This window comes from Aeromonas sp. FDAARGOS 1407, assembly GCF_019048725.1.
GTDB lineage: Bacteria > Pseudomonadota > Gammaproteobacteria > Enterobacterales > Aeromonadaceae > Aeromonas > Aeromonas enteropelogenes.
In genome coordinates this window covers 4354583-4582955 of record NZ_CP077399.1, presented here as the reverse complement: position 1 = coordinate 4582955, position 228373 = coordinate 4354583, and the positions used below count along the sequence as shown (strand labels likewise).

Annotated in this window: 205 protein-coding genes, 12 tRNA genes and 2 pseudogenes (2 of these 219 cut by a window edge); 86 read left to right on the top strand and 133 right to left on the bottom strand. The window is 59.8% G+C overall.

Annotation, left to right across the window (positions count from 1 at the left end; all coding sequences use genetic code 11):
• From I6L37_RS21475 to proX, 5 genes are all read left to right on the top strand, one after another.
• Positions 1 to 133, top strand: partial view of a threonine/serine exporter family protein gene (locus I6L37_RS21475; RefSeq protein WP_026456638.1) — the 3' portion only. The gene continues 335 nt to the left of window position 1, outside the view; 133 of the gene's 468 nt are visible here — the last part of the coding sequence; the start codon falls outside the window, past its left edge; the stop codon is at positions 131 to 133.
• 24 nt (positions 134 to 157) lie between these two features.
• Entirely contained in the window at positions 158 to 655 is a 498-nt protein-coding gene (folA, locus tag I6L37_RS21470) for a type 3 dihydrofolate reductase (RefSeq protein ID WP_216992918.1), read from the top strand.
• A gap of 681 nt (positions 656 to 1336) precedes the next feature.
• A complete protein-coding gene (gene proV / locus I6L37_RS21465) occupies positions 1337 to 2533 on the top strand; it encodes a glycine betaine/L-proline ABC transporter ATP-binding protein ProV (RefSeq protein ID WP_216992917.1) in 1197 nt (398 codons plus the stop codon).
• Positions 2530 to 3684: a glycine betaine/L-proline ABC transporter permease ProW gene (gene proW, locus I6L37_RS21460; RefSeq protein ID WP_234923291.1), complete on the top strand. Its 1155-nt coding sequence runs from the start codon at positions 2530 to 2532 to the stop codon at positions 3682 to 3684. The genes proV and proW overlap by 4 nt, the downstream gene beginning before the upstream one ends.
• The gene (gene proX, locus I6L37_RS21455) at positions 3681 to 4652 is read left to right on the top strand and encodes a glycine betaine/L-proline ABC transporter substrate-binding protein ProX (RefSeq protein ID WP_201976806.1); all 972 of its coding nucleotides are present in this window, start codon (positions 3681 to 3683) and stop codon (positions 4650 to 4652) included. The genes proW and proX overlap by 4 nt, the downstream gene beginning before the upstream one ends.
• A gap of 129 nt (positions 4653 to 4781) precedes the next feature.
• On the opposite strand, the gene I6L37_RS21450 is transcribed toward proX, so the two are convergent.
• From I6L37_RS21450 to I6L37_RS21440, 3 genes are read right to left on the bottom strand one after another with little or no spacing between them, the layout of a single operon-like run.
• A complete protein-coding gene (locus tag I6L37_RS21450; RefSeq protein WP_216994225.1) occupies positions 4782 to 5543 on the bottom strand; it encodes a phosphoadenylyl-sulfate reductase in 762 nt (253 codons plus the stop codon).
• Between the two features lie 11 nt (positions 5544 to 5554).
• Positions 5555 to 7267, bottom strand: coding sequence for an assimilatory sulfite reductase (NADPH) hemoprotein subunit (gene cysI / locus I6L37_RS21445; RefSeq protein ID WP_216992916.1), 1713 nt, complete (start codon positions 7265 to 7267; stop codon positions 5555 to 5557).
• The gene (locus tag I6L37_RS21440) at positions 7267 to 9057 is read right to left on the bottom strand and encodes an assimilatory sulfite reductase (NADPH) flavoprotein subunit (protein ID WP_216994224.1); all 1791 of its coding nucleotides are present in this window, start codon (positions 9055 to 9057) and stop codon (positions 7267 to 7269) included. The genes cysI and I6L37_RS21440 overlap by 1 nt, the downstream gene beginning before the upstream one ends.
• Positions 9058 to 9255: 198 nt before the next feature.
• On the opposite strand from I6L37_RS21440, the gene I6L37_RS21435 reads away from it, so the two are divergent.
• Positions 9256 to 10062: a PhzF family phenazine biosynthesis protein gene (locus tag I6L37_RS21435; protein WP_216992915.1), complete on the top strand. Its 807-nt coding sequence runs from the start codon at positions 9256 to 9258 to the stop codon at positions 10060 to 10062.
• Between the two features lie 132 nt (positions 10063 to 10194).
• Here the strand turns inward: I6L37_RS21435 and lysS are convergent, their stop codons facing one another.
• Positions 10195 to 11730, bottom strand: coding sequence for a lysine--tRNA ligase (gene lysS, locus I6L37_RS21430; RefSeq protein ID WP_042025745.1), 1536 nt, complete (start codon positions 11728 to 11730; stop codon positions 10195 to 10197).
• A 16-nt stretch (positions 11731 to 11746) separates the two neighbouring features.
• Positions 11747 to 12845 (bottom strand): peptide chain release factor 2 gene (gene prfB / locus I6L37_RS21425; protein ID WP_124239217.1). Its coding sequence is split into 2 segments (ribosomal slippage): positions 11747 to 12769 and positions 12771 to 12845, totalling 1098 coding nucleotides; the frame shifts between segments, so codons are not numbered across the junction.
• A gap of 251 nt (positions 12846 to 13096) precedes the next feature.
• Between prfB and I6L37_RS21420 the strand changes: the two genes are divergently transcribed.
• Complete coding sequence (locus I6L37_RS21420) at positions 13097 to 14968, top strand: methyl-accepting chemotaxis protein (protein ID WP_201940623.1); 1872 nt, start codon at positions 13097 to 13099, stop codon at positions 14966 to 14968.
• A 242-nt stretch (positions 14969 to 15210) separates the two neighbouring features.
• Here the strand turns inward: I6L37_RS21420 and gltS are convergent, their stop codons facing one another.
• Positions 15211 to 16410, bottom strand: coding sequence for a sodium/glutamate symporter (gene gltS / locus I6L37_RS21415; RefSeq protein WP_026457592.1), 1200 nt, complete (start codon positions 16408 to 16410; stop codon positions 15211 to 15213).
• 508 nt (positions 16411 to 16918) lie between these two features.
• Between gltS and ansA the strand changes: the two genes are divergently transcribed.
• Positions 16919 to 17926 (top strand): asparaginase, encoded by a 1008-nt coding sequence (gene ansA, locus I6L37_RS21410; protein ID WP_216992914.1) that lies wholly within the window; start codon positions 16919 to 16921, stop codon positions 17924 to 17926.
• A gap of 237 nt (positions 17927 to 18163) precedes the next feature.
• Here the strand turns inward: ansA and I6L37_RS21405 are convergent, their stop codons facing one another.
• Positions 18164 to 18457 carry a YeaC family protein gene (locus I6L37_RS21405; protein WP_026457591.1) on the bottom strand — a complete coding sequence of 98 codons (294 nt, stop codon included), beginning with the start codon at positions 18455 to 18457 and terminating at the stop codon, positions 18164 to 18166.
• A 59-nt stretch (positions 18458 to 18516) separates the two neighbouring features.
• A complete protein-coding gene (locus I6L37_RS21400; RefSeq protein ID WP_042025739.1) occupies positions 18517 to 19950 on the bottom strand; it encodes a glyceraldehyde-3-phosphate dehydrogenase in 1434 nt (477 codons plus the stop codon).
• A 212-nt stretch (positions 19951 to 20162) separates the two neighbouring features.
• Here I6L37_RS21400 and I6L37_RS21395 point away from each other — a divergent pair, with 212 nt between their 5' ends.
• Positions 20163 to 20948, top strand: a complete 786-nt coding sequence (locus I6L37_RS21395) for a DUF2989 domain-containing protein (RefSeq protein WP_223380050.1) — start codon at positions 20163 to 20165, stop codon at positions 20946 to 20948.
• A 4-nt stretch (positions 20949 to 20952) separates the two neighbouring features.
• Positions 20953 to 21516, top strand: a complete 564-nt coding sequence (locus tag I6L37_RS21390; RefSeq protein WP_216992912.1) for an NUDIX domain-containing protein — start codon at positions 20953 to 20955, stop codon at positions 21514 to 21516.
• 62 nt (positions 21517 to 21578) lie between these two features.
• On the opposite strand, the gene lipA is transcribed toward I6L37_RS21390, so the two are convergent.
• The 14 genes from lipA to leuS all read right to left on the bottom strand — a co-directional run bounded on the left by lipA (position 21579) and on the right by leuS (position 35915).
• Complete coding sequence (lipA, locus tag I6L37_RS21385; protein ID WP_042025734.1) at positions 21579 to 22544, bottom strand: lipoyl synthase; 966 nt, start codon at positions 22542 to 22544, stop codon at positions 21579 to 21581.
• Positions 22541 to 23218 (bottom strand): lipoyl(octanoyl) transferase LipB, encoded by a 678-nt coding sequence (gene lipB / locus I6L37_RS21380; RefSeq protein WP_026457355.1) that lies wholly within the window; start codon positions 23216 to 23218, stop codon positions 22541 to 22543. Before lipB ends, lipA begins: the two co-directional genes overlap by 4 nt.
• A gap of 62 nt (positions 23219 to 23280) precedes the next feature.
• Positions 23281 to 23544, bottom strand: coding sequence for a DUF493 family protein YbeD (gene ybeD, locus I6L37_RS21375; protein WP_026457356.1), 264 nt, complete (start codon positions 23542 to 23544; stop codon positions 23281 to 23283).
• 270 nt (positions 23545 to 23814) lie between these two features.
• Positions 23815 to 25005 (bottom strand): D-alanyl-D-alanine carboxypeptidase family protein, encoded by a 1191-nt coding sequence (locus I6L37_RS21370; protein ID WP_216992911.1) that lies wholly within the window; start codon positions 25003 to 25005, stop codon positions 23815 to 23817.
• Between the two features lie 182 nt (positions 25006 to 25187).
• Positions 25188 to 26093: a septal ring lytic transglycosylase RlpA family protein gene (locus I6L37_RS21365; RefSeq protein WP_216992910.1), complete on the bottom strand. Its 906-nt coding sequence runs from the start codon at positions 26091 to 26093 to the stop codon at positions 25188 to 25190.
• Complete coding sequence (gene mltB / locus I6L37_RS21360; RefSeq protein WP_201940459.1) at positions 26035 to 27033, bottom strand: lytic murein transglycosylase B; 999 nt, start codon at positions 27031 to 27033, stop codon at positions 26035 to 26037. The genes I6L37_RS21365 and mltB overlap by 59 nt, the downstream gene beginning before the upstream one ends.
• Entirely contained in the window at positions 27033 to 28136 is a 1104-nt protein-coding gene (gene rodA, locus I6L37_RS21355; protein WP_042025730.1) for a rod shape-determining protein RodA, read from the bottom strand. Before rodA ends, mltB begins: the two co-directional genes overlap by 1 nt.
• Entirely contained in the window at positions 28129 to 30051 is a 1923-nt protein-coding gene (gene mrdA / locus I6L37_RS21350) for a penicillin-binding protein 2 (RefSeq protein WP_216992909.1), read from the bottom strand. Before mrdA ends, rodA begins: the two co-directional genes overlap by 8 nt.
• 103 nt (positions 30052 to 30154) lie before the next feature.
• Positions 30155 to 30622, bottom strand: coding sequence for a 23S rRNA (pseudouridine(1915)-N(3))-methyltransferase RlmH (gene rlmH / locus I6L37_RS21345; RefSeq protein WP_026456715.1), 468 nt, complete (start codon positions 30620 to 30622; stop codon positions 30155 to 30157).
• 5 nt (positions 30623 to 30627) lie between these two features.
• Positions 30628 to 30963, bottom strand: a complete 336-nt coding sequence (rsfS, locus tag I6L37_RS21340; protein WP_026456714.1) for a ribosome silencing factor — start codon at positions 30961 to 30963, stop codon at positions 30628 to 30630.
• A 106-nt stretch (positions 30964 to 31069) separates the two neighbouring features.
• The gene (nadD, locus tag I6L37_RS21335) at positions 31070 to 31741 is read right to left on the bottom strand and encodes a nicotinate-nucleotide adenylyltransferase (protein WP_216992908.1); all 672 of its coding nucleotides are present in this window, start codon (positions 31739 to 31741) and stop codon (positions 31070 to 31072) included.
• Entirely contained in the window at positions 31735 to 32772 is a 1038-nt protein-coding gene (gene holA, locus I6L37_RS21330) for a DNA polymerase III subunit delta (protein WP_216992907.1), read from the bottom strand. The genes nadD and holA overlap by 7 nt, the downstream gene beginning before the upstream one ends.
• On the bottom strand, positions 32772 to 33254 hold the full coding sequence (gene lptE / locus I6L37_RS21325; protein WP_042025723.1) for an LPS assembly lipoprotein LptE: 483 nt from the start codon (positions 33252 to 33254) through the stop codon (positions 32772 to 32774). Before lptE ends, holA begins: the two co-directional genes overlap by 1 nt.
• An 84-nt stretch (positions 33255 to 33338) precedes the next feature.
• Positions 33339 to 35915 carry a leucine--tRNA ligase gene (gene leuS, locus I6L37_RS21320; RefSeq protein ID WP_201940445.1) on the bottom strand — a complete coding sequence of 859 codons (2577 nt, stop codon included), beginning with the start codon at positions 35913 to 35915 and terminating at the stop codon, positions 33339 to 33341.
• 145 nt (positions 35916 to 36060) lie between these two features.
• On the opposite strand from leuS, the gene I6L37_RS21315 reads away from it, so the two are divergent.
• Positions 36061 to 36549 carry a zinc ribbon-containing protein gene (locus tag I6L37_RS21315; RefSeq protein WP_026458125.1) on the top strand — a complete coding sequence of 163 codons (489 nt, stop codon included), beginning with the start codon at positions 36061 to 36063 and terminating at the stop codon, positions 36547 to 36549.
• 69 nt (positions 36550 to 36618) lie between these two features.
• Here I6L37_RS21315 and I6L37_RS21310 read toward each other — a convergent pair whose 3' ends face one another.
• From I6L37_RS21310 to fldB, 3 genes are all read right to left on the bottom strand, one after another.
• Complete coding sequence (locus tag I6L37_RS21310; RefSeq protein WP_216992906.1) at positions 36619 to 37959, bottom strand: TldD/PmbA family protein; 1341 nt, start codon at positions 37957 to 37959, stop codon at positions 36619 to 36621.
• Between the two features lie 176 nt (positions 37960 to 38135).
• Positions 38136 to 39536 carry a TldD/PmbA family protein gene (locus tag I6L37_RS21305; RefSeq protein ID WP_216992905.1) on the bottom strand — a complete coding sequence of 467 codons (1401 nt, stop codon included), beginning with the start codon at positions 39534 to 39536 and terminating at the stop codon, positions 38136 to 38138.
• Between the two features lie 188 nt (positions 39537 to 39724).
• Positions 39725 to 40243, bottom strand: a complete 519-nt coding sequence (fldB, locus tag I6L37_RS21300; protein ID WP_042025718.1) for a flavodoxin FldB — start codon at positions 40241 to 40243, stop codon at positions 39725 to 39727.
• A 179-nt stretch (positions 40244 to 40422) separates the two neighbouring features.
• Between fldB and xerD the strand changes: the two genes are divergently transcribed.
• The gene (gene xerD / locus I6L37_RS21295) at positions 40423 to 41322 is read left to right on the top strand and encodes a site-specific tyrosine recombinase XerD (RefSeq protein ID WP_216992904.1); all 900 of its coding nucleotides are present in this window, start codon (positions 40423 to 40425) and stop codon (positions 41320 to 41322) included.
• Here xerD and I6L37_RS21290 read toward each other — a convergent pair.
• Positions 41319 to 42857 carry a sensor domain-containing diguanylate cyclase gene (locus I6L37_RS21290; RefSeq protein WP_216992903.1) on the bottom strand — a complete coding sequence of 513 codons (1539 nt, stop codon included), beginning with the start codon at positions 42855 to 42857 and terminating at the stop codon, positions 41319 to 41321. The two genes, xerD and I6L37_RS21290, sit on opposite strands and share 4 nt — an antisense overlap.
• 167 nt (positions 42858 to 43024) lie before the next feature.
• Complete coding sequence (gene mscL, locus I6L37_RS21285) at positions 43025 to 43438, bottom strand: large-conductance mechanosensitive channel protein MscL (RefSeq protein WP_026458293.1); 414 nt, start codon at positions 43436 to 43438, stop codon at positions 43025 to 43027.
• Between the two features lie 275 nt (positions 43439 to 43713).
• Here mscL and I6L37_RS21280 point away from each other — a divergent pair, with 275 nt between their 5' ends.
• The 4 genes from I6L37_RS21280 to I6L37_RS21265 all read left to right on the top strand — a co-directional run bounded on the left by I6L37_RS21280 (position 43714) and on the right by I6L37_RS21265 (position 47969).
• Positions 43714 to 44406: a disulfide isomerase DsbC N-terminal domain-containing protein gene (locus I6L37_RS21280; protein WP_254203523.1), complete on the top strand. Its 693-nt coding sequence runs from the start codon at positions 43714 to 43716 to the stop codon at positions 44404 to 44406.
• The gene (recJ, locus tag I6L37_RS21275; protein ID WP_216992901.1) at positions 44372 to 46102 is read left to right on the top strand and encodes a single-stranded-DNA-specific exonuclease RecJ; all 1731 of its coding nucleotides are present in this window, start codon (positions 44372 to 44374) and stop codon (positions 46100 to 46102) included. Before I6L37_RS21280 ends, recJ begins: the two co-directional genes overlap by 35 nt.
• Positions 46103 to 46252: 150 nt before the next feature.
• Complete coding sequence (locus tag I6L37_RS21270) at positions 46253 to 47434, top strand: MerR family transcriptional regulator (RefSeq protein ID WP_216992900.1); 1182 nt, start codon at positions 46253 to 46255, stop codon at positions 47432 to 47434.
• A 31-nt stretch (positions 47435 to 47465) separates the two neighbouring features.
• A complete protein-coding gene (locus I6L37_RS21265) occupies positions 47466 to 47969 on the top strand; it encodes a GNAT family N-acetyltransferase (protein WP_216992899.1) in 504 nt (167 codons plus the stop codon).
• A gap of 93 nt (positions 47970 to 48062) precedes the next feature.
• Here I6L37_RS21265 and lnt read toward each other — a convergent pair whose 3' ends face one another.
• The 5 genes from lnt to miaB form a co-directional block, all read right to left on the bottom strand.
• Positions 48063 to 49607 carry an apolipoprotein N-acyltransferase gene (lnt, locus tag I6L37_RS21260; RefSeq protein ID WP_216992898.1) on the bottom strand — a complete coding sequence of 515 codons (1545 nt, stop codon included), beginning with the start codon at positions 49605 to 49607 and terminating at the stop codon, positions 48063 to 48065.
• Between the two features lie 132 nt (positions 49608 to 49739).
• Positions 49740 to 50624 carry a CNNM family magnesium/cobalt transport protein CorC gene (corC, locus tag I6L37_RS21255; protein WP_026455931.1) on the bottom strand — a complete coding sequence of 295 codons (885 nt, stop codon included), beginning with the start codon at positions 50622 to 50624 and terminating at the stop codon, positions 49740 to 49742.
• Between the two features lie 99 nt (positions 50625 to 50723).
• Positions 50724 to 51188, bottom strand: a complete 465-nt coding sequence (ybeY, locus tag I6L37_RS21250) for an rRNA maturation RNase YbeY (protein ID WP_201940427.1) — start codon at positions 51186 to 51188, stop codon at positions 50724 to 50726.
• Positions 51185 to 52228 (bottom strand): PhoH family protein, encoded by a 1044-nt coding sequence (locus I6L37_RS21245; protein ID WP_042025710.1) that lies wholly within the window; start codon positions 52226 to 52228, stop codon positions 51185 to 51187. The genes ybeY and I6L37_RS21245 overlap by 4 nt, the downstream gene beginning before the upstream one ends.
• 55 nt (positions 52229 to 52283) lie before the next feature.
• The gene (miaB, locus tag I6L37_RS21240; RefSeq protein WP_042025709.1) at positions 52284 to 53717 is read right to left on the bottom strand and encodes a tRNA (N6-isopentenyl adenosine(37)-C2)-methylthiotransferase MiaB; all 1434 of its coding nucleotides are present in this window, start codon (positions 53715 to 53717) and stop codon (positions 52284 to 52286) included.
• A 263-nt stretch (positions 53718 to 53980) separates the two neighbouring features.
• Between miaB and I6L37_RS21235 the strand changes: the two genes are divergently transcribed.
• On the top strand, positions 53981 to 55144 hold the full coding sequence (locus I6L37_RS21235) for an FAD-dependent oxidoreductase (RefSeq protein WP_216992897.1): 1164 nt from the start codon (positions 53981 to 53983) through the stop codon (positions 55142 to 55144).
• Between the two features lie 115 nt (positions 55145 to 55259).
• Here I6L37_RS21235 and I6L37_RS21230 read toward each other — a convergent pair whose 3' ends face one another.
• Both I6L37_RS21230 and I6L37_RS21225 read right to left on the bottom strand, forming a co-directional pair.
• Positions 55260 to 55487 carry a DUF333 domain-containing protein gene (locus I6L37_RS21230; RefSeq protein WP_026455936.1) on the bottom strand — a complete coding sequence of 76 codons (228 nt, stop codon included), beginning with the start codon at positions 55485 to 55487 and terminating at the stop codon, positions 55260 to 55262.
• A gap of 84 nt (positions 55488 to 55571) precedes the next feature.
• Positions 55572 to 56477, bottom strand: coding sequence for a LysR family transcriptional regulator (locus I6L37_RS21225; RefSeq protein WP_216992896.1), 906 nt, complete (start codon positions 56475 to 56477; stop codon positions 55572 to 55574).
• Between the two features lie 112 nt (positions 56478 to 56589).
• On the opposite strand from I6L37_RS21225, the gene I6L37_RS21220 reads away from it, so the two are divergent.
• Positions 56590 to 56835 (top strand): hypothetical protein, encoded by a 246-nt coding sequence (locus I6L37_RS21220; protein WP_026455938.1) that lies wholly within the window; start codon positions 56590 to 56592, stop codon positions 56833 to 56835.
• Positions 56832 to 57482: an HAD-IA family hydrolase gene (locus I6L37_RS21215; RefSeq protein WP_216992895.1), complete on the top strand. Its 651-nt coding sequence runs from the start codon at positions 56832 to 56834 to the stop codon at positions 57480 to 57482. Before I6L37_RS21220 ends, I6L37_RS21215 begins: the two co-directional genes overlap by 4 nt.
• A 242-nt stretch (positions 57483 to 57724) precedes the next feature.
• Here the strand turns inward: I6L37_RS21215 and I6L37_RS21210 are convergent, their stop codons facing one another.
• Positions 57725 to 59173: a sensor domain-containing diguanylate cyclase gene (locus tag I6L37_RS21210; RefSeq protein WP_216992894.1), complete on the bottom strand. Its 1449-nt coding sequence runs from the start codon at positions 59171 to 59173 to the stop codon at positions 57725 to 57727.
• Between the two features lie 248 nt (positions 59174 to 59421).
• Here I6L37_RS21210 and I6L37_RS21205 point away from each other — a divergent pair, with 248 nt between their 5' ends.
• Together I6L37_RS21205 and I6L37_RS21200 are read left to right on the top strand one after the other, a co-directional pair.
• Positions 59422 to 60957, top strand: coding sequence for a diguanylate cyclase (locus tag I6L37_RS21205; protein WP_254203592.1), 1536 nt, complete (start codon positions 59422 to 59424; stop codon positions 60955 to 60957).
• A gap of 199 nt (positions 60958 to 61156) precedes the next feature.
• Positions 61157 to 61642 (top strand): YMGG-like glycine zipper-containing protein, encoded by a 486-nt coding sequence (locus I6L37_RS21200; RefSeq protein WP_026455940.1) that lies wholly within the window; start codon positions 61157 to 61159, stop codon positions 61640 to 61642.
• 58 nt (positions 61643 to 61700) lie between these two features.
• On the opposite strand, the gene I6L37_RS21195 is transcribed toward I6L37_RS21200, so the two are convergent.
• The 5 genes from I6L37_RS21195 to I6L37_RS21175 all read right to left on the bottom strand — a co-directional run bounded on the left by I6L37_RS21195 (position 61701) and on the right by I6L37_RS21175 (position 66591).
• Positions 61701 to 62657 carry a D-2-hydroxyacid dehydrogenase gene (locus I6L37_RS21195; protein WP_216992892.1) on the bottom strand — a complete coding sequence of 319 codons (957 nt, stop codon included), beginning with the start codon at positions 62655 to 62657 and terminating at the stop codon, positions 61701 to 61703.
• A gap of 142 nt (positions 62658 to 62799) precedes the next feature.
• Positions 62800 to 63552 (bottom strand): DUF3530 family protein, encoded by a 753-nt coding sequence (locus I6L37_RS21190; RefSeq protein ID WP_216992891.1) that lies wholly within the window; start codon positions 63550 to 63552, stop codon positions 62800 to 62802.
• A gap of 121 nt (positions 63553 to 63673) precedes the next feature.
• On the bottom strand, positions 63674 to 64240 hold the full coding sequence (gene efp / locus I6L37_RS21185; protein WP_026457209.1) for an elongation factor P: 567 nt from the start codon (positions 64238 to 64240) through the stop codon (positions 63674 to 63676).
• A gap of 45 nt (positions 64241 to 64285) precedes the next feature.
• The gene (gene earP, locus I6L37_RS21180; protein ID WP_216992890.1) at positions 64286 to 65461 is read right to left on the bottom strand and encodes an elongation factor P maturation arginine rhamnosyltransferase EarP; all 1176 of its coding nucleotides are present in this window, start codon (positions 65459 to 65461) and stop codon (positions 64286 to 64288) included.
• Between the two features lie 86 nt (positions 65462 to 65547).
• Positions 65548 to 66591, bottom strand: coding sequence for a GMP reductase (locus tag I6L37_RS21175; RefSeq protein ID WP_216992889.1), 1044 nt, complete (start codon positions 66589 to 66591; stop codon positions 65548 to 65550).
• Between the two features lie 379 nt (positions 66592 to 66970).
• Here I6L37_RS21175 and I6L37_RS21170 point away from each other — a divergent pair, with 379 nt between their 5' ends.
• Positions 66971 to 67471, top strand: coding sequence for an ATP-dependent zinc protease (locus tag I6L37_RS21170; protein WP_216992888.1), 501 nt, complete (start codon positions 66971 to 66973; stop codon positions 67469 to 67471).
• An 88-nt stretch (positions 67472 to 67559) separates the two neighbouring features.
• On the opposite strand, the gene I6L37_RS21165 is transcribed toward I6L37_RS21170, so the two are convergent.
• The 7 genes from I6L37_RS21165 to I6L37_RS21135 form a co-directional block, all read right to left on the bottom strand.
• Positions 67560 to 68999: an ATP-binding protein gene (locus I6L37_RS21165; RefSeq protein WP_216992887.1), complete on the bottom strand. Its 1440-nt coding sequence runs from the start codon at positions 68997 to 68999 to the stop codon at positions 67560 to 67562.
• Positions 68996 to 69682: a response regulator gene (locus tag I6L37_RS21160; RefSeq protein ID WP_042025697.1), complete on the bottom strand. Its 687-nt coding sequence runs from the start codon at positions 69680 to 69682 to the stop codon at positions 68996 to 68998. The genes I6L37_RS21165 and I6L37_RS21160 overlap by 4 nt, the downstream gene beginning before the upstream one ends.
• Positions 69683 to 69803: 121 nt before the next feature.
• Entirely contained in the window at positions 69804 to 70430 is a 627-nt protein-coding gene (locus tag I6L37_RS21155; protein ID WP_216992886.1) for a tetratricopeptide repeat protein, read from the bottom strand.
• 1 nt (position 70431) lies between these two features.
• Positions 70432 to 71265: an SDR family oxidoreductase gene (locus I6L37_RS21150; RefSeq protein ID WP_216992885.1), complete on the bottom strand. Its 834-nt coding sequence runs from the start codon at positions 71263 to 71265 to the stop codon at positions 70432 to 70434.
• Positions 71266 to 71293: 28 nt separating this feature from the next.
• Positions 71294 to 71947, bottom strand: a complete 654-nt coding sequence (locus tag I6L37_RS21145; RefSeq protein ID WP_216992884.1) for a TenA family transcriptional regulator — start codon at positions 71945 to 71947, stop codon at positions 71294 to 71296.
• Complete coding sequence (locus I6L37_RS21140) at positions 71944 to 73461, bottom strand: AMP-dependent synthetase/ligase (RefSeq protein ID WP_216992883.1); 1518 nt, start codon at positions 73459 to 73461, stop codon at positions 71944 to 71946. The genes I6L37_RS21145 and I6L37_RS21140 overlap by 4 nt, the downstream gene beginning before the upstream one ends.
• A complete protein-coding gene (locus I6L37_RS21135) occupies positions 73458 to 74129 on the bottom strand; it encodes a thermostable hemolysin (RefSeq protein ID WP_042072302.1) in 672 nt (223 codons plus the stop codon). Before I6L37_RS21135 ends, I6L37_RS21140 begins: the two co-directional genes overlap by 4 nt.
• Before the next feature lie 214 nt (positions 74130 to 74343).
• On the opposite strand from I6L37_RS21135, the gene I6L37_RS21130 reads away from it, so the two are divergent.
• The 3 genes from I6L37_RS21130 (at position 74344) to I6L37_RS21120 (ending at position 77123) form a co-directional block, all read left to right on the top strand.
• Positions 74344 to 74985 (top strand): class I SAM-dependent methyltransferase, encoded by a 642-nt coding sequence (locus I6L37_RS21130; RefSeq protein WP_216992882.1) that lies wholly within the window; start codon positions 74344 to 74346, stop codon positions 74983 to 74985.
• 66 nt (positions 74986 to 75051) lie between these two features.
• Positions 75052 to 76275 carry a winged helix-turn-helix domain-containing protein gene (locus I6L37_RS21125; protein ID WP_216992881.1) on the top strand — a complete coding sequence of 408 codons (1224 nt, stop codon included), beginning with the start codon at positions 75052 to 75054 and terminating at the stop codon, positions 76273 to 76275.
• Positions 76276 to 76361: 86 nt separating this feature from the next.
• Positions 76362 to 77123, top strand: coding sequence for an ABC transporter substrate-binding protein (locus tag I6L37_RS21120; RefSeq protein WP_216994223.1), 762 nt, complete (start codon positions 76362 to 76364; stop codon positions 77121 to 77123).
• A 67-nt stretch (positions 77124 to 77190) separates the two neighbouring features.
• Here the strand turns inward: I6L37_RS21120 and I6L37_RS21115 are convergent, their stop codons facing one another.
• The 3 genes from I6L37_RS21115 to I6L37_RS21105 are packed head-to-tail and all read right to left on the bottom strand — an operon-like array spanning position 77191 to position 79545.
• The gene (locus I6L37_RS21115) at positions 77191 to 78315 is read right to left on the bottom strand and encodes a M20 family metallopeptidase (protein WP_216992880.1); all 1125 of its coding nucleotides are present in this window, start codon (positions 78313 to 78315) and stop codon (positions 77191 to 77193) included.
• Positions 78316 to 78349: 34 nt separating this feature from the next.
• Positions 78350 to 78817: a YjiG family protein gene (locus I6L37_RS21110; protein ID WP_026457021.1), complete on the bottom strand. Its 468-nt coding sequence runs from the start codon at positions 78815 to 78817 to the stop codon at positions 78350 to 78352.
• Complete coding sequence (locus tag I6L37_RS21105) at positions 78814 to 79545, bottom strand: nucleoside recognition domain-containing protein (RefSeq protein WP_026457020.1); 732 nt, start codon at positions 79543 to 79545, stop codon at positions 78814 to 78816. Before I6L37_RS21105 ends, I6L37_RS21110 begins: the two co-directional genes overlap by 4 nt.
• 40 nt (positions 79546 to 79585) lie before the next feature.
• On the opposite strand from I6L37_RS21105, the gene I6L37_RS21100 reads away from it, so the two are divergent.
• Entirely contained in the window at positions 79586 to 79813 is a 228-nt protein-coding gene (locus I6L37_RS21100) for a hypothetical protein (protein WP_156476441.1), read from the top strand.
• Here the strand turns inward: I6L37_RS21100 and frdD are convergent, their stop codons facing one another.
• From frdD to mscM, 7 genes are all read right to left on the bottom strand, one after another.
• Positions 79814 to 80170, bottom strand: a complete 357-nt coding sequence (frdD, locus tag I6L37_RS21095) for a fumarate reductase subunit FrdD (RefSeq protein ID WP_026457019.1) — start codon at positions 80168 to 80170, stop codon at positions 79814 to 79816.
• A 10-nt stretch (positions 80171 to 80180) separates the two neighbouring features.
• Entirely contained in the window at positions 80181 to 80579 is a 399-nt protein-coding gene (locus tag I6L37_RS21090) for a fumarate reductase (RefSeq protein WP_026457018.1), read from the bottom strand.
• 16 nt (positions 80580 to 80595) lie between these two features.
• Positions 80596 to 81330 (bottom strand): succinate dehydrogenase/fumarate reductase iron-sulfur subunit, encoded by a 735-nt coding sequence (locus I6L37_RS21085; protein ID WP_026457017.1) that lies wholly within the window; start codon positions 81328 to 81330, stop codon positions 80596 to 80598.
• Complete coding sequence (frdA, locus tag I6L37_RS21080; protein WP_026457016.1) at positions 81323 to 83107, bottom strand: fumarate reductase (quinol) flavoprotein subunit; 1785 nt, start codon at positions 83105 to 83107, stop codon at positions 81323 to 81325. Before frdA ends, I6L37_RS21085 begins: the two co-directional genes overlap by 8 nt.
• A 511-nt stretch (positions 83108 to 83618) precedes the next feature.
• Entirely contained in the window at positions 83619 to 85496 is a 1878-nt protein-coding gene (locus I6L37_RS21075) for a methyl-accepting chemotaxis protein (RefSeq protein WP_042025687.1), read from the bottom strand.
• 132 nt (positions 85497 to 85628) lie between these two features.
• Complete coding sequence (locus tag I6L37_RS21070; RefSeq protein ID WP_216992879.1) at positions 85629 to 86336, bottom strand: glycerophosphodiester phosphodiesterase; 708 nt, start codon at positions 86334 to 86336, stop codon at positions 85629 to 85631.
• A 28-nt stretch (positions 86337 to 86364) separates the two neighbouring features.
• The gene (gene mscM / locus I6L37_RS21065; RefSeq protein WP_216992878.1) at positions 86365 to 89637 is read right to left on the bottom strand and encodes a miniconductance mechanosensitive channel MscM; all 3273 of its coding nucleotides are present in this window, start codon (positions 89635 to 89637) and stop codon (positions 86365 to 86367) included.
• A gap of 155 nt (positions 89638 to 89792) precedes the next feature.
• On the opposite strand from mscM, the gene I6L37_RS21060 reads away from it, so the two are divergent.
• On the top strand, positions 89793 to 91130 hold the full coding sequence (locus I6L37_RS21060) for an MATE family efflux transporter (protein ID WP_216992877.1): 1338 nt from the start codon (positions 89793 to 89795) through the stop codon (positions 91128 to 91130).
• A gap of 63 nt (positions 91131 to 91193) precedes the next feature.
• Here the strand turns inward: I6L37_RS21060 and I6L37_RS21055 are convergent, their stop codons facing one another.
• Positions 91194 to 92018, bottom strand: coding sequence for a M23 family metallopeptidase (locus I6L37_RS21055; RefSeq protein ID WP_216992876.1), 825 nt, complete (start codon positions 92016 to 92018; stop codon positions 91194 to 91196).
• Positions 92019 to 92247: 229 nt separating this feature from the next.
• On the opposite strand from I6L37_RS21055, the gene I6L37_RS21050 reads away from it, so the two are divergent.
• Positions 92248 to 93024 (top strand): BPSS1780 family membrane protein, encoded by a 777-nt coding sequence (locus I6L37_RS21050; protein WP_216992875.1) that lies wholly within the window; start codon positions 92248 to 92250, stop codon positions 93022 to 93024.
• A gap of 46 nt (positions 93025 to 93070) precedes the next feature.
• Here I6L37_RS21050 and I6L37_RS21045 read toward each other — a convergent pair whose 3' ends face one another.
• On the bottom strand, positions 93071 to 93970 hold the full coding sequence (locus tag I6L37_RS21045) for a LysR family transcriptional regulator (RefSeq protein ID WP_216992874.1): 900 nt from the start codon (positions 93968 to 93970) through the stop codon (positions 93071 to 93073).
• Between the two features lie 123 nt (positions 93971 to 94093).
• On the opposite strand from I6L37_RS21045, the gene I6L37_RS21040 reads away from it, so the two are divergent.
• The 4 genes from I6L37_RS21040 to oxyR all read left to right on the top strand — a co-directional run bounded on the left by I6L37_RS21040 (position 94094) and on the right by oxyR (position 98541).
• Positions 94094 to 94954, top strand: coding sequence for a Vmh family MBL fold metallo-hydrolase (locus I6L37_RS21040; protein ID WP_216994222.1), 861 nt, complete (start codon positions 94094 to 94096; stop codon positions 94952 to 94954).
• Between the two features lie 84 nt (positions 94955 to 95038).
• Complete coding sequence (locus I6L37_RS21035; RefSeq protein ID WP_216992873.1) at positions 95039 to 95677, top strand: DsbA family protein; 639 nt, start codon at positions 95039 to 95041, stop codon at positions 95675 to 95677.
• Positions 95678 to 95845: 168 nt separating this feature from the next.
• Entirely contained in the window at positions 95846 to 97486 is a 1641-nt protein-coding gene (locus I6L37_RS21030) for a methyl-accepting chemotaxis protein (RefSeq protein WP_216992872.1), read from the top strand.
• A gap of 155 nt (positions 97487 to 97641) precedes the next feature.
• Positions 97642 to 98541, top strand: coding sequence for a DNA-binding transcriptional regulator OxyR (gene oxyR / locus I6L37_RS21025; protein ID WP_042025678.1), 900 nt, complete (start codon positions 97642 to 97644; stop codon positions 98539 to 98541).
• Positions 98542 to 98588: 47 nt separating this feature from the next.
• On the opposite strand, the gene I6L37_RS21020 is transcribed toward oxyR, so the two are convergent.
• The gene (locus I6L37_RS21020) at positions 98589 to 101051 is read right to left on the bottom strand and encodes a penicillin-binding protein 1A (RefSeq protein ID WP_216992871.1); all 2463 of its coding nucleotides are present in this window, start codon (positions 101049 to 101051) and stop codon (positions 98589 to 98591) included.
• Between the two features lie 303 nt (positions 101052 to 101354).
• On the opposite strand from I6L37_RS21020, the gene tapM reads away from it, so the two are divergent.
• The 19 genes from tapM (at position 101355) to I6L37_RS20925 (ending at position 119608) form a co-directional block, all read left to right on the top strand.
• A complete protein-coding gene (gene tapM, locus I6L37_RS21015; RefSeq protein ID WP_302056872.1) occupies positions 101355 to 102419 on the top strand; it encodes a PilM family type IVa pilus assembly protein TapM in 1065 nt (354 codons plus the stop codon).
• The gene (tapN, locus tag I6L37_RS21010) at positions 102407 to 102982 is read left to right on the top strand and encodes a PilN family type IV pilus biogenesis protein TapN (RefSeq protein ID WP_026455955.1); all 576 of its coding nucleotides are present in this window, start codon (positions 102407 to 102409) and stop codon (positions 102980 to 102982) included. Before tapM ends, tapN begins: the two co-directional genes overlap by 13 nt.
• Positions 102979 to 103575, top strand: a complete 597-nt coding sequence (gene tapO / locus I6L37_RS21005; protein WP_026455954.1) for a PilO family type IV pilus biogenesis protein TapO — start codon at positions 102979 to 102981, stop codon at positions 103573 to 103575. The genes tapN and tapO overlap by 4 nt, the downstream gene beginning before the upstream one ends.
• On the top strand, positions 103575 to 104108 hold the full coding sequence (locus I6L37_RS21000) for a pilus assembly protein PilP (RefSeq protein ID WP_042072277.1): 534 nt from the start codon (positions 103575 to 103577) through the stop codon (positions 104106 to 104108). Before tapO ends, I6L37_RS21000 begins: the two co-directional genes overlap by 1 nt.
• A 16-nt stretch (positions 104109 to 104124) precedes the next feature.
• On the top strand, positions 104125 to 106320 hold the full coding sequence (locus I6L37_RS20995; RefSeq protein ID WP_216992869.1) for a type IV pilus secretin PilQ: 2196 nt from the start codon (positions 104125 to 104127) through the stop codon (positions 106318 to 106320).
• A gap of 191 nt (positions 106321 to 106511) precedes the next feature.
• Positions 106512 to 107030 carry a shikimate kinase AroK gene (gene aroK / locus I6L37_RS20990; RefSeq protein ID WP_042025672.1) on the top strand — a complete coding sequence of 173 codons (519 nt, stop codon included), beginning with the start codon at positions 106512 to 106514 and terminating at the stop codon, positions 107028 to 107030.
• A 14-nt stretch (positions 107031 to 107044) separates the two neighbouring features.
• Positions 107045 to 108124: a 3-dehydroquinate synthase gene (aroB, locus tag I6L37_RS20985; protein ID WP_124239831.1), complete on the top strand. Its 1080-nt coding sequence runs from the start codon at positions 107045 to 107047 to the stop codon at positions 108122 to 108124.
• Positions 108117 to 109676: an SPOR domain-containing protein gene (locus I6L37_RS20980; RefSeq protein WP_216992868.1), complete on the top strand. Its 1560-nt coding sequence runs from the start codon at positions 108117 to 108119 to the stop codon at positions 109674 to 109676. The genes aroB and I6L37_RS20980 overlap by 8 nt, the downstream gene beginning before the upstream one ends.
• A 70-nt stretch (positions 109677 to 109746) precedes the next feature.
• Positions 109747 to 110619 (top strand): Dam family site-specific DNA-(adenine-N6)-methyltransferase, encoded by an 873-nt coding sequence (locus tag I6L37_RS20975; RefSeq protein WP_124239829.1) that lies wholly within the window; start codon positions 109747 to 109749, stop codon positions 110617 to 110619.
• Between the two features lie 183 nt (positions 110620 to 110802).
• Positions 110803 to 111477 (top strand): ribulose-phosphate 3-epimerase, encoded by a 675-nt coding sequence (rpe, locus tag I6L37_RS20970; protein ID WP_216992867.1) that lies wholly within the window; start codon positions 110803 to 110805, stop codon positions 111475 to 111477.
• Positions 111464 to 112132 (top strand): phosphoglycolate phosphatase, encoded by a 669-nt coding sequence (locus tag I6L37_RS20965; RefSeq protein ID WP_216992866.1) that lies wholly within the window; start codon positions 111464 to 111466, stop codon positions 112130 to 112132. Before rpe ends, I6L37_RS20965 begins: the two co-directional genes overlap by 14 nt.
• A gap of 42 nt (positions 112133 to 112174) precedes the next feature.
• A complete protein-coding gene (gene trpS / locus I6L37_RS20960) occupies positions 112175 to 113179 on the top strand; it encodes a tryptophan--tRNA ligase (RefSeq protein ID WP_216992865.1) in 1005 nt (334 codons plus the stop codon).
• Between the two features lie 120 nt (positions 113180 to 113299).
• Positions 113300 to 113515: a hypothetical protein gene (locus I6L37_RS20955; RefSeq protein ID WP_026455946.1), complete on the top strand. Its 216-nt coding sequence runs from the start codon at positions 113300 to 113302 to the stop codon at positions 113513 to 113515.
• Between the two features lie 21 nt (positions 113516 to 113536).
• Positions 113537 to 114118 (top strand): aminodeoxychorismate synthase component II, encoded by a 582-nt coding sequence (locus I6L37_RS20950; protein WP_216992864.1) that lies wholly within the window; start codon positions 113537 to 113539, stop codon positions 114116 to 114118.
• A gap of 276 nt (positions 114119 to 114394) precedes the next feature.
• Positions 114395 to 115612 (top strand): aspartate aminotransferase family protein, encoded by a 1218-nt coding sequence (locus tag I6L37_RS20945; protein ID WP_216992863.1) that lies wholly within the window; start codon positions 114395 to 114397, stop codon positions 115610 to 115612.
• A gap of 75 nt (positions 115613 to 115687) precedes the next feature.
• Positions 115688 to 116707 carry an arginine N-succinyltransferase gene (gene astA / locus I6L37_RS20940; protein ID WP_216992862.1) on the top strand — a complete coding sequence of 340 codons (1020 nt, stop codon included), beginning with the start codon at positions 115688 to 115690 and terminating at the stop codon, positions 116705 to 116707.
• A gap of 70 nt (positions 116708 to 116777) precedes the next feature.
• The gene (gene astD, locus I6L37_RS20935) at positions 116778 to 118247 is read left to right on the top strand and encodes a succinylglutamate-semialdehyde dehydrogenase (protein WP_216992861.1); all 1470 of its coding nucleotides are present in this window, start codon (positions 116778 to 116780) and stop codon (positions 118245 to 118247) included.
• Between the two features lie 64 nt (positions 118248 to 118311).
• Entirely contained in the window at positions 118312 to 119109 is a 798-nt protein-coding gene (locus I6L37_RS20930; protein WP_216992860.1) for a DUF1338 domain-containing protein, read from the top strand.
• Positions 119110 to 119347: 238 nt separating this feature from the next.
• Positions 119348 to 119608 (top strand): hypothetical protein, encoded by a 261-nt coding sequence (locus tag I6L37_RS20925; RefSeq protein WP_216992859.1) that lies wholly within the window; start codon positions 119348 to 119350, stop codon positions 119606 to 119608.
• Between the two features lie 62 nt (positions 119609 to 119670).
• Here I6L37_RS20925 and I6L37_RS20920 read toward each other — a convergent pair whose 3' ends face one another.
• Positions 119671 to 120267: an HAD family phosphatase gene (locus I6L37_RS20920; RefSeq protein WP_216992858.1), complete on the bottom strand. Its 597-nt coding sequence runs from the start codon at positions 120265 to 120267 to the stop codon at positions 119671 to 119673.
• A 168-nt stretch (positions 120268 to 120435) separates the two neighbouring features.
• On the opposite strand from I6L37_RS20920, the gene I6L37_RS20915 reads away from it, so the two are divergent.
• The gene (locus I6L37_RS20915) at positions 120436 to 121800 is read left to right on the top strand and encodes an MDR family MFS transporter (RefSeq protein WP_216992857.1); all 1365 of its coding nucleotides are present in this window, start codon (positions 120436 to 120438) and stop codon (positions 121798 to 121800) included.
• Between the two features lie 62 nt (positions 121801 to 121862).
• On the opposite strand, the gene I6L37_RS20910 is transcribed toward I6L37_RS20915, so the two are convergent.
• From I6L37_RS20910 to I6L37_RS20900, 3 genes are all read right to left on the bottom strand, one after another.
• Entirely contained in the window at positions 121863 to 123002 is a 1140-nt protein-coding gene (locus I6L37_RS20910; RefSeq protein ID WP_216992856.1) for an MFS transporter, read from the bottom strand.
• Between the two features lie 12 nt (positions 123003 to 123014).
• The gene (locus I6L37_RS20905; protein WP_216992855.1) at positions 123015 to 124562 is read right to left on the bottom strand and encodes an ABC-F family ATP-binding cassette domain-containing protein; all 1548 of its coding nucleotides are present in this window, start codon (positions 124560 to 124562) and stop codon (positions 123015 to 123017) included.
• 428 nt (positions 124563 to 124990) lie between these two features.
• Complete coding sequence (locus tag I6L37_RS20900) at positions 124991 to 125311, bottom strand: DUF1622 domain-containing protein (protein WP_026456474.1); 321 nt, start codon at positions 125309 to 125311, stop codon at positions 124991 to 124993.
• 233 nt (positions 125312 to 125544) lie between these two features.
• Here I6L37_RS20900 and I6L37_RS20895 point away from each other — a divergent pair, with 233 nt between their 5' ends.
• Positions 125545 to 127218, top strand: a complete 1674-nt coding sequence (locus I6L37_RS20895) for an Hsp70 family protein (protein ID WP_216992854.1) — start codon at positions 125545 to 125547, stop codon at positions 127216 to 127218.
• On the opposite strand, the gene I6L37_RS20890 is transcribed toward I6L37_RS20895, so the two are convergent.
• The 7 genes from I6L37_RS20890 to pnuC all read right to left on the bottom strand — a co-directional run bounded on the left by I6L37_RS20890 (position 127215) and on the right by pnuC (position 134401).
• Entirely contained in the window at positions 127215 to 129986 is a 2772-nt protein-coding gene (locus I6L37_RS20890; RefSeq protein ID WP_216992853.1) for a J domain-containing protein, read from the bottom strand. The genes I6L37_RS20895 and I6L37_RS20890 overlap by 4 nt on opposite strands.
• Positions 129987 to 129989: 3 nt before the next feature.
• The gene (locus I6L37_RS20885) at positions 129990 to 130739 is read right to left on the bottom strand and encodes a DUF1266 domain-containing protein (RefSeq protein ID WP_201976869.1); all 750 of its coding nucleotides are present in this window, start codon (positions 130737 to 130739) and stop codon (positions 129990 to 129992) included.
• A 144-nt stretch (positions 130740 to 130883) separates the two neighbouring features.
• Positions 130884 to 131735, bottom strand: a complete 852-nt coding sequence (locus tag I6L37_RS20880; protein ID WP_216992852.1) for an alpha/beta hydrolase — start codon at positions 131733 to 131735, stop codon at positions 130884 to 130886.
• Positions 131736 to 131821: 86 nt separating this feature from the next.
• A complete protein-coding gene (yqfB, locus tag I6L37_RS20875) occupies positions 131822 to 132148 on the bottom strand; it encodes a N(4)-acetylcytidine aminohydrolase (RefSeq protein WP_201976871.1) in 327 nt (108 codons plus the stop codon).
• A 31-nt stretch (positions 132149 to 132179) separates the two neighbouring features.
• A complete protein-coding gene (locus I6L37_RS20870; protein WP_042025642.1) occupies positions 132180 to 132851 on the bottom strand; it encodes a Crp/Fnr family transcriptional regulator in 672 nt (223 codons plus the stop codon).
• Positions 132852 to 132955: 104 nt separating this feature from the next.
• Complete coding sequence (locus I6L37_RS20865; protein ID WP_201976872.1) at positions 132956 to 133681, bottom strand: nucleoside phosphorylase; 726 nt, start codon at positions 133679 to 133681, stop codon at positions 132956 to 132958.
• A 3-nt stretch (positions 133682 to 133684) separates the two neighbouring features.
• On the bottom strand, positions 133685 to 134401 hold the full coding sequence (gene pnuC, locus I6L37_RS20860; RefSeq protein WP_201976873.1) for a nicotinamide riboside transporter PnuC: 717 nt from the start codon (positions 134399 to 134401) through the stop codon (positions 133685 to 133687).
• A gap of 260 nt (positions 134402 to 134661) precedes the next feature.
• Here pnuC and I6L37_RS20855 point away from each other — a divergent pair, with 260 nt between their 5' ends.
• Positions 134662 to 136494 (top strand): SLC13 family permease, encoded by a 1833-nt coding sequence (locus tag I6L37_RS20855; RefSeq protein ID WP_216992851.1) that lies wholly within the window; start codon positions 134662 to 134664, stop codon positions 136492 to 136494.
• Between the two features lie 164 nt (positions 136495 to 136658).
• On the opposite strand, the gene I6L37_RS20850 is transcribed toward I6L37_RS20855, so the two are convergent.
• From I6L37_RS20850 to I6L37_RS20815, 8 genes are all read right to left on the bottom strand, one after another.
• Positions 136659 to 136742: transfer RNA gene (locus I6L37_RS20850), tRNA-Leu, on the bottom strand.
• A gap of 7 nt (positions 136743 to 136749) precedes the next feature.
• Positions 136750 to 136826 (bottom strand) — tRNA-Met (locus I6L37_RS20845).
• A gap of 39 nt (positions 136827 to 136865) precedes the next feature.
• Positions 136866 to 136940, bottom strand: a tRNA-Gln gene (locus I6L37_RS20840).
• Between the two features lie 44 nt (positions 136941 to 136984).
• Positions 136985 to 137061: transfer RNA gene (locus I6L37_RS20835), tRNA-Met, on the bottom strand.
• Between the two features lie 39 nt (positions 137062 to 137100).
• A tRNA-Gln gene (locus I6L37_RS20830) sits at positions 137101 to 137175 on the bottom strand.
• A gap of 41 nt (positions 137176 to 137216) precedes the next feature.
• Positions 137217 to 137291, bottom strand: a tRNA-Gln gene (locus I6L37_RS20825).
• 146 nt (positions 137292 to 137437) lie between these two features.
• Positions 137438 to 137512: transfer RNA gene (locus tag I6L37_RS20820), tRNA-Gln, on the bottom strand.
• Between the two features lie 8 nt (positions 137513 to 137520).
• Positions 137521 to 137597, bottom strand: a tRNA-Met gene (locus I6L37_RS20815).
• A 923-nt stretch (positions 137598 to 138520) separates the two neighbouring features.
• Here I6L37_RS20815 and I6L37_RS20810 point away from each other — a divergent pair.
• Complete coding sequence (locus I6L37_RS20810; RefSeq protein ID WP_216992850.1) at positions 138521 to 139789, top strand: site-specific integrase; 1269 nt, start codon at positions 138521 to 138523, stop codon at positions 139787 to 139789.
• Between the two features lie 146 nt (positions 139790 to 139935).
• Here I6L37_RS20810 and I6L37_RS20805 read toward each other — a convergent pair whose 3' ends face one another.
• The gene (locus I6L37_RS20805; RefSeq protein ID WP_216992849.1) at positions 139936 to 140907 is read right to left on the bottom strand and encodes a hypothetical protein; all 972 of its coding nucleotides are present in this window, start codon (positions 140905 to 140907) and stop codon (positions 139936 to 139938) included.
• Between the two features lie 285 nt (positions 140908 to 141192).
• Here I6L37_RS20805 and I6L37_RS20800 point away from each other — a divergent pair, with 285 nt between their 5' ends.
• The 3 genes from I6L37_RS20800 to I6L37_RS20790 all read left to right on the top strand — a co-directional run bounded on the left by I6L37_RS20800 (position 141193) and on the right by I6L37_RS20790 (position 143114).
• Positions 141193 to 141381, top strand: a complete 189-nt coding sequence (locus tag I6L37_RS20800; protein WP_216992848.1) for an AlpA family transcriptional regulator — start codon at positions 141193 to 141195, stop codon at positions 141379 to 141381.
• Positions 141382 to 141772: 391 nt separating this feature from the next.
• On the top strand, positions 141773 to 142462 hold the full coding sequence (locus tag I6L37_RS20795) for an inovirus Gp2 family protein (RefSeq protein ID WP_216992847.1): 690 nt from the start codon (positions 141773 to 141775) through the stop codon (positions 142460 to 142462).
• Between the two features lies 1 nt (position 142463).
• Positions 142464 to 143114 (top strand): hypothetical protein, encoded by a 651-nt coding sequence (locus tag I6L37_RS20790; RefSeq protein WP_216992846.1) that lies wholly within the window; start codon positions 142464 to 142466, stop codon positions 143112 to 143114.
• A gap of 70 nt (positions 143115 to 143184) precedes the next feature.
• Here I6L37_RS20790 and I6L37_RS20785 read toward each other — a convergent pair whose 3' ends face one another.
• Positions 143185 to 144102, bottom strand: coding sequence for a WYL domain-containing protein (locus I6L37_RS20785; RefSeq protein ID WP_216992845.1), 918 nt, complete (start codon positions 144100 to 144102; stop codon positions 143185 to 143187).
• A gap of 380 nt (positions 144103 to 144482) precedes the next feature.
• Between I6L37_RS20785 and I6L37_RS20780 the strand changes: the two genes are divergently transcribed.
• Together I6L37_RS20780 and I6L37_RS20775 are read left to right on the top strand one after the other, a co-directional pair.
• Positions 144483 to 145727, top strand: coding sequence for a hypothetical protein (locus I6L37_RS20780; protein ID WP_203130877.1), 1245 nt, complete (start codon positions 144483 to 144485; stop codon positions 145725 to 145727).
• 11 nt (positions 145728 to 145738) lie between these two features.
• Positions 145739 to 145912: pseudogene (locus tag I6L37_RS20775) on the top strand (IS3 family transposase); the annotation flags it as partial.
• Between the two features lie 11 nt (positions 145913 to 145923).
• On the opposite strand, the gene umuC reads toward I6L37_RS20775, so the two are convergent.
• The 4 genes from umuC to umuD form a co-directional block, all read right to left on the bottom strand.
• Positions 145924 to 147183 (bottom strand): translesion error-prone DNA polymerase V subunit UmuC, encoded by a 1260-nt coding sequence (umuC, locus tag I6L37_RS20770; protein WP_216992844.1) that lies wholly within the window; start codon positions 147181 to 147183, stop codon positions 145924 to 145926.
• A gap of 108 nt (positions 147184 to 147291) precedes the next feature.
• Positions 147292 to 148047 carry an IS21-like element ISAs29 family helper ATPase IstB gene (gene istB, locus I6L37_RS20765; RefSeq protein ID WP_077097809.1) on the bottom strand — a complete coding sequence of 252 codons (756 nt, stop codon included), beginning with the start codon at positions 148045 to 148047 and terminating at the stop codon, positions 147292 to 147294.
• 14 nt (positions 148048 to 148061) lie between these two features.
• On the bottom strand, positions 148062 to 149603 hold the full coding sequence (istA, locus tag I6L37_RS20760; protein ID WP_121463554.1) for an IS21-like element ISAs29 family transposase: 1542 nt from the start codon (positions 149601 to 149603) through the stop codon (positions 148062 to 148064).
• A 199-nt stretch (positions 149604 to 149802) separates the two neighbouring features.
• The gene (umuD, locus tag I6L37_RS20755; RefSeq protein WP_216992843.1) at positions 149803 to 150225 is read right to left on the bottom strand and encodes a translesion error-prone DNA polymerase V autoproteolytic subunit; all 423 of its coding nucleotides are present in this window, start codon (positions 150223 to 150225) and stop codon (positions 149803 to 149805) included.
• A gap of 115 nt (positions 150226 to 150340) precedes the next feature.
• On the opposite strand from umuD, the gene I6L37_RS20750 reads away from it, so the two are divergent.
• The 10 genes from I6L37_RS20750 to I6L37_RS20705 all read left to right on the top strand — a co-directional run bounded on the left by I6L37_RS20750 (position 150341) and on the right by I6L37_RS20705 (position 164771).
• Positions 150341 to 150529: a DUF3283 family protein gene (locus I6L37_RS20750; protein WP_182951572.1), complete on the top strand. Its 189-nt coding sequence runs from the start codon at positions 150341 to 150343 to the stop codon at positions 150527 to 150529.
• 179 nt (positions 150530 to 150708) lie between these two features.
• Positions 150709 to 151476, top strand: a complete 768-nt coding sequence (locus tag I6L37_RS22135) for a hypothetical protein (protein WP_232092746.1) — start codon at positions 150709 to 150711, stop codon at positions 151474 to 151476.
• Positions 151477 to 151642: 166 nt separating this feature from the next.
• A complete protein-coding gene (locus I6L37_RS20740; RefSeq protein WP_182951577.1) occupies positions 151643 to 152407 on the top strand; it encodes a hypothetical protein in 765 nt (254 codons plus the stop codon).
• Positions 152408 to 152420: 13 nt separating this feature from the next.
• Entirely contained in the window at positions 152421 to 152969 is a 549-nt protein-coding gene (locus I6L37_RS20735; RefSeq protein WP_182951578.1) for a BREX protein BrxB domain-containing protein, read from the top strand.
• Between the two features lie 17 nt (positions 152970 to 152986).
• Entirely contained in the window at positions 152987 to 156460 is a 3474-nt protein-coding gene (gene brxC / locus I6L37_RS20730) for a BREX system P-loop protein BrxC (protein ID WP_216992842.1), read from the top strand.
• Between the two features lie 126 nt (positions 156461 to 156586).
• The gene (locus I6L37_RS20725; protein ID WP_216992841.1) at positions 156587 to 160006 is read left to right on the top strand and encodes an N-6 DNA methylase; all 3420 of its coding nucleotides are present in this window, start codon (positions 156587 to 156589) and stop codon (positions 160004 to 160006) included.
• Between the two features lie 10 nt (positions 160007 to 160016).
• Positions 160017 to 161297 (top strand): AAA family ATPase, encoded by a 1281-nt coding sequence (locus tag I6L37_RS20720; RefSeq protein WP_182951581.1) that lies wholly within the window; start codon positions 160017 to 160019, stop codon positions 161295 to 161297.
• A complete protein-coding gene (locus I6L37_RS20715) occupies positions 161294 to 161902 on the top strand; it encodes a hypothetical protein (protein WP_182951582.1) in 609 nt (202 codons plus the stop codon). Before I6L37_RS20720 ends, I6L37_RS20715 begins: the two co-directional genes overlap by 4 nt.
• A 32-nt stretch (positions 161903 to 161934) precedes the next feature.
• Positions 161935 to 163977 (top strand): BREX-1 system phosphatase PglZ type B, encoded by a 2043-nt coding sequence (pglZ, locus tag I6L37_RS20710; protein ID WP_182951583.1) that lies wholly within the window; start codon positions 161935 to 161937, stop codon positions 163975 to 163977.
• 20 nt (positions 163978 to 163997) lie between these two features.
• Positions 163998 to 164771 carry a hypothetical protein gene (locus I6L37_RS20705; RefSeq protein ID WP_216992840.1) on the top strand — a complete coding sequence of 258 codons (774 nt, stop codon included), beginning with the start codon at positions 163998 to 164000 and terminating at the stop codon, positions 164769 to 164771.
• A gap of 22 nt (positions 164772 to 164793) precedes the next feature.
• Here the strand turns inward: I6L37_RS20705 and I6L37_RS20700 are convergent, their stop codons facing one another.
• From I6L37_RS20700 to I6L37_RS20660, 9 genes are all read right to left on the bottom strand, one after another.
• On the bottom strand, positions 164794 to 166650 hold the full coding sequence (locus tag I6L37_RS20700) for a DEAD/DEAH box helicase family protein (protein WP_182951585.1): 1857 nt from the start codon (positions 166648 to 166650) through the stop codon (positions 164794 to 164796).
• 8 nt (positions 166651 to 166658) lie between these two features.
• A complete protein-coding gene (locus I6L37_RS20695; RefSeq protein ID WP_232092747.1) occupies positions 166659 to 168788 on the bottom strand; it encodes a DEAD/DEAH box helicase family protein in 2130 nt (709 codons plus the stop codon).
• Positions 168789 to 168819: 31 nt separating this feature from the next.
• Positions 168820 to 169317, bottom strand: a complete 498-nt coding sequence (gene radC / locus I6L37_RS20690) for a DNA repair protein RadC (protein WP_114523250.1) — start codon at positions 169315 to 169317, stop codon at positions 168820 to 168822.
• 71 nt (positions 169318 to 169388) lie between these two features.
• Complete coding sequence (locus tag I6L37_RS20685) at positions 169389 to 169685, bottom strand: hypothetical protein (protein ID WP_123173869.1); 297 nt, start codon at positions 169683 to 169685, stop codon at positions 169389 to 169391.
• Positions 169678 to 170088 (bottom strand): hypothetical protein, encoded by a 411-nt coding sequence (locus tag I6L37_RS20680; RefSeq protein ID WP_123173868.1) that lies wholly within the window; start codon positions 170086 to 170088, stop codon positions 169678 to 169680. The genes I6L37_RS20685 and I6L37_RS20680 overlap by 8 nt, the downstream gene beginning before the upstream one ends.
• A gap of 9 nt (positions 170089 to 170097) precedes the next feature.
• A complete protein-coding gene (locus I6L37_RS20675; protein WP_182951586.1) occupies positions 170098 to 170523 on the bottom strand; it encodes a DUF2787 domain-containing protein in 426 nt (141 codons plus the stop codon).
• A 26-nt stretch (positions 170524 to 170549) separates the two neighbouring features.
• Positions 170550 to 171026: a lecithin retinol acyltransferase family protein gene (locus tag I6L37_RS20670; protein ID WP_182951587.1), complete on the bottom strand. Its 477-nt coding sequence runs from the start codon at positions 171024 to 171026 to the stop codon at positions 170550 to 170552.
• Between the two features lie 63 nt (positions 171027 to 171089).
• Positions 171090 to 171878 carry a hypothetical protein gene (locus tag I6L37_RS20665; RefSeq protein ID WP_182951588.1) on the bottom strand — a complete coding sequence of 263 codons (789 nt, stop codon included), beginning with the start codon at positions 171876 to 171878 and terminating at the stop codon, positions 171090 to 171092.
• Between the two features lie 10 nt (positions 171879 to 171888).
• Complete coding sequence (locus I6L37_RS20660; protein ID WP_182951589.1) at positions 171889 to 172209, bottom strand: hypothetical protein; 321 nt, start codon at positions 172207 to 172209, stop codon at positions 171889 to 171891.
• Positions 172210 to 172429: 220 nt separating this feature from the next.
• Between I6L37_RS20660 and I6L37_RS20655 the strand changes: the two genes are divergently transcribed.
• Positions 172430 to 172780: a helix-turn-helix domain-containing protein gene (locus I6L37_RS20655; RefSeq protein ID WP_043133797.1), complete on the top strand. Its 351-nt coding sequence runs from the start codon at positions 172430 to 172432 to the stop codon at positions 172778 to 172780.
• Here the strand turns inward: I6L37_RS20655 and I6L37_RS20650 are convergent, their stop codons facing one another.
• From I6L37_RS20650 to lolB, 10 genes are all read right to left on the bottom strand, one after another.
• A complete protein-coding gene (locus tag I6L37_RS20650; RefSeq protein ID WP_182951590.1) occupies positions 172781 to 173773 on the bottom strand; it encodes a hypothetical protein in 993 nt (330 codons plus the stop codon).
• Positions 173770 to 174759, bottom strand: coding sequence for a YqaJ viral recombinase family protein (locus I6L37_RS20645; RefSeq protein WP_182951591.1), 990 nt, complete (start codon positions 174757 to 174759; stop codon positions 173770 to 173772). The genes I6L37_RS20650 and I6L37_RS20645 overlap by 4 nt, the downstream gene beginning before the upstream one ends.
• Positions 174760 to 174853: 94 nt before the next feature.
• The gene (locus I6L37_RS20640) at positions 174854 to 175804 is read right to left on the bottom strand and encodes a DUF932 domain-containing protein (RefSeq protein ID WP_182951592.1); all 951 of its coding nucleotides are present in this window, start codon (positions 175802 to 175804) and stop codon (positions 174854 to 174856) included.
• Positions 175805 to 176150: 346 nt separating this feature from the next.
• Positions 176151 to 177242: a redox-regulated ATPase YchF gene (gene ychF / locus I6L37_RS20635; protein ID WP_026457962.1), complete on the bottom strand. Its 1092-nt coding sequence runs from the start codon at positions 177240 to 177242 to the stop codon at positions 176151 to 176153.
• A 61-nt stretch (positions 177243 to 177303) separates the two neighbouring features.
• A complete protein-coding gene (gene pth, locus I6L37_RS20630; RefSeq protein WP_026457963.1) occupies positions 177304 to 177894 on the bottom strand; it encodes an aminoacyl-tRNA hydrolase in 591 nt (196 codons plus the stop codon).
• A gap of 201 nt (positions 177895 to 178095) precedes the next feature.
• Entirely contained in the window at positions 178096 to 180084 is a 1989-nt protein-coding gene (locus I6L37_RS20625) for a bifunctional UDP-sugar hydrolase/5'-nucleotidase (RefSeq protein WP_216992839.1), read from the bottom strand.
• A 101-nt stretch (positions 180085 to 180185) separates the two neighbouring features.
• Positions 180186 to 181133, bottom strand: a complete 948-nt coding sequence (locus I6L37_RS20620; RefSeq protein WP_026457470.1) for a ribose-phosphate pyrophosphokinase — start codon at positions 181131 to 181133, stop codon at positions 180186 to 180188.
• Between the two features lie 171 nt (positions 181134 to 181304).
• Positions 181305 to 181379: transfer RNA gene (locus I6L37_RS20615), tRNA-Gln, on the bottom strand.
• 1 nt (position 181380) lies between these two features.
• Positions 181381 to 182229 (bottom strand): 4-(cytidine 5'-diphospho)-2-C-methyl-D-erythritol kinase, encoded by an 849-nt coding sequence (gene ispE / locus I6L37_RS20610; protein ID WP_042025636.1) that lies wholly within the window; start codon positions 182227 to 182229, stop codon positions 181381 to 181383.
• Complete coding sequence (lolB, locus tag I6L37_RS20605) at positions 182229 to 182807, bottom strand: lipoprotein insertase outer membrane protein LolB (RefSeq protein WP_216992838.1); 579 nt, start codon at positions 182805 to 182807, stop codon at positions 182229 to 182231. Before lolB ends, ispE begins: the two co-directional genes overlap by 1 nt.
• A 126-nt stretch (positions 182808 to 182933) precedes the next feature.
• Between lolB and hemA the strand changes: the two genes are divergently transcribed.
• The 6 genes from hemA to kdsA all read left to right on the top strand — a co-directional run bounded on the left by hemA (position 182934) and on the right by kdsA (position 188430).
• On the top strand, positions 182934 to 184193 hold the full coding sequence (gene hemA, locus I6L37_RS20600; RefSeq protein ID WP_042025634.1) for a glutamyl-tRNA reductase: 1260 nt from the start codon (positions 182934 to 182936) through the stop codon (positions 184191 to 184193).
• A 51-nt stretch (positions 184194 to 184244) separates the two neighbouring features.
• The gene (gene prfA, locus I6L37_RS20595) at positions 184245 to 185333 is read left to right on the top strand and encodes a peptide chain release factor 1 (protein ID WP_042072240.1); all 1089 of its coding nucleotides are present in this window, start codon (positions 184245 to 184247) and stop codon (positions 185331 to 185333) included.
• A 61-nt stretch (positions 185334 to 185394) separates the two neighbouring features.
• On the top strand, positions 185395 to 186246 hold the full coding sequence (prmC, locus tag I6L37_RS20590) for a peptide chain release factor N(5)-glutamine methyltransferase (RefSeq protein ID WP_216992837.1): 852 nt from the start codon (positions 185395 to 185397) through the stop codon (positions 186244 to 186246).
• A 59-nt stretch (positions 186247 to 186305) separates the two neighbouring features.
• A complete protein-coding gene (locus I6L37_RS20585; protein ID WP_042072238.1) occupies positions 186306 to 186689 on the top strand; it encodes a SirB2 family protein in 384 nt (127 codons plus the stop codon).
• A gap of 12 nt (positions 186690 to 186701) precedes the next feature.
• Complete coding sequence (locus I6L37_RS20580; protein WP_216992836.1) at positions 186702 to 187502, top strand: SirB1 family protein; 801 nt, start codon at positions 186702 to 186704, stop codon at positions 187500 to 187502.
• A 73-nt stretch (positions 187503 to 187575) separates the two neighbouring features.
• Positions 187576 to 188430, top strand: a complete 855-nt coding sequence (gene kdsA / locus I6L37_RS20575) for a 3-deoxy-8-phosphooctulonate synthase (RefSeq protein ID WP_216992835.1) — start codon at positions 187576 to 187578, stop codon at positions 188428 to 188430.
• Positions 188431 to 188569: 139 nt separating this feature from the next.
• Here the strand turns inward: kdsA and grcA are convergent, their stop codons facing one another.
• On the bottom strand, positions 188570 to 188950 hold the full coding sequence (gene grcA, locus I6L37_RS20570; protein WP_042025630.1) for an autonomous glycyl radical cofactor GrcA: 381 nt from the start codon (positions 188948 to 188950) through the stop codon (positions 188570 to 188572).
• Positions 188951 to 189517: 567 nt separating this feature from the next.
• On the opposite strand from grcA, the gene ung reads away from it, so the two are divergent.
• Together ung and I6L37_RS20560 are read left to right on the top strand one after the other, a co-directional pair.
• Positions 189518 to 190186, top strand: a complete 669-nt coding sequence (ung, locus tag I6L37_RS20565) for a uracil-DNA glycosylase (RefSeq protein WP_216992834.1) — start codon at positions 189518 to 189520, stop codon at positions 190184 to 190186.
• Between the two features lie 79 nt (positions 190187 to 190265).
• Positions 190266 to 190817 (top strand): hemerythrin domain-containing protein, encoded by a 552-nt coding sequence (locus tag I6L37_RS20560; protein WP_042072235.1) that lies wholly within the window; start codon positions 190266 to 190268, stop codon positions 190815 to 190817.
• Between the two features lie 92 nt (positions 190818 to 190909).
• On the opposite strand, the gene I6L37_RS20555 is transcribed toward I6L37_RS20560, so the two are convergent.
• The 3 genes from I6L37_RS20555 to I6L37_RS20545 all read right to left on the bottom strand — a co-directional run bounded on the left by I6L37_RS20555 (position 190910) and on the right by I6L37_RS20545 (position 193745).
• Positions 190910 to 191743: a helix-turn-helix transcriptional regulator gene (locus I6L37_RS20555; RefSeq protein ID WP_042072234.1), complete on the bottom strand. Its 834-nt coding sequence runs from the start codon at positions 191741 to 191743 to the stop codon at positions 190910 to 190912.
• Between the two features lie 11 nt (positions 191744 to 191754).
• Positions 191755 to 192291, bottom strand: a complete 537-nt coding sequence (locus tag I6L37_RS20550; protein WP_216992833.1) for a YbhB/YbcL family Raf kinase inhibitor-like protein — start codon at positions 192289 to 192291, stop codon at positions 191755 to 191757.
• 197 nt (positions 192292 to 192488) lie between these two features.
• Positions 192489 to 193745, bottom strand: coding sequence for an adenylosuccinate synthetase (locus tag I6L37_RS20545; protein ID WP_216992832.1), 1257 nt, complete (start codon positions 193743 to 193745; stop codon positions 192489 to 192491).
• A 171-nt stretch (positions 193746 to 193916) separates the two neighbouring features.
• Between I6L37_RS20545 and I6L37_RS20540 the strand changes: the two genes are divergently transcribed.
• Positions 193917 to 194849 carry a LysR family transcriptional regulator gene (locus I6L37_RS20540; protein ID WP_061475593.1) on the top strand — a complete coding sequence of 311 codons (933 nt, stop codon included), beginning with the start codon at positions 193917 to 193919 and terminating at the stop codon, positions 194847 to 194849.
• Between the two features lie 65 nt (positions 194850 to 194914).
• Here the strand turns inward: I6L37_RS20540 and I6L37_RS20535 are convergent, their stop codons facing one another.
• Together I6L37_RS20535 and I6L37_RS20530 are read right to left on the bottom strand one after the other, a co-directional pair.
• Entirely contained in the window at positions 194915 to 196201 is a 1287-nt protein-coding gene (locus tag I6L37_RS20535) for a TAXI family TRAP transporter solute-binding subunit (RefSeq protein WP_254203521.1), read from the bottom strand.
• Positions 196202 to 196266: 65 nt separating this feature from the next.
• The gene (locus tag I6L37_RS20530) at positions 196267 to 197412 is read right to left on the bottom strand and encodes a MalY/PatB family protein (protein WP_216992830.1); all 1146 of its coding nucleotides are present in this window, start codon (positions 197410 to 197412) and stop codon (positions 196267 to 196269) included.
• A 183-nt stretch (positions 197413 to 197595) separates the two neighbouring features.
• Here I6L37_RS20530 and I6L37_RS20525 point away from each other — a divergent pair, with 183 nt between their 5' ends.
• Complete coding sequence (locus I6L37_RS20525; RefSeq protein ID WP_216992829.1) at positions 197596 to 198768, top strand: MFS transporter; 1173 nt, start codon at positions 197596 to 197598, stop codon at positions 198766 to 198768.
• A gap of 4 nt (positions 198769 to 198772) precedes the next feature.
• Here I6L37_RS20525 and I6L37_RS20520 read toward each other — a convergent pair whose 3' ends face one another.
• Positions 198773 to 199663 carry a LysR family transcriptional regulator gene (locus tag I6L37_RS20520; protein ID WP_026457839.1) on the bottom strand — a complete coding sequence of 297 codons (891 nt, stop codon included), beginning with the start codon at positions 199661 to 199663 and terminating at the stop codon, positions 198773 to 198775.
• Positions 199664 to 199770: 107 nt separating this feature from the next.
• Positions 199771 to 200526 (bottom strand): YciK family oxidoreductase, encoded by a 756-nt coding sequence (locus I6L37_RS20515; RefSeq protein ID WP_124240363.1) that lies wholly within the window; start codon positions 200524 to 200526, stop codon positions 199771 to 199773.
• 230 nt (positions 200527 to 200756) lie between these two features.
• On the opposite strand from I6L37_RS20515, the gene sohB reads away from it, so the two are divergent.
• A complete protein-coding gene (sohB, locus tag I6L37_RS20510) occupies positions 200757 to 201755 on the top strand; it encodes a protease SohB (protein WP_254203520.1) in 999 nt (332 codons plus the stop codon).
• A 193-nt stretch (positions 201756 to 201948) separates the two neighbouring features.
• Positions 201949 to 203172 (top strand): MFS transporter, encoded by a 1224-nt coding sequence (locus I6L37_RS20505; RefSeq protein ID WP_216992828.1) that lies wholly within the window; start codon positions 201949 to 201951, stop codon positions 203170 to 203172.
• Positions 203173 to 203176: 4 nt separating this feature from the next.
• Here I6L37_RS20505 and I6L37_RS20500 read toward each other — a convergent pair whose 3' ends face one another.
• A complete protein-coding gene (locus I6L37_RS20500; protein ID WP_216992827.1) occupies positions 203177 to 204259 on the bottom strand; it encodes a diguanylate cyclase in 1083 nt (360 codons plus the stop codon).
• Positions 204260 to 204441: 182 nt separating this feature from the next.
• A complete protein-coding gene (locus I6L37_RS20495; RefSeq protein WP_042072221.1) occupies positions 204442 to 204795 on the bottom strand; it encodes a DsrE/DsrF/TusD sulfur relay family protein in 354 nt (117 codons plus the stop codon).
• Positions 204796 to 204957: 162 nt separating this feature from the next.
• Between I6L37_RS20495 and I6L37_RS20490 the strand changes: the two genes are divergently transcribed.
• Complete coding sequence (locus I6L37_RS20490; RefSeq protein ID WP_042024771.1) at positions 204958 to 205353, top strand: DUF1090 domain-containing protein; 396 nt, start codon at positions 204958 to 204960, stop codon at positions 205351 to 205353.
• Between the two features lie 56 nt (positions 205354 to 205409).
• On the opposite strand, the pseudogene I6L37_RS22130 reads toward I6L37_RS20490, so the two are convergent.
• From I6L37_RS22130 to astB, 8 genes and pseudogenes are all read right to left on the bottom strand, one after another.
• Positions 205410 to 205493: pseudogene (locus I6L37_RS22130) on the bottom strand (ferredoxin); the annotation flags it as partial.
• Positions 205494 to 205517: 24 nt separating this feature from the next.
• Positions 205518 to 205766: a YfhL family 4Fe-4S dicluster ferredoxin gene (locus tag I6L37_RS20485; protein ID WP_005303946.1), complete on the bottom strand. Its 249-nt coding sequence runs from the start codon at positions 205764 to 205766 to the stop codon at positions 205518 to 205520.
• Between the two features lies 1 nt (position 205767).
• Complete coding sequence (yegQ, locus tag I6L37_RS20480; protein WP_042024772.1) at positions 205768 to 207132, bottom strand: tRNA 5-hydroxyuridine modification protein YegQ; 1365 nt, start codon at positions 207130 to 207132, stop codon at positions 205768 to 205770.
• A 257-nt stretch (positions 207133 to 207389) separates the two neighbouring features.
• A complete protein-coding gene (locus tag I6L37_RS20475; protein WP_042024773.1) occupies positions 207390 to 207671 on the bottom strand; it encodes a hypothetical protein in 282 nt (93 codons plus the stop codon).
• A 140-nt stretch (positions 207672 to 207811) separates the two neighbouring features.
• Positions 207812 to 207896, bottom strand: a tRNA-Tyr gene (locus I6L37_RS20470).
• A gap of 31 nt (positions 207897 to 207927) precedes the next feature.
• A tRNA-Tyr gene (locus I6L37_RS20465) sits at positions 207928 to 208012 on the bottom strand.
• Positions 208013 to 208043: 31 nt separating this feature from the next.
• Positions 208044 to 208128: transfer RNA gene (locus I6L37_RS20460), tRNA-Tyr, on the bottom strand.
• A gap of 242 nt (positions 208129 to 208370) precedes the next feature.
• Entirely contained in the window at positions 208371 to 209708 is a 1338-nt protein-coding gene (gene astB, locus I6L37_RS20455; protein WP_216992826.1) for an N-succinylarginine dihydrolase, read from the bottom strand.
• A gap of 343 nt (positions 209709 to 210051) precedes the next feature.
• Between astB and topA the strand changes: the two genes are divergently transcribed.
• Both topA and I6L37_RS20445 read left to right on the top strand, forming a co-directional pair.
• Positions 210052 to 212673, top strand: a complete 2622-nt coding sequence (gene topA / locus I6L37_RS20450) for a type I DNA topoisomerase (RefSeq protein WP_061475589.1) — start codon at positions 210052 to 210054, stop codon at positions 212671 to 212673.
• Positions 212674 to 212770: 97 nt separating this feature from the next.
• Positions 212771 to 212935, top strand: coding sequence for a hypothetical protein (locus I6L37_RS20445; protein WP_197064410.1), 165 nt, complete (start codon positions 212771 to 212773; stop codon positions 212933 to 212935).
• A gap of 18 nt (positions 212936 to 212953) precedes the next feature.
• Here the strand turns inward: I6L37_RS20445 and I6L37_RS20440 are convergent, their stop codons facing one another.
• The 11 genes from I6L37_RS20440 to I6L37_RS20390 all read right to left on the bottom strand — a co-directional run.
• Entirely contained in the window at positions 212954 to 213307 is a 354-nt protein-coding gene (locus tag I6L37_RS20440) for an MGMT family protein (RefSeq protein ID WP_216992825.1), read from the bottom strand.
• A gap of 65 nt (positions 213308 to 213372) precedes the next feature.
• Positions 213373 to 214926, bottom strand: coding sequence for a PAS domain-containing methyl-accepting chemotaxis protein (locus tag I6L37_RS20435; protein WP_216992824.1), 1554 nt, complete (start codon positions 214924 to 214926; stop codon positions 213373 to 213375).
• A 210-nt stretch (positions 214927 to 215136) separates the two neighbouring features.
• Positions 215137 to 217002, bottom strand: coding sequence for a beta-N-acetylhexosaminidase (locus tag I6L37_RS20430; protein WP_216992823.1), 1866 nt, complete (start codon positions 217000 to 217002; stop codon positions 215137 to 215139).
• Positions 216987 to 217859 (bottom strand): BadF/BadG/BcrA/BcrD ATPase family protein, encoded by an 873-nt coding sequence (locus I6L37_RS20425; protein WP_216992822.1) that lies wholly within the window; start codon positions 217857 to 217859, stop codon positions 216987 to 216989. Before I6L37_RS20425 ends, I6L37_RS20430 begins: the two co-directional genes overlap by 16 nt.
• 216 nt (positions 217860 to 218075) lie before the next feature.
• Positions 218076 to 219791: a glycoside hydrolase family 9 protein gene (locus I6L37_RS20420; protein ID WP_216992821.1), complete on the bottom strand. Its 1716-nt coding sequence runs from the start codon at positions 219789 to 219791 to the stop codon at positions 218076 to 218078.
• 106 nt (positions 219792 to 219897) lie between these two features.
• Positions 219898 to 220890 carry an ABC transporter ATP-binding protein gene (locus I6L37_RS20415; protein WP_042024780.1) on the bottom strand — a complete coding sequence of 331 codons (993 nt, stop codon included), beginning with the start codon at positions 220888 to 220890 and terminating at the stop codon, positions 219898 to 219900.
• An 11-nt stretch (positions 220891 to 220901) separates the two neighbouring features.
• Positions 220902 to 221921 carry an ABC transporter ATP-binding protein gene (locus I6L37_RS20410; RefSeq protein WP_042024781.1) on the bottom strand — a complete coding sequence of 340 codons (1020 nt, stop codon included), beginning with the start codon at positions 221919 to 221921 and terminating at the stop codon, positions 220902 to 220904.
• Entirely contained in the window at positions 221918 to 222838 is a 921-nt protein-coding gene (locus I6L37_RS20405) for an ABC transporter permease (RefSeq protein WP_042024782.1), read from the bottom strand. The genes I6L37_RS20410 and I6L37_RS20405 overlap by 4 nt, the downstream gene beginning before the upstream one ends.
• 1 nt (position 222839) lies before the next feature.
• Positions 222840 to 223823, bottom strand: a complete 984-nt coding sequence (locus I6L37_RS20400; RefSeq protein WP_026456977.1) for an ABC transporter permease — start codon at positions 223821 to 223823, stop codon at positions 222840 to 222842.
• Positions 223824 to 223941: 118 nt separating this feature from the next.
• Positions 223942 to 225627: an ABC transporter substrate-binding protein gene (locus tag I6L37_RS20395; RefSeq protein ID WP_042072207.1), complete on the bottom strand. Its 1686-nt coding sequence runs from the start codon at positions 225625 to 225627 to the stop codon at positions 223942 to 223944.
• A gap of 415 nt (positions 225628 to 226042) precedes the next feature.
• A protein-coding gene (locus I6L37_RS20390) for an ATP-binding protein (protein WP_216992820.1) crosses the window boundary here: on the bottom strand, positions 226043 to 228373 show its 3' portion. It continues 1101 nt past the right edge of the window; 2331 of the gene's 3432 nt are visible here — the last part of the coding sequence; the start codon falls outside the window, past its right edge; it ends in the stop codon at positions 226043 to 226045.

Genomic DNA, 228373 nt, shown 5'->3' with positions numbered 1-228373 from the left:
CTCGGGGGTGAGCATGGAGCTCATCCAGAGCGCGGTGGAGAACGGGTTAAAGTCTATCTTTATCGTAGGGGCCTTAAGTTTTGGGTTGGCGATCCCCTCTCTGGTCGTATATCGTAACCGGCCCATAATTTAGATGGTTTTGTGAGAGGCTGACACCATGAAGATTTCCATGATCGCCGCCATGGCCCAGGATCGGGTGATCGGCAAGGACAACCAGATGCCCTGGCATCTGCCAGCCGATCTGGCCCACTTCAAGCGGGTCACGCTCGGCAAGCCGGTACTGATGGGGCGCAAGACCTTTGAGTCCATTGGTCGCCCCTTGCCCGGGCGTCGCAATTTGATCATTAGCCGCAACGCCGCCTATGCAGCCCCTGAAGGAACCGAGGTGTTTCAATCCATCGAGGCCGTGTTGGCAACGCTGGCAGAGGTGGGGGAAGTGAACGAGCTGATGGTGATCGGCGGTGGTCACCTCTATGACCAGCTGCTGGCCAAGGCCAATTGCCTCTATCTGACCCGCATCGAGCTGGCGGTGGAGGGGGACACCCGCTTTCCTGCGTTTGATGACGGCCAGTGGCAGCTTGTTGAAAGCGAAGCTCATCCCGCCGACGAGAAGAACCCGCATCCCTATCGTTTCGAGACCTGGCAGCGCTGCTGAACCTTATTGCATCATCGTTGAAGCCAAAAAGTCCCTGGTGCCGCACAAGGGGCTTTTTCTTGCAATGAAGCTTCTGTCTGGCAGACAAGATCTCTGCCATTGCTGCACCAAACCGCGCTACTTCATTCGCTCCTTTTTCGGCTTGATATCGTTAGGGTTGTAATGATTTTCACCGCCCTGATGACTGCTCGGGAGCATGTCCCGGCGCCACCACCGAACAGTCTGATCTTTCTCCCGCTCTTCATGACTGGTCAAAACGCAACAATGATGAGTCATCTGACCACATAATTCATGCCAGCATGACCCATGCTTTTTTGACGCTCAAGCTTTCCTGTTTTTCATCCCGGCGATGGCGTCGCCAACTTTGTTAATACGGGCGATTCTGAATCTGCTGACGACTCCCATTTTCTTGCCAGCGTTCCCTCTGTCACTGACTGTTCAATAAAAATATCAATTATTTAAATGGCGAAGCATTTTTCATCCTGTCATCTGAATAATGTTCAACTTAATGTATTTTTGTTGTTCAAATAAACCCTTTCCAATCAATGCATTGGCTGATCACGTTCTTTTCTGGTGGCATATAAACCTTTTTTTCTAGATGTAAATTGCTTAGTGTTGAAAGCAATTGGCTCACGTTCGGCAGGCAAATTGCCAAGATGTCGACCATGAAAAAAGGACAGTATGACAGTCAAAATCGAGGTCAAATCACTCTATAAAATCTTCGGAGAACAGCCGGAAAAGGCGTTCAAATTGCTGGCGAAAGGGCACGACCGCGCCAGCATTCTAAAAAAGACCGGACAGACCCTGGGTGTGCAGGGGGTCGATCTGGCCATCCACGAGGGGGAGATCTTCGTGGTGATGGGCTTGTCCGGCTCGGGTAAATCTACTCTGGTGCGGCTCTTCAACCGGCTGATCGAGCCGACCCGTGGTCAGGTACTGATCGATGGTGAAGACATTGCCGCCATCTCGGACAGAGAACTGCGTCAGGTGCGGCGCAAGAAGATCAGCATGGTGTTTCAGTCTTTTGCTCTTATGCCTCATCTGACCGTGCTGGAAAATACCGCCTTTGGCCTGGAGCTGGCTGGTGTGCCGCTTATCGAGCGCCAGCAAAGTGCCCGTCAGGCTCTTGATCAGGTGGGGCTGGGGCCCTGGATGAATGCCTTCCCCGACGCCCTCTCCGGTGGCATGAAGCAGCGGGTTGGCTTGGCCCGCGCACTGGCCAATGACCCCGACATTCTGTTGATGGATGAGGCCTTCTCCGCGCTGGATCCGCTGATCCGCACCGAGATGCAGGATGAGTTGCTCAAGCTGCAGGCCAGCCATCAACGCACCATCGTCTTCATCTCTCACGACCTGGATGAGGCGATGCGCATCGGTGATCGCATCGCCATCATGCAGGATGGGCAGGTGATCCAGGTCGGGACGCCCGACGAGATCCTGAGTCAGCCTGCCAACGACTATGTGCGTGCCTTCTTTCGCGGCGTGGATCTGGCCAACGTGTTCAGTGCCCGCGATATCGTCAGCCGCAAGCAGATGCCACTTATCAAGAAGCACACCACGGACGGGCCGGCCAACGCCCTGCGCCAACTCAAGCAGCAGGATCGTGAGTTTGGTTATGTGGTTGATCGTGCTCGTCGTTTCGTGGGCGTTGTCTCTCTCGCATCGCTGGCGCGCACTGTGGATAGCAAGGGCAGCCTGGAACAGGCCTTGCTGGATGAGGTGGTGCCGCTATTGGCCGATACCCCGCTGCATGAGCTGATCAGCCAGGTAGCGGCGGCTCCCTGCCAGGTGCCGGTTATTGAGGAGGATGGTACTTATCTGGGCCTCATTTCAAAGGCGAATCTACTCAATACCCTGGACAGGAGTACCCCGGCATGAAGCAATTATTCTCCCTCTGCCTGGCACTCCTGTTGCTGGCAAGCTACCCCGCATGGGCTGAAGAGGCGACGGCCAATCATCAAGATGATGCGGTCAGCAGTGAGACTAAGGACGCGGCCGAGGATCCCTGGGGCAGTTCAACCGAGACGGCGGTGGCCAGCAATGACTGGCAGGCCGAGCTTGCTGCGAAAGCGGAAGAGCCGGCTTTCGACCCCCTGGATCCTTTCCAGCATGCCTGGGTGCCACTCGATAGCTGGGTCGAACAGGGCATTGGCGTGCTGGTGAGCAACTTCAGACCCCTGTTCCAGATCATACGTGCACCCGTCGAAGTGACACTCAATGCGCTGACCAGTGCGCTGCAGAGCATTCCTTCTTCCATCATGGTGGTGCTATTGACCCTGGTTGCCTGGCAACTGGTCAGTGGGCGGATGGCGTTGGGGACGTTGGTCTCGCTGATCGGCATAGGTCTTATCGGTGCCTGGGCTGATGCCATGGTGACCCTGTCGCTGGTGCTGACTTCACTCTTCTTCTGCATCCTGATTGGCTTGCCGGCCGGTATTCTGCTGGCCCGTAGCGAGAAAGCGACCACCTGGACCCGGCCGTTGCTGGATGCCATGCAGACGACCCCGGCCTTTGTCTATCTCATCCCCATCGTCATGTTGTTTGGCATAGGGAATGTGCCCGGGGTGGTGGTGACCATCATCTTTGCATTGCCGCCCATGATCAGACTGACCATCCTCGGCATTCGTCAGGTACCTGAGGATCTCATCGAGGCCGGAAATTCATTTGGTGCCAGCCCCTCCCAGCTGCTGTTCAAGGTGCAGCTGCCGCTCGCCATGCCCACCATCATGGCCGGGGTCAATCAGTCGCTGATGCTTTCCCTCTCCATGGTGGTAATCGCCTCCATGATAGCCGTGGGTGGGCTTGGCCAGATGGTATTGCGCGGTATCGGACGTCTCGACATGGGGATGGCCTCGGTAGGGGGGCTTGGCATTGTGTTGCTGGCCATAGTGCTGGATCGCATGACCCAGGCGATGGGCCAGTCCAAATCAGGGTATGTCGGCCGCTGGTATCGGCGTGGTCCCATTGCCCTGTTGCTTGCCCCGTTCGAACATCGCCACAAGACTCACACCAAAGGAGGACAAGTATGAAAGCCATTACCCAAGGAATGACGCTGGGGTGCCTGCTGCTGAGCACGGCCGCCATGGCCGGTGTAACGGTTCAACCCATCCAGAGTACGTTGCCGGAGGAAGCCTTTCAGACTCTGCTGGTGAGCAAGCTGCTGAGTGAGCTGGGTTATGATGTCAAACCAGCCAAAGAGGCGGACTACAACGTAGGATATGCCTCGGTCGCCAGTGGCGATGCCACTTTTCTCGCTTTCAACTGGGATCCGCTCCATAAGGACAAGTATGAAAAGACCGGGGGCGATACCAAGTTCTACCGCAAGGGTATCTATGTGACCGGGGCGGCCCAGGGTTATCTCATCGACAAGGTCACTGCCGACAAATACGGCATCACCAACATAGCCCAGTTGAAGGATCCCAAGCTGGCTGCCCTGTTTGACAGCGATGGCGATGGCAAGGCTGATCTGGCCGGCTGCAATCCGGGTTGGGGCTGCGAGATGGTGATCAATCATCAGCTCAAGACGTACGGTCTGGCACAGACAGTGACGCATCAACAGGGCAATTATGCGGCCATCATTGCCGACACCATTACCCGCTTCAAGGAACAAAAACCCGTGCTCTACTACACCTGGACCCCGTACTGGGTGAGTGGTGAGCTGGTGCCCGGCAAGGATGTGGTATGGCTGGAAGTGCCTTATACCGCCTTGCCAGAGGGACGTGAGGGGGATACCCAATTGGCGAATGGCAAAAACTATGGTTTTGAGATGAATACCATGCACATAGTGGCCAACAAGGGGTTTGCCGAGGCCAACCCCTCTGCCGCCAAGCTGTTTGCCGAGATGAAGCTGCCCATCAATGACATCAACGTACAAAATGGGCTGATGAAGCAGGGTCAAAACAAGCCGGCGGATATCGAGCGTCACGCAGATGCTTGGCTCAAGGGGCACAAGGATTTGGTCAACGACTGGCTGACTCGGGCTCGCGCCGCGAAGTAAGCGGGGGCAGGAAATAAGAAGATGCAACCATACCGCTCAGGCATCCAAGTTCTTTGAGTGTCGCTTATAAAAGCGCCCGGCAGTTGCCGGGCGCTTTTTGTTGTCGGAAGGGTGCGTTGCTGGACGGGATCAGATGCCTGAACCGTCGCTCTCGCCGCTCTCCTCGTGCAGGCCGCATTCACGCTTGAGGCCGAAGAAGCGGGTCTGCTCCTCGCTCATGCCAGGCTCCCACTTGGTGGTGGTGTGCACGTCGCCGACCGAGAGGTAACCTTGCTCCCACAGGGGGTGGTAGGGGAGGTCGAACTCCTTGAAGTAGTAGAAGACGTCCTTGTTGCTCCAGTCGATCACCGGCAGGAACTTGAAGCGGCCGCGCTGGATCGCCAGCACCGGCAGCTTGCCGCGACTGCCTGACTGCTCACGGCGCAGGCCCGAGAACCAGGTTTGGGCGCCGAGCTCGTTCAGGGCGCGGTCCATGGGCTCGACCTTGTTGAGCTGGTTGTAGCGGGTGATCCCCTCCACTCCCTGCTCCCACAGGAGGCCGAAGCGGGCCTCCTGCCAGGCCGGTGTCAGCTCGGCTCGATAGACCTTCAAGTTCAGCGCGAGGCGCTCGGTCAGCTCGTCGATGAACTGGTATGTCTCGGGGAAGAGATACCCCGTGTCGGTCAGCACCACGGGCACGTCGGCCCGCTCGCGGCTCACCAGGTGCAGCATCAGCGCGGCCTGGATGCCGAAGCTGGATGAGAGCACGTGCTCTCCCGGCAGGTTGGTCAGGGCCCAGCGTACCCGCTCGGGGGCGCTCATGGTATCCAGCTCCCGGTTGAGGGGAGCCAGGGCCTCAATCTGCTCGTCCCGGGTCAGGGTGAGCAGGTGATCGAGTGCGAGTGTCATGATGCTCTCCTACCTCAGGCGGCGTAGAAATCGACGGCCGAATTGACCACGGGAGCGATGATGCCGGCGCGAATGACGAAGTCGCCGAAGCACTCGCCCGGGTTGCGATCCTTGGCCCAACGGCCGATCAGGGCGTCCAGTTCGGTCAGGATCTGCGGCTCTGTGATGTTCTCCAGGTGCAGGCGCGGGATGCGGGTTCCCTCCAGGTTGCCACCTAGGTGCAGGTTGTAGCGACCCGGCGCCTTGCCCACCAGTCCCACCTCCGCCAGCATGGCGCGGCCGCAGCCGTTGGGGCAGCCGGTGACCCGGAAGATGATGGCGTCATCGGCGAGATCGTGCTTGGCCAGCAGCCCCTCGATGTCGGTGACGAAAGCCGGCAGCATGCGCTCGGCCTCGGCCATCGCCAGCGGGCAGGTGGGCAGGGCCACGCAGGCCATGGACTGCTTGCGCTGCTCGCTCACGCCGTCATCCAGCAGGCCGTACTGGCGCGCCAGGGCTTCGATGCGGGCCTTCTCGCTGGCGGGTACCCCTGCGATGATGAGGTTCTGGTTGGCGGTCAGGCGAAAATCCCCCTGATGCACCTTGGCGATCTCCAGCATGCCGCTCTTGAGGGGCTTGCCCGGGAAGTCCAGCAGGCGGCCGTTCTCGATGAACAGGGTCAGGTGATGCTTGCCGTCGATCCCCTCCACCCAGCCGAAGCGATCGCCACGGCTGGTGAACTCATAGGGACGTACCGGCCCGAACTGGATACCGGCACGGCTCTCCACCTCGGCCTTGAAGGCCTCGACGCCGACGCGCTCGAGGGTGTACTTGGTCTTGGCGTTTTTGCGGTTGACCCGGTTGCCCCAGTCGCGCTGGGTGCTGACCACGGCGGCCGCCACCTCCAGCACGTGGGAGAGCGGCACGAAGCCGAAATCGCTCGCCTTGCGCGGGTAGGTGCTGGTGTCGCCGTGGGTCATGGCCAGACCCCCGCCCACCAGCACGTTGAAGCCCACCAGCTTGCCACCTTCGGCGATGGCCACGAAGTTGAGATCGTTGGCGTGGATGTCCACGTCGTTGTGGGGCGGGATCACCACGGTCGTCTTGAATTTGCGCGGCAGGTAGTTGGAACCCAGGATCGGCTCCTCGTCATCCCCCAGCTTCTCGCCGTCCAGCCAGATCTCCACGTAGGCGCGGGTCTTGGGCAGCAGGTGCTCGGAGATCTTCTTGGCCCACTCGTAGGCCTCCTGGTGCAGTTCGGATTCCACCGGGTTGCTGGTGCAGAGCACGTTGCGGTTCACGTCGCCCGCGGTGGCGATGGAATCGATGCCGGTGCTGTTGAGGGTCTGGTGCATCAGCTTGATGTCGCGCTTCAGTACCCCGTGGAACTGGAAGGTCTGGCGGGTAGTCAGGCGGATGCTGCCGTACAGGCTGTGTTCCTCGGCAAACTTGTCGATCACCAGCCACTGGGCCGGGGTGATGATGCCGCCGGGCAGGCGGGCGCGCAGCATGACGTTGTGCAGCGGCTCCAGCTTCTGGGCAGCGCGCTCCGGGCGGATGTCGCGGTCATCCTGCTGGTACATGCCGTGAAAGCGGATCAGCTGGAAGTTGTCGCCGTTGAAGCCGCCAGTGAGCGGGTCCTTGAGATCCTGTTCTATGGTGCCGCGCAGAAAGTTGCTCTCGCGTTTCAGACGTTCGTTGTCGGCCAGCGGTCCTTCCACCGGTCCTGGAATAACTTGTTTGCTCATCAATAGACATCCCTTTGATAACGTTTGGCACGACGCAATTCGCTCAGATACTCTTCTGCTTCCTCACGGCTCTTGTGGCCATGTTCGGCAATCACATCCAGCAGTGCTTCCTGCACATCCTTCGCCATGTGGTTGGCGTCGCCGCACACATAGAAGTGAGCGCCTGCTTCCAGCCATTGGTAGAGCTCGAGCCCCGCCTCGCGCAGGCGGTCCTGCACATAAATCTTGTTGGCCTGATCCCGGCTGAAGGCCAGGGAGATCTTCGACAGCAGGCCCGACTTCACATAACGCTGCCACTCCACCTGATAGAGGAAGTCCTGGGTAAAGTGCGGATTGCCGAAGAAGAGCCAGTTCTTGCCCTCCGCCCCTTGCGCTTCCCGCTCCTGCAAGAAGGCCCGGAAGGGGGCGATGCCGGTGCCCGGGCCCACCATGATGACGGGGGTATCGGGGTTAGCAGGCAGGCGAAAGTTGTCGTTGTGCTCCACGAATACCCGCACCTCGGCATCTTCCGGCAGGCGGTCTGCCAGATAGGAGGAGGCGGCGCCGCTGCGCACTGTGCCATCTTCCTGCGGGTAGCGCACCACGCCGACGGTCAGGTGCACCTCTTCCTCCACCTCGCTCTGGCTGGAGGCGATGGAGTAGAGGCGTGGAGTGAGCGGGCGCAGCAGGCCGATCAGCTGCTCGGCAGCGAGCGCGGTGGGGAAGCGTTTCAGTACATCCACCACCTGGGCGCTGGCCACCAGCGCGTTGACCTGGGCCTTGTCACCGGCCAGATCTTTGAGCGCTACGTTGTCCGAGATCTCTGCCAAGCCGGTGATAAAGCCGCCGTGCAAGCGGGTCAGCTCGAAATGTCTAGTCAGCGCCGAGCGCAGGTCGCCGTGGGCGGTGGGTTCGTCACCGGAAAGATTGGCCAAGGCCAATACTTCACCGACCAGGTCAGCATCGTTGTCAAACCAGATGCCGAGTGCATCCCCCGGCTGGTAGCTGATGCCGGACTCTTCCAGGTTGATCTCGATGTGGCGGATGTCTTTGGTGGAATCACGGCCGGTGATCTTCTGATTGACCGAGAGTTTCGCCGGGAAGGGATTCTCCTTGTGGTACTGGTTGTGTCCGACGGCCGCTTGCACGGCACCAGACACACTGGCAGTAACGCTGCCAGCCGAGAGGGTGGCGGCAACGGCTGCGACTGCTTGCTCCCCCCACGCCTTGGCGGCGTCCTGGTAGTCCACGTCCAGGCTCGCCAGTTCATGAATGCGCTCGGCCCCGGCTTTCGACAGGAAGTCGTCGAAGTCCTTGCCGGTCTGGCAGAAAAATTCATAGGAGCTGTCACCCAGCCCCAGCACGGCGAACTTGAGCCCTTCCAGCTTGCCGACCTTGCCCTTCTTGAGCTGCTCGAACAGATCGACCGCGCTCTCGGGGGGTTCACCCTCCCCGTAAGTGCTCACTACCACCAGCAGGTGGGTCTCTTTCTTGAGCTGCTTGGGTTTGTAGTCCGCCATGGAGGTGAAAGTCACCGGTAGGCCACGGGCTTCTGCCTGCGCCTTGATGGCACTGGCCACGCCCTTGGCATTGCCGGTCTGGGAGCCGTAGAGAATGGTCAGGTTGCCGCCGGGGGCAACGGCTGCAGTGCTTGTCGCGACAGGCTGTTGACCGGACTGGGAGAGACCGTAGAGATAACCGCTGACCCAGGCGAGTTGCTGGGTATTGAGGGTTGAAAGTGCCTGGCTCAGCTGACGTTGCTGCTCATCAGAGAGGGGGGCGAGGTGGGTCAAGGGATCCTTCAATTGCATCACACACATCTTCCATGGGCTGATTTTTGGTCAGAGTAAGGGGTGTGATGGATAACAACAAAGAATAAAAATATCTTCTTTATTCCATTGTTGCATTAAAAGGAGAGGGAGCAGAGGTGTTAGCCATTCGGGGCGTAACGATTGTCATGGTATAAACAGCTATGAATGAGCCCCGAATTGATCACACAGGAAGCGTGAATGTCGACCCTCAGATTGTTTCATGTCAATGCCTTCAGCAGGCAGCCCTTTGGCGGCAACCCGGCGGTGGTAGTGCTGGGGCCGGCCTTGCAGGGGGCCGGATTGCAGGCCATGGCGGCCGAGTTCAACCTCTCGGAGACTGCCTTTCTGACTCCCCTTGGTTATGCCCATTACCGACTGCGCTGGTTTACTCCCAAGGTCGAGGTGGATCTCTGTGGCCACGGCACTCTGGCGGCTGCCCACGTGTTGTGGCAGACGGGGGCGGTAGCCGAGGATGAGGTCATTCGCTTCGAGACCCGCAGCGGCGAGCTGCTGGCCCGGCGCGAAGGGGAGTGGATCTGGCTCGATTTTCCGTGCATCCCACTCACCCCTCTGGCGCTGGACCCTGCCTATGCTGTCGCCCTTGGTTGCAAGCCACTGCAGACGCTGGCGGCGGGGGCCAAGTTCTTGTTTGAGCTAGCCAGTGAAGAGGAGGTGCGAGTGATTTCGCCCGATTTCCACGCCCTGCGCGCCCTGCCCGGCCGCGGCCTGATGGTGACGGCGCCCTCGCGCGATCCGGACCATGACTTTGTCTCCCGCTACTTCGCCCCCTGGGTCGGGGTGGACGAGGATCCGGTGACCGGCTCCAACCACTGCGCCCTGGTGCCCTTCTGGGCCGAACGGCTAGGCAAACAGCAACTGCGGGCCCGCCAGATCTCGGCCCGGGGCGGTGAGCTGCGGCTTGAATTGCAGGGAGATCGGGTGCTGATGGCGGGTCAGGCCGTCACCTTGTGGCAGGGGGAGTGGCTGCTACCGCCGGCCTTATAAGCGGCAAGCTAGCGGCGTATTGAGCGTTCGCCACCGGCTGTGCCCGCCATAAAAAAAACGCCCCGCAGTTGCGGGGGCGTTTTGATTGTCATGGACGGCAGCTGTGCTGCTGCGGCCCTGTTTCTTCGGCTCTTACTTTTGTGGACGCAGAGCCGGGAACAGGATGACGTCGCGGATGGTGTGGCTGTTGGTGAACAGCATCACCAGACGGTCGATACCGATGCCCTGACCAGCAGTCGGCGGCAGACCGTGTTCCAGCGCGGTCACGAAGTCGGCGTCGTAGAACATGGCTTCGTCATCGCCTGCGGCTTTCTGGTCAACCTGAGCCTGGAAGCGCTCGGCCTGATCTTCCGCATCGTTCAGCTCGGAGAAGCCGTTGGCCAGCTCGCGGCCGCCGATGAAGAATTCGAAGCGGTCGGTGACGTCCGGGTTCTGGTCGTTGCGACGGGCCAGCGGAGAGACGGCGGCCGGGTACTCGGTGATGAAGGTCGGTTGCAGCAGCATGTGCTCCACGGTCTCTTCGAAGATCGCGGTGATCACATGACCCAGCTCCCAGCTCTTCATCAGCTCGATGTGCAGGCGCTTGGCGACGGCGGTGGCCTTCTCCAGGGTCGCCAGATCGTCGCGGGTCACATCCGGGTTGTACTTCAGGATGGAGTCAACCATGGAGAGACGCTGGAACGGCTGACCGAAATCGATGGTCAGGCCCTCTTCGCCCTCTTTGGCGTAACGGATCTTGGTGTCGCCCAGAATGTCCTGCGCCAGGGTGCGCAGCATCTCTTCGGTGAGGTCCATCAGATCGATGTAGTCGGCGTAGGCCATATAGAACTCGAGCATGGTGAACTCGGGGTTATGGCGAACGGAGATACCTTCGTTACGGAAGTTGCGGTTGATCTCGTAGACACGCTCGAAGCCACCGACCACCAGACGCTTCAGATAGAGTTCCGGAGCGATACGCAGGTACATGTCGATGTCCAGCGCGTTGTGGTGGGTGATGAACGGACGGGCAGAGGCGCCACCCGGGATGACCTGCATCATGGGGGTTTCCACTTCCATGAAGCGCTTGTCGTTCAGGAACTTGCGGATACCGGCCACGACCTTGGTACGGGTCACGAAGGTCTTGCGGGACTCTTCGTTGGCGATCAGATCCAGGTAACGCTGACGGCAGCGGGCTTCCTGGTCGGTCAGACCCTTGTGCTTCTCGGGCAGCGGGCGCAGTGCCTTGGTCAGCAGGCGGATGTCGGAGACGTGCACGGACAGCTCGCCGGTCTGGGTCTTGAACAGGGTGCCTTCGACACCGACGATGTCACCCAGATCCCATTTCTTGAACTGCTCGTTGTAGAAGCCTTCCGGCAGGTCATCACGAGTCACATAGACCTGGATCTTGCCAGCCATGTCCTGCAGGGTCGCGAAGGATGCCTTGCCCATGATCCGGCGGGTCATGATACGACCGGCAATCTTCACCCGTTTACCCAGGGCAGTCAGCTCCTCGGCGCTTTTGTCGCCAAACTCTGCCTGCAGATCGCCGGAGAGGCTGTCACGACGAAAGTCGTTGGGGAAGGGATTGCCCTGGGCGCGCAGGGCGGCCAGCTTGGAACGACGCTCTGTCATCTCATTGTTGAGTTCGAGAGTTTGGTCGACTTCCGGAGTAGTGGTTTGTTCAGACATGGTGATTCCTGCTTGTTTACAGACCTGATTTCAGGCTGGCTTCGATAAACTTGTCCAAGTCACCGTCGAGCACCGATTGGGTATTACGGGTTTCGACGCCGGTGCGCAGATCCTTGATACGGGAGTCATCCAGCACGTAAGAGCGGATCTGGCTGCCCCAACCGATATCGGACTTGGTCTCTTCCAGGGCTTGTTTCTCAGCGTTTTGCTTCTGAATTTCCAGCTCGTAGAGCTTGGCTTTCAGCTGCTTCATACACTGATCTTTGTTTTTGTGCTGGGAACGGTCGTTCTGGCACTGTACCACGACACCGGTCGGGACGTGGGTGATACGCACCGCGGATTCAGTCCGGTTAACGTGCTGACCGCCGGCACCGGAGGCGCGGTAGACGTCGATACGCAGATCGGCCGGGTTGATATCGATTTCGATATCGTCGTCGATCTCGGGATAGACGAACACGGAGCAGAACGAGGTGTGGCGACGGCCACCGGAATCGAACGGGGATTTGCGAACCAGACGGTGCACGCCGGTTTCGGTGCGCAGCCAGCCGAAGGCGTATTCGCCGGTGAACTTGATGGTGGCGGACTTGATGCCGGCCACGTCACCCTCGGAGCATTCGATGAGCTCCGGCTTGTAGCCGTGGGCATCGCCCCAGCGCAGGTACATGCGCAGCACCATGTTGGCCCAATCCTGTGCTTCGGTACCACCGGAGCCGGATTGAATGTCGATATAGCAGTCGGAACCGTCGTGCTGGCCGGAGAACATGCGGCGGAACTCCAGCTCCACTAGCTTGGCTTCCAGCTGCTCGGCTTCGGCGATGGCTTCGTTGAAGGTCTCTTCGTCTTCCCCTTCCACGGCCAGGCTTACCAGCATCTCGACATCTTCCACGCCCTGGGTCAGGGTATCGATGGTGCCAACCACGTTTTCCAGCGCGACACGCTCCTTGCCGAGCGCCTGTGCGCGCTCCGGCTCATTCCAGACGTCGGGCTGTTCCAGCTCGGCGTTTACCTCTTCCAGACGCTCTTTCTTGGCGTCATAGTCAAAGGTACCCCCTAAGAAGCTCGGTCCGCTCAGACAGCTCCTTAAGTTTGTTCAATACAGGATTAACTTCGAACATCGTGAAAACTCTCAGGATCGATGTGATTTGAAAACGGGTCATTCTAGCCAATTGTGGAAGGAATAAACAGGGCTGCCTGTCCTTGTGCGTGCCCTGTAGGCAATTTCTGGTGCAGTTTTCCCCACTCCAGTAGAAAATACCGCCCGCAACCCGGAATAAGGGTTCAGTTCTGGCTAATAACGTCGCTATAACATACGGGTGCCATGCACTTTTTGGGAAATCCTGTTCCTGATCTCATAAGAAGAACCATGATGAAAAATCTATCACTCAAGCAAAAGATACTGTTATCGGTGGTGATCGCCCTCTCGCTGGTGATCACCTTGCTCTCCTGGCAAGGCTACAGCAGCCAGAAGTCGCTGCTGTTGCAAGGCAGTCAGGAGCAGGTACAGCGTCTGGGTAACCAGCAGGCTGAACGGATCAGCGACTGGCTGGCTGCCCGTCGCGATGTAGTGCAGGCCCTTGGCAACAAGGCTGGCGCCGAGCCCCTTAATGCCCTGCAGCAGGCACAGGTCTCCGGCCGCTTCCAGCTCACCTATTTTGGCGAGAGCAGCGGCAAGATGAATGACTCTGACCCATCCATCAACCGTGACGGCTATGATCCCCGCTCCCGTGGCTGGTATCAGGAAGCCATGGCCAAGGGGGGCATGATAGTCACCAAACCCTATCTGGACGTGGCCTACAACATCCTGGTGGTGACCCTGGCCCAACCGGCCCAGGGCGGTGTGGTTGGCGGCGATCTCTCCATCGCCGCCCTGGTGGAAGACGTCACCAAGATGACTCTGCCGGCCGACGGTTTTGCCGTCATGATGCACAAGGATGGCACCGTCATCGCCTACAAGGATGCCGCCAAGGCGATGAAGCCGGCCACCGAGATCGACAACGATCTGACCAACGCCCTGATTGAACAGAGCAAGGCCAGCCACGAGCTGGTGCCGGCCTACTTCGACGGCGAAGGGCGCGACAAGCTGCTGTGGGCGGTGGACATTCCGGATACCGACTGGGAGCTGGTACTGGTACTGGACAAGGCGACCCTGGAGGCGCCGCTCTCCTCCCTGCTGATGACCCAGCTCGGCCTGGCCCTGTTGGTGCTGGTGGGCAGCATCCTCGCCATCTCCTGGCTGGTCAGCCTGCTGCTCGGCCCGCTCACCAAGGTTTCCCAAGCACTGGCCCGCATCGCTGACGGCAACGGCGATCTGACCCAGCGCATCAAGATCGATACCAATGACGAGGTGGGCCAGCTGGCCAACAGCTTCAACCGCTTCGTCGGCAGCCAGCACCAGCTGATCGGCAATATCCGCAAGCTGGCCAGCGAGCTGGACGCCGATGCCGAGCGCAGTCTGGTGACCAATCAGGCGGCGGTCGAAGAACTGCAACGCCAGCAGCAGGAGGTGACCATGGTCGCCACCGCGGTGACCGAGATGGCGAGCGCCACCCAGGAGATCGCCAACAACGCCGAGAGCACCGCCGCTGCGGCCCAGCAGTCGGCCCAGAGCAGTGAGCAGGGCAAGATGCTGGTCAACAAGACTCGTCAATCCATCAACGGTCTGGCCGATGAAGTGGGTCAGGCGACCGAGGTGATCGGCGAGCTGAGTCGTCACGCCCAGGCCATCTCTGGCATCCTCTCCACCATTCAGGGGATTGCCGAGCAGACCAACCTGCTGGCGCTCAATGCCGCCATCGAAGCGGCCCGTGCCGGTGAACAGGGTCGCGGTTTCGCCGTGGTGGCGGACGAGGTGCGGGTGCTGTCGCGCCGTACCCAGGACTCCACCCAGGAGATCCAGTCCACCATAGAGACGCTGCAGCAGACCACCTCCCGTGCCGTGAGCCTGATGCAGACCAGCCAGGGGCTGGCCGACAACAGCGTGCAGGATGCCGATGCCGCCGCTGCCGCGCTCGAAGAGATCACCCAGGCCGTCTCTCTCATCTCCGACATGGCGGGCCAGATTGCCACTGCCGCCGAGGAGCAGACCCAGGTGACCGGCGAGATCACCCAGAACACCACCGCCATCAAGGATGTGAGCGACGAGATCACCGCCGCCGCCATGCGGGATCTGGATCAGGCCGCCGGACTCAAGGGACGGGCAACCGACCTGAACCAGCAGGTCGCGACCTTTATCCTGTAATCAGGCAGACCCGTTGCAACCGGGCCCCGCGATCGATGATCGCGGGGCTTTTTATTGGTCGTTATCGTGGTCGCAGCGTTTGGGAAAGGGGAGGTAGAGGGAGAAAACCTGCGTTTAACTCCCATGTGCCAGGTGACAGCATATCTGGCCTTTGGTCAGCACTTTGCCATGCAGACTGATGCCCAAAACAGAGAGCCCACCTTGCGGTGGGCTCTTGTCATCATGGTTCTGTCTGGTCGGGATTACAGGAAGGGCAGCGCCATAAACAGTTTGATCACCATGGCGTTGATGATGTCGATGAAGAATGCGCCCACCATGGGCACCACCAGAAACGCCAGGTGAGAAGGGCCAAAGCGCAGGGTGATGGCCTGCATGTTGGCAATGGCCGTCGGGGTCGCCCCCAGGCCAAAGCCGCAGTGACCCGCTGCCAGCACGGCCGCATCGTAGTTTTTACCCATGACCCGGAAGGTGACGAAGACGGCGTAGAGCGCCATCGCCACTGTCTGGGCGGCCAGCAGGATGAAGATGGGCAGCGCCAGGCTGGCCAGATCCCACAGCTTCAGGCTCATCAGCGCCATCGCCAGGAACAGCGACAGGCTGATGTTGCCGAGCAGGGAGACTTCGCGGTCACTCACCTCATGCCAGTTGAGCAGGGTTAGGGCGTTGCGCAGCAGCACGCCGACGAACAGCACGCAGACGAAGATCGGCAGCTCGAGGACACTGCCCTTGAGGTAGAGGGAGAGCAGCTCGCCCCCTTTCAAGCTGATGGCGATGAGCGCCAGGGTTTCAATCACGCTGAACGGGGTGAGCGGGCGCTCCATGTCGGGCATCTCGAAGCCCTGGGGCGCGTCATCCTGGTTGTGCTCCTCGCCCGGCACCTGCACCTTCTTCACCAGATAGCGGGCCACCGGACCGCCGATGAGGCCCCCCAGCACCAGACCGAAGGTGGCGCAGGCGATGGCGAGTTCGGCGGCAGACTGCACGCCGTACTTGTCGGAGAAGGTGGCGCTCCAGGCCGCTCCGGTGCCGTGGCCGCCGGAGAGGGTGATGGAGCCGGCCAGCAGTCCCATATGAGGATCCAGGCCGAGCAGCGTGGCCAGGCCCACCCCCAGGCTGTTTTGCACCAGCAGCAGGCCGGTGACCACCATCAGGAAGGTGACCACCGCCTTGCCGCCGCGCTTGAGACTGCCCAGATCGGCGGAGAGGCCGATGGAGGCGAAGAAGGCCAGCATCAGCGGGGTTTGCAGGCTGGTGTCGAATTGCAACTCCATCTGCAGGGTGGAGCGCAGCAACAGCAGTACCAGCGCGACCACCAGGCCGCCGGCAACCGGTTTGGGGATGTTGAAGGTGCGCAGCAGCCCGACGCGGGTAACCAGCAGACGACCAAGCAGCAACACCAGGGTGGCGGCGACAAGAGTGGCGTAGGAATCAAGTTGTAGCATTCAGTACTCCCATGTTGATTGGCTGTGTCTTTCGGTGGTGAAGACTCACAGATTCAGCCGGGATAAAAACAGTGCGGCGAACGTGCCAGCAAAGAAGGGGAAAGGTTCCCCGCTCCATGAAGGTGGAGCCAGTGCGGGCCTGACATGCTCAGGCATCCAGATGAGATTTTGGTAAAATCCGGCGGACTGTAGCAAAAAACACCTATTAATTCCATATTTCATGCCTTATTGACCATTATTTGTTCTTTTTTCGAGATTTAATACCTATGGGGTAGGGCGTGTTGAGGTTCGAAATGATTGGCTCCTGCTGCCTGTCCAACCCAGCCCGGGCGTGGGAAAAACAGTGTGTTTGACTGAGGGATAACAATGGATATGGCACACCTTGCCGCCCCATCGTGCCCGGGCAGGCATCACAAGATGAGACGGATGGGGTGTGAAGAAGAGGGGTTATCCCTATATAATCCGCCGGTTTCCGGCCCACTGATCCGGCCAACCAAGAGGAGAGGGTGTGAAGAAGTCCATCTACATCGCCTACACAGGCGGCACCATTGGGATGCAGCGTTCCGACCACGGCTATGTGCCGATGGCGGGCTTTATGGAAGATTGTCTGGCGCGGATGCCCGAGTTTCATCGGCCCGAGATGCCCGGTTACCATATTCACGAATATGATCCCCTCATCGACTCCTCCGACATGACCCCGGCGGACTGGCAGCGCATCGCCGAGGACATTCGCGACAACTACGAGAAATACGACGGTTTCGTCATCCTGCACGGTACCGACACCATGTCGTTCACCGCCTCGGCGCTCTCCTTCATGCTCGAAGATCTGCACAAGCCGGTCATCATCACCGGCTCCCAGATCCCGCTCGCCGAGCTGCGCTCCGACGGCCAGCAGAACCTGCTCAACGCCCTCTATATCGCGGCCAACTACCCGATCCACGAGGTGACGCTCTTTTTCAACAACCAGCTCTATCGCGGCAATCGCAGCAAGAAGGTGCATGCGGACGGCTTCCACGCCTTCGACTCGCCGAACTATCCGCCGCTGCTCAACGCCGGCATCGCCATCTCCCTGGAGGCAGGCGAGCTGGGGGTGCCGTCCGATCAGCCCCTGGTGCTGCACGACATCACCCCCCAGCCCATCGGCGTGGTGACCCTCTATCCCGGGATCTCCAGCGAGGTGATCGCCAATATCCTGCAGCAGCCGGTGAAGGCGCTGATCCTGCTCTCCTTCGGGGTCGGCAATGCGCCGCAGAATCCGACCATGCTGGCGCTACTCTCCGAGGCCTCGGCCCGCGGCGTCATCATCGTCAACCTGAGCCAGTGTCTGCACGGCAAAGTCAACATGGGCGGCTATGCCACCGGCAACGCCCTGTCGCGCGCCGGGGTCATCTCGGGCTTCGACATGACCGCCGAGGCGGCGCTCACCAAGCTGCACTTCCTGCTGAGCCAGGGCTTGCCCTCCCACCGCATTCGCGAGCTGATGCAGCAATCCCTGCGCGGGGAGCTGACCCCCTGAGAAACTGTCCACGATCTTACTGCGAAACCGTGATCAAGGCTCATGTGCTGCTCGGAATCCTCATGTATGCATATACACTCCGGTTCCTGCGCTGCTCTTCACCTTGCTGACGTCTTCTCGCTACAGGTCGTGAACAGCTTCTGACCTCCCCACCATGGGAGAGAGTGAAAAAAGAGGGGAGCCATAATGGCTCCCCTCTTTCGCTTCGTCGCCGCGATGGGTGACGTGTGGCCCGCCTCAGTGGCTGAGGTCGACCCGGACTATCTCTTCCTCGTCGCGGTATTGGCGCTTGAGCTCGCTCTTGCTCTTCATCACGATCTCGCCGTCACGGCCAATGTTCATGTGCTCGGGATTTTCAAGGTGCATCGCCTGCCAGGCCATCACGGCCTGCAGGGAGGTGGCCTTCTGCTCGTCGGTGAGGGGCTTGCCATCTGGCCACTTGCCAAGCTCGACCGCGGTCTTGAGCCGCTCGTACACCTCTTTGGGCATCTGCCTGATTGCTTGTTGAAACTCACCTTGTTGATACGACATCCGGCCTCTCCTTGAAATTGAGCCATAAACCCGGGCTTGGGCGGGCAGATCCTGGCGGGTTATGCAGGTAGATCCTGACGGACTACGCCAGCCATCTGCTCCATCACCCGCACTACCTGACAACTGTATCCGAACTCGTTGTCATACCACACGTAGAGCACGCAGTGATCCCCTTCGGCGATGGTGGCCTGGGAGTCCACGATCCCGGCGAAGCGGGAACCCACCATGTCGGAGGAGACCAGCTCGGTGCTGGCACTGAAGTCAATCTGGCGATGCAGGGCCGAGCTCAGCGACATCTGTTGCAGATAGGCGTTGAGGCTCTCCCGATCGGTGGCCTGCTCCAGCGACAGGTTGATGATGGCGAGCGACACGTTGGGAGTCGGCACCCGGATGGCGTTGCCGGTGAGCTTGCCCTTGAGTTCGGGCAGCGCCTTGGCCACCGCCTTGGCGGCACCCGTGCTGGTCATCACCATGTTGAGGGCTGCACTGCGACCGCGGCGCTCGCCCTTGTGATAGTTGTCGATCAGGTTCTGATCGTTGGTGTAGGAGTGCACCGTTTCGACGTGGCCGTGGCGGATGCCGTATCTCTCCTGCATCACCTTGAGCACAGGGGTGATGGCGTTGGTGGTGCAGGAGGCGGCGGAGATGATGCGATCTTCCGGGGTGATCACCTCATGGTTGACCCCGAATACCACGTTCTTCATCTCGCCCTTGCCGGGAGCGGTCAGCAGCACCTTGCCGGCGCCGCGCGCCTTGAGGTGTTCACTGAGGCCGGCCTCGTCGCGCCAGACGCCGGTGTTGTCGATGATCAGGGCGTTCTGGATGCCATAGGCGGTGTAATCGATATCGGCCGGGCTATTGGCGTAGATCACCTGGATGTAGGTGCCGTTGGCGATGATGGCGCTGCGCTCCACGTCCACTTCGATGGAACCGTTGAAGGGGCCATGGACGGAGTCGCGGCGCAGCAGGCTGGCGCGTTTTTCCAGATCTCCGTCACGACCGCCGCGTACCACGATGGCGCGCAGGCGCAGGGAGTTGGCGGCGCCGGTACGTTCGATCAGCAGGCGGGCCAGCAGGCGGCCGATGCGACCAAAACCGTAGAGCACTACATCCGTCGGCTGGGGAACCTCACCACGGCCCAGGGCCGGTGCCAGTTTGGCTTTCAGATAATCCTCGATGCCCGCCTCATCCTGATGTTCCTGCCAGTAACCGACGGCCAGTTTACCCAGATCGATCTCGGCAACGGTCGGTTTCAGGGCCACGATGGCCTGCAGCAGGGGAAAGCTCTGTTGGATGGGGAGGGGGGCGCCCTGGTGGCGGCGTACGACCCTGTGGGCCTTGAGGATATCGATGGTGGAGGCGTTTTGCAGCGGACGTCCGTAGACGGTGATCTCGACCCCTTGCTGGCGATAGAGACGACCAATCAGGGGTTGCATGGCTTCGGCGAGCTCCTGGCTCTCCTGCCACGCTTGCAAGTAGTGCTCGTGGGTCATTAACCAGATCCTTTATTTCACGTTGTTGGTGCAAATAGAAAATCGTCGAATGCAGATCACTGTAGGGGTGTATATTTCGTTATATTATTCTGCAGTCGCGGCCTTGAGTGGCGCGCGCATTGTAATGGATATGTAACCGGTTTGCTAGCCGGAGGTGGCCGCATCAGGCTCCTATTGTAATTAACCAGATGTGAGTCATGACAGATCTGCCTATGCGCCCAACACTCATCCTGCTCCCGATCATGTTTGCCGCCGCAGGCTGCAATGACGATCGGCTGCACAACATTTGCAACAACCATCCCGAGTTGTGTCAGGACCTGGTGGACGATGGCTGGTGCCGCTACGAGCGCACCGACATCATCCGCAGCCGTTTCTACCTCAAGGAGGAGGAGACGGATCGCCGCAAATACGAGCTGATTCGCAATCTTGAGCGCTACCTCAAGTGCGCGGAGCGCTCCACCAACATCGAATACAAGAATGCCAAGGAGCTCAAGAGTCCGCGGGTGGAAGGCATGCTGGCCGCCGGCGAACAGCTGGCCCAGCTGGATGTGGCGACCCGCAACTCCCAGGATCCTTACCTGCTGCTTTGGCACTGGACCAACAACACCAACGAGCTGGCTCGCCAGCAGTTCATGGCGCTCGAGGGCAAGCCGGTGCTCGAGGAGCCCGAGTTGCAGCTGGCGCTGGGGGGCATCTATGCCAAGAGCGATCCGGCCAAGGCGATCGACACCCTGCAGCACGGTCTCTCTCTCTACCGGCAGGGGGACACGGTCAACAGCCGCCTGCTGACCTCCCTCAGCACCCTCTACATGGGTCAGAAGCAGTATGGGCAGGCCTACCTCTGGGGCAAGGTGAGCGAATCGTTCAAAGGCTCTCCCGAGGTCTCCACCGCACGCTTTGGCATCTATCACACCCTGAGCAAGACCGATCTCGAAGCCTATGACAAGCGGGCCGCCGAGCTGGTCGAGCAGATCCGGCAAGGCAACTACCGGCCTTGAGACAATGATGACGTTACAGACACAGACTTCCTGTTGGCCCGACCCCTTTGCCATCGACTTTGTCCACGGCCAGGTGCCGACCGATGGCAGCACCCTGGAGCGCCTGACGGTGCGCGCCGTGGTGGCGCGAGATGACGAGCTGCTGCTGGTGCACTCCCGGGTCAATGGCGACTTCATGTTCCCGGGCGGCGGCGTCGAGGCAGGTGAGAGCCATGCCCTGGCGCTGGCCCGCGAACTGCGAGAGGAGTGCGGCGCCGAGCTGCTGGAGGTAGGGCCCCTGCTCGGCGAGACTCGCGAGTACCGGCCGGCCCGGGAGCAGGGGGTCGATGCCTACTGTATCCGTTCCCTCTATTACCTCTGCCGGATCGGGGAGACGCTGGTGGCCCCGCAGCCCCAGCCCTACGAGATCCGGCTCGGTTTCGTACCCGGCTGGATCGCCATCGAGGAGGCGCTGCAGACCAACAAGACCCAGCTGGCGGGTCCCTGTCCGCAGTGGACTGTGCGCGAGACCCGGGTGCTGGCCCAGCTGCAGCGCTGGTGGCAGCGCGGCGTGTTCGATGAGTGGTAATGCCGAGAAGCGGATACAAAAAGAGCGCCTTGTGGCGCTCTTTTTGATGGCAAGGGATGAGGTTACTTGACCTCTTCGCCCTTGGCCTGCAGATCGGCGTGATAGGAGGAACGCACGAAGGGACCGCAGGCGGCGTGGCTGAAGCCGAGTTCCATCGCCACATCCTTGAGCTCATCGAACTCTGCGGGCGGCACGTAGCGCTTCACCGGCAGGTGGTGGCGGCTCGGCTGCAGATACTGGCCCAGGGTCAGCATGTTGACGCCGTGCTCGCGCAGATCCTTGAGCACCTCGACTATCTCTTCGTTGGTTTCGCCAAGACCCATCATCAGACCGGACTTGGTCGGTACGTGCGGGTGCATCTCCTTGATGCGGCGCAGCAGCTCCAGCGACCACTTGTAGTCGGCGCCCGGACGGGCCACCCGGTACATACGCGGGGCGGTTTCCAGGTTGTGGTTGAAGACGTCCGGCGGGGTCTCGCGGAACACCTCGAGGGCCTGTTCCATACGGCCGCGGAAGTCCGGGGTCAGGATCTCGATGCGGGTCTGCGGGCTGTGCTCGCGGATCTGCTTGATGCAGTCGGCGAAGTGCTGGGCACCGCCGTCGCGCAGATCGTCGCGGTCCACCGAGGTGATCACCACGTACTTGAGGTTCATCTCCTTGATGGTGAGCGCCAGCTTCTTCGGTTCTTCCGGATCCAGCGGGAGCGGACGGCCGTGGGCCACGTCGCAGAAGGGGCAGCGACGAGTACAGATGGCGCCCATGATCATGAAGGTCGCCGTGCCGTGGTTGAAGCACTCCGCCAGGTTGGGGCAGGAGGCCTCTTCACAGACCGAGTGCAGCTTGTTCTTGCGCAGGGTGCTCTTGATGTGCTCGATCTTCTGGCTGGAGGGGGGCAGTTTGATCCGCATCCAGTCCGGCTTGCGAAGGAGTTCTTCGTTGGGATCCGGCATGAATTTCACCGGGATCAGGGCCATCTTGTCGCCATCGCGCAGCTTGACGCCCGGCTCCATACGAACGGGTTTGCTCATGATTCACTCTCGGTGTTTGTTATTGTCTGATAGCCAATCAGGCTGGCCAGTTCGGCCACCAGAATGGATTGCGCCTCGGCCACGCTTTGCGGGCCGCCCAGGGCGCTGGTCTGGGTCATGGCCATGCCCGCGTAGCCGCACGGATTGATGTGCAGGAAGGGGGTCATGTCCATGTTGATGTTGAGGGCCAGCCCGTGAAACGAGCACCCCTTGCGGATGCGCAGGCCGAGGGAAGCCAGTTTGGCCTCCATGCCGAGCTCGTTTTTCACGTAGACACCGGGGGCGTCCGCTTTGGCATAGGCCGTGATGTCGCTTTTCGCCAGGGTATTGATGATGGCGGTCTCCAGCGCGGTGACCAGTTCGCGCACCGTCAGCTTGCAACGGCGCACATCCACCAGCACATAGAGCACCAGCTGGCCGGGACCGTGATAGGTTATCTGGCCGCCGCGATCGCTCTGTACCACCGGGATATTGCCCGGGTTCAGCAGATGTTCGGCCTTGCCGGCTTGCCCCTGGGTGTAGACGGGATCATGCTCCACCACCCAGAACTCGTCCGGGGTCTCGCCGGTGCGGCTGTCGGTGAAGGCTTTCATGGCGTCCCATACCGGTTGGTAGGGACGACGGCCCAGATGTCTGACGATAAGCGTGGGCTGGGCGGGGATCCGGGATGACATGGCTTCCTCACGGCAGGCTGCTGCCAAAAACAGTCGCCCCGCAGAACGGGGCGAGAGAGACGTTACAGTACGTATTTCACCAGCTCGATCTTGCCGAGGGCGGTATACATCGCCTCGATGTGCTCCTTGCTCTGGGCGGTGACAGTCACTCGAACCGAGTGATAGTTACCCTTGGAGCTGGGCTGGACGGTCGGGCTGTAAGTACCGGGGGCGTGCTGCTGCAGCACTTCCACCACCATGTCCGGCAGCGCCGGATCGGCGACGCCGAGTACCTTGAACGGGAATTTGCAGGGAAACTCCAGCAGTTCATCAAACTTGGTATTCATTTACTCACCTTTTGCATCGTCACGGGGACGACTTCATCTTGGATGGCTAGTTGCCGGTGGCCCCTAGGGGCCGCCATTGCTGTCTATATGGGCACGATCCTGGCCAGGATCAAGGCCCGGAGCGGTCAGACAAAAATGGGAGTGCTGCTTTTTACCACAAATCGGGGTGTGGCGGAACCTGCAGTTTGCAGGGTTATTCACTGCCCTGACGGCCAGAGACAGCAGCGGCGCCTGTTGGCGCCGCTGTTGGGTGAGGATTGTGCGTCTCTGTTACTTGAACCAGCTGGAAACCAGCAGTACCAGATAGTCCCACAGACGGCTCATCAGACCGCCTTCCTGCACCTCTTCCAAGGCAACCAGCGGAACCTGCTTGATCTCCTTGTCGCCCTGCTTCAGGAACACGGTACCGACTCGCTGACCCTTGGCCAGTGGAGCTCTGAGCTCGCTGTCGAGCTGGAAGTCAGCTTTGAGGTTGTTGCCCTGACCGCGGGTCACCAGCACGGAGACATCCTGGTCGACACCCAGTTTTACTTCAGGCTTGTCACCCATCCAGATCTTCTGGGTGACCAGCTCGGTGCCAGCCTTGTACGGGGTCAGGCTCTGGAAGAAACGGAAACCGTAGGTGAGCAGCTTCTTGCTCTCGGCGGCGCGGGTAGCTTCGCTGTTGGCTCCCAGCACGACTGCGATCAGGCGCATGCCTTCGTTGTTGGTGGCGGAGGAGACCAGGTTGTAGCCCACCTGGCTGACGTGACCTGTCTTGATGCCATCCACCTGCAGGGACTGGTCCCACAGCAGACGGTTGCGGTTGTGCTGGGTGATGCCGTTGAACACGAAGGATTTTTGGGAGTAGATCTTGTACTCCTCCGGCAGATCGCGGATCAGCGCCTGCCCCAGACGGGCCATGTCATGGGCGGTACTGTAGTGGCCTTCCGCATCCAGACCGTGGGGGTTCACGAAGTGGCTGTCATTCATGCCGAGCTTGGTTGCCCAGCTGTTCATCAGGCTGGCGAAGGAGTCGGTGCTGCCCGCCAGGAATTCGGCCATGGCGACGCAGGCGTCGTTGCCGGACTGGATGATGATGCCCTTGTTGAGATCATCAACGGAGACCTGCTTGCCCACCTCGATGAACATCTTGGAGGAGTCGGCGTAGTTCTTGGACCAGGCGTTTTGGCTGATGGTCACCATGTCGGTGCGCTTGATGTTCCCCTTGGCCAGCTCCTGGCCAATGATGTAGGAGGTCATCATCTTGGTCAGACTGGCGGGCGGCAGACGCTCTTCGGCGTTCTGCTCGGCCAGCACCTGACCGGAGTAGTAATCGATCAGAATATGGGCCTTGGCGGAGATTTCCGGCGCGGCGGGAACGACCACAGGGTTGGCGTTCGGCGTAGGGACAGGCGTGTTGGCCTGAGCGGTGGCGCTTATCAGAGAGGCCAGAATAACGGAACGGGCAAATTTGGACATCTTGAAATTCCTGCGAGCCAGATGGGGAATGAATGCGGGCCTAACTATACCAGATGCACCCGCCGGTCATAGTCCGACGTGGCGATCAACTCTGGTTTTTTATCCATCGGCCCCGTTCACCACGCCACAAAGCGACGTGATGAGCGGGTTTGCCGGCAGATAGACCCACAATCTGGAGGGGATCAGGGCACGATGAACGCCTGTTCCAGCCCACCCTGGCGAACTTTTTCCAGTGTGCTCAGTTGTTGGTCGGCCGGGATCGGGCCTATCAGCACCCGGAAGATGGCGCCATGGGTGTCGATCCGGTAGGGCACGCCGTAGCGCTGGGTCATTACCTTGCCCATCGCCTCGGCTCGCTCCCGGGAGCCGCTGGCCAGCACCTGGATCATCTTGCCCTGACCACTGGCCGCCTGGGGCTGACCCTGTTTGGCCGCAACCGGCTTGCTGGTGCTGCTGGCCGGTGTGGCGGCAGGAGTGGCCGGCTTGGGCGAGGGGGCAACCTGGGTATCTGCCGGTGTCATCGGGGCCATCGGCTCCATGATCACCCGCTGATCCGGCGTGTCGCTGATGAGTTCAAGCCGCACCCGGGCCTCGCCGGTGTGGACCATGTCCAGCTGCTCGGCGGCGGCATGGGAGAGGTCGATGAGGCGGCTGCTGTCAAACGGACCGCGGTCATTGACCCGCACTATGGTCTCGAGGCCGTTGTCCAGATTGGTGACCCGCACATAGCTCGGGATCGGCAGGTTGCGGTGGGCGGCGCTGAACAGCTTGCTGTCCAGCACGTCGCCGTTGGCGGTCTTGTTGCCGTCCAGATCCTTGGCCAGCCAGCTGGCGGTGCCCTCCTCGGTGTAGTGCTTGATGTCGCGCCATACCTCGTATTTCTGCTTGCCAATCCAGTAGTTCCGGTTGCCGCTGGTACTCAGGGGCTCGGGGCGCGGAATGGCGCCGGTGGCTTGCGGTATCTCGATAACGGGCGGTTTGCTGACCGGTGCTTGCGGTTCGACCGAGGCGCTCTGTTCCGGCTGGCTGCTACAGGCGGCCAGCAACAAGCTCAGGCTGAGCGGGAGGAGTTTGTGACGAAGTTGCATACGCTTCCTGAATGGCTTGGCTAAGTTGATACACCGCCATCGCATAAAGGGGGCTGCGATTGTAGCGGGTGATCACATAAAAGTTATGCCGTGCGACCCAGTATTCCGGTCCATCGGCTTGTTCGAACGCCAGCAACTTGACCGGCGTCTGCGGGGCCGGCGGGGTGGCAAGCTCGATGCCTGCCGCCGCCAGTTCCGCCCACTGTTGTGTCAGCTCGGGCTCGGATCTCAGCAGGGGCTCGATCGCCAGCAAACCGGTCTGGGCCGGTTCGACCACCGACTCGCCCCAGCGCCACTGATGTTCGGCAAAGTAGTTGGCCACGCTGCCGATGGCATCGGCCGGATTGGCAAACAGATCCCGTTTACCGTCACCGTCGAAATCGACGCCGTAGTGACGATAGCTGGAGGGCATGAACTGCCCCATCCCCATGGCCCCGGCGTAGGAGCCCTTGAGGCGCGCCAGCGGCCAACCCTCTTCCCGGGCCAGCAGCACCAGCTGGGCAAACTCCTTGGCGAAGAAGTCGGCCCGCGCCGGATAGTGAAAACCCAGGGTATAGAGACTGTCCAGCACCGGATGACGCCCCATCTGACGGCCATAGAAGGTCTCGACCCCTATGATGGCCACGATGAGCGCCGCAGGCACCTTGTAGGTCTGCTCGGCCCGGCTCAGGGTGGCTGCATGGCGTTGCCAGAAGCGCAGTCCGTCGGCAATCCGCTCCTGAGTCACGAACAGCGGCCGGTAGCGATACCAAGGCTTGGCCTCCCAGGGACGGTTGATGGTGTCGAGCACCTCCTGGCGCAGCCTGGCCTCCTTGGCGGCGGCCTGCAGCGCCGCCAGCGGTACCTGTTGCTGCTCGGCGAGCTGCGCCAGACGCTCCTGCGGCACACCGGCCTGGGCCGCAATGGCCCAGAGGGAGAGCAGTGCCCAACCCCACCTCATCAGGCGAGTAGCCTTCTATGAGTCTGAATTGACATCAGTATGCCAAAACCGGCCATCAGGGTCACCATGGAGGTGCCACCATAGCTCACCAGCGGCAGAGGTACCCCCACCACCGGCAGTATGCCGCTCACCATGCCCATGTTGACGAATACATAGACGAAGAAGGTGAGGGTCAGGGCGCCGCCAAGCAGACGCTCGAAGCTGCTCTGGGCCTGCATCGAGATAAACAGGCAGCGGCTGATGACATAGAGGTAGAGCACCAGCAGCAGGGCGACTCCCACCAGGCCGAACTCCTCGCTGAATACCGCGAAGATAAAATCGGTGTGGCGTTCGGGCAGAAATTCGAGCTGGGACTGGGTGCCCTGCAGCCACCCCTTGCCGAAGACGCCGCCGGAGCCGATGGCGATCTTGGACTGGATGATGTGATAGCCACGCCCGAGGGGATCTTTTTCCGGGTCGAGCAGCATCAGTACCCGCTGGCGCTGGTATTCGTGCATCAGGAAGAACCAGAGCACCGGCATGAAGGCCAGCGCCATCACCACTGCCAGCCCGATCAGCCACCAGCTCAGTCCCGCCAGGAAGATGACGAAGAAACCGGAGGCGGCCACCAGGATGGAGGTACCGAGATCGGGCTGGGCGGCGATCAGCAGGGTCGGCAACAGCACCATGACCAAGGCGATCGCCACGTGGCTGAGCTTGGGGGGCAGCGAGTGGCGGCTGAGCCAGGCGGCCACCATGATGGGCATGGAGAGCTTCATCACCTCGGAGGGCTGGAACTTCATAAAGCCGAGATCCAGCCAGCGCTGGGCTCCCTTGCCGATATGGCCGAACACGTCCACCGCGATGAGCAACAGCACCACCACCACAAACAGCGGCACCGACCAGCGGGCATAGAGGGAAGGGGGCAGCTGGGCCATGGCGATCATCAGGGCGAAGGCGATCCCGCCGCGCACCAACTGGCGCACGATGGAGTCCATGTCCTGACCGGAGGCGGAGTAGAGCACCACCATGGAGAGGGCCATCACGGCCAGCAGGCCGAGAAACAGCGGCAGGTCGATATGCAGCTTGTACCAGATGCTCTGCTGGCGGGCAGAATTACTCATGAGGGGCGACCTCTTCAGATTGGGACTGCTTGACAGGCGCCGGCGGCAGCTGGGGGTCGGGCGGCAGCAGATAGGCATCCAGCATCTGGCGTGCGATAGGCGCACCGGCTCGACCACCGCCGCCACCAATCGAGTTCTCCAGCACCAGGGCGACTACCGCCTTGGGCGCTTCAAACGGCGCATAGGCGACGAACAGCGCGTTGTCGCGGTGCTCGGCCTTGACGGTTTTGATGTTATAGACCTGGTTCTCCTTGAGACCGACCACCTGGGCGGTACCCGACTTGCCACCAGAGGAGTAGGGGGCTTTGGCAAACGAGAGGCGACCACTGCCTTCGCGGCCATGGTTGACGCGCCACATGCCGTCCTGGGCCACTTTCCAGTAGCTGTCGTTTTTCACCTGCAGTGCCATCTTCTGGTTGACCGGGGCGTCTTCGTTGCCTGTGGCTGAAGTCAGGCGCTTCAACAGGTGAGGCGTCACGTCGTGACCGTTCTGGGTCAGGATGCTGATCGCCTTGGCCAGCTGGATTGGCGTGGCGCTCCAGTAGCCCTGACCGATGCCGACGGAGATGGTATCGCCCTGATACCAGGGCTGGCGCCAGCGAGCCATCTTCCAGTCGCGGGACGGCATGACACCCTTGGTCTCTTCATAGAGATCGACGCCACTGTAGCGGCCGAAGCCGAACTTGGTCATGTAGTCGTGGATCTTGTCGATGCCGACCCGGTAGGCGAGATCGTAGAAGTAGGTATCCGCCGACACCTCGATGGCGCGGTAGACGTCGAGCCAGCCATGGCCCCAGCGGCGCCAGTCGCGAAACTTCTTGGTGGTGCCTGGAATGGAGAAGCTGGGGCCGCCGAAGTAGCGATAGTTGGGGGTAATGGCCCCCTCGTTGAGCCCCATCACCGCCATCATGGGCTTGACGGTGGAGGCGGGGGCATAGATGCCCTGGGTGGTACGGTTTACCAGGGGACGGGCCGGATCGTTGAGCAGCGCCGAGTAGTTGGCGCTGGAGATGCCGGTCACGAACAGGTTGGGGTCATAGCTCGGGCTCGACTCCATGGCGATGATGGCACCGGTTGAAGGATCCATCATGACGATGGCTCCCCGCTGGCCTCCCAGCAGCTGCTGGGCCTTGAGTTGCATCCGGATGTCGATGTTGAGGTAGATGTCCTTGCCCGGGATAGGCGGCTGGAACTTGAGGGTGCGCACCACCCGGCCGCGGTTATTGACCTCGACTTCCTGATAGCCGGCCACCCCGTGCAGATCGTCCTCGTAGTACTTCTCCACCCCCTGCTTGCCGATGTCCTTGGTGGCGGCATAGTTGGCGAGCTTCTCTTCCTTTTCGAGGCGTTCCACGTCGCGGGTGTTGATCTTGGCCACATAGCCGAGGGCATGGGTGAGGGTATCGCCAAACGGGTAGTAGCGCTTGAGGTAGGCCTCGATGCTGGCGCCCGGGTAGTTGTGCTGGTTGACCGAGAAGAGGGCGACCTGATACTCGGTCAGCTTCTCGTACAGGGCCACCGGCTTGAAGCGGCGCTGACGTTTCACCTCGGCCAGGAACTTCTCCTTGGTTCCCTCCGGCAGCTTCAGCAGGGCGATGAGGTCGTCGGCGGTCTTCTCCAGATCCTTGGTCTCTTCCGGCACGATTTCCAGGCTGTAGACGGGGCGGTTCTCCGCCAGCAACACGCCGTTGGCGTCATAAATGAGGCCGCGGGGAGGCGCCACCGGCACGACCCGGATCCGGTTGTCATTGGAGCGGGTCTGATAGGTGTCGTAGGACTCTACCTGCAGGTAATAGAGATTGCCCAGCAGCACCAGCATCAGCACTATGATGCCGATGTAGGCTACCAGGGTGCGCCGGAAGAACAGATTGCCCTCGGCACTGTGATCGCGCATCTCGATGCGTTGTTTCAGCATGCCTCTACCTCAACTCCATGGGGGGCAATAACAGCAAGAACGGCATGGTTCACTCTCTGTAGTACGCAAATGCAGCAGGGACTATCGGCCACGACATCATGGATCACTCCCTGTGATACGGGTGATTGGTGGTAATGCTCCAGGCCCGGTAGAGGCTCTCGGCTACAAGAACTCGCACCAACGGGTGGGGCAGAGTCAGCGGTGACAGGGACCAGCTCTGCTCAGCCGCGGCCTTGCATTCGGGCGACAATCCCTCGGGCCCGCCCACCAGCAGGGCCACGTCGCGACCGTCCAGTTTCCACGCCTCGAGCTGGCTGGCCAGTTGCTCCGTGGTCCAGGGTTTGCCCGGGATATCCAGGGTGACGATGCGCGAGCGACCGGCGGCCGCCAGCATGGCCTCCCCCTCTTTTTGCAGGATGCGGGGAATGTCGGCATTCTTGCCGCGCTTGCCGGCGCCAATTTCCACCAGCTCGAACGGCATGTCTTTCGGGAAACGGCGACGGTACTCTTCGAAGCCATGTTCTACCCAGGCGGGCATCTTGGTGCCCACCGCAATCAACTGGATCTTCATGGTCGTTACGCCTGGATCGGGGCGCCGCCCCACAGTTTTTCCAGTTGGTAGAAGTCGCGATATTCGTCCTGCATCACGTGCACGATCACCGACCCCATGTCTACCAGAACCCATTCGCCGCTCAGCTGGCCTTCCACGCTCAGCAGATCGAGTCCGGCATGGCGGGCTTCGCTGGCCAGATGACTGGCGATGGCGCAAACGTGACGGTTGGAGTTGCCAGAGCAGATGATCATGGTATCAGTGATGCTGGATTTGCCGCGCACATCGATGGTGATGATATCGCGGCCTTTCATGTCATCGATCTTGTCGATGATAAAGGCGTGCAGTTCTTGGCCTTGCAATGAGTCTCTCCTGTATTCCGGCGCGCTCGTACGGCGTGAGGGCGGCGGATTATATCATGGTCAATCCCGTTTCCCCATTGGGCTGAGACGGGATTACGACAGGGTCTTACTGGCCGGTGGCGCGGTAGAGCCCCTGTTGATCAATATAGTGTGCAACCGACTCGGGCAGGAGGTAGCGGACATCCTGTCCCGCCTCCAGCAGCGCCCGCAGCCGGGTAGCCGACAGCTCGACGGGCTGGTTGTCTGCCAGCCAGATATGGCCGGCCAGACGCTGATGCAGTGCCTGTACCCGGGTGGTCTGGTGGCGAGCCAGCAAGTTGGCGATCTCTGCGGGATAGTCGGGTTGCCAGCCGGGGCGTGAACTCACCACCAGATGGGCATAATCGAGCAGCTCCTGCCAGCGATGCCAGCTTGCCAGGCTCAGCAGCGAATCCATCCCCATCAGAAAGCAGAGCGGCGTGTCGGGTAGCTCGCTCCTCAGCTCGACCAGTGTATCAATGGTCCAGGAGGGCTTGTCCCGCCAAAGTTCCCGTTCATCCACCACGAAACCGCGATTCTCCGCCGCCGCCAGCTTGACCATGGCCAGACGCTGCTCGCTCGAGCAGAGGGGGTGTGCCCTGTGGGGCGGAATATGGTTCGGGATCAGGCGGATCTCTTCGAGCCGCAAGGCATCGCGCGCCTCGATGGCGGGTCTCAGGTGGCCGATGTGAATGGGATCGAAGGTCCCTCCCAGCAGGCCGACAGGAGCCTTCAGCGGGCCGATTGAAGCCTTCAGCACGGACTCTCCTCCATCGCCAGCGGCAACGGGGTGCCATCGCGAAAGCCGAGAGCCAGGGTCTGCAGCATCAGCCAAGCTTGCTCGGTGTCGAAGCGGCGCTGGGCGTCATCGAGCCGGGCCATCAGTTGCCACAGCTGCAGCAGTTTGGCGAAGGGGAGCCGGGTCAGCGTCTGCTGGATCAGCTGCTGGCGGCTCTGCCAGATGCGCAGTTGGCTGAAATGCTCCCCCAGCGGTTGGCCACTGCGCATGGCCAGCGACAGCTCGGAGAGCTGCTCCAGTTCGCGGCACAGGGTCCAGGCCAGCATGCCGGGTTCGGTGCCCTCGGCACGCAGGGCCGCCAGGATCCGCTGGGCCCGGTTCACCTTGCCCTCCAGCAGGGTATCGACCAGCTGGAACGGGGTAAAGTGGGCGTGGCGGATGATGGTCTCCTGCAGATAGGCGACGCTGATGGGCTGGGGCGGCGAGAGCAGGGTCAGCTTCTCTATCTCCTGGCTCGCGGCCAGCAGGTTGCCCTCATAGCTGTGGCACATGAAGTTGATGGCGTCCGGCAGCGCCTTGAGACCGAAACGCTGGAAACGGGCATTCATCCAGCGCGGGAAAAACTTGGGCTCGGGATGGTTGACCGGCACATAGGTGCCGATCTGGTAGAGCTTGTCGAACCAGGCCGCCTTCATCTGGGTCTGGTTGAGACGACCACCGCTCAACACCAGCAACAGGTCGGGGTGGAGCTGTTTGCCGATCTCGCTGATGCGGGCGGCGAGATCCTTGTCGACCTTGGCGGGCAACTCCAGCTCGATGATTTGGCGGGCGGAGAAGAGGCTCATGGCCTGGCAGGCGTCGTAGACCTGATTCCAGTCCAGTCCCTGCTCGACCACGAAGGTATGGCGTTCATCGAATCCCTGCTTGCGGGCGATCTGGCGGATGGCGTCGAGCGCCTCCAGCCGCAGCAGTGGCTCGTCGCCAAAAACGAGATAGCAGGGTCGAAGCCCTGCTTTGAGGTGTTCACCAAACTGCTCGGGGTAGATCCGCATCAGAAGCTGACCTGGCTCAACTGACGGATCACCTGGCTGGCCGCCTGCTCCTGCATCTCGCGGTTGAGCTGCTCCTGCTCGCGGGAGGAGGCCAGCGCCGCATCCGGCTTGTTCAGGAAGCTGCGGTTGAAGTTGATGGGGAAGACTTGAGTCGGCTTGCCCGGTACTGCGACGGTGAAGCGGGTGCTAAAGCCCAGCACATACTCGGTATCGGCCCCCAGGGCGTTGACCGAGGCAACCTGGCTGGAGCTGCCGATGCCGCCCAGAGTCAGCACCGGGATGCCCTCCTTGTCGGCCAGGGTGACGCCCGCAGCCTTGAGGCGGGTAGTGACCAGCCGGTAGAAATCGCTCTTGTTGTCGCCCACGACCTTCATGGTCATCAACTCCGCCGGGATGCCGGTGCCGCGCATATGAAAACCGCAACCCTGCAGCAGCAGGGCTGCCAGCATGATGGCCATCCAGCGAGTGAAGATGGAGCCCATATGAAATCCTCTTTGCGTTAAGTGAAGAGCGGCGGGCGCAAGGCCCGCCGTTATCATCCGTTTACCGTCACCGCTTGGCAACGATCAGTTGGCAACGATGTTGAGCAGCTTGCCCGGCACATAGATCACCTTGCGCACGGTCAGGCCGTCGGTGAACTTCTGTACCGAGGCGTCGGCCATGGCCAGCTTCTCGACGTCGGCCTGGCTGATTTCGGCCGGCACGGTCAGTTTGCCGCGCATCTTGCCGTTGATCTGCACCACCACCAGCTTCTCGGTCTCGACCATGGCGGCCTCGTCGGCGACCGGCCAGGTGGCGTGGTCGATGTCATCGCCCTTGCCCAGCATCTTCCACAGCTCGAAGCCGATGTGCGGAGTTATGGGGTAGAGCATGACCACGACCGCTTCCATCGCTTCCTGCATCAGGGCGCGATCCTGAGGCTCGGAGCCCAGTTTGGCCAGGTTGTTCATCAGCTCCATGATGGCGGCGATGGCGGTGTTGAAGGTCTGGCGACGACCCACGTCATCGCTCACCTTGGCGATGGTCTTGTGCAGCTCGCGACGAATCGCCTTCTGCTCACTGGAGAGGGCCGCCACATCCAGCGCCGGCACGGCGCCACCGGCAACGTGTTCGAAGGTGATGCGCCACAGGCGACGCAGGAAGCGCTGGGCACCTTCCACGCCGGAGTCGGACCACTCCAGGGTCATCTCGGCCGGGGAGGCGAACATCATGAACAGGCGGACGGTATCGGCGCCGTAACGCTCCACCATCAGCTGCGGGTCGATGCCGTTGTTCTTGGACTTGGACATTTTGGTCATGCCGGAGTGGATGACTTCGCGGCCCTCAAGGTCCACCGCCTTGATGATACGGCCTTTCTCGTCACGCTCCACCTTGACGTCGGTCGGGCTGACCCAGACGTTGCCACCCTTTTCGTCCTTGTAGTAGAAGGCGTCGGCCAGCACCATGCCCTGGCAGAGCAGGCGCTTGAACGGCTCGTCGCTGTTCACCAGGCCCGCGTCACGGAGCAGCTTGTGGAAGAAGCGGGCGTAGAGCAGGTGCATACAGGCGTGCTCGATGCCGCCGATATACTGATCCACCGGCAGCCAGTGGTTGGCAGCCGCGGGATCCAGCATGCCCTTGTCGTAGTCCGGGGAGCAGTAGCGGGCGTAGTACCAGGAGGACTCCATGAAGGTGTCGAAGGTATCTGTCTCGCGGAACGCTTCCTGACCGTTGTAAGTGGTCTTGGCCCACTCGGCATCGGCCTTGATCGGGCTCTGGATGCCGTCCATCACCACGTCTTCCGGCAGCAGTACCGGCAGCTGGTCTTCCGGCGTCGGCACTACTGTGCCGTCAGCCAGGGTCAGCATGGGGATGGGGGCGCCCCAGTAGCGCTGACGGGAGACACCCCAGTCGCGCAGGCGGTAGTTGACGGTGCGTTTGCCCTTGCCAATTGCCTCCAGCTTGGTGGCGATGGCATCGAAGGCCGCCTGGAACTCGAGACCGTCGAACTCGCCGGAGTTGAACAGCACCCCTTTCTCTGTGTAGGCCGCCTCGCTCACGTCTACTTCGCCATCGGCCGGCTTGATCACCGCCTTGATGTCGAGGCCGTATTTGGTGGCGAATTCGAAGTCACGCTGGTCGTGACCCGGTACCGCCATCACGGCGCCGGTGCCGTAGTTCATCAGCACGAAGTTGGCGACCCAGACCGGGACCTTGCGACCATCCAGCGGATGAATGGCGTACAGGCCGGTGGCCATGCCCTTCTTCTCCATGGTGGCGAGCTCGGCTTCGGCCACCTTGGTGTTTTTGCACTCTTCGATAAAGGCGGCCAGCTCCGGATTGTGTTCGGCAGCCTGCAGGGCCAGCGGGTGGCCGGCGGCGATGCCCACGTAAGTCACGCCCATGAAGGTGTCCGGACGGGTGGTGTAGACCTCAAGGTGCTCATCCTGCCCATCGATGGCGAAGCTGATGTTGACCCCTTCGGAGCGGCCAATCCAGTTGCGCTGCATGGTCTTGACCATCTCGGGCCAGCCTTCGAGGTTGTCGATGTCGTTCAGCAGCTCTTCGGCGTAGTCGGTGATCTTGATGAACCACTGGGGGATCTCTTTCTGTTCCACCGGGGTGTCACAGCGCCAGCAGCAGTTGTCCACCACCTGCTCGTTGGCCAGCACCGTCATGTCGTTCGGGCACCAGTTGACGGAAGAGGTCTTCTTGTAGACCAGACCCTTCTCGTAGAGCTTGGTGAAGAACCACTGCTCCCAGCGGTAGTAATCCGGCTTGCAGGTGGCCAGCTCGCGATCCCAGTCATAACCCAGACCCAGCATCTTCAGCTGGTTCTTCATGTATTCGATGTTTTCGTAGGTCCAGGGGGCCGGCGCCGTGTTGTTCTTGATGGCGGCGTTCTCGGCCGGCAGGCCGAATGCGTCCCAACCTATGGGTTGCAGCACGTTCTTGCCATTAAGGCGTTGATAACGTGAGATAACATCACCTATGGTGTAGTTGCGCACGTGACCCATGTGTAGACGACCAGACGGATAGGGGAACATGGACAGGCAGTAGAACTTCTCCTTGTCTACTTTCTCCACGGCCTTGAAGGTTTTCTTGGCATCCCAGTGCTTTTGCACTGCTGGTTCGATTGATTGGGGAACGTATTGCTCTTGCATTGGTGACATCCGGATCTGTGAAATGGATAGATAAATCAGCTGGGAAATCGCAATAGAATACCCATATCCAGCGGCGGCAACAACCGCCAGCGTCCCTCGGGCCTCAAGCCGGGTCTGATCGGGGTTTAGTAGAGGAGGAACGGCCATGGACAAACATAAAAAAGGATACGAAACCTTCATCGCCGAGCTGAAAAAGCAGTGGCAGGAGACCGGAGAGTTCCAGGGAGAGCGTCTCAACCGGATGATTGCCAGGGTGCAGGCCTATCTGGAGGCGGCCAGCGATCTGACCCAGGACGAGCTGGCACTGATCGCCGAGTACGTGAAGCGGGATCTGGGCAACTATGATGAGGGGCGCAGTGACGAGGCGGTGGAGGAGTCAGCCTTTATGCTGGCGCTCAAGGACACTGCCTGGTCCTGGCTGGCGGACGTGACCGATCGGGCACAGGTGGAGTGGCGCGAATTGGCGGACGAGCTGGAGCATAAGGGCGTCTACGAGGCGGGGGAGTGGGTCGGGCTGGGGGTCATGGAGTGCAACCAGTGTGGCTGGCGCCATAAGGTTCTTCGTCCCGAGCAGCTGGATACCTGTCCCGAATGCGGCGGCACCGAATATCACCGCGAACCCCTCTCGCCCTGATTGCCAATCTCTTGAGCATCCAACGAAGAGAGGCGCCATCAGGCGCCTCTTTGTGATTATTCGGTGGTGTTACTTGCCCGCCACGGCGAGGCCGCCAAAGCGGATCAGCGGGGCATAGAAGCCCTTGCCATCGTTGTGATGCAGGGTATCGCCGACTGCTTCAAGCTCTCCCAGCAGGCGATAGAAGTTGCCCGCCACCGTGACGCCGCGCACCGGCTGGATACGCACCCCGTCTCGGCAGAGGAACCCTGACGCGCCAAAGGAGAAGTCGCCGCTGACCGCATCGGCGCCCGAGTGCAGGCCGTCCAGCTTGACCAGCTCCAGATAGTCGCCGCTCTGCACCTCTGCCTCGCTATGAGGGCCGGTACCGAACACCAGGTGACGAGGGGTCACATCCAGCGCACTGCGGGCGCCGCGAGCCGCTGAGCCGTTGCTCGCCACGTCGAAGTGGCGGGCGGTAGCGCTGTTGTGCAGCAGGGTCTTGAGTTCCCCCTCGCCAATCAGCAGCAGATCCGAGGTGGGGGCACCCTCGCCGTCGAAGGCCTTGATGTTCATGCCACCCGGCATATGGACCCGACTCTCCAGAGTGAGCCAGCGGGAGGCAACAGGTTGCCCAACCTTGTCTCGCCAGGGGTTGATCCCCTGCTGGGCCCACTTGCCCGAGAGCGCCGCCTGGAAGCAACCAAACAGGCTGGCGAAACAGTTGGTGTTGAAGATAACACTGTAGCGGCCGCTCGCGACCGCCTCACCTGGCAGCAAGCCCGCGGCCACGGCATGGATCTGCCGGGCAAGGGTCTGGCTGTCCAGCTCGTCGAAGCGACGGCCATATTGCCCCTGGGAGTGCATGGATTGTCGGCCATCCCGCTCGACCAGGGCCGAGGTGTAGCAGCCGACGGAAAATTCGCCGTGTTCGCAGAAGGTGCCCAGACTGTTGGCGAGCCAGAGACGGCTCTCCCCTTCGAAGAAGCTGTTGTAGGGGGCGCCGGTCACATCCGGCAGGGCCAGCATGTCCGATTCGAGGCGCAGGGCCAGGGCGATCTTCTCCTCCACTGGCGTGGTGTCGGGCTGATTGATCTCGGCGCAGTCGGTGGTGAGCCGGCTGTTGGCGACCGAGATGGCCTGATCCGCATCCACCTTGGCAAAGCGGCTGGCGTCACAGGCATCCTGCAGCATGGCATCGAGCGCGGCCTCATCGAGGGACTCGGAGTAGGCGATGCCGACCCGGCCCTCTTTGATCAGGCGAATACCGATCTGCTGGCTGCTGGTGACCTTGTATTCCCCAATCTCCCCCTTGTCGGCCTTGAGGGAGAAGGCCCTGTCCTGATTGGCGATGATATCCGCTTGTGCATTGATATCGGCGACCTTGTCCAGCAGGCGGGCAAGCAGTTGGTTCATGTCGATGGTGCTCATCAGGCGTTCCTCCCGATCAGCATAAGGTCCACTTTCAGGCGCTTAATGGTGTCATTCATCAGGCGTTCCCCCCTACCAGCATAAGGTCTACTTTCAGGCGCTTAATGGTGTCATTCATCAGGCGTTCCCCCCTACCAGCATAAGGTCCACTTTCAGGCGCTTAATGGTGTCATTCATCAGGCATTACCCCCCACCAGAATATTGTCCACTTTCAGGGCGGGCTGGCCGACCGAGGTGGGCACAGAGCCGGAGACGGAGCCGCACATACCGGCGGCCAGCGCCAGATTGCGGCCCACCATGGAGATCTCTTTAAGCACCTGAGGGCCGGTGCCGATCAGGGTTGCCGACTTGAGCGGCCTGGTCACCTTGCCGTGTTCGATGAGGTAGGCCTCCTGCACGTTGAAGTTGAACTCGCCGGTACCCGGTTGCACCGAGCCGCCACCCATTTTTTTGGCATAGATGCCGTGTTCCACCGTGGCCAGCATCTCGTCCAGGCTGTAGTTGCCCGGCTCGATATAGGTGTTGCGCATGCGCGAGGTGGGGGCGAACTTGTAGGATTCGCGCCGCCCCGAGCCGGTGCGGGCGTAACCTGTCTTGAGGGCGCCCATCCTGTCCACCAGAAAGCCGGTCAGCACCCCATCCTTGATGAGCTGGGTGTGCTGGGTCGCCATCCCTTCGTCATCGACGTTGATGGAGCCCCAGGCGTTGCCTTGCAAGCCTTCGTCCACCGCACTGACCGCGGGATTGGCGATCAGCTGGCCCATCTTGTCGTGGAACACCGAGGCCTTCTTGGCCACCGAGGTGGTCTCCAGCAGATGGCCGCACGCCTCGTGGAAGATGACGCCGCCAAAGCCGCTCTCCATGATGACCGGCAGGGTACCGCTCGGGCAGGGGGCGGCGCCCAGCTTCACCAGGGCCTGGCGGGTGGCGGTGAGGGCCAGCTCGCGCGGATCGATGCGCTCGGCGTGTTCCCAGCCCATCAGGGCGCCGGGGGCCTCGTAGCCCATGCTCTGCTCGCTCCCTTCCCGGGCGATGGCCTGGGCCATGATGCGGTTGTAGTGGCGACGATCACTGACCTGCAACCCTTCGCTGTTGAAGATCTCCACTTCCTGCTCCCAGCCCAGCACGTTGCCGGAGAACTGGCTCACCTTGTCGCTCTCGGCGCGGGCCGCGGCATCCATGGTGTGCAGATAGGCGATCTTCTGCTCCAGCAGCTTGTCCGCCGACAGGGGCAGGGCCACCGGATGGCGGTCGGTGAGACGGGTGAAATCGAAGGCGGTGGCGGTCACCACGGGGTCACGCCTGTCCTTGGCCGCCAGCAGGGTGACGATACGCAGCAGCTCGTCACGGCTGGTCTGGTTGGTGTAGCCGTAGAGCACCTTGTGGCCGTAGCACAGGCGCACGCCGATGCCGAAATCAAGGCCACCGCTGATGTTCTCTATCTGGCTGGAGAGCAGGCTGAGCTGGCTGCGGCGCTTGCGCTCCACAAACAGCTCGGCAAAGTCGGCACCCAGCGCCAGGGCGTGATCGAGCACATCGCGGGCGATGGCAGGGGCCAACAGGGAGAATGAGGTCATAGAATTTCCTTTTCTGATCTGTCCGTTTGCTTCCGGCGCCCTGCTTTGCTTGTTATGGGGCGTCAGACTCATTGTTACAGACCAGCACAAAAAAGTCGCTATAGCGTCATACGATGATACCGATTGAGAAAATCGGCGCGAGATATGCGCCCAAGCGGTCAGTACTCGGGCTGACCGCCGGGCATCAATCAGAGGAGTTCGTGGATTTCGGCCAGGATCTGGTCGACCCACTGCTCGATGCGGGAATCGGTCTGGTCGTACTGGTTTGCATCGTCGAGGGCCAGGCCGACGAAGTGGCGACCATCGTCGATCAGCGCCTTGGAGGCATCGAACTCGTACCCCTCGTTGGGCCAGTAACCCACCAGTTTGACCCCCTTGGGCACCAGCTGATCGTGCAGCATGCCGAGGGCATCCTGATACCACTCGCCGTAACCGAGCTGATCGCCAAGGCCAAACAGGGCCACGATGCGCCCCTCCAGCTCCAGATCGGCGATATCTTCCCAGCGCGACTCCCAGTCCTCCTGCAGCTCGCCAAAGTCCCAGGTGGAGATGCCGAGGATCAGGATGTCGTAATCCTGCATGCGCACCAGGGGCACATCCTTGATGTTGTGGATGTCGACCAGCTCGGGGCCGATGAGGGCGCGGATCTTCTCGGCGGCCATCTCGGTGTAGCAGGTGGTGGAACCGTAAAACAGACCAATCTTCATCGCTCTTCTCTTGACTGCTGTGGGCTGCGCCATGTTGGCAACCTAAGGGGAGGGCGCCAGTCTAGCAGATTGCCGGGGCCCCTTCACTGCCCTCAGATATTGGTGGGCGGGCTCGGGCTTGCACGGGAGGCGAGCCCGCGCGCTACAATGGGCCATCTTTTCTCTGACTGCGGCGCATCATGAGCAAGCCTGACTCCCATCCCCTGATCGAACCTTTTCTCGACGCCCTTTGGCTCGAACGAGGGCTGTCTGACAACACGGTCAGCTCCTATCGCACCGACTTGGAAAAATTCGCCCTCTGGCTCGACGGGCAGGGCTGCTCCCTGCTGCTGGCGGGCATGGATGACATTCAGCACTACCTCGCCTGGCGGGTCGACAACCAGTTTGCGGCGAGCAGCACGGCTCGCTTTCTGTCGGCCCTGCGCCGTTTTTACCAGTATCTGAACCGGGAAAAATTGCGCAGCGACGATCCCACCGTGCTGCTGGAAGGGCCCAAGCTGCCCAAGAAGCTGCCGGCCGATCTGAGTGAAGCCGAGGTGGAGGCCCTGCTGCAGGCCCCGCTGGTGGACGATCCGCTGGAACTCAGAGACAAGGCGATGCTGGAGCTGCTTTACGCCACCGGGCTGCGGGTCTCCGAGCTGGTGGGGCTCACAGCCGAGCATGTCAGCCTGCGCCAGGGGCTGGTGCGGGTGGTGGGCAAGGGCAACAAGGAGCGGCTGGTGCCCATGGGGGAAGAGGCTGTCTACTGGCTGGAGCGCTATTACCGGGAAGGGCGCGGTCTGCTGCTTGGCGGCACCAGCTCGGACGTGGTGTTTCCCTCCAAACGGGCCCAGATGATGACCCGACAGACCTTCTGGCACCGTATCAAACTCTACGCCCTGCGCGCCGGCATCAACGGGGAGCTCTCCCCCCACACTCTGCGCCACGCCTTCGCCACCCATCTGCTCAATCATGGCGCCGACCTGCGGGTAGTGCAGATGCTGCTGGGCCATGCCGATCTCTCCACTACCCAGATCTACACCCATGTGGCCAATGAGCGGCTCAAGGCGCTTCACGGCGAGCATCACCCGCGCGCCTAGGCCAGATAGAGGCGGTTTTTCCCCTCCTGCTTGGCGCGATAGAGGGCGGCATCCGCTTGCGCCAGCACCTGGGCCGGCGGAGCATCCAGCGCCTCGGCAAGGCCGCCGCTGAAACGCACTTCGAGGGGGGGCTCGCGCCACTCCTGATCCACCATGGCCTGGCGCCACGCCTCCATCAGCTGGTGGGCCTGGGCCAGCTCTCCCTGCTCGAAGATGGCCACCATCTCTTCGCCGCCAAAGCGGCACAGGGTCGCCTGCTCTTCCAGCAGTTGGCGGCCGATGGCGGCGGTGCGTCTCAACACGGCATCCCCGATGGGGTGGCCATATTCATCGTTGATCTGCTTGAAATTGTCGATGTCGATGATGGCAAGCACATAGGGAACGTGCTCCTGGTGCAGCCTGGCGAGCAGGCCGTCCATGTAGCGGCGGTTGTAGAGCCCGGTGAGGGCATCGCGCTGGGCCTTCTCGCTCTCGGCCTGCATCTGGTCGGAAATCATGGTGATCTCGTCCTCAAGCTCCTCAATACCCGGAATGCTGGGGATGGCGATGGGCTGTCCGGGCGGGGTAACCCGCAGCAGGCGCACCACCTGCACCAGCATGCTGATGGTATTTTCCAGGCGCTGGTGGAAGATGATGGCTACCAGTATGAACATGGCCAGGGAGAGGATCAGCCCCACCATCATGGTGGGCAGCAGCTCCTTGATGACGAAGGAGTTGCTGAACGGGAACACGGTAATGACCTGCCAGCTGGGGTTGTTGGTCAGGGTGTAGTAGGCGATCAACTCGTCATCCCCGGTCGTGAGGGTGCCATTTTGGCCCTTGACTCGGGGCAGCCAGGGCTCATCGGGCGGGGTGACATTCAGGAGCGGGTTGCTGTGTGCGATGATGAGCTGATGTTGGCGATCGTAGAGCAGATAAGCCATCTGTTTCCCGCCCTGCAACATGCGGCCGATCCGGTCCGAGACCTTCGCCAGATCGACATCAATGCCGACCACGGCCACTACCTTCCCGCTCGGGTTCAATACCGCCCGCGACAGGGTGATCACCGGAATGTGCTGGACGCTGTCGAGATAGGGAGCACTCCAGGTGTTGATCCCCGGGGTATGAATGGCAGCCTGATACCACTGCTGCTTGGCCATGGTTTGAGTAGATGGAGTCGCCAGATGGTTGAAGTTGACCAGGGAGTTATCGCGCTGCACATAGTAGAGTCCCTTCAATAAGCTGCCCGAGCGGCTGAGTTGTTGCCACACCGAGTTGTGCCGCGCCTTCATCTCCGGCGGGAGCATACCGTCATAGGCGGCGAGATCGGCCGCCAGAATGTTGAGCTGCTCCTCGACCGAACTCAGCGCGTTGTCCCACTGCTGGGCCGTGCTGCTGCTGAAAAACTCCATGCGATCGCGCACGACATTCTGTTGTTTGATGGCAAACAGGTAGAAGCTGCTGGCTGTCATCAGCAACAGGGGCAGGGAGAGCAACAGCAAATAGCGCAGAATGAAACCATGTTTCGGTCTGGTCTTCACTGTCGGGGATGTCATGGCGATGACTCCTGTAGATTTTGCATGTATTCGATCACGATGTGGCGCGAGAGCCGCGAGCGTTTAGCCCCAGGCTGAATTGTGCCGTAGTCTACGGTGTTGTGGCCTAGTGTCAGCAAAAAAACCGCCGAAAGGCGGTTTTTTGTACACACGACAGGGGCGGGTGCTTATTTCTCCTGCCGGGCCTTGAGCAGATCGCGGATTTCGGCGAGCAGTTCCTGATCCTTGGTCGGGCCGGCCGGTGCCGCCGCGGCTTCCTCTTCCTGTTTGCGCTTGAGGGTATTGATCGCCTTCAGCCCCATGAAGATGGCGAAGGAGATGATCAGAAAGTCGATGATGGTCTGGAGAAACTTGCCATAGGCGATGACCACGGCCGGGGCCGATCCTTCCGCCGCCTTGAGCGTGATGGCCAGATCGCTGAAATCCACCCCTCCCAGGATCAGACCTATGGGTGGCATGATGACGTCGCCGACGAACGAGGAGACGATCTTGCCAAAGGCGGCCCCTATGATGATACCGACCGCCATGTCGATCACATTGCCTCTGGATGCAAAGGCTTTGAACTCCTGGATAAGACTCATTATTTCCTCCGAAACCGGACAAGATAGAGTGTGGATCGCGTGGGCGATCCGCATCAGGAAAACGGAGGCCACGCCGCGTTGTTCCTGTCGTCTTCTCTAGCTTGCTGAGGTTGCATCTCCTTGGCAATCGGGGAACGCAGATTTTTTGGTGCCAAGGGAGTATTAATAATCAAGCAAATAACGGATTGAATAACAGGTGCCATCCATATTAGTGTGTTGGACTCAATCATTTATGCTGCAAGAGTAAAATAGTGAAGCATTTAATATCGATGGCAATGCTTCTATGCACATTTGCTGCCTATGCCGGGGTGAACCCGCAAACCCTGAAGGAGACGGTCTCCAGCCGGTTGGGGGTTCCCGTCTATCTGGTGGATCGCACCCCGATCCCCGGGCTCTACATGGTGGGCACCTCCCAGGGCGTGCTCTATAGCGATGCCAACGGAGACTATCTGGTGCAGGGGGTCATGCTGGACATGACCCGCGACATGAAAAACCTGACCCTCTCCGGCCTGCGTCATCAAAGGCGCATGGCGCTGGCGCAGATAGGTGAGCCCCCCATGCTGCTTCGGGCAACGAAAGAGACGCACCGGATCACCCTCTTTACCGATGACGCCTGTACTGATTGTCGCCGGGCGCTGGATCAACTGCCCCGCCTGCAGGAGTTGGGTGTCACGGTGCAACTGCTGCCGATCGTGTCGCCCGCCGGCGAGCAGGATCGGATCTCGCCGGAGCAGTGCGAGGCTGGCGCCTGGCGTCACCCCCAATTCAGTGAACATTTGCCAGTGGCGCGCTGTAGTGAGATCCTCTCCCACTATATCGGCCTGAGCCAGTGGCTCGGGATCAAGGCGCTGCCGAGCTGGGTCCTGCCAAACGGAGACCTGGTGCGCGGTTACCAGAGCCCTGAACAACTGCTCAAGATACTGGATCACATCAATGCCCCTGCAAATCCGTCGTCGTCCGCGAGTTGATGATTCCCATCTGCCCGCCACCCTTCATCCCCTGCTGCGGCAAATCTTCGCCAGTCGTGGCGTAGCAGATCCCGCCCTGCTGGAGCGCAGCGCCAATCAGCTGCTGCCCCCCCGGCGCCTGTTTGGTATGGCGCAGGCGGTGCCGCTGCTGGCGGATGCCCTGGCCGCACAGAAGAGGATCCTTATCGTCGGTGACTTCGACTGCGACGGCGCCACCAGCTCGGCCCTGTGCGTACTGGCCCTGCGCGCCATGGGTGGTCGCCACATCGATTTTCTGGTGCCCAACCGCTTCGAGTTCGGGTATGGGCTCACCCCGGAGATCGTCGAGCTGGCGGTGGCCCGCGGCGCCGAGTTCCTCATCACGGTGGACAACGGCATCTCCAGCATCGCCGGGGTGGCGGCGGCCAAGGCGGCCGGCATGCAGGTACTGGTTACCGATCACCATTTGCCGGGCCAGGAGCTGCCTGACGCCGATGCGATAGTGAACCCCAACCAGCATGGCTGCGACTTCCCCTCCAAGTCCCTGGCCGGGGTGGGGGTGGCCTTCTACCTGATGGCGGCCCTCAACACCCACCTCAAGCAGGCGGGCTGGTACGAGCGCCTCGGCATCCTGGCCCCCAATGTGGCGGACTATCTGGATCTGGTAGCCCTCGGCACTGTGGCCGACGTGGTGGCGCTCGATGGCAACAACCGTATCCTGGTCCATCAGGGGTTGCAGCGGATCCGGGCCGGCCGCTGCCGCCCCGGCATTCAGGCGCTGGTGGACGTGTCGGGTCGGGATGGCCGCCGCCTCACCGCCGCCGATCTGGGCTTCGCGCTGGGGCCACGCCTCAACGCGGTAGGCCGCCTTGATGACATGTCCCTCGGGGTCGCCTGCCTGTTGTGTGACGACCTCAACCTGGCGCGCCAGCTGGCGTCCGAGATGGACAGCCTCAACCAGGAGCGCAAGGAGATAGAGCAGGGGATGCAGCAGGAGGCCCTCGCCACCCTGGAGCAGATCCGTTTTCGCGATGGCGAAGTACCGTCGGGGATTGTATTGCATCGGGACGAGTGGCATCAGGGGGTGGTGGGGCTGGTGGCCTCCAAAGTGAAGGAGAAGTACTACCGCCCGGTCATCGCGTTTGCCGAGAGCAGCGAGACCGAGCTCAAGGGGTCAGGGCGCTCGATCCCCGGGGTGCACCTGCGCGATGCGCTCGAATTGCTCGATACCCGCCACCCGGGGCTGATGGGCAAGTTTGGCGGCCACGCCATGGCGGCGGGGCTGACCCTGCCCAAGGCCAATATCGAGGCGTTCGGTCGTGCTTTCGAAGCGATCATCAGCGAGCTGGTGACACCTGAGCTGCTGACCGGGGTGCTGCTCACCGATGGTGAGCTCTTGCCGGACGAGCTCAACCTCGAGCTGGCCGAGCTTATTCGCGCCTCCGGCCCCTGGGGTCAGGCCTTCCCCGAGCCGCTGTTTGACGGCGAGTTCGTGCTGGTGCAGCAGAGGTTGGTGGGGGAGAAGCACCTCAAGATGATGCTGACGACCGACTCTGGCCATGCGGTGGATGCCATCGCCTTCGGGGTCGATTTGCAGCGCTGGCCCGATGCCTCGGTCAAGCGGGTGCGGCTGGTCTACCGGCTCGATGTCAACGAGTGGCGCGGTAATCGCAGCGTGCAACTGTTGGTGGAGCATCTGGAGGCCGCCGGCCTCTGATCCCGTGAGTCTCTCTTGCTGCCGATAACGGTCACTCTGGGGTGGCCGTTTTTTTATGGAGTGAACCCGGATTTTGCCGTTGACCCGTCTATTGCTTCACAGTTTAAGCTTCCCTTCATCGGGTCACGGACCCCACTGCGAGTCGCTGTCATGAAAATATCCGAACTGGCCAGGCGCTGCGGCCTGGCCCGCTCCACCCTGCTCTATTACGAGAAGCTGGGGGTGATTGCGGGAACGAGGGCCACCAACGGTTATCGCCACTACGACGAATCCGATCTGCAGCGTCTGCAAATGGTGCAGGCGCTGCAGGCGGGGGGGCTCAGCCTCAAGCAGTGCCTCGCTTGCCTGGCGGGGGAGATAGATCAGGAGGTATTGCAAGCCCGGGTCAGAGAGCTGGACGGCGAGCTGGCGCGGATGCAGAGAGCGCGGGATCTGCTGGCAGGCCTCGCTGGCTTGCGTACTGGCTCCGGCGACGAGTTCAAGGCCTGGCAGTTACAACTGCAGCGTGAAGCGCCAGAGGCCTACTTCGACTGGGTGATGAAGCAGGGATTCAGTGAAAAGGAGCGCTACCACTTGCAGTGGCTCAGCAAAGACATGAACGAGCATGATCGTTACATCCGGGATTTTAAACAGTTGCTGGATGGCATGAGCTATTGGGGACCGGGAGAGCGCGCCTTCACCCAGCAGCAATTCGCCGCGCTGCCCATGGCGCCTCGCCGGATCCTCGACATGGGCTGTGGGCGCGGCGCCGCGACCCTGGCGCTGGCACAGGTGACGGATGCCGCCATCGTGGCCATCGACCTGGACGAGGAGGCGCTGGCCGCTGTGGCCAGATCGGCCAGCGCGGCTGGCTTTGAGCAGGTCACCACCCTGTGCGCCAACATGACGGCGTTGCCGGTGGATCTGGCCCCCGCCGACCTTATCTGGGCCGAAGGGAGCGCCTACACCATAGGGGTGGCCAATGCGCTCAAAGCCTGGCGGGCGCACCTTGCCGGCCCTGATGCCTGCATCGTGCTAAGCGACCTGGTGTGGCTGACCGACACGCCGCCAGAGGAGGCGCTGGTGTTCTGGCAACGGGATTATCCCGCCATGCAGGCCTTGGCTGGCCTGCTCAAGACGGTGCAGGAGGCGGGTTATCGCTGCCTGTGGCACACCCAGCTGCCGCAAAGGGCCTGGCACAACTATCTGGATCCCATCGAGCGCAATCTGGCGCGCCATCGTGCCGAGCTGGGAGATAGCCCAGCCTGGCAGGATCTGAGCCGGGAAGTGGCCATCCACCGCCAGTACCTGGGCAGCTATGGCTATGTGATCTGTTGCCTGCAGGTGGCCTGATCATCCCATCAAGCGAGAGAGAAAGAACAACATGAACATAATTATTCGACCCGAAACGGATGCTGACTATGATGCCATCGAAGCGGTGACCGTGGCCGCATTCCTCAAGGCTCCCCATACCGATCACAACGAGCAGCTGATCGTGCGCGACCTGCGCCAGGCCGGGGCACTCAGTCTGTCGCTGGTGGCCGAGCAGTCAGGTCAGGTGGTCGGCCACCTCTGCTTCTCACCGGTGACCATCACGGATGGCAGCAAGAACTGGTTTGGCCTTGGTCCCATCTCGGTACTGCCCGAGCTGCACGGCAAGGGGATAGGGTCACACCTGATGGCGGAAGGGCTGGCCGCTCTAGAGGAACAAGGTGCGGACGGTTGTGTAGTGCTGGGGGATCCTGGCTTCTACGGCCGCTTTGGCTTTGAGCAGACCCCGGCGTTGCTGCTACCCGGTGTGCCACCCGAGTACTTTATGGCCAGATCGTTTGGTGCAGCCAGTGCCCGTGGTGAGGTGAGCTACCACCCGGCTTTCAATCAGGGATAACAAGACAGAATTGCGGTCAGAGGCCGCCGTGTCTGGATAAAAAATGAGGCGCCTTATGGCGCCTCTTGTCTATGGTACTTCCTTAACGCGGGATCAGCGCTCGCCGGCCCAGGGGTGAGCCTTGGGGCGCAGCGCCAGTGCCAGCACCAGCAGCAGGGCGGTCAGGCCGTACAGGGGCCAGTTGCCAAAGCGCTGGTAGGGGGTCTCGCCATGGGCGGGGCGCACTTCGCTGCGCAGCACCGCCGCCTCGAACTGCGGGATCTGGCCGATGATGCTGCCATCGATTTCGGTGACGACCGTAATGCCGGTGTTGGTGGCGCGCAGCAGCGGGCGCGCCAATTCGAGGGCGCGCATCCGGGCGATCTGCATGTGCTGCCAGGGACCGATACTGGTGCCAAACCAGGCATCGTTGGAGACGGTCAGCAGGAAGTCGGTCTCTGGCGTGACATTGCGGCGCACCTCTTCCGGAAAGATGATCTCGTAGCAGATGGCCGCGGCAAACTTGAGCCCCTTGGCGATCAGGTTGGGCTGGATCGCATCGCCCCGGCTGAAGGAGGACATGGGCAGATTGAAGAAGGGGGCGATGGGGCGCAGCAGATCTTCAAACGGCACGAATTCGCCGATGGGCAGCAGGTGATACTTGTTGTAGCGATTCGGGTGGTTGTAGAAGTAGGACTCCTTGCCGTCCGCATCCTGTACCCCCATGCCGAGCACGGTATTGTAGAAGCGCTGCTGCTCCTGGTCGTAATGAATGATCCCTGCCAGCAGGCCGGTCTCGTTCACCTTCATCGCCTTGTCCAGATTCTCCAGATAGGGGCCCATCTGCTGCTCGAGGGCCGGGATCGCCGACTCCGGCCAGACGATGATGTCGGCATCCTGATTCTCGCGACTGAGATCCTGATAGGTGCGCACCGTAGGGGCCAGCGCCTCCGGATCCCACTTGAGGGACTGGGCGATATTACCCTGCACCAGCGCTACCTTGACCGGCTCGCCCCGGGTGACCCAGTCAATCTGCATCAGGCTGTGACCACCTGCCACCAGGGCGGCGGGCAGCAACAGCCAGAAGGGAGAGCGGGACTTCCACACCATCCAGAGGGCGGAGCTGGCGAGCAGCAGCGCGAGCGTGATGCCCTGCACCCCCAGAATGGGGGCGAAGCCCTTGAGGGGGCCGTCGATCTGGGTGTAGCCGAACCAGAGCCAGGGGAAGCCCGTCATCACCCAGCCGCGCAGCCAGTCTGCTACCAGCCAGAGTGCCGGGAAGGCGAGCAGCCAGCGGCTCCAGTGACGGCCGCCAAAGAAGCGGGCGAAGACCCAGCAGGCCAGCGCCGGATAGAGCGCCAGATAGGCGGAGAGCAGGGCCAGCAGCACGAAGGCGACCGGCAGTATGATGCCGCCAAATTCCGTCATGCTGACGTGGATCCACCACAGCCCCGGCAGAAACAGCCCCATGGCGTAGCCAAAGCCGCGCCAGGCCGCCTGGCTGGGGGTTGCCTTGTCCAGCAGGGCATAAAGGCCGAGCAGGGAGGGGATCACCAGCGGCCAGTAGTTGAAGGGGGAGAAGGCGAAGACGGCGCAGGCTCCGGCTGCCAGGGCACTGATACTTAACAGGATTTTGGATGTCACGGGTGATGTTTTCACGGGTGATGGATGCTCGTCTTGGGCTGCTGGGTTGAATGGGCGGTATCTTACCCCGTAAGGCGGGTGACCGCGAGCCTGCAGATAGCACAACGCCCCGTGGTCGGGGCGTTGTTGGTATCATCCAAGGCGGCGTTATTGTGGCTCTGATTGGGCCACCGCGTGGTTCTCCGGGATCTTCACCTGCAGTTGCTGCAAACGGCGCCGGTCGGCGTGCATCACCTTGAACAGGTAGCCATCCAGCTCGATCTCCTCGCCCTTCTTGGGCAGGTGGCTGAAGGCGTGCATCACCAGACCGCCCACCGTATCCACCTCTTCATCGCTGAACTTGGTGCCGAAGAAGTCGTTGAAATCCTCGATCTCGGTGAGGGCGCTGATGGAGAAGACCCGCTTGCTGAGACGACGGATCTCTTCGGGCTCGTCCTCGATATCGTCAAACTCGTCGTCGATCTCGCCGACGATGAGCTCCAGTATGTCTTCAATGGTCACCAGACCGGAGACGCCACCAAACTCGTCGACCACGATGGCCATGTGGTAGCGCTCTTCGCGAAACTCCTTGAGCAGGCGGTCGACCCGCTTGCTCTCGGGCACGATCACGGTGGGGCGCAGAATGTTCTCGAGCTGCAGCGGTTCTTTGGCCAGATCGCCGCCGAAACCGAATGGCAGCAGATCCTTGGCGAGCAGTATGCCCTCGACGTGATCCTTGTCTTCGTTGATCACCGGGAAGCGGGAGTGGCCGGATTCGATGATCACCGGCAGGATCTCGTCCACCGGCTGGGATTTCTCGATGGTCACCATCTGGGAGCGGGGGATCATGATGTCGCGTACGCGTAGATCGGCGATCTCCAGCACCCCTTCGATCATGTCCTTGGTGTCTTGATCGATGAGGTCGCGCTCTTCGGCATCGGCTATCACGTCTACCAAATCATTGCGGTCTTTTGGCTCGCCCTGGAAGAGTTGGCTGAGTTTGTCGAGCCAGGTTTTCTTCGGCGAGCCGGTACTAGGGTGATCGTCGGTCATTTTTTCTCTTGGTTACTCATTAAAGATACAGATGTTTTGTCTTTGCTATATGAGGATGGCCAACATCCGTTTCAAGCTGCCGGCCCGCCCCTTTCGCCATTACACTTCGTCGTTCAGATAAGGGTCGGCGTAGCCGAGTTCCTGCATGATGTCGCGCTCGAGCTGCTCCATCTCTTCGGCTTCCTCATCCTCGATATGGTCATAACCTAGCAGATGCAGACTGCCGTGCACAACCATGTGCGCCCAGTGGGCCTCCAGCGGTTTGCCCTGTTCGCTGGCCTCGCGCTCCACCACCTGGCGGCAGATGACGAGATCGCCGAGCAGCGGCAGCTCGAGGCCAGGGGGCGCTTCGAACGGGAAGGAGAGCACATTGGTGGGCTTGTCCTTGCCGCGATAGGTGAGGTTGAGCTCGTTGCTCTCCGCCTCGTCGACGATGCGTACCGTCACCTCGGCCTCGGTCTGAAAGCCGAGGATAGTGCCATCGAGCCAGCCCTGCAGCTGGGCTTCGCTCGGCAGCCCCTCGGTGCTGGCACTGGCCAGTTGCAGATCCAGGGTCACGCTCATTGTTCGTTCTCCTTGCGGGTGTTTGCCGCGCTCTTCTCGGCTGCCTGAGCGGCATCGAATGCCTCGTAGGCTTGCACGATGCGGGCCACTACCGGGTGGCGCACCACGTCGGTGGACTGGAAGAAGTTGAAGGAGAGGCCGTCGACATTCTGCAGCACTTCCAGGGCATGGCGTAGGCCGGACTTGGCGTTGCGCGGCAGGTCGATCTGGGTGATGTCGCCGGTGACCACCGCCTTGGAGTTGAAGCCGATGCGGGTCAGGAACATCTTCATCTGTTCCGTGGTGGTGTTCTGGGCTTCATCCAGAATGATGAAGGCATCATTGAGGGTGCGACCGCGCATATAGGCGAGCGGCGCTACCTCTATGATGTTGCGCTCCATCAGCTTCTCCACTCGCTCGAAACCCAGCATCTCGAACAGGGCGTCGTAGAGCGGGCGCAGGTAGGGGTCCACCTTCTGGGAGAGATCGCCGGGCAGGAAGCCGAGCTTCTCACCCGCTTCCACCGCCGGACGGGTCAGCAGAATGCGACGGATCTCCTGACGCTCCAGGGCATCCACCGCCGCCGCGACCGCCAGATAGGTCTTGCCGGTACCGGCCGGACCAATGCCGAAGCAGATGTCGTGGCGCACGATATTGGCGATGTACTGGGCCTGGTTGGGGCTGCGTGGCTTGATGAGGCCGCGCTTGGTCTTGACCGTCACTTCCTTGCCATAGGGGATGCTCGGCGTCGGCTCGTCATCCTGCTCCAGCACCCGCGACTCCAAAATGGCCAGATGAACCATGTCGGGGGTGATGTCGGTCACCTTGCCCCCCTTGAGGGGCTGGGTCTCGACGTAGAGATGCTTGATGATGACGGCAGCTGCATCCACCTGGGCCTGCTTGCCCAGCAGCTGGAAGTGGTTGTCGCGATAGCTGATCTCGATGCCGAGGCGGCGCTCCAGCTGCTTGAGGTTGTCATCGAACGGGCCGCAGAGGCTGGCGAGGCGCTGGTTATCGGCGGGCTCCAGATGCAGATTCAGGGTCGAGATGTGTCGGCTCACGGTATCCTCGTCTCAAGGCGCTCCCCCTGCGCCCGGGCACAGGGGGAGGAGGGGATTAATGGGGAGTGAAGGCGGCCACGCCCAGCTCGTCCGGCACGTTGTCGGGACGACGGGCCAGGATCTCGCTCGGGGCGGTGGCGATACGCAGATTCATCTCGCTCTCGCCGCGGATAAAGGTGCCGCGCAAGGAGTTGGGCAGCACCTCGGTGATCTCCACGTCGGCAAAGCCGCCGATCAGGGTGTGCGGGCCTTCGAAGTTGACCACCCGGTTGTTCTCGGTGCGACCGCACAGCTCCATGGGATTGAGCTTGGAGGGCCCCTCCACCAGGATGCGCTGGGTGGTGCCCAGCATGGCGCGGCCAATCTGCATCGCCTGGTTGTTGATGGCGTGCTGCAGGCGGGACAGACGGGCTTTTTTCACCTCCATGTCGACATCGTCGGGCATGTCGGCGGCCGGGGTGCCGGGACGCGGGCTGTAGATGAAGCTGAAGCTCATGTCGAAACCGACATCCTCGATCAGCTTCATGGTGGCCTCGAAATCCTCATCCGTCTCGTTCGGGAAGCCGACGATGAAGTCGGAACTGATGGTGATGTCGGGACGGGCGGCGCGCAGGCGGCGGATCTTGGACTTGTACTCCAGCACTGTATGCGGGCGCTTCATCATGGTCAGGATGCGATCAGAGCCGCTCTGCACCGGCAGGTGCAGGAAGCTGACCACTTCCGGCGTATCCTTGTAGACCTCGATGATGTCGTCGGTGAACTCGATGGGGTGGCTGGTGGTGTAGCGCACGCGGTCGATGCCGTCGATGGCCGCCACCAGGCGCAGCAGCTCGGCGAAGGTGCAGATGCCGCCATCGAAGGTTGCGCCGCGATAGGCGTTGACGTTCTGGCCGAGCAGGTTCACTTCGCGCACACCCTGCTGGGCGAGCTGGGCGATTTCGTAGAGCACGTCATCCATCGGCCGGCTCACCTCTTCACCACGGGTGTAGGGCACCACGCAGAAGGAGCAGTACTTGGAGCAGCCTTCCATGATGGAGACAAAGGCGGTGGCCCCTTCGGCGCGCGGCTCGGGCAGGCGGTCGAACTTCTCGATTTCGGGGAAGCTGACATCCACCTGGGCGCCACGGCCCTCCTGAACCTGTTTGATCATCACCGGCAGGCGGTGCAGGGTTTGCGGACCAAACACGATATCCACGTAGGGCGCGCGGCTGCGAATGGCGTCGCCCTCCTGAGAGGCAACGCAGCCACCCACACCGATCACCAGATCGGGCTTGCTTGCCTTGAGCTTCTTCCAGCGCCCCAGCTGGTGGAACACTTTTTCCTGCGCCTTTTCGCGAATGGAACAGGTGTTCAGCAGCAAGACGTCTGCCTCTTCGGGCTCTTCGGTCAGCGTGTAGCCATTGCTGGCATCCAACAGGTCAGCCATCTTGGACGAGTCATACTCGTTCATCTGGCAACCCCAGGTTTTAATGTGAAGTTTCTTGCTCATTGCTTCTCTTGACTGGTTTTGAAATCGGCATGGTCAAAGGACCGCGCATTTTACTCCGCAATCGGGGTGCTGACCAGTTAATATCCAGTCGCCATGGCGGCCAGCGAGCCTCTTGTTCAATCGAGGGTGTATTTATTTCCCCTTGATTTGACACGGCAATTCTCCGTTTGCCTCACTGTTTCCGGCGCGTCCTTGCGTTATGATGCCCCCATCAGGTTCAGGCCCGCGTCATCGTCGGGCCACCCCTCTTCAGGAACAACGTTATGGAACACTGTGATATTGCCATCGTCGGTGCCGGCATGGTGGGCGCCGCCACCGCCTGCCTGCTGGCGGCCCAGGGCCTCTCGGTGCGGGTCATCGAGACCCGGCTGCCGGAATCCTACGACCCGGCGCAGCCGCTGGATCTGCGGGTCTCCGCCATCAGCCAGGCCTCGGTGGCGCTGCTGGAGCAGGCCTGCGCCTGGCAATACCTGCAGCAGATGCGGCTGTGCCCCTATCGCCGGCTGGAGACCTGGGAGCTGGACGGCTTCGCCACCCGCTTCAACGCGGCCGACCTCGGCCTGCCCCAGCTGGGCTACATCATCGAAAACCGGCTGGTGCAGTTGGCGCTGCTCAGGCGCATGGAGGATTTTCCCAATATCCAGACCCATACTCCGGCGGCGGTGCTGAGCCTGCGCCAGAGTACCGACGATGTGATGCTGCAGCTGGACGATGAAACGACCCTCTCGGCACGCTGGGTGCTGGCCTGTGACGGCGCGGAATCCCATACCCGCAAGCTGGCCGGCATCGGCGTATCGCGATTCGAGTATCGTCAGCACTGCATGCTGATCAATATCGATACCGAATTTGCGCAAGAGGACATCACCTGGCAGCAGTTTACCCCGAGCGGCCCGCGCGCCTTTTTGCCGCTGCCCGGCCGGCATGGCTCCCTGGTATGGTATGACAGCCCGGTCCGCATCCGGGCGCTGGCCGCCATGAGCAACGAGGCGCTGGCCACCGAGGTGCGTCGCCACTTCCCCGCTCGTCTCGGTGGTTTCACCGTGACCGGCAAGGGGAGCTTCCCGCTGGTGCGTCGCCACGCCAACGACTATCACGCCGGGCGGGTGGTGTTGCTCGGCGATGCTGCCCATACCATCAACCCGCTGGCGGGGCAGGGGGTCAACCTCGGCTTCAAGGATGTGGCCTGCTGGGCGGATCTGCTGCACAGCGCCGGTGCCGAGTGGCACAAGCCCGAGTTGGCGACCCGTTATGAAAGGCGCCGACGTCCGGACAATCTATTGATGCAGTCAGGGATGGATCTCTTCTACGGGGCATTCAGCAACGACATAGGGCCACTCAAGCTGGCCCGCAATCTGGCCCTCAATGTGGCGGACAAGGCGGGGCCGCTCAAGGAGATGGCGCTGCGCTACGCCCTGGGCCTGGTCTGAGACAGATTGGCAATAGATAGGTTGGGGCTGTTATCGCCCACATGGCCACAACGACAAGGGGGTCGGTTCTGGTGAACCGACCCCCTTGTGTATCATGCCTGTTGTTGCTGCAAGATTACGGATGAGCCGCGCGATAGAGGGTCCACTCTTCGACCACCTGACCATCCGGCAGATGGCAGTATCCCACGGCGCCATCGGCTTCCTGCTTGATGATGACCTTGCCTCCCTGCTCGCCGCAGTAGACCGAGGCCGGATTGGCCATGCCGACCGGGGCAGGCGCTTTCTCGGTGGCGCAGCCGGCCAGCAGCAGAACGGGTAGTAGCGCAATAACCGTTTTTATCATGTTGATCTCCCTTCATATGTTGACTGGGTACTTGCTGCCCCATCTTATGCCTCCCTCATTGGCAAGGCAAAAGATGAGTCCGGCTTATCGTTTGGTCGCGGGGCAGACAGTCGGGTGAGCCTCCAGAACCAGTTGCAGGAAGCGATCCCGGATGGGATCGGCAAATTCCGGGTTCCACACCAGACTGATTTCCCACTCTGAATAGGGACCCGAGAGGGGGTAGAGGGTCACATCCGGGCCTGCGATGAAGCTGACGCTGCGCGGTAGTATGGCGTTGCCGATGCCGGCGGAGACCAGGGCGACCAGGGTCTGGACATCTTCCGTCTCCTGGATCATGCCGGTCAGCCGGTTGGCGCCGAGGAAACCGGCGATCTGCTGGCTAAGGCCGGGGCAGCGGTGGCCGACCATCTGCAACAACGGTTGGCTGGTCAGAGCCCGTTCGACGTCGAAAGTGGCCGGATCCGATCCCGTGACCTGGGTTGGAACGGCCAGCACCAACCGATCGGTCAACAACCTGTGCTCCTGCAGTTGCGGCGCCTGGGGCCGACGCATGAAGCCCAGCTGCAGTTGGCCACAGAGCAGCTGTTCGTGCTGGATGGCGGAAGGCATGTCTTGCAGATGGACCATCACCTCGGGAACCAGCTGCCTGAAGCGGGCCACCAGCGAGGGGGCCAGCGCGAAGCTCGACAGTCCGAAACCTATCTTGAGCCGCCCGGCGATGCCGCTCGCCAGCGCCAGGGCATGGCGCTCGAATCCCTTGCCGTGTTCGACCAGGGCGTTGGCCTGGGTAAGCAATTGGGCGCCAAGGGAGGTCAGCTCGGCGCCGTGCCTGCCCCGGTGAAACAGGGTGCAGCCAAGGGCCTGTTCCAGCCCCTGGATCTGCTTGGTGAGGGCCGGCTGGGTGATGAAGAGCCGGTTGGCGGCCTCCCGGTAGTTGGCGGTCTTTGCCAGCATCACGAAAGCCTGCAGTTGCCTCAAGTCGAATTTCATTCCAGTTGGTTATCCAATGTGGCGATTTATTGATTATAAATTATCACACCTCCTTGCTGTAATGGATATGCGGCGGGCCTGTTGCCCGTCCGGCACCACAAGGAGTCACGCCATGTCTAGCGAACGCTATCTGTTCTTAATCAAGGGATCCCTGGTGATGGCACAGCCACTGGCTGCCCCCGAGACGGGAGAGCTCTTGACGAGTCTGCTGCAACAGGGTTTTGCGGTTGGTCCCCTGCAAGTCTGGGCAAGCAACGCCGAGCAGGCCCTCGCCTGCTATGAGCGAGCCGCCCAGCAGCGGGCCTTCGGCGATATCCTGGCGGGGGCCGAACCCGCCGTGGCAGGCGTTTTGTCATGAGCAGGCTAACCCTGCGGGCCGCTGCCCTGCTGCTGGACATGGATGGCACCCTGGTGCACTCCACCGGTGAGGTAGAGACGGTGTGGCGGCTCTGGTGCCGCCGCCACCGGCTGGCTCCCGAACCCGTATTGACCATCTGTCACGGGGTGCGCTCGCGGGAGGTGATCCGCACCCTGACCCCGCAGCTGGACCTGGCGCAGGAGGTGGCCCTGCTCGACGAGTTGGAGATCCATCACACCGGCCAGGCTGAGGCCCTTTCCGGCGCCCGTACCCTGCTGGCAAGCCTGTCGACTGAACGCTGGGCGCTGGTGACCTCGGCCAGCCAGCGGGTGGCCCGTCATCGGCTGCTGAGCGCCGGCCTGGCGTTGCCCACCCTGCTGGTGGGGGCTGACGATGTGGTAAACGGCAAACCGGATCCCGAACCCTATCTGCTTGCGGCAGAGCGGCTGGGAGTGGCGGCCGCTGATTGCCTGGTGTTTGAGGATGCACCGGCTGGCATCACCAGTGCCCTGCGGGCCGGTTGCACCGTGGTACAGGTGGGAGGCAGACAGCGGCTGGATCCCGGCGTCAGTGCGCTGATCCAGGATTGGCGTCAGGTGAGCATGGTGGAGGCAGATGACGGCCTGCAGCTGACGTTGTTGACCTGAGCGGTCATAAAACCCCCGGCGAACGGGGCGGGCAGAAGGGTAGCCTGTTGAGGGATGGCTGTCCGCTGTGTGGGAGACTTTGTCACCCTGTTGTTTGGATGGAGTTCCTGATGTCGGCCAGTGATGGATGTCTTTTGCCGCGCTCGCAACGAGCCTCCTTGGTTGAAGTTTGCGGAGAGTTCATGAGCTTCGCTCTTCCCAACACGCGATATTACCTGCGGGTGTGCCGGGTTTTGCCCGGCTCAGCGGCCATACTCCTGACTGCAGGTCTTGTCCTGATACCACTCAACCCGGTTGCGGCCGTTGTGCTTGGCGCGATAGAGCGCCGCATCGGCGTGGGAGAGCAGCTGTTCCAGGTTGAGATGGCCGGGCTCCCGATAGGCGAGCCCTATGCTGACCGTGATCGTGACGGGGCGCAGGGCCTCGTCAATGACTTGCAACTGCGCCACCTCGCTTCGCAGCCGATCGACCAGCTTCCAGGCCTGGGACGGCGGGACATCGGGCAGCAGCAGTGCAAACTCCTCGCCGCCGAGCCGTCCGAGCAGAGTGCTGCCGGGCATCCCCTGGCTGATGGCCATGGTGAATGCCTTGAGCGCACGGTCCCCCGCCTCATGGCCGTGGTTGTCATTGAGTTGCTTGAAGTTGTCCAGATCCAGCATGCAGACGGCGACCGGTTTATGTTGCTGATCCAGCTGCGCCAGCATTTGTTGGGCGCTCGGCCAGAAGCCCGCACGATTGAGGGCGCCGGTCAGGTGATCGTGGTGGGCCATGTACTCCATCTGGCGCAGCAGGGTGTTGCGGGTCGCCATGATGCTGGCTGCCGTGAGAGGGGTGAGGCCGATCAGCATGATCCCGATCCGCACCGAGAACATCCAGTACTGGGTCTGGGCGTCGTGGTTGATGACGAGATAACCGCTGGAGATGGCAAGCAGGGTCAGGGTTGTAAAGCCGAGCGACAGCAGGGTGGTGGTAAAGAGCGAATAGCTGACGGCGCACCACAGCAGGGCAGGAACCGGGAAGGCGAGGGAGCCCGGACCCGAGACGATCTCCGCCAGCAACAGGGAGCAGATAAACATCAGCAAGGGCAGCACTCTTGCCCAGGAGACGTGCGGCAGCCACAGTGCCTTGAACCAGGTTCGTATCGCGCCGGCATGGGGCAGGGTCAGGAGCACCGGCAGCAAGGCCATGTAGTTGACCAGTTCGCTTGCAAACCAGAAACCCAGTCCGTGCAGCGAGCGGCCATTGAACAGGATGGGGTTGATCAGGGCGCCGACCAGCCCGGCGGCAAACGAGGCGGCCATGCTGATCAGCAGCAGGTAAACGATGGCATTGGGGTGCCTGAGGCGCACATTATCCCTGCCCAGTCGCCGGTAGAGCAGATAGCCGACCCCGACGCCCACCAGGTTGCCCAGGGTCAGCAGGCCGGTTTTCAGCAGCGAGTCATCGGTGAAGAGAGCCGCCAGCAGATAACCGGCTATTCCGCCCAGCCAGCCGGCGGGTGAGGCCAGAATGGGGTAGCGGATCATGATGCCGAGGAACACGGCGTTGGCGGGCCAGAAGGCGGCCAGCATGTCGGGAGGACGGGTGAAGATCCCGGCAAGTGAAAAGAGGCATATCAGGGTGGCCATACACAAGAAGGCGCAGGGAGGGACGCGGAGTAGGTCTATGTACGAGGGTTTTATCTCTTCCATGAGAGACTCCTGATGGCGACTTGGGCCGTGGCGGTGTATGGGGATGGCTGCGAAAGAACCCATAAAAGCATAGAATAATCATTGCGTTAGACAACTGTTGATTTCACTGTTATTTAGAGTGGAATGCTGATGCCGGTCAATGATTGATTGTATTTATTGCTTTTAGAATGAGGGTCTCTCCATGGTCATCCAGAGGTACATGTGTGAGTCTCGCTCCTCCCTGCAAACGGTATTACCTGCTGGTGCCCATGACCCTGCTGCTGGGTGGCCTGGTGCTCATCACGACACTGATATTGGGCGTGCAGGGGTTGCTGCGCGATATCGACAGGACGATCGCCAGCTATGGCCGCATCGCCGCCTCCCTCGAAGCCACCCTGATCCATGAGATGATACAGGTCAGTGAGCGCCAGATTACGGTGCTCGACGATTCGCTGGACAGGGAGGCGATCGCCCGTGGCGAGTCGGCCCTGAACCCTTACTGGACCATAGCGCACCGGATCCAGCCCGATGATCACTTCATCTATTTCTATAATCTGCGCCATGATCGCATCGATACCTATCCCGCCTGGGAGCGTCCGCCGCAATTCAAGGCCACCGAGCGACCCTGGTATGCCGCAGTCACCCAGGCCGGGGAAGAGCCATTATGGCTGGGCCCCTATCCGGAATATGACACCAGGGTTCAGACCCTCACTCTGGTCAAACGGGTCATGGACAAGGAGGATCGCCTGCTGGGACTGCTGATGGTCGACATGCAGTTCGCATCCCTGCAGCGGGCGCTGCAAAACTCCCTGGGCGATGAGCAGGCGGTGGCCATCTATCTGACTCCTGCCGGCGGTGATGATGTCATCGTTGCCAGCAACCTCGGCTTGCTTGCCCGACGCGGGGAGAAGCCAGAGGGCATCTGGAGCTGGCCGGGCTTCGGCGTGCTTGGCAACGGGGTGCATCTCACTCATCCCTTGCAGGACATAGGATGGGATCTGCATATCTATCTCTCCGCCCCCCTCTTTCGCGCCATCCTCGGGGAAGATCTGCGGATGCTGGTGTTGCCCCAGCTGCTGCTTGCCGTCATCTGGCTGCTGAGCCTGCTCGTGCTGGTCAGGATCTTCCGGCTGGAGCAGCGTCTGGTGGCCGGCTCCCTCAGCGAGATCTCCCGGGATGTCAAAAGTGGCCGGCGTTTCCCCGGTCACAAGACCTGGTTTGTCGATGACAGCCTCTCCAAGGTGGATCTGGTCAGGGCCAATCTGCTGCGCGGACAAGATGCCCTGCACCACGACCCTCTCACCGGGATCATGAACCGTCGGGCGTTCGATGCCAGGCAACAAGCCTTGCTAAAAGAGGGGCAGCCTCATTGGCTGCTCCTGCTCGATGTGGATTTTTTCAAGAACATCAACGACTCCCATGGTCATGCCTGCGGCGATCAGGTGCTGCGCCGGATAGCGGCTCTGTTGGCCGAGCAGTTGGGCGAGGGGAATGTCTATCGCTTTGGCGGTGACGAGTTTGCCGCCTTGCTGACCATGGAGCGGGCCGATCTGGAGGGGAGATTGCGGCAGCTGTTCATCCGGGTGCGCAACCAGCAGTGGCGCGAGAAGCGGATCGCCGTCACCCTGAGCGCAGGGGGAGCCCACTATCCGGAGGAGCGCCACAACCTGTTCGAGCGGGCCGATGAGTACCTCTACCAGAGCAAGCGGCTGGGGCGTGATCGCTGGTCCCTGCCAGCACAGCTTCAAAATGAGCAGAGTAACGCGGGTAGTGCTGACAAATTCTGTCCGAGCGATGATGGCTAAATACTCCCTGCCTGTCGGGGAACCTTGTCACCAACTTCTCGCCAGCTTTCTGATAAAGTTATTTTTTGATTTAAATTCAATGGATTATGAATTCATTATCCAGAGCAAGAGAGGCATCTGTCGCTCTCCTGCGACACTGGTACATCCTGTCGTAAATCGTATAGTTCGGGAAAATTAATCAGCGTTGACAGGAGTATCCATGAGGATGAACAAGCGTGGCCTGAGTGCCCTGACTCTGTTGGGTGGCTTGTTGTTGGGAAGTTCGGTGGCACACGCCTCCGAGACACTCAACACCATCCTGGGGGGCGGTGCCGGCGGCGTGGCGGGCACCATGATCGGCAAGGAGCTCGGTGGCGACACCGGGGCACTGGTGGGGGCCGCCATTGGCGGTGCGGCCGGTGGTGCAGCAACAGCCAACAGAGGCAACAAGAATGAAGCCGCCCTCGGCGGCGCCGTTGGAGCGCTCGGTGGCGCCGCCATCGGCAAGAGTGTCGGCGGTGATACCGGTCGGCTGATCGGGGCCGGGGTGGGCGGTGCCAGTGGTTCGGCCATCGGTGCCAAGACGGGGGATGGCCACAAGAGCCGGGATCGTTATTACGACGACGATGATCATCATCACCGCCACTACTACAAGAAACACAAGAAGCACAAGAAACACAGATGGCACGATGACGACGATGATTGATGCCCTCCGGTGCGTGTGAATGAAGACGGGGCCTGCAGGCCCCGTTTCTGTTTCTGGCTCACACCAACCGGTGTTGGCGCCGCCCGGCGGCGAAGGCGTTGATGTTGTCGATCAGCTGATCCGCGAGGCGCTGCATCGACTCCTCGCTGGCCCAGGCCACATGGGGGGTCAGGATGAAGTTGGGATATTGCAGGGCCTGCATCAGGGGGTGATCGGGGGGCGGCGGCTCGACACTCGCCACATCGAATCCGGCGCCGCCGAGGCGGCCGTTGGCCAGCGCCCGCAGCAGGGCGGCTTCATCCACCAGGCCGCCACGTCCCACGTTGATCAGCAGAGCGCCCGGTTTCATCAGCCCCAGTTCCCGCTCGCCGATGAGGTTGCGGGTATAGGGGGTGAGCGGGCAGTGCAGGCTCACCACATCCGAGCTTTGCAGCAGGTCATCCAGCGGCAGCCGGTCGTCATCCGCGTTGCCTCCGATCTGGCTTTGGGCGTAACGCACCTCCATGCCTATCCCTTTTGCCCGCTCACCCAGCGCCTGGCCGAGCGTGCCCTTGCCGATGATGCCAAGTCGCTTGCCGTGCAGATCCGCAATGGGGTGATCGAAGAAGCAGAACTGGCCGCTCTGCTGCCAGCGCCCCTCCAATAGCGACTGGCGCCAGGCAAACAGGTTGCGCGACAGGGCCAGCATCAGTGCCATGGCGTGTTCCGGCACCGAGGGGCCCGAGTAGTTGCGGATGTTGCACACGCCGACACCGGCGGCGCGGCAGGCCTCCAGATCCACGTTGTCGCTGCCGGTGGCCGCCAGCGCGATGAGCTTGAGTTGGGGCAGCCTGGCCAGTTCCCCAGCCCCGATGCGCACCTTGTTGATGATGGCGATGCTGGCGTCCTGGAGCCGCTCGACCACCTGCTCTGGCGTGGTACTCGGATAGCTCTGCCAGTGATGGGGGAAGTCGGGATGGTGCAGGGTGATGCCTGCATCCAGGGTATCGCTGTCGAGAAACACAATCTGTTGCATGGTCCTTCCTGCCATGAACGGGGCCGAACGGTCATGATGCCAAAGAGGATGCAGCCAGAGCCAGTGTCGCGGGGCGCGAAGGGGGGCTTTCTGCGGCAGATGTGACCGTGCCCGCGCTTTGGCGTGCAGGGACAGGGCTGGGTCAGAGCCAGCCCAGGTGGTTGAGCCAGCCCTGAATGCGGGTTGGCGTCTCCGCCAGTTCCATCAGGGCGTAGGGGCGATAGTTGAGCTTGTGGCTGCGACGGGTCTCGCTAAGGCGCTCTGCCGCCGCGAGCTGCGGCCATCTGCCGCCCTCTTCCTGATAGAGATCCAGGGTGGGGATGGTGGCCTGGGCCACCTGCTTGGCCAGGGTCTGGTTGCTCTGTTGATCGGGGAAGAAGCCGTCGAGCAGTACCAGCGCATCGGGGGCGGGCAACTGCTCGCTGGCGATGAGGTTGGTGGTCCAGGCAGCCCCTGTGCCCTGGGCCAATATCAGCTTGAAGCCGCCATCTTGCAGCTTGGCCTCGGCCAGCTTGCTGATCCGCTCGGCAAACTGCTTGCGAAAGGCGTCGCTGTCTTTCGCTTTCTTCTCGGCGGCCGGGTCGAGCTCGGCCTGCTCGGGAGAGGGGAGCAGCAGCAAAGTATCGAAGCCCAGCAGGCGAAGATCCCGGGTGAGTTGCCATAGCTGGCCGCTGCGTTGCCAGTCCGGCAGCAAGATGGCGAGCCCCAGATAGTTTTCGCTGTCGTGCTTGGCAAACAGCACCGTCTGCTTGTCGATGCGGGTGACGTCGGGCAGCCCTTGCCAGTCGCTCTCCTGCCAGTGATCGACGGGAGCGGGCGGCGCGACCTCGATGGCTTGCGCGCCATGGCTGGCCAGCATCGTCAGTAACAGCAGTGATAAGGATAATCTGGCCATAGTGTGCTCCCCCGGTTATCTGGGTTAGCGGCCAGGACGCCATTTTCTGAAGGTGCGAGCAAGGGGCAATAAAAAAGCGAGCCAGTGGCTCGCTTTTTTGCATCCAGTTCAAGGGGTCAACTTAGTTGACGCGACGCTTGAATTCACCGGTGCGGGTATCGATTTCGATCTTGTCACCGATCTCTACGAAGGCTGCAACAGACAGCTCGTAGGTAGTGCCTTTCAGACGGGCAGGCTTGGTCACTTTACCGGAGGTGTCGCCACGGGCAGCCGGCTCGGTGTATTCCACTTCGCGAACGATGGTGGTCGGCAGTTCTACGGAGATGGCTTTCTCGTTGTAGAAAGTCACTTCGCAGATGTCTTCCATGCCGTCTACCAGGTAGTTCAGCACGTCACCCAGGTTGTCTTTCTCTACGTCGTACTGGTTGTACTCGGTGTCCATAAAGACATACAGGGGGTCGGAGAAGTAGGAGTAGGTGCACTCTTTACGTTCCAGCTGAACCACGTCCAGCTTGTCGTCGGCCTTGAAGACGGTCTCGGTGGCGCTGCCGTTCAGCAGACCCTTCAGCTTCATTTTGACCACGGCGGAGTTACGGCCGGATTTGTTGAATTCAGCCTTCTGGACCACCATCGGCTCGCTGCCGATCATGACTACGTTACCAGCGCGGATTTCCTGTGCGGTTTTCATGTAAAAAATTCCTGTTCGTGAAACGGACGGATAAAAACTGCCAGATTATATACGGCTTTCCAGAAATTTCACCAATCGTGTGACGAGATCCCCATCGTGCTGCAACTTCTGTGACCAGCTTCGCCCATGTTGCTGCCAAATGGCGCTATAGCGTGGCCAGTTAGCCCAGAATGCGCGGCAATCCTCGCCTCGATTGAGGGCGAGATTGAAGTCGCGCAGCCACTGGCCACACTCGGCGGGCAAGTCCGCCAGATAGTGGTCGAGGAAGTGCGCCAGCTTGATCAGATGGGCCTCTTCCTCCTGCTGGTAGATGTGCCACAGGAAGGGGCGGGCGGCCCACTGGGCGCGCACGAAGGAGTCTTCCCCGCGCACCAGATTGAGATCGCAGCTCCACAGCAGCCGATCGTAGCCGGCCTGATCCGTCATCGGCAGCAGCTTGATGGCGAGGTTGCCCGTATGGAGCAGATCGCCCGCCCTGGCCGTAGGGATGGCATCTGCCAAACCTGCGCCACGCAGCACGTCGTTGAGGGAGCGCCCCAGCGGCAGCAGCAAGGTGACCGGCGTGGTGCCCTGGCACCAGCTTTCGACCAGGCTCACCAGCGCCTCGCTCTCGTAGGTAAAGAGGCTGACTCTCAGCTCTCCCTCTTGCTTGGGGGGCAGACCCAGGCTCGCCCAGTAGGCGGCAAGGCCAGCTTCATCCTGTTGCCAGCGATCCCGCTCGGCCAGCAGCGCCCGCTCGCAGAGCAGGCCGCCGGTTCTGGCGCTAAAACCCGGGAAGAAGAAGTATTTGTCGAGGCTCCGGTTGCTCACTCGCTGGGGGGAGGCGAGGCCGTGGCAATCCTCGACCCAACTCTCGGCCGAGAGGTACTCCAGATTGATCCAGCAGGGGGGCGGGCTCTGCTCGGCCATGCGTTCGACAAAGGGGGCGGGCAGCTCGCAGGCAAAGGCCTCGATGACGACCCTGGCCGGAGTCGTGTCGGCGGGCAGTGTTTTATGCCAGTGCTGGATATGGATACCTTCGACCCATTGGCCGTCCAGCTCGGGGTTGAGTCCCGGGCAGATGCGGGCGAAGCTGGCCAGATCGTCCACCCAGAGCCGCACCGTACCATGCCCCTCCTGCTCCAGCTGGCGGGCGAGTCGCCAGGTGACGCCGATGTCACCGAAGTTGTCCACTACGCAGCAGAAGATATCCCAGTCGAACCGGGGCAGGGGGCTTGTCATGTCGGGGATCCAGATGCAAAAAAACCGGTGCGCAGGGTAGCACACCGGTGGACTGGCTTCTAACCGTCAGCAGGTAGTCTGGCAGATCACTCCTTGCCGTAGACGTTGTTCTCCTGCTCGCGTACCCGGATGAAGGTGGTGCGCTTGGTCAATTCTTTCAGCTGGCTGGCACCGACGTAAGTACAGGTGGAGCGCACGCCCCCCAGGATGTCGCGCACGGCGTTCTCCACAGGGCCGCGATAGGGCAGCAGCACCGTCTTGCCCTCGGAGGCACGGTACTCGGCGACGCCGCCGGCGTGCTTGTCCATGGCACTCGACGAGCTCATGCCGTAGAACTTCATGAAGGGCTCGCCATCCACGTCGATGATTTCGCCGCCGCACTCCTCATGGGCCGCCAGCATGCCCCCCAGCATCACGAAGTCGGCGCCGCCGCCGAAGGCTTTGGCCACATCCCCCGGGCAGGTACAGCCGCCGTCGCCGACGATTTGGCCGCCAAGGCCGTGGGCCGCATCGGCACATTCGATGATGGCGGAGAGCTGGGGATAGCCGACGCCGGTCTTGACCCGGGTGGTGCAGACCGAGCCCGGGCCAATGCCCACCTTGACGATGTCGGCGCCGGAGAGGATCAGCTCCTCCACCATCTCGCCGGTCACCACGTTGCCTGCCAGGATGACGTGGTTCGGGCAGGCTTCACGGATCTTGCGCAGGAATTCGACGAAGTGCTGGGAGTAGCCGTTGGCCACGTCCACGCAGATGAAGCGCAGCGCCTCTGACATGGCGAGGATCTGGCGGGTCTTGACGAAGTCTTCGTCCGAAGTGCCGGTCGATACCATCACATGACCCAGCAGGGCGGGGTCAGTCTCATCGACGAAGGTTTGCCACTGCGCGAGGCTGTAGTGTTTGTGCACCGCCGTCATCATCTCGAAACCGGCCAGGGCGCGGGCCATGGCGAAGCTGCCGACGGTATCCATGTTGGCGGCGATGACGGGCACCCCCTGCCATTGGGTCCGGGTGTGCTTGAAGGTGAACTGACGGGTCAGGCTGACTTGGGAACGGCTCTTGAGAGTAGAGCGCTTGGGGCGAAACAGGACATCCTTGAAACCGAGCTTCAAGTCTTCTTCGATACGCATTGCAAATTCCTTATTGAGCCTTGAGTGATGCGTCACTGTTGCAGTGGCAAATTTTCGGCAGGCACAAAAAAACCGGGGGTTTTCAGGGCCTCCGGTTTACAACAGTGTAGGCAAAAATCCCCCCGGAACAAGACTGATATTTCACCAACTGTTGTGGTAGCCTTTGGCGTCACAACCTGAGGTTGGCCGATGGTTTCATCCAAGGCTAACCCGGCGTTTCTCTTCCCCCGCCATTTCCCGTCGCCAGACATTGGTTGTCGCCTCGTCATTCTCCTCTATCCTTCTGGGCTGTCGTCCAGCACAAAGCGATGTCCCCTCGCAAGACAGTGTGATAAGTCTGGGCCTCACCTTGTGAAGATGAGACGGCTGAGGTTGTGGTATGAGCAAGTGGATAGCAGGCACGGCACTGATATTGGCCCTTTGCGGCAGCGCACTGGCGGCGCCGCTGGAAGGGTATGGCTGGGTGGAGAAGGGGCTGATCCTCCCCACCGGCGTGGCGGTCAAGATGAAGCTGGATACGGGGGCGCGCACCTCTTCAATGGATGCTCAGGGTCTGGAGCAATTCACGCGCGATGGCAAACCCTGGGTACGCTTCTGGCTGCGGGTGACCGATGCCGACAGCGGCAAACAGGTATCCCGGCAGTTTGAACGGCCGGTGGAACGTCACGTGACGGTGCGCGGCGCCGGGGGCAAGGAGAAACAGAAGCGGCCAGTCGTGACCATGTCCGTCTGTGTGGGGAGCCGGATCTATGAGGGCTGGTTTACCCTGCGGGATCGCAGCAAGATGATCTATCCGGTGCTGCTGGGGCGCCGTATGCTGGAAGAGATGGGACCGGTGGATGCAGGTCGCACCTTCACCCGCCAGCCGGATTGTCGCTAAATCTGCGCTGCCAATGTGCAGCCAAACAGATGTACAGCCAAACAGAGGGGCCGCAGCAAGCGGCCCCTCTTGTTATCTACCGAGTAATCTATTTGGCGCTGGTCGACAGTGGCAGCCAGAGACTCACTTCCAGACCCCTGTCCGGCAGGTTGTGTACATCGAGATCGGCACCATGCAGCTGGGCGATGCGCGAGACGATGGCCATACCAAGGCCGACCCCGTCCCCCTGCTGGGGATTGACCCGATAGAAGCGCTCGCACAGTCGTGACAGGGCGTGGTCCGGGATGCCGGGCCCGTTGTCGCTCACATCCACTCTTACCCGGCTGCCCTCCCGCCGCACCTGCACCCGGATCTCGCCACCTGGCTGGGTGTAGCGCAGGGCATTGTCGATGAGGTTGCCAAACAGCAGCTCGAGCAGGGTGGCCTGCCCCATTACCCGCAGTGGCGTATCGCTCTCGAGCGACAATTGCTGATCCTTTTGCAGGGCGATGGGGGCCAGGGTTGCCAGGGTACCTTGCAGCAGGTGGCCGATCTCCAGTTCGACCAGCACGACCTCCTGCTGGTTGTCGATGCGCGCCTGGGTCAGCAGTTGGCGGATCAGGCGATCGCTGCGATCCAGGGCCTGCAGCATCTTGTGCAGCGACTGGCGACGGCTCTCCTCATCGTCCGCTGCCAGGGCGTTTTCGCTGTGGATCCTGAGCACCGCCAGCGGGGTGCGCAGCTCGTGGGCCGCTTCGTTGGTGAACTGTTTCTCCCGCTCCAGGGTTTCGGCCAGCGCCTGCATCAGGCGGTTTATCTCGTTGACCAGCGGCGTCAGCTCCTGGGCGTCCGCCTTGAGGTTGAGGGGGGTCAGGTTGGCGGGGTGGCGCTCGCTGATGGCCTGGGCCAGCTGACGCAGGGGGGCCAGGCCATGGGTGATCAGCCACCACAGCAACCCCAGCAGGAAGGGCAGGGTGATGAGCAGCGGCAGCATGGCGAGGGTCGCCATCTTGCTGGCCAGCTCGCTGCGTTCGTCATCCCGCTCCGCCACCACCAGCCAGGTTCGCTCCTCCTCGTTGTAGAGAGTGAAGGTGCGCCAATGGTGGTGATCCTTTTCCACCGTATCGAAGCCGCGAGTCAGGGTGACCAGCGGTTGGCGCGGGGCGCTCGGGGAGCTCAGCAGCAGATTTCCCTGCTCGTTCAGCAGCTGAAAGTAGAGGTTGCGTTCGAACTCGTGACCATAGGGGGTGATCTCCCTGTCCTCGCCGGTGATATTGAGGCTCTTGTCTTTCTGCCAGCCATCGGGATTTTGCTGTTCCCACTCCTGATAGATGGTGCCATCCAGGGGGAGCGGCCCTTCCTGTGCCATGTAGCGGGCCAGCAGCTTGTTGGTGATGCGGGCCGACTGGGCAAGACGAGCGTCGAACAGCTCCTCCATCTCGTGGCTTGCCTCCATGTAGCCGATGAAGGTGCTGATGGTGAGGCTCGCGCTCACCAGGGTCAGGATGCCGGTTAGCAGAAAGCGGCGAATGGAGCTCGAGCGTCTCATCGTGCCTGGTTCCGTCCTGCCTGATCGAGCTGGGGAATGATGTAGCCGACCCCGCGGATGTTGCGGATAAGGTCGCTGTAGAACTTCTTGCGCAGGTGGTGGATGTGAACCTCCACCGCGTTGCTCTCGGCCCCCTCATCCCAGCCATAGAGGCTCTGCTGCAACTGCTCCTTGCTCAGCACCCGGCCGCTTTGGCTCAGTAGCTCCAGTAGCAGCTTGTACTCGTGGGGAGTGAGCTTGACCGCTTCCCCCTGATAGGTGACCTGCTGGGATTCGGGATAGATGAGGATGTCGCCATACTCCACCATCGCCTGGGCCTGCCCCTTGCTGCGGCGCACCAGGGCGCGCAGGCGGGCGTTGAGCTCCTGCAGGGCGAAGGGCTTGACCATGTAGTCGTCAGAGCCCGCATCCAGCCCGATCACCCGATCGTCGAGGGCATCGCGGGCGGTGAGGATCAGCACCGGCAACTGGTGTCCCTCCCGGCGCAGCTTGCGCAGCAGGCTGAGGCCGTCGATGTCCGGCAGGTTGAGGTCGAGGATGAGGGCGGCAAATTCGTCGCTCTTGAGGGCCGCCAGGGCGGGCAACCCCTGTTGCAACCAGTCCACCGTGTATCCGCTGTGGCGCAGGGCATCCTGCATGCCATCGCCCAGCATCACGTCATCTTCTACCAGCAGGATGCGCATCTCTCTCTCCATCACGTCAGGGAACAAGCCGGTTACACAGCTTTACGACATAAACGACTCTGCCCACCAGTATGCAAGCTGGTGGGCAGAGTTTAAATAGCTGTCTGATCAGGCTGGCTTTTTACAGCTTGGCGAGGCGTTCGCGAATTTCGCTGCGGCGCCCCTCGTCGGCCAGCTCGCGCCCCGGGCGGGCTGGGGCGGTCAGCGCCTTGTCCAGATAGGTTTTTGCTTCTGCCTTGCGCCCCTGATCGAGCAGGAAGTCGCCATAGAAGAAGTTGGGGTCGATGCCGGTGGGGTTGATGGCGAGCGCCTGCTTGAGCAGCTGCTCCGCTTTCTCGTCATCGCCAAAGCCGACCGGCCAGCCGGGCACCTGATAGTAGAGGGAGCCCAGGCTGGTGTAAGCCGAGCCGTCGAGGGCCTTGGGATCCTGCTTGAGGGCCAGCTCCAGCTTGGCCTTGGCCTCCTTCACCAGCCCGAGCGCCCCCAGGCCGCCCTTGGCGCCGGCCCAGGTGCTCTTGACGATGGCCGACCAGATCAGCAGATCGGTGCGAAAGGGCTCCTTGGCACTGGCCTGTTCGGCCTGGCCGCTCAGGGTCTCCAGGCAGCGCTCCTTGGCCTTGTCGACCTGCTGGTACTGGCAGACGGCCCATTGCTGCTGGATGGGGATCAGGGCATCGTCTGCCGCCTGGGCGCCGGCGGCCCCCAGCAGGATGGCGAGGACGCCGTATTTGCAAGCAATCCGGGTCATATCAGGACTCCTTCTTGGTCGGGATGGAATGGGGCAGCGCCTCGTGCGGCAGATGCCGGGCATAGCGTTCGATGATGGGCAACTGCTTGGCCAGCGCCTTGTCGACGATGCCGGGCAGCAGGGCGTTGAGGCGCACGAACAGCTGCTCCGGCCAGCCGAGCCAGCGGCGACGAGTCTCGTTGCACAGGGCGATAACCGCCTCTTCGGCCACCTCCTGGGGGCTGTCGGTGTGGGTGCCGAGCTCGGCATTCAGATCAAAGGCGGCCTCCGAGTTGAGACGGGTGCGGGTGGCGCGGGGGGCAAAGTGCAGCACCTTGATGCCGCTTCCCTCCAGCTCCCGTCCCAGCGCCTCGCTAAAACCACGCAGGGCGAACTTGCTGGCGCAGTAGACGCTGTAGCCGGGGTAGCCGATGCTGCCAAAACTCGACCCCACGTTCATGATGATGCCAGGCTTGCGTATCTGCGGGAGCAGGGTCCGGGTCAGCTGGATAGGGGCCTCGATGTTGAGCCGCAGCTGCCGCTCCACCTGTTCGCTGCTCTGATCCTCGAGCCAGGCAAACTGGTTGCAGCCTGCGTTGTTGATCAAGACGTCGATCCCCTCTTCCAGCAGGGGATGCTGCAGCAACCTGGCCCGCTCCTGGGACGATCCCAGATCGGCGATCAGCACCTGGTGGCGCTCCGGATGGGGCAGGGACTTTCGCAGCCGCTCCAGTGCCGGACCTCGTCGTCCGTTTAACAGCAGATGGGCCCCCTGGGCCGCCAGCTCCTGCGCCAGCTCTTCCCCTATGCCGCCACTGGCTCCGGTGAGCAGCACGCGTTTCCCTTCAAGTTGCATGGTATGTGCTTCCTTCACTGTGGGCGGTTCACGCCCGGGCGGTCAGGTTGTAGAGCATCTCGCCATAGAGGCGGTAGACCACGCGGGCGGCATGGATGATGGCGGTCTGGTCGGCAGGGTTCTCCACCCGGTTCATCAGGGATTCGAAGAACTTGAGATGCTCCTGATCCAGGGCACCATGGGAGCTCAGGTAGCTCATCGCCTGGGGAGGCAGTCCGAGCCCGCTCTTGATCTGATCCGCCACTGTCAGGGCGATGGCGACGCTGGTTCCCTCCAGCACCTGCACCATGCCGAAGAAACCCATGGGATTGCCCCGCTGGATCTGGTCGTAGAGGAAGGCCACCATCAGCTCGATGGGCAGACCGGGCTGGCCGTGGCGCACCGCCTCGGCATCCCCGCCGCAGGCGCTGATGTCGCTTAAGATCCACTCCTGATGGCCGTACTCCTCCTCTATGTACTCCTTGATGGCCGCGCGCACCCACTCGTACTCCTGACCCAGCTTGCCACCGGTTGCCATCAGCAGGGGAACCGTGTGGCGCACGTGGTAATAGGCTTCGGTCAGGAAGGCGAGATAGGTCTCGCGCTGGATGTCGCCACGGCGGCAAGCCTCGATGATGGGCGCATTGAACAGGTGCTCGCGCTCCTGGGAAGTGGCTTGTTGCAGGGTCTGGTAGAAGCTCATGCTGATTCTCCTGTGAGGCCTTCGCTGAGGCACTGGCTGATCTGCCGGGAAAAGTGTTGATAAATCTCGTTGCGACGGGGCCGACCGTTGGGGGTCAGCAGCCCGGGGGACTGATCCAGCGCCACCGGCAACCAGTGGTGCAGGCGGGCGTAGTCGGGCAGCCGGCTGTTCAGTTGTGCGATCTGGCGGGGCAGATCCCCTTCGCTGCCGGGCAGGGGCTGGATCAGCGCCACGTTGGCCGGCTGGCCGTCGCCAAAGACTACGATGCGGGCGATGGCGGGACAGAGCTGGGCCTCGGCCTCTACCCACTCGGGGGAGAAGTTGCGACCAAAGGCGGTGATCTGGACATTCTTCTTGCGCCCGGTGATGTGCAGGTAGCCATCCTCATCCAGGTAGCCGAGATCGCCGGTGGCGATGGTGGCGGCCTCATCGTGGGCGGCATCCCCATGGCCGAGATAGCCCAGCATGGCGTTGCCGCTCACCAGGATCTCGCCATCTCCGGCGATGGTGACCCGGCAGTGAGGCAGGGGGCGACCGACGCTGCCGGGCCTGTCCGACTGCGGGTTGTTGAGCGCCACCACGGAGCAGCATTCGGAGAGGCCATACCCTTCATAGACGGGCAGACCGGCGGCGCGGGCGCGAGCGATCAGCTCGGGGGCCACCTTGCCACCCCCGACGGCGATAAAACGCAGCCCCTGCAACTGGCGAAGCAGCGCCGGGTTGTTGCCGGCCAGCACCAGCAGCAGGCGCAGCAGCTCGGGCACCAGCACCAGGCTGTGGCTGGGCCAGCGCAGCAGCGCCTGGGCCAGCATGGCCGGGTTGAGGGCACTGGAGCCGGAGAAGCCGATCTCCCCGAGTGACGGGATGCGGCTGCAGGCACCGGTCAGCAGGGGCACGTAGAGGCCGGTCAGGTTCTCGAGCAGGGTTGCCAGTGGCAACAGGGTGAGGTGCTGCTCCACCCGGGCCGGGGCGACCCGCTCTGCCAGTGACTGGCAGACCGTCATCATCCGGGCCAGGGAGAGGCAGACCCCCTTGGGTTGCCCCGTGGTGCCCGAGGTGTAGGTGATCTTGGCGGTGCCTGCGGGCAGGGCCGGCGGGTTGAGCGGGACATGCCGCCACAGGGGGACGGTCAGCTCGCCGGGCGTACCGTCGGCGAGGGAGGTCACCGTCAGCACCAGGGGGGCGGTCGGGTGCCAGTCAGGATGGGACGGGCCCACCAGAGCATCGGCGCCGCTGCTCTCGAGCAACCACGCCTGCTGGGCCAGGCTGAAGAAGTGGGGGACGGGGATCACCACGATTCCCGCCCGGGTGCAGGCCAGATCGATCAGCGCCCAGGGCAGGCCGTTGTCCAGTTGCAGGGCCAGGCGCCGGATCTGCGCCTGTTGCAGCTCGTCGGCCAGGCGCAGGATCTGCTGCCACAGCTGGCGGTAATCCAGTTGCTGCCGGCTATCCATCAGGGCCGGCTGTGTCGGGTTCTGCTTCGCCGTGCTGGCGATGGCATCAAACAGCGTCATTGGGCGCACCTTTTATCACGAGCCATACGGCAGGTCTCTCGGGAGTCGTCGAACAGGGCGGGCATGGGGGCCAGCAGGTTGAGCAGCAGGCTGCTTTGGGCGAGCACCTCGCGCCCCTGATTGAGGTCACCCACCATCACCCTGGGCTGGCAGCGGTAGTATTCCCCCCAGGCGGCGGCATCTTCTCCCACCTGATGCGCCTGGGCGGGAGCCAGCTCCACCGGATTGAGGCGCAGGCGATGAAAGCTGTTGCGCAGCTTGGCGGTACCGGTGAACACCACGTAGTCGAGGGCGTTGTCGCACAGCAGGCGACAGAGCGCGGCAAACATCAGGCGGGCATTGCCCGGCTCGCTGCAGGCCAGATTGCCCACCTCTATGATGCGCTGGCGCTCCGGGCGTACCCCGAGGCGGGTCTCGATGGCCGCCTCTACGGGGTGCTCCAGATATTGCTCCAGATAGAGCGCCCCCGCGCTGGCCAGGTTGAGACCACAGGCGCCGACCAGCACGCCGTCGGCACGGTAGAGCCCAAGCAGGCAGGGCAGGAAATGGGGAATGCGGGCGTTGAATTCCTGGGTGTAGGCCGCCTGGATATAGGCCTGCAGCGCCATGACCTGCTGCGGGGAGTCGGCCAGCATCAAGCGGTAGGGTGCCTGGATCTCTGTGGTCATGGAATGCTCCTTCTCTTGCGATGAGTTGAGCCTAAAAGGGCAAACTTAAGAAAGCCTTAAGGGGCGCAAAAAGTTGCCATGACCGGATGGAAGTCATGACGGTGGGCAAAGGGCTGCTGGTCTCGATGTGCGGTGGCCTGGCGGCGATAAAACAGTTGCCAGCGGCGGGCCGGGCAGGCAATCTGCCCGGCTGTCACTTGCCAGAGGTATCGTCATGTCATCCACCCCCTGCTGCCCCCTGTGCGCCAGCCATCAGGCCTACCCCCTGCCGGTGGCGGGCAAGCGTTATTACCGCTGCGAGCGGTGCGAGCTGGTCTGGCTGGATGCGGCGGATCATCTGGATGCCGAGGGGGAGAAGGCGGTCTATGACGGCCATGACAACCGGGTGGATGATCCCCGTTATCGCACCTTTTTGATGCGGGCCTTTGGCGAGGTGCTGGCCCGGGTGCCAGCGCCTGCCAGCGGCCTCGATTTTGGTTGTGGCCCGGGGCCGGCCCTGATCGCCATGGGGCGGGAAGCGGGCTATGTGATGGCGGGGTATGACAAGTTCTACGCCGACGAACCGGCGCTGCTGGCACAGCGGTATGACTTCATCACCAGCACAGAGGTGATCGAACACATCGCCGAGCCACGGGTTGCACTGGATCTGCTGTGGCGCTGTCTCAAGCCCGGCGGCATTCTGGTGTTGCAGACCCAGCGGGTGCTCGGTGACGAGCGCTTCAAAACCTGGCGCTATCGCCACGATCCGACCCACATCGTCTTCTTCGCCGAGGCGTCGTTTCGCACCCTGGCGGCCAGCTGGCAGGCAGAGGTCGAGTTTCCCCACGCCGATGTGGCCCTGTTCACCAAACCCTGACCCTGCCATTTTCATTTGGCGATGAGTTGGGCATGCTGATGATCTGATACCAAGGAGCGGTGATCCATGTCCATTCCCCATTTGTCGTTGCAGGATGCCCGTCATCTGCAACTGGCAGCCCAGGGCCTGCTCGCCCCGCGCCGCAGCAAGGCGCGTCCGGCGGATCTGCTGGCCACCATCCGCCGCATGGCGCTGTTGCAGATAGATACCATCTCGGTGGTGGCGCGCAGCCCCTATCTGGTGCTGTTCAGCCGGCTCGGACAGTACGAACCCGGCTGGCTCGAGCAACTGCTGGCCGACGGCGACATTTTCGAATACTGGGCCCATGAGGCCTGCTTCATTCCCCGCGAGGATTACCGGCTGCTGCGCCATCGCATGCTGGATCCTGCTGCCATGGGCTGGAAGTTTTCGGCCCACTGGCTCGCTACTCATCAGCAGGACATTGACCGGCTACTCGAGCAGATCCGCCAGCAGGGGCCGGTGCGGGCGGCCGACTTTGCCCGCCAGGGAGAGAAGGGCAACGGCTGGTGGGACTGGAAGCCGGAGAAGCGTCATCTCGAGGTGCTCTTCACTGCGGGGCGCCTGATGGTGCGCGAGCGACGCAACTTCCAGCGGGTCTATGATTTGGCAGAGCGAGTCATGCCCGGCTGGTGCGACGAGCGGGATCTGCCGAGCCCGGAGACGGCGCAGCGAGAGATGGTGCGTGCCAGCTGCCGGGCGCTGGGGCTGGTCAAGGCCGGCTGGGTGGCCGACTACTACCGGCTGCGACGCGGCAAATACGATGCCCTGCTCCATCAACTGGCCGACGAAGGAGAGCTGTTTCCGGTGCGGGTGGAGGGATGGCAGCACGGCGCCTTCGTCCACGCCTCGCTAGCTGACGAGCTGGTCAAGGTGCAGGGGGGCACCCTCAGGGCGACCCATACCACGGCCTTGTCGCCCTTTGATCCTCTGGTGTGGGATCGCAAGCGGGCCCGTGAGCTGTTCGAGTTCGACTACCGCATCGAGTGCTATACCCCGGCGCACAAGCGCCAGTACGGCTACTTCGTGCTGCCGCTGCTGCATCAAGGCAAACTGGTGGGCCGGATGGATGCCAAGGCCCATCGCCAGCAGGGGATCTTCGAGATAAAGAACCTCTATCTGGAGGCGGGGGTCAGGGTGACCCGCACCCTGGCAGGGGAGCTGGGGAAGGCGCTGCAAAAGCTGGCGCAGTGGCACCAGACGCCGATCCTGGCCTATGGCGATATTCCGCCCCTCCTGTTGGCGCTATGGCGCCCGGAGCACGGGCTGTGAGGGTAGCACAGAGGGCAAGACGCTCTGCGCTCAGGAGATTGGCACATGGGGGAAGAGGGATGAAGGAATTCTGGCTGTTGTCGGGCATGATCCTTGCCATGCTGATGCCGGTCGTCTCGGCACAGGAGAGTGAGGCACCGGTGCGGATCTGCCTCGGCAATGGCAGTGAATGGCCTCCCTACACGTATTGGGTGCGCCACAACGGCGTGCCGGAACCCGAACGGCTGACCGGGGCGGCGGCGACCCTGGTGCTCGATGCCCTGCGCCAGAATGGCCTGTCTCACCAGATCCGCTACCTGCCATGGGCCAGGGTCAAGCAGGAACTGGTCGACTATGGCCAAAACGGCCTGTGCGAGCTGACCAGGGATGCCAGCTACAAGCCGGAGCTGGCGGCCCATGTTTACTACAGTGTTCCCCTCTATCACACCCGCCTCGGTCTCTTCTACCTCAAGCGCCGCTTCCCCGAGGCGCCGGATCTAGAGATGGCCAGCCGCGGCCGGATGTGCGGATTGCTCGGCTACAACTATGCCCCCTATGGCATCAACAAGAAGCTGCGGCGGGTCAAGCGGCTGCAGCAGGCGCTCGACCTGCTGGCGCGGGGGCGCTGCGATTTTCTGCCAAACTCGGTCGAGCCGCTGCTAAGCGGCCTCAGCCTTGGCATCTACCAGAGTGAACCCGGTTTGACCCATCTGCGCCTACCCAATCGCAAGGGGTTCTACCTGATGGTGAGCAAGGGATCGCTGCGGGCCCGGGAGCTCATTACTCAGCTGGATCAGACGCTGGTGGCCTTTGAGGAGGAGGGGCATACCGGCAAGGTGATGGCGAAGTTTCTGCCGCCACTGGAGTGACAACGCCGCTGGATATAAAAAAGGCCAGCCGGTGCAAACCGGCTGGCCTTGGTCATGGATGGGGATATCACGCGGCCAGGCGGGTCAGTACCTTCACCAGCAGCTCGATGCGCGGGGCAATGCTCGCCAGATCCAGATACTCCTCGTCACTGTGGAAACCGGCTCCGATAGGGCCTAGACCATCCAGGGTCGGAATGCCGAGGGCGGCGGTCAGGTTGGCATCCGAGCCGCCACCGACCTCTTGCCAGCGGATGGGCAGACCCAGCTCCTGACCACACTCTTCCACAATGGCCATCAGGGCCTTGGTGCCTTCTGACGGCACCATGGCCGGCTTGTGGGCCTCGCGAGTCAGCTTGATGATGACCCCTTCCAGATGAGGGCGCTCGGCCAGGGTCAGCAGCCGGTCGTTGACCTGGCTGTACTCCTGATTGTCCCAGAAACGCACGTCTACCACGGCGCTGGCGTGGGCCGGCACTATGTTGGCGCCATTGCCCCCCTCGACGATGCCGATGTTGAGGGTGGTGCCGCTCTCGAAGTTGGTGAGGGCATTGATGGCCAGGATCCAGTGACCCAGCTCGGTGATGGCGCTGCGCCCCTTCTGCGGCTCGTTGCCCGCGTGGGCCGCCTTGCCGGTGAAATCAAGGCGATAGCGAGCCATCCCCTTGCGCGCCTTGACCAGGGAGCCGTCGGCACGGGCCGCTTCGGCCACCAGCACCTGACGGGCTTGTTTGGCTACCGAGGCCAGCCAGTCGCTGGAGTGCAGGGAGCCAATCTCTTCGTCCGGGTTCATGCAGACGCAGATGCTCAGGCTGTCGCGCACCTCGCGGGGCAGGGCGCGCAGGGCATAGACGATGTTGAGCAGGCCGGATTTCATGTCGGAGACGCCGGGACCGCAGGCCCGCTCGCCATCGACGCTCATCGGGCGGGCGGCGGCGGTGCCGAGGGGGAAGACGGTGTCCATATGGCCAATCAACATCACATCAATCTGCTCGGCATCAGGCTGGTTGCGAATTTCCAGTCCCACCCCGGCTACCCCGCAGTCGACCCGCTTGATGTGCCAGCCACCCATGGCCTCGTATTTGGCGGCCATCAGATCAGCCACTGCGGTTATGCCAGGTTGGTGCAATGAGCCGCAATCCAGGTTGATGAGAGGGGCCAATTCGGCCAAGTATTCATCCAGAGAAAAAGTCATCGGTTGCTCCACTTGTGTGGTTGTACGAAAAGGGTCAGAGAAGGATGTTCATCACCAGCATGGCGCCGAAGGCGTTGAGCACTGAGATGGCGACCATGATGGGGATGTAGCGCCCTTCGGTGCCGATGCAGCCGAGGATGCGGCCCATGTACTGCACCTGGGAGCCCATCAAGTAGATGGCGGGGGCCAGGATGGCGATGTGGGTACCGTTGAGGATCCCCTGATCGAACAGGGTAATGACCACGCCGACCGCGCCGCCCATCGACATCCAGGCGCCGATCAGCACGGCAGCTGCCTCACCGGGCAGACCGAACACCGCCATGATGGGGGAGAAGATGGCACCCATGGCGTCCAGGGCGCCGGTGATCTGCAGCGCCTTGATGATGACGAAGGCCATCAGCACGTTGGGCACGGTGGAGGTGGTGGCGATGACCCATCCCTTCTTGGCCCCTTCGACGAAGATATCGGTGACGATGGGTTTCTTGACGTTGGCCTGGCTCATTTGGCTTGCTCCTGGGGGCTGGGGGTCGTGGCGTGCTGGGGGTTGTCGCTGTTTTTGCCTTCGGTCAGGTTGAGGTAGACCCGAAACAGGTTGGCACCGACAAATTTGAAGGCAAACATCACCACCACGGCGAGACCGATGGAGGAGCTGACCGCCGGGCTGCCATCGGCCAGGGTCAGGGTGAACAGCACGGCGCCGGAGGAGAAGAAGTTGACTATGGTGGCACCGGCGGAGAACTGGAACATGGTGAAGACGTCGGTCTCGCGCTTGGTGATGAGCCCTTCATCCTTGAGCTGGCGGGTCATGGCGGCGCCGGCATCGGTACTCTGCAGGGAGGCGATCAGCGCCAGGCCCGTGTTGCCCGGGATCCCCATCAGCGGGCGCAGCAGCGGGGTTAGCAGCTTGCGGGCGGCATCCAGGGCGCCGTAGTGTTCCAGCACATTGATCATGCCGAGGGCGAACATCACGGTGGGGATCAGGGTCAGGGCAAACAGGAAGCCGTCGCGGGCGCCGTTGCCCCCCTTGCCGCGCATGTCGGTCATGGCAGTCTTGAGGCCGTCGCCGTTCTCGCTGACGCTCTGTACCATGGTGCCGAACGAACCGTTCAGTGTGGTGAAGTCGAACACTCCGTACCACTGGTTGGACTGCAACAGCCCCGAAAAGAAGACGATGGCGAACGCCAGTGCCAGGTAACTGCCTATCGTTACCGAGCGTGATTTGTCAGTCATGATTTAGCTCCATCTGAATAAATATTTAATCGCTCGCAGTATGAATGATGCAATTATCAGTAAATTGATGGCGGTCAAACTGGCGCACTGTCTTTGGTGTTTGTTGTGGTTTTATGTGATGGCGATCGTTGCTTTGATGGATAAAAATCCGGTTTTTACAGGGATTTTTGAATGGCGGCGTTATGTGGGTGGTATGACAGGGGCGCCGGATGGCGGAAAAGAAAAAACCGGGCGCGAGGCCCGGTTTGGTCATGCAAGTCGGTGGTGATTACTGGAATACCAGTACCATCAGCAGACCGATGGTGATGGCGGACACCAGGAAGGCGAAGCCATAGAACACATAGTGGTGCAGCTTGGTGGTGTGGATCCCCAGGTCATGCAGACCGTGGTAGATACGGTGCATGCCGTGCCAGATGGGCAGGGCGATGATCACCAGCAGGATGCAGGCACCCCACCAAGAGCTGGCGAAGGCGTGCACGCGATCGTAGCTCATGGTCTCCACGTCCATGATGCCCATGGGCACCAGCAGACCGGTAATGAGGACAATGACCGGCAGCAGCATGGCGACGACCATGCCGCCTGCACCAAACAGACCCCAGTAAATTGGTTCGTCAGAACGTCTCATTGTTTTCTCCTCAAGCCACGATGATCAGGACAAGCAGGGATACCACCGCCAGCGCCACATACTGGGCCAGCACGATCGGTTTCTCCGGCACCAGGTCTTCACCCCGGAAGATGCGCATGGCTTTCGGCGCCAGGGCAAACCAGGTCTTGGCGTGGAACAGGCAGGCCGCCAGGGCAATCACATGGAACAGGATGGCGATCGGGCTTTGCAGGGATTCCAGCCAGCCGTTGAACGCTTCCTGACCCTGTACCAGACGCATCAGACCCCACATCAGCACGACGGCATAGATGGAGACGAAGATACTGGTACCCTCGCGGATCATGTAACCGGTGTAGAAGGCATTCTTCAGCCACCAGTCTTTCTTCATTTCGCGGACGTAAGGCTTACGTTTGCTTTGGGTGTTGTTCATGGTCTCATTCCTGATCTCAATCTGGCTTGAACATGGCGATCATGTAGTCCTTGGCGCTCTCGACCTTGCCAAGCTGGATGGCTGCGGCCGGGTCCACGCCTTTCGGGCACACTTCGGAGCAGTAGCCCACGAAGGTACAACCCCAAACACCTTCGTCTTGGCTCAGGATCTTCATCCGTTCCTTGGACGCGCTGTCGCGGTTGTCGGCGTTGTAGCGATAGGCCAGAGCCAGTGCCGCCGGACCGGTGAACTTCTTGTTGATGCCATATTGCGGGCAGGCTGCGTAGCACAGACCGCAGTTGATGCACATGGAGAACTGGTGATACTTCGCCATGTCAGCCGGAGTCTGGGTGTACTCGCCATCGCACAGGCTGCGCGGCTCGCTCGGGATGATGTAGGGCTTGATGCTCTCCAGCTTCTCGATGAAGTCGGACATGTCGACCACCAGATCGCGCTCGATCGGGAAGTTGTTGAGCGGCTCGATAGTCATCTTGCCCGGCAGGTAGTCGCGCAGGAAGGTCTTGCAACCCAGCTTGGGCACGCCGTTGACCATCATGCCGCAGGAGCCGCAGATCGCCATCCGGCAGGACCAGCGGAAGCTCAGGGTCGAGTCCAGGTGATCCTTGATGTACTGCAGGGCATCCAGCAGGGACATCTCTTTGAGGTAAGGCACCTGGAAGGTCTGCATCCAGGGCTCGTTATCCTGCTCGGGACGGTAGCGCAGGATTTCAATTTCGATCATCTCAGCCATTCTTCTTAGCCTCGTCTTGTTTCTCACCCTCGGAACCGTACACGCGTTTCGCCGGTTGGGATTTAGTGATCTTCACATCGGAGTAATCGATGGTCGGGGCCCCTTCATCGTTGTAGAAGGAGAGAGTGTGCTTGAGGAAGTTCACGTCATCACGCTCCTCATAACCGTCCAGACGCTGGTGGGAACCACGGGACTCTTTACGGTTGATGGCGGAGTGAGCCATGGCTTCGGCCACGTCCAGCATGTAGCCCAGTTCGATGGCGTACAGCAGGTCGGTGTTGAAGACAGAGGACTTGTCGTTGATCTTGATCTTCTTGTAACGGGCTTTCAGCTCGTTGATCTTGTCGATGGTGCCCTGCATCAGCTCTTCGGTACGGTAGATACCGACACCGGCTTCCATGGACATGCCCAGTTCGTTGCGAATATCGGCCGGGTTTTCGGTGCCGTCGATATCGAGCAGGGAGAGGTGCTGCTTGATGAGCGCCTCGGCCTTGGCGACCAGCGCCTGGGTGTTGCCGTGCTGCTGGGTGGCGGCAAATTCGGCAGCCTGTTCACCGGCCACTTTACCGAATACCACGATCTCGGACAGGGAGTTGGAACCCAGACGGTTGGCACCGTGCAGACCGACGGAGGCACACTCACCGGCGGCGTAGAGGCCGGCCAGACGGGTGGCGCACTTGCCGTCAGTTTCGATACCACCCATGGTGTAGTGGGCAGTCGGACGCACCGGAATCGGCTCTTTCACCGGATCCACACCCACGTAGGCCTTGGCCAGTTCGCAGATGAAGGGCAGACGCTCTTTCAGGTACTTCTCGCCGAGGTGGCGCAGGTCGAGGTGAACCACGTCGCCCATCGGGCCCTGGATCACGCGGCCTTTTTGCTGCTCTTGCCAGAATGCCTGGGAGAGACGGTCACGGGGACCCAGCTCCATGTGCTTGTTCTTCGGCTGGCCAACCGGGGTTTCCGGGCCCAAGCCGTAGTCTTGCAGGTAGCGGTAGCCATCCTTGTTCAGCAGGATGCCGCCTTCACCACGACAACCTTCGGTCATCAGGATGCCGGTGCCAGGCAGGCCGGTCGGGTGATACTGGACGAACTCCATGTCGCGCAGCGGTACGCCGTGGCGGTAGGCCAGGGCCATGCCGTCACCGGTGACGATGCCGCCGTTGGTGTTGTAGCGATAGACACGACCGGCACCGCCGGTAGCCAGTACCACGGACTTGGCCTGGATGAAACGGGTGATGCCGTTCTGGATATCGAAGGTCAGTACGCCCTGGACGCGGCCATCTTCCACGATCAGATCAAGGCAGAAATGCTCGTCGAAACGCTTGATGCTCGGGTACTTGATGGAGGTCTGGAACAGGGTGTGCAGAATGTGGAAACCGGATTTGTCAGCGGCAAACCAGGTGCGCGGGATCTTCATCCCGCCGAAACGACGGACGTTGGCCTTGCCATCCGGCTTGCGGCTCCAGGGGCAGCCCCAGTGTTCCAGCTGGATCATTTCGTTGGTGGCGTTTTCGACGAAGTATTCCACCACGTCCTGTTCACACAGCCAGTCACCGCCAGAGACGGTATCGTTGAAGTGGTTTTCCAGGGAGTCATCATCACGGACGACGCCGGCGGCACCACCTTCGGCAGCAACGGTATGGCTGCGCATCGGATAAACCTTGGAGATCAGCGCGATCTCCAGTTCCGGGTGGGCTTCAGCAATGGCGATTGCGGCACGCAGGCCACCACCACCGGCGCCGATGATGGCAACATCGGTCTTGATAATATCCACATCTGCCTCCTTAGGGATAGATTTGCTGGGCACGATTTTGCTCTATGAAAAAAATTCAAGTTTGATACAAGTCAAACAGCTTGGTTTTATTCCATTTTTACTAGTGATTTTTCTATCAAACACCCTGTTCCCTGGATGAAAATGTTGCAATTATCGCCGGTTTTCAGTGTTACTGAGCAATCGAACACACAGCCGCGAAAACTTTAACTACCGGATTGTACGTAGTTTTCTTTCAACAAAATGAGAATTACCTCTCTTTTTGGGTATCCGCAAAAAAGTTTTTAAGTTTTTTATTAAAAATGTTTATTGAGAATTATTACCAGTCATGATTTCGGATTAGTAAATCTAATTTATGTTGTGAGTGTGTGGCGAGGTGACCAGGTGTGGTGCCGTCCTGGGAATCGGGAAGGGAAGGGGGAGAGGTAAATCTGGTCGGTATTGGATTAATCACTGAAAAATAAGGGCTATTATGAAATGAAAGGGGGCCGGTGTGGCCCCCTTTTTCGCGCGTTCAGATGCGGAACATACCCACCTGATTGTTCAGTTCACCCGAAATATTTTTCAGTTGTTCCGAGAGATGACGCGAGCTGTCGGCGTCCACCGCCAGTTCGTCAGAGACATCTTTCACCGCCTGAATGTTGCGACTGACCTCGTCGGTCACGGCCCGCTGCTCTTCGGCAGCGCTGGAGATCTGGGTCGCCATGTCGGAGATCTGGTTGATCGAGAGGGTGATCTGCTCGAGCGCCTGGGTGGCGTTGTTGGCATCATCCACGCTGTTTTGCGCCAGCAGCTGGCCCTCGTGCATGGTGCTGACCGCGCCCTGGGTGTTACGTTGCAGGGTTTCGATCATGTTGCGGATCTCGACGGTGGAGCTGTGGGTACGTTGTGACAGCACCCGCACCTCGTCGGCTACCACAGCGAAACCACGACCCTGCTCACCGGCACGGGCAGCCTCGATGGCGGCGTTCAGAGCCAGCAGGTTGGTCTGCTCGGCGATGCCCTGAATAGTGGAGAGGATGGTGTTGATCTCCTGGGCGTTCTTCTCCAGTTCCTGAATGATGTTGGAGGCTTGTTCGACCTGAGTTGCCAGATCCGTGATGGAGCGCTGGTTACGGGCGATGACCTGCTTGCCGTGCTCGCAGCTGCTGGAGGAGGAGCGCGCCGCCTCGGCGGTCTGTTCGGCATTGCTGGCCACTTCCACTGCGGTGGCGGACATTTCGTGCACGGCGGTGGCGATCTGGGAGATCTCGTTTTGCTGGCGCGCCAGCCCCTGACTCGATTTCTCGGCCATGTTGTGGGAGGACTTGGCCTGCTGGTTGAGCTGTGTGGATGAGTTGGAGATATCCTGCACCATTGTGTGGATCCGATCGATGAAGGTGTTGACGTGTTTGGCTACAGTTCCCACCTCGTCGTCCCGCTCGATCTTGATGCGGCGGGTCAGATCGCCATTGCCACGGGAGAGATCGGCAATGGCCTCACCCAGGGTTTTCAGCGGTGCCAGGGAGCCGTGGATGGCCACGTAGGAGAAGCCGGCCACTATGATGATGGTGATCAAGCCTTGCAACAGGGCCGAGGTGACCATGCGTCTGACTGACTGATAGGCCACCGCATCATCCACCACTATGCCGTAGTACCAGTTGGTGTTGGGGATAAGGTTCAGGTCGAACACGCTCAGCTTGCCGCTGATATCCATCTCGGAGATGGTGCCGTCATTGGCAATCCGGTTGACGCCGGCAGCCGTCAGCTCGGGGGAGAGCTCGGTGGCCGGTTTCAGGGTCAGCGAGGTGTCAGGGTGGGCGATGATGGTGCCATTGCTGTCGATCAGCACGGCGTAGGTGCCCTCGGTGTTGACCGCCAGAATGTCGGAGACCAGACCGCTGATGGAGACGTCACCGGCGATCACTCCCTGGGTGTTGCCGCGCTGGAATGGCTCGGCGATGGTGATGATGAGCTGGCCCGTGGTGATGTCGGCATAGGGAGAGGTGATGGTCATCTTGCCCGCAGTCGTGGCGTCCTGATACCAGGGGCGCTTGCGGGGATCGTAACCGGCTGGCAGGTCGGTCGGTTTGCTCTGGATCATCCGGCCATCTGTGGTGCCCACATAAACCAGATCGAAGCCGCCTGCGTTCATGGATTGGGCGAGATGGCTGATGGGCTCGTCTTCCTTGGCAAAGGCTTCCTTGGTGGAGCTGACCATGTTCACCCTGGCGTCGAGCCAGCGGGAGATCCCCTTGACGTTGGCAGCAGAACTTTCGTCGATGAAGTTCCAGATCAGTCGTTGAGTCTCGCTGCGCAGTTGCGAGGTGTTGTACCAGACCTGCAGACCGGTGATCACCAGAATGATGACCCCGATGGCGAGGACGAGTTTGTTTTTGATCGACAAGTTCATAATTACATCCTTGTGAGCGTCAGTCTGAAGTAGGTGTATTGCGTTGTTATTGTTGTGAGCCAACTCTTATCGGCCGAGTTTGAACTTTTTGTATCCCGATCAGCTTTCTAAAGTTAGTGCTGATCGGGCGTCTTAGCCATCTACAGGGTCAGGGTGGCCGGATGGGATGAAGCGATCCGGACGATTGGTGAAAATACCGTCGACGCCCCACTGCGCCAGCCGCTGCTGATCGGCGAGATGATCCACGGTATAGACCAGCACCTTGAGCCCCCGTTGGTGGGCATCCTCAATCAGCATCTTGTCGACAAAATCCACATCGCAGTTGATGGACCAGGCCCCCAGACGTTCGGCAAACAGTGCCAGGTTGAGGGGCAGGTTGGCAGTGAGGGCGCCGAGGCGGATCTCGGGCCGCAGGCCGGTAAACCTGGCCAGCTCGGGGTGATGAAAGGAGGAGACGACCCACTGGGCGGTGGTAAAACCAAGCTCGGCCTCTGCCTTTCTGGTCAATGCCGCGACGGGCTTGGCGGTATTGGCCCCCTTGAGCTCGATATGCAGCTCGCAGCGGCCTCTGATCAGGCTCATCACCTGCCACAGGGTCGGGATGGGCTCGCCGTCGCCTGCATCCAGACTCTGCAGATAGGTGCAGGATTGCTCGCTCAGTACTCCCTCTCCATTGGTACAGCGTTCCAGCCGCCGGTCATGGAAGACCCACAATTCGCCGTCGGCGGCCTGCACGTCGATCTCGATGGCCTCTGCTCCCTGTGCCAGCGCCAGGGCGATCGCCTTGAGGGTGTTCTCGGGCGCCAGGCCGCTGGCCCCCCGATGGGCAATGATCTGCATGCTTGCTCCTTTTGCGTGCCGGGCCGGGTCAGCCCCGGGTCAGGTGAATGTCTATCTGCTGGTGGGGCAGGGTGAGCCCCTGCTGCTGCAGTTTATCCAGCACCAGCGAATGGACCTCGTGGGTGATGGGCATCCGGTGATCCATGTTGTTGACGTAGAGACGGATCTCGTAGATCAGCGCCGAATCGGTGAACTCGACCAGGAACACCTCCGGGGTCGGGCTCTCCAGCACCAGGGTCGATGCCTGTATCGACTCTTCCAGAATGCGCTGCACCAGCTTGGGATCCCGGGTCAGGCCGATGCGGATGCGCAGCTTGACCCGGGTGATGGCATCCGACAGCGACCAGTTGATGAACTGCTCGGTGATGAATGCCTTGTTGGGGACGATGATCTCCTTCCTGTCCCAATCCACTATGGTGGTGGCCCGTGTCTTGATCTTGGTGACGGTACCGGTCAGATCCCGGATGGTGACGGTGTCGCCGAGGCGGATCGGTTTTTCGAACAGTATGATGAGGCCGGAGACGAAGTTGGCGAAGATCTCCTGCAAACCGAAACCCAGGCCCACCGAGAGGGCCGCCACCAGCCACTGGGTCTTGGACCAGTCGATGCCGAGCATGGAGAAGCCGGTGAGGGCACCGATCAGGATCACCAGGTACTTGCTGACGGTGGTGAGCGCAAAGCCGGTCCCCGGCGAAAGGCTCAGGTGCTGGAGCAGGGTCAGCTCCATCAGGCCGGGCAAGTTGCGTGCCGTCACCACCGTCAGAATGAAGATGAAGGCCGTCATCATCAGATCCTGCAGGGTGATGGCGGAGAGCTGCTCGATGCCGCCTATCTTGTTGCTCACCTGCCATACCTCGATGTTGCTCAGGAAGCTGAAGGCGGAGTTGAGATCCGACCATTGCACCAGCAGCAACATGGTGAAGCCCAGCATCAACAGGGTGCGGACCAGCCCGAGGGACTGGGCGCTGATGGTGTCGAGATCCAGCTCCGCCTCTTCCACCACATCGGGGATCTCCGAACTGAGATCGCTGTTGGGATCGTCCCGCTGGGCGAGGATCTCGGCCCGCTTGCTCTTGGCCCGTTCGAAGGCGAGGCGGCGGCGCTGGATCAGCATCCAGCGTCTGGCCAGGTAGTAGACGAGCAGGGCGCCGAGCCCCATCAGCAGACTCAGCTCCAGCTGCCTGAGCAGGGTGCGGGAGGTGTAGAAGTAGCCGAACAGGGAGCCGATCACCGCCAGCAGGGGGGCCAGCATCAGGCTGTTCCAGATAAAATGGTGCAGCAGATGGGGCTTGCTCATGTCGCTCTGGCCCCAGGTCAGCGGCAGCCGCTCCCGGTTGAGGCGGGCGAAGAACAGCAGCAGCCAGAGGGCGCCGATGATGAAGGCCAACCTGCCGAGGGAGTCGTAGAAGGCGTGCTCCTGGTAGCTGTTCGCCATCCCCTGCACGAAGAAGCTCGGGATCAGCACCAGCAGCAGGGTACGAAATTGCCCCCAGACTCGCTGTACCCGCTCTTTGGACCAGCGGAAGTGGTGGATCAGGATCCCTTTCTCCAGAGTGAGGTGGCGCGCCATCATCAGGGCCAGCAGCAGGAACCAGATCTCGCCAAGCCCCCGGCCCACCGCCACCGCGAAGGGATATTGCCAGACCCCCTCAAGCAGGCCGCGCACCATCAACACCATGGCCGGGAACGGCAGCGAGGCGATCAGGGTACGCAGCAGCAGGCGACTGGTGAGGCTGAACTTGTCCTGGGTGACCTTGCCGATGCGCGGTGCCACGTGTTCGCAGAAGCGGACCAGATGGCCGGCCAGCTTGAACCAGCTCCAGGCCAGCACCAGCAGGCCGAGGCCGGCCATCGTGAGGGTCAGGGGATTGTTCTCGGCGATGGCGCGGGGCAGTTGCAACCAGTTGTTCGGGTTGAAGGCCAGCGCCAGGGCGGCGGGGATGCCGAGGATGACCTGGGGGGTGAAGGGGCGTACGTCCGGTAGCCAGAACAGGTGGCTGGCGCTGAGCTCGCGGATCTCGTCGATCTTGCTGTTCTGGCGGCTGTAGAGCAGCTTGAGCCGGGTCTGTTCCTGGATCAGGGTATCGGAGGCATCGTTGAGACGGGTCAGCAGCTGGCGACGGGCCTTGAGCAGGTTGTCGAGCACCGCCAGTTGCGAGCGATCCAGAGTCACCTCTTCGCCAGCCAGCAGTTGTTCGCGCAATTGACGAGGATCGGCGAGGTCATCCTGCTCGGTCTCGTACTGATATTTGGCCCTGCGGGCGTTGACGATGGCCGACTCCAGCTTGTCCAGCGGGAAGTAGGCGGGTAGATCCGCCAGCTTGCTGCGCAGGTTCTCGCCGTAGGCGTTGCTGATCTGCAGCCACTCCAGCTGTTCGCGCACCGAGTTGACCAGCTCGTTGAGGGTAAACAGGTTCTTGTCGATGGTGCGCTGCTCGTCCTGAACCCGCTCTATCTCGTCTTCGAGACCGCTGAGTTGCAGGGAGAGGGCCTGGTTCTGCTTTTGTTGCTCCAGCAGCAGCGGCATGTCGGAGGTGAGCTGTTTGCGCAGCCGCTCGCTCTCCGCCAGCGCCTGCTCCGTTTTCTCACGGCGCAGCTGGTTTTGCTGGTTCAGCAGGCTGGTCTGCCACTCATCCTCGTCGGCGATGGCCAGGTTGAGCTCCTGCAGCTTCAGCTTGCCAAGATCGTTGCGTTGTTGAGCTGAGAGCTGCTCCAGCTCCAGCATCTGGATCCGGTCAGAGAGGCTTTGCTCCTTCATGCGGGTCACCAGCTGCTGGGCCTCCAGCCGCCGATCCGACTCGCTCCCCAGGCTCAGGCGATCCAGCTGGCTGCGAGTCAGCTGCAGCTGCTTGCGCAGATCGTCCACCCGCAGGTGATACTCCTGGCCCGTGCTTTCGAGCTGATTGAGGCTGTCCATCACCCCCTGGCGCTCCTTGCGCAGGTTGAGCTGGCGGTTGTTGCTCAGGCCAATGGCCTGGCGCAGGGTCTCCTCCTTGAGGCGGGAGAGGGGAGGCCGGGCGGCGGGTTGATAGTTGTGCAGGCTCTCCTTGAGGCGGCTCGACTCCTGGGGATAGTCGATAAGGATCTGCTGATAGGCCTTGCTCTGCTCCCGGTAGCGTTCGGCCTCTCGGGCAAACTGCAGTGCCTGCTGATAGCTCTCGCGCAGCTTCTGGTTTTCGGGGGTATCGCTTTTGGGCACGCTTTGCAGCAGGGCTTCGGCCTGGGTGACGGCGTCCTCGGCCCAGGCGGATGACAAGGGGACAAGACAGAACAAAAAGAGGGTGAGCAGGCGTTGCAACATGAGGCTCGTTTCTGGTCATGAAGGATGGTCCTAGCCTAAAGCAGTGAAGGGCGGTGGGTAAAGGTGGTTACCCTTAATGATTCATCACATAAATAACAGGAACTCATTCGGACGTTCCGCTATGATGCCGCCGCTTTCTCCTCTTTGAGCCGATTATGTCAGCCGTTGATCTGGGCACAGCCCCCCTCTCTCGCCTCTTCTGGCGTTACGTTACCCCGACCGTGGCCACCATGCTGGTCACCGGCATCTATGTCACCATAGACGGTATCTTCGTTGGCCATGTGCTCGGGCAGGATGGCCTGGCCGGTCTGATGTTGGCCTATCCCATCTGCGCCATTCTTTATGCGGTGGGAGCCCTGATCGGCATGGGGGCCTCCTCGCTGGTCTCCTTCCATCTGGGGCGGAGCGACCCGGCCAGAGCGCGCCGTATCGTGGGCAACGCGCTGGTGCTGGTGGTGCTCTCGTCATTCCTGCTCAGCGTCATCGGGCTGCGCTATGGTGGCCCCATGTTGGCCTGGATGGGGGCCGAGGGGGAGATCTTTACCGCAGGCCTCGCCTATCTGCAGGCCTATGCCTGGCTGGGCGGCTTTGCGGTGCTCTCGATGACGTTTAGCTCGCTGCTGCGCAATGACGGGCGGCCCGGCTTCGTCAGCCTCATCATGGTGCTTGGTGGCCTGATCAATGTGCTGCTCGACTATCTGTTGATGGTGGTGTTTCCGTTTGGCCTGGCTGGAGTGGCCACGGCCACCATGCTGGCCCAGGCGGTCACCGGTTTGTGCTGCCTGTGGCACTTCTTCACCCCCCGCAGCCAGCTGCGCATCGGTCTGGACAGCCTGCGCCCCGACCCGGCACTGATGGCCGACACTCTGAGGCTCGGTGTCTCCAGCTTTCTAATGTACCTCTATCTGTCTGTGGTGTTGGCGCTGCACAACAAGGCGCTGCTCTCGGTCGGCACCTCCCTCCATGTGGCTGCCTACGGGGTGATCAGCTACACCGAGGCCTTTTTCTATCTGGTATTCGAGGGGATAGCCATGGGCATCCAGCCCATCGCCAGCTTCAACGCCGGGGCCGGCCACTGGCAGCGGGTGCTGCGCATACGCAATCTGGCGCTCGGGGTGACCCTGGGCATCGCCCTGTGTGGCATGGTGCCGCTCTACCTGTGGCCGGAAGCGGCTGTCTATCTGTTCGCTGGCGACAACGCGGCGCTGCTGCCGGTGGCGAGCCTCGGGATCTGGCTCTACTTCTGGGGCCTGCCGATGGAGGGGTTGCTGCTGGTGGGGGCCACCTATTTCCAGGCCATCAACCGGGCCCGTATTGCCTCCCTGCTGACCGGTGGCAAGCTGGTGCTGATCGGTCTCTTCTTGTGGGGATTCTCCTCCTTGTGGGGTGTGCCCGGGGTCTGGCTGGCGCTGCCCAGTTGCAGCGCCCTGCTGGTACTGTTGATGTGGCGAGCCATGCGCGGGGAGGGCAGTGCACACGGGGTGGCGAGCTAGCTGTCGCGAGAGGACGGTAGACAACAAAAAGGCAGCCATTGGCTGCCTTTGTCGTCGTGGGGCTTAAGGTTTGAAAGCCCCGATAAAGATGGCGGGATCGACCCGGGTATCGTTGAGGCTGACGTTCCAGTGCATATGGGGGCCGGTAGCGCGGCCGGTAGCGCCCACCCGGCCGACGATGCCGCCGCGGGGTAGGCTCTGGCCCAGCTTCACGTCGACCCTGGACATATGGCAGAACATGCTGATGAGCCCCTGGCCGTGATCGACGAAGACGGTGTTGCCGTTGAAGAAATAGTTGCCGATGAGGATCACCTTGCCCGCCGCCGGTGACTTGATGGGGGTGCCGGCACCCACGGCAAAGTCGAGACCGGAGTGGGGATTGCGCTCCTCGCCGTTGAAGAAGCGGCGCAGGCCGAACGGGCTGGAGAGGGGGCCGTTGACCGGTTTGTCAAACAGCAGGTTGCTGGGTTGGTTGGGGCTGAAAGTCTGGTAGGCGCGGGTTTGCTCCGCCAGCTCGCGGTTGATGCGCACCATGTCCTCGGCCAGCGGATTGACCTGGCGACCGTTCTTGAGCTTGATGTGCTGCTCGCGGTAGTGCTTGGGAGTGACGGTGAAGTTGAGGGTTCGACCATCATTTACCTGCAGCTGGTGGGCTCCTGTCTTGCTCTTGAGGGAGATGCCGACGATGGCGATCCAGCGCTTGCCCTCTTCACGCACTACCAGCACCGGTTTGCCCTGATAGCGGGCAGTCGGCGCCTGCGCTTCACTGCCCAGCGGCATCACGGCGACGCCGCCCGGCACCGGATGGTTGAGCAGACGGCTGATAAAGCCTTCGGCCAGTGCCGACTGGCTGGCCAGCAACAACAACAGACAACAAACAACTCTCATGACGATACCACTCGCGATCAAAACAGGGGAGAAACGGAACTGCTGCAAGGGGCTGATTGTGCCTCGTTCCCGCCGGGACGGCCAGCCTGTGAGCCTGCCCGCACCGGTTTTGTGGTGCTGCTGCGTCAGGTTTGTGTGATGAGGGCAGGGCGTTGCCATTGAGTCGCATCCGCCCTGCCTCTAGAATCGGCATCCAGTACTGATGCCCACGATACACAGAGGAGATGACATGAACGGATTACCCACTTTGCGCACAAACCCGGCACGCCACCCGATCGGCCGTGGCTGGGTCTGGGTCCGCAGCGGGTTCGATATCTTCAACAAGGGGATGGGCGTCAGCGTGGCCATGGTGCTGGTCTGGTTTTCGGTCGGCATGGTGCTGGATCAGCTGCCGGCGGGCAGCCTCATCTCCCAACTGCTTTATATGGTGTGGGGGGCTGGTTGGGCCGTGGTGGCCGCCCGGGGCTATCGGGGTGAGGCCCTCAATTTTGCCGATCTGTTTGCCGGATTTCGTCACAAGCTGACCCCGCTGATGCTGGGTGGCCTCCTGGTGCTGGGGCTGTTCAGCCTGATCGGACTGGTGTGTCTCGGACTGCTCTCCAGCTGGGGATTGCTTTCCGTGCTGAACCAGGATCCAGAGACCATGGTGGTATCGCCCGGCCAGCTGCAACAGCTGTTGCTGGTGCTGCTGGTGGGCACGGCGCTGCTCATTCCGGCGCTGATGGCGGTGACCTTTGCCCCGGCCCTTATCTATTTCCACGATGTGGGCATTGTGCAGGCCGTGCGTCTGAGCTTTGCTGGCTGCTGGCGCAATATGTGGCCCTTCTTCTGGTGGGGGGCCCTGTGCGCCATCCTTTTGCTGTTCGGTGCCGCCTTGATGCTGGTCGGTCTGCTGGTGGTGATCCCGGCGCTCAACTACTCCATCTATGTGGCCTATCGGGATATCTTCCTCGATGAGAGCGAAGAGGCGCAGCCGCCCGTCACACCGTTCGGCTTCGAAGCCTGATGCAAGATGAAAAAGGGGCCTCAAGGCCCCTTTTTCATTGTGGTGGTTACTCCTGCCAGAGAGGATCGTCCGCCATGCGCGCCACCAGAAAGTCGAGGAAGCTGCGCAGCAGCGGCGACATCTGCCTGCGGGTGGCATAGACCCCGTAGACGCCGAGCCGCTTGGGCTGCCACTGGGGCAGCAGGGCAATCAACTCGCCCCGTTCCAGATAGGGCTGCGCCGAGTAACGGGGCTGCAGGCTGATCCCGGCGCCTTTCAGGGTCGCTTCCAGCAGCAGGTTGGAGATATTGGCGCTGAGGTTGCCGCTAACCGGTACCGACTCCGGGCCATCCGGCCCGCTGAACTCCCACAGGCTCTTGCCGAAATAGGTGTAGGTCAGGCAGTTGTGCAACGCCAGATCCTGGGCCTTGTGCGGGGTCGGGTGGCGGGCCAGGTAGTCCGGGCTGGCGCACACCACAGAGTGGCAGGTGCCGAGACGGCGGGCCACCAGATTGGGATCCAGATCGTTGGTGATGCGTACCGCCAGATCGATCCGCTCCTCCACCAGGTTGACGGTTCTGTCTAGCAGCAGGATGTCGACGGCAGTGCCCGGATAACGGGCCAGGTAGTCGTTGGCAGCCCCTACCAGCAGCGCCTCGGAGAGGGAGTAACTGCTGGTGATCCGCAGCTGTCCCTTGGGGGCGTCATCCTCCCGTATGGCGACCTGCTCCATCTCCTCGCCCAATGTCAGCATGAGGCGGGCGCGGCCCAAGGTCTCTTCCCCCGGGCCGGTCAGGCTCAGACGCCGGGTGGTGCGGTGCAGCAGGCGTGCCCCCATCCAGTGTTCCAGTTCTGCCAGATAGCGGGAGACCATAGCCCGCGACATCTCCAGCTTTTCGCCAGCCCCGCTCAGGCTGCCCTGCTCCACGACGGTGACGAAGACCCGCAATGCGGTCAATCGATCCATGTATGCCCCTCAATATGCTCGATATACGCAACAGTGATGCGCGTTACATGCTGTATTTGCAACTTAATCGTTCCAATAGACTGTGTCCATCCAATGACCCGAATGATGAATGAGGAAAACATGATGAACAGCACCCTGATCCGCAACCTGACCCTGGCCACCACCCTGTTGAGCGGCGCTGCCCTGGCCGGCCCTTTGAGCGTGACCGTTTACAACCCGGGCGAGCAGGGGATCTTCCCCGTCTCCTCCTCCCTGGTGGCGGGTGACAAGGAGGCGATCCTGATCGATGCCCAGTTTGACGTAGAGAATGGCCAGGCATTGGTGGATCTGATCAAACAGAGCGGCAAGAAGCTGACCACCGTCTACATCAGCGGCGGCGACCCGGATTTCTACTTCGGCCTGGAGCCCATCAAGGCTGCCTTCCCCGACGTCAAGGTGCTCGCCGATCAGCATGTGGTGGATCACATCAACAAGACCAAGGATGACAAGCTGGCCTACTGGGGCCCGATCCTGGGTAAGGGGGCCCCGAAAAGCCTGACTGTGCCCGAGGTGATGACCGCTAACCATCTAACCCTCGAAGGGCAGCAGATCGAGGTGCGGGAGATGAATACCTCGAATGCCTACCTGTGGGTGCCCTCCATCAAGACGGCGCTGGGCGGCGTGGCGGTATACGGTGGAGTTCACGTCTGGATGGCGGATAGTCAAACCAAGGCGGCTCGCACCAGCTGGATCGAGGCCCTGAACGGCTTGCTGGCGCTCAAGCCCGAGCGCGTGGTGCCGGGCCACTTCCTCGGTGCCGAGCCCAAGGGTAGCGATGCAGTGACCTTTACCCGCGATTATGTGCAGCGTTTCGAGCAGGAGCTGGCGCAGGTCAAGCACTCAGGCGAGCTGGTCGAGCGTCTGCAGAAAGCCTACCCCGCCCTGCCGGTCGATGACGGCCTGGCCATCGGCGCCAAGGTCAATACCGGCGAGATGAAGTGGTAATACACCGAGCCGTTTCCCTGTGTTTTTTACCGGGCCCTGGGGCCCGGTTTTTTGATCCGGACGATATTCAAGGAAAATTACGCCATGAATGAACACACTCTCACTCTGCATTACGTCTATGACCCCCTCTGTGGCTGGTGCTATGGGGCCGCCCCCCTGCTGGCGGCCGCCGCAGGCATCCCGGGGATTGCCATCGAGCTGCATGCCGGCGGCCTCTGGCTGGGGGCGCGCCGCCAACAGATGGGGGTGGCGCTGCGTGACTATGTTCGCCCCCACGATGAGCGGATTGCGGCCTTGACCGGTCAGTCCTTTGGCGATCGCTACTTCAACGAACTGCTGCTCCGGGAGGGGGGAATGCTGGACTCAGATCCTCCCATTCGCGCCATTCTGGCGGTGACAGCCTTGGGGGGAGATGGACTTGCCATGTTGCACCGGATCCAGCAATCCCACTATCGGGACGGCATCTGGGTTGGTGCCCTCGACGCACTGGCCGCCTTGGCAGCGGAGCAGGGCATATTGCAAGAGGCGTTTATCGATGCCTGTCAGAGGGCGGATCTGGCCGCTCATCTGACGGATAGCCAGAGTTGGATGGCCCGGCTGGGTGGCCAAGGGTACCCCACTCTCGGAGTGGAGCAGAATGGCCGGATCCTCGGCATTCGGGTTGCCGATTTTTACGGGGAGCCGGAGAGTCTGTGCCGCCAGTTGATGGCCCTGATGCGCTGATCCCGCAGGCTCGATTCAGGGGCGCGGAAGAGAGTTTTTTTCATGTGAAATAACATGATGGCAGAAGCGCTATGAGGGCCTTCTGTTTTCTGCATGCGGGCTATGCTCTATATGACCATTTCCGGGAGATATTTCGGGAGTGAAGACTCATATCAAGGAAGCCCTCATATGTTCAAAAACATGTCTATTGGCCAGAAGTTGAGTGCCGGATTTGCCGTACTGGCGTTGCTTGTCCTGGGGTTGGCCTGGTTTTCCAGCAGTCAGCTGGCGCGGCTTTATGATGATACCGAAACCATCACCAGCAACCTGCTGCCATCGACCCGCCTGGCCAGCCAGATGCATGTGGCCATTCTGGATGCTCGTCGCTCTGAACTGGCCCAGGTGATCGCCAGTCTCAACAAGGACGATGAGGAGGTGAACGAGCGGGCCCGTACCTTTGATCAGGCGAAACAGGAGTTCGAGCAGGCAATCCAGAAATACGGCACTCTCGAGTTCAGTACCCATGAAGAAAAACAGGTCTATGAACAGGCACAGGCAGCCGGGGCCAAGTATTTTGCTGTGCATGAAGAGTTGATGCGGGCCTTTGCCGCCGATGATTTGACAAAGGTCAAGAGCTTGCGCCGTAATGAGACCCGTGTCGCGTTGGAGGAGGTTGGCGCCAAGGCATTGCGGTTGCGGGAGATCAACAACGAGATAGCCAACCAGATGACCCAGAACGTGGCCGCACTCTACAGCGATGCCAAGACCATGAGCATCATCGTCAGCCTGGTGACCCTCGGGTTTGTGGTGGCGATTGCCTGGCTGTTGACGGGGCAAGTTCGTAACCCTGTCATGGTGCTGCTCGAACAGACTCGCAAGGTGTCGGCAGGGGATCTCACCTCCCACCTCGACATGCATAAATTCAACAACGATGAACTCGGCACCCTGGCCAAAGGGTTTGGCGAGATGCAGGGCAATTTGCGAACCCTGGTCAGCGAAGTGTCGGGCTCTGTGGTGCAACTGAGCTCCGCCGCCGAGGAGATGAGTTCGGTGGCCAGCCAGTCCGCCAAAAACATGAATGCCCAGCAGCATGAGCTGAACCAGCTGGCGACGGCGATGAACGAGATGCAAGCCACGGTACAGGAGGTGTCACGCAATACCAGCGATGCGGCGAGTGCCGCCACCTCGGCCAGTGAAACGGCAGAGACCGGCGCCAGGACGGTCAATGATTCCATCCAGCGTATCGAGCGGGTGGCCGGCGCCATCGAAAGCACGGCCGTGGTGATCCGCCAACTGGGGGATGACAGCCGCAATATCGGCATGGTGCTGGAGGTGATCCGCGGCATTGCCGAACAGACCAACCTGCTGGCATTGAATGCCGCCATCGAAGCCGCCCGAGCCGGTGAACAGGGGCGCGGGTTTGCGGTGGTGGCCGATGAAGTGCGTACCCTGGCCAAGCGTACCCAGGATTCCACCTCCCAGATCAACACCATCATCGCCGAGCTGCAACAGCGCGCCGAACAGGCGGGCACGACCATGATGCAGAGCCAGGAGCTGATGAATGCGACGGTCGCAACGGCCCGTGAAGCCGGTGAGTCCATCTCCCAGATCAGTGGCTCGGTCAGCAGCATCTCCCACATGAACATCCAGATCGCCACGGCAACCGAGGAGCAGGGGGCAGTGAGCGAGGAGCTCAATCGCAACGTGGTCAATATCAGCCACGCTTCGGAGGAAGTCGCGGCCGGCGCCACCCAGATGGCGCAGGCGTGCAACGAGCTCAACCATCTGGCCACCCAGTTGCAGGATATGGTTCGCCGCTTCCGTGTTTGAGGACACTTGAAGGCAAGCCCGGTTACCGCGAGGTGGCCGGGCTTTTGTTATCTGGAGGTCGGGTACTTTCCCTTGATGACCTGGTGGCCATGCTTGTTCCAGAGGCCAATCTTGTGCATGCTGATGGCTCTTTTGCCAGTCAGGACTCTTGTTGTATGAATCTTCGCGATCTCGAATATCTGGTGGCACTGGATGAGGAGAAACACTTTCGCAAGGCGGCGGAGCGCTGCTTTGTCAGCCAGCCGACCCTCAGCGGCCAGCTGCGCAAGCTGGAGGATGAGCTGGGGGTGATCCTCATCGAACGCACTTCGCGCAAGGTGCTGTTCACTCCGGCCGGTGATGCCATGGCGCATCAGGCCAGGCGGGTACTCAAGGAGGTGCGTGAACTCAAGAGTATAGGTCAGCACTTCTCCGACCCCATGTCGGGAGAGATCCATATCGGTTTCATTCCCACGGTGGGACCTTATCTGCTCCCTCGCATCATCCAGACCTTGCGTGAAAGCTTTCCCCAGCTCGAGTTCTATCTCTATGAAGAGCAGACCCACGTACTGCTGAAACGGCTGGAAGAGGGAGAGCTGGATTGCGTCATCCTGGCCGAAATGGAGGGGATGGAGGGATTTGGTGCCATCCAGCTCTACCATGAGCCGATGTGGTTGGCCGTCCCCAGCCACCACCCGGAGGCCCAGGCCAGACAGGTACCGCTCGGCAATCTCAAGGGCAAGAAATTGCTGATGCTGGAAGATGGCCACTGCCTGCGGGATCAGGCGATGGGGTTCTGTTTTGCCGGTGGGATTGGCGAGGATCAGCGCTTCAAGGGTACCAGTCTCGAGACCTTGCGCAACATGGTGGCGGCGGGCAGTGGCATGACCCTGATCCCGCAACTGGCGGTACCGCCCAATCATGATGAAGGTGGGGTAAGTTACCGCCCGGTGATAGAGCCTGTGCCCGGGCGAACCATCGCCATGCTCTATCGTCACTACTCGGTGCGTCGGCCTTGTTTCAACGAGCTGGCCGCCCGCATCATCAAATTGATGGCTGGGCAGTTGACCAAATAAAAAAACCGGCAGCCAAGGCTGCCGGTTCTGTTTTTGCTATGCGGGGATCAGAAGATATCGTCGGTCGAGACGGGGCCTTCGCTGTTTGTGTTGTCACCACCATAGACCTGGTTGCCGTCCGAGCTGGGAGAGGCATAACGGGTCGGCTCTGTCCCCTCCTTGAAGTACTCATTCGTACCACCACCAGCGGCCAGCAGGCCGGTTTCGCTGTCGATCCTGACCGTCATAATCCCCTCTGGTACAGGCATCTTGTGCTCGGGTACTCCCTTGAGGGCAACTTTCATGAAGTCGATCCACATGGGTTGGGCAGTTCCGCCCCCGAACTCACCACGGCCAAGGCTGCGCTGATGGTTGTCAAAACCGATCCAGGAGGTGGCCACCAGCTCAGGGGTATAGCCGGAGAACCAGGCATCCCTGGATTCGTTGGTGGTCCCCGTCTTGCCGGAAATATCGTGACGCTTGAGGTCACGGGCAGCACGCCAGCCGGTACCACGCCAGCCATTGCCACCCCAGATGGCGCTCGTCAGGGTGTCGGTGATGAGGAACGCGCTCTCGGCACTGATGGTGTGGGGCGCCAGCATGGGGGCGAGGGGCGCCGGATGAGCGTCAGAGCCGGGCTGTTGTGTTGGCTGCGACTCGGGCAGCAGAGCTGCTTGTTGTTCGCAATCGGAACAGGCAATCACGGGGTTGGCCTGATAGAGGATGTGTTCCTGGCTGTCGGTCACCTTGTCGATAAAGTAGGGGGTGACCAGGAAGCCGCCGTTTGCCAGCACAGAGTAACCGCGCACCACCTCGAGCGGAGTAAATTCGGCAGCACCCAGTGCCAGCGATTCATGCGGGGAGATGAAGTCACGCGGGAAGCCGAATCGGGTCAGCCCGTCGATATAGGTATCCAGGCCGATGGCGCGCATCAGGCGCACCGACATGACGTTTTTGGACTTGGCCAGCCCTATGCGAAGGGGGGTGGGGCCTTCATAGATGGCGGGCGAGTTTTTCGGTTGCCACATGGGGCCCTTGGATGGATCCCACTGGTTGATCGGGGCATCGTTGATCAGGGAGGCCAGGGTATAGCCGTGCTCCAGCGCTGTGGCGTACAGGAACGGCTTGATGTTGGAACCGATCTGGCGGCGTGCCTGATCGACCCGGTTGAACTTGGACAGCTCGAAGCTGAAGCCACCGACCACGGCCTCAAGGGCGCCATTTTTCGGGTTCATGGCGACCAGTGCCCCGTTGACGTCCGGGATTTGCGCCAGCAGCAGCTCTTCGCCCTGCTCGCGAACCCAGATCTGGGCACCCACTTTCAGGACGTCACGAGCCGATTTCGGTAGATAGCTCTGGCGATCGTCGGTGATAAAGGAGCGAGCCCACTTGATGCCATTCCAGCCAAGCTCTGCCTCCTTGCCATTTTTCAATACCAGGGTGGCATTGCGATCCCCGAGCTTGGTCACCACAGCGGCCATCAGCGGCTCGTAGGTGGGCTGCTTGGCAAGGTGTGCCACTATCTGCTCATAATCCCAGGCCGGTTCACCCGCTTTCCACAACTGTGCAGCCGGGCCGCGATAGCCGTGGCGCATGTCGTAGTCAAAGACGCCGTCGATCAATGCCTTTTTGGCTGCCCGCTGACGCTCCGCGCTGACCGTGGTGTAGACATGCAGACCCATGGTGTAGGCATCTTCGCCAAACTGTTCCACCATCTTCTGGCGAACCATCTCACCGAGATAGGGAGCGTTGAGGGTCACCTCGGCGCCGTGATAACGAGCCTTGATCGGCATCTGGGATGCTTCATCAAACTGGGCACGGGTGATCTTGCCAGTCTCCAGCATCCGGCCCAGCACCACGTTGCGGCGAGCAAAGGCGCGTTCGGGGGAGCGGATGGGGTTCAGCATGGAGGGCGCCTTGGGCAGACCGGCAATGATGGCGATCTCGTCCAGCCCCAGATCCTTGACCTCTTTGCCAAAGTAGACCTGAGCCGCAGCCCCGACTCCGAAGGAGCGGTAACCGAGGGGGATCTTGTTGAGGTAGAGCTCGAGGATCTCGTCCTTGGTGAGGTTCTGTTCGATCCGCCAGGCTAGGAACACTTCCTTGATCTTGCGAACGAGCGTCTTCTCGTTGCTGAGGAAGAAGTTGCGGGCTACCTGCTGGGTAATGGTACTGGCGCCCTGGCGAGCCTGGCCCGAAATGGCCCAGACAGAAGCAGCACGGATGATGCCAATCGGGTCAATCCCCGGGTGCTCATAGAAACGGGCATCTTCGGTTGCCAGCACGGCATCGATCATCTGCTGGGGGATTTCGTCAAGGCGCAAGGGAATACGACGAATTTCGCCATATTGGGAGATCAATTCACCATCGCGGCTGTAGACCCGCATCGGGGTCGCCAGCTTGACGTCACGCAGGGCGGTGACATCGGGCAATTGGGGTTTGATATAGAAATAGATACCGATGAGGCTGGCAACACCCAGCACTGCACCCAGCATCATGACAATAAACAGGCGAACGAGCCATTTCAGCATGGAAGAACTACCAATCGTCTTAAAATTAGCCAACGGGCGCAGAGTATAGCCCTTTTGCCATCTGGAATTCGAGGTTTTCCTGTGGCGAGCGACCCACCTAAAAAGGGAGGCGAGAGGTTAGCATTACGGGGAACAATAACCAAGAATGGGATCCCCCGGGCCAGAAAGCGAGGTGGGTCACTTTTCGGTATAAACTTTATGACATTGATACTTAGAGCATTTAGGATTAATCAACCCGTCCTCTTGTGACGAGTGTCCTACACTCAATTCGGGAACAGAACCCCATAACGCATGGATGTGTATATGTTTGGGCTATTTAGCAAAGGCTCCCTCCTCCCCTTGGTGGGCGTTGATTTTGGCAATCAGACCATCAAGGCCGTCACCATCAGCGGACGTCCCGGCAAACTGCACATAGATGCGGTGGCCGATATCGTTACCCCGAAAGGGACGCTGGTCGATTATCAGCTGCAGGATATCGAGCGGGTCAGCCAATCCCTCAAAAACCTCAAACGCCAGCTCTCGGGCCACAGCGACTATGCCGCCACGGCGGTGACGGGCTCCAACGTAATCACCAAGGTGATCCAGATTGATGCCAGCCTGAGTGATAAAGAGCTGGAAAATCAGGTTCAGCTGGAGGCCGAACAGATCATCCCCTTTCCCCTTGATGAAGTGAGCCTCGATTTCGAGGTGCTGGGCACTACCAGCAACAATGAAGATCGCCAGGATGTGCTGCTCAGTGCAGCCCGCACCGAGAGCGTCAATGGCCGGGTCAGCGCCCTTGCCGAGGCCGGTATTGTCGTCAAAGTCGTCGATGTGGGAGCCCATGCGTTGGGGCGTGCCGTGTTGGCCTGCTTGCCTGAGTTGAAGGAGAGCGATCGGCCGGTCGGGGTGATCGATATCGGTGCCAGCGCCATGACCTTCGCCGCTTTGGTCAAGGGGGAGGTGATCTACTCCCGTCTGCAGAACTTCGGTGGGGATCAATACAGTCAGGCGCTCTCCTCTTTTTATGGGATGGCGCTGGATGAGGCGGAGCAGGCCAAGATCAAGGGAACCCTGCCGGTCGACCACGAACTCGATGTACTGATGCCTCATATCAATGCATTGCTGCAACAGGTTCGTCGCAATATCCAGCTGTTTTGCAGCTCTTCCGGTTATCGCGAGATTTCGAAGCTGGTGATGACCGGTGGGGGCAGCCTGCTGCCGGGTCTGTCACTACAGGTGCAGGAAGAGGCCAATTGCGAGGTGTTGCACCCGGATCTGTTTGCCCTGTTTGGCAAACCCAAAGGGGAAGCCGAAGCGACCCACGGCGCTAAATATATGACGGCATTCGGGTTGGCTCTGAGGAGTTTCACGCCATGTCAAATATAAACCTGCTGCCATGGCGTGAAGCCAGGGCCCAGCGGCAGAAGAAAGAGTTTGGCGCCCTGCTGGGGGCATTTGTGCTGGTGACGGTGGCATTGGGATTTGGCGCCGACTGGTTGGTCAATCGTCAGGTCAGCGCCCAACAGCAGCGCAATCAGCGACTGGTGCAGGAGATGGCTATCCTGGATGCCCAGTTGGGCGAGATCCGCCTGCTCAAGGAGCGCCGCAAGGAGTTGATCGACCGGATGCAGTTGATCGAACAGCTGCAGATGCGCCGCAACCTGCCCGTCCGCCTTTTTAATCAGTTGCCCTCCCTGGTGCCCAACGGGGTTTACCTCAACACGCTCTCCATGCAGAACAACATCATCGATGTGAATGGCAAGACCGAGGCCTATGGTCGGGTTGCCAGCATGATGCGCCGTATCGATGGCTCGGGCTGGCTGAGCCAGTCGAAGATCAGCACTATTTTTGCGGCGGATGTCGCTCCCGTATCCCTGAGTCAATTCTCCATGATGTTTCTGGTGGCCAAGGCCTCCGCGACTGACGATGCGGCCAAGGAGGGCAAATGAATCTTCAGCAATTGAACGAGCTGGATATCAATGACATCGCCAGCTGGCCCAAATGGGCCAAAGGGATCTTCATCTTCTTTTGCTGTGCGTTGACGGGAGGCGCCCTCTATTACTATGTGATCGCCAATTCGCTGACCCTGCTGACCCAGGAGACCGACAAGGAGACCGAGCTGAAAGCCCAGTTTGAAAGCAAGGCGATGCTGGCGGCAAACCTAGGTGCTTACAAGGAACAAATGGTGACGCTCGAGCAGATGGTCGATACCCAGCTCAAGCAACTGCCCAATACCCATGAAGTGGCGGGCTTGCTGGACGATATCAGCTTTATCGCCACCGACAACGGTTTGAAACTCAACCGCATCAACTGGGAACCCGAGGTCAAGCATGAGTTCTCGACCGAGCTTCCCATGCGTATCGAGGTGGTGGGCAGTTACCACGAGATCGGCAAGTTCACCGCGGACATGGCGGCCTTGCCCCGTATCGTCATTCTCGACTCCTTTACTTTGGGGCAAAACAAGGATGCAGGGGATCTGATCTCGATGTCGATGCTGGCCAAGACCTACAAGTACAACGGCAAGACTGGGGAGGCGAAGTAATGAGACGCATCTGCTGGTTGTTGCCTGCCTTGCTGCTGGCTGCCTGTGGTGGCCAGGAGGACATGGACGCTTATGTGGCTCAGACCAAGGCACGCCCTCCCGTCCCTATCGAGCCTCTGCCAGAACTCAAACCCTTTTCTCCCATGGCATACCAGCAGAGGGAGCTGCGCAGCCCCTTCATGGCACCGCAGCCGGAGGCGGCTGGCGGGGGGGACAACAGTGCCAAACTGCAACCGGATTGTGCGCTGGTGGTGAAGGATCGTGAAAAGGAGATGCTGGAAAATTACTCCCTTGCCAGTTTGTCGATGCAGGGTTCTTTGGGCAAAACAGGGCAATTGTGGGCTCTGATCCGTACGCCGGATGGTCAATCGGTACGGGTAGGCCTCAACCAATATATGGGTCTGGATCAGGGGCGCATTATCAAGATCTCCGATACAGCGGTGGATTTGCTGGAAACCATTCCGGATGGGAAGGGGTGCTGGGTAACAAGAGAAACCCAGTTGGCCATGGCCAATATGCAAGAAAAACAATAATCAGGGACGAACAGCAATGAAAACAACAAGAGAGTGTGTAACCAAAGTGGCTCTGCTGTTTTGTGCCAGTGCCTTCTTCGGCCAGGCCTGGGCGGTGGCAACCCTGCAGGAAGTGAAAGTGAATCCCTTGCTTGCAGACCAGTTACAACTGGAACTCAGTTTTAGCGAGCCTGTCAGCGGTTTTACCGATCGCCTCTCCTACCAACCCAACCAGCTGTTGCTGCATGTGCCCGGTGCGGTGGGTGCATTGAAAGTGAACCCCTTGCCGATCCAGCGCCAGGGGGTTGACAGCATCAAGGTGGAAGGCAAGGGCGCCGGGCTCGACATCAAGATTGCTCTCGATCAGCTGGCGCCCTATCAGGTCAGGCAGCAAGGCAGCAAGTTGCTGGTGTCGCTGGGGGAGGGGGCATCTTCCTCCTCTCTTGGCAGCAATGACAGTGCATTGCTGGCACCCGCAGTCACCGCTTCGACGCCCGCTTCCTCTCCGTCGGCACTCATCAATACCCAGGTAGTCGCCAAGTCGATGCCGGCGACAGCGCCGGTGGCTGCCCCGACAGCCTCCAAACCCGTGCTCAACAGTTATCAGAGCAACGGCGGCGGAGCCTATTTCAACTCGGTAACCGGTGTGGATTTTCGCCGCGGCAAGGATGGCCAGGGTGAATTTCTGGTGACGCTGGACAACAGCTCGGCCGCCGTGGATGTGAGCAGCCGGGGCCAGACGGTGCTGGCCAAATTCCACGGCACCCGGGTGCCGGATGGCTTGCTCAATCTCATCAATGTGCAGGATTTCGCGACGCCGGTCTCCCAGGTGGAGGTGTCGCGTCAGGGCAACGATACCCTGTTTGAGCTGTCGGTGAATGGCCAGTTTGACTATCGCTACGATCAGGCTGACAAGCTCTTCATCATCGAGGTGAAAAAGCGTGCAGCTACCGCTGCCAAGCAGTATCAGGGCAAGCCCATCTCCTTGAACTTCCAGGATATTCCCGTTCGTACCGTGTTGCAGTTGATCGCCGATTTCAACAATCTCAACCTGGTGACGACCGATTCGGTCGGGGGCAACATTACTCTGCGGCTGGATGGCGTGCCCTGGGAGCAGGCCCTCGACATCATCCTGAAAGTGCGGGGGCTGGACAAGCGGCTGGATAACAACATCCTGCTGGTGGCTCCTGCCGACGAGATTGCGACCCGGGAGAAACAGCAGCTTGAGAGCCGCAATCAGGTGGCGGATCTTGCCCCGCTCTACACCGAATATCTGCAGATCAACTACGCCAAGGCATCCGAGGTGGCTGCCCTGCTGTCATCCGACAGTACCAAGCTGCTCTCCCCCCGTGGCGCCGTGAGCGTGGATGAGCGCACCAACGTGCTGGTGGTCAAGGATACGGCGGATGTGATCAGCAGCATCAAGCGGATGCTCGACATTCTCGACATCCCGGTCAAGCAGGTGGTGATCGAAGCCCGCATGGTGACCATAGATGATGGCTTTGACGAGGCCCTCGGGGTGCGCTGGGGGGTAACCAAGAACGACGGGCACGGCAACAGCACCTCGGGCAGCATCGAAGGCAATGATAGCTCCGGCAACGATAACGGTGTGTCGGCCATCACCAGACCCGGCGCCGATGACAGGCTGAACGTCAATCTGCCGGTGACCAATGCGGCCGGTACCCTGGCCTTCCAGGTGGCCCGTCTGGCCAATGGCACCCTGCTGGATCTCGAGCTCTCTGCCCTTGAAAAGGAGAGCAAGGCCGAGATCATCGCGAGTCCCCGGGTCACCACGGCCAACCAGAAACCGGCGCTGATCGAACAGGGTACCGAAATCCCCTATGTGGAATCCTCCTCCAGCGGTGCGACCTCTGTCACCTTCAAGAAGGCGGTGCTGAGTCTGAAAGTGACTCCGCAGATCACTCCGGACAACCGTGTCATTCTCGATCTGACCGTGACCCAGGATACCAAGGGTGAAACCGTGCCGACCGGTACCGGCGATGCCGTCTCCATCAACGCCCAGTCCATCACCACTCAGGTGTTGGTCAACAATGGCGAGACGCTTGTGCTCGGCGGCATCTATCAGCAGACCATCAAGAGCGATGTGACCAAGGTGCCGTTGCTGGGGGATATCCCGGGGTTGGGGGCGCTGTTTCGCAAGACCACCAGCGAAAACAAAAAGCGCGAGCTGCTGATTTTCGTGACGCCCAAGATAGTGACCGACGCTTTCTGAAGGCTTTACATGTGAAGGTAAAACACATATAACCTTACGCCCCAATGAGGCTGGGGCGTAAGGGCTGCGGTTGCCAGTCCTGATTTCTATTGAGATAATCCCCCTCCTGATCCATCGCAAGATAAGGTTCATAGGTACCCCGATCCAGTATTTATCGGGGTCGTACAGTTTGTAATTACTAACGAAAAGACATGGCTGAGAAACGCAATATTTTCCTGATAGGTCCCATGGGTGCGGGCAAGAGCACCATAGGTAGACATCTGGCAGAACAACTGCATATGGAGTTTTTCGACTCAGATCATGAGATTGAGCGCCGCAGTGGTGCTGATATCAGCTGGGTGTTCGATGTTGAAGGCGAAGAGGGTTTCCGTATTCGCGAAGAGAAGGTGATCGGCGAGCTGTCGGAGCAGCAGGGTATCGTGCTGGCGACCGGTGGCGGAGCCATCAAGAGCCGCGAAACCCGCAACAAGTTGTCTGCCCGCGGGATCGTGGTCTATCTCGAAACCACTATCGAAAAGCAGCTGGCGCGCACCCAGCGTGACAAGCGTCGCCCCCTGCTGCAGACCGAAGAGCCGGCACGTGAAGTGCTCGAGCGTCTGGCAAAAGAGCGCAATGCCCTGTATGAAGAGGTGGCCGATTTTGTGGTGCACACCGACGACCAGAGCGCCAAAATCGTTGCCAATCAAATCGTAAAACTGATCGGTATGTAATCTAGAGGACGTCCATGGAACGGTTGAAGGTCGAACTGGGTGAACGCAGCTATCCCATCGAGATAGCCGCAGGCTTGTTGCAGCGCCCCGAGGTGCTGGCATCGGCCATCAAGGGCAAGCGGGTGATGATAGTGACCAATACGGTCGTCGCCCCTCTCTATCTTGAACGGGTCAGCGCCTTGCTGTCGGATTTTCAGGTAGAACACCTGATCCTGCCAGATGGCGAGGCCTACAAGAACCTGGCGACCTTTGAGCAGATCATGTCTGCTCTGCTTGAAACCAACCATGGGCGTGATACCACGCTGATCGCCCTGGGGGGCGGTGTGATAGGGGATGTGGTGGGCTTTGCGGCAGCAAGCTATCAACGTGGCATTCCTTTTATCCAAATCCCGACCACACTGTTATCCCAGGTTGACTCTTCCGTTGGCGGCAAGACCGCCGTCAATCATCCCCTCGGCAAGAACATGATCGGGGCTTTCTATCAGCCCAGACAGGTCATCATCGACACCGAGTGCTTGAGCACCCTGCCTGCGCGTGAATTTGCCGCCGGAATGGCCGAGGTGATCAAATACGGCATCATTTGGGATGCCGACTTCTTCAGTTGGCTGGAGCAGAACATGACCCGTCTGCAACGGCTGGACCCTGCCGCCCTCTCCTATGCCATCAAACGCTGCTGCGAAATCAAGGCCGATGTGGTCGGGCAGGACGAGACCGAGCAGGGGGTACGTGCACTGCTCAATCTGGGTCATACCTTTGGTCATGCCATCGAAGCCGAACAGGGCTATGGCAACTGGCTCCATGGCGAGGCCGTTGCGGCCGGCACCATGCTGGCGGCCGACACTGCGCTGGCCAGGGGTGAGATGACCGAATCACAGGTGGCACGCGTTCGCGCCTTGCTGCTGGCGGCCAATCTGCCCATCAAGGCCCCGGCCGAGATGGATTTTGCCGCCTTCATTCGCCATATGCGCCGCGACAAGAAGGTCCTCGAAGGCAAGTTGCGCCTGGTATTGCCGGTGGGTATCGGCCATGCACAGGTGGTGGCCGATGTCTCCGATGCCGAACTGTTGGCGGTGATCGAGTCTGGACGTGACTAATAATAAGCTGCTTAAGCTTCCTTCCCAGCGGCAGCTGGTTGACCGGCTGCTGCATCTGATTGAATTCAATCACCCTTTCATTTTTCTCTCCGGCAAACCGGGCAGTGGTCGCGGCACTCTGTGCGAGACCCTGATCAGCCAGTTGCCGGAAAAGGTACGTGTCGTCAGCCTGATTGGCACGCCGGCCATGAAGATGGCGGATGTGCGTCAGCTGCTGCTGCCCCAGGTGGTGGCCCGTCCCCTGTTCAATCCTCAGGACGCGCTGGCAGACAGCTTCTTTCGCATGCTGGAGGGGGCCAAGCCGGCGACACTGCTGCTGATCATCGAACGGGCCGATGAGCTGCCTGCCGACGTGCTGGGAGAGCTGTGGGCCATCAGTCGTCACAACGACACCCTGGCGGCGCCGCACCAGCTGGCCATCCTGGTCTCGGGCAGTGACACCTGGTGTCGTAGTCAGCGGCCACTGCTCAAGGGACGCGCCATGCCGCCCCTCGAGCTGGAGGTCCAGCCTCTGAGTCCGCCGGAGCAACGCATCTTCCTGTACGAGAAGGCCAAGGAGCTCAAGATCCCGACAGCCCTCTTGCCCAAAGTGAAAGTGGAAGAGATCCTGACAACGGCAAGTGGACACCCGTCCACCATCATGCAGTTACTGGAGGATATCATGACCGACAGAAGGCCCAAGAAGCGTCAGGCAGAGCTGCCTGTCAAAAAGGTTGCCCTCTCTATTGCCGCGCTGGCGGCTGGCCTGCTGGCCCTGAGCTATCTGCTGCCGGCCCTGTTTGGTGGCGACACCTCCACCACACCTCAGGAGTCGACTCAAACGACGGCCCTACCGCCTCCGGTTCCGGGCGATTCTCCCGTCACCACGGGTGGCGCTGATGACGGAGCTGCCAAGGGACAAGATGATGGCGCAGCTACGAATCCCAACGCCGTGGTCAAGGATTGGCAGCCGGAGGCGAAAGTGCTGCCCAAGTCGGTAGAGAGTGATACCGTCACTACCGAGTCCACCAACTATGAAGGGCGCCGGGTGGTGATCTCCGATGAAGTCGTCCAAAAGCTGATGACGGATCCCGGCGTGAGCGGTGCCCTGCCGACCGAGGTGGTCGACGAGCTGACCGGCAAGAGCACAGTAGCCAGCGGCGCCGTTGCCAGCGCGGCAAGCGGCGCACAGCAAAAGCCTGTCAAGGCAGCCGAGCCTTCGGCCACTACGAGCCAACCGGCCGTTCAGCCGGCGGCTGTGCCGGCTCCCAAGGTGGCCCTGACCCCGGTGGCGACCCTGAACAAGAAGGCACGCAACCACTACAGCATCCAGCTGATGGGGGCGAGCAACACCAAGGCGGTGGATCAGTTTGTTGCCGAACATGGTTTGTCCGGCAAGGTCTGGGTTTATCAGACCCAGTTCCGTGGCAGCCCCTGGTTTGTGGTGCTGCAGGGGGACTACGCGGCCCTGACCCAGGCCAAGAGCGCGATCCGCAAGCTGTCGCCAGCCCTGCTGAAGGGGCAACCCTGGCCCAAGTCGTTTGCCCAGGTACAAAAAGAGCTGAAGCAATAGCCTTGATACCGGATAAGGGGGTAGAATCATCCCCCTTTTTGGGTCTTGCCTTCTTACACACCGGATTTCCATGAAGAAAACACGCGCTTTTTTAAAATGGGCCGGGGGAAAATACTCCCTGGTTGAAGAGATCGCCGAGCGCTTGCCGGCCGGGCGTGTGTTGCTGGAGCCCTTCGTCGGGGCCGGGTCCGTGTTTCTCAACACCGACTACGACGCCTATGTGCTCAACGACATCAATCCGGATCTGATCAGTCTCTACAATCATCTCAAGCTGACGCCGGATAACTTTATTGACGAGGCGCGCAAGCTCTTTGTAACAGAACACAACCACAAGGCGGCCTATTACCGGCTGCGCACCCAGTTCAACCACACCGAAGACACCTTCGAGCGGGCATTGCTGTTCCTGTTCCTCAACCGTCACGGTTTCAATGGCCTGTGTCGCTATAACAAGAAGGGCGGTTTCAATGTGCCTTTCGGTTCCTACAAGAAGCCCTATTTCCCGGAGAAGGAGCTGTGGGCCTTCGCCGAAAAGGCGCAGAAGGCGACCTTCATCTGCGAAAGCTACGCCGATGCCATCAAGCGGGCTGAGGAGGATTGGGTGATCTACTGTGATCCCCCTTACGCGCCGCTCTCCACCACGGCGAGCTTTACCACCTATGCGGCCGGTGGCTTTACCCTGGATGATCAGGCGGTGCTGGCCCGCTTGGCCCGTCACACCGCGGCCCATAAAGGGGTGCCCGTGCTCATCAGCAACCACGATATCGAACTGACCCGCGAGCTCTATCGCGGTGCCCGTCTCGACGAGATCCTGGTCAAGCGCACCATCAGCCGCAACGGCGGTACCCGCAACAAGGTGGCCGAACTGCTGGCGCTCTATCCGCCCGGCATCGAGCCTGAGCAGGGGTATTACCCAAGCGACAGCGAGCTGCTGCCGCTGAGCTGATAAAACGGCGCCCGAGGGCGCCGTTTTTTGTTGGCGTTTTGTCATCCTTCAGGCTGGCATTGGGATCGTGGAGGGGATGGCGGGAAGGATTGCCCCCTTTCTCGGCCTTTCGAGTCGTTTTCACCGGATATTTACGCTAAAATTGCGCCGTTTTTTCTCCCTGGCTGCCAATGGATGATGCTGATGAAAGACTTTCTGATTGCCCCCTCGATCCTCTCCGCCGATTTCGCCCGTCTGGGTGACGATGTTGCCAAGGTGCTGGCCGCCGGTGCCGACGTGGTTCACTTCGATGTGATGGACAACCACTATGTGCCGAACCTGACTATCGGCCCCATGGTCTGTCAGGCCCTGCGCGACTACGGCATCGAGGCGCCCATCGACGTCCATCTGATGGTCAAGCCGGTGGATCGCATTATTCCCGATTTCGCCAAGGCCGGGGCTTCCCTCATCACCTTCCACCCGGAAGCCTCCGATCACGTTGATCGCTCCCTCGGTCTCATCAAGGAGCAGGGCTGCCAGGCTGGCCTGGTGCTGAATCCGGCCACCTCTCTCTCCTGCCTCGAGTATGTGATGGACAAGCTGGACGTGATCCTGCTGATGTCGGTCAACCCGGGCTTCGGTGGCCAGAGCTTCATTCCCGGTACCCTCGACAAGCTGCGCCAGGTGCGCCGCCTGATCGACGAGAGCGGCCGCGACATCCGCCTTGAGATTGACGGCGGTGTCAAGGTCAACAACATCCGCGAGATCGCCGAGGCCGGTGCCGACATGTTCGTGGCCGGTTCCGCCATCTTCAGCAAGCCGGACTACAAGGCCGTTATCGATCAGATGCGTGCGGAGCTTGCTGATGTCCGTCGTTAATCGTGAATTTGATCTGGTGCTGTTCGATCTGGATGGCACCCTTATCGACAGTGCCGCCCAGCTGGCACTGGCGGTCAACCGTACTCTGACCGACCTGGAGCTGGCCGAGGCCGACGAGGCGCTGGTGCGCACCTGGGTCGGCAACGGTGCCGACAAGCTGATCCAGCGGGCGCTTGCCCATTGCGAAGCCGATCCGGCGCTGTTTGCCAAGGCCCGAGCCCTGTTTGACGGTCACTATCAGGCTTGCCTGCTGCAAGGACTGGACATGTATGAGGGGGTGGAGCAGAGCCTGCGCCGCCTGCAGAAACTGGGTTACCGCCAGGCGGTGGTAACCAACAAACCGAGCCAGTTCGTGCAGCCCATTCTCGATGCCCTCGGCATTGCCGATTGCTTCGCACTCTGGCTTGGCGGCAACTGCGTTCCCCAGAAGAAACCCAATCCGGAGCCCCTGCTGCACGCCTGCCACGAACTGGGGGTGAGCCCGGCTCGCACCCTGATGGTGGGCGACTCCGAAAATGACGTGCTGGCTGCCAAGGCGGCCGGCATGAAAGTAGTGGGGCTCACCTACGGTTACAACTATGGCCGCCCCATCGCCGATTCCCATCCTGACTGGGTATGCGAGCAGTTTGCACAGCTCGATGCACTTTTGGTCTAATAGCGCAGCTGGGCTGGCTGAATAACAAGGATTACTACTCTCATGACTAAACCTATCGTATTGAGCGGCGCACAGCCCTCTGGCCAACTGACTATCGGCAACTACATGGGAGCCCTGCGTCAGTGGGTCAACATGCAGGATGAGTACGATTGCCTCTACTGTATCGTCGACCTGCACGCCATTACTACCCGTCAGGATCCGATGGCACTGCGCAAGGCCTGTCTCGATGCCGCCGCCCTCTATCTGGCGGTGGGGATCGATCCCAAGAAGAGCACCGTTTTCATCCAGTCCCATGTACCGCAGCACGCCGAGCTGGGTTGGATCCTCAACTGCTACACCCAGATGGGTGAGCTGTCGCGGATGACCCAGTTCAAGGACAAGTCCGCCCGTTTCGAGAACAATGTCAACGTCGGTCTGTTTGGTTATCCGGTGCTGATGGCGGCCGACATCCTGCTCTATCAGGCCAATCAGGTGCCGGTCGGCAACGACCAGAAGCAGCACCTGGAGCTGACCCGCGACATCTGCACCCGTTTCAACAACCTGTACGGCGAGGTGTTCACCATGCCGGAGCCCTTCATTCCGACCGAAGGGGCGCGGGTGATGAGCCTGCAGGATCCGACCAAGAAGATGTCCAAGTCAGACGACAACGAGGCCAACTTCATCGGCCTGCTGGAAGACCCCAAGCAGATCGTCAAGAAGATCAAGCGTGCGGTCACCGACTCCGATGATCCTGCCGTGGTGCGTTTCGATCCGGAGAACAAGCCTGGTGTCTCCAACCTGCTGACCCTGATGTCCGGGGTGACCGGCCGCTCCATCCCGGAGCTGGAGCAGCACTTCGAAGGCAAGATGTACGGTCACCTCAAGACCGAAACCGCCGAGGCCGTGGTGGCCTTGCTGGAGCCCATCCAGGCTCGTTTCCACGAACTGCGTCAGGATGAGACTCATCTGATTGCTATTTTGGCGGAAGGCGCACAAAAGGCGCGCGAAAGAGCTGAAAAAACCCTGACCAGCGTATATGATGTAGTCGGCTTCGTTCCTCGAGCCTGACATACTGGGAAGGTGTAGTTGAAGAGAGCTGGGTATTTGCCTGGCTTTCTTTATTTTCCCTGCTGTTAATTGTTTAATTATTTCCCTTTTTCAACCCGGGTTATTTCCCCAAGAGCAAGTATGTCCGTTCAATCAAATGTCTCCGTTGAAGAGCTGAGTGACAAGGGTCACTGGCTGCGTAAATTCCGCAAGGCTAAAAACCTCAATACCCTGCAACTGATGGTGTCCAATGCCATCGACAAGCATCACAAAACTCCCGCCATCGCTGCCGCCATCTATCTGGCCGAATGCCAGCGTGAACGGGAAATGGAACAAGGTCGTTTTCTCGACCGTTAATTCTTGGCCACTGGTTATCACATGCTGTTATTGATCGATAACTACGACTCCTTTACCTGGAACCTGGTGCAATATTTTGGCGCCCTGGGACAAGAAGTAGTGGTCAGGCGTAATGATGAGCTGACTCTGGCCGACATTACGCAATTATCTCCCCGCTATCTGGTTATTTCTCCCGGCCCCTGCACGCCCAACGAGGCGGGTATTTCTCTCGTCGCTATTACCCATTTTTCCGGCCGATTGCCCATTCTCGGTGTCTGTCTCGGTCACCAGTCCCTGGCACAGGCGTTTGGCGCCCGCGTGGTGCGAGCCCGTCAGGTGATGCATGGCAAGACCTCGCTCATTCGCCATCGGGGCGAGGGGGTCTTCAAGGGGCTCAAGGATCCGTTGAGCGTGACCCGCTATCACTCGCTGGTGGTAGAGCAGGCAACGCTACCCGATTGCTTCGAGATCACCGCCTGGAGCGAGCATGCCGATGGCTCGTTTGACGAGATCATGGGGCTGCGCCACAAGACGCTTGACGTCGAAGGAGTTCAGTTCCATCCGGAGAGCATTTTGAGTGAGCAAGGCCACCAGTTACTGGCCAATTTTCTCGCTCGTTCGTAAAAATTCGTGATCGTCCTCTCAGAATAGAGAGAAGGCAAAAAAAATTTCCCTGATAGTTTATTCACTGCCCCTCCTGCCCAAATTATCTCTTGCCAAGCCCCCTTGATACGTTATGCAATGCGGTTGCCTAAAATCTCAAGGCTAATCGAAGATTGTTCCCCATAGTCCGTTTTGTTACAGACTTTTTACTTTATTTCTGTGATAATCCCGTCACGTTTACACGGATTTAACTTTTGGGCGGTGGATTATTCTGCTGCCAGTTCGAAGGAGAGCTATATGTCAGAGTTGTTGGCAGTGACACGTGAAGTGTTTGATGAAGTGATGGTTCCCAACTATGCGCCGGCCAAGATCATCCCGGTGCGTGGTGAAGGGTCGCGTGTCTGGGATCAGGAAGGCCGTGAATATATCGACTTTGCCGGCGGCATCGCGGTCAATGGTCTGGGTCATTGTCATCCCAAGCTGGTCGACGCCCTGAAAACCCAGGGCGAGAAGCTGTGGCATCTCTCCAACGTGATGACCAATGAGCCGGCCCTGCGTCTGGCCAAGAAGCTGGTCGCCGCCACGTTTGCCGACAAGGTCTACTTCTGCAACTCTGGCGCCGAGGCCAACGAGGCGGCCCTCAAGCTGGCCCGTCGTTACGCCATCGAGAAGTTTGGTCCCCACAAGACCCAGATCATCGCCTTTCATCAGGGTTTCCACGGTCGAACCTTCTTTACCGTGAGCGTGGGTGGCCAGGCCGCCTACTCCGACGGTTTCGGTCCCAAGCCTGCCGACATCACCCATGTGACCTACAACAATCTGGAAGAGCTGGCAGCCGTCATCTCCGACAATACCTGCGCCGTGGTGATGGAGCCGCTGCAAGGTGAGGGTGGCATCATTCGTCCCACCGACGAATTTGCCAAAGGGGTGCGCGAGCTGTGCGACAAGCACAATGCACTGCTGGTTTACGATGAGGTGCAGTCCGGTGTCGGTCGTACCGGTGAGCTCTACGCCTATATGGGCCTAGGTGTGACGCCGGATATCCTGACCAGTGCCAAGGCCCTTGGCGGCGGCTTCCCCATCGGCGCCATGCTGACCACCACCGAGATCGCCTCCCACCTGAAAGTGGGCACTCACGGCTCTACCTACGGCGGCAACCCATTGGCCTGTGCCGTCGCCGAGGCGGTACTCGACGTGGTCAATACCCCGGAAGTGCTGAGCGGTATCAAGCAGCGCGAGCAGCTGTTCCGCGAAGGCCTCGAAGCTATCAATGCCAAGTACTGTTGCTTTAGCGAAGTGCGTGGCCAGGGCCTGCTACTGGGCGCCGTGCTGAACGAAGACTACAAGGGTCGCTCCCGCGATTTCCTGCTGGCCTCCATCGATCAGGGGTTGATGGCGCTGGTCGCAGGGACCAACGTGGTGCGTTTCACTCCGTCTCTGGTGATCCCGGAAGCGGACATCAAGGAAGGGTTGGCCCGCTTTGAGAAGGCGGTTGCCCAGGTGGTTAACGCCTGATCCAAATTGAGGTGGGGAGTCCTCCCGGCTGGAGCCGGGGCCCCACCTGTCGTCAATGAAAGGGAGTTGTCATTTATGTTGGTTATCCGTCCCATCGAGCAAAAAGATTTTGCCGGGCTCAAGACCTGCGCCGTCGAGTCCGGCACCGGCATGACCTCGTTGCCCGTCAACGATGAGTTATTGCAGCGCAAGATCGATGCCTCGACCCAGACTTTTTCGGACAAACCGGCGGGCAAGGGGGATTGCCTCTACTTCTTCGTGGCCGAGGATCTGGAGACCGGCGAGATGGTCGGTACCTGTGCCATCGACGCCGCGGTCGGCCTGTCCCAGCCGTTTTACAACTATCACATCGGCAAGGTGGTGCACTCTTCCCCCAAGCTCGGTGTCTACAACGTGGTGGAGACCCTCACCCTCTCCAACGACTACACCGGCAATTCCGAGCTCTGCACCCTGTTTCTGCGTGAATGCGCCCGCGAGGGGCTCAATGGCCGCCTGCTCTCCAAGCACCGTTTCCTGTTCATGGCCGAGCACCCGGAACTGTTTGACGAAACCGTCTTCGCCGAGATGCGCGGCGTTTCGGACAGCGATGGCCACAGCCCCTTCTACGAGTGGCTGCAGACCCACTTCTTCTCGATGGATTTCCCTACCGTCGACTATCTGACCGGTATCGGCAAGAAGCGCTTCATCGCCGAGCTGATGCCCAAGTACCCCATCTACGTCAACTTGCTGAGCAAGGAGGCGCGTGCCGTCATCGGCCAGACTCACGAGAAGACCCGCCCGGCCATCAAGATGCTGCAGGACGAGGGGTTTGTGAACCGTGGCTACGTCGACATCTTCGACGCGGGCCCGGCGGTGGAGTGCGAGCTGAAGAACATCCGCAGTGTGCGCTGCAGCCAGAAGCTGCGCGTGCTGATCGGCGAGCCCATCGGTGGTCACCCTTACCTCCTTTGCAACACCCGCTTCGAGCAATACCGCGCCTGCTACGGCAATATCCGGGTCGATCACGACAAGCAGGAAGCCATCATTCCACCCAAGATGGCGGCGGCGCTCAAGGTGCAGGATGGCGACATGGTGCGTGCCGTCGATCTCGACTGATCCGGCTGGCGGCAATACCGAATATGAAACAGGCAGCCTCGGCTGCCTGCACACCACAGGGAGTGAATGGATGAGTCATTTAGTGCAGTTTATCGATGGCCAGTGGCTGGCCGGTGAAGGCAAGCCGTTCGAATCAAGGGATCCGGCCAAGAATGAAGTGATATGGCAAGGGGAGGCCGCCAGCCCGGCCCAGGTGGATGCCGCCGTCAAGGCCGCCCGCACCGCCTTCTACCATTGGTCTGATCTGAGCCTTGAGGCGCGTCTGGACGTTGTGCGCCGCTATGCCGACCTGCTAGGTGAGCACAAAGAAGCACTGGCGCTGACCATCGCCCGCGAAACCGGCAAGCCGCTGTGGGAGACCCGCACCGAGGTCGCCGCCATGCAGGGCAAGATCGCCATCTCCATCCGCGCCCATGACGAGCGCACCGGCACGGTCGAGAATCCCATGCCGGGTGCCAAGGCCTTCGTGCGCCACAAGCCTCACGGCGTAGTCGCCGTGTTCGGCCCCTACAACTTCCCGGGCCATCTGCCCAACGGTCATATCGTTCCGGCGCTGATCGCCGGCAACACAGTCGTGTTCAAACCCTCCGAGCTGACCCCCATGGTGGCCGAGGCCATGGTCGAGGTGTGGCAGGAGGCGGGGCTGCCCAAGGGCGTGCTCAACCTGGTGCAGGGTGAGGTCGAGACCGGCAAGGCGCTGGCGGGCAACCCCGGCATCGACGGTCTCTTCTTTACCGGCTCTTCCCGCACCGGTCACCTGCTCCATCAACAGTTTGCCGGCCAACCGGGCAAGATCCTGGCCCTCGAGATGGGTGGCAACAACCCGCTGATCGTGAAAGACGTGAGCGACATCGACGGTGCCGTCCATGCCATCGTGCAATCCGCCTTCATCACCTCCGGCCAGCGCTGCACCTGCTCGCGCCGCCTGTTTGTCGAGCGCGGTGAGCGGGGCGATGCCCTGGTCAAGCGGTTGGTGGAGGTGGTCGGCCAGATCAAGGTTGGCCATTACGATGATGCGACTCAACCCTTTATGGGCGCAATGATCAGCGAGAAGGCTGCGCTGGGCATGGTGTCGGCACAAGCCAACCTGCAAGCGCTGGGGGGCGAGAGCCTGCTCACCCTCAAGCACCTGGAAGCGGGTACCGGTTTTGTCTCCCCGGGCATCATAGACGTGACCGGTGTCGCCGCGCTGCCGGATGAAGAATACTTCGGCCCGCTGCTGCAGCTCATTCGTTACGACGACTTCGATGCCGCCATCGATCAAGGGAACGCCACCAGTTTCGGCCTCTCGGCCGGCCTGCTTGGCGACAAGGAAGCTGACTGGCAGCACTTCTTCAAGCGGATCCGCGCCGGCATCGTCAACTGGAACAAGCCCATCACAGGCGCCTCCAGTGCCGCGCCGTTTGGCGGGATCGGAGCCTCCGGCAACCACAGGGCAAGCGCCTATTACGCCGCCGACTACTGTGCGTATCCGGTGGCCTCCGTCGAAGACAGCAAGGCGAGCATGCCGGAGCAGCTGTCCCCTGGCCTGACTTTCTGACAATAACGAAAAAGGGGCACCCTTTGGGTGCCCTTGTCTGTACCCGCAATCAAAGGAAAGAGAGATGCAAAAGGATATCGATACCCTGTTCAGTCATCTGTGGGACAACTACATCAAGGTGACGCCGAGCGCCCTCAAGGTGCACGCCCTGCTGGGTGGCGGCGAACCCATCATCAACGACCACGTGGCGTTTCGCACCTACAACCTGCCCAAGCTGGGGCTGGAGAAGCTGGCGGCCCACTTCCTGGCGCTCGGTTACGAGCAGAAGGGGGAGTATGAGTTCAAGGCCAAGAAGCTCTACGCCAAGCACTTCGAGCACAAGGATCCGGACGCTCCCAAGGTGTTCATCAGCGAGCTGAAGGTGGAGGAGCTCTCCGAGCAGGCCCAGGCCATCATTCACAAGCTGGTGGATCAGGTGCCCGACCATCTGACCGATACTCATGCCTTCCTCTATGCCGGTGCCCCCTGGCAGGTCTCCTGGGCCGACTACCAGACCCTGCTGGCGGAGAGCGAGTACGCCGCCTGGATGGCTGCCTGGGGTTATCGAGCCAACCACTTCACGGTCAACATCAATCAGCTCAAGGAATTCGACACCATTCAGCAGGTGAATGGGGCGCTGAAAGCAGCCGGTTTCGTGCTCAACAGCGTGGGTGGCGAGGTGAAAGGGGATCCTCAGGTGATGCTGGAGCAATCCTCCACCATGGCGGACAAGGCCGAGGTGGCCTTCAGCGACGGTGTGCACACCATCCCGAGCTGCTTCTACGAATTTGCCCTGCGTTACCCGCAGGCCGACGGCACCCTCTACCCGGGTTTCGTCGAGGCGTCGGCCGACAAGATTTTCGAATCCACCAACGCCATGTAACGACGCTCTCGTCGCCCATGCGGCGATAGCCAGAGTGACATAAGCAACGCCTCCTTTCAGGAGGCGTTTTTATTGCTGGCGATAGAATGGGGACAGTTGTCGAGAATGGGAGAGAGGGAAAGGCTTCTGCAAGTATGTCCATTTTGTTGGCCAAATTGTGAAGGGGATCACCAATTGCGTCCCGGGCAGGGATGGGAAAAGGGGTAGAATGGCGCTTTCTTTTTAGGGGGGTCGTTCGATGCCTTACTATCATTTTTTCAAGCAAGGTCAGGCTCTTACCTATCTCGATGCCAATGCGCCCAGCTATGGTGACGAGCGTGGCCATCTGATTGAACAGGGTTTTGCCCCCCTCGCGGCCCCTACCTTTGCCGACAGTCCGGCAGCCGCCCTGGCGCAACTGCAAGGTCAGGAGGAGATGGAGAACGCACCCGGGGTTCATGACGACTTTTATGTGGCCAACTCGCACCCTGCTACCATAACCGGCGTGTCGGGAGTCTGATCCCGCCTTCCCGGCCAACCGCGCCTCTTCCTTGCTTGTGGGGAGCGTTCGCTCAATCTGTACTATCGCGGGTCCGGCTTTCCCTCAATCACCAGTACGGTTTCCATCCCCGCCGCCTTGCCAGCTTCGATCCCGATCCGGGTGTCCTCAAAGACCAGGCAGTTGGCCGGGTTGGCCCCAAGTTGTCTGGCCACCTCCAGGAAGGTGTCTGGATGTGGCTTGTGGTTGCTCACATCATCGGCGCTCACCACCACCTGGATATAGGCATCGAGCCCGGTGCTCTTTAAGATCGACTCTGCCTGATTGCGTGGCGACCCTGTACCAATGCCCATAGGTATCTTGCCGTGGCATTGCCGGACCAGCTCCCACATGGCAGGAAAGACGTTGACCCGGTCGATCTGCGCCAGATAGAGGGCAATCTTGCGCCGGGCGAAGGCCTCGATGTCGACCGTCAGCCCCTGCTGCTCGGCCAGCATGGCGATGATCTTGCGGGTCGGAATGCCGCCATACTGGTAGAGCTGAGCGCGCTCGAAGGGGATGCCGAATTCGGCGCAGGTGAGCGCCCAGGCGTCCAGATGCAGGGGCATGGAGTCCACCAGGGTGCCATCCATGTCGAAGATCAGGGCGTCGTAATGAGCAAAACTGTCGTAGGCATGCATGGCGGTTCCTCGGAGCAAATGGAGCAGACTAGCAGATTGGGTGCGGCATGAGTGGGATCTGCTTCATGGTTGTGCGGGAGAGGGCCATTTTTGTCCTCTTGCTGATTTGTGTGACAATGATCTGCCCGTGATAGGCCGAGTTGGCCAGCCTGAATAGCGAGTCGTTCCATGTCCCCAAAAACCATCTTCTCGAGCGTGGCGCTGGTGATCGCCCTGGGCTCACTGGAAAAGAGCATAGTCACCACGCCGCTGCCGATGATAGGCGCCGAGCTGAACGCCGGTGCCGCTCTCACCTGGGTGGTCACCGCCTACCTGCTGGCTGCCACCGCAGTGCTCCCTCTCTACGGCAAGCTGAGCGATCAGTTCGGCCGGGTGCGAATGCTCAACATCGGTATTGGACTGTTTCTGACCGGTTCCGTCGCCTGTGCTCTGGCCCAGGATCTGCCGACCTTGCTGGCTGCGCGAGTGCTGCAGGGGATGGGGGGAGGGGGGCTGATCGCGCTCGCCTTCACCGTCATCGCCGACACCATACCGCCGCGGGAGGTGGGCAAGTATCAGGGCTATATCTCGATGGTCTATGCGGTTTCGAGCATCGCCGGGCCCCTGCTCGGCGGCTACTTTACCGAGCAGCTGAGCTGGCGCTGGATCTTCTGGATCAACCTACCACTGGGGGTGCTCGCCCTCTGGCTCATCAACCGCAACCTCAAGCAGCTCAATGTGCGTCGCCACAGTCGCTTCGACTGGAAGGGGGCGGGCCTGCTCATCACGGTCACCACCCTGACTCTGTTGCTGCTGTCGCCCGAAACCGCCCTGCCCGCCATCTGGCTGGCCGCCGCCCTGGTGTTCGCCCTGTTGTTGCTGATCCTGATCGAACGCCGTGCCCACGACCCCATACTGCCGGCCCATCTGGCGCGGCTGCCCGGTTATCTGGTGAGCGTGCTGCTGGCGATGCTCTCTCAGCTGCTGATGTTCGCCATGCTGGTCTATCTGCCCCTCCAGATGCAATGGCAAAAGGGGATGAGTGCCAGCGAGAGCGGGGTGAGCCTGGTGATCTTCATGGTCTGCATCACCGTCGGGGCCTTCGTCGGTGGCAAGCTCATTAGTCACACCGGCCGCTACAAGCGCTTCGTGGTGATCGGGTTTGCCCTGGCGGCGCTGGCTCTGTGGCAAATCCACTTTGACGCCTGGGTCAGGCTGGCCCTCGGCTTTGCGGGTCTGGGATTGGGACTGGTGCTGCCCGCCCTCTCGGTGGTGGTGCAAAATGCCCTGCCACGGGAGGATCGCGGCATCGGCATGTCGTTGTTCAACTTTGGCCGGGAGCTGGGGGGCGCGGTTGGGGTTGCCATCTGCGCCGTGCTGTTCCATTCCGCCCTGCCAACAGGCACCAGCCACAATCTGGCCAGCCTGAGCCCGACCGTGCTGGCCCCGGGTTTCAGCACCACCTATATCGGCATGGCGCTGATCGCCAGCGCCGCACTGCTCATCACGCTACTGGCCCTCAAACGCCACGAGCTGGCCGGCATGCACGCCTGATGGCAAGGCAATAGATAAAAAGGGCTCCCGCGGGAGCCCTCTTGTCATTGTGCCTGTTGTACTCAGCCCGGCAGCCGCACCGGGCGCAGGGCGAGGATGGCCCCGCCAAACAGCAGCAGGGCCAGCAGGGCCATGGCCATGGGGCCGGCGCTGTAGGCAAAGCCGGCGACGGCGGACCAGAGCGCCACCCCGAGGTGCATCAGGGTCATGGCCAGCGACATCAGCATGCCGCGCTGGGCCGGGGCGAGCTGGGCAATGTAGCCCTGCAGCGCCGGCGAGCCGATGCCGCCGGCCAGCGCCCACAGACCCAGCGGCAGGGCGAGGCTGGCCAGACTGCCGGCCGGATAGAGGTAGAAGAAGGCGCTGACCAGGGCGCACACCACCAGGGCGCCGCGCATCAGGGGACGGCCGCTCTCCACATACCCGGCCAGGCGGGGCATCAGCACGTTGCCGACCACGCTGATAACGCCAAGGGCGCCGTAGAGCAGCCCCACCGACCAGACGGGCAGCCCCTGACTGTCGTGCAGGTGCTGGCCGACCAGGTTGAACAGGCCGATGCCTCCCCCCAGTCCCAACCCCATGGCGAGCAGGGCGCCGAGCGCCCCCGGAATGGCCAGCACCGAGCCCTGCGGCGCGGGGTGCGTGCCGCTCCCATGAACCTGCGCCGTGCGCGCCGTGAGCCAGGCCAAGGCCGCCGCCACGGCCCAGGCGCAGAGGCCGAGCACGATGAAGGGGGTGCGCCAGCTACTGAGCTGGGCCAGCAGGGCGCCCACCGCCGGGCTCGAGATCATGCCGAGGGTGAGCCCCGACTGCACCCAGGCGATGCGCTTCATGGCGTCGGCCGGTGCGCCGTCTGCCGCCATGGCGAAGGCGATGGGGAGCATGCCGGCGCTTGCCAGCCCGGTGATCACCCGGGTCGCCAGCCCAACCTCGAAGTTCGCCACCAGGCCGGTGGCCACCGAGGCGGCGCCAAACAGCAGGGAGGCCGGCAGCATCACCCGCAGCCGGCCGTGGCGATCCGACAGGCCGCCGAGCAGGGGGGCGATGAGGGCCAGCGCCACGCTGTAGGCGGTGATGAACAGGGTCACCCGTTCCGGGGCGACGCCCAGCTCGGCGCCGATGGGGGCGAGCAGGGGGCCCAGCATCAGCTCATCGGCCCCGACCAGAAATGCAATCAAAAACAGCAGTACTTTCAGTAACATAATTTTTATTCCTTAAGCTTGGGTCGACACGGCGGCGAACTGCTGGATGTCCACCACCCGATCCGGCCAGTCGGCCACAAAGGCCGGCTCGTGGCAGACGGCGAGCACGCTGCCCGGGTAGTCGCACAGGGCCTGGCGCAGGGCGGCCTTGGTGCCGGCATCCAGGTGGGTGGTCGGCTCATCCAATATCAGCAGATGAGTGGGCTGCAGCGCCAGTCGGCACAGCTTGACCCGGGTCTGCTCACCGCCGCTCAGGGCACTGATGGGCTGGATGGCCAGCTTGCCGCCGATGCCAAGGCGCGCCAGCTGCTGGCGGGCACCCTTGTCATCCAGTCCGGGGGCGGCCGCCTTGACCAGAGCCAGCGGGGTGGCCGCGGGATCGGGCCAGTGCAACGCCTGCTCGAAGTAACCCGACTTGAGGCCGGGGGCCAGGGCCAGTTCACCGGCGAGCGGGGCGAGGCGGCCGGTCAGGGTGTTGAGCAGGGTCGACTTGCCGATGCCGTTGAAGCCGGCGATCACCACCTTCTCGCCGCGGCGCAGCTGCAGGCTGAGCGGCACCAGCAGGGGCTGGTGGTAGCCGATCTCCAGCTCGCTCGCGGTCAGCAGCTGCGGGTGGCCCCCCTGGGCGGCGCGAAAGCTGAGGGTGACCGGTTTGGCCTGCTCGGGGGCGGCCAGGCGCTCGATGCGCGCCAGCTGCTTCTTGCGGCCGTTGGCGATGCTGGCGTTGACCCCGGCTCCGTTCTTGGCGATGAACTGCTCGAGCCTGTCGATCTGCCGCTGCTGGGCCTGGTATTGACGGGCGTGCAGCGCCTCGGCGGCGCCCTTCTGGGCCAGCGCCTGGTCGAGGTTGCCGCGATAGGTGTGGATCTGCTGGCGGTCGATGTCGGCGATGGCGGTGGCGATGCGATTGACGAAGGCGCGGTCGTGGGAGACCACCAGAAAGGCGCCGGGGAAGCGTTCCAGGTAGCCCGCCAGCCAGTCGACGTGAGCAGTGTCCAGGTAGTTGGTCGGCTCGTCGAGCAGCAGCACCTCCGGCGTGCGCAGCAGCAGGCCGGCCAGCATCACCTTGTGGCGCTGGCCGCCGCTTACATTGTCGAGCAGGGTCTGCATGCCTAGCTGGGTCAGGCCGAGGCCGGCCGCCACCTCGTCGATACGCGGATCCAGCCGGTAAAAGCCCTGGCTCTCCAGGTGCGCCTGCAGATCGGCCGCCCGGGCCAGCTGCCGCGGCCCCAGCTCGGGGTCGGCGTAGAGGGCCAGCATCTCGGCTTCCGCCTCATAGAGATCGGCGAACACTGACTGCAGGTAGCCCCGCAGGGTGAGGTGGCCATCCCGCGCGGCGTGTTGGTCGAGATAGCCCGCCTTGATGCCGGGCTGCCAGAGGATGTCGCCGCCGTCTGGCAGGCGCTCCCCTTGGATCAGCTGGAGCAGGGTGCTCTTGCCGGCGCCGTTGTGGCCGGTGAGGCAGACATGCTCGCCGGCGTGGAGACGAAAGCTCGCCTGCTGGTACAGGGTCTTGTCGCCGATGTGATAGGTCAGGTTGTGGATAGTGAGCACACTCATGGTTGTAACATCCATAAAAAAACGGGGGGCAGGTACGCGACGTACCAGCCCCCCGTCTCAGCAAGGTGAAACGCTGCCAAATGGCAGAGACAAAAAGGCCGGCGATGAAGCATCTCGCCGGCCTGTATCTCCTGTTTTCATCAGATGCGGGGCAGCCTCCCAAAGAGAGGGCATTCGCGCAGCTGATGAAGATTCAGTCGATGGGCTCCGGGCAACACTTCATCGTGTTAGTGCACGGAGCACAGCCTCCTGACCGAGCATTTGAACAGGATGTACAACATTGAAAAGCGGTCCAACAAAAATTCTGGTCGCAAAATACCCAGCTTGCGCCCGTGCGTCAACCCGTGAGTTTTTTTGCCGCCAGGTTCGGGGTGGCAAGGCTTGCTGCCAGCGCCAGGCTTCATCCCGACAACCGGCGCGCCGCTATATCAGGCTTTCTGCTGCTCGCGCTGCTCCTCGAGTTCCTTGCCGAGGAAGTAGTTGAGAAAGGTGCGGATCACCGCGATCACCGCCAGACGGATCAGCTCCTCCTGGCTCGGGGCTATGGTGGTGGCCAGGATGTCGGCGGCGAGCTGGAACTCCAGCGCCAGAATGAGCCAGCTGCCAAAACAGAGGCGGATGCGCGGGAAGCCGGGTTCATGATCCCGCACCCGGGCCGCCAGCCAGAGGGTTTTGCCAAGGCCGATGACCACGCAGGCCACCGAGATAAGTTCGAGGGAAAACTGAACCAGCTCCACGCCGTGCAGCATGCCCTCCTTCCACTGGGCTAACACCAACCAGTCTGTCACTTGGCATCCTCCTGATAAAAATGAGTCCAATGTTATTAACATATTGATCCATAAAGGCCAAATGCGTGCGGCTCGGAAAAGGACAATGAGGATGAGCAAAAGGGCTCAAAGATAGAGTTCCACTTGACTGCGAACAATATCCATCGCGACAATCCAGATTCTGAAATGGACTCAACATACGTAGAGGTATCGTCATGACAGCGGTTCCGACGCCGGCCATCGGCATCGATCTGGGGACAACCAACAGCGCGATTGCCGTGTGGCGAGATGGCAAGGCTCACCTCATTCCCAATGCCCATGGTGAGGAGCTGACGCCATCGATCGTCTGTATCGGTGAGGACGATACCCTGCTGGTGGGCCAGGCAGCGGCCACCCGCCTGTTGACTCATCCCTCCAATACCGCCTCCCACTTCAAGCGATTTCTCGGCAGCGAGCGGCGCTACCGGTTGGGCAAGGAGCAGTACAATCCGACCGAATTGTGCGCCTTGATACTGGGTAGCTTGAAGGCGGATGCCGAGGCCTGGCTTGGCCACGGGGTACGCGAGGTGGTCATCTCGGTGCCGGCCTATTTTGGCGATCAGCAGCGCAAGCAGGTTCGGCTGGCGGCCGAGCTGGCCGGGCTCGATGCCGCGCGCCTTATCAACGAGCCGACGGCAGCCGCCATGGCTTACAGCCTGCACGAGCAACACAGCCGCCGCTTTCTGGTGTTTGACCTGGGGGGCGGCACCTTCGACGTGACCGTGGTGGAGTATCAGGATGGCATCATGGAGGTACGCGCCTCGGCGGGGGACAACCGGCTCGGTGGCGAGGACTTTACCCAGGATCTGGTCGATGCGGTGCTTGGCAGGCTCGACACCGATCGCGGCGAACTGACGCTCTCCCAACTCGGGCAAGTTTATCTGGCCTGCGAGCGGGCCAAACGTCATCGCAGTGGTAGCGGCCTTGGGGTCGAGCTTGGTGCGGAGTGGAACCGGACGTTCGGTTTCTCCGAAAGCGAGCTGGCCGACATCTGGCGCGAGACCCTCAACCGGCTGCGCAAGCCGCTGAGCCAGGCGCTCTCCGATGCGCGCCTGCGGCCCGACGAGGTCGACGAACTGATTTTTGTCGGTGGGGCGAGCCGCCAGAGCGAGGTGCAGCAAACGGCGGTGCGCCTGCTCGGTCGCTTTGGCCGCCACGAGCTGGATCCGGATCGGGTGGTCGCCATGGGGGCCGCTATCCAGGCAGCCTGCCGCCTGCGCGACAGTGCGGTGGAAGAGCTCATCATGACCGACGTCTGTCCCTTTACCCTGGGGATTGCGGTTAATCAGGGGGATCAGAGTGGCGTGTTCAGTCCCATCCTGGAGCGCAATATAGTGGTGCCGGCCTCACGGGTAGAGCGCTACCACAGCGGCCATGAACAGCAAAAGTCCGTCTGCATCAGCATCTATCAGGGGGAGCGGTTCTGGGTGCGGGACAACCTTCATGTGGACGATCTCGAGATCCCGTTGCCAACCGGCAAGGGCATTCAGGAAGTGGACGTGCGTTTCAGCTACGACATCAATGGCATGCTGGAGGTGGACGTGACCCTGGTGAGTTCGGGTGAGCAGTTCCAGAAGGTGATAGACCGAAGTCCGGCTGGCGTGACCGAAGAGGGCAAGCGCGAGAGTCGCGAGCGGCTTGCACGCCTCAAGCAGCATCCGCGCGATGCGTTGCCCAATCTGACCCTGAGCGAGCGATTACAGCAACTCTATGAAGAGAGCATCGGTGACGAGCGGCGCCAGGTCGAACAGTGGCTGCTGCAGTTTGAACGGGTCCTGGCCAGCCAGGACCCGCAAGTCATCAACTCGTTCCGCCAGCAGATGAACAAACTGCTCAAGCAGTGGCACTAGTCGAGGATGTCGCTCAGCGACATTCTGCCCTGCTTGTAGAACTCCCTGGGCCAGCCACGGCGCAGTGCGCCCGGTCTTAGCCGGCTGCTCATGACGAGGTGGCCGAGCCACAGGGGGACCGCCAGCCAGGCGCTGTTGATGTAGAACGCGATGGCTAGCCAGATCAGGCTCCAGATCAGATAGTTCCGACTGGTACGCGGACGTGTCTGGGCCCGGCAGATATGCCACATCAGATAGAGATTCATGAACAGCATCGCCGCCATATCCAGACCGAGGGAATAGTATTCCACCCAGTAGGGTGAGCCGGAGGCGAGGACTTCGCGCAGGGATGGTTCCAGTGGAAACACGAAGTAGGGCAGGATGACGGACAGTATGCTGACGAACATCAGCTGTGCACCGCTTTGTAGCCTGAAACGCTTTTTGGCATGTGCCCTGTCATGTTCAAGCTGGGCGTTGAGTTTGTCCTCCAGATAGCCCTGCACCAGAGATCGCACCTCCTGCTGGGCTGGCGTTAGGTCGTCCCGTTGCTTGTAAAGCGGGTCGAGCTGACGGGCCTGAAAGCCATTTCTGCCAAAATCATGAGCCAGCATGGCCAGGGCATAACAGACGGGATAGACAAACTTGGCCGCCGCTTCGTTCGGGTGGTGTTTCTCAAGTTCTTCCAGCGTGGTGATATTGTCGGGGTCCTGTTGCAGGTAAGCGTAAATCAGCGACTCTTCGGCGTAGGGGTAGACTTCCAATGCCAACCCCTGTGCCTGGCGCAGTTTTTCGAGCCGTTCGCGCAGTGGTGTCAAAATGTAGCCATAGGACTCGTTGCTTGCCTTGTGGCTGAGCAGCAGGTTCCACAGCACTATGGTGCAGGCCAGATCCGGTTCGTTATCCAGTCGTCGGTCGATCAGGGCTGCCAGGGCGGGCAGTTCGTTCAAGCGGGCGCGTTCGAGAAGCGCCTCGTCGCCGACATCGGAGCGTTTGAGGAGTTCGGTCTGGTTGCGCAGCTCCAGCGACAACACGTACTGCTGCGGCCAGCGGGCGCAGGCGTCCATGATGGCAGCCTGGTATAGGGTGGGCTGGGCACAGAGACGCAGGAGGGTGGAGAGCGGCGTGTCCTCCTGACTGGCCGGCAGTGAGCCCATCGACTGGCGAATGGCGTCGAGATGCTGTTTCGGCGTCCAGGGCCGGGCATAGTAGAACTGCGCCCAGCGAAAACAGCCGGGCCAGCTCTCGCCCTGCCAGGCATCGCTGAGCACCGTATCGCTGTAGTAGCGTTGATGGGAGAGACGGGCGCCCAGATGCATCCCCTGCATCATCCGCTCATCCCATCCTTCATTGTTGGCGCGCTGGGCGATGGCCTTGAACCAGGCGTCGGGCAGCAGCGGATAGCGGCGCAGGCACTCGAGCCACTGCTCCGGCGTGGCGCAGGCAATCTGCTCGGCACTGGGGGGCGCGATACTCAGCCAGTCATCGCTGCCATAGCGGGCAAGCAGTGTGTCAAGCAGGGGCAGTGCTGGCCGCTCGGCCAGTTTGCGGTGAGCATGGCGTTGCAGCAGGCGTGCGAGGTACCGCCAGCCGCCCTCGGCCTCGGCCAGCTCGGGCTGTGTCAGTGCCGCTTCCAGTGCCTGCCAGGTGCCGTATTCGCTGTGCCACCAGAGGCGGGCCAGGGCACCACGTGTGCCGGGTAGCGCGTCCAGCGCCAGGGCGGTGAGCGGCATATTGTCAAACCCCAGCATCTGGTCGTGCAGCCACTCTTCCACGGGGTCCGGTTGCTGCCAGGGCAGCATCAGCCACTGGGGCTCCCAATAGGCGCTGCGCGAAGTGTGCCACTTCTGGGCGGTGGCAAATGCCTGCAGCCAGCGGGACAGCGCCTGATCGCTGCCCAGGTGCCACTGGATAAGGTGATTGGCGAGCAGCGCCTCGTGGTCTTTTTCTTCCAGTGCCTCGGCAACCTGCATCACCAGCTGTTCCTTGCCGCAGCGCAGGCTGGCGTCGGAGAGCAGGTGCCAGTCATCTTCGCTGAGGTGATCCTGCTCGAGCAGAGCCAGGGTGAGCGCAAGACGGTGGGTGGCATCACCGTCAGTACCGGCGGCATGGAGCGCGCGCAACTGCAGCCGGAGCAGATCCGGGTGGTCGCCGACGATGGGCAGGGCATAGTGATAAATGAGCCCCAGCACGCTGTTGCGATCGCCGGCCTCGAGCGATAGCAGCAGTGGCTGATAGAAGGCCAGCACGGCGCGCTGACGGGCGTGGTCCAGGGTGGCAAGCCACTCCAGAGGGGCTGCCAGCGGCGCCTGACGCCACCAGTCGAGAAATTCCCCCTTCTTTTGCATGTCGCCGGCGAGGCGCAGCAGTGACGCCCAGTCGAGCGCTTGCCAGAGACGCTCGATCACCGGTGCCGGCAGCCATTGCCATTGAAAGATGCGTTGCAGCACCTCGTCCGACAGCTGGCTCTGCTGGACCAGCGAAAGTGACTGCAGCGATGTCTGCCACTTATCCCACTCGGTCATGACAAAGCGCCGGCTGGCATCGCCAAGCAGTTCAAACAGGGCGGTCAGTTCAGCGGCGTCGGCCGGACGAACCAGCTCGGTCTGTGGCTTCGAGGCGTCACTCATGGCTGGACGCGGCCGGCTGGCCTCTTCATAAGCCTCACGCAGCAGGCGGAAGCCTTCGGGATCGTCTTCCGGGTGGCAGTCACGCAATTTGATATGGTAGGCGCGCTTGATGGCGGCCAGATCGTCGGTCTCTTGAAGCCCGAGTCGTTGCCAGATATCCATGATTTATTCCTGCGGCTCGCTGTTGAAGAGGTCAATGAGGCTTTGGGGCTGCTCTATGTCGGGTAGGGGTACCTCGTACCAGCTCTGCCCGTGGATCGGGTTCTCCTTATCCCTTAGCGCATCGGCCAGCATTGTCCTCATCTCCCTGGCAATCCAGCCGTGCAGCAGAGCCTGGGCGGCTTGCTCCGGCTCCCCCTCTTCATGACTGAATTTCCATAGGCAGCGGCCGGCATACCAGGCCTGGGTGTACTGTTCCCAGGAGCCATAACGCCGGCGGGCCTGATGGGCGAGGTGGTTGTGGATAAAGCCGAACTCTTCCTCGCTTACCCAACCTAATCTAAGTCCTTCCCGAGTCAGATAGGATGCGCGCCCATAGTCCCACGCCTGCACACCATGAGGGCCGATATAGGGGGCGGTACGAGCCACGAAGTCGAGTGAGGCGTGGTGACGCGGCGAGGTTGCGCGCTCTCGCATGGCTTGCCACTGGCTCGGTTGCAGGCAGTGAAAGGCGCCGTACTCCTCGAGCATGAGATGCCCGTGACAGTCGCCAAAGGCCAGCTGACGGACCTGCCGGTGCAAGTCGAGACGATTCTCAATGCCCCAGTCCTCTGCGAGTGTATCGGGCTCTTCGAGCCCCTCTCGCAGGGAGGTGAGCTTGAGGTATTCCCGCCACTCGGTCTGGAAGGCGATCTGCGGCGAGGTCAAAGTCAGCCACCATCTTTCGTGGGGAGCAAGGTTGGCATTATTAAGCATGGTCGGAAGCCAGTCGCGTTTGGAACAAGCTGTAGACTATAAAGTCGGACCAAAATGGATGCAATTGCAGCTGTTTTATAACTCCTTTATCAGTGCCGCGAGCCGGGCGATAAGTTGGCGAGCCGCCGGACTGACTCCTGCCAGCTAGAAGAAACCATGAATCACTCCGAGTTGCCGCTGGCAGGTGGCGCTCACCCCCGCTTGCAGCAGCTTGTGATAGAGGGTCTCTCCTTCGTCCCGGAGGGGATCGTATTCGGCGGTCACTATATGGGTCGGGGGCAGGCCTTGAAGGGCGGGGTGGCGAAGCGGACTCACCTGATGGTCACTAGCGGGCAGTTTGCCCAGATAGGCCTGAAAACCGCTTAACAGCATGTCGCGAGTGATGAGGTAGTGGTCACCGAATTGGCGATAGCTTTCGCTCTCTCCCAGGGCATCGAGCATCGGATAGATGAGGATCTGGGCGGCCGGCAACGGGGCGCCTCTCTTCTTGAGGCGCAAGGTGGTCACGAGGGCAAGATGACCGCCTGCACTGTCCCCGGCGAGCACGATGCGGTTCGGGTCTCCCTGCCACTTTGTGATATCACCTATGATGGCAAGGGTTGCCGCCAGGGCATCATCATGGGCGGCCGGATAGGTATGCTCGGGGGCGAGGCGGGTGTGTATGGCAAACACCAGCGCATTGGCCCGGTTGCACAACATCCGCATCTGGCGGTCGTGGGTTTCGAACTCTCCACTGACAAAGCAGCCGCCATGAAAGTAGATCAGCGCAGGAGAAGGGGAGCGTGAGGGAGCGACGGGCTGATAGAGGCGGATGGCATAATGCTCTGCCTGCCACTCTTCGATGCAGCCTACTTCCTCCCGTTCGCCACCCAGTTCGGCAGAGGCGAGGTAGCCTGCTCGCCTCTCTTCCCAGCTCAGATCACTCGCTTTGGGGCAACCCGCTGCAATGAAGTCTGCCACCATGGCTGCAATGGCCGGTTCAAGTTGTTTCTCCATGATGCACAATACCTGTATATAAAAACAGGCATTGTGCGCTTCCTATTCGGGAGCACAAGCGAAGCGGCATGCGGCGGTTCACAAAATCAGGTTTCAACCAGTTTGAATTCAATCACATAGAGTGGCGGCAGCGCGGGATAGATGGCGCGGATCACCTCTTTGAGTTCGGCCAGGGTCATGTTCTCCTGGCGGGCGTGTGCCTCGCTCAGGGCGTCGAAGGCCACCGGCGTGACCGACAGTACCTCTATGGTGCCAAACGGCTGGTGCTCCGGGTTGGTGAAAAGAGTGAGGTGCTGGCCGGGTTGCCAGCCTGCCTCGCTCTCGTCGCGGATGGTGATGGTCTTGCGGCCCGCCTGGATATCGGCCACGAAACGGCTGAAGAAGGTGAACTCGGGGTAGCTGGAAACAGACATGGGGACTCCGATGGTGAGTAACAAATAAAAGTCAGAGGTCGAGATAGGCGCGCAGCTTGTCGAGATCAGCGATGGCGGGTCCGTCGGGCCCCTCGCTCAGGATCCCCTGCTCGATCAGCTCCTTGAGGGCGCGGCGATAGACCCGTTCTGTGGTGCCGAAACGCGCCGCCTCACGGGCCCGTTTGCGCGACCCCAGCATGGGGGTGCGCTGGCGCTCGCGCCATAGCTCGAAGGCGATGTTGTAGGCGATGGGGTGCAGCAAGCGGCTGGTGGTGATCTCCAGGGTATCCAGGTAGTCACTGGCCAGGGCCGAAGCGAAGAAGAGGGTCAGTGCAGGTTCGTCCAGCAGCCGCTGGGCCAGCTTGTGAGCGCAGATCACGCTGGCATCCAGCTCGGTCTCGGCCACCACGCTCCACTGCACCGGGGTGGCGCTGAAGAACTCCATCTCGCCGAAGATCTGGTGATGGCAGGCGATTTCCCCGAGCTGGAAGATGCGCCCCGAGTGCACAGTGCTGTTGAGGGAGACTCGCCCACTCTCCACCAGATAGAGGCATTCGCTCTGCTCCCCCTGGCACATGATGGGTTCCCCCGGCAGATAGCGGCGCAGATGCAGGCTGCACTCGGCCAGCGCCGCGGCAAAGCGGGGTTCGAGGGCCTTGAGTTCGGCGTGAAAGCGCCCGATGGGGTAGGGCTGTCGCTGCATGGCAAACCTGATGAACCGGATGAAGGGTCATGAGGCTAGCAAGAGCGCGGGCCGGATACCAGCCCGCGTCAGGCGGGATGTGCCGCAGTTAACGGTTTGCGGCGTTATTGCACCAGTGCCTCGAGGGCGGCGGTGGCGGCGAGCCGCTCGGCAGCCATCATGGCCTGCTCGGCGCTGGCGTAGTCGCCCACCCCCTGCTGCACATCCTGTTCGAACGGCACCACGTTGCAAAGCACGGCGGCGACCCGTACCTGGCGAAAGCGCCCTACCGTCAGGAGCGATGCGGTCTCCATGTCGGCGCCGAGCACGCCCCGCTGATGCCAGTAGCGGCACACTTCCAGCTCGTCATCCCGGTAGAAGCTGTCGTGGGAGCGCACCAGCCCGTGCCAGTGGGGATGACCGCTGGCGGCGATATGGTCGAGCAGGGCGGCTTGCAGCCGAATATCGGCGCAGGCGGGGTACTCGGCGGGCAGATAGGCCAGGGAGGCGCCGTCATGACGAATGGCCCCTTCCACCACGATAAGATCCCCCAGCGCTATCTTATGCTGCAGGGCACCGGCGGAGCCGACCCGGACTAGAGTGCGGGCGCCGGATTGCACCAGCTCCTCCAGGGCGATGATGGCAGAAGCCCCGCCGATGCCGGTACTGCAGACGGTAATGGCTTGCCCCCGGTAGTGACCGTTGAGCAGGCGAAATTCCCTGTGCTGGCCGAGCGATTCGCACTGCTCTAGCTGGCTGGCGATGCGGTCGACCCGGGCCGGGTCGCCGCACAGCACCACCCGTTCGGCAATCTGATCCGGGCGGCATTGCAGATGGGGTAACAGGGTCATGGCTCAGGCCCCTTGTTGCTGGCGTTTGGCGGCCAACACCCAGAGGCGGGTGCCGTTGGCGGCGATGAACAGCAGGATCAGGTACTCCAGGGACATGGCGTAGACCCCCTGGGCGGCATAGATGCCGACGCTGATGATGTTGATGACGACCCACAGGATCCAGTTCTCCACGTATTTGCGGGTCATCAGGATCTGGGCGACCACGGAGAGCACCGTCATGGTGGCATCCCAGAACGGGAAGGCGTCGGGCTGTGGCTCCGGCAGCGTCAGACCGGCGCCGAAGACGTTGAGCAGGGAGACAGAAGTGCGCGCCAAGGCGGCAAAGACAGGGTCGATATAGCGGGTCAGCAGGGCGATGGCCAGCACGCTTACCAGCGCAGTGGCGATGAGCTTGGGTTTGCTGAGCCAGCGGATCTGCAGGTGGTCACCCTGATCGTTGGTCGGGCGGGTCCAGGCGTACCAGCCATAGAGGTTGGCGCAGAAGAAGAACAGCTGCAGCAGCAACAGGCCGTAGAGCTGGATCTGGAAGAAGATGATGGCGAACAGGGTGACGTTGATGAGACCGAACAGGTAGTTGATGGTCTTCTCCTGGCTGGCCAGCCAGATGCAGGCCAGGCCGAACAGGGTGCCGATGGCCTCGATCCATGACATGGCGTAGCCACCGCCCAGGGGGATGGTCACCAGGGTGTGATTGATACTGAACCACTCGAATGTGCTCATTTGCTTGTCCTTGGCAGTGTGGAATGACACGAGGTGGCCATTCTAGGGCCGATGCGGATCGCGGGGCAGGACTTTTGTCCGCCCCCGGCTTGCGTCATATCAAAGAAATCGCCAGTGATGTCCCTATTCAAGCCTTGATGAGTTATGGCTCATCAGGGGCCGGGGTTTATTGATATGTAACAAGACGATAGCGCTCAGGCTGTGGTCTGATAGAGTCCACTCTTCGGGAGGATAAACCGGGCGGTAAAAAGGAGGTGTCATTGAATTCCGAGTTGATCTGGGTGCTCTGCCTGCTGGCCGGGGCCATCTATCTCTTCATGACCAACAAGGTGCGCATGGACGTGGTCGCCCTCGGTGTGGTCATCCTGTTCGTGCTGAGCGACACCCTGACCCTGCAAGAGGCGCTGGCAGGCTTCAGCGACCCCAACGTCATCCTGATCGCCGCCCTGTTCGTGGTGGGGGAGGGGCTGGTACGCACCGGCATCGCCTATCAGGTGGGTGACTGGCTGGTGAAGGTGGCGGGAAACAGCGAAACCCGGTTGCTGGTGTTGCTGATGGTGGCAGTGGCGACCCTCGGCGCCGTGATGAGTTCGACTGGCGTGGTGGCCATTTTCATCCCCGTGGTGCTGAGCGTGGCGAACCGGATGGAAATACCGGCGGGCCGGCTGATGATGCCGCTCGGCTTTGCCGGCCTTATCAGCGGCATGATGACGCTGGTGGCGACGCCCCCCAACATGGTGGTCAACAGCGAGATGATGCGCCATGGCATCCACGGTTTCACCTTCTTCAGCTTTACCCCCCTCGGGGCCCTGATTCTGGTGTGCGGCCTGGGTTACATGTTGCTGGTGCGCGGCTCTCTGGTGCGGCAGGGGGAGTCCGGCGTCAGCAAGGGGCCGGGGCGGCGCACCCTGCGCGATCTTATCCGCGATTATCGCCTGACCGGTCGGGCCCGCCGGCTGGGGCTGAGACCCGATTCCCCCCTGATTGGCCATACCCTGGACGAGCTGCAGCTGCGCGCCCGCTTTGGCGCCAACGTCATTGGGGTGGAGCGCTGGCGCAAATTTCGCCGGGTGATGGTACCCGTCTCCGGCATCAGCGAGTTTCAGGCCCGGGACGTGCTGCTGATCGACATGTCCGATCCCGGGGTGGATGTCCGTCACTTTTGCAGCGAGGCGCGGCTCGAACCCATGATACTGCGCGGCGAATACTTCTCGGATCAGGCGCGGGAGGTGGGTATGGCGGAGGTCTCCCTCATCCCCGAATCCAATCTGCTGGGCAAGAGCATCCGCGAGGTGGCGTTTCGCTCCACCTATGGTCTGAGCGTGGTGGGTATTCGCCGCGACGGGGAGGCGCTGGCGGGCAAGCTGGTGGATGAGGCGCTGCTGATGGGGGATACCCTGCTGGTGGTGGGCAACTGGAGCCATATCCGGCAACTGCAGACCCATAGCCGCGATTTTTTGCTGATGGGCCTGCCGGCCGAGGTGGACGAGATGGCGCCCGCCCGCAGTCAGGCCATTCACGCCCTGATCGCGCTCGGGGTGATGATATTGCTGATGGTGACCGATCCCGTGCCCAACGTGATTGCGGCCCTTATCGCCTGCCTGCTGATGGGCAAGTTCCGCTGCATCGACATGGAGAGCGCCTACAAGTCGATCCATTGGCCAACCCTGATCCTTATCGTCGGCATGCTCCCCTTTGCGTTGGCGCTGCAAAAGACTGGCGGGGTAGATCTTATCGTCGATGGTTTGATGGCGCTGGTGGGCAACATGGGGCCCAGGGTGATGCTGGCCAGCCTGTTTGCCCTGTGCGCCGTGATCGGGTTGTTCATCTCCAACACGGCGACGGCGGTGCTGATGGCACCCATTGCACTGGGGACGGCCCAGCAGATGGGGGTTTCGCCCTATCCGTTTGCCATGACCATTGCCATTGCCGCCTCGGCCGCCTTCATGACGCCGGTCTCGTCACCGGTCAATACCCTGGTGCTGGGGCCGGGCAACTACAGCTTCGCTGACTTCATCCGCATCGGCGTGCCTTTCACCCTGCTGGTGATGGGGGTGAGCGTGGTGGCGATCCCCTGGTTTTTCCCGTTCTGAACTGGAACCTGAACGATGGCGGCCTGCGGGCCGCTTTTTTATGGGCAAGCCGGACGATGGGCGTCGTGACAATCGAAAAGGAGAAAAAGAGAGAACAGGGGGAAGAGGCAAATTCCAGATACAAAAAAACCAGCCAAGGCTGGTCTGTTTGATGACGCTTTCAATGGTGCGGAAGGAGAGACTCGAACTCTCACGCCTAGGGCGCCAGAACCTAAATCTGGTGCGTCTACCAATTTCGCCACTTCCGCAAATTGATGGTGGCTATGACGGGATTCGAACCTGTGACCCCCGCATTATGAGTGCGATGCTCTAACCAACTGAGCTACATAGCCGTTTGTTATCGACCACCTGAGTGGAAGAGAACAGAAAAATGGCTGGGGTACTAGGATTCGAACCTAGGGATGGCGAGATCAAAACCCGCTGCCTTACCGCTTGGCGATACCCCAACAGCGTTCTTCACAATCCTGAGATTGAAAGGAACATTTTAAAATGGTGGCTATGACGGGATTCGAACCTGTGACCCCCGCATTATGAGTGCGATGCTCTAACCAACTGAGCTACATAGCCGTTTGTTATCAACCACCTGAGTGGAAGAGAACAGAAAGATGGCTGGGGTACTAGGATTCGAACCTAGGGATGGCGAGATCAAAACCCGCTGCCTTACCGCTTGGCGATACCCCAACAGTGATGCCTGACAGATTACATCAAACATCTTTTAAAAATGGCTGGGGTACTAGGATTCGAACCTAGGGATGGCGAGATCAAAACCCGCTGCCTTACCGCTTGGCGATACCCCAACAGCGATGCCTGACAGAGTCTATCAAACATCTTTTAACAGTGGCCGGGATACCAGGATTTGAACCTGGACACATTGACGAGTTCAACACTCATCATTGCTTCCCTTGACCTGTCACCGGCACCTAAATGCCGACAACTGAAATAATGGCTGGGGTACTAGGATTCGAACCTAGGGATGGCGAGATCAAAACCCGCTGCCTTACCGCTTGGCGATACCCCAACTAGAAATGGTGGCTATGACGGGATTCGAACCTGTGACCCCCGCATTATGAGTGCGATGCTCTAACCAACTGAGCTACATAGCCAACCTTGCTTCCGGTGAGTCGTTACCTCGTCACCGTGCGGGCCGAATTATGCGTATCTGGCTCTGGGGCGTCAACCCTTTTTTTGCCAGAAAAACTCAATTTGAGTGCGTTTGACCAGTTATTGGCCTCTGTTGCGCAAAAGCCCAACAATCTGCATTTTTTTAAATCATTCCCACTCTTTCGGCAAGCAGGATACAGCAAAACTCGGGCGTGGAATTGCTGCCCTGTCATGAGGTTAGGGTGAAGGGAGCGAGCTTGCAGCCCTTTGCCATGTATTCTGTTGTCACAATGATCATTCTCCATGAGTCGCATCGTTTAAAATCAGCCGTTTGGTGCCTCCGGCTGGGAGATAAATGCGCTTTGTATCGGGTTGCCGGAGGCAAATATGCTGTGAGGCCGTTTTTGCCTGCTTCAATCGGGCAGAGGGGGAGGGGATTTTCGCTGCTCCTCTGGGCAAGGGAATAGAGGGCTCAGTGGCAGGGGGAGCGGACCCCGTGCTGGCCTGCTGTTGGATGTCGCTCTCATCCGTAGGGCCGTCCTCACAGTAAACGCAAGGTAGCAGGGGTTGCTCAAGGGGCTTAGGGATAGGGAGGATGGAGAAGAAACAGGGGGAATCGCTAAAGAAGAAGCCCATCCGTTGCCGGATGGGCTTCTGGTTGTCTGCGGTATTACCTTGGCCCGGGTCTGTTGACCCGTTGCAAAGGTAAACGCGATTAGACGTTGAACAGGAAGTTGGTCTTGAGTGAGTCTATCTTGGTGTCATGAGGTCTCACGCTTTATTTAAATCTATTTATTATCAATAAATTAAATGGTTTTTTGTCTCGCGACGTTTCAGGTGGAATCACTGGTAGCCAGGTATTTTGTGTACGCAGTTGCGTACTCAAAATGCTATTGTGTACACAGCTTGAACAAAGGGGGCTAGGGTGGCGCTTAAGACAGATCGGGAAATCGCCAATTTGAAGGCGGAGGATGGCCAACGGCAGGTGGTTGCTGTTGCTAGTGGTGCTGGTGGTGGGTTGTGTATCGAGGTTCGCAGTGGTGGGCGCTCTAAAACATGGCTTTACCGTTATCGTATCAATAATAAGGCCCGAAAATTCACATTGGGCTCTTATCCAGCAATGAGCTTGGCGATTGCGCGAGTTGAGCACGGTAAGGCTGTTGCTTTGGTTAAGGCAGGGGAAGATCCTGCTGCTGTTGCCAAAGCATCCAAAGCGAAGCGGTCGGCTATGCCAACATTTGATGCGTTTTTTGAGGAGTGGTTGGAGTGGAAGCAGGCTGCCAAGCCTGCCCGAGCATCTACAGTTGAAGCCTATCGTCACATACACCGACTATATATAAGCAAAGCCATTGGTAGTCTGTTACTGAAAGATGTGACGCGAGCAGTGTTGTTTGCTCACTTATCTAAGGTACGAGGGCGCAGCATACAGGCCGCACGAAAGGCGCTGACTATCTGTGCTCAGATGCTCGACCATGCAGTAAACCTAGATCTGATAGAGTTGAATCCTGCTAGAACCATCAAGCCATCGACTATTGGTGCTGATTCCTCCCCACCACGCCAACGTTGGTTATGTCATGAAGAGGTCGCTTCTTTTTGGCAAGGACTATCAGAAGGCGGCTTTCATCCAGCTCAGTCAAATTGTTTACGTTTGATTTTGTTAACTGGTGTTCGTCGTGGAGAAGCTACGGGTATGACTTGGGAGCAAATTATTGGCAACAAATGGATCATTCCTGCCAGTAACACCAAGAACGGTAAGGAGCATACGGTCACGCTTCATAAAATGTCTCTAGAGATCCTGGCTCATCAACGAGCTATTAGCAGTGGTAGTCCTTGGGTTTTTGAGGCAATAAGAGAACACGAAGCTGGACAGGGTCATATTGATGGCAATGCCCTTCGTTGGGTGATAAATAAGGTTAGATCTATTGCTATGGCACAAAGTGAGCCATTCACCGTCCATGATTTACGGCGTAGCTTTGCTAGCTGTTGTGCAGAGTATTTGGATGCAAATGAAAGTGTGATTGAACTTGCTCTTAATCATAGTAAGCGAGACCGTCTCGTTGCTACTTATCAAGCAGGTAAACGAGCGGAACAGGTAGCTCGGCTTTTTGAACAATGGGGTGAGTATATTGAAAAACTCACTACAACAGAAAATATAATCCCAGACAATGTTGTTACTATAAACTTCAGGAAATAGATGCCATTGATAAATTACATCAGTTATATTTGAGGCTATTATAGTTCATGATTAATGTGAGGAAGTTTAGTTGCCAGTACTGGAACTATGGTTAAATACGGCAAGGAAACTAATTGGCGTTTCCTTGCCGTATTTTTGTAGAAATTTCAAGTTCTAGTTTTAGTTTTAGTTATCTCATCATACTCAGCTCTGATAAGTGCTTCAACAATCACATTCTTATTCTCACCTTTAGCACGACTGAGTTCATCAAGAATTTTACCAATATCATTTCTCATGTTAATGCTGTATTGTTTCTTTTCCTTGTTATTTTCTCTGTATTTACACTGGTCCCATGCTTTTTTCATGGTGACAAATATAAAATTGGACTTGTCTTCATTAAAAGAATAAAGCACGTCAAAGAATGAAATTATATCATCTGTTAAGTGTTTTGAATTTGGCAGGGTTAGTGATCTATACCCAAGGTTTTTTCTGTATAAATATTCACATAGCCATTCTGTTTTAGTATCTCTATATTTTTCAAACCAATTTACCAATTTCTTATTTATAATGACACGGCGTGCATCATCTTTTATTGTATTATTTATTCTTGCTTTATCACTTTTGCTGACTTTCAACCTGTTAATTAAGCAAACTATTTTTTGCTTGGTTGCCTCTTCAATCACAATATTTCCCATGCCAGTGATCTGTTTGGCATTGTTGATATTGCTAGCAGGCATAAAAGTTAACTCAAAGTCATCATAGCATTGGTTGTCATCTAGTGGTTTACTAATCAAGTGTTCTAGTTGGCGCCATATATAAAAAATTGTTCTATTATCCTTTTCATTCAGCCAGATGTAATCTTCTTTTGTAAGACATTTTTCATTGAATTCATTTTTAATGATTTCAATAAGCCTATTGAGTCCATATGAATCACTGCATTTTATTGGATGCTGTGAAATGAAGTGTTGGCATGGGGGCATGTTCACCAAAGTGGTTAATTGGCGTTCCAATTCTGTGCGACAAGGCGTCCGCTCACTTGGGACATCGTTTATTTCACATACGCTGTACCATACATAGTCTGAAAATATTTCATCTCTTAACTGAAGCGTAATTATTTTGTCACGTAATGTATTTGGCATATTGCTCTCTCCCGAAAACTACATTGTAGTGTTTAATGAGTATTTTTGTGTATCTTAAATGGAGTTTTTTGTGATGGTTTTCACGAGTTTTTTAGGTATTGATAATCTCTCTTGATTTCAGCCATTATCGTGAGCATAGCCCTCTATAGGCTTGGTATGAGTAGATTGCGTTAGAGGTGGTGAGCAGCCAAGACAGTGAGCAGGCCATATGAGATGTAACCCGGCTCCATACGTAAACTATTACGGTGTTGCTCCAGCTATGAACCAATAGCGGGAGAGCAAGCCATGAAACTCATTAAACTGAAAGACGTTACCGAAATGACCACGTTATCCAAAGCCACAATTTATCGTTTGATAAAGCAAGGTACATTCCCTCGTCAAATTTCTTTGGGGCCAAGAGCTGTGGCGTGGCGGTTAAGTGATGTCATCGCCTGGATTGAGAACAGGTCCTTGAGTAGCTTCGTGTCGATGTAATAACTCAAGAGTATGTTGTCGTCTATGAATGAAGGTATTCACGTAGCACTTAAGCAAAAAGAACTGAGGATGCCGAGAGTTTTTAACCTCTATCTATTCGGTATATGTAATATACCTACCAACACGTTCTGCTATACCAGCAGCCCTACACGGGAATATCAGCCACACTAAGTGGCTATTGACCTGTACAGCCTAAGCAGCATTGTTAAGACCTGACTAAATGGGTATGTCCGCTAGGGCTACATACCCTCTGCTCTGACGTCCTACTGTAATAAATTACACCATCCACTTAATGGATGAGTGGACTTGTACGGCCACTCTTGACCCATCCACAAAATCTACATGCATTAAATCGGCATGGGACTAACCATGCGTGCCGAAAGGAGGCGAGATGAATTCATCATTGGGCTACCAGCTTAGCCCTGAGGAGCTTAATAACCTGCTCGCAGCAGCTGAGCAGCGTTATGGGAGTGTTTCACCTTATTACTTAACCAAGTTGTCACAGGTCATTACCGGCTGCTTGGATATATATCCACGTGTGTTTGCCGTACGTGTTGATTTACGTTTGCCACAAACTAATTGGCCGGGGGAACCTGATATCCCACTGTGCTTCCCTCGGCAGGACTCAGCGGTAATTACACGTTTCTTTGGTGCACTTAAAAGCCAATTGGTAGCGGACCACTACCGTAAAGACAGGCGAGGACAGTCAGCCTTTCCTGCATATATCTGGGTGCGTGAGCAGGACTCGAGTGCGAGTCAGCATTACCACGTGGTGCTGCTTTTTAATAAAGACATTTATGCGTTCTTGGGAGATTACCATAATGCTGAGAGCGACAATATGGCTATTAGAATACAGCGTGCTTGGTGTAGTGCCCTTGGGCTTACCTACCCGGACTATGCGTCTTTAGTGCATTTTCCGAAGAACCCTGCGTACGTATTTGACCGCCGTGCTGCGATGGTACATTCCCCTGTGTTTCGCGAGTTTTTATTGCGAGCCGCGTATTTAGCGAAGACCAGAACAAAGGTTGCCGGTCAGCGTAATTTTGGTAGTAGTCAACTTTTTGGAAAGTCAGGAGAGTAAGATGACGGAAATGAATAAGAGTGAAGTAGTAGGCGAAAAGGCTCAACCAGAGTTTGAGCAGTATATGCATATGCCTACTGTATGCGGCGGTTTAGCGCATTATGATCTAAAGCCTGTCCTGACGAAGGATATTCTGCGGCTATTGTGGTGGGAGGCAACTGACCCGGTAACGACGCGTTATGCGTTTAGTTTGGAAATCTATTTCGGTGCCCGGCATTTTAATGATGTTTGCATTGCGACAGAGTGGATGTCCACTTGGTTGGTGTGTGACTCCAAAACTCGAGCTTTATTTGAAGAGTTGGAGTGTGTGGTCTGCCGTGTGAGTCACTCTCACGACATGACGTTGGTGCGGATGGTCTTCTTATTCAGTGACTGTAAACAAGCGACAAGGCCTGAGTGGTTTGCCTATCGAGTTGCAGAATACTGGCGTGAGTGCATCTTGCGGCGCTTTCGTTTCTGCAAAGAAGTAGAGCGGCTTCCTATGGAGCCTGGCTTGGGGCGAGTGGCGTATCACTGCATCGACCAAGAGGACACGGCCCTAACCGTGTTTGAATGGCTAATGAGTGGACACCGGCTATACGGTGATAACGCTGCACAGGCGGAGTATTTCTGTGGTTGTCACATCAAAAAGCAGGAGACGGGTAATTTTTAGGTCCTTGTCGCAGGAGGGAGCCTTGGCTCTCTCCTTTATTCACGTTCTTATCTGGGACATCATAAAGCCCTTAACTCTCGCGCAAATCCGGGCTTCGGAGCTTGAAGATGCAGCCCTTGGCTACCAACTCGTCCCGGTTTGCCAGTACCAGCGGGTAGAGCAGCGGATTCTGTTCATGATCGCCGTTATAGCTCACTTGCATGCGCTCCAGCGCGTAATGCATCAAAGGGATGCGCTGGTTGAGCAGCAGCTTGCCATCCGGCATGGCATAGTCACTGGCAATGATGGCCTGTTGTCCTGCGCTGAGGGTTGGATTGGGGATGACCACCGCAGTGACCTGGGTGTTCCACTCAAGATCCTGATCCCGGCCGTGAGGGGAGGTATCCAGTAGCTCAGGTTCCCCACGAAACCGGCTCATCACAAAATCCAGATATACCCCTTTCTTCTCGCAGTATGCGCGCACGTGCCAGCGGATCCCGTCATAGACCAGGGTGTGGGGCACGATATTGCGGCCGCTCTGCTCCTCTGAGCTGAGGGATACGTAATCGACATCAACCCGCAACTGACCGCGAGCCGCTTGTACCAGACCCCGCACAATCTTGGGGTCGATATGGCGGTTGGGTACATCCAAGATCTCGATATGGCCGTAGCGCAAATCCATCAGCGGCAGGGTCAACAGCCCCGCTTCATGTTGGCGTTGGTGCTGTTTTTCACGGTGCAGCAGCATCAGGTACTCATCTACTTTTCCTTCACTAAATCGCGGTACGAATTGCTCGGTTGGCTTGTATCCCTTCAGGCTTCGGTCATAGATCAACCCTTCTGGTGAGTAGTGGGTCAGGTAGTGATTGATATCCCGTGATGCTTGCTGGCGGCCGATATTGAAGGCTGTCATTAGGTGATTGGTGGTCAGCCGTCCTTCCCATTGCAACACGATCTCTAGCAGGCGAAAGCGCAGGGTCTGATCCCAAGTGAGCTCTCTGGGGGTCATATGTGCTCCAAAATGCGACATGTGTATGTAACCAGTATCGGCATGAGTATACAGACGACATATACTGAGTTAATCACAGTGTGATGAAAAAGATTGTGCTGTCTGTACCACGTTCTACCAGCATATTGCCGAAGTGCAGCTCAACTTCGGTTGCTCTCACAATCACAAGGTCATGCCAGGCTTTGCCGCCAGGCCCTATACCTCAAGGCTTTCGGGATGGTGTAGTACGATTAGGTGTATTTATTTAGTACAAGGGTATCAAGCAGATGAACGTGGTGGAGATTCAAAGGGTGCAGGTAAAGGGATAAGGCAGAGGACGTTGCCACTCTATTCTGCGGCTTACCAGAAATGAAGGTTGAGCTTATTCAGGTGACCGGTTGATGGACTTTCAGAATAAAATACCCTTCGCAATTAAGACCGAGACCGGTGCAATTGTCTCGGTCGATGATGTTGAAAGAGGACTTGCAGCCGGTTGTCATTGTCCTAGTTGTCAAGGATTGCTCGTTGCCAGAAAAGGTGAGCAAAACCGCCACTGCTTCGCGCATTACCGTGACAGCAAGGAAAAATGCTTCTACGCCTTTGAAACCAGTGTTCGGTTGATGCTGCGCTCTAAGCTGGAAAGTGTAGTGAAGCTCAATACCCCTGCCCATTACACCTCGTTTGATGGGGTCAAGGAACTGGTTGCTAAGGCCCATGCTGATATAGGCGTTCAATTTGTTCCGCAAGCAGAGACCCATGGTGTTCCGGCAGGGCTATTTCAGTTGATGTCCCGACCAGACTTCCACCTTGCCTTACACTTTCCTGCCGCGCATGAGCCTGTAGGGTTGTACCCGCTGTGGCTTGGGCGATTCATCGCCAAACATCCAAAAACAGGTGTTTTGGCTGTTCGTTATAGCCAATTTGGCGACCGGATGTTCGATAAGTCTCGCCCGGTAGGGATGGACACGACGACTTTGATGCTGACGATTCTCAGCGAAAATCCCAACTGCCTGCATTGGCTCTATCACCCACGCGAGGAGATGGCGCTGATCGCCCTGGAGCAGCTTGCCGAACAGCGACGGCAAGAAGCAGAGGAGAAAGCCAGACTGCAGCAACTAAAACAAGAACAACTGGAGGAAGCGCGGCGTCAATCTGAGGTAAAGCAAAGGATGCAACGCGAGCACCAAGCGGCGATTACGGCTCAGATGAGATTGGCTGAACAGGAGCGCGCCGCCCAGAGAGCATGGGACTATGCCGCACGGGCTGCGCAAGACAGCGACAAGACCAGCAATGGGGGGCAGTATCCACGATCTACGCCGACCGCGTGTCGTAATTGCCAACTACAGCACCAACGCCTTGATGCTGACGGCTACTGCTATCGCGAGGTTTGCATCAGAACTCGTGCGCAACGAATGGCAAGAACAGAAAAGGCAGAAGCGTCTATACGGTATTCCTACGCCAGCATGCGAGGTGGCGCAAATGTAAACAGCACTCCCCAGAAACAGACCAACCCCGTTGCCAGTCCGCAACCCGTGAGCGACACGCAACGCCAGTGGTACTCCTCTATCAAACCGGGTTCTTGTCCTCACTGTGGGGGCGATAGAGGCAATGGCCCGAATGGCTGGTGGTGTGAGAAATGTAAATAACCTTTTGATTTGTTAAGTCAGAGTGGCTCCCGGCGACGGGATACATGAAGCTACGGGAAGCAAAGCGGGACATCAGTTATTACCTGATGGATTACTACAACTGGCGGCGTCCACATCACCACAATGACGGGGTACCGCCAGCAAAAGCCGAAGAACGGCCTAACCAAGTGTCCGGATTTAGTTGATCACTACAGAATTACCTGGCTACTGGCAGGTCCTCCCAGCGGGTGGTGTAACAGGGGCTCAGGTGCTCTTGTCGCATCATCCACTCAGGCGACCCCGTACCTTGGCTGGCAAAGCCTACGCGCCCCAATCCCTTGGCTTTGATCTGGTCCATCACTGCCATCAGCGCATCTGATTGAGCGGAGGACGGGGCAAACAGGTCTGCCTGTTGCTGCCCCTTGGGAGTGAACTCACTCAGCATGACGCCCCCCTTCTGATAGCGGTAACCGTCGCGCCAAATCTGCGCTAGCAGCACGTTCACTTGCTGCAGCAGCAACCGGGTGTCATCGCTAGGGCAGACCAGCCGGACGCCAGCCTGCTCACTGTAGTAAGGCGCTCGTTCGTCAAAGGGGCTAGTTCGCACGAACAGGTGCACCCGCTGGCAACACATCCCCTCGGCCCGCAGCTTCTCGGCTGCGCGAGCCATAAAGCCTGACAACGCTTGGGCCATTTCTCCACGGTCAGTCACGCGCTCACCAAAGGAACGGCTCGAGAGGATCTGCAGCTTCGCCGTCGGTTCAACGGTCAGCTCTGCACAAGGCAGGCCACGCAGCTCCTGTACGATCCGCTCGACCACCACGCCGTATTGGGCGCGTAACCCTTTGGCATCGCTAGCCACCAGGTCAGCCACGGTGTTGATGCCTTGTGCCACCAACTTGGCTCCCAAGCGCCGTCCTATGCCCCACACCTCGTCCACCGGGGTGATAGCCATCAGCCGGGCACGGCGCAGCTCGTCACGCAAGTCCACGACGCCGCCAGTGGCAGGCCACTTCTTGGCTGCATAGTTGGCCAGCTTGGCGAGGGTCTTGGTGGGACCAATCCCGACCCCTACCGTTAGGCCGGTCCACTGCCACACTCGCTGCCGGATCTGTTGTCCATAGGCTGTCAGGTCCCCGGCAAACGACTCCGACAGTGACAGGAATGCTTCATCAATGGAGTAGACCTCCAGTTCGGGGGACATGGTCTCCAACGTGCTCATCACCCTGCCAGACATGTCTCCATAGAGTGCGTAGTTGGAGCTGAATGCCACACCGCCATGCGCCTCGAACTGCTCGCGGATCTTGAAGTAGGGCCCGGCCATCTTGATACCCATCGCCTTGGCTTCGGGGCTGCGCGACACCACGCATCCATCGTTGTTGGAGAGCACCACGATCGGGCGGCCACGCAGCTCAGGGCGAAACAGCCGCTCACAGCTGGCGTAGAAGTTGTTTACATCAACGAGCGCTATAGCCATCACGCTGCCTCAGATTGCCAATCACATGTGCGTATTCCGGCGAAGTTGAACAGCCATTCCGGCCAACGTGAACACCCTGATCCTTAACGCGCTCACGTCATCTCGTTTCTAACTCGACTGTTCAGATTGGGTCAACTCACTTCTCCTCTTCCTCATCGATTCTCCCTTCAGTGGCAGCCGGTGAGCGTTGTGCATCAGCCGGTCCAGGATCGCATCTGCCAGGGTGTTGTCACCCAAGCTCGCGTACCACTCTTCAGTTGGCAGCTGACTGACCACTATCGTCGAGTATTTCCCATACCGATCATCCATGATCTCCAGCAGTGCGTTGCGCTGTTCGGCATTCACCGCCTCCAGTCCCCAGTCATCCAGGATCAGCAGCTCTATCCTTGCCAGTTGACCCAACAGTCTGGCGTAACTGCCATCTACCTTGGCCTGGCTCAGCTCAAGCAGCAGACGTGGCAGCCGGTAGTAACGAGTGCTATGCCCTTGCTGACAGGCTTGGTAGCCCAGCGCACAAGCCAGGTAGGTTTTTCCACAGCCACAGGGGCCGGTAATGAGCAGGTTCTGGCCCCGGCGCAGCCACTCTCCTTGGGCCAGGTTTGCTACCTGTGACCGCTCCAGGTTGCGTGCTGACTGGTAGTCCAGCTCCTGCACCGTGGCCTGGAGTTTGAGCCTTGCCTGCTTGACCAGCCGAGTTTGCTTACGCTGCTCCCGGCTCAGTTGTTCGTGTTCGACCAGCAGGCTTAGCCGCTCGATGAAGGGCAGCCCTTCGTAGGTACTCGCATGTTCCAGTTGTTGTTGCACGGCATCCGCCATGCCGGTCAGTTTCAGGTTTCTCAGGCGGGTCAGGGTTTGTTGGGTCATGGGGCGTATCCTCTTTAGTGGAAGCTCTGGGGGCCACGGATGTTCTCGTGCTCTTGCGGTAACTCTGGGTAGCTCAGCGGGCTTGCGGGCAGTTGGTCGCGGCCACTGGTCAGCACCGACTTGAGCTGTTTGAGTCGCACCAGACCTTCCCGGTTGGCCAACTGGCAACAGGCTTCAACCCGTGATGGCGGATACTCCCGGCTAAGACTCAGCAGCCCCAGGCAGAGTCGGTATGCCTGCTCGGCATGGGCTTTCTCTTCCAACCGTTCGCTAACCCAGCACAAGGTGCTCGGTCCGATGTCAGCAGCCCACTGTTTAAGACGCCCTGGGGTCCAGCGTTGCTGCTTGCTGTGACGTTCCGGCATGTGCTCAGGGAGCGTGCTCATCCCCGGGATGGTTTTACGTGGATGGCTCGCGACCAGCTGTTGCTGGTGATAGACCTGAAGCAGTGTGTCGCCTGCATGGAGCTCCAGTTGCTGACCCACATACTGGTGTGGCACCGAGTAATGGTGCTGCTCATAGCTGACGTGATAGTCGATGTTGACCTTGACCGTTTTGATGGCGACATAGCGATAGGGATGCACCGGCAGTGGTCCCAGTGCCGGGCGGTCCAACTGCTCAAATGCGTCACGTCGGTTACCGGGCAGTTGCTTGAACGGACGCTCGTTGAGTTCGTTCAGCAAGGCACGGATGCACTGGTTGAGTTCGGCAAGCGAGAAGAAGGTCTGATGGCGTAGACGGGCCAGGATCCAGCGCTCGACGATCTGCACACCCACCTCCGCCTTGGCCTTGTCCTTGGGCTTGTAAGGACGAGCTGGCATCACCGCCACCTGATAGTGCTCGGCCAACTGCTGGTAGCTGGGGTTGAGCTCGGGATCGTATCGGCAAGCCTTGCTGACACCGCTCTTGAGGTTGTCGGGGATCAGCAGTGCCGGTGTCCCGCCGAAAAACTCAAAGGCACGGACATGGCTTTGCAGCCAGTCCGGCAGTGACTGTGACCAGGTGGCCTCGGCAAAGGTGTAGTTGGACGCACCGAGCACGGCGACAAAGACTTGTGCCTGACGGACCTCACCCGTGGTCGGCGACACGATGGGCACCGTGGGCCCGCAGTAGTCGATAAAGAGCTTTTCCCCCGCCTTATGGATCTGGCGCATGGAGCGCTTTTGCAACTGACACCAGGACTTGTAACGGTCGCAGAACTGGGAGTAGCTGTAACAGCTATTGGGATAGCGCTGGGTGTACTCCTCCCAGAGCAGCTGTTTGGAGACCCCCTTGCGCTTGAGCTCCTGATGGACAGAGGGCCAATCCGGCACGACATGGCAGGCCGATATGGTGGTATCGGCCTGCGGATAAAACAGGGCAGCCAGTCGGCCATCATCAAACTCGGTGGGCAGGGGCCAGCTAAGGCCGAGCGCCTGGGCACTTTTGAGGAGTTTCTGGATGGAGCCGACACTGACCTTGGTACAGATACTGATTTGGCGAACAGAGAGGTCAGCTTCCAGCCGCAGTCGCAGCACTTCACGAATTTTACGCATTGCAATCCTCTTGGCAGACATAGGCTCTTCCCTGGCAAAAGGGAGAGCGTATCAAAGGTTGTTAAATCAATGCGTTAAGGATGATTCTGGTGAATGTGAACAGTGATTCCGGGATGTTGAACACTGTTTCCGGAAAGGAGGGGCAAAGTGTTCAGGTTGAGCCGGAATGAGCGTTCACATTGGTCCGGAAATGGTGTTCACGTTGAACCGGAATCGGTGTTCATGATCGGCCGGAATATGCAACATGGGTGACCACTCCAAACAACTCCAGGGAGAGGCTCATACAAGGGTCGATAGGCGCGAACGCCGGATTGGCTGGCAACAGCCGCAACCTCGGCTTGAGCTGCAAGGTCTTTACCGTGAAGCCGCCATCGAGTAGTGCAATCACCACATCACCATGGCGCGGGGTGAGGCTCTTATCGACCACCAGCAAGTCACCGGGAAAGATGCCGACCCCGGTCATGCTCTCCCCCTCGGCACGCAGATAGAAGGTTGCTGCAGGGTGCGCCACGCAGTGGGTGTTGAGGTCTAACTTCCCTTCCAGATAGTCGCTGGCTGGGCTGGGAAAGCCGCAAGAGGCGCGGTGCAAGAACAGCGGGATGGTCACCTCGGCGGGTGATGGGTCTGGGGTTAACAGCTTCATGGCAAAACACCTGTATTTATATACAGCTATTATAGCGCACCACCTTTGAACCAGCGCAAGTCCCGCATGCCAGTGATGGCGTACCATGGCGCCAACAAATAACAAAGAGGTCAGTATGAGTCACAATCTGTGTGCCCTACCGAAAGAGCAGCAAGAACGGGTCGAGGTCGAGAAGGCCGCCGCATATGCGGTATGGAAGGAGCGCAACGGTTACTTGGCCAGCGCAGAAAGCGAAGCAAGCCAGCATAAGGGTGAGCTGAGCAGCTACTTTCTTGAGCAAGTGGGTAAATACAAACGAGGCTAACTCTATCTGGTTGAAAATGTTACATGTACACATGCCCAGTATCGAAGGAATTGTCATAGCCCGATAAAATCGCCTCTCACCACTTTTAGACGCTCGTTACAGCAACTCGGGTCGTCTTAGTCGGCACACGAGCGGTACGGTAATAACTCACAAAATTTATTTAAAATAATGGCTGTGTTATGCAGCTTGCACGAGAGAGCAATAACCTGAACATGCATGTCCAAACGTTAGAATCGTTCCCCCCTGAAGTTGTCAGTAAACTGCAGTACTACGTTTACCGGCTGATTGATCCACGCAATGGCGAAACATTTTATATCGGCAAGGGGAAGGGCAACCGGGTCTTTGCTCATGTCCAAGGCAGTGTTGAGGATGACGCTGTATCGGAAAAATTGGAGCGAATTCGCGCCATCCATCTTGCAGGGCTGGATGTGGTGCATGTTATTCATCGGCACGGTATGAACGAAAAAACGGCCTTTGAGGTCGAAGCGGCGCTGGTTGATGCCTATCCGGGGATCACCAATATCATGGATGGGCATGGCAATAGTGAATTTGGTGCCATGCACTCAACCGAGATCATCCAAAAGTACTGTGCTCCAACTGCCGAATTCCACCATAAGGCGCTGTTGATCAGTGTTAACCGTAGCGCATTAGAGCGGTCACTTTATGACGCAACCCGCTTTGCTTGGCGTCTTAATAAAGATAAGGCCTGCCAAGCAGATGTGATTTTAGCCACGGTGCAGGGGCTGATTGTCGGTGCATTTATTGCGCAGCAGTGGATTGACGCAACAGCTGAACATTTTCCAGGTAAAGAGACCATTGAAGGACGTTATGGCTTTGTTGGCCATGAGGCGTCTGAGGAGATCAAAGCCATGTATGTCGGCAAGAGGCTGCCCGATGAGTTTCGCAAGCGGGGAGCTTCAAACCCCATCAAATATACCTGGTCGTGAAAGCTCAGAGAGCACAAACGGCTGCCAAATATGCGCTTATCTTGTCCAATTGACATAAATCTTGAGTTTTGGTGACCTGGCTTCATAGAGCAATCGCCCTCTGAGGGGTAGAATGACGCTCCTTTGATAGCATGAACTGAGCGCCGTTAGGGTCAATAGAGCATTTATGAGTAGCGAAGAACACCTGGTTAAGCTGGGCTTTAAATTTGGTAAAAATGGGGCCCACTCGGCTAGAAGCTTGATGTATAGCGAGCTAAAAACGCTGCTGGATGGTCGCCCTGAGCAGGCAACCCGGCATGACTATCAGCAAGATATCGAGCTTTACAATGTGCTGCATAAAAGCAGCGACAATGCCCGCAAGTTGACGTTCCGCCACCTGGTCGATCTGTATGGTATCTCCCCGGATATCCCTTTGTTTCACGTGTTTCGCCAGCTATGGGAGCGAAGTGAAGAGGCTCAACCTCTGTTGACCTTGCAACTTGCGCTGGCCAGGGACCCGTTATTAAGGCAGACCCAGTCGTTGATTAGTACGACCCCGTTGGGAGACATACTGGAACGTGAACAGGTGGAACACGTTTTAGCCGCCCCCGACCCTAACCGTTTCAGCCCGGCTTCCCTGCGCTCGTTTGCCCAGAATATCAACGGCAGTTGGACGCACGCCGGGTTCCTGCAAGGCAAATACAAAAAGGTGAGAACCAGTCCGGTCGTGACCTATGTCAATGCGGCATTTGCACTCTTTCTCGGTCACTGTGAAGGGCGTGCCGGACAAGGGTTGTTTCAGACTCCATGGTTTCAACTGCTAAGCCTGGATCCGGCAGAGGGATATGAGCTGGCCTACATGGCATCGCTGCATGGCGTAATTAGCTACAAGCAGGCTAGTGGCATTGTCGAAATCCGCTTCCCCCTCTGGCCAATAGCGCCAGCATCTTGAGGAGAACGAGAGCATGGGTGATCGCCTCTCAAAACTGATTAAGCGTTTTACCACTTATATCTCGGTGCCTTGGCGCTCGGTGCTATCTGCCGAAGAGCGCGCTGTCTTTGTGGTGTACCACAAAGAAGATGAGTTAAAGCTGCGGGCTCGGGTCACTGAATTTCAACTGGCCGTTGAGCAGCATGGTCACTGCTGGCAGTTGTTGGATATCACAGATGCCTTCCCCAAGTGGATGGGGGAACACGACTATGCAGACGCCTATTTCGCCGAGCCGGAGCTGCTAGTGGGCAGTTATGAATTTTTTGCCGAAGAGCTGGCCGAGCGTCTGAAAGAGGAAGTCGATAAAACCCTGGGGAGCAACGATGTAGTGGCCCTGCTGGGCACTGGCACGCTGTTTGGTTTTGCCTCTGTTTCTGGGTTGGTGAAGGCGCTCTCTCCAGTGGTAAAAGGCAAGCTGGTGGTCTTCTTCCCCGGCGAGTATCACGACAACAACTTTAGTCTGTTAGATGCCAAGGATGGGTGGGGATATCACGCCACCGCCATCTGTCACCATAACGAATAACAACAAGGAATTACGGGATGCTAAATAGAGAGATTTACAGTAACGATCCGTTGCAATCTGAGTTGGCCAACAACGGTGTGGCCGTCGTCAACGATGATCAGAGTGCCGAGTCCTTCGCTACCCTGCGTTATGAGCTTAAAACCTTTGTCTGTGATGGCGCCTATGAGGCGGGCATGCAGAAAATTCTGGCGGCCTATCTGAGCAAGCTAGACGCCAAGGTTGAGCAGTCAGGGGTCTGGATCAGCGGTTTCTACGGATCGGGTAAATCTCACTTGGCCAAGATGTTGCGCACCTTCTGGACCAATCAACGCTTCTCTGATGGTGCCGATCCCTTGAGCCTGGCCGATCTCCCTGCAGGCATTCGCGAGCAATTTGCCAAGCTGTCACTGCTCTCCCAACAATACCAGGGTTTGCATGCCGCTTCGGGTACCCTGGGCGCGGGCAAGCGTGGCAACGTGCGCCTGGCGTTTCTCTCTATCATCTTCAAGTCGGTAGGGTTGCCAGAGCAATACCATCTAGCCCGCTTTGTGATGTGGTTGAAATCCCAAGGGGTGCTCGATGCCGTGCAACAGTATGTCAGGCTGCATGGCAAAGCAGTTGCAGATCAAGATCCTTGGCAAAGAGAGCTGCGTAATCTCTACGTCTCTCCTGTGATGGCTCAGGCACTGTTGCACCATTTCAGTGATTTGGCCACCAACGCCCCAGACATGTCCAAGGTACTGCGTGCACAGTTCCCAGAGGTCAAAGACATCACCAACGACGAGATGGTCGATGCGGTCATGGATGCCCTGGAACGTAATGGTCAGCTGCCGCTCACGCTGATCGTGCTTGATGAGGTGCAGCAGTATGTGGGCGGAGATGAAGACCGCGCCTTTGATGTGCAAGAGGTAATTGAAACCTGCTGCAAGGCGAGCCGCTTTAAATCACGCCTGCTGTTTGTTGCCACAGGGCAAAGTGCGCTAAGTGACACCCCTAACCTGCAACGCCTGATGGGCCGCTTTGTGGTCACAGTGCAACTGGCCGATACCGATGTGGATGCAGTGATCCGCAAAGTGATCCTGCAGAAAAAAGAGAGTGCCAAGGGGGCTGTCGAGGATCTGATCCAGAAAAACCTGGGCGAGATCAGCCGCCATCTGCGGGGCTCTAAGTTTGAACATCAACGGGATGACGAACAGTGGATGGTGGCCGACTATCCATTGCTGCCGGTGCGTCGCCGTTTCTGGGAAAAGTTGCTGCCCGCGCTGGATAAAACCGGCACCGGCTCACAGCTGCGTAATCAACTGCGTATCACTCATGAGGCAACCCGTTACGGGGCCGAAAAGGCGCTTGGCTGTCTGATCCCGGCCGATTTTATTTACGATCAAATCGTCAACGATCTGGTCAATAGCGGAGTAGTGGGGCAAGAGATCTATGCCGAGATTGGCAAGCTCAAAGATGGCTCGCCTGAAGAGGTCCTGCAGGGGCGGATCCTCTCCCTCATCCTGATGATCAGCAAATTGCCGAGCGAAATTGACTACGGCATTCACGCCAGTGCAGAAACCCTGGCTGACTTGCTGATCGAAGATTTGGAGAATGAGAAGCACGACCTGCGGCCACGAGTCAATGCGGCGCTGCAGGTGTTGGAAAAGGCCTCGCTGATCATGGCAGTGCAGTCTGCAAGTGGCGTTGAGTATCGCCTGCAAACGGCCGAGAGCCAGGCTTGGTATGACATGTATCGCCAGCAGCAAGCGGAGCTCCGTGCCGATCCAGCACGACTCGATGGCCTGCGCAATCAACTGGTGCACACCATAGTGCGCAAGTTGGTCAGCCAAGTGCGCCTTACCCAAGGCCAGGTGGCAGAGGGGCGCACCCTGAATGTTGCGTTCGATGATGAGTTGCCCAACGATGCACAAGAGAAGCTCTACGTCTGGGCACCGGGATTACCGGAGCGGCAATTGCAAGATTTGGCGCGCGCAGATAGCGCAGATAATGGCACCCTTTATCTTTATATCCCCTCAGAGGGTAAGAGCAAGCTTAACGCAGCCATCGTTGAGAAGCAGGCGGCCACCATGACCCTGGACGTCAAACAAAATGCGGTGATGACCGAAGCGGGTAAAGAGGCCCGTGCCGCCATGATGTCGAGCCAGCGCAATGCCGAAGCAGAGGTCAAACGCTTGACCGCTGAGATGGAAGGGATGATGTGGCTGCGCCTCTCTGGTGGCAGTGAAGTGGGGGGAGATACCTTGGTGGCGCAACTGCAAGCTGGGGCCGAAACGGCCTGCGTGCGCCTCTATCGCAACTTCGATATGGCAGATCACAAGGAGTGGGCCAAGGTTTACACCCGTGCCAGCCAGGGGGATGCCGATGCGCTAGAGGCGATTGGCCACCAGGGTGAGGCACAAAACCTCCCGGTCTGCCGTGAAATCAAAAGGTTTATCGGGGTGATGAAAACCGGTAGTGAAGTGCGCGAACACTTTGGTAAAGCCCCTTACGGCTGGTCCCGTGATGCTATCGATGGAGCACTCTTTGCTATGTTGGCTGCTGGCGTACTCAAAGCCAGCGATGCCAAACTCAACGCCACCGATGCGCGCAGCCTGGAGCGCGCCCAGGTCGGCCCGACCCAGTTCCGCCCCGAAACGGCCACCATCGGCAAGGTACAATTGATCAAGGTGCGCAGCCTGATCAACAGCTTGGGGGGGAGTTGTAACGCCGGGGAAGAGAGCTGCAAGCTTGCCGACGCATTACAACAGGCCAAGGCGCTGGCTCGCCGTCTCGGGGGCGAGGCTCCCTTGCCACTGCCCCCCTCAACCCAGCAACTCGATGAGCTATTGGTGCTCTCGGGCAATGATCAACTGCTCGCCGCGTTTGAAAGCAAAGAGGCGCTGCAAGCCGAATACGAGAGCTGGAAAGCACAGCTTGAGCTGGTGGCCGAGCGCAAAGAGCAGTGGGACAACCTGCAAGGTCTGCTGCCCTACTGCCGTGAACTGGCGGTGTTTGCTGAGCTCAATCAAGAGTGCGAGTCGCTGCGTGCCGGTCGAACCCTGCTGCAAAGCCCTTCCCCGGTGCAGCCACTACTCAACAAAGCCATAGACGCGTTGCGTAACACCATCATGGCGCACTGTGACCGCTATGAGCAGGAGTACCAGGCCTGCTATCGGGAACTCGACAGTGACCCCAGTTGGGCCAAGCTCACCAGCGATCAGCAGAGCCAACTGCTCGCCAAGCACGGCATCGCCCAGTTACCCAAACTTAAACTGGGCAGTTTGCAAGAGGTGCAGCAGAGCCTGGATAACTGCTCCTGGCAGGGGTGGAACGATCGTATTTCAGCCTTGACCTCTTATTTTGATAAGGCGCTGAGCGATGCAGTCACCCTGCTCAAACCCAAGGTGCGCCATATTTCGGTGCCAAAGCCGCTGATTGAATCAGAACAAGATCTGAAAGCTTGGCTGGCCCAGGTAGAAGATCAGGTGCGTTGCGAACTGGCCCAAGGTAACCCGGTACGCGTCAGCTAGTGCGCTGAACAAAAGAGAAACAATAAGGCCGATGCGGCAGACTTGCCGCGTCGGCGCTTAGCCCAATCCCCGCATTCTATTTAAGGAACATGGGGTCACCCATCTTCCACATATCGAGCTAACACCATGAGACAAGCCCTGGATAAGACTCTCAGAACCCAGCTGGAAAGCACCGTCCTTGCCGCCCGTGAAGTGGTTGAAACCGCCTGCCGTGAAGAGATCGAACGTTTGGGCGTAGGCGATGCCAATGTGCCCGCCTTTCTTAACGACGCTCAGCGCAAGCTGCGTAACCGCCTGCGGGCCCATGCTCGCCAGCTGGGCGATCTGCTCCACGATAATGGCAAGCAAGAGACAGCTCACCTGCTGGCAGAGATGGCCTACGAGCAGTGGCACCGCATGCTGTTTGCCCGTTTTCTCGAGCAAAACAACCTGTTGATGTATGACGCTTATACTCCGGTCACCCTGGATGAGTGCGCGGAGCTGTTAGAAGAAGAGACCGATTGCGCCAGCGCCTGGGAGTTGGCGGGGCGCTTGGCAGCCAAAATGTTGCCCCAGGTGTTTCGGGTTGATTCTCCTGTGCTGGCGGTGCGCCTGCCCATCAACCATCAGCGCTCCCTCGAAGGCTTGATCATGGCCCTATCACCGGCGGTGTTCGAGGCACAAGACAGTCTGGGCTGGTGTTATCAGTTCTGGCAAAGCAAGCGTAAAGAGGAGGTCAACAAGTCCGGTGTGCCCATCGGGGCTGATGAGCTGAGCCCGGTCACCCAGCTCTTTACCGAACCCTATATGGTCTCGTTCCTCTTGGATAACGCCCTGGGTGCCTGGTGGGCCAAACGTCGCTTAACCCAAGATCATTTGCGTTATGCCAGCGATGAGCAGGAATTGCGTGAGCGCGCCGCGATCCCTGGTGTGCCCCTCTCTTACCTGCGCTTTGTTAAAGTGACGAATACCCAAGGGGAGCGCTGGCAACCGGCTGGTGGCTGGTACGACGCCTGGCCTGAAGATATCTGCGAGCTAAAAACCCTCGACCCTTGCTGCGGCTCCGGTCACTTCCTGGTGGCGCTGTTTCTGATGCTGGTGCCGATGCGCATGTACCTGGAAGGATGTGATGCCAATACCGCCATTGAGCGGGTGATCACGCAAAACCTGCATGGTTTGGAGCTCGATGGCCGCTGTATCGAGATTGCCGCCTTTGCCCTGGCGCTCGAAGCCTGGCGCTTCCCCAATGCCGGTGGTTATCGGCCACTGCCTGCCTTGCAGCTTGCTTGCTCCGGGCAAGATGTGCTGGCCGCAAGTGATGAGTGGCAACAGCTTGCCAAACAAAACCCAGAGCTCGAGCCCGCCCTCGCTTGGCTAAAACGCCAGTTTAAGGATGCCCCTGTGCTCGGCAGCCTGATCGATATCAAGCGTGCCCACTACGAGGGCAAGGCTCAAGGTGCCCCGGCCCCCTGGCAGCAACTGCTCGATGCCCAAGCCCAAAGTGATGATGAAAGTAAAGATGCCAGCGTAGCGGCTCAAGGCTTGGCCCAGGCAGCTAAGTTGCTGGCGGGGAGCTACCACCTGGTGGCGACCAATGTACCCTACTTGGGGCGAGGCAAGCAGTGCGCCGAGTTGCAAGATTTTTGTGACGAGTACTACCCGGAAGCGAAAGCCGATCTGGCCACCGTATTTTTAGAGCGCTGTCTCGATTTTAATGCCCAAGGTGGTAGCTCGACCATTGTCTTGCCGCAGAACTGGCTATTCCTGACCAGCTATAAGAAATTCCGCGAAAAACTATTAACCGAGCAAACATGGAATCTAATTGCCCGTCTTGGGCCAAGAGCCTTTGAAACAATCTCCGGTGAGGTGGTACAGGCTATTTTAATTACTTTAAGCAAAGGTGTGGCGCCTAAAGAGGCGTTGCTGCGCGGGGTGGATGTGTCTGTCTCGAAAACCGCCGCCGACAAAGCCGAGCAACTGCGGATTGAGTCGCTGAAGAGCGTAGAGCAAGCCAAGCAGTTGGAGAATCCTGATGCGGTAATTTATCTAGAGTCTGACGGAATTGGTAGTGAGACATTAGAATCCCACGTTGAACGAACTGAGGGGCTAAGTACTGGGGATTTATTGAGACTTAAGGTCTTCCATTGGGAAATCGACTCCACAAATAAAGACTGGGTGTTATTCCAAAGTACAGTGAAAGAGAGTCTTCATTTTGGAGGGATGTCAGGAGCATTGTATTGGTGTGATGGGAATGGCCCAATGAACTCTTTGACAGGAGCCAGAATTACAGGTCAAAAGGCCTGGGGAAATAAAGGTGTCTTAGTAAGCCAGATGCGTATGTTGCCTGTAACTATTTATGTAGGGGGCAAGTTCGATGATAACTCCGCAGTGGTATGGCCTAAAGATAGCACTGAAACACTCGAAAGCATTTGGTCATATATGTCCTCAGCTCAGTTTGGTCCGGATGTCAGAAAGATAGACCAATCTCTGAAGGCCACCAGTAACTCTTTGGTAAAAGTAGAGTTCGATTATTCTAGTTGGTTAAAGAATGCAAAGTTGTCTTACCCGCATGGCCTCCCCAAACCTTACACCAATGACCCCACTCAATGGATCTTCCATGGTCACCCCTGCGCCTCAGTCGTGTGGGACGAAGAGAGCAAATGGACCAAAGAGGGGCCGGTGCGCTTTGATGAGTCCGTACTGCAGGTGGCGGTAGCTCGCCTGCTGGGGTATCAGTGGCCCGCCGAGCTGGACGAAGAGATGGAGCTGGCCGATGAGCAGCGCCAGCTGGTCGAAGAGGTTGCCAGGCTCAACATGTTTGCCGATGAAGATGGTATCGTCTGCCTCCCAGCTGTGCGCGGTGAAGCCCCGGGCCATACCCGATTGGAAAAATTGTTGGTGGCAGCCTATGAGGATGACTGGAAAAACGGTGCCCTGGATAAGCTGCTGACCGCCGTGGGCAGCAAGAGCCTGGAGCTGTGGCTGCGCGACAAGTTCTTCGAGCAGCACTGCAAACTGTTCCAACATAGACCCTTTATCTGGCATATCTGGGACGGCCTAAAAGATGGCTTCTCCGCCCTGGTCAACTACCACAAGCTCGATCGCTCCGGCTTAGAGCGCCTGATCTACACCTACCTGGGTGACTGGATCCGTATTCAGGAGCAGGGGGTAAAAGAAGCGCGCGATGGCGCCGAAGAGCGCCTGACCGCCGCCAAAAACCTGCAACAGCGCCTCGAGGCCATCTTGGCCGGTGAAAAGGGGCTCGATATCTTTGTACGCTGGAAACCCCTGGCCGAACAACCCATCGGTTGGGAACCGGACCTTAACGATGGTGTGCGCCTCAATATCCGCCCCTTCCTCAAAGCGGCCGATGTCGGCAAAAAAGGCGCCGGTATCCTGCGCTTTAAGCCGAATATCAATTGGAACAAGGATCGCGGTAACGACGTCGCCTCAGCCCCTTGGTACACTCTGGGCCTGCAATATGGCGAAAAAGAGGGGGCGCGCATTAACGATCACCACTTGTCGCTAGCAGACAAACGCGCCGCCAGAGCAAACCAACCCGAATGATGGAAGCCCTATGATCGATACGCTCAAGACGGTCAATGTTGGCCCTGCCCCTACCTTGTCGCTGGCCTTTGGCCAGCGGCTTAATCTGCTCACCGGCGATAATGGCTTGGGTAAGAGCTTTTTGCTGGATATCGCCTGGTGGGCGCTGACTCGCCGCTGGCCAGCTGAGATCAACCCTAAGCTCACCACAGGGCGTAAAGCCCTGCCCAGTGAGGTTGGGGAGGCGAGCATCAGCTTTTCATTTACCGCCAAGAGTAAACGTGAAGAGTACCAGAGTACCTTCGCCCGCCGTGAACAGAGCTGGACCGGCCGCCCCGGGCGGCCTGCCAACCCTGGCCTGGTGCTCTATGCCATGGCTGACGGGAGTTTCGCGCTGTGGGATCCGCACCGTAACTACTGGCGCACCCAGGGAGAGCTCGATATTCAAGAGCGTCTGCCCGCCTATGTCTTAAGCCCCAGTGAAGTATGGGATGGCCTGGCCAGCGGCGATGGCAGTTGGTTGTGTAATGGCCTTATTCGCGATCTGGCCAGCTGGCAAAAAGAGAAAGGGGCGGCATTTAAACACCTGAAAGCGGTGCTTAAGGCGCTCTCCCCTTCTCCTGAAGAGATCCTGACCCTGGGGGAGCTGACCCGGATCAGCCTGGATGATGCGCGGGATATCCCGACCATCCGGATGCCGTACCAAAAAGATGTGCCCGTGGTACACGCCTCATCAGGGATGCGGCGTATTTTAGCCCTAGCATATCTGTTGGTGTGGGCCTGGCAAGAGCACCAGCAGGCGGCCAAGCAATTGGGTGAACCGGTGACCCCCCAGATCACCTTCTTGATCGACGAGATTGAATCTCACCTGCACCCCAGCTGGCAGCGCAGCATAGTGCCCACCTTGCTAAGCGTCATGGGGTTGCTTGATAAACAGGCCAAGGTGCAGTTGATCACCGCGACCCATTCCCCCTTGGTGATGGCCTCGGTCGAGCCGCTGTTTGATGCCCGCCAAGATGCCTGGTTTGACCTGGATTTGGCCCAAGGCGAGGTGACGCTCACCCGGCGAGCTTTTGAGAAGCAGGGGGATGTCACCAGTTGGCTAACCAGTGACGCCTTTGACTTACCCAGTGGGCGACCCAAAGAGTACGAACAGTTGATCAAGCAGGCTTCGGCGCTCTTGGGGCAAGCGGCTCCAGATCCCCAGGCGCTCGCTACCATGTATCAGAAATTGCTGCTCGCGTTAAAGCCGACCGATGAGTTTCTGTTTCGCTGGCGTGCCATCTGCGATAAGAAGGGCTGGCCGTTATGATCCCGGTGCAATTGCAACCTGAGCCTGCCGATTTTGATGCCAGAGTGCGCCAGCCGGGGCGCGATTGGTTAGCCACTCATGGCATAGCGCTCAATGCCCCACCGCCGGATGCATCCAAGTTGCCCAACTATTGGACACACTCTAACAAGCAGTTGTGGGATACCTACAATGGTGTTTGCGCCTATCTGGCAATCTATTTTGAGTGGGTGATTGGCGCGGCCTCAACTGACCACTTTGTGGCCAAATCACAGAATGCCGGTGATGCCTATGAGTGGGATAACTACCGTCTAAGCGCCCTTGGGCCGAACCGCAATAAGAATAAGTTTGATGATGTGCTAGACCCCATCGGGTTGGCCCCTGAGACCTTTATCATCAACTTTGCCAATGGCGAGATTGCGGTCAACCATTCGCGCTATCCTGCCGGAACCGTTCATGCAGCGGATGCTGCGGCAACTATTACCCGTCTCAAGCTCGATAGCCCGGAGCATAATCAGATGCGCGCCCGGCATTATGACAACTACTTGAAAAATGACTGTTCGCTCGCTTTTTTACAACGCCACTCTCCCTTTGTTCATGGCGAGCTGATCCGCCAAGGGTTGGCTTAAGCCTTAAGACGCGAAACAGAATCGAGAATTACATGCAAGTTATCGACTATCTGGTTACTCAATTGCGCGACAGCGCGCGTTATAACTCTCAGGTGCAGGTACCGCCCGCAGTGGTGCTCTGGACCGATGAAACCCGGCAGTGGCAAGCAGCCATGCCGATTATTAAGCGCTATCTACCCGAGCTACTCGAGCTGGGGGAGTATCGACCCACCGAGCGCACCGGTCCCGCAATTTGGCTAAAGTGCATGATTGCAGGTACTGCACCAGAGCAATCCCTGTCTGCTGATGCCATCCCGATCCTCTATCTGCCCGGCGTCAGTCGCAAAGATCTGCGTGCCATCGACCAATGTTCGCTTGCCCTGCAACCCCTTGCCGAGTTGCAGTATCGCGGCTGCTGGTGGGCCTATAACACTGCAGGTCGGGATTGGAGCGTGGGCTCTTTTTTAAGTAATCCCAAAGTGGGGTTGCAGCTTGATGTCGCCAAAGATGGTAAAACTCAGCAAGCGTTGCTAGAGGTGTTGCCTGATCTGCTTGAAGCCCAGGCCGTTAGTTTGCAGGGCAAACGGTTAGAAACTAGCGATCTCTATGCGTTGGCGGGGGGCGACCCAATCCGCAATATGCTGGCTTGGCTCAATGAGCCTGAGGCCATCCAAAAGGAGTGGCAGCAGAGCAACCGCTGGCAGCACTTCTGTGGTCAGAGCCAAGATGCGTTTGGTGTTGACCCTGCCAATGCTGAGATCTCGTCGTTGTTGCCGCTGCTGTGCGATGCACAGGGACCCTGGCAAGCGGTGTGGGAGCGTTTTAGCGACACCGCCGCACACCACTCTTCATTGATTAAGGCACTGCATCAGGTGCAGCCCAGCGAATTGCTCTCTGAGCCAGCCCGCTACCCCTTTTGCAATGAGCATGAAGAGCAACGGCTGGCGCAGACGCTCACCACCTTGGTTAACGAGGAGGTAGCAACCATTCGTACCCACCTGGCGTCGCTTAACGTTGAGCATGCAGCCCGGCGTGAGTGGTTGTGGGCTGGGCTCGGGCTCTCACCCTGGGCGATGTTGCTTGATCCGTTAAGCCAGCTGAGTGAACTGACACGACAGCCACTGGGTGGGCCGGATATCGAGACCATGGCCAGCTATTACCAGGAGAAGGTATGGCAGACCGATGATCTTGCCCTGCAAGTGATGGCCTTGGCGAGCGATAGCGCTATGGAGCAGGTAGCCGCCGCGCTGCTTGGCAAACTCTATACCCCTTGGTTGGAAGCTGTGACCCTGCACTTCCAGCACTTGGTGAAGAGCCAGGGTTATCCGGGTGGCCAGGGGGTGCAAGAGCCGGTCGGAGCATACCAGGGGGCCAGTACCGTACTCTTTTTTGTCGATGGGTTGCGTCTTGATATGGGCCATCGTCTTATGCATCTTTTGGCGCAGGCTAACCTACATGCCAGCTTGAAAACCCGCTGGAGCGCACTCCCTAGTCTGACGGCGACAGCGAAAGCGGCAGTGACCCCCCTTAGCCCTTTATTAACCGGTGATCTGGAAAGCGATAAATTTGTCCCGCAATTTGCCGACAGTGGGGCTGATTTCTCGAGCCATCATTTCAAGAAAGGGTTAGCCCAAGCGGGTTGGCAATATCTGGAAGGGCACGACTGTGGTGAGCCAGAACAAGGTAAGGCTTGGGTGCAGTGTGGTGACCTGGATAATCTTGGGCACGAGCGTCAGCAGAGCCTGCCGAGATTTATCGATCATGCCTTAAAGGGGGTGGTTGAGCGGATTGTGAGTCTATTGGATGCCGGTTGGACCAGAGTACATGTGGTGACCGACCATGGCTGGTTATGGAGCCCAGAGAAGCTACCTAAAGCAGAGCTGACCAAACACATGGCAGAACTGCGCACGCCACGCTGCGCCATTTTGAAAGGTAATGGCCAGAGTGACTACCTGCAATGCCCCTGGCATTGGAACCCCGCAGTACGAGTAGTGATGGCCCCCGGGATCAGTTTGTTCCAGGCAGGGGATTACTACAATCACGGTGGTGTAAGTCTGCAAGAATGTTTAACGCCAGAGCTGATGGTTTCTAAGTAACAGAGATAAAGGTGGGAGTTGTGAGTACAACTCCCTTTATTGAGATGGCGAAGAAAATAAGAAAAGATAAAAAAGTCGTTAGATTAGCCAATCTTGTCCGACATCGAGCACCGACTAGGTCGCGAAGTGTCTGGGATATTGTTGCTGCCGCGCGTCGGGTGCAACAGCCTGTGCATGCGGAGCAGGATGAATGCTCTTTGGTCATTTCCCCTGCAGAGGGGTGGCCGTACTCAAGAATGGAATCATCAGCGAGCATGGAAGATTATATTCGAATTTATTATCATCGGGATTATCTATTCAAAAAATTGAATGCCACACCAATTGTATGGGGGACTCATGATAGAAAGCCTAAAACTAAAACAACGCGACGTGAAACATTAACGCTCCTTAGAGCGAACAATGCCGAAAAATTTGCCTGGCCCACAACCACTGTTTTCACATCCAATCATTCATTGACGGAAATCAACTGGCCTAAGATTGGTATTTTACAAGCAGTTGGATATCGAGTTGGTGATAAGGGACTATTTAAAAATCAACGGCAAAATATTTTAAGTGAAGTCTATAATAGTGAATTACCATTAGTCGAAAGCCAACTTTATATGAATGAATGGGGCCCCCCTAAATCATCACAACGATTGTATAAGGTTGCATATACTATCGCATCCTTGGTTAGAAATGCGAAAAGAAAAACCAAGGCTGATATGCGACGTGCAGTGAGTGATTGGGAGGATGATCTCTCTTGGTTACGGAGTAAGTATTATGTTGATATGATGTGGGACTGGCCATCTACATAACGAACATGGCCAGACGATACAGTCAACTTTTGAAAATTGAATGTTCTTGGATTCTGCTTGTCGAGATATTTACTTCACCATTTACAGCAGACTGCATCTCTCCACGTGTAAACAAAACGATGATGGTATCATCATAGTCAATCTCTAGGGCCGCAGATAATTCAATAAGGTCATCTTCATCCATAGTGCGTTTATAGGCACTCTGTTGCCGTGATAAGTTGTACACGCTGAAAATGGTCGCCATCAATCGCTTGCTATCTGTGCTCTCACCACCACCAGGATTGACGACCTGGTTAAATATTAATGGCTTACCCTGATCAAGGGTTTTAATAAATGATAAAGTTCGTGCTTTGGCACAACTATCGGTAAAGTCATTGTAGGTGGCGCCATTGACCCACTGTGCCTTGATCCAGTTCTGATGTTCCCCTCGCAAAGCCCGACCACTTTTTATAAACGGTCCACCGTCTTTAAGATACTCATCTCGAATCAGTCTGATAGCTTCTAATTCATCGTTATCGAGTTTGTAGCCGCTAAAGTCTGGCTCAATCTCATGCAGTTTCGCGGGGACTATGCGATAACGCTCAGTTAAATAGATAAACTGGTCTGGCTGGATAGTGGTTTTTACGGAGTGCCCGACACTACTGCTAATGGTGAGGCCACGGTCAAAACCTGCGACATCATAACGTTGGCAGATATGTTCAAACTGAGCATGTAAGGCTGAAAAGTCACAGTGTTCAGATTGAGACTCAAGATGATCAAGTAATTCACTATATGCACCAACCGCATCAAGGTTAGTATAATGGATTGCCTTGGTGTTGTTATGGTAGCCACATGCTCGACCAATATTTGCCTGGACGATTGCCGCTATATTTGAGATGGTGCTATCCCAGCTGTTAATTAACTCCTCTTTCATTTTTGAGCCGAAGTTTATGCCTGCTCGAAAGCCGGCAACTGTAATAGCAATGAGTTTATCATCAAAGAGGCTGGCGCCATCATAAGCGTATTTGAAGTCTTGAATCGAGCTAATTTCATGTTCTTCGACACCAGCTAGCTTTTGGCCAATAATAAAAATCTGGTCTTCTGCAATCCCTTGCTCAAGCAGAATGGCCTTCACTGAAGCAGCTGCGCCACTTTGTACCCTAACGAGGCTCCAACCTGGGCCTTGATGTTCAAGAAATTGTCTGATGAATCGTCTTCGCAATAGCGAGTCTTGGCAAAAATCTCGCTGTGTCGGATCGAGCTTCACGATCTGATGATGCTTGTGCATGCTCCGAATACCGTGGTAGTCGGAGCTTGTTTTGTGAAATACCAGTTGAGTGTGGTACTGATGTTTTAGAATTGAGTCAGCGCCAGCGGCATAGAGAGCGCTAAAAGGAGTTGCAGAGATAAATGCAATCTTACAAGCACTATTTTCACTATCAAGGTAATTGAATACATCACTGTAGCGGACGCCATCTTGATGAGTGCCGTAATGGCACTCATCAATGATGATCAATCGTGGCAGTTGATGCTTAAACTCGGATGCCAGAGTAAGCCGGAAATTTGTGAAATTACTCACGACCATGTTAGGGCATGCAGCGAAATCAGATTTGGCCTGCTCTAACAGCGCAAGGTCAGCCATCGTGACCAAGTACAAGGTATCTTTTAACTTGCGACGATCACATAAATCACTGTCAGATAATGAATTCCGCTGCAGACAACTAAGTGCTAAGGCAATACCAGACTTTCCTGATTGCATCTCTGCCGCGATAACGACAGCTCTTGAACCATTATCGAAATGACGAAAAGCACGCTGCGCCGCATTTATCTGATGTGAGAAGGTATTACCAGATAGTACTGATTCAACTTTTTCTCTATGCCGTGTTACCTGATTGTTCATGTGATTTTTTAACTCACTGAAACGTTGCGCTGTTGCTCAGAAAATTGTGATTCATCATGGATGATTGTTTCATTTTCTGGCAGTTCATTGGCGGCAGCTTTCATACGGCTTGCCTCGGCATTATATTCCCCACGCTTATAGAGTACGAACATTGTGTCATCGTGTTCTATACCAAAATGATCACACATTTCGTGAACATCATCTTCAGTCATGACCCATTTGCTGACATTATTGCGTCGGGACATGTTATAAATACTGAAAATGGTTGCTGTAACGAGCTTTTGCTCTGTGTATTCACCAGAGCCAGGCATGACAATAGTATTGAATTCTATAGGCTCTTGCTGAGCAACTTTTTGCGTAAAATTTAGGGTCCGTTCTTTCATCGTACCCTCTTTACGTGCTTTTTCCTTGTTATCATAGGAGTCGCCATTGACCCAATGAGCTTTTATCCAATTTTTCTTGGCGCCACGCATGGCACGAGAAGACTTTACCGAAGGACCAGAATCTCTGAGTAGCTCTTCACGTAGCAATGCTATGGCCTGCAGGATTAATTTATCCTCGGTATGCTGTGTGAAGTCGTAATCAGGATCAAGCAGCTTGGCTGGCACGGCAACGTAGCTATCGGTCATGTATGTTTCAACATCACCTATGGGTCGACGCCGCTTGTTTTTGACGGTTAATCCGACATCCAAACCATTGACATTAAACTCTTGGCATACATCTTCAAAAAATTCTTTGAGACCATCAAAATCAGAGGCGGCGTGTTCACTGGTATTTTTATCAAGGTAATCCAGGATTGCCCCATAGGCTTGTGCCGCATTAAGACTTGTGAAGTGATGTGCTTCTCGATTGTCATGGTACCCACAGGCTCTGCCAATGTTAGCTTGTACCACTGCTGCGACACTGGTTACTGTACTATCCCAGGTGGCAATTAGCCGCTGTTTCATATCTTGACCAAAATTAATCCCTGCGCGACAGCCTGCTACAGTAATAGCAATGAGCTTTTCGTCAAAGTCGATGCATTCATCGAACTCTTTTTTAAATCGCTCAATGGTAGTTAATTGATCTTCTGGGACACCACTGAGATCTTTGCCAAGAATATGAACATTCTGATCTGCAAATCCTGCTTGAATAAAACCATTTTTTGCCTCCATGGCGGCACCTGGCGGCACCCTGACCAATACCCATCCAGCACCTTCATGTTGTTCAAGTAAGTTCAGTAGTTTTTCTTTAGCAGGCGAGTCATCAAGAATATTCCTCGAGTCAGAATCCAATCCTGTGACTTTATTGTAACGCAGCATTTCCCGAACACCGTAGTACTCGTTACTGGTGCGATGGAATACCAATTTGGTATTAAAATCACGCCGTAAAATTGAGTTGCGAGCTGCCTCTTCGGCTGCTTCTGCAGCTTCGATAGCCTCTTTTTCTCTGTGATTATGTTTTGCTATTTCTTCTTCGTGCTTGGCAACATCATATTCAGTCTCTGCCGCATAGAGAGCCCCAAATGGCGTCGCAGAGATAAACACTACTTTGCAATCTTTATTCTCTTTTTCGAGGTAATCAAAAACCTTGCAGTACCGAATAGCTGCTGCATTTGAGCCATAGTGGCACTCGTCGATCAGGATCAGTTTGGGCGGATTGCCTTTAAAACTTCGCTCTAAATCTTGGTCGAATCGAATGAAGTTACTCACAACAACGTTTTTGGCATCTGTCAGATCTTTTTCTGCCTGCTCTAACAATGCAACGTCAGGCATGGTTACCAAATATAGAGTGTCTTTGAGCTTAGTTCGGTCGCAGATCTCTTCATCAGTCAGTGAGAGACGCTGCAAACAACAAAGAGCGAGTGCCACACCAGACTTACCAGCTTGCATCTCAGCAGCAGTGATAACCGCTCGGACATTACCACTCAGTGCATCGAATGTTTTTTGTGCTGCGATACGTTGATGATCGTGTAATTTTTTTCCTGTGAGGATGGCATTAACTTTTTGTCGCAAAGAGTCGGCTTTGGCTGTCATGAATAGGGGATCTGCGTGGTCAATAGATAGGTCTGTTAGTTTCACACAGCTGTCTGCGGGTTCCAACTGTGAGCGAGTAAAACTCTTGTGTTCAATCAAAAAAACAAGTTTGAAGGATGCCACGGCAAGTATCCTTGCCGTGGTCTGATGGTGCTCAACAGCACCCACGCTCCGCGAGCGACACACATGTATGTGCGGTGATGATCACGTGATCTAACAGGCGTATCTCCACCAGCTGTAATACGCCTTTTAACTGCTCGGTGATCTGCAGGTCGGCTGAGCTGGGTTCCGCATAGCCTGAAGGATGGTTGTGGGCCAGTAGTACGGCTGCAGAATTATGTTTGAGTGCGCTTTTGAGAACTTCTCTGGGGTGTATAGTTGCAGCGCCTAACGTGCCCAAAAATAGCTCTTCGTAAGCCAGACACCGGTGCTGGTTATCGAGAAATAGAGCGACAAACACTTCTCGTTCCCTGGTCTGTAATATTGCTTGTAGTGCTTTTTGAGCCAAGTGTTTGTCGGTAATTGCGACACCCGTGGCCAGTTTCTGGCGAGCAATCTGATTGGCGATGGTCAACAGTTCCTCTTCGTTAAGCAGGTCGGTGACCCGATAGGTGCCGGGTTGCTCCCCGGCGATCAGTTTGTGATGCAACATGGTTAGGCTCCATACGCCATCGCCCCACCGCATTGGACGCGGCAGGCTAGGCGAAGTAGTTGGTTAATGGGTTACTGAATGGGGTGTGACAGCAGGCTTGGTTGGGAATGTTCAGGCCGCCAAGGTGTTCGGGTGTAGTCGTGCAGCGGAATGTGGTAACTGGTGGCTACTAGGGTGCCGAACTGGGTTAGCCAGCGGTGATCCGGGTGATCGCACAGCCATTGCGCCAGTCTGTCACCCCGTTCGTTTTCATAGCGTAGGTAGAGGGCGTAACCGGCTACCGGCTGGCCTTGGTCATTCACCACTTCAATCTGACCATCGTGCTCAAGGTAAGCCTCCAGCTCGATGGCGATCACGGCGTTAATCATCTTCGGTCTCCTTGTCAGGGATGGGGTCGCTCGCCACGGCATAGCCGCGATGGATGCAGATGCGCTGCAGGTCGGTCAAAAAGCTTGCCAGTACGCAAGGCTGCTCGGTGAGCGGCACCGGCCCTGCTTGGCAATGCCAGAAGCAATTGCGCTTGGGATCGATGCAGATCTCATCTCTCGGCTGACTCATGATGTGCCAGTCCTCGGCATTGGTGAGGGAGAGCAGTTGCCACTGCGCCCCGGACCAACGGACTTGCAGGGTGACGGTACGAGCTTGTTGGCTACCAGGTGTCAGGTGCAGCAGCCAGCGCTGACCACTGCGGGTGGGTGTTATCTTGGCGTTGGCGGCAACTTGTCCTAGCCACTGACGGGAGTAGTGGGAGAGAGCTAATTCATGGGGCATCGTGTCCTCCTAATCTCCTGCGACCGTGACGCTGAAGCATTCCAACCGGCAGTAGGCAATGAAGTTGCTCTGCCAGATATCGAACAACTCCCGCGCTTCGGTCAGCCGCAGCGGTCCCCAGCCCAACATGGTGTGTTCACCATCTAGAAAATTGAAATCGAGCTCCTTGCAGAGCTCGGCATCCTGCCCCAGCCCTTGATAACTGAAGTCGGTGACGTAATCGAACAGCCAACCATCGAGCCCACGGATCAAGCGGATCTCGACCGGATGCACACCTCCTTGTTCGACGCTGTAGCCGGGGTTGCGGAAGTTGAAAGTCAGTTGGGTTAAGCGCTCTAGATTGAGCTCGGTTTTAGCGGCTTCTTGGTCGAGCAGAACCAGCAATGCTTGTGCAACGGGCAGGGCAAAGCCGTCCCGGAAAAAGGGAATGGTCATGGTGTTCTCCGAATAAAGGGTTGGGGTTAGCGCAGTCGCCAGGGCAGAAGCCAGGTTGGTAGCTTGTTCGTCAGCGGTGTGAGCAGTGTGGGGAGAGTCGGCTTGGTGGTGCGAATTGGCGGCAGGGGCGTTTGTGCAATCGTGATGGCTAGCAAGACGGTACTCCACGCCTGGTCTACCTGCTCACTGTGGTGTACACCCTGGATACACCAGGTCACGAAGTGCTCGCAGTTGTTGAACTGCAGGTTGTAGGCCCGCTCTCCTAGCCGTTGATGCGCTCGCGCCAGGCTTTCGCTCGGACTGTAGTAACGGTGGCTGTATTCACGCAGGTAGCAGTCGCCATTGCCTGTAAATATCTCCAACGATGAAACAATAATCCGCCCAGTCACCGGGCCTTCACTCGAGAAAGGACCGGTATAGTGAATAACTTGGTTATTGCCCGCGTAGAGGCCGTGATGGTCGTAGCCCCATCGGCTTACGACCAGATGGTCACCAGGTTGCATGTCTGCTCCTTTTAGAAAACAAAAAGCCCGGTACGAGACCGGGCATAGCGAAGTGGAGTGGGCTCACTCGAAGGTGTAACCGGCATTTCCCCGGTCGGTATGAATAACCACCTCCAATACTCGGCACAGCGGTGTTGACTTGAGGGTGAACCGAGCTTGCTGTCCAAAGTTCATTGCAACAGGGAACACTTGCTTGATGTACTCTGGTTTTAACCGGTCTTTACTGGCGAGACAGGTGCTCCATTTCACACGACCGCTGACACAATCATCACTCGGCACTTCCCGAACCAGCTGACACTGGCCACGGTTGATGGTGATGTCTTTAATCGTGACAGGGTCATTACGAGACACAACCTGCAGTACGCCCTGTTGTGCGCGCAGTTCAAAGTTCAAGGGGGCGGCGGCTGGCTCAGGCTCTGGAGCCGGAAAGGCACAGTCGAAGGCCGCGTCCGTAGCGGCAGTTAGCGTCTCTTGTACACCCGCGACCGGCAGCTCAACGGTGCGGCCATCCTGGGTGATGGCTTGCAGCGACTTGGCTGAGCGCAGCGCGGCCCACATGTCATAGAACGCCTTACTGTCATTCCCTGCCACCATGCCGGATAGCGGGGGATAGGTATGGCCATCGATGCGTAGCCAAACGGTTTCAGTCGGTGCTTGGCCTGCTTGGTTGAGTTCGATGCGGCTAAGCTGGCCCATCCGGCACGATAGATAGAGATAGGTCGCGTCATCGACCGTTGCTGAGTACTCCGTTACCCCCTGACCCCAGCCATCGTTCCAGCGGCCATGGTCTCCAAACGCCAGCACGGCGGGCGTTAGCAGCAAGCCCAGTAGAGCTATTATCCATTGATGCATCCCACACTCCTTACACGGCATAGCCGAGGATATTGTTCATAAAGCTCTGAAAGGCGAAAAAGCCAATCAGTGCCCCGATGGCCTGCGGCCCCATAAGCCAAAACACTTTGGCCTTGAAGGTCTCGACTGCGCCGCTGGTCGAGATCCAGTCCGGGTGGGTAAAGCGGCGAAACCACTCCCCGATACACATGCCAACACCGGTAAAAAGCGTGCCGAACACGAAGGTGGCGGTCAGCCCCCAAAATCCAAGCCAGGGAGCTTTGCCGGTCCAGGCGATGTTGATGGTCAGGGCCAGAAAAAGCAGGCCCGCGATAGCAAAGTAACGTTTCATGATGTCTCCTTATGGATAAAAATGACTTTTCATTTCCCGTTGTCATGCGGTGGTTGCACAGCGGTAAATGAGGGTTGTGGAGTATTGGGTGATGGATTTCCTTTCGTTCTGAAATTCCCTGCCAAAGCACCAATGTCAACCTGATCGGTTGATCCTCACCCTTCAGGGTTCTTCATGTCAATGGGTCTATATCCAACCATAGAGGTTGGTTGGAGGACTTATGACAGATATCAACTTTGAGCAGTTAGCCAAGAACGTGGGCAAGGCTATTGGGCGTCAGCGTAACCAGGCCGGGTTTACCCAGGAGCAGGTGGCTGAACACCTCAATATCGGGATGGAGGCCGTCTCTCGAATGGAGCGGGGAATTGTGGTGCCGACCGTGGTGCGGCTGGCGGAGCTCGCTCAACTGTTTGGTTGTGAGCTAGCCGACTTTCTGCGTGAGACCAGTAACCGCCCGACCGAGCAGGGTATTGTGCTGAGCCAGCAATTGGCCCGGCTTGATGATGCCGACCGAACCCTGTTGCTGGAAACAGTGGAGCGGTTGGTAGATCGGTTGGCTCGTCCCCGCTGATCACCCGCCAGTTACTGGGGGAGGGGATGGGCTCCCTTTCCCCAATTTGTTGGTGAGTGGGCTCCTTCTTGGTTGTGGCCTCTGCGGTGTTCTGGTTGCTTGGCTTTGCGGTGCGTTAAGCGAGGTAGTCGCCACTGCATCAGCGTTACCATTCGCTGTCTCGTCGCTGTTAGCTTCGGGATAGAACTCCTCCAGCAGCATCGGCACCTCTTCATCGATATCCTCAAACTGGCCGTTACGCAGCAACTCGCGCGCGGCCTGCTCCATCTGGTCGATGGCGAGTCCCGCCTCTTGGTCACGCTGGGCGGCCTCGTGTGCCTGTCTGATTGCCTCGGTCAGGTTGGTCTCTTCCCGCAAGGTCAAATCCACGTAGTAGACCGGTGTGCGGTAGGACTGGGTGGTGCTTTTGGCTCGCAACCGCAGGGTGAGCGGCAAATAACGGGTGTGACCACCGCTCACGGCCTCCAGGTATTTCAGTCGAGCCGACAGAGTGCGCACCGAGTTGTAGCCGGTGGTTCGGAAGATAAAGCTGCCCAGCTCATCCCCTTGCCCCTCCACAAACAGGTTCAGTCGCCCGTACAGCTTGCAGCCCTGTTGCCCTGCAAAGGCGCAGCGCTCTGGTCCAGAGCAGCTGACCTCCTCCATGCCTTGTGCTCCCACACGTCTTGCCACCTCCCCATTCCCGACACACAGCGGCCTGCCAGTCTGCCGATCAAAGGCGCTGTATTCCGCCCGCAGATTCAAGTCGCTGTCGTTGAACAACACCCGCACCGGAATGGCGCGGATCTTGGTTTGCTCCTGCCCTTGACCACTCTTTTGTGATGAGTAGTGTTGATGCAGGGGATGGAGCAACCATCCCCCTTTTTGTTGTACCTGAGTGGTGAGGGTGAAGCTGTCGTCCTTCTCCGGCACCCACTTATCTTGTTTTTGCACCAGCTTGCCGATGCAGATCCGCCCTATCACGGGCGGGGTAATCGCCAGTCCTTTGATCATGGTGTTTGCCTCAAGGGTTGAATGGTGAAACGGCGCACGCCGGGCACCGGTTTGACGTAACGGGTAAGCAAGTCGGGATGAGCCTGACCGAGCTTATCGAGATCCGGCGCCAGCCGATCTTGGCTGCGCTTCCAGGTGATCTTGCCATCGGCAAACAACCCGGCTGTCGCTTCACCCAAAGTGGCTTGCAGCCGCTGCTTGAGTTGCGACTCCTGTAGCTCGACCGCTTCCTTTTGCTGACGCAAGCGCAGTAGCTCGCCAAACAGCTGGTTGAACTCGGGAGAATCGGAGAGATCCAGCGTCTGCCCATCGTCACGGGGGAAGAGCCAGCTCAGGGCATTGGCAGCATCACTGGAGCCGTCAGGCTCGGGCTGCTGGTCTTGTTGCACCATCTGCCAGAACTGCGCTTCCCGTTCGGTGAGATCCTGGATCTTCTCCTCATCGCGCTCGATGCGGTAAATCCGAAAATCCTGGCCACCGATCAGCACAGCCACTTCGGCCCAGACATGGCCGGTGACGGCCAGTTGATGGAGTACCTGACACTGGTAAGCCACCGGCACTCCTTCCTCCCACTGGGGGGCGCTGTGATAGCTGGCGGTCTTGATCTCCAGAATGCCCGGCCCATCGGGATGGCCGACTACCTCCCGGTCGAGGTTGGCGAGCATGAAGGGTTGTTCGGGGTGTTGCAGCACCGCATTGACCCGGCGCACCTTATAGCCGGTGCGTTTGGCGTAGACCTGCGCCAGCACCGGCTCCAGCTCAATGCCCCACAGCACCGCTTCCTTGTGGGAGATATCCTCCGGCTCTTTACGGCCGGTCTTCTCCAGCCACAGGCTGAGCGGACATTTGTAGGGGGAGAGGCCTACTGCCACAGCAGCATCGGAAGAACCAATGCCGAGCTTGCGGATAGCGAGCCACTGCTCGCGGGTTAAGTGGGTAGTAGAGGCCAGCCGCAGGGCTTGGCCGTATTTGGCTTTTGCTTTCATGACGACTCCTTGTTGACGGCATAAATGGCTATGCCCGGATTGGCTTGCGCCAGTCCGGGTGAGGTCGTTATGCGGTTTGAATGGGGAAGCGGAATTACTGCAGTAGGGTGAGGGCCTGATTCAGGGCTTGGGACTTGAGTTGTGCTCCCTGACCGAACCAAGCGGAATCGAGCCGGTGATCTTGGCTGCGAGCGCGGCGGTGGTGATCCACGTATTCCGTTACCGCATTGACCAGCCCCCAGGCGGTATTGCGGGAGCTGACAAGTTCTGAGCCCATGCCTGCGCCCTGATAGAGCTCATGCAGCCGTTGTACCGGCTTGGTGAGGATGATGTTCTCCTCATCGAGCGGTTGCGCCAACAGATCGCTGAAAAAGCGCAGCGCCTCTTCGGGGGCGACGGGCCGCTGTGCCAGCGCCTTGGTCTGTGCCTTGAACTCATCCCAATGGGAGAGCCCCAGCCCGAGCGACTCTTTGACGGTCGCCGCATCGAACTGAGTGGAGTGGGGCACCTTGATGGCTCCGGTAGCGCTGCGCAGTGCCATCTGCAGGGTGTTGTTGCAGACTACTCGCAGCGAGGTGAACTGCGCCGTGGTGCAGAGTGTGCCGTCGCAACTGGTCGCCAGCAGCAGATAGGACTTTACCAAGTCATTGCCTTTGAGTTTTAGGTCCTGACCTGTTTTAGCCAGAGCCCACAGCTTGCGGCCACCTTTGAGCGAGCCTGCTGTTTCCAGCTCAAAACCACCGGCTTCCACCAGGTCTTGATAGAAGTGCAGCACCTCATGAGGCTGTACCACGTTGTAGCGACTTGAGACCACCGACAGGGGGGCGAGGGTATCGGAGCGATACAGCACTTTGCTGTCGCTGTAGGGGCGGATATGCAGTGCATCGGAGGCGACGTTAAACATCACGTCGCTCTGCTCGATGGTCCAATCCATCCCGGCTGCCTGTAGCCAGATATCGAGAGATTGTTGCGGGGGCAAAATATTGCCAAGGCCATGCCAGGGTGTTTGACCGGTGTAGGCCATCGTATCGATCAGGTGAGCCATGATAAATCTCCAATGAAAAAGGGACTGCACAGAGCAGTCCCTTGGGTAGGTTCATGGAGATAATATATATCTGAAATTAATTGAAATGAGACTTATTTGCTTCTCTGATTTGTAGCTATGGAATGCGCGCTGTGGCTGCACTGTGGTGTACAAATTGAAAGGTGGGACTCAAAAGGAAGTAAGGTGGGATCAGGGAAAGAGAAGGGCCTATCAGATTTTAGATAGGCCCTTTTGATAACAATTATGCATGCCTAGCGTTGCCTAGTGTGTACGCAAAAGTGTACTCAAACTAATAATGGCTGCGCCTTGTGATCGCATGTCATTGAAAGTAATCTATAATTTTAATTTAGACGTTGAACAGGAAGTTCATGATATCGCCATCCTTGACGATGTAGTCTTTCCCTTCGGCGCGCATCTTGCCCGCTTCCTTGGCGCCCTGCTCACCCTTGTAAGTGATGAAGTCTTCAAAGGCGATGGTCTGGGCGCGGATAAAGCCCTTCTCGAAGTCGGTGTGGATCTTGCCTGCCGCCTGCGGGGCAGTGGCGCCGACCGGGATGGTCCAGGCGCGAACCTCTTTCACACCGGCGGTGAAGTAGGTCTGCAGGTTCAGCAGCTGGTAGCCGGAGCGGATCACCCGGTTCAGGCCCGGCTCTTCGATACCCAGATCAGCCATGAATTCGGCGCGGTCTTCATCATCCAGCTCGGCGATGTCCGCCTCGATGGCGCAGCAGACCACGACCACTACCGCGTTCTCGGCGGCGGCGATTTCACGCACCTTGTCCAGATAGGGGTTGTTCTCGAAACCATCTTCCGCCACGTTGGCGATGTACATGGTGGGTTTGAGGGTCAGGAAGTTGAGGTGGCTGACGGCGGCCAGCTCTTCCTTGTCCAGCTTCATGCCGCGGATCATCTGGCCGTTTTCCAGGGCCACCTTGATCTTCTCCAGCACTTCCACTTCCAGCTTGGCATCCTTGTCGCCGCCCTTGGCACGCTTGGCCTGGCGGTGGATGGCGCGCTCGCAGGCATCCAGGTCGGAGAGGGCCAGCTCGGTGTTGATCACCTCGATGTCATCGGCCGGGGAGACCTTGCCGGCAACGTGAATGATGTTTTCGTCGTCGAAGCAGCGCACCACGTGACCGATCGCTTCGGTTTCACGGATGTTGGCCAGGAACTGGTTGCCCAGACCTTCGCCCTTGGAGGCACCGGCAACCAGACCGGCGATGTCCACGAATTCCATGGTGGTTGGCAGGACACGCTGGGGCTTGACGATCTCGGCCAGGGCATCAAGACGGGGATCCGGCATCGGCACCACGCCAGTGTTCGGCTCGATGGTGCAGAACGGGAAGTTGGCGGCTTCGATACCGGCCTTGGTCAGCGCGTTGAACAGGGTGGATTTGCCTACATTGGGCAGGCCCACGATACCGCATTTAAAACCCATGGATTGTTACCTTACTTGATGGATGCTGTAAGGGACGCCGGCAGGCGGCCCGTGTCATGCTTTATTCGGCCTTGAAGCTGTGCAAGCGATTCATGGCCTTGGTCATATCTTGTTTGAACAGGATGTCGGTGGCGCGCAGGGATTCATCCAGCGCGGCATCGATCAGGTTCTGTTCGCTGCTCGGTGCCTTGGTCAGCACGAAACCGGCAACTTGCTCCTTGGCGCCGGGATGACCGATCCCGAGGCGCAGCCGGAAGAAGTTATTGTTGTTGCCCATCTTGGCGATGATGTCCTTGAGGCCGTTGTGGCCGCCGTGGCCACCGCCCTGCTTGAACTTGGCGATGCCGGGGGGCAGGTCAAGCTCGTCGTGGGCAACCAGAATGGCTTCCGGTTCAATCTGATAGAAGCGTGCCAGCGCGGCGACCGCCTTGCCCGAGAGGTTCATATAGGTGTTCGGGATGAGCAGTCGCACATCCTGCCCCTCGACCTGGATACGGGCAGTGTGGCCGAAGAACTTGGGCTCTTCACGCAGGCTGGCATTGTGCCAGCGGGCCAGTTGCTCCACGTACCAGGCACCCGCATTGTGGCGGGTCTTGGCATACTCCGGGCCGGGATTGCCCAGACCCACGATCAGTTTGATTTGGCTTGTCACGCTTGATGTCTTCACTCGCAGCTGTCCTGGGTACCCTACCCAGGGCAATAGGACGCAATATTCTAGCCGCCGAGTGGCGATCACTCAACCGATGTGCACGGGGTGCCCATGAAATGGCGGGATCTGCCCGCGATTTGGCGGCCAACGTTCGGCAAACGGGCCTCTTGCAAGAGGCCCGTGCCGGTTCATCTTGTGGCGCCTTTATTTGGCGCGCAGCAGGGTGACCGTCTCCTCGTCCAGGGCGGTCAGGTTGGGGCGCGCCTCGCGCACGTACTGCACGAAGGAGGCGGCGTCAGTGCCGCAATCCACCCCTTTTGCCTTGCAATCGAGCGCCTTGCCGTCGGCATAGATGGCATTGAGCCGCTCGCCGCTTTGCCCCACCTTGAGCACCGGGAAGGCGGCCAGCTTGCCGTCGACGCTGGCGATGTCGACCCGCTCGCTCTGCTGGCGCTGGGCATCGGCCAGGGCCTGCCAGCCATCATTGCCATTGGCGCTGTAGGCATTCATTACCACCCGGTAGCGCTGGTCATCCATCAGATCCTGCCACTGGCCATCGGCCGTCTGGTATTGCAGTTGGGTGAGGGTGCCCGCCTTGCCTGTCTCTGTCTCCTGGAAGGTGTAACGCAGGTGGCCGCCATAGGGGAACTTGCCGGCGTGGGCGCTGGCGGGCAGGGTGGCAGTGATGGTTTCGCTCAAGAGGGCACGCACATCGGCACCGGTCAGGCTCAGCACCGCGAGCTGGTTCTTGAACGGCAGCAGGGTGAGGGCACTGTCCCCTTCGCGCCATTCGCCGGCCGGCAGATCGGCGCGCACGCCACCCACCGCCACCAGGGAGAAGTCCACCGGACCACCGGTCAGGGCTTGCACCGCCGGGGTGTTGGCCCAGTAATACTGCCCTTCTGCAACCAGGGGGGCGACATCCGAGCCATGGCTGTCGCTGCCGTTGTCGCCGGGGCGACGGACATTTTGCAGCTGGGCTGGGATGGTGCCGATCACCGGGCCATAGGCTTTATCCAGCGCCGGTTTGTAGTGGCTGTCGATGATGCCGCGCAGGCGCGGATCCTCATCTACGGTCACCAGGTTGGGCTGGTTGTCGATGAACTGACTCGCCTTCTTGCTGCCCTGCTTGTCGAGGGGGTGGCTGCGGGCCGGATCGGCGAAGAAGTCGTGGCTGGCCAGCAGGCTGTTGTTGCCCTGGCAATCCTGCACCTGACCCTGGTTGTCGAAACTTACCTGGGCCAGACCGATGGCCTGGGCGTAGGAGCCCGCCTGCACCACGCAGGTCTTGCCGATGCCGTCCGGATTGGTCACCAGCTTGGCGTACTCGCCGGTTTTGCCCCAGCCGATATTGCGAAAATCGCCGAGCAGGCTGTGAGAGTGGCCGCCGACGATGGCATCGATACCGTTGACCTTGGCCGCCAGCGCCAGATCCCGCTCGTTGCCGATGTGGGTCAGGGCGACGATCTGGTGAATGCCTTTGGCCTGCAGCATGTCGACCGTGGCCTGGGCCGAGGCCACTTCCTTGTCAAAGCGCAGTTTGCCCACGTTGGGGGCGATATTGCCCATGTCTTCCAGCACCAGCCCCATTACAGCGACCAGTTGCTTTCCTTGCGGCAGGTTGTTGAGATCGGTGACCGGGCTCTTCTGGTTGCCGTCGAAGGCATAGACGACAAAGGGCTTGAGATTGCTGGCCTTGCTCAGGGCCGGATCGTCACGGGTATCCAGGTTGGCGGCCAGCACCGGGAAGTTGACCCCCTCGATGAAGCGGGCCAGCTTCTGGTTGTCGAGATCGAATTCGTGGTTGCCGAGCGCCATGGCATCGAGGCCGAACTGGCTTAGTAACTCGGCGTTGGCCATCCCCTCGTTGAGCTTGAAGTAGCCGCTGCCCTGCCAGGCATCGCCGCCGTGCAGCAGCAGCAGGGGCTGGTTCTTGGCCAGCGCCTCGGCCTGGTAGGCCTTTGCCATGGTGAGCAGGCGCGGATAGCCGCCAAAGCGGGTGTAGAGGGTGTCCGTCTCCTCGTCCTTGTTGAAGATATGTCCCGTCAGCTCGGCGTTGACCGGATCGAACTGGGAGTGGGTGTCGTTCATGTGTGCCAGGGCCAGCACGAAGGGCTGGTTCTCTTTGGCTGGCTGACAGGCGAACAGGGCGGAGGTGAGGGTTGCGAGCAGGAGAGGACGCAAGCAATTCATGGACAAATCCTTAATCCTGCCGGGGGCAGGGTAGTACCAGATATCAGGGTGCTAGAAAGACGAAAACCGCCGGTAGGCGGTTTTCGTTGATACAACATCCATCAATGCTCGAACATGGCAGAGATGGACTCTTCGTTGCTGATGCGACGAATGGCTTCGGCCAGTACGGTCGAGAGGGTCAGTTGCTTGACCTTGCCAACCGCCTTCATCTCCGGGGTGAGCGGGATGGAGTCGGTGATGATCAGTTCGTCGATCACGGAGTTCTTGATGTTGTCGACGGCGGAGCCGGAGAAGACCGGGTGAGTCGCGTAGGCAAATACGCGCTTGGCGCCGCGCTCTTTCAGGGCTTCGGCAGCCTTGCACAGGGTGCCGCCGGTGTCGATCATGTCATCGACGATGATGCAGTCGCGGCCGGCAACGTCACCGATCAGGTGCATGACCTGGGAGACGTTCGGGCGGGGACGGCGCTTGTCGATGATGGCGATGTCGGTGTCATCCAGCAGCTTGGCGATGGCACGGGCACGGACCACGCCGCCGATGTCCGGAGATACGACAACAGGGGCCTCGAGGTTCTTGGACTTCATGTCTTCCAGCAGCACCGGGCTACCGAACACGTTGTCTACCGGAACGTCGAAGAAGCCCTGGATTTGCTCGGCATGCAGGTCAACGGTCAGCACACGATCTACACCGACGCTGGAGAGGAAGTCGGCGACAACCTTGGCGGTGATGGGCACACGGGCGGAGCGGACGCGGCGGTCCTGACGGGCATAACCAAAATAGGGGATAACGGCAGTGATACGGCCAGCTGAAGCACGACGCAGTGCATCCACCATGACGATCAATTCCATCAAATTGTCGTTGGTCGGGGCACAGGTGGATTGAATGATGAAGATATCGCCACCACGTACATTCTCGTTGATCTGTACGCTGATCTCGCCGTCGCTAAAGCGACCTACGGCAGCATTGCCGAGTTTGATAAACAGGCGATCTGCGATCTTCTGGGCTAGTTCCGGCGTTGCGTTACCAGCAAACAGCTTCATGTCAGGCACGGTTTGAAACCTCGGGGTTGCATCCAGTATGTGGGGGAGTCTGAAATCAGACCCGGATCGTTTGGGGGCAAACGATTTATCAAGATAACGAGCAAGATGTCTGCCGCAGTGAAACGGAGCACGTCAGGTCGGTGGGCGAGCACGACATCGCCCACGCTTCCTCGCTCAAATTGGCTGGGGTACTAGGATTCGAACCTAGGAATGGCGAGATCAAAACCCGCTGCCTTACCGCTTGGCGATACCCCAATCATTTGAACTGTTGCAAAGTGACAAAGAGTGGTGATATGTTCTCGCCCTTGGCGACAAACCCATCCAGCCCCTTCGGCACTTTGGCCAACACTTCCCGAGCAGTCACTTCGTCTTCAAACTGAGCAAAGACGCAGGCTCCTGTGCCCGTCATTCTTGACGGCGCGTATTCTAGCAACCAGCCGAGCGCATTGGCAACCTCGGGGTGGCGCTTTTTCACCAGTAATTCGCAATCGTTTTTCCACTCCCCTTCCAGCAGATTGTGCAATGCCATCTTCGGGGTATCTCTCGGCAGGTCCGGATCCTGGAACACGGCGGCGGTTGCCACATGGCAATCTGGCTTGAGCACCAGATACCAGGCAGAGGGCACCTCGACCGGTTGCAGCCGCTCGCCCACCCCCTCGGCAAAGGCGGCTCTGCCGCGCACGAATACCGGCACGTCGGCCCCCAGCTGGACGCCGAGATCCGCCAGCTCGTCTTCGCTCAAACCGGCCTGCCAGAGATGGTTGAGGGCCACCAGCGTGGTGGCCGCATCCGATGAGCCGCCGCCGATGCCGCCGCCCATAGGCAAGACCTTCTCCAGCCGGATATGGGCCCCTTGTGGGCTCGGCAGTTTTGCCTGCAGCAGGCGGGCGGCGCGGATGATGAGGTTTTGTTCATCGGGCACGCCGGGAATGGCCGGGCTCAGGGTCAGCAGATTGGTGCCGGGGAGCGGGTCGAATTCCAGCCAGTCGCCGTGATCGAGGAAGATGAACAGGGTCTGCAATTCGTGATAGCCGTCCGGACGACGGCCATTTACGTGGAGAAACAGGTTGAGTTTGGCCGGTGCCGGCCAGCGGGTCGGGTTCATCAGCGAGCGAGAGTCCATTGGTTGATCTGAAGCTTGAGGCGGCTGCCCTGGCCGGTCATGGTGAGCTGGTGTGGCAGACGGTAGCCATCCTGATCCCGATAGTCGCCGTAGGCTATTTGCCACTGACCGTCACGGACGCTGGCCAGGCTGGCGTCGGGATTGAGCTCGAATTCGGCCTGGCCCGGCAGCCCCTTGATCCACTCAGGCAATCCGGCGACCGGGATGTGCCAGCCGGTGAGCTGATAGACCAGCGCCTCGGCATCTTGGCTCTGGTGGCGGTTGCCATCGCTGTCGAGCAGGGTGATCTCGCCCTTGCTGCGGGAGAGCTCCAGTATGCTGGTGCCGATCAGGCTGGTGAGGTTGAGGCGATAATCATCGCCGTCCTGCTGCCAGTTGAGGCGGGCACTGCCCTTCTGCTGGGGGGTGATGATGGCCATCTTGCCGGAAAGCTGCCAATGGGTTAGCTGCTCGAGCCGGGTACGCTCCTGGTTCCAGTTCACCTGGTCCCGCTGGGGCTGGGTGGTGGCACAGCCGCCGAGGATCAGCAGGCAGGCGAGGGTGAAAATACGTAGCAGCAAGGCAAGGCTCCAGAGAGGGGAATTTGCCACAGTATACGGGGCGGCCGTATTGCTTTTAAAGACTTACCCTTTCTCGTACAATTGGCAGCCTTTGCACCCAGCGTATGAAATGACCGTCGCCCACTCATGAGTTTGCTTGCCCTCGGAATCAACCACAACACCGCCAGTGTCGCCTTGCGAGAAAGGGTCGCCTTTGGCCCGGACTGCATCGATCGCGCCCTGCGTGAGCTGGTGAGCCAACCCGGTGTCAGCGAGGCGGTGATCGTCTCCACCTGCAACCGGACCGAACTTTATTGCAATCTGGACGGGGAGCAGCAAGAGGCTGTATTGCGCTGGTTGCAGCAGTTTCACGGGCTGGATGCGGCCGAACTGGTCAGCGCCATCTATCAGCACCATGATGAAGAGGCGGTGCGCCACCTGATGCGGGTGGCCTGCGGTCTCGACTCCCTGGTGCTGGGAGAGCCGCAGATCCTGGGGCAGATCAAGCAATCCTACGCCCATGCCCAGCAGTCTGAAGCGATCAAGGGAGCGCTGGAGCGCCTGTTCCAGAAGTCCTTCTCGGTGGCAAAACGGGTGCGTACCGATACCGAGATCGGGGCCAGCGCCGTGTCGGTAGCCTTCGCTGCCGTCAGCCTGGCGCGGCGGATCTTCTCCGATCTCTCCCAGACCAAGGTGCTGCTGGTCGGCGCCGGCGAGACCATCGAACTGGTGGCCCGTCATCTGCGCGAACAGGACGTCACCCAGATGATGGTGGCGAACCGCACCCTGCAGCGGGCCCAGACCCTGGCAGCCGAGTTCGGTGCCCAGGTGATGACCCTCGAAGAGATCCCGGATTACCTGCACGAGGCGGACATCGTCATAAGCTCGACCGCGAGCCCCTTGCCCATCATCGGCAAGGGCATGGTGGAGCGGGCCCTCAAGGCGCGCCGCTTCAAGCCAATGTTCCTGGTGGATATCGCCGTGCCGCGGGATATCGAGGCCGAGGTGGACGAGCTTTCTGACGCCTATCTTTACACCGTGGACGATTTGCAGGGGATCATCGAGCAGAACCTCGAGACCCGCAAGCGGGCGGCCGCCGAGGCGGAACTCATCGTGCAGGAAGAGCGCGACGAATTCATGGGCTGGTATCGCGGTCAGAATTCGGTGGACCTCATTCGCGACTATCGTCAGCACTCCCAGCAGGTTGCCGACGAGGAGCTGCAACGGGCCCTGCAGGCCCTGGCCCAGGGCGAGAGTGCCGAGCAGGCGCTCAAGGCGCTGGCCCATCGCCTCACCAACAAGTTGATCCACGCGCCAACCCAGGCCCTGCGCCAGGCGGCCTCTCAGGGTGACGAGAGCGCCCTGTCCCGGTTGCGTCAGGCGCTGGGGTTGTCACAAGAGTCATAGTGTTCGGGCGGCCAGCCGGTCGTCCTCTCCTCCATTGAGATTGCAAGAGTTATGAATCCGTCACTGATCAGAAAGCTGGAAGGCCTCATCGAGCGCCACGAAGAAGTACAGGCCATGCTCGGCGAGCCGGACGTGGTCTCGGATCAGGAGCGTTATCGCGCCCTGACCCGGGAATATGCCCAGCTGGAGGATATCGTTCACGCCTTCCAGCGTTTCCGTCAGGCCCAGGAGGATCTCGAGACCACCCAGCTGATGCTGGAGGAGGAGGATGCCGACCTGCGCGAGATGGCGCAGGAGGAGCTGCCGGTCGCCAGGGCGGCGCTGGAGGCGCTGGAGCAGGAGCTGCAGGTGATGCTGCTGCCCAAGGATCCCAAGGATGACAACAACTGCTATCTGGAGATCCGCGCCGGTGCCGGTGGTGACGAGGCGGCAATTTTTGCCGGCGACCTGTTTCGCATGTATTCGCGCTTTGCCGAGCGCCAGGGCTGGCGCGTCTCCATCGTCAGCTGCAACGACGGGGAATATGGTGGCTACAAGGAGGTGATCGCCAAGATCGATGGCGAGCACGTCTACGGCCGTCTCAAGTTCGAGTCCGGTGGTCATCGGGTGCAGCGGGTGCCGGAAACCGAATCCCAGGGGCGGGTGCACACCTCCGCCTGTACCGTCGCCGTACTGCCGGAAGTGCCGGAGGCTGAACAGATCGAGATCAACCCGTCCGAGCTGAAGATCGACACCTTCCGCGCCTCCGGTGCCGGTGGTCAGCACGTCAACAAGACCGACTCCGCCATTCGCATTACCCACCTGCCGACCGGCCTGGTGGTGGAGTGCCAGGACGAGCGCTCCCAGCACAAGAACCGCGCCAAGGCGATGTCGGTGCTCTCCGCCCGTCTGCAGGCGGCCGAGGATGAGCGCCACCGCGCCGCCGAGCAGAGTACCCGTCGCAACCTGGTGGGGTCGGGGGATCGCTCCGAGCGCATCCGCACCTACAACTATCCCCAGGGGCGTCTCTCCGAGCACCGCATCAACCTCACCCTCTATCGCCTCTCCGAGATCCTGGAAGGGGATCTGGACTGCGTCATCACGCCGCTGGTGCAGGAGTATCAGGCCGATCAGCTCGCTTCCCTGGCCGAGAGCAATTGATGCAAATGCAGATCCGGCAAGCTCGCATTCAGAGTGGGACGAATAAGGTGGGGGAAAACTGATGCAAATCCAGCAAGCCCGCGCCCACATCATGGCGACCCTGGCGGGGGGCGAATCTCCCCGTGCCGATGCCGATGTGCTGCTCTGCCATCTGCTGAAGTGCCGGCGCAGCTACCTGATGACCTGGCCCGAGCGCGAACTCGATGACGCCCAGCAGGCGACCCTGCAGGGCTGGCTCGTCCGTCGCCTCAATGGCGAACCCATCGCCCACCTGGTGGGGGAGCGGGAGTTCTGGTCGCTGTCCCTCAAGGTGAGTCCGGCGACTCTGATCCCGCGCCCCGATACCGAGGTGCTGGTCGAACAGGCGCTGGCACGGTTGCCCGCAGGCCCCTGCGCCCTACTGGATCTGGGCACCGGCACCGGCGCCATCGCATTGGCGCTCAAGTCCGAGCGGCCCGATGCCGATGTATGGGCGGTGGACAGGATGGCGGATGCCGCGGCCTTGGCCCGCGAGAACAGCGCCGTGCTGGATTTGCCCATCACGGTTCGCGACGGCAGCTGGTTCGCGCCGCTTTGCGATCCGCTCTTGGGTAAGGCCCCCCGTTTCGCGGTGATTGTCTCCAACCCGCCCTATATCGACGGCGCCGATCCTCATCTCGAGCAGGGGGATGTGCGCTTCGAACCCCGTTCGGCCCTGGTGGCCGACGAGGCGGGGCTGGCGGATATTCGCCACATAGTGGCCGAGGCGCCTGCCCATCTGCTGGCGGATGGCTGGCTGCTGCTGGAGCATGGCTGGGAGCAGGGCGCTGCCGTGCGTCAGCTGCTGCTGGCGCGTGGCTATCGCGCCGTGACCACGGTGCGCGATTACGGGGACAACGAGCGGGTAACCCTGGGCCAGTGTCCGGCCTGCTAAATCCTTTACAACCGGTTTGACGAGTCGCTGGGTGATGACCCAGCGGCCAAGGATTGAATATGTATTTTGTGCTCAAGCATCTGCACCTGACCCTGATTGCCGGGGCCGTGCTCTTGTTCATGGTTCGCTTTTACTGGGTACAGGCCGGCTCTGACCGGGCCTATAGTGCCCCCGTGCTGAAAGTGAGCGGCCTGCTCAATGGCCTGGTAGTCCTCTCGGGCGTGCTGCTGTGCATGGTGCTGGATCTCAACCCCTTCAACAACGGGACTCCCTGGCTCAGCGAAAAGCTGATGGGCATCCTGGTGCTGGTGTTCCTGGCCGCCATGGCGTTGCGGCTGGCCAAAAGCAACCTGGTGCGCTGGTGCTCCTTTCTCGGAGCACTGGGATGGATCTATTTTATTGCCAAGCTGGCACTGCTCAAACAGGCGAGTTTGTTCGGTTAAGGCATGAAGACGATGTTACGTATAGACGAATGGACCGACTTTGAAGCCCATGATCTCACCGAGCTGGCACTGGCGGTGAGCCACGAGGTATATGGCTCGGCCGGGCAGGGGCTGCGCGAGCTGGACTTGCTCGAGGAGTGGCTGGATGAACAGATAGCCGAAGGCACCTGTGACGAGGTGCGCCAGCAACTGCTGGAGGGCTTCTACCACAGCCTTGGCTTTTACGGTGACTGGCAGGATTATTTCTCGGCGCAGAACTGCGACATCAACCAGGTGCTGATGCAACGCAAGGGGATCCCGGTCAGTCTCGGTATCCTCATCATCCAGCTGGGACGCAAACTCGGGCTGGATGTGGAGGGGATCTGCTTCCCCGGTCACTTCCTGGTGAGTTTTGCCGGTGGCGAGGGGGAGGTCTATGTCGATCCCTTCACCGGTGACGAGCTGACTCTGGCCCGTATCGAACTGCTGCTGCGCGGTGCCCTGGGGGATCTGGCGACCCTGACCCCGGACTATTTGCAGCCCTCCGGTCAGTGGGAGATCATCGAGCGGCTGCTCAACGTCAGCAAGGGAGCCCTGCTGCGGGAAGATCGCATGGCCGAGGCCCTGCGCTGCAGTGAACTGCTGCTGCGGATGAAACCCGGCGATCCCCTGGAGACGCGGGATCGCGGCTTCATCTACGAGCAACTCGACTGCCCCCGCCAGGCGGCGGAAGATTTTGAATATTTCATTGAACAATGCCCGGATGATCCGGTGGCAGATGTGCTGAAGGCGCAGCTGGCCGCGCTGGATCTGACTCCCAAGCCCCTCCACTAAGGAGGCCTGGGAATTGAAACAGAAGAATATCAAGGCCTGTGTGCCCAAGCCTCTTCACTTAAGGATGCCCGAGATGGAACAGAAGAATATCAAGATCAACCAGATCGACGTCGCCAACGACAAGCCGTTCGTGTTGTTTGGTGGCATGAACGTGCTGGAATCCCGCGACATGGCGATGGCGGTGTGCGAGAAGTACGTGGAAGTGACCAGCAAGCTGGGCATTCCATTCGTGTTCAAGGCGAGCTGGGACAAGGCCAACCGCTCCTCCATCCACTCCTACCGCGGTCCGGGTCTGGAAGAGGGGATGAAGATCTTTGAGGAGCTGAAAGCGACCTTCGGCATGCCGGTCATCTCCGATTTGCACGAGCCCCATCAGGCCAAGCCGGTGGCCGAGGTAGTGGATGTCATCCAGCTGCCCGCCTTCCTGGCGCGCCAGACCGATCTGGTGGAAGCCATGGCCCGCACCGGCAACGTCATCAACATCAAGAAGCCGCAGTTCCTGAGCCCGAGCCAGATGAAGAACATCACCGACAAGTTCGAGGAGTGCGGCAACGATCGCCTGATCCTGTGCGAGCGCGGTGCCAACTTCGGTTACGACAACCTGGTGGTGGACATGCTGGGCCTGGGCGTGATGAAGAAGAGCACCGGCGGCTACCCGGTCATCTTCGACGTGACTCACTCCCTGCAGTGCCGCGATCCCATGGGCGCCGCGTCCGGTGGCCGCCGCGAGCAGGTGACCGAGCTGGCCCGCGCCGGCATGGCGGTGGGTCTGGCGGGTCTGTTCATCGAATCCCACCCGGATCCGAAAGTAGCCCGTTGCGACGGCCCGAGCGCCCTGCCGCTGGAGAAGCTGGAAGGTTTCCTCAAGCAGATGAAGGCTATCGACGATCTGATCAAGGGCTTTGAGCCCCTCGATACCTCTGCCTGATACTGACAATGGATAGCAAAAGGCCCCGCGATGCGGGGCCTTTTTGTTTGGCGAGTCTGGCTTGTGGCCATGAAAAACGGCCCCCGGGGGCCGTTTTTGAGGGTAGGCTGTGCAGCCCGCCGTCACGACAGAGCGTGGATCACAGGCTCTGGGTGAAGGTACGGGTTACCACGTCACGCTGCTGTTCCGGGGTCAGGGCGTTGAAGCGCACTGCGTAGCCGGACACACGGATGGTCAGCTGCGGGTATTTTTCCGGGTTGGCGATGGCGTCTTCCAGGGTTTCGCGACGCAGCACGTTGACGTTCAGGTGCTGGCCACCTTCAACGGCCGGCTCGGCCTGAACCGGCAGCTCACGGTATTCAAACTGGCCCAGCTCGGCGATCTGGACTTCCTGATCGGCAGCGAAGGCATCGCCTTTGGCGCAGATGCAGCGAGCCTGTTGCTTCTCTTCGTCCAGCAGCCAGAAAGAGTTCAGCAGAGCGGTGTTGGCGGCCTGGGTGATTTGAATGCCTTTGATCATGGTATGACTCCTCAATGGGAAGCGGATCCGACTGTAAGGAAATTACCCTGATGTAGTTAAGCTACCGCGAATTTCGATGGCTTAAAGGGGCCTTGCCTTACACCTTTACTTTGATAAGGTCATATATACCACGGTGGGATTATTACGAAAATTGATCCAAATCAATAAAGTCCCACTTAGCTTGCACCAAGTAGGATTAAATTATTGAGTTGAATCAAAAATAGGTCATTTTTCTGATTTCGTAAGATATCCAAATCATACATCTTTTATCTATTTAATCTAGTAATTTAATTACATGTTTTGTCTTGTTTTTAAGATAAAACGGGTAGCTGGCAGATGGCTGATGGAAAGGAAATTGACGGTGAAGGAAACGGCTGCTGCGCGCGACTCCATCTGCAGCGCTTGCCAGGGAGCAAGCCCGATATCTCCTGATCGGATGGGGCCTGTGTGTGGTGATGTCATGTGATCGCAGGCAAATGATGCTGTCCATCATGCCCTGCCACGGTTGCGTCTTGCGGGCTGGCCCCCTATCCTGAGCCCTTCGCCGTATCAAGTGAGGAGTTCGGGGTGCTGACCTGGAGTGATGTGATTGGCTCGGAAAAAGAGCAGGACTATTTCAAGAGTACGCTGGCGACGGTGCGCAGTGAGCGGGAAGCGGGCAAGGTGATCTATCCACCCGCAGCCGATGTCTTCAACGCGTTCAAGCTCACCGAACTGGATCAGGTCAAGGTGGTGATCCTGGGCCAGGATCCGTACCACGGCCCCAACCAGGCCCATGGTCTCTGTTTTTCCGTGCTGCCCGGGGTGCGCACCCCGCCCTCGCTGGTCAACATCTATAAGGAGATGCAGCGGGATCTGCCAGGGTTTGTCACACCGGAGCACGGCTTTCTCGAATCCTGGGCCAAACAGGGGGTGCTGCTGCTCAATACCGTGCTGACGGTGCAGGCCGGCCAGGCCCACTCCCACGCACATCTGGGCTGGGAAACCTTCACCGACCGGGTGATCGAGCAGATCAATGCCAGCTGTCAGGGCGTGGTCTTCCTGCTCTGGGGCGCCCATGCCCAGAAGAAGGGGCGTTTCATCGACCGGCAGCGCCATCACGTGCTGACCGCCCCCCATCCCAGCCCGCTCTCTGCCCATCGTGGCTTCATCGGTTGTGGCCATTTTTCAGAGACCAACCGGCTGCTGGAACAGCAGGGCAAACAGCCCATCCAATGGAATTCAGTCTGCGGCTGACTTGATTGAGTGCAAAGTTTGGCCGGCAGATGACCGTATACTCAGGGAAGTGACAGTTTATTTCAGCGAAGGAGTGCCTATGTTATCCAGTCTGCACAAGGATCACCTCAACATCGCCCGGCTACTTGGGCTGCTCAAGCACAAGCTGGCAGCCATTCAGGCCGAGCAGCCCATCAGCTACTTTCTGATCCGCGATGTCATCGACTACCTGCGGGAAGTGTCTGACAAGTACCATCACCCCAAGGAAGACATGATCTACGAGTACTACCTCAAATACCGGGTCGTGGAGGGGGAGGTCGCCAATCGTCTGCAGGAGGAGCACGCCAAACTGCTGGAGGCGGGCACCGAACTCAAGGAGATGGTGGAGATGATCCTGATGGATGCGGTGATCCCGCTCGACCAGTTCACCGGCAAGCTGGAATGTTTCGTGGCGCTGCAGGAGGCGCACATGAACTACGAGGAAGGGGTGATCTTCCCCCTGCTGCGGGACACCCTGACCGAAGATGACTGGCGTCATCTGGAGCAAAACTGGCAGAACCGTGCCATCGGTGATCCCCTGTTCGGGGCCGAGGTGAGCCAGAACTTTCAGGCGCTGGCCCAGCGTCTCTCGCTGCCTCCGGTGAGCGTGTAATAAGGCCCGGTTGCACCATCAACAAATAGATAAACGGCAAAAGGCCTCCATCCGGAGGCCTTTTCATATCTGGCAAACACCTAGCAGCTTGGTCATTTCGACGACCCATGTGCTAGTTGGGAGCGTCTTTCTCGGGGCCGGATTGCGGGGGAGGGACAGGTCTGCCGATATTGGTGCGGGGTCAGGCCGAACTCCTGCTTGAAGCGGGCGGCGAAGCGACTGGGGGAGTCGTAGCCGCAGGCGAGGGCTACCTCCAGCGGGGTGAGGGATTGCTGCAGCAAGGTGAGGGCATGACTCATGCGCACCTGTGCCAGCAGTTGACGAAAACTGCGTCCTTCGCTGGCCAGCTTGCGTACCAGAGAGGCGCGGCTCATGGCGAAGTTGGGGGCAACCCCCTCCAGAGTATGGTCGGCGCCGGGCTCCACGCCGAGATAGCGGGCCAGCCGTTCCCCCAGCGTCATGGTGCGGGCCGGATAGAGCAGATCGAGGGCCCGGGCGGCGTGCAGTTCGGCATAAAAGCCCTGTAGCAGCTCGGCCTGGGTTGCCTCGCTCACTCCCCGCTCGGCCATGGTGGTGACCAGCTCGAAGCAAAATGCCAGCCCGGGGGTCACCTTTACCCTGGGTTCTCGCAGCCCCTGTGGAGCCGCGGCGGTGGCCGATAGCCAGGCATCGGGCGGCGGCGCCAGCAGGGTCAGGGCATGGGAGCGGAATGTGCCCTGCTCCGGCTGGTTGACGAAGGTGAGCTGGTGGCCCGCCGGGATCAGCAGCCAGCTCTCCCTGTCAAACGTCAGGCGCCGCTCTTTCCACCACAGCTGCTTGTGCCCCTGTTTCACCCAGATGAGGGTCGGGGCATAGATGAGCACCCGGTGCAGGGGCTGCTGGCGGATCCCGAGGTAGTGGTGCTGTTGCAGCAGGGGCGTGCTCATCAGGCTGGCTCCTAGGGGGTGACGAAGGTAGCGGTCAGGGTGGCCTTGCCAAGGGCCATGGCGTTGAGCATGTAGCCTACCATGGCGGGCGGGGTATCTGCCTTCACATCCAGATCCTGGGGCAGGGCCCAGGCGGTGAACTGGTAGCGATGCATGCCGTGGCCTGCGGGCGGGCAGGGGCCGCCGTAGCCCTGGCTGCCGAAGTCGGTTCTCAGCTCCAGCCCCTGCTTGAGCTTGCCGGAGGCGTTGGTCGGCAGCTCGCTCTGGCTGGCCGGCAGATTGACCACCAGCCAGTGCCACCAGCCGCTGCCGGTGGGGGCATCCGGATCATAGGTCGTGATGGCGACGCTTTTGGTGCCGGCGGGCAGATCCTGCCAGCTCAGCTGGGGCGAGCGGTTCTCGCCGCTGCAACCAAAGCCGTTGAAGCTGAACGTCTTGTCCATCGGCTGGCCTTCGCGGATGTCGGTGCTGCTCAGGGTCATGGCACCGGCAGGCAGGGCGGCCAGACAGAACAGGGGCAGCAAAGCGGAACGCAGGGGTAATCTCATAAGGTGACTCCTCGTGTGGTAACGGGTTCACTTTAGCCAAACAGGAATAAATGGAAGTTACGTAACGGCTCAATGAGGCGCTCTCCAGGCCATTATATGAGTCGATATGTCGTTTGTGAGATTGGTGAGGGGGAAGAGAGAGATAAAAAAACCGGCATCCAGGATGCCGGTTTTTATGTGCCGAGAGGGCGGGCGACTTAGCGCAGGATCATCTCGTCACGACCCGGGCCGACGGAAACCATCGGAACCGGTACGCCGAGCAGCTCTTCGATGCGCAGCACGTACTGCTGGGCAGCCTTGGGCAGCTCTTCGAAGGTGCGGCAGCCGCTGATGTCTTCGCTCCAGCTTTCCATCTGCTCGTAGACGGGCTTGAGGGCGGCAGTTTGCGGCCAAATCGGGTTTTCGGTGTGGGCACCTTCGTAGGCCACGCAGATCTTCAGATCCGGCAGACCGGTCAGGCAGTCCAGCTTGGTCAGGGCCACTTCGGTGGCGGCCTGCAGCTCGACACCGTTCTTGGTGGCCACGGCGTCGAAGTAGCCGACGTCACGGGGACGGCCGGTGGTGGCGCCGAACTCGTTGGTGATCTTGCGGAACTCGTCCTGGTTCTCCATGGCGGTCAGCAGGGTGCCGGTACCGACGGAGGAGCTGAATGCCTTGGCCACGGCGATGACGCGCTCCGGGCGCAGACCCGGCAGGCCGCCACCGATGCCGGCGTAGGCGCCGGAAACGTGGGAGGAGGTCACCCAGGGGTATTCGCCGTAGATGAGGTCACGGCCGGCGCCCAGCTGGGCTTCGAACAGCAGGGTCTTGCCTTCGGCCTGCAGGGCCTTGAGCGGCATGCTGACGTTGCAGACGGCGTCGATCCAGGAGGCGGAGACTTCCAGCAGCCAGTCGGCCATTTCCTGGGCGGTCTGGGCAAATTCGAAGTCCGGGTAGAGGGCCTTCATCTGCGGCAGTTTCCAGTCCAGCATGAACTGGATGCGCTCGACCAGCACGTCCGGCTGTTTCAGCCAGCCAACCAGGATCGCTTTCTTCATCACGCGATCGCCGTAGGCGGGGGCAATGCCCTGACGGGTGGAGCCATAGGCGCCGTCACCCAGACGCTGCTCTTCCTGGGTATCTTCCAGTGCGTGCAGCGGCAGGCACAGGGTGGCGCGGTCAGAGATGGCCAGCTTGGGAGTGATGCCGGAGGCTTTCACTTCGTCGAGTTCGACGGTGAGCTTCTCGGGGCTGATCACCATGCCCGGGCCGAGCACGACCAGGCAATCCGGGTTGAACACGCCACTCGGGACCTGGTGCAGCTTGAAGGTGCCAAGATCGTTGACCACGGTGTGGCCGGCGTTGTTGCCGCCTTGGAAGCGAATGCTGGCACCGGCTTGGCCTGCCAGATAATCCACGATGCGGCCCTTGCCTTCATCACCCCAGTTGGCACCTACGACTACGATAGACGACATGACTCTTTCTCCTAAGACGTTAGGCATCCATCCTAGGAGCCTGATGTGGATTAGAAAAATTAATTATCTTTATAATTCCGATAATAAAACCATATAATTGTGGCCGTTTTAGCGGCAACCTCTCCCGCTGTTGCCGTGCAAAACCCCGCAAGACGGGAGTGGAGGAGCCACATGCTGGATATTCACTGGCTGCAAACCTTTGTCACCCTGGCCCGGTTGCAGCACTTTGGCCAGACCGCCACCGAGCTGCACATGACCCAGCCCAACGTCAGCCTGCACATCAAGCGGCTGGAGCAGGCGACCCGGGTACGACTCATCGAGCGCAGCCCGTTTCGCCTGACCCAGGCGGGGGAGCGACTGCTGCAAAGCGCCGAGCGCGCCATCGCCGAGTTGCAGCTGTGCCAGTCCGACCTTAACGCACTCAATCAACTCAGCCAGGGGACGCTCGCCATCGCCGCCAGCGACATCATATCTCGTCTGCTGCTGATCCAGCCGTTTCAGCGTTTCAAACGGGAGTTTCCCGGTATCGACCTCACCCTGTTCAACACCACATCGGATCAGGCGGCGGAGCTGGTCAAGGCGGGCAAGGCGGATCTCGGCTTCGTGATGGCGCAAAAGCGCAGCGAGCCGCTCTTCTATACCGAACTGCAACAGGTGACTTGGTGCGCCCTGGGCCACGGGCTGGCCCGCTGGCAGGCGCGGGCGCAGGTCGGGGCTGGGGGGGATGAGAGAAAGAGCGATCCCCTCGACGAGCCGACCCTGATCCTGCTGGGGCACGATACCCGCACCCGGGCGCTTATCGACCCCTCCCTGCCGCTGCTGGGGTTGCCCCCCTGCCGCATCATGGAAGTTGGCAGCGTGGATGCCCAGCTGGATTGGGCCGAGGCGGGGTTTGGCGTGGCCATAGTGCCGGACTTCTCGCTGCACCCCAGGCTCAACCTGACGGCTCCCGTCACCAGTCTGACCGATTTTCCCGGTACCAGTCTGGGGTACGTGGTGCGTCAGAATCAGGTGCTGTCACGGGCCATCAAGCAGTTGCTGGTCTGGGTGGAGGAGGAGATCCAAAAACCCAACCCCTATCTGGCGCGGGAAGCCTCGCAGTGATGCGAACGTCATAAATCAAAGGGGCAGCTGCGGCTGCCCCTTTGATTTTGTTGGGTTTGCCCGTTTCAGGGCTGCGACGGCGTCGTGTCGCCGGCGGTCGCTTCCGGCACGGATTCACCTTCTGGAGTCGTCCCTTGCGCCGCGCTGGTGGTTGCTTGTTCCCTGTTATCCGGTGTGACGGCCTCTGATGGCGTCGCTGCCGACACCGTATCCGGAGCCTCGGTATTCGGGGCAGCCACCTCCGGGGTCGCCCGGGTAGGTGAGGTGTCGCTGGCGGGTTCGGTGGCAACGGCGGCGCTGGCGACATTGCCTGCGTCGGCAGGGGGCTCTGTGGTGGCCGGTTCGGGAGTATCCCTTTTCGGGACATCCTGCAGCGAATCATCCGGCATCAGCAGTTCAGGGGCCAGCGGCAGGGGCTCGGGTGTTTTATCCGACATGCCGGCATGGAGGGGCAGCTCGGTCTGCGCCTGCAGACGCTCCACTGTGATCTTGCTGAGGGCCGGGTGCAGCCGACTGAACTGCTTGACCCGTGCCAGCAGGGTGTCGCGCACGGTGCGCACTATGGGATCCGGCAGGCTGGCCAGCGCCACCAGTTCGGCGCTCATGCCGATGTTGTTGATGGCGGTGATCTGCCCCGGATAGAGGTTGGCGGCGATGCGGCTGCGCTGGTAGTAGGGATGCTCCTTGAGCAGGCGATCGATCTGATCCCCCTCGATGGGGATGAGGCGCACCTTGCAGCGGCCGGCCAGATCGCCGATCGCCAGGCTGGGGTGTCCGGCGACGATAAAGGCGGCATCCAGACTGCCATCGCACAACCCCTCCAACGGATCCCGGCCCGGGGTGAGATGATAGGCGGCAAACTGGCCGGAGTGCCACCCCATGGCGTTCATCAGGGCCTGGCTGGTAGTGGGCTCGCCGGCGCCGGGTTCACCCGGATAGACCCGCTTCCCCTCGATATCCGCCAGGGTGGTGATGCCGCTGGTGGGGCTGGCCAGCAGGGTCAGCGACTCCTGATAGAGGCGAAACAGACTGCGCAGTTTGTGGTTGGCGCCTTGTCCGCTGAAAGGTCCGGTGCCGTGCAAGGCGTGGTGGAGGATATCGGACTGCACCAGCGCCAGCTGCACGTCCCCCTCTTCCAGCGCCTTCAGGTTGGCCAGAGAGCCGTGGGTACTTTGTACCGTGCAGCGATCGCCGCGCAGGGCATGGTCTGCATTGAGCACCCGACAGATGGCGCCTCCGGTGGGGTAGTAGACGCCATTGACCGGCCCCGTGCCTATAGTCAGCGCCTGGCTGGTGACAGGCAGCAGGGCGCAGAGGGGGAGCAGAAGGTGACGCAAAATCCGTAAATGCATAGTTGACAGTTAACTGGGGAGTGGGATGAAAGGGATGGGCCATGCCCATCCCGCTTGCTGGGGTGTCAGGCTTTGCCGCGACTCAGGAGCGCTTTTTCCATTCGGGCCAGCGCTTTGGTCAGGGTGGCACGGGTACAGCCGAAGTTGAGACGCACGAACTGGCCGTCGCCAAACTGGGCGCCCGGCGAGAGTCCGACCCCGGCCTGCTCGAAGAAGGCGATGGGATCATCGAGCCCAAGGCCACTGACGTCGAGCCAGGCCAGATAGGTGGCCTGATGGTTCGCCAGGGTGACACCGGGCCAGCGGGCGACGGCCTGTTCGATCAATGCCAGGTTGGCGGCCAGATACTCGATCTGCTCGCTGAGCCACAGCTCACCGCCCTCGTAGGCGGCCTCGGCTGCCACGAAGCCCAGCAGGTTCACGTCGGCGCTGATGCCGCGCATTGCCTGCTGCAGCTTGAGGCGCAGACGGGCATTGGGCACCACGGCAAACGAACAGCACAGACCCGCGATGTTGAAGGTCTTGCTCGGGGCCATCATCACGGCCGAGCGTTCGGCGGCGTCCGGGCTGATGGCGCCGTAGGGGATGTGGCGGGCGTTTTTATCCAGCAGCAGGTCGCAGTGGATCTCATCGGAGCAGATCACCAGATTGTGGCGCGCGGCGATGGCGTCGATGGCCAGCAGCTCCTCGCGGGTGAAGACGGTGCCCCCCGGGTTGTGAGGGTTGCACAGCAGCAGCAGATCGGCGGAGGGGGCCTGACGCTCCAGCTCTTCCAGATCCAGTACCCAGCGGCCCGCCTCTTCCACCATGGGCACGGTGAGCAGGGGACGGTCATTGAAACCGGGGGCCTGCAGGAAGGGGTAGTAGACCGGCTTGGGGGTGATGATGCCGCGGCCATGCTGGCTCCAGGCCTTGCAGGCGAGGTTCAGCCCCGGCACCACACCGGGCAGGAATACCAGCCACTCGGGCTGTATGGTCCAGCCGTAGCGGGTCGCCAGACGTTCGATGATGAGTTCGATCAGGCGGGGCGAGGGGCGTGAATAGCCGAAAATGCCGTGGGCGACGCGTCGGGTGAGCGCCTCGATGACGGCGGGAGGGGCGGAAAAATCGGTGTCGGCAACCCACATGGGCAGCACGTCCTGACCCTTGTACTTGTCCCATTTCAGGCTCATGGTGCCACTGCGGTCTATTTCCCGATCAAAATCAAACATGCGAACTCCTTGTGCTGGCCGGATGGGCTTTCACTCTACGGGGTCGCGGCTCGCCTCGCAAGGCGCAAGCGGAGGGAGGCAAGCCTTGAGCCGGTTGTTGATAATGGCATAAGATGACCGGCGCTATTTTGAACTGTTGCGACCGTAAACCCCTCTTCTCCTTCTCCAGCCAGTGGTAACCCTATGAGCTTGTCGATAGCGGCGGTTAAGCGCCCGGATCCCGTTTCCCTCTCGTTTCTGGCCGTGACCTTCATGACCGGGGTCGCCGTCGCCCTGCAGGTGCCGACCCTGAGCCTGTTTCTGGCCGAAGAGGTACAGGTGCGCCCGTTTCTGGTGGGGGCGTTCTACACCGTCAATGCGGTGATCGGCATCCTCATCAGCCAGTGGCTCGGCCATCGCTCCGACAACAGGGGGGATCGCAAGCAGCTGATCCTGCGCTGCTGCTTTGCCGGCGTGGCGCTCTCCTTGCTGTTTGCCTGGAACCGCAACTACTGGCTGCTGGTGAGCCTGGGGGTACTGCTCGCCAGTCTGGCGGCCACTGCCAGTCCCCAGCTGTTTGCCCTGGCACGGGAGTACTCCGACAGCCGCAACAAGCGGGCCGACATGTTCAGCTCGGTGATGCGGGCCCAGTTTTCCCTGGCCTGGGTGATAGGGCCGCCCATCGCCTTTGCCCTGGCCATCGGCTATGGCTTTGAACTGATGTACCTCGCCTCCGCCCTGGCCTATCTGCTCTGTGCCCTGGTGGTGTGGCGCTGGCTCCCCTCACTGCCCCTGCCTGCCGCGAGCAGTGACCAGGAGCGGGTGAGCAGCTGGCGGGATCCGGCAGTGCGCGCGCTCTTCATCGCTTCTACCCTGATGTGGACCTGCAACAGCATGTACCTCATCAACATGCCGCTCTACATCACCCGGGAGCTGGGGCTGGATGAGAAGCTGGCCGGCATCCTGATGGGCACGGCGGCGGCGCTCGAAATTCCCTTCATGCTGCTGGCGGGTTACTACACGATGCGACTGGGCAAGCGTCCCATGATGCTGCTGGCGGTAATGGCTGGCGTCGCTTTTTACGGGGGACTGGTGACCCTGTCCGGTCAGTACGCCCTGATTTCGCTGCAGCTGTTCAACGCCATCTTTATCGGGATCGTCGCCGGGATCGGGATGTCCTACTTTCAGGATCTGATGCCGGGGCGGGCGGGGGTGGCGACTACCCTGTTTGCCAACAGCATACGGACCGGCTCCATCATGGCGGGGGCCATCGCCGGTACGGTGGCGGAGCTGTGGGGTTTTCACGCCGTCTTCATGGTGGCGCTGGGATTGGCGCTGACGGCGCTCGCCGCCTGCTGGCGGGTACCCGAGGTCTGAGGGTTCAGCCCTCTTGCCGGGCGTCGCTCTGGTATTCACTGCGCAGGCAGCGCAGCAGCAACTCGGTGGCGGGGCCCAGGGAGTCGGGAGAGAGGGTCAACAGATAGGTATAGAGATGGCGCTCGCCACCATTTTCCAGATCCAGCTGTACCAGGGATCCTTCGCTTAGTTCGCGCTCCACCAGATGGCGCGGCAGCCAGGCATAGCCCAATCCCTGATGCAGCATGGCGATCACCTCGTGGTAGTGGGTCGCATTCCAGCCGGTATCGTCTGCATCGTTCCAGTCCACCGAACGGTGAATGGGCGGATGCAGGCTGATCCGGTTATGACCGGTCAGGGCATCGTTGCCCAGTGGTTGTGGCAGTGTGGCCAGGGGGTGATGGGCGGCGCACAGGGGTAGCAGGCAGATCTCATCGAGCAGCAGACCGGTGCGATCGCCGGGCAGGTGCTCCGAAATCATCAGATCGCCGGGTTGCAACGCATTGAAATGACAGTGAATACGCTCATGCAGGTTGACGCGGCAGCCGCGGCTGCGGGGGTAGAAGTGGGCCAGTGCCCGGTAGAGCCGCTCCCTTGGCTGCAGCGCCGAGACGTAGAGGTTGATCTGCGGCTCCCACTGGCGCTCCAGGTTGTTGGCCAGGTTCTCCAGCTCCTCCACCTGCTGACTCAGCTGGCGGGCACGCTTGAGGAAGATCTCCCCCGCCGCGGTCAGCACCGCTTTGCGCCCGCGCACCTCCAGCAAGGGCACCCCCAGACTCTGCTGCAGCTTGGCGACTGCATGGTTGAGGGAGGACTGGCTCTTGTTCAGGGCTTCTGCGGCCTGGGCGTACCCGCCACAATCGACCACTGCCTGAAAGATCCGCCATTGCTCAAAGGTGCTCTTGGGACGAAACATAGTTCAACCTGGTTGGGATGGAGTTGCCGGGGAAATCACACAGGGGGCCGTGACCCCCTATGGAATTTAACCCCTGCAACAAGTATGGCTCCGGATATTGTATTGATTTATTTGGGTTGGGCCACGAAGGTCTGGCCGGTTTGACCACGGCTGTCCGGCCCCATCAGGTAGAGATAGAGCGGCATCAGGTCGGCCGGGGTTTTGAGGGTCTGCGGATCTTCCGCCGGGAAGGCGCTGGCCCGCATCCTGGTGCGGGTGCCGCCCGGGTTGAGGCTGTTGACCCGCACCGTGGTGTTCTCCAGCTCGTCCGCCAGCACCTCCATCATGCCCTCGACGGCAAACTTGGAGATGGCGTAGGTGCCCCAGTAGGCTCGTCCCTTGCGGCCCACGCTGGAGGAGGTGTAGACGATGGAGGCATCGCCGTGCTCCTTGGCGGTCTGGCGAATGAGGGGCAGCAGCGCCTGGGTCAGCAGGAATTCGGATTTGACGTTGACCTGCATCACCTCGTCCCACTCCTTCTCCTGGATGTGTTCGAACGGTGACAGGGTTCCCAGCAGGCCGGCGTTGAACAGCACGCCATCGAGGCGACCAAACTGCTGGGCAAAGGTCTCGGCCATGCCGCGATAGTGGGCGGCGGTGGCCCCTTTCAGATCCACCGGAACGATGGCGGGCAGGGGATAACCGGCGGCTTCAATCTGGTCATACACGGCCTCGAGCTTGGCGCTGGTGCGGCCGAGCAGGATCACGGTGGCGCCGTGAGCGGCGTAGGTGAGGGCCGCCTCGCGGCCGATCCCGTCTCCGGCACCGGTGACCAGAATGACCCTGTCCTTGAGCAGATCGCGGGGTGCCTGATAATCGAGCATGACAACTCCTGTTAACAAATTCTGGGCATAAGTGCATGGCAATCGGGGGCAAGTGTACTGATCCGGGCGCCTGTTTGGCCAGTCGATGACAAGAAAAATGTGAAGAAAATAGAGAGGTTGTGTTGGTCAAGTTGGTTTTTTGACGCGCTGGCCCAGAGTTTTTGCGCCGCTCCCGCAAACTCCCTAGAATGTGACAAAACCGATCCCTTCTGGAGTCCACAGTAACATTTTTGACCGAATACGGCCTGTTTCTGGCCAAGACAGTGACCTTCTTGCTGGCCATCGGTGCCATCATCCTGATGATCGTTGCCAGCCGTCAGCCCAAGGCGCGCAAGGGGGAGCTGGAGGTGACCGATCTCTCCGCCGAGCTGGAGCGTGGGAGTTTTCAGCTCAAGAGCGCCCTGGCCGGCAAGGCGGAGCGCAAGTTGCTGGAGAAGCAGCAGAAAGAGGAGCAGAAGCAGCGCGCCAAGGCTGGCGATGAGCGTAGCCGTCTGTTTGTGCTCGATTTCCATGGCAGCATGGATGCCAAGGAGGTCGCCTCCCTGCGCGAAGAGGTGAGCGCCGTGATTGGCGTGGCCCAGCCCGGTGACGAGGTGTTGCTGCGACTCGAGTCCGGTGGTGGTGTGGTGCACGGGTATGGCCTTGCGGCCTCCCAGTTGCAGCGTCTGCGCGACAAGGGCATCAAGCTCACCGTGGCCATCGACAAGGTGGCAGCGAGTGGCGGCTACATGATGGCTTGCGTGGCGGATCAGATCCTGGCAGCTCCCTTTGCCATCGTTGGTTCCATCGGGGTGATCGCCCAGATGCCAAACTTCAACAAGCTGCTGAAAAAGCACGATATCGAATTCGAGATGCACACTGCGGGTCAATACAAGCGCACCATCACCATGTTCGGTGAGAACGACGATCTGGGGCGCGAGAAGTTTCGCGAGGAGCTGGCCGCCATCCACGAGCGTTTCAAAGCGTTCGTGGCCGAGCATAGACCCGCGCTCGAGATCGACAAGGTCACTACGGGCGAGCACTGGCTGGCGAGCCAGGCCAAGGGGCTGGGACTGGTGGATTCCCTCTGCACCAGCGATGACTATCTGCTGGCGCAGGCCGGTCACCACAAGGTGGTGGGCATTCGTTATCGCAAGCCCAAGAGCCTGACCCAGAAACTCGGTCAGCAAGGCGCGCAGGCGCTGGAAGCGGGCCTCGGTCGCCTGTGGCAGCAGAGTCCCTGGCGCTAGCTCGGGTGCTTTGCGTGTGCGTCTGAGGGGCGGACACGCGGGCCAACCAGCAGGCCAGTCGGAGAGATCCGGCTGGCCTCTCTTTTTATTGAGGGGAAAGCTGGGAATGAAGTTGCCTCCATTGAATCCCCTTGCTACAACTGAACGCTTTCCCCTCTTCATCGTTGCCCCCGTGGGGCTGGGAGCATAGGCCATGCAATGGAGCACCTTAAGGCAATTTACCCCTCTGGTCTGGATCGTCATCCTGGGTACCTTCATGGTGCGTACCAGCTACTACATGGTGTGGCCGTTTCTCTCCATCCTGCTCTATCGGGACTATGGGTTGTCGGCCACCCTGATAGGTTTGCTGCTGGGGGGCTCGATGGCGCTCTCCACCCTGGTCAGCTTCTACGGTGGCTGGCTCTCTGATCGCTTCGGGCGTCGCAGCATACTGCTGGCGGGCTGTCTGGTGGCGATGCTCTGCTTCGGGCTGCTCGGCTTCTCCCACGCCGTCTTCTGGCTTGGCGTCGGGGTGATGGGCAGTGGTCTGGCATCAGGGCTCATCGATGCCCCCGGCAAGGCGCTGATGGCCGACAGTCTGGCGTCGGCCAAGGCGCGGGAGCTGGCGCTGCATCTGCGCTACTTCCTGCTCAACCTGGGGGCGGCCCTGGGGCCGCTCCTGGGGGTGACTCTCGGTATCAACGCCCAGCAGGAGACCTTCGTGGTGCTGTCGCTCAGTTATCTGCTGCTGGGGCTGGCGTTTGTCTGGGGGTTTCGTCAGGTGGCCGCCACCGGCAAGCGCAGCATGGGCGGCCCGGGTCTGCGCGATGCCATCAGGGTCTTGCTGGCGGATCGGGCCTTCCTGCTGCTGGTGATGGCCAACCTCCTGATGGTGCTCGTCTACTCCCAGTTTCACTCGCCACTGGTGCAGTATCTGACCCGCGCCGGCATGCCCGAGGTAGCCGAGCTGGTGGCCCTGCTGGTGACCACCAATGCCTTGACTGTGGTGCTTCTGCAGTTTCCGCTGCTGCGGCTGCTCTCCCGCTGGCCGGTGCGGGTTCGGTTGCATATCGGCATGGCCCTGTTTCTCGCGGCCCAGCTGTTGTTTGCCATGGGGGATCCCCTGGTGCGCAGCCACTGGTTTGCGGCCGTGCTGCTGCTCAGTCTCGGTGAAACCATCCTGTTTCCGCTGCTCAACGTGCTGATCGATCAAATGGCGCCCGGCCACCTCAAGGGCAGTTACTTCGGGGCCAGTGCCCTGGCGGGGTTGGGCGGTGCGGCGGGGGCCTTGCTGGGGGGCTGGATCATCGAGCGGTGGAGCGGGCAATGGCTCTACCTGCTGATGACCCTGCTCTGTGTCGTGACCTTCATGCTCTATGAATGGGGAGCCAGGTTGCAGAGGCGCAGGCCGTCGTCCCCCGTGCTGGAGCAGGGTTAAGAGATCAGTGGGTGTTGCCCGGGGTGACCTCCTTGAGCGCCTTCTTGGCGGCATACATGCGTTCGTCGGCAAGGCGGATGAGGCTCAGGCCATCGTCGTAGCGCTCCGGGCCTGTCTGCACTATGCCGATGCTGAGGGTGATGTCTTCCAGCTGTTCCTTGAGAGTCTTGGTGAGCCGCTTGAGGTAGATGTCGCGAGCCTGTGATTCGCTGCAGTTGGGCAGGATCAGGCAGAATTCGTCCCCGCCATAGCGAAAACAGCTGTCTTCGGTACGAGAGACTTTGCGAATGCAGTTGCCCACGACCCGCAGGATCTCGTCCCCCCGCTGGTGCCCTTCCGTGTCATTGATTTGCTTGAAGTTATCTATATCGAGATAGGCGATGGCCACGGGCTCGGCCCGGCGCTGGCAGGTGCGCAGGGTCAGTAGCAAACGCTCCTGCAGATGGCGCACATTGAGCAATCCGGTCAAGGCATCGGTGCGATTGAGCTCCTCCAGCTGCTGGGTACGCTCGCGCACCTTCTCCTCCAGCAGTCTGGCGTAGTTGTCCGATTTCTCCTTGGAGGATTCGATCTCCGATACCAGGCTGCGGATATAGGTCTCGAATACCAGGGTGATGTCGAACAGAAACAACTTGTCGAGAGCGGTCAGCATGGCGATGCGATCCGCCTCTTCGCCTATCTGGTCGAAGATGTCTTCAATGAGCAGCGCCTTGAGGGTGTTGATAGCGGCAAGGTAGAGCTTGGGTTCCACCCCGATCCGCTTGTGTACCAGTCCGATCCGCAGCCGGTTGTTGACGTACTCGAGATCGTAGAGGCCGCTGAACAGGTCGAGGATGTAGCGGCGCTGGGCCGTGCGCAGCCGGGTCAGGGTATCGGCGTCGCCGATCAGCAGGGCAATCTCGGTGATGGCAGTTTGTTGCTGGTAGAACTGATCCACCAGGGTATCGATACGGGGTTCTATATTGCCGTGATAGCTGCCGAGCAGGTTGGCATCCCGTTCGGTGAACAGCAACAGCGCTTTGCGATGGGCAATTTCGAATTCGGTGATGCGCATCTGTTCGAGCAGGGTCTGTTCGGTTGGATTCATTGTTGTCCTCTGTCCATGGCGACGCCGTCGTCCGGCGGGGAATGCGGTGCAGATAAAGCTGTGATGGCAATTGATATTGTAGTCAGTTGAATGAGAAGGGGCCTTAATGACCCCCAAACTATGAGGGCCATGGTGTGGACTATGGGGGGGATGGAAGATAAAAAGTAATTAAAAACATAGCATTAGAAAGTAAGTACCTTGTCGGCGGCGAGCGTCCACTGGGCCAGCATTGGCAGGGTTCCCACCTCGATCCCTTCGATGAGCGGCAGCGCCGTGATGCCGCGCGCATCGGTACAGGTCTTGCACAACCGTATGATCACCCCCTGGGCCAGCAGGATCTCCAGCATCTGGCGTAGATTGTACCCCTCGGCCGGGGCCTGACCCGCCAAGGCTGCGCTCACCGCGTCCGACATCAGAAACAGTTTCAATGTGGCGCCACCCTGTTCATTCAGGGCGATGGCCAGTCGCAGGGCATTGAACAGGGATTCACTGCCGTAGGGGGCACCGTTGGCGATCACGACAATATCTTGCTTCATAACAGACTCCAGCTTGCAAAAGCGACATTGTAGAACCAACGGGAGAGGGATGGCGTGACTCAGTACAACTTCTGTCGCACCTGTTTCTCGTCGTCTTGACCCGGCCCCGGATCGAGGTTTTTATGGGCAGCTCGAAAAGCAGATATAACCGGGTGGATCCTGATGTGGAAGATGATAGGTGCGAGCCTGCTGTTGCTGGCGGGCCAGGCCTATGGCAGCCAAGCTGTCGGCTGCAAGGCTCGTTTGAAGGCGGTCGATGAACAACTGGTTGAGGCTAAAGCTCAAAAAAATGGCGACAGAGTAGCTGGGCTGGAGCGGGCAAAACGCAATATTCAGGCCTACTGTAGCGACGAAGGGCTTTACCGGGAGCAGCAACAACGGGTGGCAAAGATGCAGCAAGAGGTGGATGCGTATCTGAGTGAATTGCAACAGGCGCGTGTTGCCGGCAGGCCGGACAGGGTAGCCGACAAGCAGGGCAAGCTCGATGCCTCCCAGCTTCGCCTGCTGGAGGCCGAACGCGAGCTGCTGGCGCTGCAGCAGCTGATTGGAAAGTCCTGAGCAGTAGCCGAAAGACACAATGAACAAGGCCGGGATATCCCCGGCCTTGTTGCATTCTATTGCCTGTGCATCCGCACAAACTTTTCCATCAGCTGTTCTTCCGTTTCCACATGGACGGGGTCCCGGAGGATGCAGTCCATGTGGCGCAGATGCTGATGCCGGTGTTACTGCCGGTGCATCCGTACGAACTTCTCCATCAGCTGCTCTTCGGTTTCCACATGAGCGGGATCCCAGATAATGCAGTCGATAGGGCAGACACTGATGCAGGTCGGCTTCTCGTAGTGACCGACGCACTCGGTGCAGCGACTGGGGTCGATCTCGTAGATCTCCTCGCCGAGGCTAATGGCCTGGTTCGGACACTCGGGATCGCACATGTCACAGTTGATGCACTTGTCGGTGATGAGCAGGGACATTTCAGGCGGCCGAGTGGGGCTGACGGGTATCCTCGCGCTCGCCGAGGTTGCGCAGCAGGATGCCGTAGTCAACGTCCACTTCCTTCGGTACCGGCACGTAGACCACGTGGCCGTTGCCCGGTGCGGTGTCGATGAGCTCGCCCTTGCGGTTCTGCATCTGCTCCAGATTGAAGCTGAGGTTGCCCTGCGGGGTCATCAGCTCCAGGCTGTTGCCCACCAGGAACTTGTTCTTCACTTCGACTTCGACCATGTCGCCGTTGCGACCGGTGATTTCGCCGACGAACTGCTGGGTATCGGAGACAGAGTAGCCGTAGTCGTAGTTCTGGTATTCGCTGTGGTTGTGACGGCGCAGGAAGCCCTCGGTGTAGCCGCGGTGGGCCAAATTTTCGAGGGTGCCCATCAGGCTGCGGTCAAACGGCCGGCCGGCTACGGCATCGTCTATCGCCTTGCGATAGACCTGGGCGGTGCGCGCGCAGTAGTAGAAGGACTTGGTACGGCCTTCGATCTTCAGCGAATGGACGCCCATCCTGGTCAGCCGCTCCACGTGCTCGACGGCGCGCAGATCCTTGGAGTTCATGATGTAGGTGCCGTGCTCGTCCTCGAACGCGCTCATGTACTCGCCCGGACGGTTGGACTCTTCCAGCAGCACCAGGGCATCGGTCGGTTTGCCGGCACCCAGGGTCGGGTCCACTTTCTGCACGGCGATGGGCTCCTGGCGGTGGACGATCTGGCCCACCTCGTCCTCTTTACCCTCGTGCACCTTGTACTCCCAGCGGCAGGAGTTGGTGCAGGTGCCCTGGTTGGGGTCGCGCTTGTTGATGTAGCCGGAGAGCAGGCAGCGGCCGGAGTAAGCCATGCACAGCGCCCCATGGACGAACACCTCCAGCTCCATCTCAGGCACCTGCATGCGGATCTCCTCGATCTCGTCCAGCGACAGCTCGCGAGAGAGGATGGCACGGGTCAGGCCCATCTGATGCCAGAACTTGACCGTGGCCCAGTTGACCGCGTTGGCCTGCACCGAGAGGTGAATGGGCATGTCCGGGAAGGCTTCACGCATCATCATGATGAGACCGGGGTCGGACATGATCAGCGCATCCGGGTTCATCTCCACCACGGGGCGCATGTCGCGGATGAAGGTCTTGAGCTTGGAGTTGTGGGGCTGGATGTTGGCCACCACGTAGAACTGCTTGCCGAGGGCATGGGCTTCGTTGATGCCGAGCTGCAGGTTCTCGTGATCGAATTCGTTGTTGCGTACCCGCAGGCTGTAGCGGGGCTGGCCGGCATAGACGGCATCGGCGCCATAGGCGTAGGCATAACGCATGTTCTTGAGGGAACCTGCGGGGGAGAGCAATTCTGGTTTAAACATGTCGGACTCTTATGTCTGATTGCAAATCAGGACGGCGCCACCTGATGGCGTCGTATGGGTTGAGCGGGGCTCGAGCAGCTTCTCGATGCACCACGACCCGGCGGTGTCTCCATGCTGCACGTTCACAGGGGAGGCACCGGAAACACGGGGTGCGAGATTGTACTCGTCCCTACGTCATCATGCAATTTAGCAGGGGGCGCCGGGAAGGCGCGAGCTGGCATGCCAGCCGCGTTTTGGGGACAGAGCCTGGGGGCAGATCAGTGAGCGAGATGCAACTGGGGAAAGTGGCTGTTCATGAAGTGGCGGGGAACGCGGCCATTGCCGGCCTTGGCCAACCACTCCCAGTTCAGCTTCGGAGAGCCCGCCTTGAAGCGCTGGTAGGCAACCCCCTGATGCACCGTCAGGAACAGGGTGGTAGGCAGCCCCAGCTTGTTGCTGTAACGCACCATCAGATCCCCCTGATAGCGGCTGACCCTGAGCTTGAGTGCCTGCAATGTGAGTCCGTTGGCATGACCATCCTGGTCCCAGACTTCAAACATGATATGAAGACTCCAATGAAGATGTATCCACGATGCGCAATAGCCAGGGTTTTGACAAGTGTCAGATCTGACAGCAAGCAGAGGATAGGCGAGGAGCCAAAAAGCGAAAACCCGGCGCAGGGCCGGGTTTTCTTGAATGATGGTGGAGGGAGAAGGATTCGAACCTTCGAAGGCAGAGCCGTCAGATTTACAGTCTGATCCCTTTGGCCGCTCGGGAACCCCTCCACAGGGGCACTACACAAATTGTTCAGGAAGATGGTGGAGGGAGAAGGATTCGAACCTTCGAAGGCAGAGCCGTCAGATTTACAGTCTGATCCCTTTGGCCGCTCGGGAACCCCTCCACGGGGTATTTTCCTGATTGTTGCACTTGAATGGTGGAGGGAGAAGGATTCGAACCTTCGAAGGCAGAGCCGTCAGATTTACAGTCTGATCCCTTTGGCCGCTCGGGAACCCCTCCCCAAGTGCGAGGCGCATACTAACAGATCCTTGGGCTTTGTGAACCCCTTGCGAACCCTTCTGGCAGTAAAAAGTGACTGTTCGTCGATTTTTTGATACATCCCGCTCAAATTTCATGCTTATCAGCAAGTTGTGTGCTGTTTTTCTGCACAATGCGCATCGGTTACCTGTTCTGCGGGAATGAAAAACAGCATAAAAAAACAAGGCCGCCCTTAATCGGCGGCCTTGTGCTGCGAGGCAGGCTCAGCGTTGGAACGGGTAGACGGAGCCGAGTTTGAGGATCTGGGTCAGCTCGTCCAGTGCATTGCGGGACTCCATCACCAGGGCCGGATCCCGCAGATCGTCCAGGGTCAGGCGATCGCGGTAGTGACGTTCCACCCAGGCGTCCAGACGGGCGAACTGGGCATTGTTGATGAGGCAGGCCGGATTGACGGCGGCCAGCTCCTCGTCATTCATGGCGACCCGCAGTCGCAGGCAGGCGGGTCCGCCGCCGTTGCGCATGCTCTGCTTCACGTCCATGTAGTGCACCTGCTTGATCGGGGTGCCCTGGGTCAGCAGCTTGTCCAGATAGGCTGACACAGCCGGGTTGTCGCGACACTCGGTGGGGGCGATGATGGCCATTTCGCCCGAGGGCAGGGTCAGGATCTGGGTGTTGAACAGATAGGATTTCACCGCATCCAGCACGGAAACTTCCGCAGTCGGCACCTCGATGAAGTGCAGCTCTCCCTCGCCAAACTTGGTGCGCACCTCGGCCAGCGCCGACTCGGTATTGAGGAACGCCTGCTGGTGGAAGAAGAGCACGTTCTGGTTGCCCACCGCGATCACGTCGTTGTGGAACACCCCCTGATCGATCACATCCGGGTTTTGCTGGATGAACACCACGCTCTCGTCACCAAGTCCATGGAGACGGGCGATGGCCTGGCTCGATTCCAGGGTCTGACGGGCCGGGTAGCGCTTGGGCGCTGGGTGGGAGAGATCAAAGGCGCTGCGACCGTAGACGAACAGCTCGACCCCCGCCTCGCCATAGGCGCGGCACAACCGGGTGTGGTTGGCGGCCCCTTCATCGCCGAAGTGATCGTTTTCCGGCAGGTGGAGGTGGTGGCTGAAGTGGCGCTCGTTGTTGAACACGGCGCGCAGGATCCGGCCGGTAACCTCGGGCTCCAGGGAGCGGTGGAATTTGTTGGTCAGGTTGGCAGGGGTGAAGTGGATGCGGCCATCCTGGGTGTCGGCACTCGGTGATACGGTGGCGGCGTTGGCTGTCCACATGCTGGAGGCCGAATAGCAGGCCGCCAGTACGGCAGGGGCCTGTTTGGCAGCCTGTTCCAGCACTCTGGCATCGTTGCCGGTAAAACCGAGGCGGCGCAGGGTGGCGAGATCCGGCCGCTCCTGCGGGGCCAGCACCCCCTGGGTCATGCCAAGTTCGGTCAATGCCTTCATCTTGCGCAGCCCCTGTTTGGCCGCCTCCTTGGGATTGGAGGCTTCCTGGGCATTGCTTTGGGAGGCGACGTTGCCGTAGGAGAGGCCGGCGTAGTTGTGGGTCGGGCCGACCAGACCGTCGAAATTGACCTCGAAGTGCTTCATTGAGTACATCCTTTCGATTTTTATGATGGGTAGCGGTTCCTTCCGCGCGCAATGCGTCGGGGTGGGGCCATTATAAAGAGATTTTATGTTTTTGTAACAACCCGATAACCATCCTCTGTTTTTATGTCGTTTCAGATATAAAAAGAGGAGCGGTATGGCAGAAAATTGAAAAAGCGGTTGCGTCTGGCCCGCACCCTTCGCATTAATAAATAAAGAAGCATGGTAGTTCGGGCTGGTCTGGCAAATTTGTTCACAAGATTGCTTTTTCTCGTCAAATCTCTTATACAGCCCCACAAAACCGCACACCAACCCCGTCGGGTGCAATGAGGATAATAGTTACAGCATGGGCAAATCACTGGTCATAGTGGAGTCTCCGGCCAAGGCCAAGACGATCAACAAATATCTGGGCAAGGACTACGTGGTGAAATCCAGCGTCGGTCATGTTCGCGATCTGCCTACCAGCGGCAGTGCCAGCACCGAGCCCAAGAAACCTGTCATTCGCGGCATCAAGTTGAGCGAATCCGAGAAGGCGGCCAAGGAGCGCAAGGCCCTGTTCGCCCGTATGGGTATCAATCCGACCGCGGGCTGGCAGGCCAACTACCAGATTTTGCCCGGCAAGGAGAAGGTGGTCAGCGAGTTGCAGAGTCTGGCCGAGAAGGCCGACACCATCTATCTCGCAACCGACTTGGATAGAGAGGGGGAAGCGATCGCCTGGCACTTGCGCGAGATCATCGGTGGCGACGACAGCCGCTACAAGCGCGTGGTGTTCAACGAGATCACCAAGAGCGCCATCCAGGAGGCCTTTGCCCAGCCGTCCGAGCTCAACATCGATCGCGTCAACGCCCAGCAGGCCCGTCGTTTCCTCGACCGGGTAGTGGGTTACATGGTCTCTCCGCTCTTGTGGAAGAAGCTGGCTCGCGGCCTCTCCGCCGGCCGGGTGCAGTCGGTCGCGGTGCGTCTCATCGTCGATAAAGAGCGCGAGATCAAGGCCTTCGTACCGGTCGAATTCTGGGATCTGAACGCCGACCTGCTGACCGGTGATAAAGCCGATCTGCGGATGGAAGTGGTCAGCCGCAATGGCGCCGACTTCAAGCCGGTGACCCAGGCCGAGACCTTCGCCGCCGTGGCCGCCTTGGAAGGGGTCGACTACAAGGTGGTGAACCGGGAAGACAAGCCGACCGGCTCCAAGCCGTCCGCTCCCTTCATCACTTCGACCCTGCAGCAGGCGGCCTCCACCCGTCTGAGCTTCGGGGTGAAGAAGACCATGATGATGGCCCAGCGTCTCTATGAGGCGGGTTACATCACCTATATGCGTACTGACTCCACCAACCTCAGCAAAGAGGCGGTCGACGCGGTGCGTGAATACATCGGCGAGCAGTATGGCGCCGCCTACCTGCCGGCCGAACCGAATCTGTACGGCGCCAAGGCCAATGCCCAGGAGGCCCACGAGGCGATCCGCCCCTCCAGCGTGCAGGTGACTGCCGAGATGCTGGAAGGGATGGAGCCGGACGCCATGCGCCTCTACGATCTCATCTGGCGCCAGTTTGTGGCCTGCCAGATGACACCGGCCCAGTACGACTCCTCGACCCTGACCGTCAAGGCGGGCGAGTTCGAACTCAAGGCCCGTGGTCGCACCCTGCGTTTCGCCGGTTGGACCAAGGCGCTGCCCCCCATGGGCCGCAAGGGCGAAGACAGCCAGCTGCCGGCGGTGACCGTGGGTGAGGTGCTGAAACTGGTCAAGCTGGATCCGCGCCAGCACTTCACCAAGCCGCCCGCACGCTTTACCGAAGCGGCGCTGGTGCGCGAGCTGGAGAAGCGCGGCATCGGCCGTCCTTCCACTTACGCTTCCATCATCTCCACCATCGTCGATCGCGGTTATGTGCGGGTCGAGAGCCGCCGTTTCTTCGCCGAGAAGATGGGGGAAATCGTCACCGACCGTCTGGTTGAGAACTTCGTCGAGCTGATGAACTACGAGTTCACTGCCAAGATGGAAGACAAGCTCGATGGCATCGCCGAAGGGAGCCTGGAGTGGAAGAAGGTGCTGGATGCCTTCTACGCCGAATTTACCCAGGAGCTGGCGCAGGCTGACAAGGCACCGGAAGAGGGGGGCATGCGTGCCAACCAGATGGTGCTTACCGACATCGATTGCCCGGATTGCGGTCGCAAGATGGGGATTCGCACCGCCACCACCGGCGTCTTCCTCGGCTGCTCCGGCTACGCATTACCGCCCAAAGAGCGCTGCAAGAAGACCATCAACCTGGTCTCCGCCGACGAGTTCGTCTCCGCTACCGATGGTGACGAGGCCGAAACCGATGCCCTGCGCGCCAAGCACCGCTGCGGCGTTTGCGGCACTGCCATGGATGCCTACATCATCGACGACAGCCGCAAGCTGCACGTCTGTGGCCGTAACCCGGATTGCGACGGCTACGAAATAGAGAAGGGCCAGTTCAAGCTCAAGGGCTATGAAGGGCCGAGCATCGAGTGTGATCGCTGTGGTTCCGAGATGCAGCTCAAGAACGGCCGCTTTGGCAAGTACATGGGCTGCACCAACGAGACCTGCAAGAATACTCGCAAGATCCTGAAAAATGGCGATATCGCACCGCCGAAAGAGGATCCGGTGCCGCTGCCCGAGCTGAAATGCACCCAGTCCGACGCCCACTTCGTGCTGCGTGACGGGGCGGCCGGTCTGTTCCTGGCGGCCAGCAACTTCCCCAAATCCCGCGAAACCCGCGCGCCCTTGGTGGAAGAGCTCAAGCGCTTCAAGGATCGCATATCGGCCAAGCACAAGTACCTGGCTGAAGCACCGCAGACCGACCCGGACGGCAACCCCGCTATCGTGCGCTTCAGTCGCAAGACCAAGGAGCAATACGTGATGAGCGAGGTCAACGGCAAGGCAACTGGCTGGACCGCCCACTACGACAACGGCACCTGGCAACAGAGCTTGCCAAAAGCGAAGAAAGCCTGATGAACAAGAGGCCCCGATACGGGGCCTCTTTGTTTATTGGAGGCGATATACTGAGAGCCGGCTGCAAGGAGTGCAGTGTTGGAACAAGGAGGTTGTGATGGAGATTAGCGAGATCCGTCCGGGCATGAATTATCTGACCCGGGAAGGGGCGGCCTATGTGCTGGAAGTGGACAGGCAGAGCCTGCTGGTGCTGGTGCAGCGTGAGGATGAAACCATTCCGGTGCAGGTGCGCAGCGATGCCATCCTGGCACTGCTGGAGTAGCATCGCCCCGTCATCTCGTCAAAACGGTAACAGAAAGAGCAGCTCGGCGAGATCGGGCTGCCACTGCCACTCCCGAATCCTGACTCGCCCGCCTATCACCACGACGCCCTCCTCTTGCAGGCGCCCGGTCTGCTCTGCAAATCCGTTTGATCCTTTTGGCAGCGAAATGGTGCCGCCGGCCCCTATCACCCTGTGCCAGGGCAATACCTTGTCGGTTTCCCGCAGCACCTTGCCCACCAACCTGGCGCGCCCTGGCAGGCCGGCCAGATCGGCAACCTGACCGTAGCTCGCCACCTTTCCCGGCGGGATCAGGGCGATGATGGCCTCAATACGGGCGATCTTGTTGGTGGGTAAAGGGGTGGTGATGGACATGGTGTCAGGTTCCCAAAAAGCAGAAGCGCCATTGTGGCGCTTCTGCTGCTTGCCTGACAACCCGCTCAACCAAAGGTCTGGCTGATCCGCTTGAGCTGCTTGGCCCGTTCCAGCAGTTGCTGGCTCGACGCGTCCACGCACTGGATCTGCTCGCTATTGGCCCGGGAGTACTGGGAGATCTGGTTGATGCTGCGGCTGATATCTTCCGCCACCGCCTGTTGCTGCTCGGCGGCAGCGGCGATCTGGGCTGAAAACTCCGACACCTGCTCAATTTCATCAAGTACGTCGTGCAGGCTGCTGGAGCCCTGGCGGGTCATCTCGGCACAGCGCCGGGTCTGTTCCAGATTGCTCTGCATCATGACTTTCCACTGTCCCAGGGTTTGCTGGATCTGGGTGATGCTGCCCTGGATCTGCTCGGTCGCCTTGTGAGTGCGGGTCGAGAGGGTGCGTACCTCGTCGGCGACCACCGCAAAGCCGCGCCCTTGCTCGCCAGCGCGTGCCGCCTCGATGGCGGCGTTGAGGGCCAGCAGATTGGTCTGATCGGCGATGCCCTGGATCTCCACCATCACGGTACCGATCCGCTCAGACTCGCTGGCCAGCTCCACGGCGGAGTGGAAGGCCTGCTCGGCTTGGCGAGTGAGCTGTTCTATCTGCTGTTCGGTCTGGCCGAGCTGTCGATCGGTATCCATGCAGTGGTTGCGGGCCTCGCTCACTTGCTGATTGGTATCCTGGATGTTGCGGGCGATCTCCTGGGCAGTGCTGGCCATCTGGGTCATGGCGGTGGCCATCTGCTGGGTCTGGGCATCCTGCTCCGTGATGTCGTGATAGGCCTGGTGGGAAGCCTGTTGCAGGTTGGTTGCCAGGGCTTGTAGCGGATGGGTGGCATCATTGACTCGTCCCAGCACGGTCCGGATGCGGGCCTGCCACATCTTGAGGTGGAAGTCGGCTATGGCGCCGGGTTTGTCCCCCGAGTAGATGAGCCGGGTCAGGCTGTCATATTCGTGCTCCAGCTGACGCAGGTAGCGGGGCAGGGCGAACAGCTCGCGCCAGTAGGCGACGGAGAGCAGCAGCAGGGGCAACAACATCCACAAAGCTCCCAGCCAGCCATGCCAGTGGACGGCCGCCGCCAGGATGGCCAGCAGCAGGGCGGGCACCAGCAGATGACGCACCCTGGTCAGCGAGACGTTCAATTTGGCATGACCCTGTTCGCTTCTGAGCAGGTTGCGATAGGTGAGGGTGGCAATCTCCTTGTGACGGGGATCCGGCCGGGTGCGTACTGACTGGTAGCCGCAGATCTGATCCCCTTCGTAGATGGGAGTGACATAGGCATCGACCCAGTAGTAGCGGCCATCCTTGCAGCGATTTTTCACCATGCCGCGCCAGGGTTTGCCCTCCTTGAGACGCTGCCACAGATCGGCAAACGCGACCCTGGGCATATCGGGATGACGCACCATATTGTGGTTCTGGCCCAGCAACTCTTCGCTGCTGTAGCCGGCGATTTCGCAAAAAGCGGGGTTGGCGTAGGTGATCACGCCGCGAAGATCGGTCGTGGAGACGAGCTGCACATCGGCAGGAACGTCCACTTCGCTATCCACTGTGTGGATCTCTCGGTGAGTCATGATCATGCGCCCCTTTTGTTATTGATAATGAAGTTTTTTAAGTGTGGCATATCCGACCCGGAGTGCTTCTTTTCCATATGAAGGGTGGGGTGGTTTCGTTGGGCGCCGAATTTTGTCAGGATATGGTGAGAAAAGGTAGAGAAAAGTTGTATTTTTGTTGGTTGTTTATAAAAAAAAGGCGGCCAGCAGGCCGCCCAAAAAGAGACAACATTACCTCTGTGGCATCCGGTAGCGCACCTGCTGCTGGTCGAGGATCTGCAACTGTCCCGGCAGACGGGCAGCGAAATGATCCCATGCCTTGTGGACCGGATTGCTCCAGGCCACTTCGGCAGTCGCCAGCATGCGCGGAAACAGCATGTAGTCGAGACGATCACGGGAGGTGATCAATTCTGACCACAGGGGGCTCAATACCCCGAGGATGTTATCGTTGGCATGGAAATTTGCCGGAGCCGGGTCGCATGCGTAGACCTGCTCCAGATTGAGGGTGCCCGCCCAGTAGAGGCCAGGCTCGTGAATGTCCTGGCTCCAGGCCAGATCGAGATAGAGATACTGGGCCGGCGCCATGACCACCGGATAACCGGCGGTGGCGGCATCCAGTCCGGCCTGGAAGCTGGTCCAGGCGAACACGGCGGCATCCCGGCTCACCTTGTCGCCATGCAGTATCTCCTCCCAACCCAGCATCTGTTTGCCCTTGCCGGCCAGATAGCGCTGGCAGTGGCGCAGCAAATGGCCCTGCAGCTCGCGGCACTCCTGGTATCCCTGTTGTGCCATCAGTCGCTGGCAGGCCGGGCTGTCGGTCCAGACCCCGGTCGGCACCTCGTCTCCGCCCATGTGTACCTGGGGGCCCGGGAACAGCTCGCACACCTCGTCGATCACCGTCTCCAGGAACCGGTAGGTACCCGGCAGCGCCGGGTTGAGCACGTTGTCGTCGAAATGCTGTACCGACAGGTAGCGGGAGCGATCCTCTTCCTCAGTCAGCAACTCGGGCAGTGCCTTGATGGCCGCATGGCAATGACCCGGAATGTCGATCTCCGGGATGATGGTGATGCCGAGCCCGGCGCCGTAGGCCACCAGTTCGCGCACTTCGCTCTGGGTGTAGTAGCCACCGTAAGGTTCGGGGCCGCCGCTCAGCTGGGGATCCACCGCCAGCCCGTGGCCCCGCCAGGCACCTTGCTCGGTGAGCGCCGGGAAGGCCTTGATCTCGAGGCGCCACCCTTCGTCATCGGTCAGATGCCAGTGGAAGCGGTTGAACTTGTAGAGACTCATCAGCTTGAGCAGACGCTTGATGGTCGCGGTGCTGTGAAAGTGGCGGGCGCAGTCGAGAAAGATGCCGCGAAAGCCAAAACGGGGGGCATCCTCCAGCTTGACGCAGGGCAGGCTCTCGCCGTGTTGCAGGTACCACTGGGCCAGGCTGACCAGACCGTGGCGCCAGCCCGCCTCGCCCGCTGCACTGATCACTATCTCCTCTGGCGTGATGGCCAGATGATAGGCCTCGGGGGTGAGGGGGGCCTCGATGAGGCGGATCCCTGCGTCGTGATCCTGATCCAGGGCCAGCCCGGTGAGCTCGTTGAAGTGGGCCAGCAGGGCGCTCAGGTTGCCCGGTCCGCTGACGTGGGCACGCTCCGCCAGCCTGAAATTCCCCTCCAGCAGGGCGAGCTGGGCCGGTTGCGGTACTATGCCGCACAGGGGCTCCACCGGTGGCAGGTCGGGTTCACTGACGGCGGGGGCATCCAGCGCAATATCCTGCCCGGCCAGGGTGACAGGCTGCAGGCTGGCGCCCGTGGCGGCCTCCGGCAGGCTCAGGAAAAATCCCTGCGGCATGTCGGAGAGCCGCTTGATGGGGGTATTGCGGCAGCAAAAAGTCAGCTCGCTGTTGCCCCCTTGGGGCGCCAGCACCTTGTAACTGCCGCTCTGGCGCTCAAGCCGGCCCCCCTGTACCGACGCGGGGTCGATGTGACGTGCCAGGCAGAAGTGGAGCTTCCACTGGGCGTCCGGCAAGTGAGACAGATTGAACTGGAACCAGACATCTTCGCCATCACGTCGGACGACCTGGGTGTGGATCAGGGGTGTAGACATGGATATTCCTCCGATTGGGCAAACAGGATGGCGCCGTCAAGGGCATCGGCCTTGGGGGTCGCAAGGTTGAAACGGGCGAGGCGGGGGGCGAGACGCATGCCGATGCCGCCAAGCAGGGCGATCCGGTGCGCGCCAAGCTGCTGCATGCCATCCAGCAGCTGCGCCAGCTGGGTACAGGTTTCGTCAAGCAGCTGGCAGGCGAGCTCGTCGCCATCGCTGGCGGCATCGAATACCCAGGGGGCGAAGTGGCCATATTCGGCCGGGATGGCACGGGCCGCCCAGCGCACCACCTGGGCCTGATCCCGCTTGAAGTGATCCATCAGTCGCACCGCCAGGGTGCTGGGGGGCAGGATACCGTCGTGGCAGAGCAGGGATTGCTGGAGGGCGCGCAGCCCCAGCCAGGCGCCGCTGCCGAGATCCGAGATGGGAAAACCCCGCCCCGAGCAGGTGCGGATCTGCCTGCCCTGATAAATGAGGCCGGCCGAGCCGGTACCGGCGATGAGGATGGCCCCCTCCTGGCCGGCGAAGGCACCGAGACAGGCACCGAAGGCATCGGAAGTCAGCTTGACGCTGGCAAAGGGAAAGGGCATGGCCAGCATAGCGTGATAGCAATCCGCCAGCTCGGCGGAGGCGAGCGCGAGGCCCACTCCCATCTGCTGTTCGCACTCCTGGCCAAGTCCGGCCGTCTGCCGGGCGCTGGCGATGGCTGCCAGCACGTTGGCGTGGGCATGCAGGATGCCGAGCTCCAGATTGGAGCCGGCGGCCCGTCCCTCGCCCAGGAGTTTGCCCGCCCGGTTGCGAATACGGGCGCGGGTGTGGGTGCCACCGCCATCTACCCCGACCCAGAACTCAATCATGGTGACCTCCCAGCGCGCTTTGCCAGCTGATGGCCAGGGCAAACCAGGCGGAATGTATGGAGGATCCACTGTTCTCCCCACTGCCAATGATGTTCGAGCCGATCTCAATCATGGTGGCCTCCCTGCACGCTCTGCCAAGTGATGGCCAGGGCAAACCAGGCGGAATGTATGGAGGATCCACTGCTCTCCCCACTGCCAATGATGCTTGAGCCGATCTCAATCATGGTGGCCTCCCTGCGCGCTTTGCCAAGTGATGGCCAGGGCAAACCAGGCGGCGTGGGGGATCCACTGCTCGCCCCAGCGCCAGTTTTGATCGAGCCGCTCCTTGTACTCTTGCGGAATAAAGGCGACGTCAGCCTCGTCATCGAAGCCGGCAGTGATGCCGTTGCAGATCCCGCCTTGCGCATTGGGGTAGCCTGCGGTGTAGCTCGGGTTGTTGATGCCGTGGCCCGCCAGCATGCAGGCATTGAAGGGGTTTTGTCCCAGGATCCAGTCGAGCTGGCGCTGACCGAAATTGAGCAGAAGCTTGCGCTGGCTAGGCAACCGGGTGGCAGCGGCAAAGGCCATGGTCGCGAGAGAGGCCAGTCGGGCGTTCTCCCCCTGCCACCAATAACCGGATTCGTTGTGGTGGGGCATAAAGAAGCTGATACGCGGCGCTTCGCCAACCCCTTTCACATACTGGCGAGCGAGAGAGAAGGGGTTGCCCGCCCGGGCGCACAGCGCCAGCTCGGCGGCCAGCGCCTGCTCGATCACGCTCTGCACCGCGGCCTTGCGCTCCCGATCCGTCTCTACCCCCAGGTATTCAAGCAGCGCCAGCACCGGCAAGCCCGCTTCGGCGGCGTGGTAGTAGGGGCGCGAGCCATCCTGGTTGGCGGACCAGTAGTGGCCGAGATCCGGGTGGCTGCGCTGGCGGGCGCACAGCTTGCCGGCCCGATCCCGCGCCTCGCCGAGCCACTCGGGCCCCAGCGTTTTGGTCAGCTCGACCGCCGCCAGCAGAGCGCAGTAGTCGTCGATGATGTTCTCGCAGCCATCGTCCAGATAGGCGTGGTTGTGCTCGCGCAGGTGCAGGTAGCCGCGCCGCGCAGCCTCGGCATAGCCGCTTGCATCGATATCGCCGCTGATGCTCTCGCGCGCGGCCCGGGCCAGGGCGGCGATGGCCATGCCCCCGCCCTGACGAAAGCCCGCCTGCCAGTCGGCGGATTTGATCCCCTGCTGGGTGGCGTAGGCGCACAGTTCCCTCTGCTCGGGATCCTTGCTCCACTTGTCGAACAGGGTCATGTAGAAAAAGCCGCTCTCATCCTGCATGCGGCAGAGGAAATCGGCGCCGTGCAGCGCCTCGTCATTGAGTCGCTTGCACAGGTTGATGCCGTCGATGTCGCGACGTGTCGCCAGCAGCTCGCGGCACTTGAGCAGGGCCCACACTACCATGGGGGTCTGCTGGGGATTGAGGTAGTTGGCGTAGGAGAGGTGGCTCAGATACTTGCTCATGTCACCGCTGGCGTCGAACCAGCCGCCGTGCACATCCCGGCGCTTGTCAGTACCAAACAGGCGGGCGTTGCGGTCGGCCCGATCGAAGGTGCCGCTGGCGCGCTGTCCCTTGAAATAGTGAATGACATCGGAGAGGCAGCGGCTCGCCAGCAGATCGGGGCCGATGGCAAAGCGGGCGGAGCGCACTATGCCCTGAGCGGTGATCGCCTCCAGCCGGTAGTGGCCGGGCTCCTTGCAGGGGGAGAAATCGGCTTTCCAGTAGGCCCGCCCCTGCCACCCATCCACCCGGCCGGCCGGTTGCAACGGGGTTTCAAACAGAGTCTGGCCATCATCGAGGCGCTGCAGCCGGACATAGCCGCCGAGATCGTGAGGGGAGCAGGTTTGCAGCAGGGCAATCTTCTGGGCGTCGCAGTCGTAACCCACCTGATTGATCAAAAGTTCCATCAAGGTTTACTCCAAAGGTTCTGCGGTCTGGGGGATGCATGGCCCAGGGCCAGAGTCCCCGAATCGAGGCAGGCCGGGCAAGGCTGCCCGGCCAGGGTGTGGCACATCACTCGTACAGGTAGCAGCGGACAAAATGGTTGCTGGCAAGTTGGGTGATGGGGGGCAGGCTCTCCTTGCAGCGGGGCATGGCCTGGTTGCAGCGTCCGGCGAACGGGCAGCCGCAGGATTCCGGCGTCCAGAGCGGGATCTCCCCCTTGCGGCCCCCCTCCAGCTCGGCATGGATGCTCTTCTCGGGATCCGGCACCGCCGAGATGAGCAGCTGGGTGTAGGGGTGCTGGGGGTGGTGCAAAATTTCGTCCACCTCACCCCACTCCACCATGTGGCCCACATACATCACCGCCAGATCCTCGGCCACGTAGCGAGCGGTGGCTATGTCGTGGGTGATATAGAGCATGGAGACGCCGAGCTCGTTCTTCATCTGCTCCATCAGGTTGAGGATGCCGATGCGAATGGAGACGTCGAGCATGGAGGTGGGCTCGTCCGCCAGCACCACTTCCGCCTCCACCGCCAGGTTGCGGGCGATGTTGACCCGCTGGCGCTGGCCGCCGGAGAGCTGGTGCGGGTACTTGGCCGCCGTCGCCTTGGCCGGGGTCAGCCCCACTTTTTCCAGCAGGGTGTAGACCATCTCGGGCAGATCTTTTTTGTCGATCACCTTGCTGTGCAGCAGCAGGGGGCGGGCGATGTGGTGGTAGATGGTGTGGGTGGGGTTCAGTGAACCGAACGGATCTTGCCATACCATCTGCACGCTCTGGCGATAGTCGAGCAGGGCTGTGCCCTTGTTGAACTCCTCCAGATCCCGGCCGCGATAGAGGATGCGGCCAGCGCTCAGCTTGTACATCTTGGCGATGATCTTGGCGATGGTGCTCTTGCCGGAGCCCGACTCACCCACCACCGCCAGGGCGCGGCCCCGGTGCAGGTTGAAGGTGATGTCGGAGAGGGCCCGCATCTTGCCACTCTTGATGGCATTGGAGTTGATGGGGAAGTCCTTGTAGAGGTGCTGGACTTCGATGATGGGGGCATCGGTGTTGGCGATTTGCATGACAGACATCCTTAACAGCCAGCGGCCTTGTCCAGATAGAACACGGGCTCTTGTTGTTCATCCTGCGCCTCATGGAGGTGGCAGGCAGTTTGTTGACCGGGGCGGATCTCGGCCAGCCGGGTGTACTCCTGGCGGCAGCGATCGTGCACCTTGCTGCAACGGGCCTGGAAGCGACAACCCACCGGCACCTCAAGCAGGTTGAGCGGGGTGCCAGGGATCCCCTCCAGCACCTTCTTCGGCCCGTGCAGGGGCGGGAAGGAGTTGCCGAGCCCCTTGGTGTAGGGGTGCAGCGGCGCGGTCAGGATTGCCTTGGACGGGGCCACTTCCACCAGCTCGCCGGCGTACATGATGCCGATGCGATCGCAGAACTCGACCATGAGCGAGAGGTCATGGGTGATGAACAGGATGGAGAAGTTGAACTTCTCTTTGAGCGCATAGACCTTCTGCAGGATCTCCCGCTGCACCACCACGTCCAGCGCCGTGGTCGGCTCGTCCATGATGAGCAGCTCGGGATTGAGGGCCATGGCGATGGCGATCACCAGCCGCTGGCGCATGCCGCCGGAGAACTGGTGCGGGTAGTCCTTGAGCCGGCTCGGGTGGATGTCGACTATGGTGAGCAGCTCCTGGGCGCGCTTTATCGCTTCGTAGCGGGTCATGCCCCGGTTGTGGGCCAACAAGACGTCGCAGAACTGCTCTTCCATGCGCAACACCGGGTTGAGCGCGTTCATGGCGGACTGGAACACCACAGAGACCTGGCGCCAGCGGTAGGAGCGCAGCCGCTCGTCACCGTAGTGGAGGATGTTCTCCCCCTTGAACAGGATCTCGCCGCCACTGATGTAGGCGGGCGGCTTGTGCAGCCGGGCCACCGAGAAGGCGACGGTGGACTTGCCGCAGCCCGACTCGCCGGCGAGACCGAAGATCTCGCCCTGCTTGATATCGAAGCTCACCGAGTTGACGGCGCGCACGTCGCCGTTTTCGGTGATGTAGTCGACGCAGAGATTGCGTACCGACAGCAGGGGTTGCTGGTTCATGCTGTCTTCTCCTGTGCTGTGGCAACCGGTGTGGTGACCGGGGCCGCGAGTTTCTTCCAGCGGCTCAGTCCTTTGTGGGAGCGCAGCTGCGGGTTGGCGATTTCATCGATGGCGAAGTTGAGCATGGCCAGACCCGCACCCAGGGTGGCGATGGCAAAGCAGGGGGCCAGGATCTCCCACCAGGCGCCGATCAGGATGGCGCTCGAGGTCTGGGCGTTGTAGAGCATGATGCCCCAGCTCACCACTGTAGGATCGCCCAGACCCAGGAACTCCAGGGTCGCCTCGGTGACGATGGCGTAGATGATGGAGCCGATGAAGCTCACCCCTATGATGGAGATGAGGTTGGGCAGGATCTCCACCAGGATGATGCGCCAGGCCGGCTCCCCCAGCACTTCGGCGGCGATGACGAACTCTTTCTCCCGCAGGGCCAGGGTCTGGGCCCGGATGACCCGCGCGCCATAGGCCCAGGAGGTTAATCCTATGATGACGGCAATTACCGTCGGCGACGCCTCCCCGATAAAGCTCGCCAGCACCAGTAGCAAGGGGAGGTTGGGGATCACCAGCACCACGTTCATCAGGAAGGTGAGGCACTCATCCACCAGGCCGCCGAAGTAGCCGGCGGTGATGCCGATGGCGACCGCCAGGGCGCAGACCAGCAGACCCGCGCTAAAGCCCACCATCAGGGAGACGCGCGCTCCGTTGGTGAACTGGGCCCAGATGTCGTGGCCCATGCGGGTGGAGCCCATCACGAATTCGGCACTGGGGGGCTGGTGGGGGCGTGCAACCCGCTTGGTCGGCTCGTTGCTGGCCAGCAGGGGGGCAAAGATGGCCATCAGCACGAAGGTGACGACGATGGCGAGGCCGAAGGCTGCTTTCTTGTTGCCCAGTAAAATCTTGAGAATGGTCGGCATACGCATCTTATTTGCCTCCTGTACGCAGACGGGGATCCAGGAAGACGTAGAGCACGTCGGCCAGGAAGTTGAAGCTGAGCATGGTGATGGTCATGATGAGCAGCTGCCCCTGAATGAGCGGGTAGTCGCGGGCCAGAATACCCTGATAGAGGGTCAGACCCAGCCCGGGGTAGTTGAAGATCACCTCGGTGATGAGAGAGCCACCGATGACGAAACCGAGCGCCATGGAGAGGGCGGTGACGCTGGGCAGGATGGCGTTGCGGGCGCCGTAGTTGAAGATCACCCGGTTGCTGGAGAGCCCCTTGGCCTTGGCCATGGTGATGTAGTCTTCGCCGAGCAGGTTGATCATGTTGTTGCGCATAGTGATGAGAAAGCCCCCCACCTGCACCATGGCCAGAGTGCCGACCGGCATGATGGCGTGGAGCAATATGCTCTTGATGTGCTCCCAACCCCAGTCAGGCTTGATCTCCGGACTGTAGGCGTAGCCGATGGGCAGCCACTCCAGGCTCACCCCGAACAGGAAGAGGGCAAGCAGGGAGACCACTACCGGGGGGATGGCCTGCATCACCAGGGTGAGTGGCGAGAGGATGCTGTCCATCCGGCCACCGCGATACCAGGCGGCGAAGATGCCGACGATGGAGCCGATGGAGAAGCTCAGAATGGTGGAGGTGCCCACCAGAAACAGAGTCCAGCCGATGGCGCGACCCAGCACGTCAGAGACCTGCTGCGGGTAGAAGCGCACCGAGGTGCCGAGATCCCAGGTGAAGACGCTCTTCACATAGGTCAGAAATTGGGTGCCGATGGGGCCATCCACGAAGCCGAAGGTGGCTTTGAGGGCCTCCAGGGCGGCCGGTTCCATCATGGCGCCGGCGCGGGCAAACATCACGGAGACAGGATCGCCAGGCATGGCGCGGGGTAGCAGGAAGTTGATAGTGGCGGCTACCAGGAAGGCAACCAGATAGAAGGAGAAACGTCTCAGTATGAATCCCATGATAGTACCTTTTACTGCAAGCCTGCCCCGCATCGGGTATAGCTACCCCAACCCCGGCAGAACCGGGATAAAGGGGGATGAACGGGGAAGATGGCCCCCCGCAGGGGGCCGGGATTGATTAGCTGTTTGGCTTGAGGGACAACACGTGCAGCAGACGCTCGGGTGTGTCCGGGTGGAGCTGGGGTTTGGCAACCGGGTTGTCGGCACTGAACCAGCCATTGAAGCGCTTGGTGCTGTACTCGTACCAGGTCGGGTTGTTGAATACCGGGATGATGGTCTGGTTGGCACCGACCTTCTCCTGGATGGCGAACATGATCTCCTTCTGCTTGGCCGCATCAGCGGTCTGGGTGAAGTCGTCGATCAGCTTGTCCAGCGCCGGATCCTTGTAGCGGGGGGCCGCGAAGCGGTTGCCACGCTCACCCATGTTGCGGGAGTGGAACGCGGTCTCGAAGTACTTGTGCGGGTTGGCACCGGCAAAGTAACCCTGCAGCGCTACGTCGAAGTCGCCGGTGATCAGGTTCTCGGTCCATACGGTGGCTTCCGGGGTGGCGGTCTTGGCATTCAGGCCCAGAGCCTGCAGCCCTTCCACGCCGATCTGGACGGTATTGACCCAGTCGGTCCAGCCGTTCGGTACCAGCACCTTGAACTCGATCTTCTTGCAGCTCGGGGTGTCGAGGAACTTGTCGCCGTCACAATCCTTGTAGCCTGCTTCCTTCAGCAGTGCCTTGGCCCCTTCCAGGTCGAACTTGTTGAACTTGCCGTACTTTTTGTCCACTTCCGGGTTGTTCCAGGAGTCGAATGCCTTGCCAAGGCCTGACGGGTATTCGTTGACGGTCGGGTAGCCGTAGCCCGCGATGTCCACCATGGACTGGCGGTCCATCGCCATGGAGAAGGCGCGGCGGAAGTTGATGTCGTTGAAGGCTTCGTGGTTGCCTGGGTTCTTGGTCTGGAAGTTGACGTTGAACGCCACTGTGCCGGAGGCCGGGAACCAGTACTTGTTGTTCTTGGGATCGTTGCCGACGTAGAGACGCTCGATGTCCGGCACGAAGGAGCCGAACCAGTCGATGTCGCCCTTCATGACGGCGGCCAGCACCTGGTCGTTGGTCGCCATCTGCGGCATGCGGATACAGTCGATGGCGAGGTTGTCGTTATCCCAGTAGTGCGGGTTGCGGCACTGGGTGTAGAGCTGGGCGGAGAAGTTGTCCACCTCGGTGAACGGGCCGGTACCGACCGGCTTGTCGTTGGTGAAGGCGACCGGGTCTTTCACCGACTTCCACTGGTGCTCGGGCACGATGGGCACCAGCACTATGTCGTTCACCACGTTGGTGTTGACCTCGGTCAGGTCGAAACGGACCTTGTTGGGGGCCAGCTTCTCGACATTCTTGATCTGGGTCCAGATAGAGCGCTCATCCAGGGCCTTGTTGGCCTTCACCAGATTGAAGGAGAAGAGGATGTCGTCTGCATCAAAGGCTTCGCCGTCAGACCATTTCACCCCGTCACGCAGATCGAAGGTGACGGATTTGAGGTCATCGCTGAACGCATAGTTGGTGGCCAGACGATAGACGGGTTTGCCACCCTGCATATCGTTGAAGATCACCAGCGGCTCATAGATGAAGTGACGGGTGGTGTGCAGCAAGCCCGCTTGCAGGAAGGGGTTGAAGTTCTTGACCCAGGCGGTTTCCTGTTGCGCGACCATGGTCAGCACGGTTTTGTTTTCTGCGGCCATGGCGTTGCCGGCGGCACCGGCGAGCATCATGGTGCCCAGCATTACAGCGGTAGAGATTTTGGATACTTTGGCAAGCATATGTTTTCCTTTCTTATTTTTTGGCATTCCTGAGGGATTCGCCTTGTTTTGTGTGAGCACCGGCTTCGCATGCTGAGGAAGTCGGCCCTCCATGTTGGTCGGGCTGTGCACCCTTGTCGTTCTGTTTTCCAACGCTCTTAGCAAAACAGAGTTAACAGGAAAACAACAACTATTGATTTCGTCGTTTTCGTAAAAATTGACGGAGTTACGTCAATTTCGTCAAAACACGTTTTTATCTGATTAATATTATATGGTTACGTTATTTGGTTTCGCGTAAAAAGTACCCGTTGCCAGGTTGGTTATGACAATTTTGTGAATTGGATCCGCTCGCTGTGGCGGTGTGGGCGGAACCTTTAATTTGTGCAAAAAAGAAACGGGATGGGCCGGTGTGAGCCGGCTCACATCCCGTCTTCCATCACGGCTTGCGATTGGCCAGCTGGCGCAGGGTCTGGGCGCTGTGTTGCAGCTGCTGGCGCTGCTGTTCGTTCAGCGGGCAGTGTCCCAGCACGAATTCCGTGGTGGCCACCACCGTCTTCCAGCGCGGGGATTTTGGCAGAGTATCCAGGCTCAGGTACTTGTCGAGGGTGCGGGTCTGCGGGCTGGAGCGGTCCATATAGACTCGCCACAGCTTGCTCTTCTCCGCCAGCACTATCTTGCCCTTGCCGGTGCCCTGCTGCCAGGCGTCCAGCGTCAGCTGCATGGTCTCGACCAGGGCGCGGCGCAGGGGCTCGTCATCCTGCTGGCGAATAAGGTTGTCCGCCAGGGAGCGGAACTCGCCGCCGAGCCGGCTCAGCTCGCCAAGTAGTTGATCGTCCTCGATGATGGCCTGACGAGACAGGTTCTTGAGGGCGTTTTCCAGCGCCATCACCCGGTTGTCATCCTGGCGCTGGCCTGTGCTGAGGGTGAGGGCAATTGCCGCTTGTCCTCCCAGACTGATGGGCAGGGCGCGGGCGTTGAGCCTGTCCTCGATCCCCGCCACCAGGAAGGTCAGGTCCCGCTCACCGGCCGGTTCCGGCCACTGTTGTTTGAGCGGGCTTGCCAGCCACTCGTCGAGGGCGTGTCCCTCCATGGCCTCGGGCTCCTGGCCCAGCAAGCCGGCCAGCACCCGGGAGGCAAACAGCACTATGCCCTGCTGGTCGATGAAGATCATGGGGTCAGCCCCTTCCCCGAGCAGGGTCAGCAGCCGCTGCTGATCCTGATGGAGCCGCTCCTGCAGGGTGAGGCGGTGCTCTATCTCCTGCTTGAGCAGGTGGTTCTCCACCAGAGAGGCGCGCCCCGCCTTGGCCTCCAGCAGCGCCTTGACCCGGGCGAACAGCTCCTCCTTGCAGAAGGGTTTGACCAGATAGTCGTTGGCCCCGGCGCCAAACCCTTCCTCGATATCCTTGGGCTGGTTGAGGGCGGTGAGCAGCAGCACCGGCAGCTTGTCCTTGGGGTGCAGCTCGCGCAGCCGGCGGCAGACATCGAAGCCGGAGAGGGTGGGCATCATCACGTCGAGCAGCACCAGATCGACCGGCTCCCGGGCCAGCTTGGCCAACGCGTCGTGGCCATCGCCGCTCGGCAGGATGCGGTAGCCGCAGGGCTGCAGCAGGTGGCGCAGGATATGCAGGTTAATGGGCTCGTCGTCCACCACCAGGATGAGGGGGGCATCCTGCGGGGGCGGGGGCAGATCCTCGCTATCCCACTCAGGCAGGATCAGGGGCTGCTGGCGCACCAGCTGGTGCTCAATCTGGCGATTGCCCTGCAGCTGGCCTGCGGTCTGGCCGATGGCCAGCGGCAGAGTAAAGGAGAAGGTGGAGCCGACGCTTGGCTCGCTTTCTACCAACAGTTCTCCGCCCATCAAATGCACCAGCTGGCGGGTGATGGAGAGGCCAAGGCCGGCCCCCTGCTTGCCTGCCTCCGGGCTCATCTGCACCAGCGGCTCGAAGATATGTTCCAGATGTTCCGGTGCGATGCCGATGCCGGTATCGGTCACCTTGATGCGCAGCATCTGCTCCTCGACGACCGCACTCAGCACCACCTTGCCCTGAGGCGTGTATTTGATGGCGTTGCCCACCAGGTTGTAGAGCACCTGTTCGAGGCGCTGCTCGTCGGCCAGCACCGGCGGCAGCTCGGCGGGGCTGATGTCCACCAGGGTGAGGGGCTTGGCCTGCACCAAGTGCTGGCAGAGATCCAGCACCAGCCGAATGACTCCTTTCGAGGAGACGGGTTGGGGGTGAATCTCCAGCTGGCCGTAGCGCATCTGGTGGTAGTCGAGCAGATCGTCCACCAGTCGGGCCAGACCGTCGGCACTCTTGATGATGAGGCCAAGCTGTTTCTGCTGGCCTTCGGTCAAATCCTGCTGGCTGGCGAGCATGGATTCCGCCATCCCCTTGATGCCGTGAATGGGAGTGCGCAGCTCGTGGGAGGTGTTGGCCAGCAGCTCATCCTTCAGCTTGTCGGCCTGCTGCAGGCTGAGGTTCTGCCTGTGGGTCAGCTTGACCTGTTGTTGCAACTCCTGGGTTTGCCGCTCGATGAGCTCGATCTTCTCCTTGACCGAACGCTGCATATGGCGAAACGACTGGGCCAGCCGGTCGATGTCATCGTCGGTGCGGGCGATGGTAATGGGGTGATCCAGGGCGCCATCGGCCACCTGCTCCGCCGCCGCAGTGAGAGAGCGCAGCGGCGCCGTGATGGAGTGGGAGAGCCAGCGGGAGAAGAGGATGAGCAGCAGCAGGGAGCCCGCTCCCAACAGGACCACCAGTGCTTC

Bases quoted from the DNA above. Each gene is read 5' to 3' on its own strand.
- folA (WP_216992918.1), top strand. From the start codon at position 158: ATGAAGATTTCCATGATCGCCGCCATGGCCCAGGATCGGGTGATCGGC.
- proV (WP_216992917.1), top strand. From the start codon at position 1,337: ATGACAGTCAAAATCGAGGTCAAATCACTCTATAAAATCTTCGGAGAA.
- proW (WP_234923291.1), top strand. From the start codon at position 2,530: ATGAAGCAATTATTCTCCCTCTGCCTGGCACTCCTGTTGCTGGCAAGC.
- proX (WP_201976806.1), top strand. From the start codon at position 3,681: ATGAAAGCCATTACCCAAGGAATGACGCTGGGGTGCCTGCTGCTGAGC.
- cysI (WP_216992916.1), bottom strand. From the start codon at position 7,267: ATGAGCAAACAAGTTATTCCAGGACCGGTGGAAGGACCGCTGGCCGAC.
- I6L37_RS21440 (WP_216994224.1), bottom strand. From the start codon at position 9,057: ATGCAATTGAAGGATCCCTTGACCCACCTCGCCCCCCTCTCTGATGAG.
- I6L37_RS21435 (WP_216992915.1), top strand. From the start codon at position 9,256: ATGTCGACCCTCAGATTGTTTCATGTCAATGCCTTCAGCAGGCAGCCC.
- lysS (WP_042025745.1), bottom strand. From the start codon at position 11,730: ATGTCTGAACAAACCACTACTCCGGAAGTCGACCAAACTCTCGAACTC.
- I6L37_RS21420 (WP_201940623.1), top strand. From the start codon at position 13,097: ATGAAAAATCTATCACTCAAGCAAAAGATACTGTTATCGGTGGTGATC.
- gltS (WP_026457592.1), bottom strand. From the start codon at position 16,410: ATGCTACAACTTGATTCCTACGCCACTCTTGTCGCCGCCACCCTGGTG.
- I6L37_RS21405 (WP_026457591.1), bottom strand. From the start codon at position 18,457: ATGTCGTATCAACAAGGTGAGTTTCAACAAGCAATCAGGCAGATGCCC.
- I6L37_RS21400 (WP_042025739.1), bottom strand. From the start codon at position 19,950: ATGACCCACGAGCACTACTTGCAAGCGTGGCAGGAGAGCCAGGAGCTC.
- I6L37_RS21395 (WP_223380050.1), top strand. From the start codon at position 20,163: ATGCGCCCAACACTCATCCTGCTCCCGATCATGTTTGCCGCCGCAGGC.
- I6L37_RS21390 (WP_216992912.1), top strand. From the start codon at position 20,953: ATGATGACGTTACAGACACAGACTTCCTGTTGGCCCGACCCCTTTGCC.
- lipA (WP_042025734.1), bottom strand. From the start codon at position 22,544: ATGAGCAAACCCGTTCGTATGGAGCCGGGCGTCAAGCTGCGCGATGGC.
- lipB (WP_026457355.1), bottom strand. From the start codon at position 23,218: ATGTCATCCCGGATCCCCGCCCAGCCCACGCTTATCGTCAGACATCTG.
- ybeD (WP_026457356.1), bottom strand. From the start codon at position 23,544: ATGAATACCAAGTTTGATGAACTGCTGGAGTTTCCCTGCAAATTCCCG.
- I6L37_RS21370 (WP_216992911.1), bottom strand. From the start codon at position 25,005: ATGTCCAAATTTGCCCGTTCCGTTATTCTGGCCTCTCTGATAAGCGCC.
- I6L37_RS21365 (WP_216992910.1), bottom strand. From the start codon at position 26,093: ATGCAACTTCGTCACAAACTCCTCCCGCTCAGCCTGAGCTTGTTGCTG.
- mltB (WP_201940459.1), bottom strand. From the start codon at position 27,033: ATGAGGTGGGGTTGGGCACTGCTCTCCCTCTGGGCCATTGCGGCCCAG.
- rodA (WP_042025730.1), bottom strand. From the start codon at position 28,136: ATGAGTAATTCTGCCCGCCAGCAGAGCATCTGGTACAAGCTGCATATC.
- mrdA (WP_216992909.1), bottom strand. From the start codon at position 30,051: ATGCTGAAACAACGCATCGAGATGCGCGATCACAGTGCCGAGGGCAAT.
- rlmH (WP_026456715.1), bottom strand. From the start codon at position 30,622: ATGAAGATCCAGTTGATTGCGGTGGGCACCAAGATGCCCGCCTGGGTA.
- holA (WP_216992907.1), bottom strand. From the start codon at position 32,772: ATGCGGATCTACCCCGAGCAGTTTGGTGAACACCTCAAAGCAGGGCTT.
- lptE (WP_042025723.1), bottom strand. From the start codon at position 33,254: ATGGGCTCCATCTTCACTCGCTGGATGGCCATCATGCTGGCAGCCCTG.
- leuS (WP_201940445.1), bottom strand. From the start codon at position 35,915: ATGCAAGAGCAATACGTTCCCCAATCAATCGAACCAGCAGTGCAAAAG.
- I6L37_RS21315 (WP_026458125.1), top strand. From the start codon at position 36,061: ATGGACAAACATAAAAAAGGATACGAAACCTTCATCGCCGAGCTGAAA.
- I6L37_RS21310 (WP_216992906.1), bottom strand. From the start codon at position 37,959: ATGAGCACCATCGACATGAACCAACTGCTTGCCCGCCTGCTGGACAAG.
- I6L37_RS21305 (WP_216992905.1), bottom strand. From the start codon at position 39,536: ATGACCTCATTCTCCCTGTTGGCCCCTGCCATCGCCCGCGATGTGCTC.
- fldB (WP_042025718.1), bottom strand. From the start codon at position 40,243: ATGAAGATTGGTCTGTTTTACGGTTCCACCACCTGCTACACCGAGATG.
- xerD (WP_216992904.1), top strand. From the start codon at position 40,423: ATGAGCAAGCCTGACTCCCATCCCCTGATCGAACCTTTTCTCGACGCC.
- I6L37_RS21290 (WP_216992903.1), bottom strand. From the start codon at position 42,857: ATGACATCCCCGACAGTGAAGACCAGACCGAAACATGGTTTCATTCTG.
- mscL (WP_026458293.1), bottom strand. From the start codon at position 43,438: ATGAGTCTTATCCAGGAGTTCAAAGCCTTTGCATCCAGAGGCAATGTG.
- I6L37_RS21280 (WP_254203523.1), top strand. From the start codon at position 43,714: ATGCTTCTATGCACATTTGCTGCCTATGCCGGGGTGAACCCGCAAACC.
- recJ (WP_216992901.1), top strand. From the start codon at position 44,372: ATGCCCCTGCAAATCCGTCGTCGTCCGCGAGTTGATGATTCCCATCTG.
- I6L37_RS21270 (WP_216992900.1), top strand. From the start codon at position 46,253: ATGAAAATATCCGAACTGGCCAGGCGCTGCGGCCTGGCCCGCTCCACC.
- I6L37_RS21265 (WP_216992899.1), top strand. From the start codon at position 47,466: ATGAACATAATTATTCGACCCGAAACGGATGCTGACTATGATGCCATC.
- corC (WP_026455931.1), bottom strand. From the start codon at position 50,624: ATGACCGACGATCACCCTAGTACCGGCTCGCCGAAGAAAACCTGGCTC.
- ybeY (WP_201940427.1), bottom strand. From the start codon at position 51,188: ATGAGCGTGACCCTGGATCTGCAACTGGCCAGTGCCAGCACCGAGGGG.
- miaB (WP_042025709.1), bottom strand. From the start codon at position 53,717: ATGAGCAAGAAACTTCACATTAAAACCTGGGGTTGCCAGATGAACGAG.
- I6L37_RS21235 (WP_216992897.1), top strand. From the start codon at position 53,981: ATGGAACACTGTGATATTGCCATCGTCGGTGCCGGCATGGTGGGCGCC.
- I6L37_RS21230 (WP_026455936.1), bottom strand. From the start codon at position 55,487: ATGATAAAAACGGTTATTGCGCTACTACCCGTTCTGCTGCTGGCCGGC.
- I6L37_RS21225 (WP_216992896.1), bottom strand. From the start codon at position 56,477: ATGAAATTCGACTTGAGGCAACTGCAGGCTTTCGTGATGCTGGCAAAG.
- I6L37_RS21220 (WP_026455938.1), top strand. From the start codon at position 56,590: ATGTCTAGCGAACGCTATCTGTTCTTAATCAAGGGATCCCTGGTGATG.
- I6L37_RS21215 (WP_216992895.1), top strand. From the start codon at position 56,832: ATGAGCAGGCTAACCCTGCGGGCCGCTGCCCTGCTGCTGGACATGGAT.
- I6L37_RS21210 (WP_216992894.1), bottom strand. From the start codon at position 59,173: ATGGAAGAGATAAAACCCTCGTACATAGACCTACTCCGCGTCCCTCCC.
- I6L37_RS21205 (WP_254203592.1), top strand. From the start codon at position 59,422: ATGACCCTGCTGCTGGGTGGCCTGGTGCTCATCACGACACTGATATTG.
- I6L37_RS21200 (WP_026455940.1), top strand. From the start codon at position 61,157: ATGAGGATGAACAAGCGTGGCCTGAGTGCCCTGACTCTGTTGGGTGGC.
- I6L37_RS21195 (WP_216992892.1), bottom strand. From the start codon at position 62,657: ATGCAACAGATTGTGTTTCTCGACAGCGATACCCTGGATGCAGGCATC.
- I6L37_RS21190 (WP_216992891.1), bottom strand. From the start codon at position 63,552: ATGGCCAGATTATCCTTATCACTGCTGTTACTGACGATGCTGGCCAGC.
- efp (WP_026457209.1), bottom strand. From the start codon at position 64,240: ATGAAAACCGCACAGGAAATCCGCGCTGGTAACGTAGTCATGATCGGC.
- earP (WP_216992890.1), bottom strand. From the start codon at position 65,461: ATGACAAGCCCCCTGCCCCGGTTCGACTGGGATATCTTCTGCTGCGTA.
- I6L37_RS21175 (WP_216992889.1), bottom strand. From the start codon at position 66,591: ATGCGTATCGAAGAAGACTTGAAGCTCGGTTTCAAGGATGTCCTGTTT.
- I6L37_RS21170 (WP_216992888.1), top strand. From the start codon at position 66,971: ATGAGCAAGTGGATAGCAGGCACGGCACTGATATTGGCCCTTTGCGGC.
- I6L37_RS21165 (WP_216992887.1), bottom strand. From the start codon at position 68,999: ATGAGACGCTCGAGCTCCATTCGCCGCTTTCTGCTAACCGGCATCCTG.
- I6L37_RS21160 (WP_042025697.1), bottom strand. From the start codon at position 69,682: ATGCGCATCCTGCTGGTAGAAGATGACGTGATGCTGGGCGATGGCATG.
- I6L37_RS21155 (WP_216992886.1), bottom strand. From the start codon at position 70,430: ATGACCCGGATTGCTTGCAAATACGGCGTCCTCGCCATCCTGCTGGGG.
- I6L37_RS21150 (WP_216992885.1), bottom strand. From the start codon at position 71,265: ATGCAACTTGAAGGGAAACGCGTGCTGCTCACCGGAGCCAGTGGCGGC.
- I6L37_RS21145 (WP_216992884.1), bottom strand. From the start codon at position 71,947: ATGAGCTTCTACCAGACCCTGCAACAAGCCACTTCCCAGGAGCGCGAG.
- I6L37_RS21140 (WP_216992883.1), bottom strand. From the start codon at position 73,461: ATGACGCTGTTTGATGCCATCGCCAGCACGGCGAAGCAGAACCCGACA.
- I6L37_RS21135 (WP_042072302.1), bottom strand. From the start codon at position 74,129: ATGACCACAGAGATCCAGGCACCCTACCGCTTGATGCTGGCCGACTCC.
- I6L37_RS21130 (WP_216992882.1), top strand. From the start codon at position 74,344: ATGTCATCCACCCCCTGCTGCCCCCTGTGCGCCAGCCATCAGGCCTAC.
- I6L37_RS21125 (WP_216992881.1), top strand. From the start codon at position 75,052: ATGTCCATTCCCCATTTGTCGTTGCAGGATGCCCGTCATCTGCAACTG.
- I6L37_RS21120 (WP_216994223.1), top strand. From the start codon at position 76,362: ATGATCCTTGCCATGCTGATGCCGGTCGTCTCGGCACAGGAGAGTGAG.
- I6L37_RS21115 (WP_216992880.1), bottom strand. From the start codon at position 78,315: ATGACTTTTTCTCTGGATGAATACTTGGCCGAATTGGCCCCTCTCATC.
- I6L37_RS21110 (WP_026457021.1), bottom strand. From the start codon at position 78,817: ATGAGCCAGGCCAACGTCAAGAAACCCATCGTCACCGATATCTTCGTC.
- I6L37_RS21105 (WP_026457020.1), bottom strand. From the start codon at position 79,545: ATGACTGACAAATCACGCTCGGTAACGATAGGCAGTTACCTGGCACTG.
- I6L37_RS21100 (WP_156476441.1), top strand. From the start codon at position 79,586: ATGAATGATGCAATTATCAGTAAATTGATGGCGGTCAAACTGGCGCAC.
- frdD (WP_026457019.1), bottom strand. From the start codon at position 80,170: ATGAGACGTTCTGACGAACCAATTTACTGGGGTCTGTTTGGTGCAGGC.
- I6L37_RS21090 (WP_026457018.1), bottom strand. From the start codon at position 80,579: ATGAACAACACCCAAAGCAAACGTAAGCCTTACGTCCGCGAAATGAAG.
- I6L37_RS21085 (WP_026457017.1), bottom strand. From the start codon at position 81,330: ATGGCTGAGATGATCGAAATTGAAATCCTGCGCTACCGTCCCGAGCAG.
- I6L37_RS21075 (WP_042025687.1), bottom strand. From the start codon at position 85,496: ATGAACTTGTCGATCAAAAACAAACTCGTCCTCGCCATCGGGGTCATC.
- I6L37_RS21070 (WP_216992879.1), bottom strand. From the start codon at position 86,336: ATGCAGATCATTGCCCATCGGGGGGCCAGCGGCCTGGCGCCCGAGAAC.
- mscM (WP_216992878.1), bottom strand. From the start codon at position 89,637: ATGTTGCAACGCCTGCTCACCCTCTTTTTGTTCTGTCTTGTCCCCTTG.
- I6L37_RS21060 (WP_216992877.1), top strand. From the start codon at position 89,793: ATGTCAGCCGTTGATCTGGGCACAGCCCCCCTCTCTCGCCTCTTCTGG.
- I6L37_RS21055 (WP_216992876.1), bottom strand. From the start codon at position 92,018: ATGAGAGTTGTTTGTTGTCTGTTGTTGTTGCTGGCCAGCCAGTCGGCA.
- I6L37_RS21050 (WP_216992875.1), top strand. From the start codon at position 92,248: ATGAACGGATTACCCACTTTGCGCACAAACCCGGCACGCCACCCGATC.
- I6L37_RS21045 (WP_216992874.1), bottom strand. From the start codon at position 93,970: ATGGATCGATTGACCGCATTGCGGGTCTTCGTCACCGTCGTGGAGCAG.
- I6L37_RS21040 (WP_216994222.1), top strand. From the start codon at position 94,094: ATGAACAGCACCCTGATCCGCAACCTGACCCTGGCCACCACCCTGTTG.
- I6L37_RS21035 (WP_216992873.1), top strand. From the start codon at position 95,039: ATGAATGAACACACTCTCACTCTGCATTACGTCTATGACCCCCTCTGT.
- I6L37_RS21030 (WP_216992872.1), top strand. From the start codon at position 95,846: ATGTTCAAAAACATGTCTATTGGCCAGAAGTTGAGTGCCGGATTTGCC.
- oxyR (WP_042025678.1), top strand. From the start codon at position 97,642: ATGAATCTTCGCGATCTCGAATATCTGGTGGCACTGGATGAGGAGAAA.
- I6L37_RS21020 (WP_216992871.1), bottom strand. From the start codon at position 101,051: ATGCTGAAATGGCTCGTTCGCCTGTTTATTGTCATGATGCTGGGTGCA.
- tapM (WP_302056872.1), top strand. From the start codon at position 101,355: ATGTTTGGGCTATTTAGCAAAGGCTCCCTCCTCCCCTTGGTGGGCGTT.
- tapN (WP_026455955.1), top strand. From the start codon at position 102,407: ATGTCAAATATAAACCTGCTGCCATGGCGTGAAGCCAGGGCCCAGCGG.
- tapO (WP_026455954.1), top strand. From the start codon at position 102,979: ATGAATCTTCAGCAATTGAACGAGCTGGATATCAATGACATCGCCAGC.
- I6L37_RS21000 (WP_042072277.1), top strand. From the start codon at position 103,575: ATGAGACGCATCTGCTGGTTGTTGCCTGCCTTGCTGCTGGCTGCCTGT.
- I6L37_RS20995 (WP_216992869.1), top strand. From the start codon at position 104,125: ATGAAAACAACAAGAGAGTGTGTAACCAAAGTGGCTCTGCTGTTTTGT.
- aroK (WP_042025672.1), top strand. From the start codon at position 106,512: ATGGCTGAGAAACGCAATATTTTCCTGATAGGTCCCATGGGTGCGGGC.
- aroB (WP_124239831.1), top strand. From the start codon at position 107,045: ATGGAACGGTTGAAGGTCGAACTGGGTGAACGCAGCTATCCCATCGAG.
- I6L37_RS20975 (WP_124239829.1), top strand. From the start codon at position 109,747: ATGAAGAAAACACGCGCTTTTTTAAAATGGGCCGGGGGAAAATACTCC.
- rpe (WP_216992867.1), top strand. From the start codon at position 110,803: ATGAAAGACTTTCTGATTGCCCCCTCGATCCTCTCCGCCGATTTCGCC.
- I6L37_RS20965 (WP_216992866.1), top strand. From the start codon at position 111,464: ATGTCCGTCGTTAATCGTGAATTTGATCTGGTGCTGTTCGATCTGGAT.
- trpS (WP_216992865.1), top strand. From the start codon at position 112,175: ATGACTAAACCTATCGTATTGAGCGGCGCACAGCCCTCTGGCCAACTG.
- I6L37_RS20955 (WP_026455946.1), top strand. From the start codon at position 113,300: ATGTCCGTTCAATCAAATGTCTCCGTTGAAGAGCTGAGTGACAAGGGT.
- I6L37_RS20950 (WP_216992864.1), top strand. From the start codon at position 113,537: ATGCTGTTATTGATCGATAACTACGACTCCTTTACCTGGAACCTGGTG.
- I6L37_RS20945 (WP_216992863.1), top strand. From the start codon at position 114,395: ATGTCAGAGTTGTTGGCAGTGACACGTGAAGTGTTTGATGAAGTGATG.
- astA (WP_216992862.1), top strand. From the start codon at position 115,688: ATGTTGGTTATCCGTCCCATCGAGCAAAAAGATTTTGCCGGGCTCAAG.
- astD (WP_216992861.1), top strand. From the start codon at position 116,778: ATGAGTCATTTAGTGCAGTTTATCGATGGCCAGTGGCTGGCCGGTGAA.
- I6L37_RS20930 (WP_216992860.1), top strand. From the start codon at position 118,312: ATGCAAAAGGATATCGATACCCTGTTCAGTCATCTGTGGGACAACTAC.
- I6L37_RS20925 (WP_216992859.1), top strand. From the start codon at position 119,348: ATGCCTTACTATCATTTTTTCAAGCAAGGTCAGGCTCTTACCTATCTC.
- I6L37_RS20920 (WP_216992858.1), bottom strand. From the start codon at position 120,267: ATGCATGCCTACGACAGTTTTGCTCATTACGACGCCCTGATCTTCGAC.
- I6L37_RS20915 (WP_216992857.1), top strand. From the start codon at position 120,436: ATGTCCCCAAAAACCATCTTCTCGAGCGTGGCGCTGGTGATCGCCCTG.
- I6L37_RS20910 (WP_216992856.1), bottom strand. From the start codon at position 123,002: ATGTTACTGAAAGTACTGCTGTTTTTGATTGCATTTCTGGTCGGGGCC.
- I6L37_RS20905 (WP_216992855.1), bottom strand. From the start codon at position 124,562: ATGAGTGTGCTCACTATCCACAACCTGACCTATCACATCGGCGACAAG.
- I6L37_RS20900 (WP_026456474.1), bottom strand. From the start codon at position 125,311: ATGCTGCACGGCGTGGAGCTGGTTCAGTTTTCCCTCGAACTTATCTCG.
- I6L37_RS20895 (WP_216992854.1), top strand. From the start codon at position 125,545: ATGACAGCGGTTCCGACGCCGGCCATCGGCATCGATCTGGGGACAACC.
- I6L37_RS20890 (WP_216992853.1), bottom strand. From the start codon at position 129,986: ATGGATATCTGGCAACGACTCGGGCTTCAAGAGACCGACGATCTGGCC.
- I6L37_RS20885 (WP_201976869.1), bottom strand. From the start codon at position 130,739: ATGCTTAATAATGCCAACCTTGCTCCCCACGAAAGATGGTGGCTGACT.
- I6L37_RS20880 (WP_216992852.1), bottom strand. From the start codon at position 131,735: ATGGAGAAACAACTTGAACCGGCCATTGCAGCCATGGTGGCAGACTTC.
- yqfB (WP_201976871.1), bottom strand. From the start codon at position 132,148: ATGTCTGTTTCCAGCTACCCCGAGTTCACCTTCTTCAGCCGTTTCGTG.
- I6L37_RS20870 (WP_042025642.1), bottom strand. From the start codon at position 132,851: ATGCAGCGACAGCCCTACCCCATCGGGCGCTTTCACGCCGAACTCAAG.
- I6L37_RS20865 (WP_201976872.1), bottom strand. From the start codon at position 133,681: ATGACCCTGTTACCCCATCTGCAATGCCGCCCGGATCAGATTGCCGAA.
- pnuC (WP_201976873.1), bottom strand. From the start codon at position 134,401: ATGAGCACATTCGAGTGGTTCAGTATCAATCACACCCTGGTGACCATC.
- I6L37_RS20805 (WP_216992849.1), bottom strand. From the start codon at position 140,907: ATGCCAAATACATTACGTGACAAAATAATTACGCTTCAGTTAAGAGAT.
- I6L37_RS20800 (WP_216992848.1), top strand. From the start codon at position 141,193: ATGAAACTCATTAAACTGAAAGACGTTACCGAAATGACCACGTTATCC.
- I6L37_RS20795 (WP_216992847.1), top strand. From the start codon at position 141,773: ATGAATTCATCATTGGGCTACCAGCTTAGCCCTGAGGAGCTTAATAAC.
- I6L37_RS20790 (WP_216992846.1), top strand. From the start codon at position 142,464: ATGACGGAAATGAATAAGAGTGAAGTAGTAGGCGAAAAGGCTCAACCA.
- I6L37_RS20785 (WP_216992845.1), bottom strand. From the start codon at position 144,102: ATGACCCCCAGAGAGCTCACTTGGGATCAGACCCTGCGCTTTCGCCTG.
- I6L37_RS20780 (WP_203130877.1), top strand. From the start codon at position 144,483: ATGGACTTTCAGAATAAAATACCCTTCGCAATTAAGACCGAGACCGGT.
- umuC (WP_216992844.1), bottom strand. From the start codon at position 147,183: ATGGCTATAGCGCTCGTTGATGTAAACAACTTCTACGCCAGCTGTGAG.
- istB (WP_077097809.1), bottom strand. From the start codon at position 148,047: ATGACCCAACAAACCCTGACCCGCCTGAGAAACCTGAAACTGACCGGC.
- istA (WP_121463554.1), bottom strand. From the start codon at position 149,603: ATGTCTGCCAAGAGGATTGCAATGCGTAAAATTCGTGAAGTGCTGCGA.
- umuD (WP_216992843.1), bottom strand. From the start codon at position 150,225: ATGAAGCTGTTAACCCCAGACCCATCACCCGCCGAGGTGACCATCCCG.
- I6L37_RS20750 (WP_182951572.1), top strand. From the start codon at position 150,341: ATGAGTCACAATCTGTGTGCCCTACCGAAAGAGCAGCAAGAACGGGTC.
- I6L37_RS22135 (WP_232092746.1), top strand. From the start codon at position 150,709: ATGCAGCTTGCACGAGAGAGCAATAACCTGAACATGCATGTCCAAACG.
- I6L37_RS20740 (WP_182951577.1), top strand. From the start codon at position 151,643: ATGAGTAGCGAAGAACACCTGGTTAAGCTGGGCTTTAAATTTGGTAAA.
- I6L37_RS20735 (WP_182951578.1), top strand. From the start codon at position 152,421: ATGGGTGATCGCCTCTCAAAACTGATTAAGCGTTTTACCACTTATATC.
- brxC (WP_216992842.1), top strand. From the start codon at position 152,987: ATGCTAAATAGAGAGATTTACAGTAACGATCCGTTGCAATCTGAGTTG.
- I6L37_RS20725 (WP_216992841.1), top strand. From the start codon at position 156,587: ATGAGACAAGCCCTGGATAAGACTCTCAGAACCCAGCTGGAAAGCACC.
- I6L37_RS20720 (WP_182951581.1), top strand. From the start codon at position 160,017: ATGATCGATACGCTCAAGACGGTCAATGTTGGCCCTGCCCCTACCTTG.
- I6L37_RS20715 (WP_182951582.1), top strand. From the start codon at position 161,294: ATGATCCCGGTGCAATTGCAACCTGAGCCTGCCGATTTTGATGCCAGA.
- pglZ (WP_182951583.1), top strand. From the start codon at position 161,935: ATGCAAGTTATCGACTATCTGGTTACTCAATTGCGCGACAGCGCGCGT.
- I6L37_RS20700 (WP_182951585.1), bottom strand. From the start codon at position 166,650: ATGAACAATCAGGTAACACGGCATAGAGAAAAAGTTGAATCAGTACTA.
- radC (WP_114523250.1), bottom strand. From the start codon at position 169,317: ATGTTGCATCACAAACTGATCGCCGGGGAGCAACCCGGCACCTATCGG.
- I6L37_RS20685 (WP_123173869.1), bottom strand. From the start codon at position 169,685: ATGATTAACGCCGTGATCGCCATCGAGCTGGAGGCTTACCTTGAGCAC.
- I6L37_RS20680 (WP_123173868.1), bottom strand. From the start codon at position 170,088: ATGCCCCATGAATTAGCTCTCTCCCACTACTCCCGTCAGTGGCTAGGA.
- I6L37_RS20675 (WP_182951586.1), bottom strand. From the start codon at position 170,523: ATGACCATTCCCTTTTTCCGGGACGGCTTTGCCCTGCCCGTTGCACAA.
- I6L37_RS20670 (WP_182951587.1), bottom strand. From the start codon at position 171,026: ATGCAACCTGGTGACCATCTGGTCGTAAGCCGATGGGGCTACGACCAT.
- I6L37_RS20665 (WP_182951588.1), bottom strand. From the start codon at position 171,878: ATGCATCAATGGATAATAGCTCTACTGGGCTTGCTGCTAACGCCCGCC.
- I6L37_RS20660 (WP_182951589.1), bottom strand. From the start codon at position 172,209: ATGAAACGTTACTTTGCTATCGCGGGCCTGCTTTTTCTGGCCCTGACC.
- I6L37_RS20655 (WP_043133797.1), top strand. From the start codon at position 172,430: ATGACAGATATCAACTTTGAGCAGTTAGCCAAGAACGTGGGCAAGGCT.
- I6L37_RS20650 (WP_182951590.1), bottom strand. From the start codon at position 173,773: ATGATCAAAGGACTGGCGATTACCCCGCCCGTGATAGGGCGGATCTGC.
- I6L37_RS20645 (WP_182951591.1), bottom strand. From the start codon at position 174,759: ATGAAAGCAAAAGCCAAATACGGCCAAGCCCTGCGGCTGGCCTCTACT.
- I6L37_RS20640 (WP_182951592.1), bottom strand. From the start codon at position 175,804: ATGGCTCACCTGATCGATACGATGGCCTACACCGGTCAAACACCCTGG.
- ychF (WP_026457962.1), bottom strand. From the start codon at position 177,242: ATGGGTTTTAAATGCGGTATCGTGGGCCTGCCCAATGTAGGCAAATCC.
- I6L37_RS20625 (WP_216992839.1), bottom strand. From the start codon at position 180,084: ATGAATTGCTTGCGTCCTCTCCTGCTCGCAACCCTCACCTCCGCCCTG.
- ispE (WP_042025636.1), bottom strand. From the start codon at position 182,229: ATGAACCCGACCCGCTGGCCGGCACCGGCCAAACTCAACCTGTTTCTC.
- hemA (WP_042025634.1), top strand. From the start codon at position 182,934: ATGAGTTTGCTTGCCCTCGGAATCAACCACAACACCGCCAGTGTCGCC.
- prfA (WP_042072240.1), top strand. From the start codon at position 184,245: ATGAATCCGTCACTGATCAGAAAGCTGGAAGGCCTCATCGAGCGCCAC.
- prmC (WP_216992837.1), top strand. From the start codon at position 185,395: ATGCAAATCCAGCAAGCCCGCGCCCACATCATGGCGACCCTGGCGGGG.
- I6L37_RS20585 (WP_042072238.1), top strand. From the start codon at position 186,306: ATGTATTTTGTGCTCAAGCATCTGCACCTGACCCTGATTGCCGGGGCC.
- I6L37_RS20580 (WP_216992836.1), top strand. From the start codon at position 186,702: ATGTTACGTATAGACGAATGGACCGACTTTGAAGCCCATGATCTCACC.
- kdsA (WP_216992835.1), top strand. From the start codon at position 187,576: ATGGAACAGAAGAATATCAAGATCAACCAGATCGACGTCGCCAACGAC.
- grcA (WP_042025630.1), bottom strand. From the start codon at position 188,950: ATGATCAAAGGCATTCAAATCACCCAGGCCGCCAACACCGCTCTGCTG.
- I6L37_RS20560 (WP_042072235.1), top strand. From the start codon at position 190,266: ATGTTATCCAGTCTGCACAAGGATCACCTCAACATCGCCCGGCTACTT.
- I6L37_RS20555 (WP_042072234.1), bottom strand. From the start codon at position 191,743: ATGAGCACGCCCCTGCTGCAACAGCACCACTACCTCGGGATCCGCCAG.
- I6L37_RS20550 (WP_216992833.1), bottom strand. From the start codon at position 192,291: ATGAGATTACCCCTGCGTTCCGCTTTGCTGCCCCTGTTCTGTCTGGCC.
- I6L37_RS20545 (WP_216992832.1), bottom strand. From the start codon at position 193,745: ATGTCGTCTATCGTAGTCGTAGGTGCCAACTGGGGTGATGAAGGCAAG.
- I6L37_RS20540 (WP_061475593.1), top strand. From the start codon at position 193,917: ATGCTGGATATTCACTGGCTGCAAACCTTTGTCACCCTGGCCCGGTTG.
- I6L37_RS20535 (WP_254203521.1), bottom strand. From the start codon at position 196,201: ATGCATTTACGGATTTTGCGTCACCTTCTGCTCCCCCTCTGCGCCCTG.
- I6L37_RS20530 (WP_216992830.1), bottom strand. From the start codon at position 197,412: ATGTTTGATTTTGATCGGGAAATAGACCGCAGTGGCACCATGAGCCTG.
- I6L37_RS20525 (WP_216992829.1), top strand. From the start codon at position 197,596: ATGAGCTTGTCGATAGCGGCGGTTAAGCGCCCGGATCCCGTTTCCCTC.
- I6L37_RS20520 (WP_026457839.1), bottom strand. From the start codon at position 199,663: ATGTTTCGTCCCAAGAGCACCTTTGAGCAATGGCGGATCTTTCAGGCA.
- I6L37_RS20515 (WP_124240363.1), bottom strand. From the start codon at position 200,526: ATGCTCGATTATCAGGCACCCCGCGATCTGCTCAAGGACAGGGTCATT.
- I6L37_RS20505 (WP_216992828.1), top strand. From the start codon at position 201,949: ATGCAATGGAGCACCTTAAGGCAATTTACCCCTCTGGTCTGGATCGTC.
- I6L37_RS20500 (WP_216992827.1), bottom strand. From the start codon at position 204,259: ATGAATCCAACCGAACAGACCCTGCTCGAACAGATGCGCATCACCGAA.
- I6L37_RS20495 (WP_042072221.1), bottom strand. From the start codon at position 204,795: ATGAAGCAAGATATTGTCGTGATCGCCAACGGTGCCCCCTACGGCAGT.
- I6L37_RS20490 (WP_042024771.1), top strand. From the start codon at position 204,958: ATGTGGAAGATGATAGGTGCGAGCCTGCTGTTGCTGGCGGGCCAGGCC.
- I6L37_RS20485 (WP_005303946.1), bottom strand. From the start codon at position 205,766: ATGTCCCTGCTCATCACCGACAAGTGCATCAACTGTGACATGTGCGAT.
- yegQ (WP_042024772.1), bottom strand. From the start codon at position 207,132: ATGTTTAAACCAGAATTGCTCTCCCCCGCAGGTTCCCTCAAGAACATG.
- I6L37_RS20475 (WP_042024773.1), bottom strand. From the start codon at position 207,671: ATGTTTGAAGTCTGGGACCAGGATGGTCATGCCAACGGACTCACATTG.
- astB (WP_216992826.1), bottom strand. From the start codon at position 209,708: ATGAAGCACTTCGAGGTCAATTTCGACGGTCTGGTCGGCCCGACCCAC.
- topA (WP_061475589.1), top strand. From the start codon at position 210,052: ATGGGCAAATCACTGGTCATAGTGGAGTCTCCGGCCAAGGCCAAGACG.
- I6L37_RS20445 (WP_197064410.1), top strand. From the start codon at position 212,771: ATGGAGATTAGCGAGATCCGTCCGGGCATGAATTATCTGACCCGGGAA.
- I6L37_RS20440 (WP_216992825.1), bottom strand. From the start codon at position 213,307: ATGTCCATCACCACCCCTTTACCCACCAACAAGATCGCCCGTATTGAG.
- I6L37_RS20435 (WP_216992824.1), bottom strand. From the start codon at position 214,926: ATGACTCACCGAGAGATCCACACAGTGGATAGCGAAGTGGACGTTCCT.
- I6L37_RS20430 (WP_216992823.1), bottom strand. From the start codon at position 217,002: ATGTCTACACCCCTGATCCACACCCAGGTCGTCCGACGTGATGGCGAA.
- I6L37_RS20425 (WP_216992822.1), bottom strand. From the start codon at position 217,859: ATGATTGAGTTCTGGGTCGGGGTAGATGGCGGTGGCACCCACACCCGC.
- I6L37_RS20420 (WP_216992821.1), bottom strand. From the start codon at position 219,791: ATGGAACTTTTGATCAATCAGGTGGGTTACGACTGCGACGCCCAGAAG.
- I6L37_RS20415 (WP_042024780.1), bottom strand. From the start codon at position 220,890: ATGCAAATCGCCAACACCGATGCCCCCATCATCGAAGTCCAGCACCTC.
- I6L37_RS20410 (WP_042024781.1), bottom strand. From the start codon at position 221,921: ATGAACCAGCAACCCCTGCTGTCGGTACGCAATCTCTGCGTCGACTAC.
- I6L37_RS20405 (WP_042024782.1), bottom strand. From the start codon at position 222,838: ATGCGTATGCCGACCATTCTCAAGATTTTACTGGGCAACAAGAAAGCA.
- I6L37_RS20400 (WP_026456977.1), bottom strand. From the start codon at position 223,823: ATGGGATTCATACTGAGACGTTTCTCCTTCTATCTGGTTGCCTTCCTG.
- I6L37_RS20395 (WP_042072207.1), bottom strand. From the start codon at position 225,627: ATGCTTGCCAAAGTATCCAAAATCTCTACCGCTGTAATGCTGGGCACC.